Consider the following 215,747-nt stretch of genomic DNA (forward strand, 5'->3'; position numbering starts at 1 on the left):
TTCACAGCATCCAGTGTCGCCGTCATATCGGCTCCTTCCCGCCAGGCTCACGGCCTGGCGTGTTGGGCCGGATACACCGTTATTTCCACAGTCCCACGCCAGCCAAGGCAGGGGGCGGCGTGGCGGTTGGAGCCATTCAGGGCAGCGATTGATGCGACGGCGCCGCCGAAGCAGCGCCATACTGCCCGCAGGGTCCTGGCTCGGCTCGTTGGGGAGCACGGCGCAGAGGAGTTGTCGTATTCGTCGGTGCGTGACTGCGTCCGGGTCCGCCGGGCCCAGGTGGATGTTGAGACCGGCCGCCGGGTGGAGAGTTTTCACAGGAACATGCCCCGGGCGCTGAGGCGGAGGTGGACTTCGGTGAGGTCGGGGTGGTGCTGAACGGGGTGAAGACGAAGTGCCATATGTTCGTCTTTCGGCTCTCGCACTCGGGCCTGGCCATCCACCGGATTTACCCGACGCAGGAGCAGGATCATTCCTGACATCCAGGTTGGTTCGGACGCCGGCTAACAGGTCGGGTTCTCCCCGATCCAGAGCGGAGCCGCTCGCATCCAGGCATCTGCGCGCTCACTCCAGTGAGCTTCTACCGAGGTAATACCAGAGGTTCGCATCAAAACACGGCTGACTCTGGCTGATCAACGCTGAACCTAAAGTTCATGGCACGACGAAAAAACCCCGCAGATCCCGTGTAAAGACTGGGAACTGCGGGGTTCTAGCTGGTGGCTCCGACCGGCGTCGATCCGGTGACCTTTCGATTTTCAGTCGAACGCTCTACCAACTGAGCTACAGAGCCTAGGTGACATGTCACCATGACAGCCGGAATTTCTTCCGGCCATCAGAGCGACCCTGACGGGACTTGAACCCGCGACCTCCGCCGTGACAGGGCGGCGCGCTAACCAACTGCGCTACAGGGCCTTACTTTTACTACTGTTTCTTGCTGCCTGCAGTATCGCTACCGCATTTTTTCAAGGACTCAAGCTTACCAGACTATTTCATCCGGCCTCACCAATTCCTTGCGTACCCCCAACGGGATTCGAACCCGTGCCGCCGCCGTGAAAGGGCGGTGTCCTAGGCCGCTAGACGATGGGGGCCAGGACGCCATCCGGTAAAACCCGCAACTGAAAAGGAAAAAATTTAGGGCCGAAGCCTTCCGTTTTTGTCCCCTTCGGGTTCGTCCGAACTGGACCTATAAAACTATAGGGGCAACTTCCGGAATCTCCAAAATCCACCCCACAACCCGGGAATATGCTCTGGACAAGCTCGGTGCAGCTGTGTGGATGATGGTCAGATGGACGCCACCGCTGCCCTCAATGAGATCGCTTTCTGGCTTGAACGCGAACGCGCCACCACCTTCAAGGTGCAGGCCTTCCGCAAGGCGGCCGACGTCATTGCCGGCCTCTCCCCCGAAGAAGTTGCGGCCCGACGGCGCGACGGCCGGCTCAAGGGCATGAAGGGGATCGGCGAACGCACGTTCGAGGTGATCGCACAGGCGGTCGACGGCGGGATCCCCGACTACCTCGCCGGCCTGCGGGAACGCGGCGCCGTGCCGCTCGTTGAAGGCGGTCGCGAGCTGCTGGCATGCCTGCGCGGGGACCTGCACGTGCACAGTAACTGGTCCGACGGCGGTTCGTCGATCGAGTCCATGGTGGAAGCAGCCCGAACGCTGGGCCGCGAATACGTAGCCCTGACCGACCACTCCCCCACGTTGAAGATCGCCAACGGGCTGAGCGCCGAACGCCTCAGCGAGCAGCTGGACCTGCTCGCCGGGATCGAGGCTGCGCAGAACGAGACAGCCGGCACGGACGCCGGCCGCCCCGAGGTCCGCCTGCTCGCCGGCATCGAAGTCGACATCCTGGAGGACGGCAAGCTGGACCAGACCCCCGAACTGCTGGACCGGCTGGACGTGGTGGTGGCGAGCGTGCACTCGAAGCTCCGGTCGGACAGCCGAACCATGACGCGGCGGATGCTCGGCGGCATCGAAGACCCCCATACCAGGGTTCTGGGCCACTGCACCGGCCGGCTCCTGAACGGCTCACGGGGGACGCGTCCACCGTCGGAGTTTGACGCGAAGCGGGTTTTTGCGGCGTGCGCGGAGCGCGGGGTCGCCGTCGAGATCAATGCCCGGCCGGAGCGTCAGGACCCGCCGGACGAGCTGATTCAGACGGCGCTCGATGCGGGCTGCCTTTTCAGCATAGACAGCGATGCGCATGCCCCCGGCCAGCTCGACTTCCTGCAATACGGGGCGGAGCGGGCCGCCCGGAACGGCGTGCCTCCGGAACGGATCATCACCACCTGGCCGGTGGATCGGCTGCTCGAGTGGACAGGCGGCAGGAAGTAGCGGCCGGGTCCGTCTGGCAGGCACGGCGCTCAGGCGAGCACCAGAACGCCGAGGGTGGTCATCATTACGGCAATTCCGGCGTCGAGCACCCGCCACGCCGCCCGTCGCCGGAACAGTGACGTCAGGAAGCGTGCCCCCGCGCCCAGGGCAGTGAACCAGGCAATGCTTCCAAGGCCGGCCCCGGCGGCGAACCACCAGCGCCCGGACTCACCCTGGGCTGCCGCGAGCGACCCGAGCAGCAACACGGTGTCCAAGTAGACGTGCGGATTGAGCCAGGTGAAGGCCAGGCAGGCGCCCAGAACGGCTGCCCTGCTGCCGGCCGGCCGGTCTCCGGTCTGGCCCATCTGCTCACCGCGGACCGCACGCCAGCCCGCCAGCGCTCCGTAGGCGAAGAGGAATGCGGCCCCGACCCACCGGATCACCCCGAGGGCGGAGGGCGCCCGCTCCAGGAGGACGCCGATGCCCGCGACTCCAAGCAGGATCAGCAACAGATCCGAGACCGCGCACACCGCCACCACCATGCCGACGTGCGAGCGCCGGATGCCTTGGCGGAGGACAAACGCGTTCTGGGCCCCGATGGCAACAATGAGTGACAGGCCGGTGGAAAGGCCCGACAAGAGGGGAAGGATCACCCTTCCCACGGTAGGGCGCAATCCAAGATCAAACCAGATAATCTTTCTGCTCTTACATAAGATGAGCTAATGATTGATATTTCCCCCGAGCAGGCCAGGACGCTGGCGGCAATCATCACCCACGGCAGCTTCGACGCCGCAGCGGCCCACTTATCCGTGACACCCTCGGCGATCAGCCAGCGGATCCGCGCCCTCGAGGCCGCCATCGGTCGCCCGGTGCTGACCCGGGCGCGGCCGGCGGGGCTCACGCAGTCGGGTCAGGCCGTCGTGCGGTTTGCCCGGCAGTTGGAGTTGCTCTCCGCAGACCTCGCGGACGAGTTACAGCCGGAGGACTCCCGTGGGCGGACACGCCTGACGCTGGTGATCAACAGCGATTCATTGCACACCTGGGCGCTAGCCGGCCTCGCGGCCGCCGGCGACAGCATCCAGCTGGAGATCCTCCGGGAGGACCAGGAACACTCACTTGACCTTCTGCGTGCGGGCGCCGCGGCCGCCGCGATCACGGCGACAGCCGCGCCCGTGCCGGGGTGTTCCTCACGCAAGCTGGGCACCATGCGTTACCTGCCCGTGTGCGCGCCGGCCTTCTCCCACCGCTGGTTTGAGTCCGGCGTCACCGCGGCGGCGTTGTCCAAGGCCCCCGTGCTGGTCTACGACCGCAAGGACGATCTTCAGGACCGCTGGCTGCGCCGTTTCAGCCGCCCACCCCATCATGCGCCGCGGCATTATGTGCCAGCCGCCCAAGAATTTGGCGATGCGATCCGCTGGGGCATGGGCTGGGGCATGATGCCCGAAATCGAAATCGGTGAGGACCTCCGTATCGGGACGCTCGAGGCGTTCGCACCCCGCGCCCATGTCGATGTCGCCCTCTACTGGCAACAATGGCGGCGCGGCTCAGCGGCGCTCAGCGAAGTCGCGGAAGCTGTCCAGGCGGCCGCACGCGTGCTCCTGTGAGGCTTCCCGGCGCAGTGGCCGCATATTGGCAGGAACTCGACTAGACCTGACCGATTTCCGCCAGCTGCCGGACCACCGCGCAAGCTAAATTGGCAGCATGGCAACAACCGCCGAGACCGGCTCCCCCCTCCCGGACAGCCCACATCCGGACAGCACGCACGGCACGTCCTCCCCTCCCGACCAGCCGGGCGGAGCCCAGCCGGGCGGAGCCCAGCCGGCCACAGTCCGGCCTGCGCCCCGGCCGGGACAGATCAGCAGGCTCGGGATCGCCGCCGTCGTCGTCACCGTGGTGCTCTGGGCATCAGCCTTCGTGGGCATCCGCGCGGTGGGGCCCAGCTTCTCGCCCGGGCCGCTGACCCTGGGCCGTCTGGCCGTGGCGGCCGTCGTGCTGGGCCTGGTGGTGCTGCCGCAGCTCCGCAAGGCCGCCGCATTCCCCAGGGGCCGCGAGTGGTGGCCTATCCTGGCGTACGGCGTGATGTGGTTTGGCGGCTACAACGTGGCCCTGAACGCCGCCGAGCACATGCTCGACGCGGGCACGGCGGCCCTGCTGATCAACGTCAACCCCATCCTCGTCGCCGTCATGGCCGGGATCATCCTCAAGGAAGGCTTTCCGCGCTGGCTGATCATCGGCAGCCTGGTCGCGTTCAGCGGCGTCGCCGTCATCGCCCTCGGCTCCGGCCAGCGGTCGACGGCGGACGTGGCCGGCGTGCTGCTCTGCCTGCTCGCGGCCGCCCTCGCGGCAGTGAGCGTGATCGTGCAGAAGCCGGTGCTCAGGAAGTTCCCGGCGGCCCAGGCGACGTGGTTTGGCATCATGGTGGGCGCCGTCTGCTGCCTGCCCTTCAGCGGCCAGCTCGTAGCTGAACTGCAGGCCGCCCCGCTGCCCGCGGCCCTGGGCCTGGTCTACCTCGGCGTTTTCCCGACCGCGATCGCGTTCACCACCTGGGCCTACGCGCTCTCCCTGATCGACGCCGGCAGGCTCGCCGCCACGACGTATCTGGTGCCCGGCACTACGATCCTGATCTCCTGGCTGGTGCTGGGCGAGATTCCCACCAGCTGGGGCCTGGTGGGCGGTTTGATCTGCCTCGCCGGCGTCGCCCTGACCCGCCGTCGTTCCCGTCCGCGGCCGGCCCCGACTGCCGGGTCAAACCCGGGGGCATAAGGTTCTGGTATGCCCGCTTCCCTGCCTCCCGGCCTGCCGATCGTGCCCGACAGAAACGACGACTGCGAAGAAGCCGCCGGTACCGGACCGTTCCCGATGTCCGAGGACGAGTTTGAGGCCGCGGTTAGTGACGCCCTGGACCGGATCCCGCCGGACCTGGCGCAGACCATGAACAATGTGGCTGTCTTCATCGAGGACGACTACACACCGCAGCCCGGCGAGGACCCGGACACGGTGCTACTGGGCCTCTACGAGGGCGTGCCGCTGACCGAGCGGGACTCCTGGTGGGACGCCGGCTCACTGCCGGACCGGATCACCATCTACCGCCGGCCGATCCTGGACCTGTGCGCCACCCGCGAGGACGTGGTTGAGGAAGTGACGGTGACAGTGGTCCACGAGATCGCGCACCACTTCGGCATCAGCGATGACCGGCTGCACGAGCTCGGCTGGGGCTAGCCCCACTCAGCCAACCGCCCTTCGTGCGACTAGCCTTGGTCACATGGGACACGACCACAGCCATTCGCACGGCATCACGGCCTCTGGCACCGGCACTGCAAAACACCGCAAGCGCCTGGTCGCCGTCCTGCTGATCACTCTCGCGGTGGTCTTGATCCAGGTTGCCGGCGCCCTGGTCTCCGGGTCGCTGGCATTGCTGGCCGACGCCGGGCACATGCTGTCCGACGCCGCCGGAGTGTTCATCGCGCTGCTGGCCGCCTGGATCGCCACCAGGCCGGCGAGCGACCAGCGGACCTACGGCTATCAGCGGGCCGAGGTCCTTGCCGCGCTGGCCAACGCCCTGGTCCTGATTGTCATCTCGGTGGTCATCTTCACCGAGGCGCTCCGGCGGATCGGCTCGGCCCCTGAGGTGCAGACCGGCGTCATGCTCTTCGCGGCCGTCATCGGTGCCGTCGCCAACCTGGTCTCGCTGCTGATTCTGCGCGGGGCCCAAAAGGAAAGCCTCAACGTCCGCGGCGCCTACCTCGAGGTCCTGGGCGACCTGCTGGGCTCCTTCGCCGTCATTGTCGCCGCCATTGTCATCATGGCCACCGGATATCAGGCCGCGGACACCATCGCCTCGATCCTGATCGCCCTCATGATCCTTCCCCGGGCCTGGCACCTGCTCCGCGACGTCGTGGACGTGCTCCTCGAGGCCACCCCCAAGGGCGTGGACGTCAAGATGATCCGCGAACACATCCTGGCCGTGGACGGCGTTGTGTCCGTCCACGACATCCACATCTGGACCATCACCTCCGGGGTCCCGGTGTTTTCCGCCCATGTGGTGGTCGAGGATGCGGCGATGGGGGCACTCGGGGCGGACCGCGTGCTGGACAAGCTGGTCACCTGCCTCGGCTCGCATTTTGACACCGAGCACTGCACCTTCCAGCTCGAACCCACCAGCCACGCGGAGCACGAGACCCACCAGCACGCCTGAGGCGCCACCCGCCCCGTGCGGCCCGACACGCCGGTGCACCTGCGCGCCAAATCACATGCGTGTTGTTTATGTTATTGGTGTGACTCTTGTTGCCAAAGTGGTGATTGGCACGTAGCCTCGTCCCTGCTGGGCGATCCATAGAGGGGCACTTCCTCGTGCCACAATTCCTACCTCGCTCGCGCCAGCCTGACTGCAGCGAGGTTTTCCATGAGTTGGACCGGACCCGGCGGCAGGGCCGCCGCCCTGTGCACCGCCGTCGTACTGCTCGGATCGATGGCGATCCCGGCCCAGGCCGCGCCCGCCGTAGTGGCAGCCGTTCCCGGCCTGAGGGCCCCGGCCACGCAGGATCTCCCCTCCCCCGAGGAGATAGCCGCGGCAAAGTCCAGTGAAAGCGCGACGGCGGACCAGGTCACCCGGATCGACCGGCTCCTGGCGGACGCGGCCGCAGCCCAGGAGGACGGGCTGGCGACCTCGCTCGCCGCCAACAACGCCTACGCGGATGCCCTGGTGGAGCTCCAAATCCGCCGGGACGCCGCCGCGCTGGCGGCAGCCAGGGCGGCTTCCGCCGAAAATGAGCAGGCGAAGGCGCGCAAACTGATCGGCCAGCTGGCCGGAGATCTTTACCGCAACGGCGGCATGACGCCTGGGCTTGGCAGCCTGATCGGAGGAGACGGCAAGTCGCTGCAGCAGGCCGCCACGCTCGAAGCGCTGGCCGCCGGCCGCACCCGCGCCTTCCAGGCCGCGGAGACCGCTGCCGCCGCCACGAAGTCGTCCAAGGACGCCGCGGCGGAGGCGGACCGTGCCGCCGACGACGCCGCCCGCACCGCGGAATCGCGCAAGACCGACGCCCGGCGCGCCGACGACGCCCGGCAACAGGCCGTGTCTGACGCCGCGGCACAACGGACGGTCCTGGTGGACCAACTTGCCACGCTGCGGAACACTACCGTGGCGCTGGAGTCGGCGCGGGTGGATGCGCTGGACCGGCAGCGCCAACAGGCCCGCCTCGCGGTTGTCACGGCGGACCCGGGGAACAGCCCGAAGCCGGCCGGCGGCGGCCAGCCGGCGCCCGCTCCGGCCCCGCCGGCCGTGGTGCAACCTGCGCCGCCCGCTCCTCCGGCCTCCGGCACGGCCCCGCCCGGCCCTGCCAATCCGGCACCTGTTGAACCAGCACCAGCACCTGCGCCGCCGGTCCCCGCCCCCGCTCCGGCTCCCGCTCCGGCTCCGGCTCCGGCTCCTATAACCCCGCCGGCTCCTGCCCCCGGCGGCTCCAACCAGACGGCCATCTCCGTCGCTCTCGGCAAGGTGGGCGCGCCCTATTTCTACGACTACGGCGGAACCGGCGCCTACGGTTTTGACTGCTCAGGACTGGTCCAGGCCGCGTTCGCTGCGGCTGGCAAGAGCCTGCCCCGCACGGCGGCCCAGCAGTTCGCGCAGGCTCCGGTGCATGTGCCGCTGGCCGCGGCCCAGCCCGGGGACCTGTTGGTCTGGGGCTCGGCGCCGGGCTTCTACCACGTGGCCATCTACCTTGGCGGCGGGCGCGTGGTCCAGGCACTGAACCCGTCCAGCGGGATTACCGTGACTGATCTCGCGTCCATGTCCGGGATGCAGCTGTACCCGTACGCCGCCCGGTACTGATCCCGGAAGCCTAGGAGAGCACGTCTTTCGTGGCGAATTTGGCGTAGGCGAGGGCTCCGAACACGGCCACGTACCCGGCCTGCAGGAGCGCGTTGGCGGCGAAAGTGTCCCAAGCGACCGGCTGGCGCAGCAAATCCGCGAAGTCGAGCCAGCGATGGCTGAAGAGCCACGGATGCAGCCATTCCAGTTGCGGCAGCGCATCCGCGACCTGGGCGATGACAGCGAGCACGACGGTGGCCGCCATTGCGCCGACGGGCACGTCCGTGAGGCTGGACATGAACAGTCCGATGGCGGAGAGCCCCACCAGGGATACTGCGAGGTAGGCGGCGATCAGCAGCAGCCGCCCCAAGGCATCAGCCGCGCCGATCGTGTCGCCGGAGAGCAGGGTCACGGGACCCACCGGAAAGAGTGCCGCTCCGATGCCGGCGCCGACGAGTGCCACCGTGAGCGGGGCCGCCGCCGCGAAAACGACAGCGCCGCCATATTTGACCAACAACAGCCGCCCGCGTCCGGCCGGCGCCGCCAGCAGATACCGCAGGGTCCCGAGCCCGGCCTCGCCGGCCAGGGTATCGCCCGCGACCACCCCGACGGTTAGGGGCAGGAAGAGCGGGACGGCCACCAGCATGGCGGTGACGCCGACGAACAACCCGTTCTGGCTGATCCGGTCCAGAAACGCCGGTCCGCGGCCGGCCGGCACCGCGGAGGAGAGCCGAACGGCCAGAGCGATCAGCACCGGGATGGCGTCGAGGGCCAGCAACATGGCCCACGTCCGGCGGCGGCGGAACAGCACCGCCAACTCGGAGCCGAGCAACCGCCATCCCGGTGCCCGGGGCCCGTCCGGGGCGCTGCTTACGCTCGGCTTACCTGGCAACCTCGAAGCCCTCCCCGGTCAACTCGACAAAACGGTCCTCGAGGCTGCCCTGCTCGAGGGCAAAGCCGCGGACCCGGACACCGGCCGCGACCAGCGCCGCCACCACTGCTTCGGGCGCGAGGGCGCCGTTTCCGGCGCCGTCGGGCAGCGGCGCGTACAGCACTGCGCCGTTCCCCGTGCCGTCTGCGCGGAGATCGGCTTCACGGACACCGCCTGCGGCGGGGGCGCCGTCGGGCGGCAGCCCCAGCCCCGCCAGGACCCGGGCGGCGGCGGCGGGGTCAGGGGTCAGCAGGCGGATCCGGGTGAGTCCGGTCTGCCGCAGTTCCGGCAGTGTGCCCTGCGCCACGAGCCGTCCGGCGCTCATGATGGCCGCGTGGGTGCAGATCTGTTCCACCTCGGCGAGCAGGTGGCTGGAGACGAACACCGTGGCGCCGTCCGCGGCGAGGGACCGTACCAGATGGCGTACCTCGCGGGTGCCCTGCGGGTCCAGTCCGTTGGTCGGCTCATCCAGCACCAGCAGCTCCCGGGGTGCCAGCAGGGCGTTGGCGATGCCCAGCCGCTGCTTCATGCCCAGCGAATAGGCCCGGACCTTCTTGTCCGCGGCGTGCGCCAGGCCCACCCGATCGAGCGCCGTCCGGACCCGTGCGCGCCGTGTGCCGGCCGGGGCTTGCGGATCTGCCGCGTCGAAACGGAGCAGGTTCGCGGCTCCGGAGAGGAACGGATAGAAGGCCGGCCCTTCAACCAGGGCGCCCACCCGCGGCAGCACGGTAAGCAACTGCCGCGGCATGTCTTCGCCCAGGACGCGCACCGAGCCGCTCGACGCGGAGGCCAGGCCCAGCATGATCCGGATGGTGGTGGTCTTGCCCGAGCCGTTGGGGCCCAGGAAACCAAAGACGGAGCCTTTCGGCACCGCCAGGTCGACGCCGTCGACCGCCAACTGCCGGCCGAAGCGTTTGCTCAGACCATGGGTCTCGATGCTGAGTTCAGTGGTCGACGTGGCGGCTGTCACCGGGCGGCGGCCGCGGCCTGGAGCCGGTCGAGCGGGACGGACCCTGCGAAGATACGGCCGTCGTCGAGGATCAGCACGTTCACCAGGGCGGTGGAAAGCAGCCTGCCGCCGGCCACCGGGACGGTCGCCTGGGCCAGCAGTGACGCAACGTTGCCGGACTGGCCCGGCTGCTGCGCCGGCTGCTGTACCGGGGCCTTGGCCCACGCACCGGCCGGGAGTTCGACGACGGATTCCCAACCGGTTCCACTGACGTTGTGCCGGCTGTCCTTTGCCGCCGGCCGGTCCCTGGGAGCGGTCGACTTATGGTCCTGGACCGGGATTTCCTTGACCGTGGCACCGGGCGGCGGACTGAACTGGAAGATGGCCGCGTCCGGGGCCTCGAGCGAGAGCTTAGTGAACGCGACGCGGAACGCCGGGTCGGACTGGCCGCGGGCCTTCAGTTCGACGCCGAGCGGCATCCCGCTCTGGCCGTCCACCGAAATTGCCACGGAGGCCAACAGCGTGGAGGAAGACTTCGGCGTGAGCATCAGCTGGTACGCGGTGCGCCCGGCCACCTGGACATCCGCGCCGACCGTCACGTCGCTGCTCTGGTCGAGCTTGGCCAGGAGATCTTCGGCCAGCGTGTCCGGGGCCGGGACGGATTCCTGCCCCGAGGGGTCGTGGCTTCCGGCCCCCGCCGGAAGCACCGCATGGGCCGCGGTATTGTCCTTGGAGTTGTAGAACCAGAGCTCGTTACCGTGCCGGATGACGTCGCGCTCGGCGAGCCGATCCATGACCTGGATGCGGGCATTATCCGTCCCGTCACGGTAGACCCGGGCGGTGTGCGGTCCGGTCAACAGCTCCAGCCAGCCGGTGTCCCCGGACGATGCTCCGGGACCGGCCTGCGGGAGTTCCGGCAGGCCCAGTTTGGAGGTTTGTTCGAGCGTCCCGGAGAAGGACGTTTCGCGGTGCTGGGCGATCAGCTGCAGTACCTGCTCCGGCGATTTGGCCGGCAACGGATCTCCCGCACTGGCCGACAGGGACCCCGCCAGCACCCCGGCTGCGATCACGGCGGGAACGGTGACGGCCGGCAACCAGCGCAGCCACGGGCGGGTCATCGCGACCGCGCTCCACTATTGCAACTCATCTTTCAACATTACGCCTGGAAGGGGACGGTATCACCTCTCCGGCGCACATTTGACGGCAGATTAGTCCGGGCGGCCTACCCGGCGTGGTCCGGGCCCTGCGTCGCGGCTAGGTGAACAGCTTCAACGTTAGTTCGACCGCTCCGAGCAGGAGCGCGAGTACCGACGTCCCGAGTCCCGCAACGAGGAGCAGCCCCGGATGGGCGAGCCCGACGGTGACTCTCCTGAGCCGTGGCCTGCCGCGCAGGAACTTTTGTGGCACCCGGGCCGTCGTGGGGTCCTGTTTCCAGCCGCGGAGACGGCGCAGGAACCACGCGCAGCGGGCGATGAAGGCCAGCCAGAGCAACGACACCACGAGGGGGACCGCGGCGAGCAGCAGGTTGAACCCCAGAGCGGTGACTTCCCGCTCGGAGGCGTTGACGACGGACTGGATGGTGGTGGAGATGGAGGCACTCATCACCACCGAGACACCCCATACGAGGAACGCTGCGGTGAGGGCCAGGAAGCGGACGAAGAAGTGACCCAACACAGAGTCCTTCCTCGGCTTGAGATACCGGCGGGGAGTGGCCTGCAGCACAGCGATGGTGGCCAGCAGGGTGGGCAGCGCGGCCATCCCGACCAGCACGTACCAGGACCATCCCGCGAAGTCGAAGAAGTCATCTGCAACGATCAGGGCGGCCCAGAACCCCGCCCAGACCCAGCCGGCGGTGAGCGGGCGGCTGACCAGCCAGCCGGGGAGCCAGGGGTCGTCGATGCCGGCCGCGGGTGTTTGGGAATCCTCCCTGTCGCTCATGAACCCCCCGCAGCTAGGGACCCGACGGCCCGGTGTCCGGTACCACGGTGCCGGCGCCGCCGTCGACCGTGATGCCCTGCCCGGTGACGATCAGGGAGGTGGCGTCCGGGACCCCGACAACCGCGGGAATCCCGTATTCACGCGCGACGACGGCGCCGTGCGAGTTGGAGCCGCCCATTTCCATCACCAGTCCGCCGGCGGTCAGGAACAGCGGGGTCCAGCCCGGGTCGGTCGAGGGTGCCACGAGGATCTCGCCGGGTTCCAGCCGCGCTCCCTGCGGGTCGAGGATAACCCGGGCCGCGCCGGTGGCGGTGCCGGCCGAGGCGGGGCTGCCGGTCAGCACCCCGGCGGTCCCGTGTGCCGCCCCGGCGGTGCGGGGCCGAAGGGCTTCCGGTTCGGTCCCGTCGGAGAGCAGCACCCGCGGGATGTGCCGGCGTCCCAGTTCGCGGCCATAGGCTTCGCGGCGCTGCGCCACGAGGGTGTGCAGCGGCTTCCCGGCGAGGCCGTCCCGGACCTCGACCAGGTCAAGGAAGAAAATGTCGTCCGCCACGGCGATCCGGCCGGCGGCCGCAAGTTCCGTCCCGATGAGCTGGAGCTGCCCGCGCACCGCCGCCAAGGCCTCCACGATGTGGTACTTCGGAAGTTCGCGCAACCCGGCAAACATCCGGGTGCGCTTCAGCGCCGCCCGGACCAGCACCGCCCGCAGCCCGCCCCGCTCCCCGGCGGCGGCGGCCAGCCGCTGCACCTGGGACTCGGCGTCCTGTGCGGCCTTGCTGAACTGTAAGTCCGGGGCCCCGCCGGGGTCGTCCAGCCGCAGGTAGTTGGCCAGGACTCCGAAGATGTGGGCCGGGTCGTCGGACCAACGGGGCATCCCCAGGTCGATTTCCGCGACCGCCCGGTGCCCATAGCGGCCTAGGAAGCCCGCGAGTCCGGACTGCACGACAGCGGGCAGTGTCCTGGCCTGGTAGCGACGGACCAGCTCCGCCACCCCCGCGTCGTCGAACTCCGCGCCGTCGAACTCCGCGTCGTCGAACTCCGCGCCGTCGAACAGCGCCGCGGCATCGGCGTCGGCCCGGATCGCTGCGGCGAGCTGCCAGAGCGCCAGGTCCATCTCGGTGGTCACGTTGCTGGGCAGTCCCCGCAGGACTGGCTGCAGCGCCCCCGGCCCGGCTCCGGGTCCCAGCAGCTTGCCGGCAGCGGCCAACATGGCAAAGCCCAGGGCCGGAAGCGGCAGGATATTGGGCACTACCGGGAAGAGCTCCCGGCCCAGGATGCGCTCCGCGTGGTCCAGCCGCTGCACCGCAGTTGACCCGGCAGGGACCATCAGGGCGGCCCGGAAGCGTTCGCCGAACTGCTCCGCCCGGCGCAGGGCGGCCTCGGGCCTGAGCAGGGCGCGTAGCAGCGACTCCGGGACCCTGGCCCGCGCCGCCACGGGTCCGATGCGCCGCAGCAGCCGCCACGGGGACCTGCTGGTGACGGACAGCCGCGGGTCCTCGGAGAGCTCGCGCAACACCACCGCGGAGCGGGCTTCCATCACATCGAAAGCGCGCGGCACGACGGCGCGGCCTACGGCGCTGCGCAGCACCGGGGTCAGGTCGAAGAACAACCGCTGCCCGGCCTGGACATACGGCGGCGGCCCCTCAAGCGGTGCGGGCACCTCGAAGTGCGCCGCGCGGGCCACGGACGAGGCGATCAGCCGAAAGCCGGCGAGCCCCATCGGGGTCAGCGGACGGGTCAGGCCCTGGGCCAGGCTGAAGCACACGTAGACGCGGATCCCCTCACGGACCCGCGGCCGCTCCGGCAACGGGTAAAGCGTGGTGATGGGCCGCGACTGCGTCAGCCACGCCACGCCGCGGCCGTCGATGGCCCATTCGAGGTCCTGGGGCGCACCGAAGTGCACCTCCGCGCGGCGGCCGAGGAGCTCCAGCGCCAGGAGCTGGGCGTCGTCGACGCAGGGCTTCGCGCGGGCGCCGGACTGGACGATCCGTTCGGTTCCGCCACCCGCCATCGGCCGGATGACTGCGCCCTTGGTTCCGATGCGCCGCTCCAGGATTCTCTGGGTGGCGCTGTCGACGACGAAATGGTCCGGGTTGACCGCCCCGGAGACCACCGCCTCACCGAGTCCGGGGCTGGCGTCGATGACCGCCTCATGCCTCCGGCCTGTGACCGGGTTCGCGGTGAACAGCACACCGGCGACGGTTGCGTCCACCATCTGCTGGACCACGACGGCGAGCGCTACGGCTGCCGGGCTGATCCCGTGGGCGGCACGGTAGCTCACGGCGCGGTCCGTCCAGAGCGAGGCCCAGCACTGCCGGACGGCGGCCAGGACCGCGTCGACGCCCACCACGTTCAAGAAGGTGTCCTGCTGGCCGGCGAAACTGGCGAAGGGCAGGTCCTCGGCGGTGGCGGAGGACCGCACCGCGACCGGGACGTCGGCGCCCAGCGCCGCATAGGCGTCCCGGATGGCCGCGGCGACATCTGCGGGAACCTCCGCGGCCAGAACCTGGCGGCGAGCGATGCCGGCGAGTGCGGCGAGCCGTGGAAGGTCGTCCGGAGCGGCAGCAACCAGTCTGGCAAGCACGGCGTCGAGCCCGGCCGCGGAGGTAGCCCGCCGGTAGGCCGGCGTGGTCAGGCAGAAACCGGCCGGAACCGGCAGCCCTGCGCGAATCAGTTCACCGAGATTGGCGGCCTTACCGCCGACGTCGGAAAGCAGCGCCGCACCGGCCAGCTCCAGGGCGAGCACCAGCTCGGGCCGCGGTTGCCGCCGTGGTTCCTTGGGATGCCGTTGCTGCCCCACCTGCCGGCCCTCCATTCAATGAAGAAGCGCCCGGTCCCGGGTCCGGGTCCGTGCTACGAGTCGCCGAGCATGGGTCCGAAGCTGGGCCGGTCGGCCAGCCGCGGATCGTCGCGGTCCGGGATCACCATCACGGGGCCCTTGGCGTGGTGCAGGATGCCGTCGGAGGTGGATCCCAGCAGCATCCCGGCGAAACCGCCCCGGCCGCGGGTGCCCACGACCACGAGTTCCACATGCCGGCTCGCCTCGACGAGGATGTCGACCGGGGCGCCGTCCACGAGTTGGGTTTCGACCTCGAGACGGGGGTAATGGCTCTTGAGCCACACCGTCCCGGCATCGAGCTGGGCCTGGATATCGGCGAAGAGTGCCTCGCGGTCCATCGGCGCCGGAACCCAAGCGAGCGAGCCGCTGTACTGCGGAACGGCGCAGACCACACGCAACGGCGCGGACAGGCGTTCGGCTTGGGCCGCCGCTTCGAGGACCGCAACCCGGGCCTGTTCGGAACCGTCCACGCCCACCACCACGACGTTTTCTACCGGCTGGCGGCCGGATTTTTCCCGTTCGGCCCGGATGTGCTTGTCATCGGTGGTCTCCCCCAGCCGGTCGCCGCAGATTAGCGGCACGGTGACGGTCGGGCATTTGGCGTGCGCGGGCAGGGCGCTGCTGACCGAGCCGAGGAGCCGGCCCACAAAGCCGCCTCGCCCGCGCGTGCCGAAGACCAGCAGTTCGGCGGTTCCGGTCATCTCCAGCAGGACTCCGGAGGCGTCGCCGTTCTCCACCGAGGCGTCCACCTCAATGTTGTAGCCGGATACCTTGTCGAGCGCCTGTTGCAGGATGGCTTCGGCGCCTTCGCGGATCACCGAGTCGTCCACTGTCGCGTACCCGCCGTCCAGCCCGGAAGCGGCGAAGACCGGCACTGAATAGGCGGTCACGATGTGCAGCGGACGACGCCGGCGCACCGCTTCCCGGGCGGCCCACACCAGGGCGCAGTGGCTGTGGTCCGAGCCGTCCACGCCCACCACGATCCCCCGATGGGCGGAGTGCTCGCCGGCGGCGTCTCCCGCCGGGTCCGGATGAACCTGTTCTCGGGCCATGAGGTCCGCCTCCTTGCGTAACGTGGCTGTGTTGCGGCTATTCTGCCAGAACTCCCCGGGTCCGGCGCCAAGCGATCCGGCGGACGAGGTTCACCCACTTTTTACCCATCTGCGGGTCAGGGCCGGAAACCCGCGGAACGACGGCGTCTGGGTGGGGCAAGGTCCCGGAAAACCGCGGAAACCCCGCGCCGAACCGGCCCTGTTCATCGGCCGCAATTTTGGGTACTGTCTGAGGCATTGCTGAACCGAGACTCGTCTTTCAGATCGCAGGCTCCGCGGAGCGCGTCAGGACGGGTCGACGGAAAGGCGTCCTGGGCATCGGCCCGGAACCCGCATCATCAGAGGGAGGATCCCGCAGTGTCGAGCATGCCTGTGAACGGCGGAATCGAACGGACCAGCACCCTTATCATCGGCACGGGGCTGTCCGGGCTGGCCGTCGCCAGCGAGCTGCAGCGCAGGGGCGTCAGCTCGATCGTGGTGGACGGCCTGGACCTACTCGGCGCCGGGAACCCAGCCAACACGTCCTCGCTGCAGCGCTGCGACGCCGCGGATGCGGCCACCCTCAGGGAGCGCAACGAGATCCTGCGGCACCTGCGCAACTACGCCAGCAGTCACAAACTCGACGTCCGCAACAACGTCCGCGCCCTGCAGCTGGACCACCTGGCCGCGGAAGGCCCGAGCGCCGGCGATCCGGCCTTCCACAGGGCCGGGCAGCCCGTGCAGCAGTGGGCCGTCAGCACCCCCAACGGCGTCCTTTACGCCGACCACCTGGTCCTCACCCGCTGCGCCCACAGCCAGTTGCGCCGCATGCTGGCCGAGCTGGGCGTGGCCGCAGGCCAGAACCTGATGGCCGCCATGCACGCCCTGGGCATGTATCTCGTGGGCGTCGGCGAGCTCATCACCCCCACTCCGAAGGAAGTCCTGCGCCAGGCCAAGCTGGTGGGCCAGGCGATTTCCGCCAAGGTACACCCCGATGGCATGCCCTCGCTGTTGTCCGGCGGCTTGGCCTTGCCGGCTTAGGAGCCTGACCCCGGCTGGCTGTGCTGGCCGGGGTCGTCCCCGTCGTCACCCACACCTTCGCCCGGGCCTTCCCCGTCGCCGCCCGAACCGTCGTTGAGGCGCCGCTTCGCCATCAGGCCCAGGGCCACCAGAATGCCCACGGCCACGGCGACAAACATTACGATGCTCCACGGGAACGGCTGGGAAGCATCCGGCGCCGGCGAAGGCGCAATGGTTGTGCCCGGCTCGGCGGTGCCCAGGGTCGGCACCGTCCCCGCCGCCGCTCCCGCAGTCGCGGAGCCCCCGCCTGCCGCCGCGGCAGTAAAGCTGAAGGTGCCCTCAATCGGATGGCCGTCGGAACTGACCACCCGCCACTGCACCGTGAAGAGTCCGGCCGGCGCGCCCGTCCGCAGCTTCTGCGAGGCGACGTTGTCCAGAATCTGCACCCCGCCGTCGGCCCAGTTGGTGCCGGCAGCGTCGCTGACCTTGATCTGGGTGCCAAGCGTCAGCGGAGGGTTGCTGAGCGTGAGAGTCACCGTGTCCGGCGGAATGGGCACCGTCGCACCGGCGGCGGGACTGGTCGACTCCACGGCGTCGTGCGCGGACGCCGGGCCGGCACCCAGGAGCGCAGCACCCAGCAGGACCGAAACCAGCGTGATCAGGCCCAGCAGGGCGACGGGAAGTTGTCTGACGATACGCATTGCTGGCCCGCTCCTAGTGTTGGCTTCCTTACAGACTAGGCGATTTTGACGGGTGGCCATCATCACGCCCAATAGGATTTACCTAACACCCCTTTTCCCTCCCGGAGGACCAATGCTTAAGCAGGGCTCTGCACTCGACCGGTACTTTATGATCTCCGAACGCGGATCGAACGTCTCACGCGAGATCCGTGGCGGTTTCGCCACCTTCTTCGCCATGAGCTACATCGTGGTGCTGAACCCGCTGATCCTGGGCGGCCCCGACTCCTCCGGCGCCACGCTCGGCTTCCCGGCAGTGGCCGCAGCCACAGCTTTCGTCGCCGGCATCCTCACCATCCTGATGGGAGCCTGGGCCAAGCACCCCTTCGCGCTGGCCACCGGCTTGGGCGTCAACGCCTTCGCCGCCGTCACCGTGGCCACCAACCCGGGCCTGACCTGGCCGGACATGATGGGCCTGATCATGCTCTCTGGCGTCACCATGCTGATCCTGGTTCTGACCGGTTTCCGCACCGCCGTGTTCAAGGCCGTCCCGGACGGGCTGAAGACCGCTATTGTCGTCGGCATCGGCCTGTTTATTGCGCTGATCGGGCTGGTCAACGCCGGCTTCGTGCGCCGCATCCCCGATATCGCCGGCACCACCGTCCCGGTCGGCTTGGGCTTCGACGGCAAGCTCCTGGGCTGGCCCACCCTGGTGTTCGTCTTCGGCCTGGTCCTGACCATCGCCCTGTTGGTGCGCAAGGTCAAGGGTGCCATCCTGATCGGCATCGTCACCTCGACAGTCCTGTCCGTGATCCTGGAATTCAGCCTGCACATCGGCGCAAGCGTTCAGCCGGGTAAGCCGTTCAACCCACAGGGCTGGTCGCTGGTGGCACCCAAGTTCACTGAATGGGCCGCGCCGGACTTGTCCCTGATCGGCAAGGCCAACCCGTTCGGCGCCTTCGAGCGCCTCGGCGTGGTGGCCGCGGCGCTGCTGGCCTTCGTGATCCTGCTGAGCATATTCTTTGACGCCATGGGCACCATGGTGGGCCTGGCCACCGAGGCCGGCACCATCGACAAGGACGGCAACATCCCCAACGTGGACCGTGTGCTCCAGATCGATGCGCTGGGCGCGATCGCCGGCGGCGGCGCGTCCGTGTCATCCAACCAGATCTTCGTCGAATCCGGCGCCGGCATCGGCGAGGGCGCCCGGACCGGCCTGGCCTCGATCGTCACCGGCCTGCTGCTGCTAGTCGCCATGTTCTTCACCCCGCTGATCAACCTTGTCCCGTTCGAGGCGGTGGCGCCGGCGCTCGTCGTCGTCGGTTTCATGATGGTCTCGCAGGTCGGCAAGATCGACTGGCAGGACTGGGGCATCGCGATCCCGGCGTTCCTGACCTTCACCCTGATGCCGTTCACCTATTCGATCGCCAACGGCCTCGGCGCCGGATTCATCTCCTTCGCGCTGATCCGGGTCTTCCAGGGCCGCGCCCGCGAGGTTCACCCGCTGATGTGGGCAGTGGCCGCCGCGTTCCTGTTGTTCTTCGGGATCGGCCCGATCGAAGCCGCGCTGGGATTGCGCTAGAGCATGTCTCCTAATTCCTTGGGCCGGATGGTGATGGCGCGGAGGACGCTCCCGCCGCGGTAGGTCAGGGCGATGCGGCCGATGGCCATGGCAGAGGTGTTGGAGGTCAGGATCGTTTCGCAGTACGGCGTCAATGCGCCGGAACGCGTCGAGCTTGAGGTCCATGATTTCCGGGACTGCCTCGAGCACCAGGCGTCTGTCAGCGAAGGCCCCGAAGTCCGCACCAAAGCTGATCCGGGAAAGCACCCAGGGCTGCAGGCCGGTGTTGTCGGGGGGACATGATTTAGCGGTACTGCACGTGCGGGCGAATCGGGAAGCCCAAGCAAGGGATGTGAGGTGTTTGGGCATCCCGTTGATCTACGACGCCGTGATTTTCAGGGGAATGGAGTTCCATCCTCGGAGGGTGTTGTGCAGGTACGGCACGGGGTCCCCCGTGAGTTCTATGGTGCTGATGCGCCTGGCCATCGTTGTGAACAGGACGTCCATCTCAAGGCGGGAAATAGGCTGCCCCACACACTGGTGAATGCCCATCCCGAAAGCAAGATGGCCGCCGGCGTTCCGGTCGATCAGGAACTCATCGGCAGTCGGCCCCCACTGCACGGTGTCCCGGTTGGCCGAACCCATAAACAGCAGGATTTTCGATTCCGCCGGCAACGGGATGCCGCGAAACACGGTGTCGGTCGCGACGGTCCGGAAAAAGGACTGGAACGGCGACTCATAGCGGAGGGCCTCGTCGATGGCGAACTTGACCAGCCGTGGATTGGCATGGAGCCGGGCCCACTGCTCGGGATGCGCAGCCAGGGCCTGAAGCGTGTTGCCGATAGAGAAGACCGTGGTGTCCAGGCCGGCGGACAGCATGGCCCGGACCAGCAGTGCAGCTTGCTCGGCGCTGATTTCGCCGCGGTCCGCGTACGCCCAGATCTGGGCTCCCATGCCGTCCGGGGACAGGTTCTCGCGGGCGCAATTATCCATAACCCACTGATGGGTCGGCTCTCCCTTCGCGAAGAACCCGCGGGAGCGTTGGTCATCCGGTCCGAAGGAGCTGAAATTCATGGCGCCGTGGGGCAGCAGATTGGCCTCGCGGCCTTCGCGGGGGATCCCGACCGCGTCTCCAAAGACGCGGATGGGAAACAGCTCAGCAAGGTCCTGGACGCCGTCAAAGGATCCACGGCTGATGATCTGGTCAACGAGCTCGTCAGCGAAAACCTCAAACTGTGCCCGCAGGGACCGGACTCCGCTCGGAGAAATAACCCCGGCCATAGCGGCCCGCATAGCGCCATGAACCGGCGGGTCCGATTCCAGGATGCCCCGTGGGCGCCACCCCGGTTCGTGATGGAGGTTTTTGGGGCCGACGCCCGCACCGGAGATGAAGGTGCTGAAGTCCTCAAGAATCTCCCTGCACTCCGCGAAGCCGGCAAAGGCCAGGACACCGTATGTCTCCAGCCACACCGCAGGGCCGGCGGCCCTCATCCGCTCGAACAGGGGATAAGGGTTGATGAGGTTTTCGTCCGTGTACGGATCGTCCGACAACACGGGAACGGTTTGCGGTGGGGTGCTTACTGACATGGCAGGCCTCGATAGCGTCGGTCGTTTCGCTGCGCTGCAGCCGGATCGTTGCCCTAAAGTACCTCCAGGAGGGACCCTAGGATAAGTTCTGTTCTCACTCTGTGAGAATGATTGTTGGTCATCCACCAGACCTCCGGCACGATCAATCCGTGACCGGCGACACGCGCCAGCTCATCGAAGCTCATCAAGGAGGCAGTGACATGGCGACCCACACATCCTTCGAGCGCGGCCTCATGATCCTCTCCGCCATCGCCGAAGCCGGCGACACCACCGTGGAGAGTGTGGCCTTCGAGCTCGGCATCCCGGTCAGCACCACCTACCGCTACTTCCATCAGCTCAAGGCCCGCGGCTTCGTCCAGGAAGACTCTGGAATATACCGGCCGGGGCACGCGCTGCTGGCATTGTCCGGCCGGCACCTGACACAAAGCCACCTCGCGGAAGTTGGCACAGCCGTGCTGAAGGGCATCGTCGACGCCGTTGGCGAAACCGCAGTCCTGGTCATCAGGGTTGGAACGCAGGCCATGTGCCTGCGCCGTGCGGAACCGGATAAAGCCATTAAGTACACGTTTGCCGTCAATGAACTCCTGCCGCTGACCGCGGGCGCCGGCCCTCGGACCCTCCTCGCCTGGGCTCCGGCCGACGTCGTGCGCCAAGTGCTCGGCGGCAGCCTTCCGCGCTACACAGAGAACTCGCCGTCCGCGGAACAAATACAGCTCAGCCTCGCGCAGATCCGTGCCAACGGATGGGTTGTCTCCCGCGGCGAGCTGGATCCGGGAGCCGTCTCCGTCGCCGTGCCGGTGATGCTCGACGGAGAAGCTGTCTGCGCCCTTAACGTGGCCGGACCGGATAGCCGCTGCGGCTCCCGCGCCTGGCTGAACTCGACCCTTGATTCAATGAATGAGGCAGCGGAAAACCTGGCGGCATCGCTGGGTTCCCTCGCGAGCCGCCGAACCACCCGAGAGGTAAGCGATGACGCTCGAAACTCTGCTTGATACGGCACCGGTGGTCATTGGGCTGCACCGCGCAACCCTGGATGACCTGATCCAGGTGGCACGCCACCGCCGCCCCGTGGTCGTGGATGAACAGGTCCTGGCCCGGATGAAGCCTAGCCAGGAGTGGCTGGACGGCGTTATGGACGCCATGAAAGCCGGCGAAAAGACCGCCCCCATTTACAGCATCAACACCGGGTTCGGCTCCCTTGCCGGACGCAAAGCCTTCGATGAACCGTCCGACACCGCCGAGCTGTCCCGTCGCCTGGTGCTCTCGAACGCGGCCGGCGTGGGCCGGTACGTCGATGAGGAAGTGGTCCGGGCAACCATGTTAATCCGCATCGTCAGCCTTACCCAGGGCCACTCCGGTATCCGGGCCGATCTCGTGGAGACCCTGGCTCAGATGCTCAACCGCGGCGTGTATCCCGCCATCCCGGAATACGGTTCCCTGGGCGCCTCGGGCGATCTCATTCCGCTGGCCCACGTGGCCATCGTGATGTCCCGCTCACACACCGGCGAGGACGAGGAACTGGACTCCGGCGAAGCCTTCGTGGACGGCGCCGTGGTCTCCGGGATCGCCGCGATGGCCCACGCCGGGATCGAGCGGCTTCCGCTGGGGGCTAAGGATGGCCTCGCCCTCCTGAACGGCACCTCGTTCTCCTGTGCCCAGGCGGCGCTCGCACTCTACGACGCGCAGAACCTGCTGGAAACGGCGCAGATCACCGCGGCCATGACCATCGAGGCCCTCATGGGCTTCGGCGACGCCTTCATCGACGAACTCCACCAGGCCCGCGGCCAGCGCGGCCAGATTGAGGTCGCCGCACGGCTCCGTGAACTCCTCGCCGGCAGCGGACTCGTGGACGGCGACGCCGGCACCGATCCTGTGCGCCAGCCGCCGCAGGACGCCTATTCCCTGCGCTGCATTCCGCAGGTCTTCGGCCCGGTCAAGGACACCCTGGCATTTGCCGCGAACATCCTGACCAACGAAATAAACGCCGCCACGGACAACCCGCTGATCTTCCCGTCACTGCCGTCCAAGCGCACCCTCAAAGCCGTCTCCGGCGGCAACTTCCACGCCGAATATGTCGCCTTCGCTGCCGACTTCATTTCGATCGTGGTCACGGAAATCGGCAACATCACCGAACGCCGGCTGTTCCGGCTCGACGACGGCACGCTGAACCGCGGACTGCCGGACATGCTGGTGGCCAGCGACCAGATAGGCATGGATTGCGGCTACATGTTGCCGCAGTATCTCGCTGCGGCGCTGGTTTCCGACTGCAAAACGCTCGCCCACCCGGACAGCGTCGACTCCATCCCCACGTGCGCCAACCAGGAGGACCACGTCTCCATGGCAAACAACGCCGGCCGGCACGCGCGCCAGATCGTCGCCAACATCGAGTCCGTCGTAGCCGTTGAACTGCTCATGGCTGCGCAGGCCCTGGAACTGCGGATGCGGATGCCTGCCACCGCGGAGGCGGCACCCGGTCCCGCGAGCCTGGCCTCGCTGGCACTCTTGCGCTCCACAGCCGCCGACGACGGCCGGCCCATCGACCATCTCAAACAGGACGTGGTCCTGTACCCCCGGCTGCGCAAGGCCGGCGACTTGGTCCACAGCGGCGCCGTCGCCACCGCGGTGAACGCGGCAATCGGAGCCGATGATGACGCTCCAGGCGGCTGAGGCTGCCGTGCTGAGTGCAGCCCCGGGAGACGGATTTCGCCGCCTCGCTGTCGGTGGGATCCGGCCGGAAGCCGACGGCGTCGCCTCCGTGATCCTGAGCGATCCCGACGGCGGGACGCTGCCGGCCTGGGAGCCGGGCGCCCACATCGATGTCCTGTTCGGCAACGGTGTCCTGCGTCAATATTCGTTGTGTTCGGACCCCGCCGATCACCACGCCTGGCGCATCGCGGTCCTGCGGGAACGACCAGGCAGGGGCGGGTCCCGCTACGTCCACGAGGAGCTGAAGGAAGGCGACGTCCTGGACGTACGCGGCCCGAAAAACAACTTCCGCGGCACACCGGGTGCCGGTGAGAAGGTCTTTGTTGCAGGCGGCATCGGGATCACACCGCTGCTGCCGATGATTCTGGCAGCGAACGCCGGCGGCGAGCCATGGCGTCTTTTGTATCTGGGATCAAGCCTGCGCTCCATGGCATTCCTGGACGAGGTCTCCGCCCTTGACCCTGAGCGGGACAAGGTTCAGGTTCAGGCCAAGGAAACTTCCGGAAACACGGACCTCAGGGAGTATCTGCGCGTCGCCCGGCTGGGTCCGGACACCACGGTGTACGCCTGCGGTCCGCAGCGGTTGCTCACCGCTCTCCGCTCGGCACATGCGGACGGGGCGATTCCGCGCCTGATGTTTGAATCCTTTGGTTCAGAACAGACGAGCGGTCCCGGGCAGGCAAACGGTTCCGGGCAGCTCAGCCCGCCGGCCGGCAGCGATGCTTCGTTCGTCGTGGAAACCGCCGACGGCACCGAAATCACGATTGGGGCCGGGGAGACCATCCTGGACGCCCTGCAGCGCGTCAACGTTCCCGCCTTGAACTCCTGCCGGAAAGGCACCTGCGGCACCTGCGAAACGGTCGTTTTAGGCGGGCTTCCGGACCACAGGGATGAGATCCTCAGCGCCGAGGAGCAGGCGGGAAACGAGACCATGATGATTTGTGTTTCGCGCTGCCTGGGCGACAGGCTGGTCCTGGATATTTAGATGCGACGGCCGGACCGCAGCACTACGTGCAGCCCGAACCCGGCATCGGTCATAACATCATCGGCCGGACCGTAGGTTTTCGATGACAGATTCCGCACCGAGAACCCGGGCCGGTACCAGTGTTGCCGCTTGGCAGCATTGGCCGGGCTCACTCCGGCCGCGACTGTCCTGCGGACGCCCTCCAGCAGTCTGGCCGTCCCTCCGGCAGGGGCATTGTTACTGTGCAGCCGGGCAACACCTTCCCGGACCACCACGGCCGAGGGATCGAGGTCGTCATCACCGTCGGGCAGTCCGGGCATGTGCCGGATGGCGACTGCCTGTCGTGCGCGGATTTGTTCGATGAACGCTGAAGGACTGAGTCCGTCGATGGTCTATCAACGTGTGGTGCAGGCGGAGTTCAGGTCAACCGACCCACAGTTTCCAAGTTGTTGGCCCGGCATTAGCCAAGCGTTGGACTGTGCTGTGGCACCCCGTCAGGGATGCTTGCCGGGGCCCCGCCAACGCGTGAAAGGACCCCGTCTTCAGCGTGCCGGGGCACCACTATGTGAGGGTGTATTTGACCAGGGCGTGCTCTTCGATCAGGTCCCAGTCCAGATCAACACCCAGTCCTGGTTTGCCTGAGGCCCGTACGTCTCCGGCCGAGTCAATGCGGATGGGGTCCAATGCGGCGAATTCCATCGGCTTTCGCGGCATGGCCTGCTCGAAGTACCGGCAGTTAGGGAATGCGAGCATCAGGTGCAGATTGGCTGCCTGCGAGAGGGTGTAGCCCCAGGACTGTAACTCGACATTCATCGAATGAGCCCGGGCGGCTGACATGATGTGCCGGGTTCCGGTGATGCCCCCAGCGAGTGTCGCATCAACCCGTGCATGGTCCCAGCTCCCTAGGGACAGGCCGGTTTGGATCAGACCAAGGGTCACCAGTTCGTTGCCGGCCGGGATGATCTCGATGTCCAGCTTGCTGCGCAGCCAGCGATAGCCTTCCAAGTCGCTGTCCGGTAAGGGCGCCTCGAACCAGGTGTATCCGAGTTCCTGGAGCCGGCGTCCGACGCGCAGGGCGTCGTGCCGGTTGTAGCGTCCTTCCACGTCTAGCATCCAGGTGATATCCAGCCCGCCGAATTTTTCCGCGACGGCGTTGACGAGCTCCAGGTCCTTGTCCGGATAGCACCAGGTGTGGAACTTGATTGCCCGGTACCCCTCGTCGACGTACTGGGCGACCATGGTCAGGTATTCCTCGATGGTGTCGAAGAAGGGGGTGCTGGCATACGCCGGGATCGTATCCCGGTGTCCCCCCAGCAGTTGGTAGAGGGGGACGTTGAAATTTTTCCCGGCCAGATCCCACAAGGCGATGTCCAGCGGGGCCAGTGAGAGCGGCAGCATGGAGGCGCACCTGTTGGACATGAGCCCGTGGAGTCGTTCCCGGTTCATCGCGTTCTGACCGATAAGGACGCTTCCCACATGTTCGATGGCCTTGCCCAAGGCCGTATCGACGCCGCCTTCGGTCCACGAGATGGCACCGCCGACGCCGAACGTATCGCCGGCGTTTATTCGCACCACGGTGTTGGTGATCTGCAGCTCGTCGTAGTGGGCCGAAGTCCGGTACCGTGCTTCGGGGTTTGTCAGGACGAACACGTCGACTGAGTCGATCGTGCTGGTCATGGCCTGGCTCCTAACGTCATTTCAACGCGGTATTTGGCAATGAGGTCTTCGTCCAGCTCGATGCCCAGGCCGGGTGTGTCCGGCACGGTGACTTTGCCGTTGGTCAGGAAAATGGGATTGGTGACCAGGTCAAGGGAGAGGGGGCTGGTGCTTTGCGAGAATTCAATGAGTTCACCGTCGCGGATGCTGGCCAGGAACTGCACCGTAGCTGCCATGAGGATGCCGGTGCTGAATCCATGCGGGACGAGTTGTGTGCTGTAGCGTGTGGCGACGTCGTGGATCTTTCGAATCTCGCTGATGCCGCCGCACCGGGTGATGTCCGGCTGGATGATGTCCGGTCGTGACTCGCGGATGAATTCGGTGAATTCGGCCACGGTGGAGAGTCCTTCACCTCCGGAGATCCTGCTTTCGGATGTGTCCGCCAGGCGCCGGAGGCCGAGGTGGTCATCGCTGGGGAGTGGTTCTTCGATCCAGTTGAGGTTGAACTCGCCCATCCGGTCGCATTGGGTTTTGGCGTAGCGGTAGTTCTTCCACCGGTAGACCAGGTCGATGGCGAGGTCGATGTTGTCCCCTGCCGTATCCCGGACGACCTGCAGGACCTTGTGGTCATGGGTTGGATCGTTGCCGAACAAACCCCCGCCCAGCTTCAGGCTGGAGAAACCAGTCTCCAGCAGTCCTTCGACCAGGGTTGCGTTGTCGGCGGGGTTGTCCTTGGGAATGAAGGTCCCGTATGCGGCTATCTCGTTGCGGACCTTGCCGCCGAGCAGCGTGTGGATCGGCACGCCGTAGTGCTGTGATGCTATGTCCCACAGGGCGATGTCGATGGCGCTGATGGCATGGATGGCGGCGCCCCGCCGCCCCATGTAGGACGACTCGTCATACATTTTGTTCCACAGCCGGTCTATGTCGAGGGGGTTTTCCCCGAGCAGGATTTCCCGTAGTCCTCGACTTGTGGAATGAGAGGAGGGCGTCTCGATCAAGGCTTTGAGAACGGCCGGGGCGCTGTCGGATTCACCGATGCCAATCAGGCCGGTATCGGTGTGCACCTTTACCAGGAAGGCGTCCTCGCCCCACTCGCACTGTTCACCGAAGGATGGGATCCGAAGCCAGATCGCTTCGACGTCAATAATTTTCATGGTCAGCGGGTGCCTTCCGAGGGTGCGGGCTCTGCTGCATCGTCCGGCTTCACCGGGAGGAGGAGGCCGGTTTTCATGTCGATGCGGTCTGAATCCTGTCTCAACCAACGGATGAGCCCCCAGATTTGGGTGACCAGCAGGAAGAGGAACGGGATGGCTGTCAGGGTCAGCCCCGTTTTCAAGGTGCCCAGGTTGGCGTTGATGGCAAGCATGGCCATCGGCACCGCCGCCAACATGATGACCCAGAATAGTCGAAGGCTTCGTGACGGGTCCGTGCCGTTGGGGAGATTCTCGGTGCTGACGGCTGCCACCGTGTAGGACGTCGCGTCCATGTGCGAGGCCAAAAAGACCAGCATGATCAGGAAGTACACGACGGAAAAGACGGTGCCAAAGGGCAACGTGTTGAGCAGTTGGGCCACGGCGTTGTCCCCGCCGTTATCGGTCAGTACCTGTGGGGCGTTCACGGTTCCGTGGTTCATCTGGTTCATGGCGTAGCTGGAAAGAATGCCGAAGAAGAACATGATGCCGGCAGATCCGCCAACGATCAGTCCGATAATGGTCTGCCGGATGGTACGGCCCTTGGAAACGCGGGTGATGAAGATGGCGACACCGGGCAGGTAGGAAATCCAGTAAAGCCAATAGAAGACAGTCCAGTCGCGCGCAAAAGAGCTCCCGCCGTTGGGGTCCGTGAACAGGCTCATGTGGAGGAAGTTCTGGGCCTCCAGGCCCGCCGCATTAACAACGTTGGCCACGATGAATTCAGACGGACCGATCAGGAACACCACGGCGGCAAAGACGAACGCCGCCAGGACGGCCGTTTTGGCGAGCTTCTGCAATCCCTTGTCGATGCCAATGAAGGAGCTGAGTCCGAAGACTACGGTGGACAAGGTCAGGATGATGGCCTTGAGCCAAAAAGCGTTCTGGATGCCCATCAGGCCTGCCACACCGGCAGAGACGGTGTTGACCGTGACAGTGACCGTCAGGATCAGCCCGCCGAACGTGCCGAACAGGAACAAAAGATCGATGACGCGTCCGCCAAGGCCGGCAGCTTTCACCTGCGGGATTACTGCCTCGACGTTTCCGGCGTAGCTGAGCCGTTTGCCCTTCCGAACGTGGATGTAATAGGCCATCGAGATTCCGGCGACCACATACATTGCCCACGGGATGGGACCCCAATGGAAGAAGGCATAGGACATGCTGACGTCCAGAGCCTCCCGGGACTCAGGCGTGATATTGAGTCCGGGCGTTTGATAGTAATAAGCCCATTCCATGAAAGCCCAGTACATGGTGGCCGATCCAAGCCCGGCGGAAATGAACATGAAGAGCCAGCTGGACGTGGAATAGGCCGGCTTGCCTTCACCGAGTTTGATCCGCCCGAACTTAGATACGGCCAGCAGGACGGCTAACAGGAAGCAGCCCAGACCCAGTACCTGCACGGGGGCCCCGAAGATGCGTGTGGACCCGTCGAAGAGGATGTTTGCCGAGGCTTGGGCCTCGTTGGGCCACAGCAGCAGGGCTGCCACGACTATGCCCACAACGATCACGGCCCCGACGACGAGCACCCTGTCAACCGTGGGTCTGTGCTTCTGGTTCGTGTTTGGCGCCTCAACGGCAGCCTGGGTTTCAATCACAATGTCTCCTTTGGCAGTGATCTGATACGTATGGGGGTATGACTACGCGGATTCATCGAGCAGACCCAGATGGGGCTCGTTCGTCCCGATGATGTGGGCCGCGATCGCCTCACGGCTGGCCGCAACGTCTCCGGTCCGGAACACATCCACCAGACGCTTGTGGTCCTCAAGGAACTCCGAGAGCGCGCCCGTGCGCCCGGTTTGCATGGCGAAGTGCATCCGGATCCGTGGATGGATGGAATCCCAGATGCTTCGCGCGGAATCGGTCGGGCAGCCATCGACAATGATCGCGTGGAACCGCATATCAGCTTCGTTGAACGCGTTGATGTCCTTGTTGTAGATCGCCCGCTCCATGTCCGCGAGAACACGCCCGAAGTCTTCAAACGTGTCCGCATCAAAAAGGGCAAGGCCCTCCCCGATGGCAAACTGCTCGATGTGAATACGAAGCGGCAACAGCAACCCCTCGACTTCCGTTCTGGAGATCGAAGCGACCTCTGAACCCTTATACGGAGTAGAAATGATGAGACCCTGCAGTTCCAGGACCAGCATCGTTTCCCGCACCACGGCCCGGCTTACCCCGTACTCATCGGCAAGATCCTGTTCGACGACGCGCGAGTGGGGAGGGAGAACGCCAGCCAGGATTTTGCGCCGAAGCTCCGTCGCGAGACGGTCCTTCATCGAGATTCTCTCCAACTTGGCCATGGTCATGCTCCTCAAACACTAAGGGTCGATTGTCGACTATCTGACTATAGTGATCATTCCCAATGTTGAACAGTGGCAGTCGTCACATTCACGGTTCCTGGCGACGCAAGGCCAACATGGCAGGGCCCCATTCGCAAGCGCGTCTCGCACCCGATCTGGTTATCAGAGAGTCCAGCCGAGCAAGAAATGAGCCGGGTAAGGCACCGTGGCCGCGTCCGAAGTCGATTGTTTACCCGAAACGGTTTGGCGGGCGCACGAGGCTGCGCGGCTTTCGCCTGCGCCTAGTTACGCGGAATCGAAGCCCGCTCCGGGCCCGCCGAGACAACATTTCCGGGATTCCGGACACCCCCACGGCGGCGCGGCTGGTTTTCCGGGCCTCGCTGCGGTGAGCTAGGGACATGCCAACGCCAGCCCGCACCGCCGACGTCCCGCCGCAGCCCTGGACCGGACGGTTCGACGGCGCCGGGCACCGCCGCTGGTGGCAGGCCGTAACGCCCTACCCAGCGCACCCGATCCCCCCGCAACCCCCGGCTGCCCCCTCCGGTGCGCGGCCCGCCGTCATCCTCGGCTTCGCCAGCGACGCCGGCGTCCGGCGTAACAAGGGCCGGCCGGGGGCTGCGGCCGCTCCGCACGCCATCCGCGCCGCCCTCGGCCCGCTCGCCTTCCACCTTGCCCGGGAGGTCCAGGACGCCGGTGACGTCACCGTGGACGGCGACGCCCTCGAGGCCGGGCAGTCGCGTGCCGGCCAGGCCATCACCGGCCTGCTCGACGCCGGCGCCCTGCCCGTGGTCCTCGGCGGCGGCCACGAAACCGCCTTCGCCAGCTACCTAGGGCTGGCCGGTTCTGCCGGGGTACGCGACGGTCTGCGCGTCGGCGTGCTGAACCTGGACGCCCACTTCGACCTCCGCGACGAGCCCGTGCCCAGCTCCGGGACGCCGTTCCTGCAGATGGCCCGGGCGGAGGCCGCCGCGGGCCGCGAACTGCAGTACGCCGTCGTCGGGATATCCGAGCCCAACAACACGGCGGCACTGTTCCGGACCGCGGCGGACCTGGGCGTGGACTACCTGCTGGACGAGGACTGTTCCGCCGAGGCGGCGCAGGCCTTCGTGGCCGCATTCCTGGCCCGGGTGGACGCGTTGTACCTGACGATCGACCTGGATGTGCTGCCGGCGTCGGAGGCGCCCGGCGTGAGCGCCCCGGCCGCCTACGGCGTCCCGCTGCCGGTGATCAGTACCGTCTGCCGGCAGGTGGCCGGGAGCGGAAAGCTGCTGCTGCTCGATGTCGCGGAGCTGAATCCGGAGTTCGACGTCGACGGCCGCACCGCCCGGGTGGCCGCGCGGCTGATCAATACGCTGCTGCGGTAGTCGGCGCCGCCGAGGCTCCGACCACCGGCCGGCCGCTTCCAGCCTGCGCCAGGACGCCGGTCACGAAGCGCAGGATTTCCTCGCCCGCCAGGATGCCGTTGGCCGCCGTCACCGTCAGGTTTGGCCGGCGGTACGCGTCGCTGTCGAGTTCCCCGTGCGAGGGTCGGATCGCGATGTCCGCCAGTTTGAGGATGCCGGCATCCAGGCGCGAGTCGCCCGCCGCCACCAGGAGACCTGCCCCGCAACGACGCCGGATCTCCTCCACTGCCGCTTCCTTGGTGATCGGGGCCGGCACACAGTAAAGCTTTCGCCCCTGCAGGGACGTCGTCCAGCCGCGGGCGTGGCACCAGGCCTCGAGCTCCGCCAGGTACCCGTCCGGCAGTGCTTGCCGGTCAACGATCGAGTAGGCAAAGAAGTCCTCTGCGGTCCGGACCCGCAGGATCGCGGGGACCGCCGCGCTGCCGGTGAGGTGCCGGAGCACGTCATCCAGCGGCGCGCAGGCCGATCCCAGGGACCGCTGGATGTGGCGGGACCAGTCAGGGTCCGGCTTACCGTCGTGCAGGAGCACGGCACCGTTCGTCGTTACGGCATACCCTCGGCCGAACCCGGGCAGCCGCACCCGGGAGAACTGGGCCCGGGTGCGGGTGGTGACGGGCACGAACACGCTCCGCTGCACGATCCCCTCCAGCAACCCCTCGGCAGCCCGGGTCATGAACGACAGCGGCGCCGCCTCATAGACCTCGGCAACCACCATGCGGGGTGCCAGGTGGTCGTTCCCGCTGAGCGCCATGGACTTTGCCGAGTAGATCAGGGTCCGGTCCAGGTCGCTGGCCACCATGACCGGGCCGGCATGCGGGTGGACGCTCATACGTCCAGCACAGCCTTGCCGTCGGCGCCGGTTGCTCCCGGCGTGTGGAGTGGATGGATCAGGCCGACGCAGCTGTAGGTCAGCTCCGGAACCTCCAGCACCTCGACGCCGCGCTGTTCTGCCAGGTGCAGAACATGCGCGATGTCACCGATTCCGTCCGGACGCACCAGCACCTTCCACGGTACGCGCCGCAGGAGCACCCTGGTGGTCTCCCCGACGCCCGGTTTGACCAGGTTCACGTTCTTGATACCGAAACTCCGGCTGATGTCCTCGACGGCTGCCCAGCCCGCCCAGTCCGCGTCGGGCAACTCCTCAATCCGGGAGGGCGCGGAGGCCGCCGCCGTCAGGACGGTCTGCCGCACGGCGGCGAACTGCGCGGTGACGGTGTCCAGGAAGTGGTTTGAGACGTCACTGGCGGCAAGCTCAGAGTAGAACTTGGCGCCGTGGAAGTCGTCCGGGCCGATCAGTTCCGTGTTGTAGACGGTGCGGGAGATGAGGCCGGAGACGGTCGAGTTCAGGCAGGCCGAGGGGACCAGATAGTCCTCCCTTGTCCCGTAGATCCGGACGCAGTGTCCCGGGTCCGCGAGAACCGCTAGGTCCGGGCGGAAGTCCGGCCCGTCGGTTTGCCGGAAGAGGTCGACGGCGGCGGCGAGTTCGCGGGCGATGGCGCCCTTCCCGGTCCAGCCGTCGACGAACATGACGTCTTCTGGCCGGTGCCGGGCGGCGAGGTAGCCGAGGGCGGTCTGGTCGATGCCGAGCCCGCGGACGATGCTGATGGCGTAGTGCGGCAGCTCCAGGCCGTGGACTTCCCTGGCCCACCGCTTCATCAGGATTCCCACGGGGGTCCCGGCACGCGCCAGGGACACGAGCACGGGCGCGTTGCCCCGCAGTTTCAGGACCTGCTCGGTGACGGTTCCGACGGCGTGCGCAATCCGGGCGGCGGAACTGGCCAGCGCCGTCTGGAAGAGGGCCCCATACTCGGCAGACGGTTCGAACTCCTGCGGCAACGACGCTGCGTAACTTGCCTTCCCGGACTGGATGGCGGCTTCGCGTTCGGCCTTCGGGGCCTCCAGTTGCGCGAAGCTCAGATCCTTCAGCAGCCACTGAACGTCAGCCGGCGGATAGGAGCCGAAGTCGGGGCCACGCAGCGGCGTGGGGAACGGGGGCTGGCCCGGCAGCAGGACGAGGAGGACGTTCGGGGTGCTTGCCGCGACGGCGTCGGCGATCTTGCCGGGGGCCAGGAGTCCGGCGGCCGGGGTCCCGGGTTCCGGCATGATCAGGACGGTGTCGAACCGCTCCTCGGGATGCATGAAGTTGTAGGCAAACCGTGGCCCCGGCCCGTCCGGGGCATCGTCGTCGCTGCCAAAGGCAATCGCCGAGCGGACGGCGTAGCCCGGTTCATCCAGCGCCGCGATCGGGGACCTCGTACTGGTGGAATAGCGGATGTCAGCGTCGGGGCGCAGTTCCTGGAGCCGGGCCGTGACCGCCAGCGGGAGCGCCATGAACTCCTCGGTGGCCAGGACCAGGACCCGGGCTCCCGCTGCCGTGGTGCCCAGGGAGGAGTCGAGGGCGGCTGCGATCACCGCCGCCTGCTCCGGATCCGGACGCCCGGCCACGCCGAAGCGGGGGCTGCGGATGGGCGGGACGACACCGTTCAGGTCCACCAGCTGGATCCGGCCCGGGACCGGCCCCGCCGTGTGCGGGACCGGGAGGCCGTCGATCAGGTCCGCAGCGTCCGCACCGAGGGTGACCGGCAGCTCGATGCTTCCATGCGCCAGTGCCACCGCACTGATCCGGGTGCCGAATTCGGCGGCGAGGTCGTCAAGGCGGCCCCGGTCCGCCGCGGGGCGAAGGTCAACCAGAGAGGCGACGACGTACCGGCGGTGCGGTGCCGTGTTGTGCAGTTCCCGGATGGTGTTGATGATCGTGGCACCGGTGCTCAGCTCATCATCGACCAGGATCACGGTGTCGGCCCGGTCCAGGGCGGCGCGGCTGCTCGGCAGCAAGCGGTGCGAGGTGGCGTGCGAGTGCAGTTCTTCGAAGGCGCCGTAGGGCTCCACCGCGCTGTTGCCGTGCCGCGTGGAGTGAATGTAGTAGGTGCCCAGTTGCCCCGCCACCAGCTGGCCCAGCCCGGTGGCGGTTTCCGCGTAGCCGATGGTTACGACGCCGGGAAACTCTGTCTGGTGCCGGGTGAGCAGTCCGCACAGGCCGGCCACGGCGGTCAGCCGGATCCGGCGTCCGTCCTGGTCCTGGGCCGCTTCGCCGTCCGCCCCTTCTCCTTGCGCCAGCAGACGCCCCAGCCGCTCCGCCGCCTCGCCGATCACGGCGGTCAGTGGGCCGGGCGCCGGCGGTCCTGCGGTCTCCTGCAATTCCCTGCGGACCAGGAGCCCCAGTAGCAGGCCTGCCGACGTCGCGATCCCGGGTTCGGTGGGGACGTGCTTGGCGAGGACCCGGGAGACCAGGAGGTGGGCCCGCTTGGGATTGCGCCGCAGCGCAAGCCCCACCAGGGCTTTCACCGGCAGGAGGCTGCGCCCAAGGTCCGGGACGACGTCGACGCCGAGGGCATCGCGCACGTAGCCGCCGCTCCAGGGCGCAGCCGTGTGGAGTGCCTTCACCGCATGCTCGCTTCCAGTAGTTCAACAAAATTGACGCCGGGCCTGGCAACCCCGAAGGCCCGCGCGCGCAGCAGGGTCCGTTCTGCCCAGGCCCGGTGCGGTTTCGCCTCGTTCATCTTGTTTCCATAGGACGAGGCCTTTACGCCTCCCCCGATGCTGCCGGCGATGTCCTGGGCGTCGAGGTATTCCTCGTGGCTCACCACGCACATGGAGTGCACCACGGGCACGTGGCTGGGATGGATGACGGTCTTGCCCAGCAGGCCGTTGGCCAGATCCAGCTCGGTTTCCCGGATCAGGCCGTCCAGGTTGTCCATCAGGATGCGCTGGCGGAGCTGGCCCTCATTGGCGGCTTCGAACGGCGTGGACCGCAGTTGCGGCCGCAGGACCCGCTCGGTGTTGACGAAGTGTTCCCAGACGGGGCCGGAGATTACCCAGCCGTCCTTCGGGCGGCCGAAGATGTTCACGACGTCGCCGATGATGTTTGCGACAACCTTGACGTTGTAGATGGTCAGGTCGCGGGAACGCCGTAGACCGAAGGCACTGGACATGTCCGTGGCGCCGATCCGGACGCACAGCACCAACTCGCGGAACTCTTCGACCAGAGCGAAGTTGTCCGTCAGAACCCGGACCCGCGACTCCAGATGGGTTGTCGAAAGGTCCTCAATGATCGGCATGGCCCTCAGCGCCGGTTCGTTCGACGCCCTGCTGCGGCCGGTTTCTTCATTCAACAGCTGCAGTGCCGCGAGGAACGCCCGACCGCGCCCGGTCTCGTTCTCGAACTTGGGCAGCACGAAGCCGTAAACGACGCCGAGCGCGGCGCCGGCCCGGCGTCCGACGTCGAGCAGTTGTTCGGGGGTGCGGCACCGGATGAAGATCAGCGGGAGCTCGTCCGGATCGTCCTGGGACAGTTCGGCCAGTGCAGCGAGTAGGTTATCCTCGGCGGCGGGCACTTCCTCGTCGGGAACGGCGTCTTCAAGGCAAATAACGGTGCTCAGGCAGCCGGCTCCTGCTTGTTTCCGGATTCCCGCAGCCAGTGAGCTTCTCGTAGCGGGCGAGTACAGGGTGGCCCCCAACGCCACGGCCAGCAGGCGGGCGTCCGAAGTGCGGTGCAGGGGTTCGGGACGCAGGTGGAAAAGTCGGTCCTTGACGGATTCGCCCAAGGCTTTGAAGTGCTGCATTTTCCCCTAGTTTGTTGGCCGCATTTATCAGCTGCGCCGGTTTCGCGGTTTAGCGCAGGAGCGCCCGTTGGTCCAGCGGAATGGTCATCGTGAAACCGAACCTGGCCCAGATGGCGGGATCGGGCGCATCGGCCGGGACGAACTCCACTCGCAGCTCCAGCACCGCACCGACCCGTACGACGTACAGAACGCTCCGCAGCCCGGCATCGTTCCGGGCCGCTACCGCTGCGGCGGCGCCGTCGAAGACCCCGATCGTCAATGGGGTCTCGCCGGCGACGAACAGAACCCTGCGCAGTAGCCGGACGTGGCGCAGGGACACTATGCCGGCACCGTTCTGGAGGCCGGCAAGGGGCCGGTTCCCGGGCGTGCCAACCGCGGACCCGGCCTGGAGCCCGTCGGTGTGCTGGGCTCCCGTGGTGAGCTGCTGGTCTTCCCACGCCACGGAGCGGGCCCCGGCCACCAGGAGCGAGCCAATCGCTGATTGCCGCGGGTTCAGACGCACCACAGGGTTTGCCTCCCCCAGCTCACGCAGGCTGCCGAAGTCCGGGGCTGGAAAGAGCCGCTCCGAGACCGCCGGGGCCGGGCGCGGTACCGGCCGGGAAGCCGGGGTGCGCGCGGGGGTACGGGTGGCGGCGGGACCGGCGGCTGCGGGCGCGGTGCCGGCAGCCGGGGTGGGTGCGGGGCCGAGGGTAAGCCCCGAAGAAACCGGCGAGACAGCGCCGACGTCGGGCGTCAGCGCCGCAGTCTCCGGCAGCGGCGCGGCCGGCTCCGGCTGCCGCACCGGTTTCCGGCGTCGGCTTAGGTAACCGATGTCGGTTCGCACGGCGCTCCGATTCAACGCCATGCTCAGAGATTCAACTGGAAGTCGGCGGCCACGGCGCCAAGCCCGGCCTCGTAGCCCTGCCCGAGGGCACGGAACTTCCAGCCTCCGGCGTGCCGATACAGCTCCCCGAGGATCATGGCGTTGATCTTGTCCAGGTTCCCCCGTGGAACGGTGAAGCGCAGGAGCTCCCGGTTCTGCTCGTTGGCGACGCGCAGGTAGGCGTTCTTGACCGCAGCGAACGTGCCGGGTCCGCGCACATCCGGATCCACGTAGAGCAGGACCGCGATCTTGGCGACAGACTCGGGTACCTGGTTAAGGTCGACGTCGATCTGTTCCTGGTCCTCCGTGCCGGCGAAGGCGATGCTGCCGTCGGGACTCACGATCTGGTTGAAGAAGACGAGGTGGTCATCCGAAATGGCGCGGCCGTCCTTCCCGCACATGATCACCATGGGAACCAGCTCGGCCTGAGGGCCCCGGCTCGGGACCATGTCCCAGCCGATCCCCAATAGCACCTTGTCCAGCCCGGGGTTCTCGGCAGTAAGGGCGGCGTTGCTGCCCGCAACCATAGAAGCCACTAGCGTCCTTCCAGATGAAGACCATCGATATCGAATTTGTCCCGGAGGAACTGGCCGTGCACTGCCAGTTCGGTGACCGCCCCGGTGCGGACCTGGTTGTCCAGGTTTTGCACTGTCGAGTAAAGCGTTTCGAACTGCTCCAGCAAGGCCCGCGTCTGGGCGGACTCGTCCTGCCGTGACGCAACGGCCAAGTTCAGATATGCGCGCAGCGGGGACGGCAGGTAGTCGGTGATGACGGCGTTCAGCAGGACGCGCTGCTCCGTGGACGCCCCGGACCGGCCGATGTAGCCGATCAGGGCGCGCAGGACGTCAACCAATTGCAGCAGCTGTGAGACGACGACGGTCGGCAGCTCAGACCCGAGCCGCAGTGCCGTCTGCCTCAACTCTTCGAGCGCGGCGCCGGTGACCGTCAGCTCATCCGCGGCCGGCTCGGCGGCGGTGCGGGATTCGGCGTCAGATACGGCAGCGGAGCGGGGAACCGCTCCGCTGCCGAACAGCGCGCCAAGGAATTTTGCGACCATAGCCCGTAAGCCTAATTCTCAGGGGCGGTGGCTGCTAATTCCCCTCCTGCTGGCGCACCCGGTCCAAGTAGGGGCGGGCCCGTTCCAGGCCGGTTTCGAGGGCCTGCACGGTGCCCTCCATGCTCTTGTTGGCCTGGGACCGGAAGGTGTCGATGGCGTCCATGGTCTGGAAGACGTTATCGAAAGCCTTCTGCAAAGTCTCCACGCTGACGCCGGAGCTGGCCGCCTGCTGATGAATCCGCGCGGTCTGGTCCTTGAGCATCTCGGACGTCTTCAGGATCATGTTGTTCGTCGTCGTGTTGATGGCGTCGATCTGATCCAGCACCATCTTCTGGTTGGCCAGTGCCTGGGCCACAATCACCGCGGTCCGCAGCGCGGAGATCGTCGTGGTGCGGGCCCGCTCGACGCCCTTGATCAGTTCCGTGTTGTTCTTGCGGATCATGTCGATCGCCAGGTAACCCTGCACCGAGACGGCCAACTGGGTCAGGATGTCCTGATGGCGCTGCCGGATCGGGTACAGCACGTCCGAGTCGAGCTTGCCCGCCTCTTCGATCTGGCCGGCCAGCTTCATCTCGTCGATCCTGCTGGCGGTTGCAGTATCGAGCGCCTTAGCGAAGACGGCATATTCGCTCAGTCCCTGCATGGTCTCCCACAGCTGGGTCTTTTCCTGCGCGAGGGAGGCATTGTCCTTAAGCAGCGCGTCCTGGCCTGCCATCAGGGACTTGATGATCTTGTCGAGCTGGGTCTGCGCACTCTCGTACTTCTGGAAATATTTCGAGAGCTTGTTGCCGCCCGGGATGATCCCCAGGATTTTCCGGCCGACGCTCAGGTCGGCGTTGTTCGGCGTCAGGTCTTCCACGGTGGAACGAAGCTCACCGAGCGTTGAGGCGACCTGCACCTGGGCGTTGCTGCCGGACTTCTTCGCTCCGGCGAGCGACGTGGAGGACCGCTCCAGCAGCCGGCTTGAGGTGTTCGCGGAGGCCACAAGCTGCTGACCGCCAAGCCGGTTGATGCCGTCGATCTTGCTGGAGTACTCCGGGCTGAACGGGCTCATCGCCGACACCTCGCTGATGAAGGCGCGAGCCTGGGCGTTGATCTCCTGCTGGCGTTCGGCCGGCACCGGGACCATGCCGGGGGCGTCGTCGACCTTGACGATGTCCACGGTTTCCGGCGCGTTCAGCACCAACGGCGTTGATGCCGGCGAGGCCGGCGGTGTCAGTTGCATGCTCATGGGTCCGTCTCTCTTTCTATGGTCTGGGGGTGCTTAGCCGAGCTGGACGCCGAAGTCCGCGGCGATGCCGGCGAGGCCGGTGGCGTAGCCCTGGCCGACCGCTTTGAACTTCCATTCACCGTTGTGCCGGTAGAGCTCCGAGAAGATCATGCAGGTCTCCGGCGCCGCGTCCTCGCTGAGGTCGTAGCGGACTACCTCGGCGTCGCTTTCCTGGTTGACCACGCGACAGTAGGCGGAGCGCACCTGGCCAAAGTTCTGCCGGCGGGCTTCCGCCTGGTCGATCGAGACCACGAAAACGATCCGTTCAACATCCGCACCAACGGCGGAGAGTTCGACGGCGATCACTTCGTCGTCGCCGTCGCCTTCGCCGGAGCGGTTGTCGCCCCTGTGGACTACCGAGCCGTCGGCGGCCGCCGGCTGGTTGTAGAAGATGAAGTCCGCGGAACTGCGGACTTTGCCGTCGGCGCCGAGCAGGAGCGCCGAGGCGTCCAGATCGAAGGCATCCCCCGTGGTCGTACGGGGGTCCCAGCCTAAGCCGACCAGAACCTTGCTCAGCCCCGGATCGGCTTTGGTGAGCGAGAGGTTACTGCCTTTGGCAAGTGTCAGGCCAGCCATGGTTGTTCTCCTAGTTCAGTCGTGTAAGGGGTGCGGCGCTGTGGCCCGGCGTTGCCGGACCACAGGCTTTAGTCCAGCGAGATGCCGAAGTCCGTGGCAACGCCGCGGAGGCCTGAGGCATAGCCCTGCCCTACGGCCCGGAACTTCCACTCGCCGCCGTTTCGATAAATCTCGGCAAAAATCATGCACGTTTCCGCTGCAGCATCTTCTGTGAGGTCGTAGCGGACCACTTCGTTGTCGGTCTCCTGGTTGACCACGCGGCAGAAGGCGTCGCGCACCTGGCCGAAGTTCTGGCGACGGGCCTCCGCCTGGTCGATCGACACGACGATGACGATCTTTTCGATGTCCCGTGCGACGGCGTCGAGGTCGATCAGGATCTGCTCGTCGTCCCCCTCACCTTCGCCAGTCCGGTTGTCGCCTTGGTGCATGACCGAACCGTCGCGCGAGGACAGCTGGTTGTAGAAAATGAAGTCATCATTCGAACGGACCTTGCCGTCAGCACGAACCAGCAGCGCCGAGGCGTCGAGGTCGAACTGTTCGCCGGCGGTGGTCCGCGGATCCCAGCCAAGGCCGATCATGGCCTTACGCAGACCTGGATCGGCTTTGGTCAGCGACAGGTTGCTTCCCTTGCTCAGAGTCAGGCTAGACAAGAGCTACTCCTTCAGTTTGGTGTGTACGTTCAATAGCGCCTAGGAGCGCTGGTCCAATCGGGCTAGAGGGCAGATGCCGCGGCGCCGCGGACCTCACCCGGCGTGCGTCCGTTGGCCGGCGTGCCGATGGCCTGGAAGTTCCAGACGTTCCCGTTCCGCGACAGCTTGGACATGACCATCGCTGTGTACGGTCCCGATTCCGTGAGGTCGTAGCGGGCGACTTCCGGGCTGCCGGGCACGGAGTCATCGAGGACACGGCAGAAGGCGTTCTGGACCATGTTGAAGGTCTGCTGGCTATAGCTGGTGATGACGAACACGATGTGCTGGACCGCTGGCGACACAGTCTGCAGGTTGACCATGAGGGTTTCGTCGTCGCCGTCGCCTTCGCCCGTCAGGTTGTCGCCCGTGTGTCGGATCGATCCGTCCTTGCTGGTGAGCTGGTTGAAGAAGACCGTGTCGAGGTGCTGACCCTGAGCGTCAAAAAGAATAGCGGACGCGTCGAGGTCGATCTCCACTGTCTTGGTCCCGCCGAAGAATCCCTTTTTCGCGGGGACCGCTGAGTCCCAACCGAGGCCGAGACGGACGTTCGTCATCGAAACGCCATTCTGCTTGGTCAGTGACAGCGACTGGCCTTTTTGCAAACTCAAACCCATGTGAATACTCGCTTTCCTAGTGGTGACTGTTTTCGTTTTTGTCTGTGGCGCCTGGGGCTTTAGCTGTTCGCAGGCTCAAGGGATTGAGCCTGCTCAGCGGCAAGGGCCCTCTTATTGCGTTGAACCGAGCCGATAAATGCCGCTCCGATGAAAACGACGCCGATCAGGCCGGTCACGACCTCGTTGACGGGAACCACGATCGTGACCAGCAGGATCGCGGCCAGGGCGCCGATGGCCCAGTGGGCACCGTGGTCCAGGTATTCGAACTCGTCCAGCGTGCCCTGCCGAACCAGGAATACGGTCAGGGAGCGGACGAACATTGCGCCGATGAAACCCAGCCCGAGGGCAATGATGATCGGGTCGGACGTGATGGCGAAGGCGCCGATGACGCCGTCGAAGGAAAACGACGCGTCTATCACTTCCAGGTACAGGAAGAGCATCAGGGCGGCCTTGCCGGCCACTTGAGCCGCACCGGAGGGACCCGAGTGAACCACAAGGTCCGCGTCCGCGGCATCAATGTCGCCGTCTTCGTCGACGTCGAAAAGATTCCCGAGGCCGTTCACGAGGAAGTACGTGATCAAGCCGAACAGACCCGCGAGCAGGACGATGCCCTGCTTCTCGCCGGACACAGCACCGGCGACGGCCAGAGCGGCCATGCCGATCACCAGGGATGCGCCTTCAAGTTTGCCCAGCCGGGCCAGCGGGACCTCGAGGAACTTGATCCACTTGATGTCACGGTCGGCCAGGATAAAGTCCAGGAACAGCATCAACAAGAACATGCCGCCGAAAGCCGCAATCTGCGGGTGGGCTTCGTGCAGCAGGTACCCGTAGCTGCCCGGAGTGTGCGGGTCGCCCTTTTCCATGGCCAGGCTGACAGCTTCGACGGGATTCAGGTTGGCGGTGACCCCCACGATGAGCAGGGGGAACAGGATGCGCATGCCGAAGACGGCGATGATGATGCCCACGCTGAGGAACATCTTCTGCCAGAACGGGTTCATCCGTTCCAGGATCCGCGCGTTGACCACGGCGTTATCGAAGCTCAGGCTGATTTCCAGGATGCCGAGAATCACACAGAGGATCAGTGCCTGGGGCCCCCCGTAAAGGAAGGCGATCACCAATGCGATGAGGGTGACCACGAACGACCAACCGAAAGTCTTGAAGAACACGCTCGAACAACTCCTGAAACGAAAGGTCCTGGCCGAGCAACGCTGGCAGGATGCAGAAACGTCCCGGAAGTTACCCCCAAGACTTCGTGCCCTCAGCATAACCGGAGGGTGCGACGCCCAGTAGCCCGACGCTCCATCCGCTTTATAACAACAGCGATTCGATCCAAGGGCCGCTGCACGCCTGCCCGGCCCTCAGATGGCCGTGACCGGCGCCTGCCCCTCGTCGCCGTGCCGCTCCACCGCGCGGCGCTGGCGCAGGCGGTCCAGCCGGTTCATCACCGGCGCCGTCGTCGCGCCGTGCAGCACGATGGACATCGCCACGGCGAGTCCCACGAAAGCCCAGAGTTGGTGCGCCTGGGCGCCGAAGTTACCGTGGCCAAGGGCGTAAGCGAGGTAGTAGAGCGAGCCGATCCCGCGGATTCCGAAGAACGCGATGGCACCCCGCTCGCGCGGGCCGGTCTTGCCCCGGGCCAGCCCGAGCCAGCCCGCCAGCGGACGCACCAGCAGCAGGAAGGCCAGCGCCACGAGCACCTCGATCCAGCTGATCCCGGCCAGCAGGCCGCGCGCGATCGCCCCGCCCAGCAGCACCAGGATGACCACCGTCATGAGCCGCTCCAGCTGCTCCACGTACGAGTGCATCACCCGGTGGAAACCGTGGGTGCGCTCCGCCGCCCGGATGGTGACGGCGCAGACGAAGACCGCGACGAACCCGTAGCCTTCGACCATCTGCGTCACGCCGTAAGCCAGGAAGGTCGCCGCCAGCGCCACGAAGCCCTCGGAGTGGTTGGACAGCCGGACGCTCTCATGCCGGGCCGTGAAGAAGAGCCGCCCCAGCAGCTTGCCCATCGCGAGGCCCAGCAGTACGCCGATGCCGATCCGCCAGAGCACGTCGACGGCGAGCCAATGCGCCAACCAGCCGGACGGCGAGGCGCCCACGAAACTGATGGCGATCGCAAGGTAGACAAAAGGGAACGCGAGGCCGTCGTTCAGGCCCGCCTCGGAGGTCAGCCCGAAGCGGATCTCGTCCTCCCGCCCGGTTTCGCTTTCCGCGTCGGCGGGCTCCCCCACCTGCACCTCGGAGGCCAGGACCGGGTCCGTGGGTGCCAGTGCGGCCGCGACGAGGAGCGCGGCCCCCAGCCCGAACCCGAGGAACCACAGTCCCAGCAGGGTCAGTCCGATGATGCACAGCGGCATGGCCAGGCCCAGCATCCGCCACGTCGTCGACCACCGCCGGAGTCCGAGGGGTCGGTCCAGAGCCAACCCGGCGCCCATCAGCGAGATGATGACGCATACTTCGGTCAGGTGGGTGACGAATTCCCCGTGCTGCAGGGGGTCCGGGTCCGGCAGGCCGGGCAGCAGGGCGAACGCCAGCATGCCTGCGCCCAGGAACACCATCGGCATCGAGAGCGGCACGTTGCGGAGCAGCTTGGGCAGCACCGCAGCGATGAACACGGCGATTCCGGCCGCGGTGAAGACAACACTGGGAGCTTCGAACATGCGCATTCCCTCCTGCCGCAGCTGTGATGCCGCCTCGGAAAAGGGGCGGGCGCCCCCGGCAGAATGACGCCCCCTCGCCTCAAAAGTTATACCGCCATTGGCATACTATGGGCCAGTGGCGGGGAAGGCGCGCCGGAAAGACTAGAATAGAGGGCGGCCAAACGGGCCGGATTCTACGAAAGACCAGTTAATGAACACACACACCATGCAGACCGCGACCTCTGACGCTAAGTCGATCAAGCTCTCGTTTGCCAGTGCCGACGAAGTCCACCACGGCCTCGAAACCGCCGTCAACACCCTGATCGCGTCGGCCGTCCAGGAAGGCCGCTGCGGGATCCGGGTTACCCGCCACGAGCCCGGCGCCTATACGGTGGCGCTCGATGAAACCGTGCCGTTCGGCGAGACCCACGAAGACATGGCCGCCTAGTCGTCGCGGCCGGCAGACGCCGAGGGCCGGTGAGGGGTACTCCCCTCACCGGCCCTTCGCATTTCGGCTCCCCGTATGTAGCCCCGCAGCCTTGGTCAGGCCAGCGACCCGACGGCCGATTCTGCGGCGGCCCGGACCTCGCCCGTGGCAACCAGACGGTCGGCGGCCTCCAGTTCGGGGGACAGGAACCGGTCGGTTCCCGGCCCGTCCACCACCGAGCGCAATACCGCGATCACCGCAGCGCCGGCCGGGCCCGGCGTCAGTCCGCCGCCGGAGAGCTGCGTGCGGATGTCCAGGGCCCGCGCCGCGGCCACGAGTTCGATGGCCAGGACCCGGCGCAGGTTCTCCACCGCACGGCGCAGTTTGCGGGCCGCATGCCAGCCCATCGAGACGTGGTCCTCCTGCATGGCCGAGCTCGGGATTGAGTCCACCGACGCCGGGACGGCCAGCCGCTTGTTGTCCGAGACCAGCCCGGCCTGGGTGTACTGCGCGATCATCAGACCGGAATCGACGCCGGGGTCGGCGGCGAGGAACGCGGGCAGCCCGTGTGAGCGGGCCGGGTCCAGCATCCGGTCGGTGCGGCGCTCGGCGATGGAGCTCAGGTCCGCGACGGCGATCGCGAGGAAGTCCAGTACGTAGGCCACCGGGGCGCCGTGGAAGTTGCCGTTGGAGCTGACCCGGCCGTCCGGCAGGACCACCGGGTTGTCGATCGCGGCGGCCAGTTCGCGGGAGGCGACCATTGCGGCGTGGTCCACGGTGTCGCGGACGGCGCCGGCCACCTGGGGCGCGCAACGCAGCGAGTAGGCGTCCTGGACCTTGGTGTCATTGATCCGGTGCGAGGCCACGATCGCCGAGTCGGACAGCACCCGGAGCATGTTGTCCGCGGAAGCGGCCTGGCCCGGGTGCGGCCGAAGCGCGGCATGCAGCTCGGGCAGGAACACCTGGTCCGTGCCGAGCAGCGCCTCGACGCTGAGCGCGGCGGTGATGTCCGCCGTCGTGAGCAGCTGGCGGATGTCTGCGATGGCCATCAGCAGCATGCCCAGCATGCCTTCGGTGCCGTTGACCAGGGCCAGGCCTTCCTTTTCGGCCAGGGTGACCGGCTCGATCCCGTGCGCGGCGAGGAGTTCCGCGACGCTGCGTTCCCCGCGGCCGCCGTACCGGACGCCGTCGGGCCCCTCCGCTTCGCCTTCGCCCATCAGCACCAGGGCGCAGTGCGACAGCGGCGCGAGGTCGCCGGAGCAGCCGAGCGAGCCGAACTCGCGGACCACCGGGGTGACGCCGGCGTTAAGCACGTCCACCATGGTCTGCAGCACGACAGGGCGGACGCCGGTACGGCCCGAGGCGAGGGTCTTGGCGCGCAGGAACATGATGCCGCGGACCACCTCGCGTTCCACGGCCGGGCCCATACCGGCGGCGTGGCTGCGGATCAGGGACTTCTGCAACTGGGTGCGGAGCTCGGCGGGGATGTGCCGGTTGGCCAGGGCGCCGAAGCCGGTGGAGATGCCGTAGGCCGGGACCTCGCTGTGGGCCAGGTCGTCGATGTGGGCGCGGACCTTGGCGACGGCGTCGAGCGCTTCGGAGGCGATGGTCACGTGCGCGTCGTGGCGGGCGACGGCGAGGACGTCCTCGGGGGTGACGCCGCCGGAGCCGAGGGTGACGGTGAGCGCTTCGTGGGTGGTGATGGTCATGGTGTTCCTACCTAGAAATTGGTGGCCACGGGGCGTCGAGTGCTCCGTAAGTGCCCTTTTGGAGGCTCAAAACGGCAGCCACGGAGCAGTCGATGCGGGGTGGGGACTTGCGAGGTTAGGTGCTCGTGGGCAACATCGGAATGCGGACGCCGCGCTCCTGGGCGACCTCGACGGCGCGGTCGTAGCCGGCGTCGACGTGGCGGATGATGCCCATGCCGGGGTCATTGGTCAGCAGGCGTTCGAGTTTCTGCGCGGCGAGGTCGGTGCCGTCGGCGACCGAGACCTGGCCGGCGTGGATGGAGCGGCCGATGCCGACGCCGCCGCCGTGGTGGATGGAGACCCAGGTGGCGCCGGAGGCGGTGTTGAGCAGGGCGTTGAGCAGCGGCCAGTCAGCGACCGCGTCGGAGCCGTCGGCCATGGCCTCGGTTTCGCGGTACGGGGAGGCGACGGAGCCGGAGTCGAGGTGGTCGCGGCCGATCACGATGGGCGCCTTGACCCTCCCGTCCCGGACCAGCTCGTTGAAGAGCAAGCCGGCCTTGGCGCGGTCGCCGTAGCCGAGCCAGCAGATGCGGGCCGGCAGGCCTTCGAACTCGACGCGTTCGGCGGCGGCGTCGATCCAGCGGTGTAGGTGCTTGTTCTCGGGGAAGAGGTTTTTGATGGCCGCATCCGTGACCGCGATATCTTCGGGGTCACCGGAGAGCGCGACCCAGCGGAACGGGCCCAGGCCCTCGCAGAACAGCGGCCGGATGTAGGCCGGGACGAACCCGGGGAATTCGAACGCCCGGGTATAGCCGCCCTTGCGGGCCTCGTCGCGGATGGAGTTGCCGTAGTCGAAGACCTCGGCGCCGGCGTCCTGGAATTCGACCATGGCCGCCACGTGCCTGGCCATCGAGGCCTGGGCCTTTTTGGTGAAGCCTTCGGGATCGGCGGCGGCCTCGCGGTGCCATTCCTCAACCGTGATGCCTTCCGGCAGGTAGCTCAGCGGGTCGTGCGCGGAGGTCTGGTCCGTGACGATGTCGACGGTGAGCTCGCCGGCGTTGTGGCGGCGCAGGATCTCGGGGAACACCTCGGCGGCGTTGCCCACATACCCGACCGACCAGCCGCGGCGCTCCGCCTTGGCTTTAAGAACCTTTGCGATCGCGGCGTCGAGGTCCGTTTCGACCTCGTCGAGGTAGCGCTTGCCGGCCCGGCGGCGGAGGTGGCTTTCGTTGACGTCGATGATCAGGCAGGCGCCGTCGTTCAGGGTGACGGCGAGCGGCTGGGCGCCGCCCATCCCGCCGCAGCCGCCGGTCAGCGTCAAGGTGCCGGCGAGCGTGCCGTCCTCGTCGCCGGTGAGTTTGCGGGCGATCGCGGCGAAGGTCTCGAAGGTGCCCTGCAGGATGCCCTGGGTGCCGATGTAGATCCAGGACCCGGCGGTCATCTGGCCGTACATCATCAGGCCTTCGGCCTCCAGCCGGCGGAATTCGGGCCAGGTGGCCCAGTCGCCGACGAGGTTGGAGTTAGCCAGCAGCACCCGAGGCGCCCATTCATTGGTGCGGAAGACGCCGACCGGCTTGCCGGACTGGACCAGCAGGGTCTCGTCCTTTTCCAGGGTTTCGAGGGTGCGGGTGATCGCGTCGAACGCAGCCCAGGACCGGACGGCGCGGCCGGTGCCGCCGTAGACCACCAGGTCATCCGGGCGTTCGGCGACCTCGGGGTCTAGGTTGTTCATCAGCATGCGCAGCGGCGCTTCGGTCTGCCAGCTCTTCGCGGTGAGCGCGGTGCCGCGGGCTGCTTTGACCGGGCGGGCACCGGTGGTGAAATCGGCGGGTGCCATGAGTTGCTCCTTTGCGTTCTTGGGTCCGGGAATGGGGTTCGCTATCAACTAAAGCCTGTCCGGAGCCTCTGAAACAGGGCCTCCGCGCGGGTGGGGTCCGGTATTCCAGACACCCTCGCGTTCTCTCCAACTGGCTGGCAGCAGGGGCCGTTTTGGGGGCTCAAAACGGCCCCTGCTGCGAGCTAGTCTGGCGGCGTGATCAGGGGGCCGGGCGCCCGTGGATCCGGACCGAGAGATCGTCGGCGGCCTTCCTGACCCGCTCAGCCAGGACCGGCCACCGCTCCGCGGGCAGTTTGTCCTCCAGGAACGTTACGGCGACGGCGGCCGTCGGCCAGCCCGCATGGTCCGTCACGGCAGCCGCGATCGAGCCGAAGCCGGGCGTCACTTCACCGTGTTCGGTGGCGTAGCCGCGCTGCCTTACCTGGTCCAGGTGCGAGGACAGCGCGGAGTACTTCATGATGGCGCCTTCCATCTCATGCCGGGCGGAAAACGCGGCGGCATTCGGGTACAGCGCCCGGACTTGTGACTTGGGCAGCGCCGCGAGGATGGCGCGGCCGCTGGCGGTGAGGTGGCTGGGCAGCCGGACCCCGACGTCGGTCACCAGCGACGGGCGGTTCTTGGCCCGCTCCTCCACGATGTAGAGCACGTCCCGTCCGTGCAGAACGGCCAAATGCGCGCTCTCGCCGATCACGTCCACCAGCGAGGCCAGCAGCGGCCGGCCTAGCCGGGACAGAGGTTCCTGCCGGGAATACGCCGAACTCAGTTCGAAGGCGCTGATGCCCAGGCCATAGCGTTGCTCCTCGTGCAGGTGCATCACAAAGCCGTTCGCCTCCATCACCCCCAGGAGGTGGTAGACGCTGGAACGCGGCAGCCCCAGCGAGGTGGCAATGTTCGACGCCGCCATCGGTCCGCGCTTGGAGGCCAGCAGTTTGAGGATCCGGAGGGTGTTCTCGGCTGCCGGCACTTTGGAAGCCGGCTTGGCAGGAACCGGCTCCGGTGCGGAGCTAAGGGCTCCCGCGTGTCCCGTGGGCGGAATAGCGGCGGCTGTCATGCGTTCCTCTTCTAACCCGGGGTGGTATTCGGTGTCCGGTATCCCGTACTTAATCATGGCCCCGACAGGGGCCGGCGGGGAGCGCCACGCCGGAGATGTATCTGGTATTGCAGACACAGAGCAGAGCGCCCCTTGTGGCAGGCGCCTACAGTCAACCGAGTAGTCCCCCGGTGAAGATGAGGTATTTGATACTCGTGTGACTGGTGGGGTTTTTTCCTAAAGTGTCGGGACGGGGGAACGGGGATCTTAATGGCTGGGGAACCCATCCAGGAAGTCCCGGTCCCGCGAATGAGGTTCGATCGCAGGCAAGGAGCAGTCCAATGGGCATTCCCGCAGCACAGCCAGCAGGTCAGCAGTCGCGTGACCGCGTTGCCCGGGCGCTTGGCCAGGCCGTTCAACGGCTGTGGGAGCAACGCGTCCCGTTCCGGATTGGACAGGTGGTCGTGGGCGATGACCCGTTCAATGGCCGGCGGGAGGGGAGAGTCCAGGTCATCCGGTCCCCGCATGTCGGGCTGCGCATCCCCGGGACGCCGGCGGGCAGCCTGGTCTTCTTTGATCACCGCCACGTGCGGTACCCCGACTGATCCGCCGGCCGTCCCGGCCTGATAAAGGAGCTCGATTTCCATGATCGCGGCAGACCCACCGACCTACCTGACCATCGCCGAAGTCGCGGCGATCATGCGGGTGTCCAACATGACCGTCTACCGGCTGGTCAAATCCCAGGCCTTGGCCGCCGTCCGCTTCGGCAAGTCCTACCGCATCCCCGAATCGGCGGTGGAGGGCTACATCCGGCGCTCCGCCACAACCATCCCCTAGGGCGCATCCACTCCTGTTCATCCCTACGCCGGAAGTTTCCCGGCCATTCAGACCGGCGGATCCGGCGAGGTTGACCACGAATTCGCCCGGCACAGAGATGTTCCGCAGGGCGTCTTTCCGGGCCGCCGAGGTGAACTGGATGATCGACGCCGGGCCGCATCCGGACCCGCCCGGGCAGTGACGCCCCGGCGGGTCAGGGGATGCCGGTCAGGTCCAGGCACTTACCGCGCGGACCAGCCGCCGTCCATGGTGTAGCTGGCGCCCGTGACCATGCCGGCGTCGTTCGATGCCAACCACGCCACCAGCGAAGCTACCTCCTCGGGTTCGACGAGACGCTTCACTGCCGACTCGGTGAGCATGATCTTGGCCAACACCTCGGCCTCTGGAATGCCGTGCACCTTGGCCTGGTCCGCGATCTGCGACTCCACCAGCGGTGTTCGGACATACCCGGGGTTGACGCAGTTGGACGTCACCCCATGCGCACCGCCCTCCAGCGCCGTCACCTTGCTCAGCCCTTCCAAGCCGTGCTTGGCCGAGACGTAGGCACTCTTGAACGGCGAGGCCCGAAGCCCGTGGACCGAGGAAAGGTTGATGATCCGGCCGAATCCGCCGGAATACATGTGCGGCAGCGCGGCCCGGATGAGCAGGAACGGCGCCTCGAGCATGAGGGTGATGATGCGGCGGAAATCGGCCGGATCGAAATCCTCGATCGGGCTGATCCGCTGGATCCCGGCATTGTTGACCAGGATGTCGCAATCCAGGCTGAGCGTCTGCAGGGCTTCGACGTCGAGCAGGTTCACCGCCCAGGTGGTCCCCCCAACCTCGTCAGCGAGGGCGGCGGCGGCGGCTTCGTCGACGTCGGCAACCACCACCTTTGCGCCCCTGGCGGCGAGCGCCCGGACGCAGGCCGCGCCGATCCCGCCGGCGCCGCCGGTGACCAGTGCCTTGCGGCCGTTGAGCGTATTTTCCATTCCCAAGCCTTCCAGTTCAGAGATTCGCGGCCCTGGGATTCAAGCGGCTCAGCGGTAGGCTGACGCAGCCAGAGCCAACAGGACCCGCGCCCGCCCGATCCGCGTGTGATACGCGGCACTAACAATGGGCTTTATTGAGTATCTCCGCACACTCCCCGCGGTTCAATAACCAAACCGGCACGAGCTATGTGCAGAATTGCAGATATGAATGCAAATCCGGACGACCTGCTGGTGCTGCTGGCGGTCTCCCGCTCGGCCAGGTTTACGACGGCGGCCCAAGTCCTGGGCCTGAACCACACCACGGTTTCGCGCCGGATCGCGGCCCTGGAGAAGGCCCTCGGCGGCCGCTTGCTGTCCCGGGCCTCCGGCGGCTGGGAACTGACCGAACTAGGCGCCGCGGCGGTCGCCGTCGCCGAGCAGGTGGAAGGTGCCGTGCGCTCACTTGAACAGCCGGGAAAGGCGCCTGATCCGGTCACCGGCGTCGTGCGCATGACGGCCACGGACGGTTTCAGCGCCTACATCGCGGCCCCCGCGGTGGCCAGACTACGCCGCCGCCATCCAGGGCTCAGCGTGGAGATCATCACGGTGACCCGCCGGGCGCTCCAGCAGCGCTCCGGGCTGGACATCGAGGTGGTGGTCGGTGAGCCGCAGGTGCACCGGGCCGAGGCCGCCCGGCTCGGCGAATACATGCTGGGCATGTACGCCTCACGGAACTACCTGGCCGAGTACGGGACGCCGGCATCGGTGGACGAACTTAAGGAGCATCCGCTGGTCTACTTTGTGGACTCGATGCTCCAGGTGGACGACCTCGACGCCCCGCGCCGGTTGGTCCCGACCATGCGGGACGGGCTGAGCTCCACCAACGTCTTTGTCCACGTGGAGGCGACGCGGGCCGGGGCCGGAATCGGCTTCCTGCCCTGCTTTGCCGCGGACCTGCACCCGGATCTGGTCAGGCTGCTGCCGGACCTGTTCGCGGAACTGCTCCCCTACTGGATTGTCCTGCGGCCCGATTCGCTGCGCAGGCCCGCCGTGGCCGCCGTCGCCCGCGCCCTGCGCCAACAGACGGCCGCACACCGCGAGGCGCTCCTTGGACGGGGAAGGAACGGATCGGCTGCTCCGTAAGCGCCGTTTTGGGGCCGCAGAAGGGCCGTTACGGAGCAGCGGACGACCTCTGGCGCCCGGCCTCCGGGGCCTCCGCCGCGGCCGACGCCTTGTCCGACGCCGGGTCGTGGCGGGCGGCGGCGCCGGCGGCGAAGGCCCGCACCCTGGCGTCGTCCCAGATATGGGCCGGCACCGCGCCGCCCAGCAGGCGCCGCGCGAGGCCGGGGTCGTCGTCGAACGGCAGGTCGCTGCCGGCGATGATCATGTTGCCGTAGCGCCGGCCCTTGAGCATGGCCGGGTCCGCAATGATCACCGTGTGCTCGAAGGCCGCCGCTATGGTGGCAGCGTCCTCCCGGGCGTTGCCCAGGGCGGGGGCGTCGCCGGAATTCACCAGGTAGATCCCGCCGGGGGCCAGGACACGTTTGGCCTGCTGCGTGAACTCCATGGTGGTCAGCGGCCGCGGGGTAACGGCTCCCGCGAACACGTCACGGATGATGAGGTCCCTTGTCTGCGGGGTGAGGCTCTCCGTCACTTCCCGGGCCTCGCCCACGCGGAGGCGCAGCAGCGGCGCCTTGGGCAGGTCGAACCAGCCCCGGACGTAGCCGGCGAGTTTGCCATCCAGCTCCACCACCACCTGGCGGGCATCCGGGTAGGCGGCATGGAAGTAGCGCGCCAGTGAGCATGCTCCCCCACCGAGGTGCAGGGCGCGCAGCTTCGGCTGTTCTGCCGGCGGCCAGCGTGACTCCACCAGCGCGGCGATCCAGCGCATGTACTCGAAGTCGAGGAAAAGCGGGTCCGCAAGGTCGATGTGGGAACTCATGACGCCGTTGATCCGCAGCAGCCAGCCGCTTGAATTGTCCTGGTCCGGGATCAGCTCGCAGTCACCCGTGTCGATGTAGTAAACGCCAGCCACGGGACCGTCCGGGCGGCTGCCCTTCGGTACTTCCACCACTCCCGGCGTCGAGGTTCCGGCGTTTCGACCGGCAGCCCTGCCCCGCTTCGCCATCAGCCGCCCACCGCTTCGCCCATGGTTCAACCCTAGCTGGATACCGGCCCGGAGATTTTCAGGATCTGCTTGTAATCAATTACACAGCGTGCTTACTATTCATTAGTAATCATGCTTACTATTCGAGTTCGGCGTCGCGGCTTGCGGCCCGACGCCAGGTCTACCCGAGAGATCTACAAGGAAAGAGAGCGACGATGACAGAGAACCAATGGCCCCAGGACAGCTCCTACGGCACCCCCGGGGTGACTGAAGGCGAGTTTGAACTGCGGCCGAGCTCGACGTTCCCGACCGCTTCCATCGAGACGTCCGCCGGGGCGGCTTCGAAGACCGACGCCGCGAAGGACGAGGCCGGCGAAGTGACCCGGCAGGCCGCGGACTCGGCCCAGAACGTCGCCCAGACGGCAAAGGCCGAAGCGGCGAATGTCGCCGGTGAGGTTAAGAGCAATGCCAAGGACCTCCTCGACCAGGCGCGGACGGACCTCACCGCGCAGGCCGCCACCCAGCAGCAGAAGGCCGCCCAGGGCCTGCACTCCATCTCCAGCGAACTCCACACGATGGCAGATGCCTCCGACCAGCCCGGCGTTGCCACCGATCTGATCCGCCAGGCCGCCGAGCGCTCCAAGTCGGTTGCCACGTGGCTGGAGAACCGGGACCCAGGTTCGCTGCTCAGCGAGGTGAAGTCCTTCGCCCGTCAGCGTCCGGGCACGTTCCTGCTGGCCGCCGCAGGCGCGGGTATCCTGGCCGGGCGCCTCAGCCGTAGCCTCAGCGCCGGCGCCCCGGACACGGCATCCACCGGCACGGCATCAAGTGGCACCGCATCAAGTGGCACGGCATCCACCGGCACGGCCGCACAGTACAGCGCCCCGGTCACCCGGGTGCCTGATACCGGCGTCGCCGTTCCCCCGCCGCCTGTCACCTACCCGCAGACGACGACGGCCGGCTTCGCTGAAACCTACCCGCCGAACCCGCTTGAGGGCTCCGGAACCCGGGCCGACGAGTGGGCGGCTGACCCGTTGGCGGCTGACCCGTACCGCATCGATCCGGCCGTCGCTCCCGACCGTGAGGATCCGTTCGACGGAGGCCGTCGATGAGCAGCGAGATGCCTATGGGCGCGCCCATGCCTCCCACGGAGGCCCACATGAAGGCGGAAACCACCTCACTGGGTGACCTGCTCGGCGACGTTACGCGGGACATGTCCACCCTGATGCGTCAGGAAGTGGAACTCGCCAAGGCCGAACTGAAGCAGACCACCAGCCGGGCAGGCAAAGGCGGCGGCATGCTTGCCGGCGCCGGCGTCGCGGGCCACTTCGTCCTGATGTTCCTCTCCCTCGCCCTTTGGTGGGGGCTGGGAACGCTAATAGGCCTGGGATGGTCAGGCGTCGTCGTCGCGATCATCTGGGGCATCATCGGCGCCGTCCTGGCGTCGATGGGCCGCAAGGAACTCAAGGCGATCAAGGGCCTGCCCCAGACCGCCGAGACGCTTCAGGAAATCCCCCCTACCCTCAAGCCCAGCCACTAAAGCGAGGAAAACACAATGAGTGAAAACCCGGATGCCATCCGTGCCGACATTGAAGCAACCCGCGCCCGGCTCGGAACCAACGTCGACGCCGTGGCCGACAAGGTCACGCCGTCGCACATCGTCCAGCGCCAGACTGACAAAGTCAGAGACGCGGTCTTCGGAGTAAAGGAGAAAGTCATGGGAGCAGCCGACCACACCGCCGGGAACATGCATTCCGCCAGCGGCAGCGCCGGCTCGCACCTGAACGACGCCGGCTCCGCAGTCGCCGACGCACCGCACCTTGCCAAGACCAAGACCCAGGGCAATCCGCTCGCCGCAGGGCTCATCGCTTTCGGCGCCGGCCTGCTGGTGTCCTCGCTGATCCCGGCGAGCCAGAAGGAACGCGAGGCGGCGGATGCTCTGAAGACGGCCGCCGAGCCGCTCACCACGGAGTTGACCCAAGCCGCGCAACACGTGGCCGAAGGACTCAAGGAACCCGCCCAGGCAGCCATGGAAAACGTCAAGGCCACGGCCACCGATGCCGCCCAGAACGTCAAAGGCGAAGGCCAGATGGCGGTCGCCGACGTGAAGGACCGCGCGGCCGACGCCAAAGACAACGTCCAGCAGGCCTAGCCCGACCCGGGAGACGGCCGGTTGCCCTCGCTGATGCGCTGGGCAGCCGGCCGCTGTGCTTAACCACGAAAGAAGATTCCGATGGCCAAGAACCTCACCAAGGCGGAAACTGGCTCCATGGACGACGCCGAGACCACCGAGAGCAGCACCGCCAAAGCCCGGACAGCGCCCGCCCCGGACGATCCGCGCAAGCCGGATGCCCCCACCGATGTCACCAAACCCTCCTGGAAGTACATCGCCAAGAAGACCCTGCGCGAGTTCACAAAGGACCAGTGCCCCGATCTGGCAGCTTCCTTGACGTACTATTCGGTGCTTTCGATTTTCCCGGCCATGCTGGCGCTGGTCTCCCTGCTCGGCATCTTCGGGGACGCCCAAAAGACCACCACCGCCCTGCTCGACATCGTCCAGGGCTTCGCCCCGGGCGACACCGTGAAAACGATCCGGCCGGTCCTCGAAGAGCTGACCACCTCCTCGGCAGCGGGCTTCACGTTTATCCTCGGCCTCCTGACCGCCCTTTGGTCCGCCTCCGGCTACGTCGGGGCCTTCGGCCGGGCGATGAACCGGGTGTACGAAGTTGACGAGGGCCGGCCATTCATCAAACTGCGCGGCACTATGCTCGGCGTTACCATCATCAATCTACTGATCGTTGTCGTGCTGGCCGCGATGCTCGTCCTCAGCGGACCCGTTGCGCAGTCCGTCGGCAACATTATTGGCCTGGGCGACGCGTTCCTGGTCATCTGGAACATCGCCAAATGGCCGGTGATGCTGGTGCTCGTCATCGTGGCGATTGCCGTACTCTACTACGCCACGCCCAACGTCAAACAGCCGAAATTCCGTTGGCTGAGCATGGGCTCGGCCATTGCCCTGCTGGTGTTCCTGCTGGCCTCGCTAGCCTTCGGGTTCTATGTGGCCAACTCCAGCAGTTACAACAAGACCTACGGTGCGATCGGCGGCGTCATCATCGCGTTGCTGTGGCTGTGGATCCTGAACATGTCACTGCTGTTCGGCGCCGAGTTCGACGCCGAAACCGAGCGGGGACGCCAACTCCAGGCCGGTATCAAGGCCGAGGAAACCATCCAGCTGCCCCCGCGTGACACGAAGCAGAGCGACAAGCTGCAGGCCAAGGAGGAAGAAGACATCCGCCGCGGACGGGAGCTGCGGGAGGAGCACCGCGGCCAGGACAACCGCCGCGGCGGCTCGGGGGACCAAAGCCCCTAGCCGCACTACGCCGGCACGGGCTGTACTGGGGGGACGTACCGATGGGGGGTGCGATCGTCCGCCTACCCGGGAGGATCCATGCCGGCACCCGCAGCAGGCCCTGAGTCTCCCGGCGGTTCCGGGTGCACCGGAGGTTCCAGCGCCGACGTCGGCGGTCCATGCGCCTGGCGGCTTCCCGGAGCTTCAAATTGGGGACGAGGATTCCAGGAAAGGAAAGCCCCGTGCGGGCCTGGTGGGTTGCGCGGCAGGGGCCAATAGCGGGCGGCCCGCTGGTATCCGGCGAACGCCCGGATCCGTTCCCGGGCCCCCGCGAAGTCCTCGTGCGAGTGAAGGTCTGCGGGGTGTGCCGCACGGACCTGCACCTCGCCGAAGGGGAACTCGCGCCGCGCCGCCCCGGCGTCGTTCCCGGCCACGAGGTCATCGGCGAAGTCATCGACAGTGGCCCGGGCGCGGTCAGGTTCAGGCGCGGCGAGCGGGTCGGTGTGGCCTGGCTCGGGGGCACCTGCGGATCCTGCCGGTTCTGCCTGCGCGGGCAGGAAAACCTGTGCCTGTCCCCAACCTTCACCGGCTGGGACCGCGATGGCGGCTACGCCGAGCTGATTACCGTCGCCGAGGCCTTCGCCTACCGGATACCGGAGACCTTCCACGATCAGGAAGCGGCCCCGCTGTTGTGCGCCGGCATCATCGGCTACCGCGCCCTGCTTCGCGCCGAGCTGCCGATCGGCGGGCGGCTGGGCATCTACGGCTTCGGTGCCTCCGCGCACCTCGCCGCCCAGTTGGCGCTATACCAGGGGGCCCGCGTCTACGTCATGACGCGGTCGCCGGAAGCCCGGCGCCTCGCCCTGGAGCTCGGCGCCACCTATGCCGGCGGGGCCGCTGACGAGCCGCCGGCTCCGCTCGACGCAGCCATTCTGTTCGCGCCCGCGGGCGGCCTGGTGCCGCCGGCCCTGCGTGCGCTCGACCGCGGCGGGACCCTCGCCGTCGCGGGCATCCATCTCAGCGACATCCCGCCGTTGAACTATGCCGCCGAGCTTTTCCAGGAGCGCCAGCTGCGCAGCGTCACAGCCAACACCCGGGCCGACGGCGAGGAGTTCTTCCGGCTCGCAGCTGAGATTCCGCTCCGGCCGACCACCGTAGCCTACCCCTTCGACGCCGCGGACCGGGCACTGCGGGATCTCGCCGCGGACCGCATCACCGGGGCCGCCGTCATCCGCGTGGCCCCCTGAGGTCCCGGCGCCCAACTGACCGGCAGCAGGGGCCGTTTTGAGCGCTCAAAACGGCCCCTGCTGCGAGCTACTTGGGACGACGCAGAACGCGTTGCGGGCCCTCAGCTCCGGGTGGTCCCGGTTTGGACCGCGCTAAGGGGCTTCAGTTTCCTGCGGCCGCGGGCGGCCGCTGCCGCCCCAGGGCCCGCAGGTATGCCCCGAAGCCCTGGGGCGCCCGTGCATGGGTCCGGCCGGAGGTCAGCACCCTCATGCTGTCCGTGGCGAGGACGGTGAAGGCGAGGCCTCGCAGGCTCTGGACCAGGGTGCGGTCCTCATGTGATTCCAGTTTGGAGAAGCCTCCCGCGGCGAGGTAGGCCGAGGCGCGGACGCCGAAGTTGGCACCGTAGACATGCGGGTGGTTTTCCTCGAAGGGGTGGCGGTCCAGCCAGCGGCGCAGCAACTCCGGATCCATCCCGACCGGGTCCGGTTCCACCGAACCCAGCACGGCGTCGGCTCCGGCTTCGGCGAACTCCAGTTGCCTGACCAGCCAGTGCGCGGGGACCTGCGAATCGGCGTCGGTGTTGGCCAGCCAGGTCCGTCCCGGCCACGGCGCAGGCGTGGCGCGCTGGCCGGGGGCGCGCCGGGGCTGCGACAGCACCCCGGCGCGGATGCCTGCCGCCCGGCTCGCTCCGGCGCTGCGGAGCCGGACTTCGAGCGCGCTGATGCGCGGGTCGGCGTCGGCGTAGCCGGCGGTGATCGCGGCGGAGCGGTCGGTGCAGCTGTCCAGGACCACCACCACCCGGACGGCGACGCCGGGGCGCTGCAGCTGCAGCCCGTCGGCCGCGCGCTGCACCGCCCGCAAGGCCCGCTCGAGGTGCTGCTCCTCGTTGTGGGCCGGCATGACGACGGCGACGGCGTCGATGCCGGGGCGACGGCGCGGCCGGGCTGCAGCTTCGGCACTGGTCACGGGAGCACCTCCGGGGCGCGGAGGATTTCCAGCACGAAGTCGCGCTCCCGGTAGAGGCCGACGTCGGGCCAGCGAAGCTGCCGGCGGGCGGCGGCATGTATCGTGTCGCCGTCCAGTGCCCAGCCGTCGATCGGGTGGCGCCAGTGGCAGAGGACCAGGGTGCCGCCGGGCAGCAGCGTGGCTTCGACCCGTTCGAACAGGGCCGCCAGTTCCTCCGGCGAGAGGTAGTAGCCCACCTCCGACACCACGATCAGGTCAAACGAACCCTCCGGCCAGTCCCGCGGGACCGTCAGGTGGCGGGTCTGGGCGGCTGGCAAATGTTCCAGCCGCCGGGCGGCGTGCACCAGCGCTGCGCTGCTCGCGTCAACGGCCAGGAAGTTCCCGCAACGTTTAGCGAGCTCGACGCTGAGGGTGCCGATCGAGCAGCCGATTTCCAGGCCGGCGGTGTAGCTCCGGCCGGGCAGCGCCGCGAGCGTCAGTGCGCGCTTGCGGTGTTCGTACCAGCTGGTGGTGTACTGCCAGGGGTCCTCGTTCCGGGCGTGGACCGTGTCGAAGAGCCCCTCCGCGTCCGCCGCTCCGTAGCCGGCCCCGGAGCCGGCACCACCGGCGGGCTGCTGCCAGGCGAAGGTCTCCCAAGGGCGGGAAAAATGTTCCAGGAAGGCGGCTGGAAGCAGCACTTCGTCCCCCGGCTGGCCGGACAGTGCCTGCACCTGCGAGGTGTGGGCAGCCATGGCCTGCGCCTTGGCCTGCTCCTCGGCCGGGCTCAGCGGGACCCGAAGCCACGACTGCCAGGCCGGGTCCTCCGGGCCGGCCCAGAGCCAGTACCAGACCGGGTACTCCAGCAGCCCGAATCCGGACGCCCCCGCCGCCTCGGCGGCTGCGGAGCCCAGGGCGTCATGGTCGGTGTGGCCGTCGTTCCGGTAGGGCGCAACCAGGACGACACGGTCCGCGGGCCCGCCGATGGCGGCCGCAGCCGCGCTGATCGCCGCCAGGACCGACTCCCGGTGGTCGGCGAGGTTCCCGTCCGGCAGTCCGAGGTACCGCCAGGGGGAGCCGGGGACCAGCCGCTCAAGCGCTTCGGCGAACTCCCGCAGCCGCAGTGCGGCCAGTTGTTCCGGGGTAGCTGTGGGCGAGTAGGGGTGCGAGGCCTCCCCGGCGGTGCACAGCAGCACCCGCACCTCGGCGCCGACGCCGTGCAGCCGGGAGATCAGGCCGCCGGCGCCCAGCGATTCGTCGTCCGGGTGGGCGGCGAGGACGATGAACGCCGTGCAGGCCAGCTCTCCGGCGTCGAGGGGCAACTCCGGGAGTGCGGCGACTCCGCTGCGTGCCCAGTCGCTTTCGCTGGTTCCGGCATCGTGGTGCGTGAAGCTCACCATGGGTGGCCCCCTTTGAACGTCAGGGCGCCGAGTTGGGCATCGTCGCGCATGCCGTGATGCTGCCTGATGTAGAGCGAGAGGTCGGCCATACGCTTGGCGTAGCGCGGGTCGAAGGCCAGCGGACCGGGCCCGAGGTTCTGGCTGACCAGCGTCTGGATGCGTTCGACGGCGGCGGCCGCGCCGCCGCGGACGCGCAGCGCCTCGCTCCACGCGCCGGGTCCGGAGAGCTCCCCGGCGTCGATCCGGGCCGCGGTCCGGGCGAAGTACTGGATGAGGGCGGCCAGCGTGCGGTCGATTTCGCCGAGGTGCGCCAAGGCCAACTGGTCCGGTTCGCGGCCGCCGTCGGCTGCCTTCTGCAGTGCGCCCTGGTAGCTGCGGGCCACAGCGACGGCGCCGCCGAGCCAGCAGGCTGCGACCCCGATGCCGCCCCAGGCGAAGCCGGGACGCTGGTAGTACCAGCCGGCACCGCCGAGCGGGATGGCCGGGACGGCCTCGAAGTGCACGGTGCCGCTGGGAACTTCGCGCAACCCCAGGCTGGTCCATTTGGGGTCCGCGAAGCTGACCCCGGCCGCGTGCAGATTCACGGCGAAAGCGGCGCGGCCTCCGCCCGCCAGACGTGCGGTCAGGACAGCATGGTCGAGTTGCGCGGCGATGGAGCACCACGGCTTGGAGCCGTTCAGGACTGTGCGGCCGGCCGCATCGCCGGCTTCGAGGGTCAGCCCGGGCGCTTCGGCGGCGAAGACTCCCCACGCGCCCTCGAAGGGGACGCTGTCGGGGACCCTGTCGGAGACCCTGTCGGAGGCGAAATCCGCGGCCGCCGCACCGCCTGCCTGCGCGAGGATCGCGGCGGCATCGAGGTGTGGTTCCAGGATCCGACCGGCGGCAACGTCGACGGCGGTGACCGAGGCAAGGATTTCCCAGAGGAGAGCGGTCCGGCCGGCGCCCGGTCTCGGCGCGGTGTCGCCCACGTCCTTGGCGAGGGCCAGCAGTGCCGGGACATCTCCGACGCCGGCCTGGACGCACTTCAACAGCGTCCCGAGCCCGGCGAGCTCCGCCGGGGAGGAGCTGATCCGGACGGCCCGGGGAGAGCGGGGCTCGCAGGTCGCGTTCATCGGGTGGTCTGAGTCCTTTACTAAGTGGGCTGATGCTGTCCGTGCCGCCGGTTGCCGACCGAAGCCGCTCGCCGAACAATTCTCAGCATACTTAGCATTTGGCCGATCCGCGCTTTCTCACGATCTCTGCACTACCGCACGAGGGCGAGGGCGAAGCCGTCCCAGCCTTTCGACCCGACCGTCTGGATCACCGTGGCGTCGAGCCGTGGGTCCTCGCCCATCAGTTGCAGCGCCGAGATGATCCCGGGAGTGTTAACGGGGTCCAGGGCCGGTTCCAGCACCGCACCCTCTTAGACGACGTTGTCCATCACCACGGTGGTGCCGGGCCGGCCGAGCCGGATGGCCCAGTCCAGGTACCGCGGGTTGTTTTCCTTGTCCGCGTCGATAAACACAAAATCGAAGGGCTCGGCGCCCTCGCTTGCCAACTGGCGCAGCGTGTCCAGGGCCGCGCCGACCCGGATCTCCACCAGGTGGCCCAGCCCGGCCCGGTCGAGATTGGCGCGCGCCACCCCGGCATGCCGGGGCACGTACTCGCAGGTGATGAGCCTGCCGCCGTCGGGCAGTCCCTGAGCCATCCAGATGGTGCTGAACCCGGCCAGCGTGCCGATCTCCAATACGCGCCGGGCGCCGGAAAGCTGGACCAGCAGCTTCAGGAGTTTCCCGGCGTTGGGCGCGACTTCGATGGGCGGCAGCCCCGCTTCCACGGCGGCGGCCGCAGCGCGCCGCAGCGAGTCATCGGGTTGGACCACGACGGCGGTCAGGTATTCCTCGACGGCGATCCAGCGGGACGTGGGCTGATGCTCGACCATGAGGCCCAGTCTTGCAGCTGCTCGAGTCGGAGGGTAGGCCCGGGCCCCCACATCTCCATAGTCGTGCCGAAGGCCCGACCCGGGGGACTTCTGGAGCGTGACAACGTCCCGTCTTCCAATCGGCGATAGGGTAGCCCGAGCGAGGAACCGGTCTCTGAGCTGGCGATACGCTTGTCCGAAGGGCGCGCGGCGGTGTGGGCAGCGGCAACGGGGCCCTGTTCGACCCTGTTGGGGGACCACCTCAGATTTGTGAAGGACATATGACAAGCACGGGCTACCAATTCCAGACTCCATTCCACGGTCCAGAGGCCCCGGAGCGGAGCCGGCTGGAGGACCTCTCCATGACGCGCCTCCTGGATACGCCATCGGAAGAACGCTTCGACCGGATAACGCGGCTTGCCCAACGGCTTTTCGGCGTGAGCGCCGCCAGCATCTCCCTGGTCGGCGAGAACCGTCAGTACTTGAAATCTTTCGTTGGTCCGCTTTCCCGCGAATCGGAGCGGCACGGCACATTTTGCACGGAAACGATCAAGTCCTCCGGATCCCTGATCGTCGAGAACGCCCTCACCGACGACCGTTTTAAGCAGAGCCCGCTCGTGACTGGCAACCCTCATATCAAGTTCTACGCGGGCCACCCGCTTACCGGTCCCGGCGGTACCCACGTAGGAACATTTTGCATCATCGACCAGGTCCCCAGATCGTTTAGCGCAGAGCAGCAGGAGATCCTGGAGGATCTGACCAAAATCATCCAGCGCGAGATGAACCTCTCTTGGGATATCGCTCAGGGGGCACTCGTGCAACGCGCCCTGCTGCCAGCCAGTCCTCCGGTACCTGCAGGGTACTCGCTGGGCACGTGCTTCTATCCGGCGTTCGGGCTTAGCGGGGACTTCTACGAGCTGGGCACGACGCCGTCCGGGCAATTCCGCATCACTGTCGGCGACGCCATGGGCAAGGGCGTCGGGCCCGGGCTCGTCGCCGGCACCGTCAGCTCCGCCTTCGCAAACCACAGCTGGGATGCCCCTCCGTCCGGAATCTTCGCGGATGTTGCGGGGCGACTCGACGAAAGGCTGGCCCGCGTCGGGTCCTATGCCACCATTGTTCACGCTGTAGTTGACCCAGTGACCGGCAACGGCCAGTACGCGGACGCCGGGCAGGGTTTGAGCCACATCCTGCGCGCGGACAACACCCTCGACCGTCTCGCCCCGACAGGGCCGCCCATGGGCCTAGTGGCGGGCCAGACCTGGGAGACGCGCAGCTTTCGCCTCGCCCCCGGGGATGCCATCCTAATTCCGACCGACGGACTCCTGGACCTGCACGGCGGGGACCTCGGCAGTCTGGCCGCAGCGATAAGTGACCGCCAGCCGGACACGCACCCGGACGCAACTGTCAAGAAATTGTGTGACCGCCGAGGACAACCCGTCATCCTGGACGACATCACAGCGATCCTCCTCCGGCGGGATGAGGAATCGTCCTAGGCAGCAGCTGCGGGGCTTGCCGCTTGAAGCCCGGCAGGATACCGGAGCGACCACCGGGAAGACTTTGCGGATCATGAGGGAATCAATGGCAAGAACGACGGCGGGTGACGCCATTTTGACGGGCGTGGACGAACTTTCACCGTCCTTAAAACAAGCCCCATTCCTCCTCTTCTTCGCCGTCGCCGTGGCCATGAGCGTCATCATCCCGACACTGACAGTAAGCAACCCGGGCGCAGTCGCTACGGGGTCGATCCTGACCGTTGCAGCCACCGTCTTCGCCGCGGTTGCGGTCAGGCCGGGCCCGGCACGTTTCGCGTTAATCGTCCCCTCCCTGGATTTCCTGGCGGCCGGCTTCTTGCGTCATGGCACCGGCGAGAGTCACTCCATCTATGCCTCGCTTGTCCTACTCCCGGTGCTGTGGTTCGCGGCCAAGGAAGGACGGCGCTATGTTGTCTACCCGGCCGTCGGGGCCACCGTGGCGATTATGGTTCCGTTCGCCCTCGGCTCGAGCATCGAAGAGAACCCGAACGAGCTTTCCCGGGGGTTCTACAGCACGCTCATCTTCATCCTGGTCGCTGTGGTGGTCAACGAGCTGGCACGACGGGCACGACGCCGCCTGCACACGGCCCGGGAGCAAGCCGCCGCGGCGACGGCAGAACTTGGCCGGGCAGCGCAAATTCAACGTTTCCTGCTGCCAAAGAACGCCGCACCCTTACGGGGATACGAGACCGCTGGGGCGTGCATCCCCTCAAAAGCTGTGGGCGGAGATTTCTTCGACTGGTACCTCATCGATGGCGGGCTCGGGTTCACCCTCGGCGACGTCATGGGCAAGGGCGCCGGGGCCGGCATGATTGCCGCCACCACCCGGGCCGTCATTCGCAGCGCCAAGAACAGCAATGACCCTGTGACGGCGCTGCAGCTGACGCAGGACTGCCTTGCCACCGACCTGGGCCAGGCCGGCTCGTTTGCCACGCTTTTCCACGCCCGGCTCCGGGCATCCGACGGGCGCATTTTGTTCTCGGACGCCGGCCACGGGCTGACCCTGGTCATCCGGACCGATGGCACCTGGGAGCGCCTGGCCTCGGATAACATCCCGGTGGGGCTGCTCCCCGATACCCACTGGGAATCATTCGAGACCCGACTGGACCCCGGAGACATGATCGTCAGCTTCAGCGACGGTGTCCTTGACCTCTACGACGGAACGCTCGCCGCCGTCGAAGAGATTGGAAAACTCGCCGCCGCCGCGACATCTGCCGCGGACCTCGTCGACTTGGTGCACCGGCGCGCGCTTGGGACAGCCAACCCGGATGACGTGACCATCCTGGCCGTCCGCCGGGACGGCCCCGGCTACCCCGCCCCTCGCGAAAGGACTCCGGCGTGACAGGATCGCCGCGCGCTCGACGGACCCTGACGGCGTCCACCTTTACCCACGCAGCGCAAAGGGGGCGGGCATGAAGATCTTCTGGGTACGGCTTCTTGCGGTGCTGACGCTGCTGGCCGGCGTCAACTATGTTGCCTGGCGCTGGCTCGCGTCGCTTAACTGGGACGCGTGGTGGATAGCTGTGCCGCTGGTCGCCGCTGAAACCTTCAGTCTGATCGATGTGCTGCTCTTCGGCATGACGGTCTGGCGGCTCAAATCACGCACCCCGCCGGCACCGGCTCCGGCGGACGCCACCGTGGACGTTTTCATCACGACGTACAACGAGCCCCTGGGCCTGGTGATGACGACGGCGCGTGCCGCCCAGAAGATCCGGCACCCCCACAGCACCTGGATCCTGGACGACGGAGACCGGCCCGAACTCCGGGATCTTGCCGCTGCGAACGGGCTCGGCTACGTGACCCGCAGCGTGGAGTGGAGCGGGATGCCCCGGCACGCCAAGGCCGGAAACCTGAACAACGCCCTGATGCAGACCGAGGGCGAATTCCTGCTCATCCTTGACGCGGACCAGATCCCCGAGCCGGATATTCTGGACAAGACGCTCGGCTACTTCAACAACCGTAAAGTTGCCCTCGTCCAGACTCCCCAATACTTCAGCAACGTCCCGGCGAATGACCCTATGGGCAGCCAAGCCCCCTTGTTTTACGGGCCGATACAGCAGGGCAAAGACGGTTGGAACGCAGCGTTCTTCTGCGGCTCCAACGCTGTCCTCCGCCGGGAGGCCCTCATGCAACTGGGATTGGTCGGGTATGTCAGGGAAACCGAAAAGAGCATCCGGCGCGCCCTCAGCGCGTCCCGGGCCGCGATCCGCAAGGCACGCAAGGCGGCGTCCGACGAATCCGCGCTGCTGCAGCAGACGCTCGACGAGGTCGAAGCGGCCACCCAGGAAGCCCGCCGCCAACTCGATGCCGGCGGCTCACTGAGCGAGATCACCTACCGGGCGCGGCGGCGGGTGGACCAGGCTGTCCAAACGTTGGTGCTGGCCGATGTGTCCGCCCTCCAAGCGGATCTGGAAGAGATCGCCGCGATGTCGCCGGTGGAGGTCGGCGAAGCAGGCGTCCCGGTGGTCACCGATGACGCGGTGCAGCGCATGGCGGCCCGTGACTGGTCTCCGCTCGGGGCAGTCGAGTCCGTCCAAGCGGTGCTCGACGCCCTATCGGTCGAACGGACCGGCGAGGCCCAGCCGGTCATGCCGCTGGCCACGATCTCCGTGACTGAGGACATGGCAACGGCCATGCGCATGCACGCGATGGGATGGCAGAGCGTTTACCACCATGAAATTCTTGCTTACGGGCTGGCCCCCGAAGACATCGGCACCATGCTGACCCAGCGGCTCCGGTGGGCCCAGGGCACCATCCAGGTCTTCCTGCGGGAGAACCCCCTGCTCCAACGGGGACTGAAGTGGGGCCAGCGACTGATGTACTTCGCGACAATGTGGACTTACTTCAGCGGGTTCGCCGCCGTCGTCTACTTCGCGGCGCCGATCATCTACCTGCTCTTCGGGATCCTGCCCGTCGCCAGCCTTAGCGCAGACTTCTTCCTGAGGTTCATTCCGTTCATGGTGGTCAACCAACTCCTCTTTGCCGTGGCCGGCAGGGGCATCCCCACCTGGCGCGGGCAGCAATACAGCCTCGCCCTGTTTCCCACCTGGATCAAAGCATGTACGACGGCGGCCCGGAACGTCTGGTTCGGGCGTCCCCTCGGTTTCGCCGTTACGCCCAAGGACCGCCAGTCCGGCGGTCCGCGGTGGAGCCTGATCCGACCGCAGATTGCCGTCTCCGTCGTTTTGTTGGTCGCGTCGGTTATCGGGATTGCGCGGCTTGCCGCCGGAATGTCCGAGCCGGTCGGCACACTCGTCAACGTATTCTGGGTGGTGTTCGACTTGATCGTCATGAGCGTCCTGGTCCGGGCCGTCCTTTACCGAGGCTACGACGCTGCCGGCGAGTCCGGCGATGAGGCGGACAGCAGCATCGAAACCCCCACCGAAAGGGCCATCCGTGAACCTGAGCTATGAAGTGAAAGACCGCTACGCCGAGATTTCAGCCGCCGGCCGACTCAACATGGTGTCGGCGCCGAAACTGCGGGAAATGGTCGCGGAAGTTGTCGCTGCCGGTTCCGCCCGGATCGTGATCAACCTGGAAGAGACAACATTCATGGACTCTTCCGGACTTGGAGCCCTCATCGGCTGCCTCAAAGCCGCCCGGCAGGCAGGCGGCGATCTCCGGATCGCGGCGGTCCAGCCCCAAGTCCAAATGGTCCTGGGCCTCACGAGCATGGACAAAGTCCTGACGTCACACGCCTCCGCAGCCTTGGCCTTCGGTGATGACTGACGTCCTCGCCAGGCGGACGCTCCGCCAAGCGGCACTGCCGGAAGCAATCGACGCCGTCCACACGGAGCTGGACGAGCTGTGGGAGGACGCTTCGTTTGTTCCCGACATGGACCGAATGACGTTCGCCACGGCCGTCATCGAAGCTGCCAGCAACGTGGTGCAGCATGCCATTCCCGAATCCGCAAAGCCTGTGGAACTCGGGGTCGATATTATCGTGACGCGCATCAGGCTGGAGGCACAGGTGAGCGCCTTTGGCGCCGCCAGCCCCGATCCCCTGGACGCGGACGCTGCCATGCCCGACGGCGATGCCGAATCCGGGCGTGGACTCGCCCTCATCCGCGCCCTCGTGACCACTGTGACGTTCAAGCGCCAAGACGGGACCAACACCTGGATCCTGTCCAAGTCCCCGCTACACGACTAAGCGAAATCCTTGGACAATCCTCGTGCTCTCTTGCTCCTTTTGGCCCCCTGGAGGGGGCGGTCCTGACGGATACTGAATGGTGAGGCTTCCGCTAAGCGGGCCACGCACCGTGAGGAAGCCCCGCCTAGCCCGGGGCCAGGTTAAGGAGTCCCCATGAAGCCACTGAGAAACCTGGCCGGCGTCGTCGCGCTCATGGCGCTGAGCCTGTCATTCGGGGCGATACCCGCGCGGGCCGCCTCTGCGTCCATTAGCCTGAGCCCGGCGCAGGGGCCGGCCGGCACCACGGTCACCGTTACCGGCACCGGTTTCCCCACGAAGAGCTCCGGCAGCCTCAACGCCGGCACCAGTTCGGCCGCCTTCAAGGTCAGCGCCTCCGGTTATTTCACGGCAGACGTAGTGATCCCACCGACGGCCCAACCGCTACTCGAGGTTCTGTCAGCGTCCGGCACCGTGAAGGCTTCGGCGGCCTTTACCGTCGTCGCGTCCACGCCGGCGACTGGACCCACGCCGCCGGCTATCAGCAGTTCGCCCCTCCGTTTCGGCGTCGGCACCCCTGGCGGACCGCTGGCTTCCGCCGAACTGGACGAAGTTGCCTCCCTTACCGGCGAGGCACCGTCTGTCATCTTGTCCTATAAGGACTTCAATCAGGCCACGCCTATCGCGGAGCTGGACGCCGCCCGCAAGCGCGGCGCGGTCACCCTGCTGACCTGGGAGCCGTGGGCCTGGGGCGGCGGAACGAACCAGCCTGCCTATGCCCTGGACCGGATCACCGCGGGAAGCTTCGATCCCTATTTGCGGCAGTGGGGCGAATCGCTGGCGGCCTGGGGGCACCCGGTGATGTTGCGCTTCGGTCACGAGATGAACGGGAACTGGTACCCCTGGTCCGAGGGGATCAACGGCAACGGAGCCGGTGACTATGTGGCCGCCTGGCGGCACGTCCACGACGTCGTCACCGCGACCGGGGCCTCCAACGTCACCTGGCTTTGGAATCCGAACGTCCCTTATCAGGGATCCAGTCCGCTGGATGCGCTGTATCCCGGTCCCGCTTACGTAGACGCGGTGGCCCTCGACGGCTACAACCGGGGTACGTCAGCAGCCTGGAGCAGCTGGATTTCGCCCTCGGAGCTTTTCGGACCGGGCCTCGCCGAATTGAGACGGCTTGCGCCGGGAAAGCAAGTGCTCGTGGCGGAAACGTCCTCCGCGGAACAAGGTGGCTCCAAGGCGGACTGGAACACAGGACTAATCAGCTATCTGGCTGCCCAGGCCGACGTCACAGCGGTGGTCTGGTTTAACTTCAATAAGGAAATGGACTGGCGGATCAACAGCAGCACCAGCTCGGCGACGGCGCTGTCGGCAGCACTGGCCGCCCGCCCCAGATAGGGCCTTCCTAGTCGCCCAGGGCCTGTTCCAGCCGGTCCAGTTTCGCGGTCAGTTCGCCGGAGTACCCGGGGCGGATGTCCGCCTTAATGACGAGGGAGACGCGGCTGCCGTAACGGCCCACTGCTTCCGTGGCCCGCTTCACGACGTCGAACACCTCATCCCAGTCGCCCTCAATCGTGGTGAACATGGAGTCCGTGTGGTTCGGCAGGCCCGATTCCCGGACGATCCGCACCGCCGCGGCGACGGCGTCGTGGACGGAGGCGTCGTCGGCTGCGGAACCAGCTTCGGCGCCGGCGGGGAGGCCTGAAGGCGCGACAGAAAATGCGAGCAACATGGCTCCAGTCTGCCACGTCCTGACGGAGCTCATTAAGGGCCGCAACTGACGCCGACACGTCACAATTAGGCGTACCGGCCGGTAACAGGTTTCCTCCACGTTCGCGTTGCTACCCTGAGCAAATGAACCGGGCAGTAGACCGCAGGCCACTCCGTGCGGATGCCGCACGCAACGTCAATAAGATCATTGCCGCTGCCCGCCAGTGCTTCCGCCAGTACGGTCCAGAAGTGCCGTTGCAGACCATAGCCGTCACCGCCGGGGTTGGCCCCGCCACGCTGTTCCGGAACTTCGCCGACAAGGAGGAACTCGTCCTCGCGGCCCTGCACCAGCAACTGAAGCTGCTGGTCAATCCGGTCATGGAGGAGGCCCTGGCAGGCAAAGACGCCGCCGAAGGGCTGTTCCGTGTTGTCGATGCTCTGATGGGGGTCGCCAGTGACGAGGCGAACCTCCTCGGCGCGGTGGCTGGGCGCCGAGGCGTACTCACCGGCATCACCGGCGACCTGATCGATTCCGTGGCCGTGCTGCTGGGCCGCGGCCAGGGCCAGGGCACGCTGCGCAGCGACATCTCGATGACGGACATGATCCGACTTCTGGCCATGCTGATCGGCGTGGTGGACACCATGGAAGCCGGGTCGGACGCCTGGCGACGCCCGGCGGCACTGCTTGAGGACGCCATCCGCGCGGAACGGCCCGATCGTCCGCTCCCGCCGCAGTCACCGTTGCCGGGAACCGTGTTGGGCGCGGCATTCGGTGCCGCCTTCGGGTCCACCTACGGAACCACGTACCGTTGAGACAATGACATGGGAAACCGTTGCCGGCGTGATAGGCGGCCTCTTGCTGGTCTACGCGGTACTGCTGGTTCTGCTTTGGGGCTATGCGCGGCAGCACCCCGAGACCATCACCATGAAGGACGCCCTGAGGTTGCTGCCTGACCTGCTCCGGCTGATCCGCCGGCTGCTGGCCGACAGCACCGTCGCGGCGGGCGTGCGCGTCCGACTGGCCCTGCTCCTGGTGTACCTGCTCTCGCCGGTCGACCTGGTGCCGGACTTCATTCCGGTGATCGGCTACGCGGACGACGTCGTCATTGTCGCCCTGGTGCTGCGCTCCGTGGTCGCCCGGGCCGGCGAAGATGCCGTGAAGCGGCACTGGCCCGGCACCCCCGAGGGACTGCAGCTGATCCTGAAGCTGGCCGGACTCGGCGCTGCCCGCTGAGGTCGCCGCTCCCCGCGCTGGGCGGCCGGTACGGAATAGGGTCCCGGAAGTACTGGTTGAGAGTTACCTGACAGCGAGCGCACCGGCCCAAGACACCAGGTTTCCTGCAGTGGCGGACACGGTCATGACGGCACCTGCGCAGCCCTTGTCCTTTCTGCCGAGGGGGACCGAAGTGGGTGCGGCAGCCCATTACCGCTGAAATTGGGCGTCCGGGTAGGCCTCAAGTGGTGCGTCCGCTGGTTCTTGCCAGGCGGCGAGACCGAGACTGCCGCCCGCTGCAAGGAAGTCTTCCTCTTGGCCAGGCACGATGAGTTGTGTCCGTCCGCAGCGGCTGGCGATGATCCGGTGGCCGAGGTATTTCACATCGGTCAGGATCTGGTCCCAGTGCCGGTATTGGACATCGTGGCCCTCGCCCGGATAGACCCGTTCCACCGTTTTGCGCCCTGCCAGCGCTGACTTCCAGCGCCGCATCTGTTCCAAGGGGACCAGTTCGTCTGCGCTCCCCCAGTACAGAAACACCGGGGCCCGGACGGACGACAGGTCCCGAAGCGGCTCGGAGGCGTACAGTTCGAAGGCCTGGCGCAGCCCTTCGGGGGGAACGTCGCGTCCTTTCGCAAAGACCCCCCGCGTGGCCTCCTCGATCACCGAGTCCCTGAAGCCGGGAATCGAGTGGACGGAACTTCCGGCCGGGAACCGCCACCAGGCCACCGGGTCCGCAGCCACGGTGCCCGTCTCCAGGGGGGCGTCCGCGCCCTCAGGCCTCTCCGCGAAGGCGCAGGCCAGATGCAGGGAGCGGATCTGCCGCGGGCGCGCTGCGATGATCGCAGCGGCGTAAGGTCCGCCGCCGGAAATCGCAAGCACGGAGACCTCCCCGATGCCCAGGGTGTCCAGCAGCGACCAGACGTCCTGGGCGTACTCTTCTGGTCCGACGGCGGGATCGAACACCGTCTGCCCCAGCCCGTTGCGCTCCACGGACACCACACGGATCCCCAATTCCTGCCGGAAGGACCGGGCGAACTCCAGAAGCCTGAAGGCCCGGACGGTCGTTCCGGCACCGCCGAGGAAGAGCAGCGGAACAGCGCCGGCCCCGCCGTCATCGATGTAGTTCACCGTGCGGCCGGACCCCACGACAGTGGTGCACACCACCGGGCCCATCGGATCGAAGCCGGAATTCCGGACCTGAATCGTTTCAACGGCATCCGTGACGAGATCCATGGGAGTTCTCCTCTCACACATAGTTGTAGAAACCGTGTCCGCTCTTGCGGCCGAGCAGGCCTGCATCCACCATGCGCCGGAGCAGCGGCGGCGGGGCGTAGTGCGGTTCCTTGAATTCCTCGTACAGCGCGGTGGCCACATGCAGCGCCGTGTCCAGGCCCACCAGATCCGTCAGTTTCAAAGGACCCATCGGATGTGCACATCCGGCCACCATGCCGGTGTCAATATCGGCCGCCGAGGCGTGGCCTGCCTCCACCATGCGGATGGCGGAGAGCAGGTAGGGGATCAGGAGGGCATTGACCACGAACCCGGCACGGTCCGTGGCCACGATGACTTCCTTGCCGAGAGCCTTCGCGAAAGCGCGGGCCCGTGCCAGGGTGTCGCTGCTCGTTTGCAGGCCGGTGACGAGCTCCACGAGGGGCTGGACCGGTGCTGGATTGAAAAAGTGCACTCCCAGGACGTTTTCCGGCCGCCGGGTTGCTGCGGCAAGGCGGCCGATGGGCATGGCTGAGGTGTTGGAGGCCAGGATCGTCCCGGGGTCCTGGATCACAGCGTCGATGCGCCGGAACGCGTCGAGCTTGAGATCCATAATTTCGGGTACGGCCTCGATCACCAGCTGCCGGTCCGAGAAGGCCCCGATGTCCGTGCCGAAGCTGATCCGGGCCAGCGCGTCGTCCATGTCCGCGGAATCCAGACGGCCGGCAGCCACCGCCTTTTCCATCGACGCCGTGAGCCGTTTGCGCCCTGCGGCCACCGCGGCGTCGTTGGCTTCAACAACCACAACGCCGGCACCGGCCCGGGCGCAGACTTCCGCTATGCCAGAACCCATCAGTCCGCACCCGAGCACGCCTATCCGCTCAAATTCGCCCACGCTCATCCGGGTTCCCCCGCGGGGCGGTTGAGGGCGGCGTAGGCCAGCTGTTCGATGAGCATCGACGCCGAGGCCGAGGACTCCGCTGCGGCGTCGATTGCCGCTTTGGTCCAGGCCACCGCCATCGCCGGCTGCCCGGCCAGGAACTCCGCCCGCGTCAGGGCAACGGCCAGCGCGCCGCTGGCCGGTACCAGTTCACGGATCAGGCCCAGGCGGTGGGCCTCGGCCGCCGGGAACCGCTCGCCGAACAGGATGATCTCCCGGGCGATGGCAGGGCCGGCGGCGCGGACCAGCCGGGTCAGGCCGCCGGAACTCGGCAGGATACCAAGCCCTATCTCCGGCAGGCCGAAGCTGGCGGTCTGGTCCGCGATCCGGATATCACAGGCCAGCGCAAGCTCGAAGCCGGCGCCCAGGCAGTACCCCGACACTGCGGCCACGGTGGGTTGCGGCAGCCGCGACACGACCTCATAGAGTGACCCGCTGCCGCGGTAGTATGCCGCGATCCTCTGGGGTGTCATTTCCGGCAGTTCGGAAGTATCCGCACCGGCCGAGAATGCCCGCTCCGATCCGGTAAAGACAATGGCAGACGCACTCGTCACCTCCGGTGTGTGCAGGGCGTCCAGCAGCGCCTGCTCCAAGGCGGTGGAAAGGGCATTGAGTTTGCCGGGACGGTTGAGCTGCAGCACCGCGACCTTGCCGTGGCGCTGGACCTTGACGAGGGGTTCGGCGACGGTATCCCGGGGTGCCGGGCCAGTCAGGGTGCGGTGTGGTTCTGCAGCGTGTGAAACGGACGTCACTTGGCTACCGCGCCGGCATAGCCCAGCAGTCCCTCGGCGCCCCGTTTGTTGATTTCGTTGCCGATGATGACAGTCTGGATCTCCGAGGTTCCTTCCCAGATGCGGTCCACTCGCAACTCGCGCCACAGGCGTTCCACCGGGTTTTCGCGCATGTAGCCGCGGCCCCCGAATATTTGCAGGGCGTTGTCCACGCAGCGGTTGGACGCCTCGGAGGCGCCCAGCTTGATGACAGCTGCCTTGGCGTTGAGGAGCTTCCGGTCCAACCCCTGGTCCGCTTCCCAGGCCACCTGGTAGGTCAGGACACGGTTGGTCATGATGTCCACGGTGTTTTTGGCGAGCATGTTCTGGATGAGCTGGAATTCCAGGATGGGCTTGCCGAACTGCACACGGGTTTTGGCGAACTCGGCCGCGAGCAGGGTGGCCCGTTCGGCGGCGCCGATGGTGCGGGCCGCGATCATGAGTCGCTCTTCGACGAACCAGTCCCGCGTCAGTTCGTAGCCCTGGCCGATCTCACCCAGAATCTTGTCTGCGCTGACGCGCACGTCCTCGAACAGGAACTCGGGGTGTTCGTAGACGAAGGTATGCGTGTAGCGCGGGGTGCGCGTTACGGAGACACCCGGGAGGTCCTTGTCCACCAGGAACATGGTCGGGGCGCCCTCCACACCGGCGAGCACCAGGATGAAGTCCGCAGCATCCCCGACGGTGACGAAGAGCTTCTCACCATTGATGATGTAGTGGTCGCCGTCCTTGACCGCAGTGGTCTGGATGTTCTGGGGGTCCGATCCGGCCTCCGGCTCGGTGATGGCGACGGCGTCGCGGCGTTCACCGCGGATTTCGGGGATCAGGTATTCCTCGCGTTGGGCCGGGGTGCAGGCCTTCAGGGCGTTGGCCGGGCGCCACAACGTGTCCCACAGGGCGCCGGTCAGCTTTCCCACTTCTTCGGAGACAATAGCGTGTTCCAGCACGCTGAGTCCTGCCCCGCCCCACTCCGCCGGCATGTTGATGGCGGCGAGCCCGTGGTTGATAACCAGCTGCCTGACTTTGGCGTGCTGGTCATCGGTGAGTCCGTTATTCATTTCACAGTCGAGCTCGTACTGATACATCTCATTTGTCCAGGCAGTTGCGCGCTGCTTGATTTCGATCTGGCGGGGAGTCATCCGGAAGTCCATGGGTCCTCTTTCTCGGTATTCTTGGTTGGTATGTCGGTGCTGCCTGGTTCTCTGGGCGGATCGGTTCAGTCGAGTATGATCCGGGCATCCAGCGCGATGGCTCCGGCCGGCATTGCGGCGACCGGGTTGCATTCGATTTCGGCGATTTCCGGGTGAGCAGCGGCCACCGCGGAGAGTCGTGCGACGATGTCCGCCACTGCGTCGATGTCCACCGGGGCCCGGCCACGGGCCCCGGTCAGAAGCCCCGCCCCGCGCAGGGACAGCAGCATGTCCTTGGCCTGGGCGGCGGTCACCGGACCGAGGGCGCAGCGCACGTCATGGAGGATTTCGGCAAAGACCCCGCCCAGGCCCACCAGCACCAGCGGACCGAAGCGCGGATCGCGCCGGACCCCCACGAGCAGTTCGACCGCGCCGGCGAGGTCCGCCATTTCCTCGACGGAGCACGACGGCGGCGCGAGCCGGGCATCGACGTCCCGCCAGGCCGCGAGCAGTGCTGCCTCGTCGGCGAGGTTGAGGAAGACACCCCCGCGGTCGGACTTGTGTTCGTCACCGAGGGCCTTGAGCACAAGCGGGTAGCGGAGGGTTGCCGCAGCCTCCAGCAGCTGGTTTTCGCTGGAGACTTCGGCCGCCCCGGCGAACGGGATGCCGGCGCTGGCCAGGAGCCGGCGTGAGGCGTAGTATCCCGTGTCTTCAACGGGCGGTGCCGGGGGCGGCAGCGCGGGAAGTCCGGTGGCCGGTGCGGTGTGGCGGCGGGCGAGGCGCCCCAGTGCCCACGCGGCTTCCTCGATGCCGCGGTAGACGGGGATGCCTCCGTCACGGAGTGCAGAGGCAGCGGCTGACTGCCAGTTCATCGTCTGGACCAGGACGGTGCCGCCGCTCGCGGCCGTCTCCGCCGCCATCCCCTGGGCGGCCTCCACTTCGCGTGCTGCGAGTTCGGGCCCATAGCTTCCGTACCCGCCGAAATAGCCGCTCATGAGGGTGGCGTCCACGTCGTTGCTCGCCGTGAGGTGGCTCAGGACCCGCGGGAAGCACATGATGTCCTGCTCGCCGCCGCCGGCGACGTCCACCGGGTTGCTGACTGCTGCAGTCTGCGGCAGCTCCGCGGCGATGGCCGACTGCAGCGCGGCGCCGAACTCGACGACGTCGAGGCCCTGGCCGGCGGCATTGTCGCTGGCCACCGACGCCTGCCCGCCGCCGTCGGCGAATACTGCCGTGCGTGCGCCGGCCGGCACCCGGCTCCGGACGAGGGCCTGCAGGAGATGCGCCATCTGGGCGGGCGAGGCGACTTGTTCAATTCCGGAGGCGCGGCAGGCAGCTTCCACGACGATTCCGGAGGAGACCATGGCGCCGGTGTGCGACTTCGCGTTGCGGACCGAGGCCTCGGTGGCTCCGACGGTCAGCAGCACAACAGGTTTGCCGGCCTCCGCGGCGTGCTGGGCGGCTCTGGCGAAACGGCGTCCGTCGCGGAAGTCCTCGCAGTACACGGCGATGGCCGCGGTGCCGTCGTGGTCCACGAATGCGTCGATCAGATCCGCGGCGTCAAGGTCGGCCTGGTTGCCTAATGATGCGAACCGGGAAACTCCCAGCCCATGGTCCGACAGGAGAGTGGCCAGTTCCAGGGCAAGGTTGCCGCTCTGGGAGATGACGCCGATGTTGCCGACCGGGAATTCGTTGGAGGCCAGCATGAGCGAGCTGCTGTGATCGAGTACTCCCAGACAATTCGGGCCCAGGAACCGGGCGCCCGCGGCGCGGATTTTGGCGGTGATGCGTTCCTGCAACAGGAGTCCTTCTCCCCCGGCTTCGCCCAGGCCCGCACTGATCCCCACAATCGCCTTGGCGCCTCCGGCCAGGGCGTCGTCCACGGCGTCCTCAAATCCCGCCGCCGGAACGGCGATGACCGCGAGCTCGACGGGGCTGCCGATGGAGGTGACGCTGGGAACGGCGGGGCGGCCCAGCACGGTGGGCTTGCTCCGGTTCACCAGGTGGACGGGGATGCCGCCTTTGAGCGCCTGAACGGCGATCCAGTTCCCGTATTTCCGGGTGTCATCGCTTGCGCCGATAATCGCCACGGCGTTGGGGTTGAACAGCGCCTGCAGGTTGCCGGTATCGGTGGCGGGCAGAACGGAAAGATCCGTGATTGAGGTCATGAGAGCTCCTTTGCGGGGACGGGACGGCCTGAGCCCCAGGCATCCGCTCCGCCGTCGATGATGATGGTGGTTCCAGTGATATAGCGTGCGGCGTCGGTGGCCAGAAACGTCAAAACGTCTGCGACGTCTTCCGGCTGGCCGAGACGTCCGAGCGGGATGCCCTGTTCCCATTCGGCACGGGCCTCGGCCGGGTACTGTTCCAGGCCCTCGCTCATGATGCTGCCCGGGGCCACGGCCACGGAGCGGATGCCGAAGCGGCTCCACTCCAGGGCCAGTCCGGAGGCGAGATTTTCGACGGCGGCACGCGCGGCAGTGGCATGGACCATGCCTGGGATACCGCGGCGGGGCGAGAAGGCCATAAAGAGCAGCAGGCCCGAGCGGTTGGGGATCATGGTCCGCGTCGCCACCTCGCGGGTGAGGTTCCAGACGGCGTCCACCGAGAGACGGTGCACGGCGCGCCAGCCGTTAAGTGAGATGTCCTCCGCCGGGGACTGGAACTGGCCTCCGGCGTTGTTGACCAGGACGTCGATCCGGCCGAAGGCGGCGAGTGCGCAGTCCACCAGTTCGGTGGCCTGCTCCGGCTCACGGATATCCCCTGCGACGAAGATCGCCTCGCCGCCGGCCCTGCGGACCAGTTCGGCGGTTTCCTTCAGGAGGACCTCGCGCCTGCCGGCGAGCACGAGTTTCGCGCCGCACCCGGCCATAGCGAGGGCCGCGGCACGGCCGATGCCGGTGCCGCCGCCGGTGATCAGGACAACCTTTCCTGCCAGCGCTTCGGCGTGGAAGCTGGGTGCGGGCACCGGTGCGCCGCTCATGAGGCCCTCAGCGGGTCGGGAAGCTGGAAGTTGGGCGTCGCTGTGAGCAGCGATTGTGTGTAGTGATGCTGGGGGTCGGCGAACATGCCCTCCACCTCTCCGAATTCGACGATCCGGCCGTGCTCCAGGACGGCCACCTGCTGCGCGATGTTGCGTACCAGGGCGATGTTGTGGGTGATGAAGACCAGGGTGAGCCCCATTTCCGCCTGCAGCCCGCGCAGCAGGTCCACGAGCGAGGACTGCACCGAGACATCCAGAGCCGAGGTGATTTCGTCGCAGATGAGGACCTCGGGTTCGGTGGCCAGTGAGCGGGCGATGGCCACCCGCTGCCGTTCACCGCCGCTGAGCTGATCCGGATAGCGTGTGGCGTGGTCCGGCCGCAGCGATGCACGTTCCAGCGCCGTGGCCACGATCTCGCGGGCATTCCTGACCTTGCCGCGCACGGCGGTGACGGGCTGCAGGATCAGTTCCTCCACCGTCCGCCGCGGGTTCAGGGACTCATAGGGGTTCTGGAAAATGTACTGCACGCGGCGCCGCTGATCCTTGGTGCGTTTGAAGCTGCTTGGCGCCAGCGTGGTTCCGTCCAGGGAAATGGAGCCTGTGTAGTCATGATGGAGCCCTGCGATGCACCGGCTCAAGGTGGTCTTCCCGGACCCGGATTCACCCAGCAGGGCCAAACAATCCCCGGCATAAGCCTGAAGGGTTATGCCTTCCAGAACAGTGTTCCTGCCGTAGCCGGCGGTCAGCCCGTCGATGTCGATCACCGCCTTCCGTCCCGGGGCAGGGGCCGAACGGATCGACGGGATGCGGACCCGGACCGGAGGAAGCGGCTGCTCGGGTTTGAAGCACCGCACCGTGTGCCGGGGCCCAACTTCGGTGGCTGCGGGGGCGTCCGTTTCGCATCCGGCGTCCGCGAGGGGGCAGCGTGGTGCGAAGGCGCAGCCCTGCGGCCGGGCCAGCGGCGATGGGGCGTGGCCGGGGATGCCGATCATGGGACGCTTGGCGTGAAGGTCCGGTACCGCCAGGAGCAGGCGCTCGGTGTAGGGGTGGCGTGCATTGGACAGAACGTCGGCGGTGCTGCCGATTTCCACGATACGGCCGGAATACATCACGGCTATCCGGTCGGCGAGTTCGGCAACTACGGCCATGTCGTGGCTAATGTAGACGGCGGCGCAATCGTAGGTCGTGCACAGCGAGCGCACGGTGGCCAGAACATGGGCCTGGGTGCTGACGTCCAGACCCGTTGTGGGTTCGTCCATAACGATCAGGGCCGGACGCGCGGTGAAAGCCATGGCGATGGCTACGCGCTGCTGCTGGCCGCCGGAGAGCTGGTGCGGGTAGCGCGCCAGGAAGGCATCGTCGTCCGGCAATGCCACCTCCCGCAGCACCTGCCGGACCCGGCCAAGCACCTGGGCCGAGGGGCCGGAAAGGCATTCCTTCAGCTGGGTGCTGATGCGAAGGGCCGGGTTCAGCGCCGACGCAGGCGACTGGGGGATGTAGGCAACCGTGCGCCCGCGGAGTTGGCGCACCTGGCGCCAGTGCAATCCGGCCAGTTGCTGGCCGGCGACGCTGACGCTGCCGCCGCCTAGTTCGGTGCCTTCCTTGCAATAATTCAGGAGTGCCAGACCAAGCGTGGTCTTGCCGGAGCCCGATTCTCCGACGACCCCCAATATTTCGCCGGGACGGACCTCCAGGGAGAGTTCCTCGATGATGGCAGCCATCGACGGAATTCCGATGATTTTAAGGTCTTCCACCTCCAAGGTGGGTGCGGCCGTGCTCATACCGTGACTCCTTTGTCGCTGCCGATGGATGCCTTGGCCAGGCCGTCTGTCACCAGGTTTGTGCCAACCGTCAGTACTGCAATGGCGATGACGGGCAGGGCAACCGACCATGGGGAAATTGTCAGGGCAATCCGGTTCTCGTTGATCATTAGGCCCCAGTCCGCAGCGGGCGGCTGCAGTCCCAGTCCCAGAAAGCTCAGACCGGCAACCAGCCCGATCGAGTACGTCAGGCGTAAGCCGAATTCCACCGCCAGCGTGCTGCTGATGTTGGGGATGATCTCGCCGATCATGATGCGCCAGCGGGGAATGCCGACGGACTCAGCGGCCTTGATGAAGTCCCGCTCCACCACGGATAGCGCGGCGCCTCGCACCACACGGGCAACCCGGGGAAGGTGGCCCAGGCCCACCATCAGTACCAGCAGCCACAGCTGCGGGCCGATGATGGAGAGGAACAACAGGGCGAGCACGATCTGCGGAAACGCCAGTGCCACGTCCCCGGTCCGCATCAGAAACTCATCCAGCCAGCCGCGTCGGTAGGCGGCCGTCACTCCCACCAGTGCGCCCAGACCCACGCCGAGTCCAGTGGCGACGAGCGCGAGGATCATCAGGGACTGTCCGCCGGAAAGGAACCGGGACAGGACGTCCCGTCCGAGGTTGTCGGTGCCGAAGGGACCGCCGGTGCCGGCCGGGGAGAAAGGCGCCGCCACAAAGTCCGTGGCGGAATGCGGGGACACATACGGGCCGAATAACGCCACGGCAAGGACCGCCAGGCTCAGCACCAGGCCCACCACGGTGCGTTTGGACCGGAGCGCCCGCCGGAAAAGTCCCGATTTGCGGACCTCGTGGCCTGTTTCCGCGGAGGCGGCAGACGTAGTCGTTCTCATGCTGGGACTCATGGTGCCGTCCTCACTTTCGGGTTGGCGGCAAGGGTGACAACATCGGCAAGCAGATTCACCAGCACATAGAACAGAGCTATGACCATCACCAGTGCCTGCACCACGGGCAGGTCCCGGTTGGTGACAGCATCGATCAGCTGGAATCCGACGCCCGGGAAGCGGAATAGGAACTCAACGATCACCACCCCGCCGATCAGCCAGGCGAGCTGCAATGCAATCACCTGGGCTACCGGGCCGATGGCGTTCGGCAAGGCATGACGCAGGATCACCACGCGCTCCGGAAGCCCCTTGAGCCTCGCCTGCTGAACGTACTGACTGTCCAGGACTTCGAGCATCGTGGCCCTCATGATGCGGACGATATACGGCGAGACAGCCAGCACCAGTGTCAGGACCGGAAGCACCAGCTGTGCCGGGTTGCTCCAGACCTGTTCACCCGGGGTGAGGACGAACACGGCCGGAAACAGGTGGAAAAGCCCGGTTGCCAGGAAAAGGACCAGCAGTACACCCACCACGAATTCAGGGAGCGAGGCCAGGACCAGGGTGACGATTCCCGTCACATGGTCGACAGCGGTGTCCTTCTTCAGCGCACTCCAGGTTCCGATTCCGATCGAAAGGGGGACGGCGATAATGGCTGCACACGCCATCAGGACGGAAGAGTTCTGCAGCATGGGAGCGATGGAGTCGATGACGGGTGCGCCGCCCGCCAGCGAGGTGCCAAGGTTGAATGTCAGCAGCTGTCCCAGCCAGCTAAAGTACTGTTCCGGAAGCGACCCGCCAAGATGGAGCTGTTCACGCAATGCCGCGAGGCGCTCAGGGGTGGCTTCGCGGCCCAGGATCGCCTGCGCCGCGTCACCGGGCAACGCCTGGGTCGCCAGGAATACGATCAGCGAAACAACCCAGAGGGTAAACAGCCCAAACATCGAACGGCGGACCAATAATCTCTGGATGCCACCGCGTGGTGGCTTCGGGGTCCGGGTGTTCACTATTTGTTCCTTCACGGCCGACATTTCCACTATTTGTTCAGCCAGACGTTTCGGAAGCCGAACGAAGTCAGCGGGATCCCGCTCTTATCCGGCACCAGCCCGATGACCGCGGAACTGTGGGCATCGACACTGTTGGGGAAGCCCCAGATGATGTAGCCGCCGCGGTCGAACTCGATCTTCTGTGCCTGTTTGATGAGCCCGCACCGGGCGGCCTCATCGGTGGTGGCCTGGGCGCGGGTGACGAGCGCCAACCACTCCTGGTCATCCCAATGAGTTTCGTTGTAAGGTGCTCCGCTAAGTCCGGACGCCGCTGTCTGAGGCAGGTAGTCGCGGGTAAACCAGAAATCCTGGGAGAAGTTCCATTTCAGGTACTGGTCCCCGTAGAACTCGCCCGGATCCACCTTTTTGACGTTGACGGTCACACCGGCTGCCTTGGCCTGCTGAGCGAAAACCTGCGCTGCCTCAACCAGTCCGGCCGCCGCCGGCGAGGTCACCAGTTCGACGCTGAGATTACTCTTGCCGGCCTCGGCCAACAGCGACTTGGCCTTGTCGATGTCCTGGCTGCGTTGTGCAACATCTGAGGGGAAGCAGGCATCAAGGGGCGAATACATGTCATTGCCGACGCTTCCGTGACCGCCCAACACCTGATCGACCATCTGCTTGCGGTCAACAATAAGCCGGAAGGCCTCACGCACCTTGGGATCGTTGAAGGGTGCCTGATCAACCCGCATGGTGAACGGCAGCCAAGAGCCCGTGGAAGATTCGAGTACCTTCATCGCCGGGTTGGCCTTGACCACGTTGACCTGTCCCAGCGGCAGCTGGTCGATGGCGTCCACCTGGCCACCCAGAAGCGCGTTCACCCGGGCGGTGTCATCCGGGAAGTCTACGATGGTGACCTTATCCAGATACGGCTGGCCGGCACGCCAGTAATGAGGATTCTTCACAAACACGCTCTGCTGGCCGGGCGTGAAACTGTCCAGCACAAAAGGACCGGAGCTCACAGGCTTTTTTGGATCATAGCTGGCCGGGACAATACCGGAGGTGTATTGGGCGACAGTGTCAGGGAACGTGGCGTAGGGGGCACTGAAGGGGAAGAGGACGGTCCGGGCATCGGTGGCCGTGAGGGCGTCCCGTTTCAGCGTACTCAGGGCCGCTGCACCGGCCATCGGCGCTTTCGGATCGGTGATCCGCTTGAACGTGAAGACGACGTCGTCGGCGGTGATGGGTGTCCCGTCACTGAACTTCAGACCGTCCCGCAGATGCACGGTCCACGATGCCCCATCCGCCGACGGCGAAACCGTATCGGCCAACGCCATTTGGATCTTATGGTCGTTGTCGTAACTGGCCAGCGTGTCGTAAAGCTGTATCGCACGGGCTTCATCCGGATGCGTCACCGGTGCGTGGGCATCCAGAGTGTCCTTGGCCGATCCCCCCACAATGCCAACGCGCAAATTGCCCCCCGGTTTGGGTGTGGCACCGGCGGCTGACCCGGCCGGGTCCGCTGCCGCACCCGAAGAACATGCGGACAACGCCAGGAGCGAAGCGCCCATGGCCAGAGCGGTGATGAGGTGAAAACATTTATGGCGTCGGTGGACGGTCATGGACGGTGCCTCCTGCGGCGATGAAGGAAGATCTTGATGGATACCGACAAGCTGACTGACGCGTCGGTCATTTGCCTAGCTTTGTGTCTCCGGTCACAACTGTCAAGACTGCAATCTGGTTTAAGTCATAAAATGCCTACATGTAGGCAAGAAACGGCTAGTCATAAACGCCCAATCTGGGTGAGTACCGAGTTTCTAACCTGAAATCGCTGCCCCAATCTTTGACTGTAGCGTCAGTTTTTGGCCTAAGCTATAGTCGTCGATACAAGTGATGTTCCAGTATCTGGAAGGAACTGCAATGAGCGATACGGCGGATGCCAGGGGATCCCAGGAACGCAGGAACGCCATTCTTGAAGCCGCGTGGCAGCTGATAGCCGAGCGCGGATATCACCATGTCCGGGTACAGGACATCGCCAGGATCTGCGGCACCAGTACCGGTACCATCCACTACTACTTTCCCGGCAAGGACGATGTCCTTCGCGAAGCACTGCGCTACTGCGTGGACCAGGCGTTCGATCGCCAAGGTGCCGTGCTGAGCCAGGTAAACAACGCGCACAAGCGCCTGCTGGCCCTGATCGAACTTCAGCTGCCGGTTGGCATCCAGGTACGGAACGAGTGGTCCATCTGGCTCCAGTTCTGGTCTGAAACCTGCCTTAACCCTTCGCTGCGGCCAATCCACAATGACTTCTACGCGCGTTGGATGGATGCGGTCGTCAGCATCGTCCGGCGCGGCCAGCGGCAGGGAATTTTCCGTGATCTTGATCCCATAGGGTTCGCACGTCTGCTGACCTCGGCCACTGACGGCGCGGCGATCAAGATCCTCACCGGCGCCCCTGACATGACCGTTGATGTCATGCGGACCATGCTGGTGTCCATTGTTGACAAGGAACTCACCCTGTCCGACAGCGTGGTTTGACGGTGGCGCAGATGGCCGGGCCGCATAGTGAAGTTCGTTCGCTCTGGCGTTCCCGCATGGAGCACCGAACCCGCCACACTGCTGGTCGGGAAGACCCCGGAGTGCGCCGGGCCGCAGTCGCCATCACCGTCTATCCGTGGTCCGGCTCCCTTCACTTCCTGATCATCAAGCGTGCGGCCAGGGGCTCCAACGCCGGACAATGGGCGCTTCCGGGCGGACGCATGGATCCGGGCGAAGACCTCGTGGACACCGCGCTGCGCGAGTTGCATGAGGAAACCGGGATCCTGGCATTGCGCGACGACGTCGTTGGCCTACTGGACGATTTCCCGGCCAGCCGCGGCATCGTGATCACACCCGTAGTCGTCCTGCTGGGTGAGCCTCCCCGGCCCCGCCGTCATCCGGCCGAAGTGGCCTCGCTGCACCCGCTGGCACTCAAGGCTCTGACTGCCCCCGGAGTCCCGCGATGGCAACCACAGCCAGACGGTGGTTCGATCCTCCAGATGCCGCTGCGTCGTGACATGGTTATCCACGCACCAACGGGCGCCATCTTATGGCAGTTCGCCGAGGTGGTGCTGAGGGGAAACGAGCTACATGTCGCGGAGGTTGCCGAGCCGGCCTTCACCGCCCGCTAAAGCACCCGAAGTCGCCTGAGTCGGTTGTTGCGGCGGCCCGGGCTTCCGGCTGCCGGCACCCCCGCCATCCCCGATTTTGAAAGGACTCGCACCGCCATGAGTTTGCTGGCTGAATGCTCCGGCTGGTTCGGTGCGCTGGCCGTGCTGGCCGGGTACACGCTCTTTTCCCTCGGCCGGATCCCGAACGGCAGGACCTTCCAAAGCGCTAACCTGGTCGGGGCCATGGCGTTGCTCGTCAACGGCGCCTACCATAACGCCTGGCCGTCGGTGGCCGCCAACATCGCCTGGTTCGCCATAGCAGCCACAGCCCTGATCCGCCTGCAGCGGTTACGTCACGATAATCCTTCGCCCTCGGTGGCCGCAGACCTGAGCGGCGACGAACTACTGCCCCCGCCCGGGCCGGTGCCCCCGGATCAAAGGGAATGTTGGAATAAGGATGGATCCGGGTTTGGCCTGACTCCCCGGGCGACTCCTGAACAAAGAACTGACTTTCACCGGAACCAGGAGCCCATGGCCACTGAATCGGTTCAGCAAGACGCGACGCAACGGACCCTGACCCAGGCACTCGAGCAGGGAATCGAACGCTCGGCCCGGACGGACTGTTAAACCAGGCCACGAGAAACGTCCAGGCGGCGCAGAATCGCGGCCGTCGAGGAACGGGGCCAGCCGACTGCAGGAGCGCTTCAGCACCCAGCGCGTGGCAGGTCCGAAAGCCCGTCAGGCAGGGTTCATAAGTAGGAAGCGACGGCCATGGCCAGGCTCGGCCTGCGTCCGGACCCTCCCGCCGAAGAACTCGCCGAGCGCGATGACTTCCGGACCGTAAGCGAGCACTGGGCCGGCACCCCACCGTGGACGTCGTCAACCGCGAGGGGCTGCGCCAACAAGACACCCACTGTCGTCACGCTCTCCGCGGTCCTGGCCCGCTACAGCGGTGCCGCCACTGTGGCCTGGGGCGCTAACGAATCCTAGGGCACCCTGAGCCGATGGACCGAGAAGGGTGGCCGCGGCAACAACGTCCTGGACCGCATCGCTTCATCCCGCGCTGCTGGATTTGTTGAGGTGGCCGTAGATCGTGGAACGCGGCATCTGAAGCAGGTGGTCGATGCGTTGGACAAGTTTCAGTGCGCCGTTGGTGTGAGCCCGGGCTAGCGCGGGGAGGGGACCGGTCAGAGATGACCGTGGTCAGCAGTCGACGGCCCGGCCCGGCCGTTCGTTCCTACCCTAACCATCAGCAGGCTTTTCCTTGGCCTCCTGCAGGTGCTGCTGCAGCTTCTCTTCGGCCTCCCGCCGGCGGCGTGCCATGTCGCGCAGTTCCCGGGTCGATTCGGCGCCGGGGGAAACGAAGTGTTCGTGCGCCTTGGGAGGATGAGCCTTGCCGGCAGCCTGCGGAGCGGGCGCCGCCGGGTTCGGTTTTACCGCGTCAGGGGTCGCTTTCTCCGGATCCCCCGGGCCGGAGGCAGCGGCAATCGGCTCGTCTTTTTCGGTCATCATCAAATGTTCCCACCGGCCGGACGGCCCAACAAGGGGCGAAAGGCCGTTGAGCACCGGCTGCGCCTCAGTTCCAGCCGAGCAGCCGCAGCCCGGCGGCTGCTCCGGCACCGGCCAGGACCACCACCAGGAACGGCGCCCGGAACCACAAGGCAACGGCAGCCGCAGCGAGAGCGCCGAGCCTGGCGTCCAGCGCCAGGGACTGCCCGGCCGCCACGGTGTTCACCACCGTCAGGGAGGCCAACAGGCCGATCGTCATGGTGCCGGCGATCCGGGACATCCGGGGATCGCGCAGCAGGCTGGCTGGCACGAGGTACCCCACCAGTTTCCAGGCGTAGGCCAGCACGCAGGACAGCAGGAGCCAGCCCCAGAGCGTCATGAGTCCTCCCCCGCGCCGCGGTCAGCGCGCGGGGCTCCCTGGTGCTGCTCGGCGTATGGATCTACGTCGGGCTCCAGTCCCTCGTCGCTGCGACCATGGCTGAACCAGCCGACCACCGCGGCGACCAGGGCGGCGACCAGGATCGGTACCCCCGCAGGCACAAACGGTACGGCAAGGACGGTGGCCAGCGCGCAGACGACGGCGATCGCGACGGGTTCGCGGCCCTTGAGCCGCGGCCACAGCAGGCCCAGAAACGCCGCCACGGCGGCGCCGTCGAGCCCCCACTGCTTCGGGTCGCCGAGCGCAGCGCCGGCCAGCGCCCCGACGGCGGTGAAGAGATTCCAGAGCACGAAGATGCCGATGCCGGCGGTCCAGAAGCCGCGGCGCTGCTCCGCCGGATCCGTCTGGCCGGTGCTCGTGGCGGTCGATTCGTCGATCGTAACGTGGGCCGCGGCGAACCGGCGCCAGCCCCGGGGCTGCAGCAGCGCGTTGAGCTGCATGCCGTAAATGCCGTTGCGCATGCCCAGCAGGGTGGCCGCGCTCATGGCCGCGACGCCGGAACCGCCCCCGGCCACGACGCCGATGAAGGCGAACTGCGAGCCGCCGCTGAAGAGCAGCAGGCTCAGCGCCATGGTCTGCCAAAAATCGAGCCCGGAGGTCACGGACAGGGCCCCGAAGGACACCCCGTAAAGCCCGGTGGCGATGCTGATGGAGAGCCCGACGCGGGCGGCCGGGGACTGCGTGAGCTTCACCGGTTCACCGGCAGCCCGCTCAGGGCCGCCATGGAAAAAGAGTCTCGGTTGCCCGGGGTGACCAGCGGAAAGACATGGAACCATGCAACCACAGCAGCGGGGGGCCTGCTAACCGGGCAGCTCACCGCTCCGTAACCTAATCCGCGCCCTGCACCCAGGGGCTGCGAAAACGGGGACCTTCCGCAGGGTCCCCGCGGAGCAACCAGGCGTACCTTTTTGACTATGAGCAGTGTCGTGGAGATGACCGGGGTCGTGAAACGCTTTGGGGCCGTTACTGCCCTCAATGGCCTGGACTTCGAGGTGGCCGCCGGCGAAGTGCACGGCTTCCTGGGACCTAACGGGGCCGGCAAATCGACCACGCTGCGGCTGCTGCTGGGCATGCTGCGGTCCAATGCGGGTTCTGTCCGGGTACTCGGGCTGGATCCCTGGCGCGACGTTGCGACACTGCACCGCCGGCTGGCCTACGTTCCGGGGGATGTGTCCCTGTGGCCCAACCTGACCGGCGGAGAGGTGATCGAGTTGCTTGGCAAGCTGCAAGGCGGCCAGGATCGGGACCGGCGGGACCGGCTGCTGGAGCTCTTCGAGCTGGATCCCACCAAGAAGGCCCGCACCTATTCCAAGGGCAACCGGCAAAAGGTGGCACTCGTCGCAGCGCTGGCCACCGATGCCGAATTGTTCCTGCTGGACGAACCCACCAGCGGGTTGGACCCGCTGATGGAGGACGCCTTCCGCGGCTGCGTGCGCGAACTCCGGGCGCAGGGGCGCACCGTGTTGCTGAGCAGCCACATCCTCAGCGAAGCCGAGGCGCTCTCCGACCGGGTCAGCATTATCAGGGCCGGCCAGGTGGTGGAGACCGGCCCGCTGGACCAGTTGCGGCACCTGACGCGCGCGTCGGTCACGGCCGACGTCGACGCTGTACCGCCGGGGCTGGAACGCCTGCCCGGCGTGCACGATGTGGTGGTGGCCAATCACCGGATCAGCGCCCAGGTGGATCCCGCCGGGCTGGGTCCGCTCCTGCAGGCCCTGACGGGCGCCGGATTGCGGGCGCTCACCAGCACCCCGCCCACGCTCGAGGACCTCTTCCTGCGGCACTATGGCTCCGGCGGCGGTGCGGGCCGCCGCCGGGAGGGCGACGCGGGCTCCCGCGACGCCGGTTCCCGCGACGCCGGTTCCCGCGACGCCGGTTCGGGGGCCTTGGGCGCCGCTGCTGCGGGCCGGGGCGGCGGTTCAGCTGCCGTTCCGGGCGGGCCGGACAATGCGTGAGACGCTGGCCGGCACCGGGATGCTGATCAGGTTGGGGTTGCGCCGGGACCGCTGGCTGCTGCCGGTGTGGGTACTCGGTTTCGCCGTCGTTACGTATTCGACGGCGGCGGCCGGCGCCGAGCTCTACCCGGATCAGCGCAGCCGTGTCGCAGCCGCCAACGCCCTGAATGCTACCGCCTCGATCGTGGCGATGTTCGGACGCATCTACGATCCGGCCTCGCTCGGGGCCCTGTCGCTGATCAAGTACACAGCGTTCATGACCGCCATCCTCGCGGTCCTCATGGTCGTCCTCATCATCCGGCATACCCGGGCCGACGAGGAGAGCGGCCGGCTCGAGTTGCTCAGTGGCGGCCGGCTGGGACGCGACGCTCCGCTGGCTGCCGCCCTCAGTATCGGTTTGGCCACCAGCCTGGGCGTGGGGCTGCTGTCCGGCGCCGGCCTGGCCGCCGGCGGTCTTGCGGGCGCCGGTTCGCTGGCCTTCGGCCTCGGCTGGACCGCCACCGGGATGGCTTTCTGCGCCGTCGGGGGTGTGGCGGCGCAACTGACCGCGAGCGCCCGGGCCGCCACCGGTCTCGGTGTTGGAATCGTCGCGGTTACCTACGGCCTGCGCGCGGTCGGCGACCTCTCCGAACCGGGTCCCTCGCTGCTCTCCTGGCTTTCCCCGATCGGCTGGAACCAACAAATCAGGGCATTCGCCGGGGACCACTGGTGGGTGCTGGCGCTACCGGTTGCGCTCTGCATCCTCCTCATCCCAACTGCTTTTACCCTCCGGGCCCGCCGGGATCTTGGCGCCGGGCTGCGCGACGAGCGGCCCGGCCCTGCGGTGGGCTCGCTCACCGGCGTCTGGGCCTTGGCCGTGCGGCTGCAGTTTCGGGTGTGGCTGGCGTGGGCCGTGTCGTTCGTCGTCTTCGGCGTCGTGGTCGGGTCCTTGGTCGCCAACGTGGCGGAGATGCTGAGCTCCCCGAACGCCCAGGACCTGATCAAACTATTGGGCGGGGCGTCAGCACTGCGGGATGCCTTCCTGGCCGCGGAAATCAGCATTATGGGCCTGCTGGCCGCGGCCTACGGCGTGGCTGCGGCGAACCACCTGCGCGGCGAGGAAGCTGCGGGCCACACCGAGGCCCTGCTGGGGACTGCCACCACACGCAGCCGCTGGGCGAGCAGCCATTACGCTTTCGCGCTGGCCGGCGTCGCCGCGCTGATGGCGCTGACCGGTGTGTCGATCGGCGTCGGGGCCGCCCTCGCAGTCCAGGACACCGGTCTGATCGGCCGAGCGGCCTTGGCCTCGCTCGCCCAGATTCCCGCCGCGTGGGTGCTGACCAGCGTGGCCCTGGCGGTGTTCGGCTGGGTGCCGCGGCTGGCCGGGTCGGTCTGGGGCGTGCTCCTTGCCTTCGTGGCGTTGGGTGAGTTCGGCGTGCTGTGGAATGCCCCCGGATGGTTGATGGAGCTCTCACCGTTCCGGCATTCGCCGCTGCTGCCGGTGAGTTTGGACGCGGTGCCCGCGCTGCTGGCCTTGATCGCCGTCGCCGCCGCCCTGGCGGCGCTGGGCTACCTCGGCTGGCGGCGGCGGGACCTGGCGGCTTAGCCTGTAGATTTCCGGCCGAGAGGCTGAGCCCAGTGCTTGTTAGTTGCCGGCGCAGCGCAGCGGCGACCTTACAGTGAGGCCAGCATCTGGGAGAGCACTTCGGCGGGCCGGTTGGTGGTGATCTCCTGGATTCCCAGTTCCCGGCAGAGGGCAACGTCCGCCGCCGAATCGACGGTCCAGACGCGGAAGCGGCGGCCCGAGTCAAGCCAACGACGGACAGTGCGGGCGTGTCCGCGGACGTAGCCAATCCCGGGCCCGGCCAGGCCCACTTCGCAGTCGTCCAGGATCCGTTCCCCCTCGGTCTGCGCCGCTTTCAGGACGTTTGCCAGGGCACCGCCGGTAAGCGGTCCAAGCCCCATTTCCTCCCGGATTTCCGCCACGTTCACGTCGTCCACCAGCTGGCAGATGGCTGCGGCCGGCACCGACTGGAGCAGGTGCTTCACGGAGTCGGGGCTGAAGCTCATGAAGGAGACCCGGATGTTGTCCAGCATCGACGTGGCACGGTCCCAGCCTTCGGCCTCGAGGACCGCCAGGACCCGGTCCTCGAGCTTGAGCTGGTAGGGGCTCGGATGCTTGAGTTCAATCGCCAGCCCGATCTCGCGGCCGGCCTGGCGGAGGAGGTCCAGCAGCTCCGGGAGCGTCAGGAACTGTTCGGACCGGGCTCCGTATTCTTCGGGTATCCTGGCGCCCTTCCAGGAGCAGAAGTCCAGCAGCCGCAGTTCCTCCAGGGTGCGGTCCGCAACCGGGCCGGTCCCGTCCGAGGTGCGGTCGAGATTGGCGTCGTGGAGCAGAACCGCGTGCTGGTCGCGGGTCAGGTGAACGTCGCACTCGACGCCGTCGGCGCCGTCGGCGATCGCCTGGAGATAGGCGGCACGGGTGTGCTCAGCGAAGGCTCCGCTGGACCCCCGGTGGGCGTAGACGAGCGGGCGGGCGGCGGCGGACTCCTCGGTGGTCATGCTGACACGTTAGCGGACGTCCGATGCAGATGCCGGGCTAGGCTGGGGACATGCAGGTGAACACTGAGCAACCCGTCCGTCCGGCCACCCGTGCGCCCGTTGCCGAACACCGGCTTTCCGCCGCGGATGCCGGCAAGGCCGCGGCGCTGCGGAAAATGAAGCTGCTGGCGGTGTCGCTGCTGATTGGCATGGCTGTCATTTTCGTCGTTGCCTTCGCCTTGCAGAAGCAGTACCCGTGGCTCGAGTACGTGCGGGCCGCAGCGGAGGGCGGCATGGTGGGCGCCCTCGCGGACTGGTTCGCCGTGACCGCGCTGTTCAAGTACCCGATGGGCCTGAAGATTCCGCATACCGCGATCATTCCGCGCCGGAAGGACCAGATCGGGGCGTCGCTGGGCGAATTCGTCGAGACCAACTTCCTCTCCGAGCAGGTGGTGAAGGAGAAGCTGGCCAGCGTGGACATCGCCCGGAAGGTCGGCGGCTGGCTGTCCGGGCCTGGCGGCGCCGAGCGGGTGGCCAAGGAAGGCGCTGCGGTGATCCGCGGCGCGTTCACGGTACTGAACGACGACGACGTCCAGGCGGTCATCGAAGGCATGGTCCGCCGGCACCTGCTGACTCCCCCGTGGGGACCCCCGGTGGGCCGGCTCGCCCAGCGCGTGTTCGAGGACGGCCACCACCACGCGCTCGTGGACCTCCTCATGGACCGGGCCGTGGACTGGGTACGGGACAACCAGGAGACGGTGAACCGGCTGGTCACGGACCGCTCCCCCACCTGGGTGCCCAGCTTCGTGGACGGGCTGGTGGGGGACAAGGTCTACGTGGAGATCCTGAAGTTCACCCGGGCCGTGCAGTCGGATCCGCAGCATCAGGTCCGGCTGTCAATCGACAAGTACCTCAAGGAACTGGCGTTCGACCTGCAGCACGATCCGGTCATGATCGCACGCGCCGAAGGCGTAAAGGCCCAGGTGCTCGGCGACCCGGAGGTCCGCGAACTCGCCTCCCGCACCTGGGGGACGATCAAGGCCGCGCTGCTCACCGCCGTCGACGATCCGCACAGCGAGCTGACGGTGCGTTTTAAGGCCGCCGTGCACGACTTCGGCACCCGCCTGGTGGTCGACCCCGAGCTGGCCGGCAAGGTGAACACCTGGATCGGCGACGCCGCGGGCTACCTCGTGAACAACTACCGCTCGGACATTGCCGGCGTGATCACCGAAACCGTGGCCCGCTGGGACGCCGAGGAGACCTCGCAGAAAATCGAGCTCCAAGTGGGCAGGGACCTGCAGTTCATCCGGATCAACGGCACCGTGGTGGGGGCCCTGGCAGGGATCGCCATCTTCACCGCGGCGCACTTGGTCTTCGGCTAGACCGGTATCGCGCCCGCGGACCCGACGATCACGGACAGAACAAAGGCGACGCCGGCTGCAGCCAGGGACATGGCAGCCACCTTGAAGGCTCGCACCCTGTTCCTCGATCGGGTGATCCCAAACAAGGCGGATACAACCGCGAGGGCAATAAAAAAGGGAACCGCTCCGAACAGGAACTTGGCCATGTCGCTCTCCTTCGGCTGGATGAACGTCTGAGGCCAGCGTCCCCGGGCAAAATCCGCCGCAAGTTGCTGATTCTCCTAATTCTGAAGTCGGAAGCGCAAAGGAATTATTCCGCTAGGCGAAGGACTCCAGCTCCACGCCTCCCTGTTCCAGGGCGGCGCGGACGGCGGCGGCCGCGGCCACACCACCGGGGGTGTCGGCGTGCAGGCGCAGGGAATGGGGTGTGAGCGTGACGACGGTCCCGTCGATGGCCAGGACTTCGCCCTTGAGGGCAAGGCGGAGCGCCCGCTCAACGATCTCGTCCACGGCCACGATCATCGATTCCTCCTCCAGCCGGGGCACCAGAGTCCCATCCGGAAGGTAGGCGCGGTCGGCGAAGGCCTCATGGAAGACGGGATGGCCGGCCTCGCGGGCGGCAACGAGCAGGGTCGAGCCCTCCAGGCCAAGGAACGGCAATCCCGGGTCGTAGGCCTGGACGGCGGCGACGACGGCGGAGGCCTGTTCGGCGTCGTGCAACGTGCGGTCGTAGAGGCCGCCATGCACCTTAACGTAGTCCACCGAGGCGCCCACCGCGTGCGCTACGCCGTCGAGCGCCCCGAGCTGGTAGAGGACGGCCCCGAAGAGGTCGTCGAAAGTCATGTCCATGGCGCGAAGGCCGAAGCCGGCGAGGTCAGGATAGCCCAGGTGCGCGCCGACCTTGACGTTGAGCTCGTACGCCGCGCGACAGGTGTCGAGCATGGTGACGGGGTCCCCGGCGTGCATGCCGCAGGCCACGCTGGCGCTGGTGACGAGCGGGAACATCGCGGCGTCATTACCCATGGTCCAGGAGCCGAAGGACTCCCCCAGGTCAGCGTTCAGGTCCACCGCTGCCGCCTTTCATTTCACGGTCCGGAGCGGGCGGTGGCTGGGCAAGGTCCTTCGGGTTGATTTCGCCGGCTGTGCGGGCCGTGCCGGACAACAGCTCCCCTGGGATGGTCTCCGGCATGGCACCAAAGGCCTCCTTGGCGTTTTCGATGACGGCGCGTCCCATCATCCGGTTGCCGACTCCGCCGACCACGGCGCCCACGCCGAACGGCAGCGCCCGACCCAGCAAGGCGGTGCCCTGGCGCTTGAGCAGGTTCCGCAGGAAGGCCTGCTGGATCCGCTGCCGCACCGAGCCGAATCCGATCAACGGCCCCCGGCGGGCGAACAGCGAGCCCCAGGCCTGCGTGGGTCCGGCGCCCTGGCCGGCAGCCTGGCCGCTCAACGAACTCAGCAACGCCGTGCCTTCCTCGCCGAGCATGATGGCCATAACCAGGGTGCTGGCTTTCTCCGGATCCACCATCCGCACGCCATGGAGTTCCGCCAGCGACGTGGCGTACAGTGCGGTGGCCTCCAGGAATCCGACCGTCGCCACGGCTGAAAGCCCCAGGGCGGCCACAGTGCCGACACCGGGGATAACGGCGGAGCCGCCGACGAGCGCCCCGCCCCCGGTGACCGCCGCCAGGTAGTTGCGTTCCAGCCTGGCCGCGAGCTGCGCCGCGGTGGCGCTCGGGTGCTTCCGCTGCAGCCGGCGCAGGTTAGCCAGAACCAGCGGCCGCTGGATTTCCACCGCGCGCAGGAGCACGTTGTGAACGCCCGGCTTGGGCTTGCCGTCGGCGTCGAACATTGCGCTGTGGGCGGTCTTCTGGGCAATTTTCATTGCCGGGTTGCTGCGCTTGGCCATCATCGCCTCTCCGTAAATCGTAAGGGTGCTGAACTTCGCCCCACCGCTAACACTAGGCCACGGGCCGCCGTCCTCTTCGGGGTAGTTCCTCAGCCGCCGGCAAACGCCTCCGGCCGAGCTATTTCTTGCCTGCGTTGAGATCGGTAACGATCTTGGCGATCCGGCGGGAGCGGGTTTCCGCCGTTTTGGCATCCGCGATCGGCTCGACGTAACGTCGCTGGCTGCTGTAGTTCAGCGTCGCGTAGAACGCCTTCGCCAGGGGTTCCGCATCCAGGGCAGCGGCGAGGTCTTCGGGAACGTCGATGGTCCGCGGCTGGGTGTCCAGTGCGATGTCCACCTCCACGGTGTCCCCCGCTGCGGCGCCGGTCAGTTCACGGTTGGCAGCGCTGACTCCCACCATGTTCCGGCCGCCCATCACCGCAATGCTGCTGCGGTAGCTCTGGCCGTTGATTGTCACGACCACGGGCGGCCGCCTGCCGGCGCCGAGCGCGTTGACAAGGTCCTCGGGGACCTCGATACCGGCTTTCGTGCCGCTGCCCTGGATCGTCGTGGTGAATTTCATCTTCACAGTATGCCTCCCGGCTAGTTAACGGCGCGCACCGCCGGGATGGACGACGTCGGCGGGCCGCTGGGGAACACCGTGGGCGGTGGGCCCACCACGGCATGCAGGCGCACGTGCACCGGCTCGCTGCCAACCATGAGGCGTTCGCCCCGCACATCGACCTCCATCGGCGCAGCACCGCGGAGGGTCAGGGTGAGCGCCGCATGGTCCAGTTCGACGTGCAGCAGGCCGCCCCGCAGCAACAGGTGAAAGTCCAGGGAATCCCATTCGGCAGGCAACCGCGGATCGAAGTACGGAACTTCGCCCTGGTCCCGGAGCCCCGCGAATCCGCTGACCAGCGCGCTCCAGACCCCGCCGGCGGAGGCGATGTGCACGCCGTCGATCGAGTTGCCGTGGCTATCGTCAAGGTCGATGTACAGGGCGTGGATGAAGTGTCCCAGTGCGGCGTCACCGTGGCCTACCTCCGCGGCCATGATGCCCTGCACGCACGCGGACAGGGTGGAATCCCCGGTGGTGATCGGGTCGTAGAAGTCGAAGGCGCGTCGTTTCTCCTCGGCGCTGAAGTCCTGCCACTGCAGGAACATCGCCAGTACCGTGTCAGCCTGTTTGAGGACCTGGTGCCGGTAGATCACCAGCGGGTGGAAGTGCAGCAGCAGCGGGTACTTGGATCGCGGCGTGTCCCAGTCCCACGGCTCGAGGGTCATGAAGTCGTTGTCCTGCGAGTAGACCTGGAGATCCTCGTCGTAGGGCAGCTGCATCCGGTTTGCGGACTGCCCCCAGAGCTCCCGCTCGGTGTCGCCGATCGCCGGGTGGTCCAGCGCGGCGGCGGCCCGCAGATTGAAGCGGGCCATGACGTTGGTGTACAGGTTGTCATTGACGACGGCGGTGTACTCGTCCGGGCCCGTAACCCCGTGGATGTGGAACAGACCGTCCTGGCCGAAGAAGCCCAGCGATGCCCACATCCGCGCCGTCTCGATCAGCAGCTCGGCGCCAAGGGTGGCCTTGAACTCCGCATCCCCGGCGGCCCAGTTGTAGCGGTTCGTGGCGAACGCGACAGCGGCGGCGATGTGGAACTGCGCGGTGCCGGCGGCGTAGTAGGCGCTGGCCTCCAGTCCGTTGATGGTGCGCCAGGGGAACAGGGCGCCCTCCACGCTGAGCTCCCTGGCGCGGACCCTGGCTTCGGGGAGCATTTGATGGCGGAATTCTAGGACCTGGCGGGCGTTGCCGGGGCTGGTGTAGGTCAGATATGGCAGCAGGTACACCTCTTGGTCCCAGAAGTAGTGTCCGTCGTAACCGGAACCTGACACGCCCTTGGCCGGGATGCCGGCGACGTCCGCGCAGGCAGTGGCCTGGGCCAGTTGGAAGAGGTTCCAGCGGACGGCCTGCTGCAGTTCGGGCTGGCCGCCCACTACGATGTCGCTGGTGGTCCAGTAGTCGCGGTAGTGGGCCTGGCTCTGGGCGAAAATTGCCGCCACCGGCAGCAGGGCGGCTTCGGCGCTGTCGGCAAGGTCCTCGTCCGGGGCCCCGCCCACCGCATAGCTGACGCTTTTTTCCAGTACGAACGGAGCGTCCGCGCTGACGGCGAGGACATAGCGGACGCTGCTCTCGTCCTGGTCGATCAGGGTGTCGAACGGCTGGATGCCGGCGGAGGTCCAGTGGTCAACGGCCATGCCGAGCCGCTGCTTGGACTCGACCGCTTCCCACGACAGCCGGAGTGAGCCGTCGCCGCCGTCGAGCCGCACCGGGAGCAGCACGCGGCCGGCGTGCCGGCCGGCGCGCCGCGGGTCATGGCCCGAGTGCTCCGCCGCCGGCCGGTCCTGCCGGTTCACCACGGCCGAGGTCACGTCGGCGGAGATCTCACAGTCGGCCGCGACTTCCAGCGAGATGCCGAGGGCCCCGCGGGCCCCGTACCCAACCGCGCGGCGTTCAGTGGTGGTCACGGTGGCGCCGGAGCGGCACTGCCAGACGATCCGGCATTCGTATACGCCGGTCGCGAAGTCCACGCTCCGCCGGTAGTCCAGGACCGTGGACTCCGCCAGGCTGAGCAGCTCGCCGTCAATCACCACGACGAAGTTGTTGGCGTCCGGGATGTAGAGGATGCGCTGGCCCGTGCGGGCGAAGCCGTAGGCGTTTTCGGCGTGCTTGATATCCCAGATCTCGTGGAAGCCGTTGATGAAGCTGCCCGGAAGGTCGGCATCCGCGGCGGCCCAATGCGCGCCCCGGATGCCAAGGTGGCCATTGCCGAGACTGAAGAGGGTCTCCAGGGCTCCGGCGTTGCCCGGCAGGTGGACGGTTTCCACGAGCTGCCAGGGATCGTTGGGGAACCTGGCGCGGTCCGAAGTGATGAGAGCCATGGTGGGGTCCTTTGGCAGTGCGGGGTTGTGCGGGTGGGTGCCGCGGGCCGGTTGGTGCGGGTTCGGTGCTGCGGGTTCGGTGCTGCGGGTTCGGTGCTGCGGGTTCGGTGCTGCGGTGGCCCGCCGGCTAGAGCAGTTCGGCCAGGTCGTTGACCACAATCGTGGCGCCGGCGTCGAGCAGGGCCGCCCGGCCCGCTCCTCGGTCCACGCCGATGACCGAGTGGAAGCTCCCCGCGCTTCCAGCCTGGACACCGGAGACGGCGTCTTCGACGACGACGCATTCTTCACTGGGCAGGCCCAGCAGGCGGGCGGCATATTGGTACGTGGCCGGGCTGGGTTTGCCGGGCAGGCCTTCGGAGACCGCGACGACGCCGTCGACCACCACCGGAAAATGGTCCGAGAGACCGGCGGCCTTGAGCACCGGGACGGCGTTTCGGGAGGAGGAGACGACGGCGAGCTTGAGTCCGCGCTTGAGCGCGGCCTCAATAAGACGGACGGAACCTTCATACGGTTTCACGCCGCCGGAGGCGACAATGTCGTTGAAGACCTTGTTTTTGCGGTTGCCGAGGCCGTGGACGGTGTTGTGGGCCGGATCATCGTCGGCCGGGCCCTCGGGCAGCACGATGTTCCGTGAGGCCAGGAAGTCGCGGACGCCGTCGAAGCGGGGCTTGCCGTCGATGTGGTCGAAGTAGTCGCTCCCGCGGTAATGCGCTGCCTCGGGCACGCCTTTGAGGAAGCCGTCGAAGAGTTCCTGCCAGGCGCGCTCGTGCACCACAGCGGTGGGGGTCAGGACGCCGTCGAGGTCGAACAGGATGGCGGACGCGCCGGAGAGCACGCCGCTTGCGCCGGGGGCGCCGTTGGAAATTGCAGTCATGGATCGGATGTCCTCTCAGACGGTGGCGTTGAAAGTGCTGGGCGGTCACCGGCGCAGCCGGACAGCATCGGGACGACGGGCGCTGATCGGGGCGTTGGCCGGCATCCGTGTCGGCGGCGGGCGGTCCCGGGCTTTGACCGCCTGTTTCTCCGCATCTGGTGGGCGGGGAGAGGCGGAACCTCCGGATGGTGGCGTCTTTCGACCGGCAGGTCGGCCGCGGGCCGGCTCTGAGCCGCGGCCCGGCGGGCAATCGGGGTCAGTCCTAGGCGACGGCTTCCCGCGGCAATGGCGGGGACGTTCGGGATGGACACGCGTGGAGCCTTAGCCATGCGACACGGGCCTGGACCTTTCTTCCCCCTGCGGTAGCGGGCCGATCAAAATGGCCAAAATAAAGTGTAAGCGCTTACAAATTCGGTGCGCAAGAGGCGGCCGCGGCTCGGGGCACGGGTCGCGGCGGCGGGCACGGCCGACGTCGTTTAGCGCAGCACGTAGTGGCGTAAAAAGGCGCACACATCCACGAGTTCGGCCGGGGCGATCGAGTGTCCCATGCCGGGATAGCTTCGTGCCGTGAGCTGTGTGTTCTGGTGCAGCCACTCCTCGGTATGCGCCGTAGCGGCGTCGTTGATCACGGAGTCCTGCTTGTCCCGCCCCCAGAAGAACGGGGGCTGCGTGTCGAAGGACTCGCTCATGGCCAGCAGCTCGTTGTCCAGCACGAAGCCAGACAGCCCGACAACCGCGCGGAACGCCTCCGGCCGCAGCCGCAGCAGCGTGCTCGCCATCGCCATGCCCTGGGAGTAGCCCAAAAGGCTGACACTGCTATGCCGTGCCTTGACCGCCTCGATCCAGGCGAAAACCGAATTGGTGGCAGAGACGACATCCGCGAAGTCGTGGGTGAGGAAGTAGTCCAGCAGAAACCAGCCGTAGTCGTCGCCGATCACCTTCGGTCCTCGCAGGGCGGCGCAGCTGAACTCGGACGGCAGGCTGCCAAACAGTTCCGCCATGCGGGTCTCATCCGTGCCGTAGCCGTGCAGCATCACCAGCAGCGGCGTGCCGGCGCGCTCGGGCTCCGGCTTTGACCAGGCGACCGTCTCCATGTAGCCAGCCTAGCCACCGTGCGGTGGTCTTCCGCCGCCCGGTCCATCCGCGCGGGCCGGTCTTTCAGCCGGCCGGTTCTTTCGGCGCTTACAGCCGCGCCCTTCCGGGATCGGCACGTTGCTCGTCCGGAACAGGCGCGATTGCCCGAGAACGTGGCGGAAAAGTCACCAGGGTCGGCTCGATCAGGCCGACTACGGGTCGAATTTGCGGCCGCACGGGCCAAAATCGTTGAAACGACATGTACCGGGCTGTAGCGTGACGCTGGACAGCATGCTTAGTAATGCCTATCGGTCCCTCCGGACAACAAGGAGCAAGTCATGAGAATCGGTTCCTCAATTTTCCTCATCGCCCTCGGCGCCATCCTGGCCTGGGCCATCACTCCCGGCCTGATCCCGAACGTCGACCAGACCATGATCGGCTACATCCTCATGGCGGTCGGCGTGATCGGCCTGGTCGCGTCCCTGATTCTCGCCTCCCCCGGTCGCAGCCGGACCCGCCGCGTCAGCGAAACCCGCTCCGTCGTCGACCCCAACACCGGCGAGACCATCACCCGCAATGAAAGCCGCGACGCCGGGATCTGATCCAGAGGCGCAGCACCGCCCCATTCAACCGACCCGGACGCCGGGCCTGACCGTGACGGTCGGGCCCGGCGTCCGCCGTTTAACTAGCCGTTCCCTCGGCATTTCACCGACGCTCCCCCGGCGCGGCGCGCCCGTGGACATGCCCGGCCCGGGACCTCGGGAATGGACATAGACCCGAAATGCCCAACCCCTGGCCCGAGGAATGGGCATGTCCCCCCGCCGCAGGGCTACAAGACCGGACATGTCTCCCGCCCGTCATAACTACTTGGCACGTCCCGCGCTAGTCGTAACCCACTTCTGTGTTCTTGTTGTTTTTCATTGACAAAACCAACAGAGCAAAGATAAAGTCAATCAATTCCACTTTGGTGTGATGGATGTCACCGAGGCCGGGATCAGCATCCCCGGAACCAGCCCTGCACCACCCGCAACAGCAGCACCGAATCACCCGTCGCAATGGAGGCCACGTGTTCGCCGAGGAACGCCAGCAACTGATCATGGAACTCGTCGCCGCCAGCGGCCGGGCCAGCGTCACCGACCTCGCCGACCGCTTCAGCATCACCACCGAAACCGTCCGCCGCGACCTGGCCGCCCTCGAGACCGCCGGCACTGTCCGCCGGGTCCATGGGGGCGCAGTATCACCGGAACGGTTCAGCACCACTGAAGAAAGCATCCTTGAGCGCACGGTACAGCGGCCGTCCGAAAAGACCAGGATCGCCGAGGCGGCCCTCGCGCTCATCCCACAGGGCCGCGCCGGAAGCGTCCTGATCGACGCCGGCTCCACCACCGAGGTCCTTGCGGCACTGCTCGCCGCCCGCACGGCGAAGGGCGCCGGATCAGCAGGCGCAGGTGCCGGGGCCACGGGCGACGTCGAATTCGTCGTCATCACCCACGCGCTGCCCATCGCGGCGAGGCTGTCCGGCGAGCCTGGCATCTCCTTGCACCTGCTCGGCGGCAAGGTCCGCGGCCTGACCCAGGCCGCCGTCGGGCAGTCCACCGTGGAAGCCGCCCGGCGGATCCGGCCAGATATCGCGTTCATCGGGACCAACGGCATTTCCGCGTCCTTCGGGCTGAGCACTCCCGATCCTGAAGAAGCAGCCGTCAAGGCAGCCTTCGTCCAATCAGCGCGCCGCATTGTGGTGCTGGCTGACTCCTCCAAGCTGGACGCGGAGACGCTGGTCCAGTTCGCCTCCCTGAAAGATCTGGACACCTTGATCACAGACACGAATCCCAGCCCTGCCCTCGCCGCGGCCCTCGCGGACGCTGGCGTGGAGGTGGTGGTCGTATGATCGTCACCCTCACCGCCAACCCCAGCCTGGACCGTACCGTGGCACTGCCCGGCCCGCTGCTCCGGGGGGAGGTCCAGCGCGCCGTCTCCGTCCGGCAGGAGTCCGGCGGCAAGGGCGTGAATGTCTCCCGCGCCCTGGTGGCTTCCGGGATGAAGACCCTGGCGGTCCTGCCAGGCGGCGAAGCCGATCCCGTCCTGGCGGGGCTGCGGGACACTGACGTGCCGTTCGCCGCCCTGCCCATCGGCGAGGCGCTGCGCAGCAACATGGCGTTCACGGAGCCCGGCGGCGTCACCACCAAGATCAACGAGCCCGGCCCGGTCCTGAGCACGGAGCAGCAGGAGGCTCTGATCGAGTTGCTGCTGGATTCCGCCCGTGGCGCCAGTTGGGTGGTCCTCGCCGGGTCCCTGCCGCCCGGCGTACCGGCCGACTTCTACGCCACCGTCACCCGGCGGCTACGCTCCCGGCACGAGGACGGCACCGAGGCACCCCTCATCGCCGTTGACTCCTCCGGCGCACCGCTAGCTGCCGCGATCTCCGGAGACGCTCTGGGGAAACCGGATCTACTCAAACCCAATGCCGAGGAACTGGGGGAACTGGCTGCCGCGGCGGGATTCGCCACGGATAAGTCCGCTGAGGAACTCGAAGCCGACCCGGAAGCTGCCGCGGCAGCCGCCGCCGTCGTCGTCCGCTCCGGAGTGGGTGCTGTACTCGCCACCCTCGGTTCCAGGGGTGCGGTGCTTGTGACGGCCGACGGCGCGTGGCTGGCCACGCACCCGCCGGTCAATGCGGTCAGCACGGTCGGCGCCGGCGACTCCTCGCTGGCCGGCTACCTGCTCGCCTCCAGCCAGGGCGCCGCCCCGGTCGATTGTCTGCGTCAGGCGGTGGCCCATGGAGCCGCCGCCGCCTCCCTGCCTGGCTCCACTGTCCCGGCAGTCCGCCAAACCAGCCCCGATGCCGTAACCATCACGACCCTGAAGAAGGATTGACAGTGACTCAGCTCATTACTACCGAACTGGTCGAACTCGACCAGAATCTGGGCAATTCGCCCGAAGACGTGATCCGGCACCTGGCAGGCAGAGTTGCGGCCAACGGACGCGCTTCCGAAGTCGAGGGGCTTTTCGCCGACGCCTTCGCCCGGGAGTCTAAGACCGCCACCGGCGTGCCCGGCGGCATCGCGATCCCGCACTGCCGCTCGACGGCGGTCCTGGAGCCGACCCTCGCCATGGCACGGCTGTCACAGCCGGTCGATTTCGGTGCCAAGGACGGCCCGGCAGACCTGGTCTTCTTCATCGCCGCCCCGGAGGGTGCGGACCAGGAGCACCTTAAGCTGCTGTCCAGGCTGGCCCGGTCCCTGATCAAAAAGGACTTCACCGGCGCCTTGCGGGCCGCGGCGACGCAGGCAGAGGTCGTGGAACTGGTCGAAGGCGCCCTGGCGGACAAACCCGCCGCTGCCCCGGCCGAAGCAGGTGCGCCGGCCGCGCCGGTGATCGCCGGCGCAAGCGGTTCGACCGCTCCCGCGGGAGCCGGCGCTCAGCGCATCAAGCGGCTCGTCGCCGTCACCGCCTGCCCGACCGGCATCGCCCACACCTACATGGCGGCCGACTCCCTCGTTGCCGCCGCCAAGGAAATGGGCGTCGACCTGCAGGTGGAAACCCAGGGCTCCTCGGGTGCCAGGGCCTTGGACCCGGCCGTGATCGCCGCTGCCGACGCCGTCATCTTCGCCGTCGACGTCGACGTCCGCGGCAAGGAGCGGTTCGCCGGCAAGCCCGTCATCAACGCCCCGGTCAAGCGCGGCATCGACGAGCCGGGCAAGATGGTGCAGGAAGCCCTTGCCGCGGCCGACAACCCCCATGCCCGACGCGTGCCCCACTTCGGTGCCGAGGAACAGGCCGAGCATGAGGCCGAGGAAAAGGGCGAGCACATCGGTCAGAAGCTCAAGAAGGCCCTGCTCACCGGGGTCAGCTACATGATCCCGTTCGTGGCCGGCGGCGGCCTGCTGATCGCCTTGGGCTTCCTTATGGGCGGCTACCTGATCACGAAGTACGCCGACGCGATCGTCGTGGACAACAGCCTCTTCAATTTGCCGACCCAGTACCCGGACAACGCCTGGGGCCCGCTCGGCGCCTACCTCGGCGCCGTGTTGTTCAAGATCGGTGCTCTATCACTGGGCTTCCTGGTACCGGCCCTCGCCGGCTACATCGCCTACGGTATCGCCGACAGGCCGGGCATCGCGCCAGGCTTCGTGGCCGGCGCCGTCGCCGGATTCATGGGCGCCGGCTTCCTCGGCGGCATCGTCGGCGGCCTGCTCGCCGGCTACATTGCCCTCGTAATCGGACGGCTCAATGTGGCCCGCTGGCTGCGCGGCCTGATGCCGGTGGTCATCATCCCGCTCCTGGCTTCGCTCGTCGCGTCCGGCCTGATGTTCCTGATCCTGGGTGGACCGATCGCCGCCATCAGCTCGGGCCTCAGCAGCTGGTTGTCCGGCCTCACCGGCGCCAGTGCCATCGCCCTCGGCGTGATCCTGGGCCTCATGATGTGCTTCGACCTCGGCGGACCCGTCAACAAGGTCGCCTATTCGTTCGCCGTCGCCGGCCTGGGAGCCGCAACCATTACCAACCAGGCGCCCTGGCAGATCATGGCGGCCGTGATGGCGACCGGCATGGTGCCCCCGCTGGCCATGGCCCTCGCATCCACCGTGCTGAACAAGAAGCTCTTCAGCCTGGCCGAGCAGGAAAACGGCAAGGCGGCGTGGCTGCTGGGCGCCTCCTTCATCTCCGAAGGAGCCATCCCGTTCGCCGCCGCTGACCCGCTGCGCGTCATCCCCGCCAGCATGCTGGGCGGTGCGGTGACCGGCGCAATTTCGATGGCGGCCGGGGTCGGGTCCAAGGCCCCGCACGGCGGGATCTTCGTTTTCTTCGCCATCGACAACTTCTTGATGTTCGTCGTCTCGATCGCGGCGGGCACGGTGGTCGCGGCCCTGTCCGTAATCGCGCTCAAGCGCTGGGCAGTCAAGAGGACCGTTGGTACGGTGGAACCGGTTCCCGTAACCGTTTGAGCTGGTCCGCGACAGACTTTCCCGAGCTGGCTGCCTAAGCCGAATTCAAGGAGCAGAAATGACCGAACGAAACGCCACCATCGCCAGCCGAGTTGGGCTGCACGCCCGCCCGGCCGCCATCTTCGCCGAGGCCGCGGGCGAGTTCGACAACCTCGACATCACCATTGCCCGTCTCGGTGAACCGGAGGACGAGGCCATGGCCGCCGCGAGCATCCTGTCGCTGATGAGTCTGGGCGCTTCTCACGGTGAGGTTGTGGTGTTGCGTGCCCAGGGCGAGGGCGCCGACGCCGCCCTGGACCGCCTCGTCCAGATCCTCGAGACGGACCACGACGCCGAATAGTTCCACCGGATGGCCGCCGGCCCGTTGCCCTGTCGGGGCGCGGGCCGGCGGCCTTCTGTGGTTTGATGCCCAGTCTTCGTTGCCGCCCCAGTTGGACATGTCCAGCCCTGGCCGCGGCGGGTGGACATATAGGCACTGTGCCCAGTGGCGGGCCGACCCGGAGGACATGTCCCGTGGTTGCACCGAGCCAGGGCCTCCGCGGGGGACGCATGCCCGAGCTTCCTGGCCGACCCTGGCCGACCCCGCAGGAGATGCCCAGCCCTGGCCGCGGCGGGTGGACATATAGGCACTGTGCCCAGTGGCGGGCCGTCCCGGAGGACATGTCCCGTGGTTGCACCGAGCCAGGGCCTCCGCGGACACGACCGGCCCGCCCCTGGGGCCATCAGCCACTAGGTGCGAGACGTGAATGCTTGTCACGACCGGCCGGCACCGATAGTTTTGAACCGCGGCGCCGCCATGGATCCGCAAGGAACCGTGTCCCGCCCCGAAGGAGATCACCCCGTGGCAAGCGTGCAGGCGAGCATCGAATCCGGCGAGTGGCGTTCCGCTGTTGACCGCGGCGAGGTCGACGGCGCCGCCGCGAACGACGACCCGTCCGATCCCGCTGCCGAGGGACCGCGCTAGCCATGCCCACTAAGAAGGGGGCGCCGCAAGGTTCCCAACGCCCCAGCATCAAGGGCCCGGAACTCTACGAGGCGCTGTTGGAGGACGGCGCCTCGAAGCAGAAAGCAGCACGCATTTCGAATGCCACAGCCAAGCTTGGCCACTCTTCCGTGGGCCGGAAGGGCGGCACTTCCGGGGACTATGCGGACTGGACCGTCCCGGAGTTGAGGGAAAAGGCACGGGAGATCGGCCTCAGGGGCTCTTCGGGCAAGAAAAAGAGCGAACTGCTCTCCGCTCTGCGGAATTTCTGACCGATGACGGCGGGGCCGCCGGCGTGGAATGCGGGCACGGGGTCAGGCGCCCTTGCGCGCCTCCTTCGGGGCATCCGTCTTGGACGCGCGAGTCTTCGCGGCGGTGGTCTTCGCCGCCGTACTCTTCGCCGCAGTGGTCTTCGCGGCGGACTTGGCTGCGGTTTTCGGAGCGGCCTTAGCTCGGGGCGCCTTCGCAGCGGCAGTTTTCGTCTTGCTGCCGGTCTCCCCGCTGGCGGCCTCGCCACCGGCCGCGGCTACGCGCTTGCGCTCGATGCTGCGCTTCAGCGCGTCCATCAGGTCGATCACCTCACCGGTTCCTGCCTCCGCCGCCGGGGTGCCGAAGGTCTCCTCCGTGTCCAGCGACTCGCCCTGCTCGATCTTGGCGTCGATCAGTTGCCGCAGCTGCAACTGGTAGTCGTCGGTGAACTGCGCCGGCTCGAAGTCGGCTGCCATCGAGTCCACCAGGGCTGCAGACATCTCCCGCTCCTGCGCCGAGATCCGCACGCTGGTGTCGAGCGCGGGGAAGCTCGCCTCGCGCACCTCATCGGCCCACAACAGCCCCTGCAGCACCAACACGTCGCCCCGGATCCGCAACGCGCCAAGCCGGGTCTTTTCCCGCAACGCGAACTGCACAACTGCCACCCGGTCGGTGTCTTCCAGGGCCCGGCGCAGCAGGACGTAGGCCTTGGGCGACTTCGCGTCCGGTTCGAGGTAGTAGCTCTTCTCAAACATCATCGGGTCGAGCTGCTCGGCGGGGACGAACTGCACCACCTCGATCTCGTGGCTGTTCTCCGCCGGGATCGACTTGAGTTCCTCCCGGCTGAGGATCACCGTGGTGCCGTCGTCCTCATAGGCCTTGTCGATGTCTTCATAGTCGACGATCTTGCTGCATACCTCGCACCGGCGCTGGTAGCGGATCCGACCGCCGTCGGCGTTATGGACCTGATGCAGGCTGATGTCGTGGTCCTCGGTCGCGCTGTAGACCTTGACCGGCACGTTGACCAGCCCAAACGCTATCGCGCCTTTCCAGATGGCTCTCATGGCTCAAGTGAACACCAGAGCCGCACGGAGGTGAAGTGTTTTGGCCGAGAGTAGGAAACGCGTCCGGGTTGACGGCAGGGAACTGGTGGTGACCAACCTGGACAAGATTATGTACCCGGAAACGGGGACCACCAAGGCCGATGTCCTCGCTTACTACGCCGCGGTGGCGCCGGCGCTGATCCCCGCGGCGGCGAACCGGCCCGCCACTCGGAAGCGTTGGGTGCACGGCGTGGGAACCGCCGCGGCGCCGGGCGAGATGTTCTTCCAGAAGAATCTGGACCACTCCACGCCGGGCTGGGTGCCGCGCGCCTCCATCAAGCACAAGGAACGCAGCATCCAGTACCCTCTGGTCAACGATTCCGCGACGCTCACCTGGCTGGCGCAGATCGCGGCCCTGGAGATCCACGTGCCGCAGTGGCGGGTGGACCCGCACGGCAACGCCCTGCCGCCGGACCGGCTGGTGCTGGATCTGGATCCCGGTGACGGCGCCGGTCTGGCCGAGTGCGTGGAGGTTGCCATGCTCGCCCGCGGCATCCTCCAGGACGTGGGCCTGGAGCCGGTACCTGTGACCAGCGGCAGCAAGGGCATCCACCTCTATGCCGCCCTGGACGGGACGCAAAGCTCGGACCAGGTCTCGGATTTCGCGCACGAACTGGCCCGGGCGCTGGAGGCGGACCACCCGGAGCTGGCCGTGAGCGACATGAAGAAGACCCTGCGCTCCGGCAAGGTGCTGGTGGATTGGAGCCAGAACAGCGCCGCGAAGACCACCATCGTGCCCTACTCGCTGCGCGGCCGGCTCCGGCCTACCGTGGCGGCCCCGCGGACCTGGCGCGAGCTCGGCTCCCCTTCGCTGCACCAGCTCGACTACCAGGAGGTGATGAAGCGGGTGAAGGCCGGCAAGGACCCCTTCGCCGTCATCTCCGGCGGCGCGCAGACCGGCGCTCCCGCGGCCGCCGCCGACGGCGCCCCCGCGGCGCGGGGATCGCAGCGGCCCGCGAGTAACGGCGGCGACGGGGGCCGCACCGACCCCCGGCTGGAAAAGTACCGCACCAAACGGGACGCCGCTGCCACCCCGGAGCCGTTTACGGCGGAGCAGCACCTCAGCAGGAACGACGGCGGCACGCTCCGGGAGAGTTTCGTCATTCAGGAACACCACGCCAGCCGGCTGCACTACGACTTCCGACTCGAGCGAGATGGGGTGTTGGTGTCCTGGGCGCTCCCCAAGGGCGTCCCCGCCGCCAAGGCCAAGAACCACCTCGCGGTCCAGACCGAGGACCATCCGATGGACTACGCGGACTTCGAAGGCAGCATCCCCAAGGGCCAGTACGGCGCCGGCACTGTCAGCATCTGGGACCGCGGGCACTACGAGTGCGAGAAATGGGTCGCGGGCAAGGAAGTCATCGCCACCCTCACCGGCCAGGAGGGCGGCGGCCTGGGCGGTGTCCGGAGGTTCGCGCTGATCCACACCGGCCAGGCCGGCGACCAATGGCTTATCCACCTCATGGACGCCCCGGGTGCGCGGGCGGCCCACCCGGCGACGACGGCGAATCGTCCGGCAGGTGCTGCGGGTGCCCCGGGTGCGGCGGGTCCGGCCGCACCGGGCGTCGGCCAAGGAGCGGTCGGCCGCCCTGCCGCGGACGCCGCCCCGGCCCCGGGACAAATCGCGCCGATGCTAGCCAGCGCCGGAACCAGGGCGGACCTGGCGGACAAAGACTGGCTGTTCGAACTTAAATGGGATGGCGTCCGGGCCCTGGTCCTGGGCGACGCGGACCGGATCCGTTTGATCAGCCGCAACGGCAACGACATGTCCGCCAGCTACCCGGAACTCACAGACCGGGCCTGCTGGCCGCCGCAGGACTTCGCCGCCGACGGCGAGATCATCGCCGTCGGGCCGGCCGGCCGGCCCGACTTCGGGCTGCTGCAGGGACGGATGAAGCTGAGCAGGCCCGCCGACGTAGCGAAGGCGCAGGCCGCCACTCCGGTGCGGCTGATGCTCTTCGACCTGCTCACCGAGGACCGCCAAGACCTGCGCCCCAGCCCCCTGAAGGAGCGCCGGGACCGGCTCGAATCATTCCTCACCGGGATTCGGGGCGGCGGCTGCCCGGTGGAACTCTCCGAGGTGATCGACGCCGACGTCGGGCACATCCTGGCGAGCGCCGAGGAGCTAGGACTGGAGGGCGTGATGGCCAAGCGCGTCGACGGGCGCTACGTCGGGCAGCGGAGCCGTTCCTGGCTCAAGCTCAAGTTCGAGAAGACCCAGGAGGTGGTGGTCGGCGGCTGGCGCCCGGGCAACGGCGGCCGCCGCGACTCGGTCGGGTCGCTGTTGCTGGGCATCCCGGACGGGCCGAAACTGCGCTATGTGGGCCGGGTGGGCAGCGGGTTCAGCACCCGGGAACTCAAGGAACTGCGCCAACAGCTCGACGCAATGCCGCGCAAGACGTCGCCGTTTGCGGACGTGCCGGCGGAGGACGCCTCGGATGCGCGGTGGGTGAGCGCCAAGCTCGTCGGCGAGGTCACGTTCGGCGACTGGACCGGAGGAGGGAAGCTCCGGCACCCGGTCTGGCGCGGCTGGCGCCTGGACAAGGCCCCGTCGGACGTCGTCGTCGAACAGCTGTAACGTCGAACAGCTGTAAGGTCGAACAGCGGTGAGGGCCCGCCGAGGCGGGCCCTCACGATCAGTTACGGGGTCTAGCGGAAGTTGCTAAGCTCGGCCGCCGTGGGGTAGGCGGTCTGGGTGCCCCTGCGGGTGGCTGCCATGGCCGCGGCCACGGAAGCGTAGCGGGCGGCGTCCACCAGTGCGTCCCCGGCGGCCAGGCGCGCGGCGACGGCGCCGGTGAAGGCATCCCCGGCGCCGGTGGTGTCTACGGCATCGACCCGGGTGGGCGCAATTCGCACCACCGGAGTGCCGGCGGAGGGGTCCAGCACCACCGAGCCCTGTGAGCCCAGCGTCACCAGCACCTGCGCCAGCCCGTGCGCGGCAAACTGCGCCACGGCGGGCTCCCATTCGGCTTCCGGGGCCTCCGGCGACGGCAGCTCAAAGCCGCCAAGGAACTGCGAGGCCTCGTGGGCGTTGACCAGCAGCACGTCCGTCAACCCCGCCAGAGCCTCCGGAATCGGCGCGTACGGTGAGAGGTTCAACAGCACCCGGGCGCCGGCGTCGTGCCCGGCCTGCGCTGCCGCCTGTACGGTCTCCAACGGCACCTCGAGGCACAAACCGACGACGACGGCGCCGTCGAAGGCCGCCCGGTCCACGTGCGCCGGCGCCAGCGTTCCGTTGGCGCCGGCGGCGATGATGATGGAATTCTCACCGGCCGCGTCCACGGAAATAACGGCGACGCCGGTGGGCGCGTTGGTCTGCCTGACACGTGTGACGTCCACGCCCGCGCCGGCCGTGGAGGCCAGCAGCATGGCGCCGTTGTCGTCCACGCCCACCGCACCGATCAGTGTGACATTGCCGCCCAGCCGCGCCGCGGCCACGGCCTGGTTAGCGCTCTTGCCGCCCGGATTCACGGCAAAGCCGCTGCCGTGCAGCGTTTCGCCCGGCAGCGGCAAACGCTCGGTGTAGATGGTCAGGTCCGCGTTCAGGGAGCCCACCACCACAATGCGGCCGGCGTTAGCGGCGCCGGTGGGTGCATTCACGGTCGGTGCGTTCACGGTTACTGTGCCACCTCGGCCTCAACCGGCTTGGGGATCAGCATCGAGGCGCCGAGCGCCAGGGCCGTGAGCACCAGGGCCACCACGACGGTGACCAGGTAGGAACCCGTGCCGCCCATGGAGCCTGCGGCAGCCAGTACGGCCGGCAGCACCAGGAAGCTCAGCCCGGCGCCCAGGTTGAAGGCTCCGGCATTCATGCCCGGCAAGAACCCCGGATTGCCCTGCGGCGAGAGCACCACACCCAGCCCGTTGAGCATGATGTTCACGGTGCCGGCGTACATGATGCCCAGCAGCACGGTGCCGGCGACCATCAGCCCCAGGTTGTGCAGGCCAAAGAAGCCGATGATGGCCAGTGCCACCAGCGAGCCCGCCATGCCGATGCGCAACACGCGGGTGTAGCCCAGCACTGGAGCCAGCCGGCCAGTGATCGGGCCGAAGACCCAGCCCAGCAGCGCGTACGGGGTAAGGATCAGCAGGGACATCTCCGTGGCGCCGATCCCGAAGCCGGGGTCCGCGGCCTGCACGAAGGCGGGCACAATGCCATTGATGACGGCGAAAATGCCCGTCATGGTCAGCGTGGTGGTCAGCAGTGGAGCCCAGGTGGCGCGCTGGCGCAGGTGGGCCACCGCCACCATAGGGTGCTTGGAACGCCTTTCCGTGTTCCAGAACAGTGCGAAGGCCACGACGGCGGCGGCCGCCAGGCCCACGGACCAGGCAAGCGTTGCGGCAGAGAAGCCGGCCAGAAGGGCGGAGGCCTGGTTGAGCGCGGTCAGCAGGGCACCGACGGCCACCACAATGAAGAACACACCCGCCCAGTCCATCCGGGTGCCCTCGCCCGGCTTGCTTTCGCCGGCCAGCCAGACGATCAGGGCGGTGGCGACCACGGCCAGGGCCACCATCAGCCAGAAGATGCTGCGGAAGCCGTAGTGCTCGGCGAAGTAGCCGCCCACGAAGGAGTCGACGCCGGCGATGCCGCCGTTGACGGCGGTGATGAGGCCCATCAGCACACCGTATTTTTTCGGCTCGCTGACGGCCGAGCGCAGCATGATCAGGCACAGCGGGACGGTGGGGCCGCTGACACCCTGGATGATGCGGCCCACGAAGAGCCAGCTGACGTCGGGGGCCAGGGCGGAAATCACGGAGCCGGCGGCCATCAGGATCATCATGATGACGAGGATCTTCTTGCGGCCCACGATGTCGCTCAGACGCGGAAGGAAGAGCGAGAACAGCGCCGCGGCGGTGAAGAAGGAGGTCTGGGACAGCCCGATGACGGCCTGGTCCGCATTCAGCTCCCGGCCCATGGTGACCAGGGCGGGGCTGAGCATGGAGGCGTTGAGCTGGAACGCGACGCAGGCGGCCAGCAGGGCCGTTATCAGCGCCGCGACGTTGGCGGTGCCTGACGTGGAGCGGGTCAGGGAGCTGCTCACAGGTCAACCTCCCCGATGCGCACGAGGGCGTCCGTGACCAGGTTCCAGAACTTGGCATGGTCCAGGTCCACGGCCACGGAGGTGTGGCAGCCTTCCGGTGCCGGGGCGCGGAAATCGGCCACGGTCATGCCAAGGGTGAGCGTTCCGGTGAGCTCGATGTCCACCGGTACCTTGCGGGTGGTCATGACAGTCGGGTCGATGACGTAGGCCACGGCACAGGGGTCATGCACCGGTGGGTAGTCAAAGCCCTGGGCGTCCTTGTAGGTCTTGGTGAAGAACTCCATCAGCTCCATCACGAACTTGGCCGGCTTGGTGCCGACGGCCTCGATCTGCGCCACCACCTCGGGGGTGGCGAGCGCCTGGTGGGTCAGGTCCAGGCCGACCATGACAACGGGCCACTTCTCGTTGAAGACGATGTGGGCGGCTTCGGGGTCGATTTTGATGTTGAATTCGGCGACGGCGCTCCAGTTGCCCACGTGGTAACCGCCGCCCATCAGGACAACTTCCTGCACGCGTTCAACGATGCGCGGCTCCTTGCGGGCCGCCATTGCGATGTTGGTCAGTCCCGCGGTCGGGACCAGGGTCACCGTGCCGGGCGCTTGGGCCATGATCGTCTCAATGATGAGGTCGACGGCGTGGCGCGGGTCCAGGGTGATGGTCGGCTCGGGCTGGTCCGGCCCGTCCATGCCGGAGTCGCCGTGGATGTCCGGCGCTGTTTCGATTTTCCGCACCAGCGGGCGGTCGCAGCCTGCAGCGAAGGGAACCCCGGTGATGCCGGCGATGGTACCCACGGCCAGGGCGTTGCGGGTCACCTTTTCCAGCGTCTGGTTGCCGACCACGGTAGTCACGGCCAGTAGGTCGATGTTCGGGTTGCCGTGCGCCAGCAGGAGGGCGACGGCGTCATCGTGGCCGGGATCGCAGTCCAAAATAATCTTGCGCGGCTTACCGGATGGGACAGTCATGATTACTCCACGTCTTTGGGGTTTCTGCACGGGCATGCAGAGTCAGATATAAAAAGTGTGGCACCGCACCGCCGTCGCGTCAAGCGCTTAACGAGGATGTGGGTTAAACGCTTGATGCCATATTCTGTGCGGAAGGCGCCGAGACGGATAGCATCGAGGCATGCGGTCCAACGACGAATCCATTTCCCCACTGCACGCCATCCCCGTACCCGCCCGCGCGGGCACAAACGCAGCGGGCGGCAACGCCGCGGGTGCCAACGCCGGGGGCGGGAGGCGGGCCGGGAGGACGGGCGGGCGGGTCACGGCGGCCATGGTGGCGGCTCGGGCCGGCGTCTCCAGCGCGACCGTCTCCCTGGTGGCCAACGGCAAGACCGAGGGCCGCGTTTCGGCGGACAAAATCACCCGCGTCAGCCAGGCGATCGAAGAGCTCGGCTATGTGGTGGACGGCATCGGCAGCTCGCTTGCCCGCGGCGGCAGCAATTTGGTCATTCTGGTGGCCCCCGACCTTGCCAACCCCTTCTTCGCCAAGGTGATCGCCGGCGTCCGCACCGCGCTGGGCGGGGACTACCAGCTGCTCCTGGCGGTCAGCGAGCCCGGCCAGCTACCCACGCCGGAGGAAGTCCGTGCGCTGATGTCGCTGCGGCCAGCCGGGCTGCTGGTGGATGCCCCGGATGCAGCGTTCCTGGACCGTCTGCACAGCACTGCCCCGGTAGTCCTGCTGGACGCGCCCGGGGTCGGCGGGTACGCGCCGTCTGTGAACCTTGACGTCGGCCACGGTGCCCGCGAACTCGCAAAGCACCTGGCGAGACTCGGGCATGTGCGGGTGGCCTATTTGGACAGCACCAGCGGGACGGCCACGTTCCGGGTGCGGCGGGAGGCGTTTCTGGACCAAGCCGCCGCCAGCGGCATCCAGGTCCCCGACGGCGCCATCGCCAGCACCCCTATCGACGTCGGCGCCGCGGCCGCCGCCTTTGCCGGCTCGTGGGCTGCCTGGCAGCACAACGGGGTCACCGCCGTCGTCTGCTGCACTGACACGCACGCCTACGGTGTGCTGCAGGAGGCTCGGGTTGCCGGTATCGGGGTCCCGGAGCGGCTGGCAGTGGCCGGATTCGACGATCTGCCCTATTCGGCAACCAGCAGCCCGGCTCTGACGAGCGTGCACCTGCCGGCGGCGGCCCTCGGCGAACAAGCGGGATGGGCGCTGAAGGAGCTGATGCGCGGCGGGGTGCTCACCGAACCGCTACGGACCCTGGCCAGCACGCTCATCGAGCGCGCGTCCACTACCGGCCAGGCGGACCGTACCTAGCAGTCACTTTCGTCAATTGATGGGGAGGGCTTAATCTGCCGGCTTGATGGGTGGCCCGAACCCAGGGTCTCGGGAGGACATGCACATTCTTCGCACCCGGGATCGGGCACAACCGGCCTATGCCCATCCACCAGACCCAGCGCCGGACATGTCCCCGGGAAGCTGAGGACCGGTAGCAAGGCCGCTCCGCAGCGGAGGCCGGGTCTTCGCACGGCGAGGTCCACTCTCCGGGAGGACATGCCCAGTCTTCAGGTCAGGGATTGGGGATAACCGCAATATGCCCATCCGTCAGACCCAGCGCCGGACATGTCCCCGGGACGGGAGGACCGGTACCAAGGCCGCTCCGCAGCGGAGCCCGCCCGGAAATAGTGCCGGCCCATGGTCCTAGGAGGAGTGCGGGAGGTCCGGTTTGCCGGTCCGGTGGACCGCGTTTACCGCGGCTTCTTGGCCCGCCCGGCCGTGTCTGGCGTCGTGTTCCTTGGGGTGGCGGTGTTTGCCGCTGCCGTCAGGCCACTGCTGGTCCTCGGAGGCCGGGGGCGGAAGGTGATGCGTGGGTTCGGGTCCAGGGGCCTCGTCCATGGTTTCGGCCAGATGGCTGGCCACCTCAGGCTCGATCCCGTCTCCGGAGTGGTGTACCGCCATTGCTCGTCCTTTCCACTGTGCCAACTATCGACTGTGCCGACCAACCGCTGTGCCGACTAACCACTGTGCCGACCAACCGCTGTGCCGACTAACCACTCAGCCGACTAACCACAGAGCCGACAACGAGGTGCCGTGAAACGAAGTGTTGATCCATCGTAGGTCGGCCGGGAGTAGATGTCTGCAGCAGCTACCAGCGAACCTTTTTCTCCGCCGGACCCTGCTTTCCGCTTGCGTGCGTGGGCTTGTGGCTGTGCCCGACGCTCTGCGATGAGGCACCGCCCCGTGATTTGCTGGCGAGCATCTCCTTCTGCGCCTCGGTCAGGCGGGATTTGATGCCCTCGCCGGCGGACTCGGCTGCGGGCTGCTTCGCTGCGTCTTTGACCTCTGCATCGCTGCCGATATTAGTGTCGTTGTCGGTCATGAACGCTCTCTCCTTGTATGGCCTGGCGGGCCGGCTTCATTCCGGCACCCGGGTGGATCCACTTTATGCGGCATGGGACCCCTTGAACACCCTCGGCCCGGCGTTCCCAGGGCAGCAATCCGGGCCGGAAACCGGCCGCCGGACGGCGTCGGCGGAAAAATTTTGCAAGTTCGCAACGAATGCCTCCCGTTCCCAGCAGCCAAGCGGTCAAAGCGGGGAAAATAAATCCTCGAATGGGGCCGGATTGGACCAAAAACCCGGTCATGATACGGCACTGAAATCGGAAAATCCATAGAAACCGCGTAAAATTGAAAGCCTGCCCGGAGCGGGGCAGCTACAAGTCGCAAGCAAATGACCCTCCCCAGGAGTTGCCCAAATGCCCAAAGACCGAAGCACGACAGACTCTTCCGCTGACGTTTTGAATGCCAGCGGAACAAACCAAGGCGCACCTCGCGGCGCCAAGAAACCAAAACTGCGGCGCCGTCGGCTCCGCGAGTCAGACGTCAACATCGTCGACCAGCCAATGCTCAAGAAGGCCCTCAGTGGCACCATCGTGGGTAACACCATGGAATGGTACGACGTCGGCGTATTCGGCTACCTGATCACCACCATGGGCCCGGTCTTCCTGCCCGAAGCGGACAAAAACGTCCAGACCCTCTTCCTGCTCGGCACCTTCGCCGCTACCTTCATCGCCCGCCCCCTGGGCGGCGTCGTGTTCGGCTGGCTTGGCGACAAGGTCGGCCGGCAGAAGGTTCTCGCCGCGACACTCATGATCATGGCGGCCAGCACTTTCGCCGTCGGCCTGCTGCCCGGATACGCCCAGATCGGCATCTGGGCCGCCGTACTGCTGGTCCTGTTCAAGGTGGTCCAGGGCTTCTCCACCGGCGGCGAGTACGCCGGCGCCACCACCTTTGTGAGCGAATACGCCCCGGACAAGCGACGCGGATTCTTTGCCAGCTTCCTGGACATGGGCAGCTACCTCGGCTTCGCGATCGGTGCCGCCCTCGTCTCGGTGCTGCAGCTGACCCTCGGCCAGGACACCATGGAGCAGTGGGGCTGGCGTATCCCGTTCCTGCTGGCCGGTCCTCTCGGCCTGATCGCCGTGTACTTCCGCAGCAAGATCGAGGAATCGCCCCAGTTCCAGGCCACCCTGGACGCCCAGGAAAACCTCTCCAAGGACGCGTCCGCCACTGACACCGCCGCTTCCAAGGGCCCGGTGGGAATCGTGAAGGCCTACTGGCGCGCCATCATCGTCGCGATCATCCTGGTCGCAGCAGCCAACACCGCCGGCTACGCCCTGACGTCCTACATGCCGACGTATCTGACCGAGTCGAAGGGCTACGACCCCGTACACGGCACCCTACTGACGATCCCCGTACTGGTCATCATGAGCCTGTGCATTCCGCTGACCGGCAAGCTCTCCGACCGGATCGGGCGCCGCCCGGTGCTGTGGATTGGCGCCCTGAGCACGGTGGTCCTGGCGGGCCCGGCGTTCCTGCTGATCGGGATCGGCGCGGTCTGGTCCACGCTGCTAGGCCTTTGCCTAATCGCCTTCCCGGTGACGTTCTACGTGGCCAACCTGGCTTCCGCCCTGCCGGCCCAGTTCCCGACGGCCAGCCGGTACGGCGCCATGGGCATCGCGTACAACTTCTCGGTAGCGATCTTCGGCGGCACCACGCCGTTCATAGTTGCGGCCCTCATCTCGGCCACCGGCAACGACATGATGCCCGCCTACTACCTGATGGCCACCTCCGCGATCGGCGCAGTGGCGATCTACTTCCTGAAGGAGTCGGCCCAGATGCCGCTGCCCGGCTCGATGCCGAGCGTGGACACCCAGGCCGAGGCCCGCGAACTGGTCGCGACGCAGGACGAGAACCCGCTGATCGACCTCGAGCACATGGACATGCCGCTCACCGCTGTTGAAAGCAACGACGGCGACGCCGGCAAGGTCCCGGCCCGGGTCTAGTCCGGGGCCCGCCCGGAAGGCCACTCCAGCGCCCCGCCCGTAGAGGCCCGTCGCGCGCGCTTTCCTTAGGGGGAAGCACGCGGGGCGGGTCTTTGGCGTGCCGGCACCCGCCTACTTCGGCCGCCGCGGCGGCCCCGCAACGAACCGGTAGGGAAGCACGCGCGCCACCGCGACGAGGACCTTGTAGCGTTTGCTGGGAATCGATACGGCGCGGCCCTTGTCATTGTCGGCCAGCCCCTCGCGCACCACTTGTTCAGCCCGCAGCCACATCCAGGCCGGGGCCACGGTCTTATCCATGTCCATGCGGTCGTGGAATTCGGTGCGCGTCAAGCCCGGACACACTGCTGTCACCTTCACCCCGTGCCCGGCGTACGCGAGGTTGGCCCAGCGACTGAAGCTGAGCAGCCATGCCTTCGCGGCGGAATACGTCCCGCGGGGCAGGTATGACGCCACAGACGCCACATTGATGACCCGTCCTGAGCCCCGTTGCAGCATCCCCTGGAGTGCGGCATGCGCCAGTTCCATCGCCGTCTCGACGTGCAGCTTGAGGTGGCGTTTTTCCTCGGCGATGTCATTGTCCGCGAATGAGCGAAGCAGCCCGATGCCTGCATTGTTCACCAGGATTTCCACCGGCCGCGCCGGATCACTGAGGCGTTCGACGACGGCGGCCACGCCGACGTCGTCCGTCAGGTCTGCAGTGATCACCTCGGCGCGGACGCCGTAGCGGTTCTCCAGCTCCGCCGCGCTGGCCTGCAGGCGTGCGGAATCGCGGGCCACAAGGACAACGCTGTGTCCCTGTTCGGCCAGCTGGCGGGCGAACTCGGCGCCGATCCCCGCGGTGGCGCCGGTGATCAGGGCAGTGGTGGCTGTGGCAGACCATCCTTCGGCCGCGGTGTTCATAGCCACAGCCTAGCGGCGCCGTCCACCGCGGACTCAGGCCAGGGCCGGACCCGCGGCAAGCTCGTCTTCCGCCGGGCCTTCCCCGGCCCGGTAGCGCTGCTGCAGCTCTTCTGCCGCAAGCTCATACCAGGTGTGGGCCCCGAAGGAGGGGTTGGGAGTGTCCAGGTGTCGGTAGAGGGCATCGGTCAGCCGCGCCAGGGCATCGTCGGACAGCGCCCGCACAGTGGCGGCCGGATCCAGCGTGCCCTCGAGGTAATCTGCGAGCTCCAGGCCCTCGATGAGGTCCGGACTTTCCGCCGTGGCGCTGTGCGTGTCGTCCGGCTCCCGGCTGAGCCCGGCGCCGTCGAGCCGGTCGAGCTCCGCCATGAGCCGGCCGTTAACGATTCCGGGGAGGGCTCCGTCCAGGCCGGCGAGAACCTCGCCGTCGGACCCCACATGCAGCAGGCAGATCGGCAGCTCTGCCGGTTCGTGGAGGAGCAGCCGGAACCCCCCTTGCTGGGATGCAGCAAGCTGCCTGAGGTCAAGTAGGATTTCCGGATCCAGATGGGAGGCGCCGTGCAGGTCGACGCTGACATCCGAGGCCGCAGCAAGTCGGCTGGCGCGGCGCATGATGCGCAGCAACGCGGGGTAGGTTGCCTGTGTCAGGCAACCGGTAACTTCGAGAGTCACGCGTCCGGGATCAGCTTCCACACGGACAAGCACACGCAGTTTATGGTTCACGGGGTACTCCAAAGACTCGTCCTTGAGCCAGCTGCATAACTCACGCTCAACCATACGGAATAGCCGCGCGGCTCACAAGCGATTAGGCCTCGGCGGGCTCATGCTCGGGCCAGTCGATGCACTGGGTGTAGGCGTCATGTTTGCGCAGGTATCGGTAGACGTAGGGGCAGTCCGGGATGATCCGTTTTCCCGAGGCCACCACGTCGTCCAGGGCGAAGTGCACGAGTACCCCTGCTAGGCCCTTTCCGGTGAACTTTTCAGCGGTCTCGGTGTGGATGAAGTCCACGTGGCCAGGCCGGTCGATGTAGCGCACCTGGACCGCAAGCTCGCCGCCAACATGCAGCTCGTAGCGGTGCAGGGCATCGTTGCGGGTGGTGGAGACGTCCGTCGCGAACGTGTCTTCAGTTTCTACCGAGTTCTCCGTCATGGTTCGACATTGGCACTTAACGGCGGGCGTGGCAATGGCAGTCGGGATCCGCCCGGACCGACGGTCCGGCGCCCCGGGCAGGGACGCGGCCCAGCAGCAGCACGGCCAGCGCGAAGCAGGCAGCCCCGCCGCCGAGCAGCCCCGCCGTAAGCCCGTTGAGAGCAGCATCGGCCACCGGGACGAAGTTGCCGGAATAAAGCCGCAGCACCGCAAGCAGACCGAGCGACAGGCTGATCGCCACCCGCCAGCGAGACGAGGGCGGCCAAATTCGGCCGGGCGCACAGGCGTGAATCGCGGCCTGCGGGCTGCTGCCCAGCGTTCCTTTGGGTGGCGGCTGTCTCAAAACTTGCCGCTTTTCCTCCATTGTCGGCCCGGTCGGAGGGAACGCAAGACGAAATCTAGGGACAAAAGGACCTAGCGGCGTCGGCCTTTCCGGCGTATTTCTGGAAAGGTGAACGCGGCCAGCTTTATCAACCCGGCCTTCGCCGGCAACGGTGCCCCCGCAACCGCTCCGGGGCCTTGGAAACGCTACGTCGCACTGGGAGACTCCTTCACTGCCGGCCTTGGCGATCCCGAGCCCCTGAACCCGGGCGGCATGAGGGGCTGGGCCGACCGGATTGCCGAGGAATTCAACGCCGCACGTGGGGATTTTTCCTACGCCAACCTGGCGATTAGCGGCCTCGTACTGCAGCAGATCGTGGACCAGCAACTCGGCCCGGCGATCGCCCTGAAACCTGACCTCGTCACGCTATCCGCGGGCGGAAATGACCTGGTCTTCCACCGCCGCGATCCGGACCGTCTGGCGGTCAGCCTTGAGGAAGCGGTGGCGGCGCTCTCCGCCACCGGCGCGACCGTTGTGCTGTTCACCGGCCCCGACTGGGGCGATACCCCGATCTTCGGCCATATCCGCGGCAAGGTGGCCGTCTTCAACGAGAACATCCGGACCATCGCCGTCCGGCATCACGGCGTAATCGCCGATTTGTGGACGCTCCGGCAACTAAGCGATCCCCGGATGTGGGATCCGGACCGCCTGCACTTCTCCCCGCTCGGCCATCACACAATCGCGAGCATGGTGCTGGACACCCTAAACGTCCCGCACAGCCTGCAACCTCTGCAACCCAAACCGCTACCGGCCGGCAACTGGCGGGAGACTCGGGCCGGAGACCTGGCCTGGGCCACTCATTACCTGCTGCCGTGGATGGTGCAGCGGGTCCGGCCGCGCGGCGGAGAGGGGCCCCCTGCTGCAAAGCGCCCCGAACCGGGCCCCGTCTTCGGCGGACCCGGTGAAGCGGCGTGCCCCTAGCCTGCCCGGGAACTGTCGGCTAACCTTTCGGCACGGCCCCCGGCCGCAAACCGCAACGGTCCCAAGAACGATCACGAGGAGCGAAATTGCCTAATCACACATACAGCATTTCCGAAATTGTCGGCACCTCGACCGAAGGCGTGGACGCCGCCGTCCGCAATGGCATTTCCGAGGCCTCGAAGACGCTGCGGAACCTGGACTGGTTCGAAGTCAAGGAAGTCCGCGGGCACCTCGAGAACGGCCAGGTCGCCGACTGGCAGGTGACAATTAAGCTCGGGTTCCGGCTGGAGCGCTAACATCCGGGAGGTTGCCCCGGGACGGCGGGAAACTCCCCGTGAACAATTGTTTTTTCTCAACTTTTGCCCTGCCAAGTGGCGTTTTGATAGTAAGCATGATTAGTATCTAGGCAGAAGGATGAAGCGCACCCGGCAACCCGGGTGTCTCCTCAATGAAAGAGAAGGACCAAAACAATGGGTTTTTTTGCATTTCTGATTCTGGGTCTTATTGCCGGGGCAATTGCTAAGGCAATCCTGCCGGGACGTCAGGGCGGCGGCATTTTCATCACCCTGCTGCTCGGCGTCGTCGGCGCTTTCCTGGGCGGCTGGATTGGCGGCTTGGTCTTCGGTACGGGACTGCAGGAATTCTTCTCGCTGACCACGTGGCTCCTGGCCATCGTGGGCTCGATCATCGTCCTGCTGGTTTACGGCATGATAACCAAGCGTACGGCCCGCTAAGGCTGAAGCTACCGAAAGCCGGTCCCGGGAATTCCTGGGGCCGGCTTTCGGGTACCGGACAAATTTACTTGGACACGATTTCCAAAAGCAGCAAGAGCAGGAGTACAGCATGAAAGGCAAGTTTCTTTTCGGCACCGGCCTCGCGGCAGGTTTCGTCCTCGGATCCCGCTCCGGACGGGCCGCCTACGAAAAACTCAAGACCCGGGCAATCGGTCTTTGGGATAGCAATCAGGTCCAGGACAGGGTGGCGGCAGCTACGGAGGCGGTCAAGGAAAAGGCGCCCGACGTATCCAGCCAGCTCAGCGAGGCCGCCCGGCGCGCGGCTACCGTCATAAGTTCCGCGGTCCACCGCGACGACGCCACCTCCGGCCCCGCCACATCCGTTAAAACCACTGCTGCCACCGGCACCCCATCCGGCGGCGCCGTGCCCGCGCACAGCACCCACCCCGGAACGGCGAACTTGGGTACATCCGGCGGGGCGGACGCCGCCGTTCACTCCGCCTCCGACGTTGACTCCGGTCCGGCCTTGAGCGATGAGGCCGGCCAGGACTGGTCGGATGAAGGAGGGGCTACGCCCGCCGGCCCGGCCACCAACGTGGACCCGGAGAAGCTCTGACGGCTCGGGCGGCGGCTACCGTCCGCGCCGGCTCGCGTCCGCGGTCGCAGCGCTGCCGAGCACGACTGTGGCGTCCAGCTTCCGCGAACTGAACACACAGCCGGAGAGCCCGTTCCCGGCAAGGATCTTGACGGTCTGCGGCGCCTGCCGCCGGCTCGTTTCGATCAGCAGATGGCCGCCCGGCGCCAGCCACTCTGGCGCTGCGGCGGCTATTCTCCGTTGCAGCTCCAACCCGTCCGGGCCGCCGTCGAGCGAAACCCGCGGTTCGTAAAGGCGGGCCTCCGGCGGCATGGTCCCGATCATCTCCGAAGGAACATACGGCGCATTCACCGCCATGAGGTCCACCCGGCCGCGGAGCCGCTCCGGCAGCGGATCGAACAGGTCACCCTCGTGGACTTCTGCTCCCAGCCGTAGCAAATTGCGGCGCGCGCAGGCGGCCGCAGCGGCGTCGACGTCGGCGGCATGCAGTTCGAGCGGACCGGCTAAGGCGGCAAGCGCGGCGCCTACTGCACCCGAGCCGCAACAGAGGTCCACGACTACCGGCATCCGGGGCGCCCGGCGGGCGTTAAGGAGCCGCGCTGCGCGCTTGACGAGGTATTCGGTCCGTCGTCGAGGCACGAACACCCGAGGGTCCACTGCGATGCGGAGGCCGCAGAACTCCGCCCAGCCGAGCACATGCTCCAGCGGCAGCCCGGAGACGCGCTGCCGAACGAGTGCGTCGAGCTCCGCGGCGCTGGTGGCTTCTTCGACCAGCAGGGCCGACTCTTCTTCGGCGAACACGCATCCGGCCGCGCGGAGTCGCCCGATCAATTCGGGCCGCGGCGTGGCACGAGGCCGCATTTCATCCTCCCTCTCCACCGAAGCTGCCGGCAGCAGGTCCTGGAAGCCCTATCCTATGCAGCCGGACGAAGCGCAGGGTTCCGGGGACGTACCGGCAGGAGTGGCGCTGCCGGAGTCCGCGGCGCGCACCGAAGATCTCCGGAGCGCCGCGCAGCTCAGGAAAGCGCGGCCAGCCGGGTGGGCGTGCGGACAATGCCGTCGAGCTGGAACCCACAGGTGCAGCGCCACACGGGCGGAAGTTCGGCAGACCCGCTGCCAGTGTCGAAGGAGAAGGCGGCCATGACCTCAAGGACCGGGGCCGTCCATCGCATCGGGGTACCGCAGTGGCTGGGCGCCTGGTCGGCCGGGCCTCGAAGCGCCGGCGCGCCGGCGCCCTGCGTTGCCGGTGACCGGGGCTCGGCCAGCGGGTCCGAACCGGCTTCCTGGGCTACTGCGAGCGTCAACAATTCGGCCACGACTCCTCCAGGCACACGCATATTGGATAATTAGTAAGCCTACTTACAACTTAGTAAGTATACATATCACTAGATAAACTAGCAAGTTGCGCGTCCGGCGGCCTCGTCCGGATACGCTGTCCGGTTCAAAGGTTCTCGTCAGGCCCGTCCAGGGCTTCCGTCATACGGCGCAGGAATCCCACGACGATGCGGCTTTCCTGTGCACTGAGCCCTTCTGCCACCGCGAGCATCCGGCGGTGCATTTCGCCAAGCGTAGCCCTTACTTCCAAGTCGGTGGCGGCGGTGGGGACGATCACCAAGGAGCGCCGATCCGTGGGGTGCGGCTGGCGGCGGACGTGTCCGCTGCCCACGAGTCGATCGATCAGTGAGGTGGTGGAAGCCGTGGTGATTCCTAGGGTTCGGCTGAGGTCTTTCGGCCCCACCCGCTCCCCCGCCGACTGGGCGCGCAACAGGTACCGGAGCGCCAGCAGGTCAGTCTCCCCCATGCCCATGGCATCCCGGGTGGAGCGACGGGTGGCGACCTCGGCGGCCCGATAGCTCCTCAGGGCGTGCAACACGGCTGACGGCGGATCCGGCTGGCCCTCGAGGCCATACCAGTACCCCGAGCCTGCCGCACTGTCGCAGTTCATCTGACAATCCTAGCCGGGCTGGTATCTGGGCCATCGTGCATTCCCACGGAACCCACCTTGTTGAACCTGCCCCGTGACGCATAAAAACCCCTGGCTTCCTGTTGCCAGGATGCCAGGGGTTTTCCACTCTTCGCTAAAAGAGTGGGCCCTGTGGGGATCGAACCCACGACCCACGGATTAAAAGTCCGATGCTCTACCAACTGAGCTAAAGGCCCCAGCCGACACCATCAAACGGCAGTCAATTCCACCGTCGACAGGCACGTCGGCCCAGTCCATTTCTGAACGTTTAATACTGTACCCCAGACCTGGGCCGGCTTTTTTCACCCGGGCCGACACGCCGTCTCCTTCCGCCCCGGGCGACCCCCTCGGTCGCCTACCCGTGCCATCCCGGTGTCATTCCCGAGGGCGGCACTATGCTCGATTCCCGGAAAGCTGAGGAGTAGCGTGGTGGCATGAACGAGCAAGCAGCAGCAAGCAGCCCGGGACCGCAGCGACACCATAAGCCGAAGCCCTTCGCGCCGCTCGACTTTGAACCGTTCGCCGGCGGCGCAGATCCAGCGAGGGTGTCCGAGGCCGCCCACCTCGCGGCGCAAGCACTCGTGCGCCGTGGCCGGGACAGCGACGACCCCAAGGTCACCCGGCGTCTGGTCAAGCTCGCCGATGAACAAGGCCTGGACGCCATAGCCGAAATGTGGGCGGAAAGCCCGGCGCGGTCCCTCCCCGGCGCACTCTGGCGGCTCTACGCGCTGCGCGCTGTGGCGATCCGGGACCCCGAACGGATCTCGGTCTACTTCAGGGCGGGCAAGGACACCGCGCAGGTGTCCCACGTTGTGGCCGGCGCGGCCGAGCCTCCGGGCGCCGAGGAAATGAAGTCGATGGCGGACGCCATCCTCTCCGGCGCGTTCGACGGTGAATTCGACGTCGCACTGGAGCGCTCGGCCGCGTTCTGCCGGGTGGTGGCGCTGGGCCAGGCCACGCTCGCCGACAGCGCGGAGCACAGCAACGCAAACCATGCCAGCAAGCTCACGCGGAATTCCCACCTTTTGGTGAAGACCGCAGAGGACCTTGAGCACGCCGCCAACGCGTGGCGGCTGGGCGAGCTGGACTAAGCCTTTGGTGCAAGCGCGGCCCGGAAATTCGTGAATCTAGCGCGGCCTTTCCGTACTGTCAAGACGCACGCCGGGCCCCCACTGTCAATGTTGACTTGGTCCACCCGACGTAGAAAACTAAAGGCGGTGCCGAACCGCGAAACCCCCGGGCTTCAACAATTAGCCGCCTAGAGCGGCCTACCGCCGAGAGGCGTATCCGGTTCGGCACCATTTTTATGCCCGCGCCCGGCGGTTCATGTCCGGACGGTAAAGTAAGTTACATGCGCGGGTCATCGTCACGTTCCAGGGCCGGCAGACAAAACCCGTGCAAGCCTCGTCTGGAGACCGGTAACCCCACGTGAAGTTGCGCCTTTTCCCCCAGGAGCCCATCGGGCTGAACCTGTTGTCCCAGATGGCCCATCAGATTGCCTTAGGTACGGGAACTTTTTCGGAGATCCTTGGCGCCCCTGCCAGTGAGCATTCGCGGCTTGTGGAGGACATGCACGATCACGAGGCAAAGTCGGCGGAACTGCATTTTGCCCTTCTGACGCACATGCGCACCAGCTTCCTGAACCCGCTCCCCCGCGAGGACATGTACGCACTGTCCCGCTACCTCAACGAGGCGATGGGGAAGCTGGATGCCGCAGCCGACCTCGTGCTCCTCTACAAGCTGGAGCGGCCGCCCAAGCGCGCGGCCGAACAGCTGGAAATCATCAGCCGGCAGGCCGAACTGACTGTCGACGCCATGCGCCAGCTGAACAACCTGGATGATCTTGAGGACTACTGGATCGAGGTCCTCCGGCTTACAAAGCGTGCGGAACGCACCCACCGGGTCTGGGTCGCGGACATGCTCAAGGACATGAAATCAGCCCAGTACGCCCGCAACCGCGACGTCGCGGACCAGTTGGTGGAAGTCACGAAGGACATGCGGCGGATCGCCACCCAGGTGGGCAGCATCATCGTCAAGGAATCCTGAGGTGACCCTCGTCTTCTTTGCCTTGGTGGTTGTCTTCGCCGGGGCGTTCGCTTTTCTCAACGGTTTCCGCGACGCTTCGTCCTCTGTCGCCGTGGCGGTCCGGACACGGGCCCTGACTCCCACAGTGGCGGTGCTCCTGGCCGGGCTGTTCAACTTCATCGGCGCCGGGCTCAGCGCGGGGCTGGCGTTGGCGGCCAGCCGTGCCTGGCTGGTTCTTCCGCCCGGCGGCAACGGCCTGACCATCCTCATCGCCGGACTACTCAGCGCCGTGCTTTGGGGCGTCTACTCCTGGTGGCGCGGCATTCCCTCCTCCTCGACGCACGCGCTCGTCGGGGGCCTGGCCGGCGGCGGCGTCGCCAGCGTTGCGGTGGGCGGACACGCCGTCGCGGGCGTGGACGATTCCCTGCTGTTCCAGGTAGTGCTGCCCCTGCTGCTGTCCCCGGCTATCTCCTTCGCGGGTGCCTACCTGCTGGTCTGGCCGGCCACCTGGGCGGCGCGTTACACCCCACCACACGTTGTGCACACCAGGTCCCGGCGGGCCCAGGCCGTCGCCGCGGGTGGCGTAGCCTTTGGCCACGGACTGCAGGACGGCCAACGTAGCAGCGCCGTACTGATCCTGGCGATGCTGGCCGCGGGGCTGACCGACGCCGGTTCCGTCCCCGTCTGGGTGGCCCTCCTGACGGCCGGCATGCTCACGGCGGGCACCTTGGCGGGAGGCTGGCGGATCGCCTACACAATCGGATACCGGATGCTCCGGATGGATCCGCTGCGCGGCTTCGTTGCGCAGCTCTTCAGCAGCGTCCTGCTACTGGTGGGCGCGATCGGCCTGCATTGGCCGATCTCCACCACCCACACCGTGACCTCGGCGGTGCTGGGGGCAGGCGTCAACCAGCGTTATCCAGCGACAAACCGGAGGGTGGTGCTCCGGATCCTGGCCTTCTGGGCGCTGACCCCGCTGGTCACCGCCGCGGCGGCCTTCGTCCTGGAGCTCGCCTTGTCACCCCTCATGGGGCTTTAGGGCTCTTCGAGCGCTCCGCAGGCACCCTTTTGAGGGCCCTAAAGGGCGTTTGCGGGGCAGTCGATTCAGCAGCCGGGCTTATCCGAAGCGGCCGGAGACGTAGTCCTCGGTGGCCTTCACGGTCGGGTTGCTGAAGATGGTGTGGGTCTCGCCGTACTCGATCAGCTTGCCGGGCTTACCGGTGCCGGCGATGTTAAAGAACGCCGTCCTGTCCGAGACGCGGGCGGCCTGCTGCATGTTGTGGGTCACGATCACCACGGTGTATTCGTCCTTGAGTTCGTTGATGAGGTCCTCAATGGCGAGCGTGGAGATCGGGTCCAGCGCGGAGCAGGGCTCGTCCATCAGGATCACCTGGGGCTCCACGGCGATGGCGCGGGCGATGCAGAGTCGCTGCTGCTGGCCGCCGGACAGCCCCGAACCCGGTTTGGCCAGGCGGTCCTTGACCTCGTTCCAAAGGTTGGCGCCGCGCAGCGACCGCTCCACGAGTGCGTCCGCCTCGCCCTTGGAGATCTTCTGATTGTTCAGCTTCACGCCGGCCAGCACGTTGTCCCGGATGGACATGGTGGGGAAAGGGTTGGGCCGCTGGAAGACCATGCCGATCTGCGAACGGACCGTGACCGGATCCACGCCGGGGCCGTAGAGGTTGTCGCCGTCGAGCAGCACTTCGCCTTCCACCCGGGCGCCGGGGATCACTTCGTGCATCCGGTTCAGGGTGCGCAGGAAGGTTGACTTGCCGCAGCCGGAGGGGCCGATGAAGGCGGTGACGGACTTGGGGTCAATGTTGATGTTGACGTCCTCGACGGCAAGGAATTTGCTGTAGTAGACGTTCAGGTCTTTGACGTCGATGCGCTTAGACATGCTGTTCCTTCACTTGTGGAGATGGGGTGCCGTGTGCCGGAGGCCTAGCGGCCGGCCTTCGGGGCGAAGATGCGGGCCACCAGGCGGGCGCCCAGGTTGAGCAGCATCACGAGGATGATGAGGACCAGGGCTGCGCCCCAGGCGCGCTGGTCGGAGGGGCCGGGGTTGGACGGCGAGGTCGGGTTGAGGATCTGCGTGTAAATGTAGGTCGGCAGCGAGGCCATCCAGCCGCCGAACACATTGTTGTTGATGGAGGTGGCGAAACCGGCGGTGACCAGGATCGGGGCGGTCTCGCCGATCACACGGGCGATGGCGAGGGTCACGCCGGAGGCGATGCCGGAGATCGCCGTCGGGATGACCACCTTGAGGATGGTCCGCCACTTGCGCACGCCGAGGGCGTACGCGGCTTCGCGGAGTTCGTTCGGCACGATCTTGAGCATTTCCTCGCTGGAGCGGACCACCACCGGGATCATCAGCACGGACAGCGCGACGGCGGCGACGGCCCCGGTCTTGGTGCCGGGTCCGACGACGGCGAAGAAGAACGCGGCGGCGAACAGGCCGGCCACGATCGAGGGGATGCCGGTCATCACGTCGACAAAAAATGTGATGGCCCGGGCCAGCGCGCGGTCCTGGCCGTATTCGACCAGGTAGATCGCGGTCAGCAGGCCAACCGGGACGGAGATCACGGTGGCGAGCAGGGTGATCTGCACGGTCCCCACCAGCGCGTGGTAGATGCCGCCCATCACGGGGGCGCCTTCTTCGACGCTCTTGTTGTCGAACGCGCCGGTGACGCCATTCATCGACGTGCTGAGGAACCCGGGGTCCAGCAGGCCCGGCAGGCCCTTGACCAGTACCGTCCAGATCACCGAGATCAGCGGCAGCAGGGCGACCAGGAAGGCGCCGACCACCAGGCAGGTGGCCAGTTTGTCCTTGGCCTTGCGGGAGCCTTCCACGGCGGCGCTCCAGCCGACCAGTCCGGCGGTGAAGAGGACGGCCGAAACGATGCCCCAGCCGAAGGCGTTGAAGCCGATCAGGGCCAGGATGGCCGCACCGATGACGAGGGCGAGGACCAGGACAATATACGGCGCGGCCTTGGGCAGTTGGCCCTTGGTCAGGGCCGAGCGTTTACGGACCGGGGTCAGGGTGGAGGTCATTTAGTTGGCTCCCGAGAATTCTTTGTGCCGGGTGATGATCCACCGGGCAATCATGTTCACGCCCAGCGTGATGACGAACAGCACCAGGCCCGCGGCGATCAGCGTGCTGACCTTCAGGCCGCCGGCTTCGGGGAAGTTCAGGGCGATTTCGGCGGCGATGGTCTGGTTGCCGGACTGGATCAGGCTGGCCGTGAGGGCGCCGGACGAGAGCACCAAGGCGACGGCCATGGTCTCGCCGAGGGCGCGGCCCAGGCCCAGCATCACGGCGCTGACGATTCCCGCGCGGCCGAAGGGCAGGACGGCCATCCGGATCATTTCCCAACGGGTGGCGCCGAGGGCGAGGGCGGCCTCCTCGTGCAGCTTGGGGGTCTGCAGGAAGATTTCGCGTGAAAGTGAGGTGATGATCGGCAGGACCATGACCGCAAGCACGATGCCCGCCGTCAGGATGGTCTTGCCGGTGGCCGAGGCCGGCCCTTGGAAAATCGGCAGCCAGCCCATGTTGGCGGCAAGCCAGTTGTAGGCCGGGGAGATCTCCTTGGCCAGGAACGCAGCACCCCACGCGCCGTAGACCACAGACGGGATGGCGGCCAGCAGGTCGATTACGTAGCCGAGGCCGGATGCCAGTCCTCGCGGGGCGAAGTGCGAGATAAAGAGCGCGACGCCGATCGCGATCGGCGTGGCGATTACCAGCGCAATCACGGCGGCGATCAGGGTACCGACGACGATCGGCCAGATGTAGGCGAAGAAGCCTTGGCCGCCCTGGATCTTGTCCGGGGATGCGAGGAGGGCAGGGAGCGACTGGATGACGAGGAAGAGCGCAACGCCGAAGAGTACGGCAAGGATCAGGCACCCTGCGGCCAAGGCGGCTCCGGAAAAGACTTTGTCTCCGGCGCGGCCCGCGCCCCGGGACTTGGTCAGGGAGGTGGTGGTCACTTCACGATCCTTCAGCTTCGATCTGCGCCGGCGGCCATCGGATCTCTCCGGGCCCTTGGCGGTGAATCTTCTGGTACTTCGGACAAACGCCTAGGTTCCCTGCCCCGGGCGGACGGTTAGAAACCGTCTTTTCGGAACAGGGAACCTGGGTCAGGCTGGTGTTTCCACTATGCCTTGTGGCGCAGCGTATCCCTAGGACTTGGCCTTGATGGATTCGATGGACTTGATCGCCTTGTCCTGCAACGTCTTGGACAGCGGCGCGGACTTGGCGGCATCGGCGGCAGCCTTCTGGCCGGCGTCGGATACTACGTAGCTTTCGAAAGCCTTGACCAGGTCAGCGGTTGCCTTGGTGTCGTAGGTGGTGCAGACCACGTGGAAGGAGACGAGCACGATCGGATAAGCGCCCTCAATGGTGGTCTTGCGGTCCAGCTTGATGGAGAGGTCGTTGGCGTTGCGGCCCTCGACCGGCTTGCCGGCGTCGACAGCCTTGGCGGCGGCGTCGGCGGAGATCTTAGTGAAAGAACCGCCGACCTTGATCTGGGCGATACCCAACTTGCCGCTGACGGCGGAGTCATCGGCGTAGGTGACGGCGCCGGGAGTGTCCGTGACCGTCTTGACGACGCCGGAGGTGCCCTTGGCGTTTTCGCCCTTCAGGGAGGCGGGCCAGATGCCGGAGGACTTGTCGGTCCAGACCTCGGGCGCCGCGGCGGCGAGGTAGTCGGTGAAGTTGGTGGTGGTGCCGGAGTCATCCGAACGGTTCACCGGGGTGACGTTGAGGTCAGGCAGCTTGGCGTCGGGGTTCAACGCGGCGATGGCCGGATCGTTCCACTTGGCAACCTGGCCGCGGAAGATCTTGGCCACGGTGGGAGCATCGAGCTTGAGCTCCTTGATGTCGGGCAGGTTGAACGCCACGGCGATCGGGGAGATGTAGACCGGGATGTTCAGGGCGCCGTCGGGGCCGCACTTGGCCTTGGATGCGGCGAGCTCGTCGTCCTTCAGGTAGGCGTCGGAGCCGGCGAACTGGGCGGAGCCGTCGATGATCGCCTTGCGGCCCGCGCCGGAGCCATCCGGGGAGTACTGCACGTTGGCACCCTGGTTGGCGGAGGCGAAGTTGGTCTTCCAGACGTCCATGGCAGCACCCTGCGCGGAGGAACCAATGCCGGTCAGAGTGCCGGTGACCTTGACCGCGGAGGACGGCACTGCCGGCTGCGCGGTGTTCGTGGCGTTGTCGGAACCGCAGGCGGTAAGCGCAAGAGCGCCGGCTGCCATAACAGCGATGGCCGAGTTGCGGCCGAAGCGTGATGCCTTCACTAGATGTACCCCTTCCAGGGTTATTCAGATGCGTGCCGGACCGGAGACGTCCGAACAGAAAGACGGTGGATACGGTTTGTACCTTCATTGAAGTTAGGTGCCCCAGATGAAGGGAACCGTGGTTCAAGGTGAACGGCAGGTTAACGACACCCGGCCATTCGCCGACGAGTGTCGGGTTGCTGTTGCGTCAGCTGCGTCACAGTCGTAGGGGCTTGGTCCGATGATTCAGGCACCATGGACAGCAAATAGACTGGGGGACATGGCCTCCGCTACTGGATTCACCGCAAGCGCCCGATTCCTGCGCGGCCGGGCCCGCACCGGTTTCATCCGGAGCCGCAAATCACTGCTGCCGGCCGTCCAGATGACGGCGTGCGCCGTGGGTGCCTACGCCTTTGCCGAGTACGTCCTGGGCCACACCGGGCCGTTGTTTGCCGCCACCTCCTCGCTAATAGCCCTGGGCTTCTCCCGGGATCCACGGCTGCGCCGGGTCGTGGAGGTGGGCCTGGGCTGCACCCTCGGCATTGTGGTGGGCGACCTGCTGCTGCACTGGCTGGGCGCGGGGATCTGGCAGGCCGCCGTCGTGCTTCTTTTCTCGATTCTCCTGGCCCGCTTCCTGGACAGGGGAACTATTTTCGCCACCCAACTGGGCCTGCAGTCCCTGCTGGTGGTGCTGTTGCCGGCCCCGGCTGGCGGCCCCTTCACCCGGAGCATTGATGCCGTGGTGGGCGGCGGGTTCGCCCTGGTGGTAACTTTCCTGATCCCCAAGGATCCCCGGCGGGAACCTCGCAACGACGTCAAGAAACTCCTGCATGAACTGGCGGAGGTGTTGCGCGAGTGCGCGTCGGCCCTGAGCCACAGCGACTCCACCCAGGCCTGGCACGCGTTGATCCGCGGCCGCAACTGCCAGCCGCTGGTCGATGCCATGCGCCAGACGCTGCGCTCCTCCGGCGAGGTCGCCACCCTGGCCCCCGCCTACCGTCGTTACCGGGACGAGCTGGACCAACTGGCGCAGTCGGTGGACTTTATCGACCTCGCGCTGCGGAACAGCCGCGTGTTCGCGCGCCGGCTGACCAGCGCCATCAACCACGCCGCGCTCTCGGACGAGGCCACCGAGAACATCGCCGAGGTCCTCGAGGAGACCGCGGCCGCGATTGATGAGCTCGGCCTGGGCCTGGCGGAAGTGCACGACGGCGCGCGGCGCGCCCACCTGCGCACGGCCAAGGTGGAGCTGAGCGGGACGGCGGCCCGGTTGCACCCGCGACTGCTGGACGTGCAGCGGCTCGAGGGTGAAACCGTGGTGATGCTCTTCCGGCCGCTCATGGTGGACCTCCTCGAGGCCACCGGCATGGATCCGGACGAGGCACGGGACGTGCTGCCCACTCTTTAGCGGGCGACCGGCCAGCGTCGGCGCGTGGGCCCGCCGGCCGGAACGTCGGTACCCCCGACTAGGGTGGAGCAATGGCAACAAAGACTTCCCGCGCCGCCAACGCGCCGGGCTATAAATGCGCGGAATGCGGCTGGACCGCTGTCAAGTGGGTGGGCCGGTGCGGCGAATGCCAGGCGTGGGGCACCGTCGAAGAGACCGGCGCCGCCGTGGCGCGGACGACGGCGGCGGCCACGGTCCTGGAGCCGGCCCGCCGGATCGCCGACGTCGACGCGACCACGGCCGCGTTCCTCCCGACCGGGGTGGACGAACTGGACCGCGTGCTGGGCGGCGGGCTGGTCCCCGGCGCGGTAATCCTGCTGGCCGGCGAGCCCGGCGTGGGCAAGTCCACGCTGCTGCTGGACGTCGCCGCCAAGTTTGCCCGGACCACCCAGGACGTCCTCTACGTCACCGGCGAGGAATCCGCCGCCCAGGTGAAGTTGCGCGCGGACCGCATCGACGCCGTCGCCGAATCGTTGTACCTGTCCGCCGAAACGGACCTCGGCCAGGCGCTGGGGCAGGTGGAAAAACTCGAGCCGCGGCTGCTCATTGTGGACTCCGTCCAGACGCTGAGCAGCGCCGACGTCGAAGGCAGCGCCGGCGGTGTCTCCCAGGTCCGCGAGGTCGCGGCCTCCCTGATCGCCGCGGCCAAGCGCCGCAACATGACCACCCTGCTGGTGGGGCACGTAACCAAGGACGGCTCCATCGCCGGTCCCCGGCTGCTCGAGCACCTGGTGGACGTGGTCTGCCAGTTCGAGGGTGAACGCCACTCCCGGTTGCGGCTGCTGCGGGCCGTCAAGAACCGCTACGGGCCCACCGACGACGTCGGCTGCTTCGATCTGAACGAGGACGGCATCGTGGGCCTGGCCGACCCCAGCGGCCTCTTCGTCTCGCGAACCAAGGATCCGGTGTCCGGCACCTGCATTACGGTGACGCTGGAGGGCCGCCGCCCGCTGCTGGCCGAGGTCCAGTCCCTGCTGGCCGAAAGCGCCAACGCCCAGCCGCGCCGGGCCACCAGCGGGCTGGACAGCTCCCGGGTGGCAATGCTGCTCGCGGTGCTGCAGCAGCGCGCCGGCTGCCTGCTGCACAAGGACGACTCCTACGTGGCGACAGTGGGCGGCGTGAAGCTCAGCGAGCCGGCCACCGACCTGGCCGTGGCGCTGGCAGTGGCCTCTGCCAAGGCCAAGAAACCGCTGCCGCAGCGCCTCATCGCCTTCGGCGAGGTGGGCCTGGCCGGTGAGGTCCGGCCGGTGCCCGGGATCAACCAGCGCATCCAGGAGGCCCACCGGCTGGGGTTCACGCACGCCGTGGTGCCGGCCAGCCCCAACGGTCCCGGCCCGGTTCCGGGCGGCTTCTCGGTCCGGGAAGTCGGGCACCTGACGGAGGCCCTCAGCCTGCTCATCAGCTGAGGAGTCGGCCACCTGACGCAGGAAGGCGCCTGCCGTATTGGCAGGCGCCCTTCCGTCACTCTTCAAAACCCGGCTGGCGGGCGCGGCTGTTTAGGCCTTCTTCGGCGGCAGGGCCAGCTTGAAGATCTTTGCCCAGGTCGAGCCGACCTGCTTCCAGATCGGGCCGGTGGTGTACGGCAGACCGTACCGCCGGCAGATATCCTGCACCTTGGGCGCCACCTCCGCGTAGCGGTTGGACGGCAGGTCGGGGAACAGGTGGTGCTCGATCTGGTGCGAGAGGTTCCCGGTCATGAGGTGCATGAACGGGGACCCGGAGATGTTGGCCGAACCGATCATCTGGCGCACGTACCAGTCGCCCCGGGTCTCACCGTCGACCATTTCCTCGGTGAAGGTATCCGTTCCGTCCGGGAAGTGGCCGCAGAAGATCACCGCGTGGGCCCAGACGTTGCGGACCGCGTTGGCGGTCAGCGTTCCGTACAGGGCCTGCTTGCCGGAGCCGGTGAGCATGGCGACGGCGGGGGTGGCGGCGTAGTCCTTGGTGAACTGTTTGAGGGCCTTGCGGCCAAGGGCCTTGAGGTCCTTGGTGAGGGCTTCCTTTGACTTCTTGCCCTCTTTGTAGTCCACGAGTTCCAGGTCGTACACCGCGATGCCCCACTCGAAGACCGGGGCCAGCAGCGCGTTGTAGAGCGGGTTGCCCAGGTTGAAGGGCTTCCATTCCTGCTGTGGGTCCATGCGGAGCAGGTTGTACCCGATGTCATTGTCCTTGCCGACAACGTTAGTCCAGCGGTGGTGCAGGTCGTTGTGGGTGTGCTGCCAGGAACGCGCGGGGGTTACGAAGTCCCATTCCCAGGTGGTGGAGTGGATGTCGGGATCGCGCATCCAGTCCCACTGGCCGTGCAGGATATTGTGCCCAAGCTCCATGTTTTCCAGGATCTTCGCGAGGCTCAGCATGGTGGTGCCGGCCACCCAGGCGGCCTTGTTCTTGCTGACCAGCAGTGTCGCCCGGCCGGAGATCTCCAGGCCGCGCTGAATCTTGATCATGCGGCGGATGTAGGCGGCGTCGGAGGCTCCGCGTTTGGCGAGGATGTCGTCTTTGATGGCGTCGAGTTCGCGGCCCAGCTCGGCCACCTGCTCGTCGGACAGGTGCGCGGCTGCGGGCGGCCGAAGGGTAGGGCTGCCGGTCTCGGCGAGGGCACCGGGCCGCGCCTTAACGGCAGCGCGCGCTTTGCCCTTCGAGGCTTCCTCGGAAAGGTCAGGCTTGTCGGAAACAATCGTCATGCGGGTACTCCTCAGAGGTCGAGGTTAACGGGTCCGGCGGCTGCCGAAACGCACGTCTGGATTAGTTGGCCGGGCTCGCCATGGACTTCGTCAGTTCGCAGGTCACGGACCTGGCCGGCCCGGAGGGGGATAAGGCAGCTGTGGCAGATACCCATGCGGCACCCGCTGGGCATCAGGATGCCGGCGTCCTCGCCGACGTCGAGCAGTGGGGTGTCCCCGTCGGCTTCAACTTCGCGGTCCGACGCCTCAAACGTGACCAGACCGCCGTCGTGCCCTTCGCCGCCGGCCAGCTTGGTGCTGAAGCGTTCAATGGTCAGGGTGGCTTCCGAGGCGGGCTCTGCAGTCTCGGATTCCGCTTCCCAGAGCGCTTCAGCGTCGTCCAGGAAGCTTTCGGGGCCGCAGGCGTATGCGGCGCGCTGGCGCCAGTCCGGGCAAAGCTGTTCCAGCCCGGCAACGGAGCTGAAGTCCAGCCGCCCGCGTTCGCCGGTAAACCAGTGAATGACGCGGAAGTTGGGAAACTGATCCGCCAGTTCGGCCAGTTCCTCGCGGAAAATGGCGTCCGCCGGCGTCCGGGCGGTGTGGATGAGGACGACGTCGGAATCCGGGCGGTGCGGGACGAGCGTCCGGATCATCGACATCACCGGGGTGATTCCGCTGCCGGCAGTGAGCATCAGCAGGGGCCGCGGGTGTTCGGGCAGGACAAAGTCGCCTTGCGGGGGTGCCAGGAAGAGCACGTCGCCGGGCTTGGTGTTACGCACGAGAGTGCCGGAGACGGCACCCATGTCACTGACAGTGATGGCCGGATCCTTGCCGGCGGGGGCGCTGAGCGAGTATGACCGCCAGTGCCGGACACCGTCGAGCTCGACGCCGATACGGGCCCACTGGCCGGCAAGGTGTGCTTGCCAGCCGCGGCCGGGACGGAAGAAGATGGTGGCGGAATCGGCCGTCTCCGGGACCACCCGGGTGACCACGCCGCGCAACTGGCGGGCGGAAAACACGGGGTTGAATAGCGACAGAATGTCTTCTGGAGCTAGCGGAGTGGTCAGTAGAGATGCGGCGCGCGCCAGCTTACGGAGCCGGATCATGTATCCAGTGTATGTCAGCGGAAGCCATACTTCTTCACCCAAGGCATACGATCGACTCTAAGAAACTATCTCTGCACAACAACCTTTTGGATTCCCGTCATGGACGCTTCCCCCGCCGCCAACACCGGCTCCCCCGCCTACGACCCGCCGTGGCTGGCGCTGCCGAAAGAAGTGTCCGACATGCTGCGACCCACGATGCCCGGCATCGTGGAAGCCATCATCGCGGCGGTGCCGCAGCTGGTTCCCGCCTATGCCCGGCCCATTGAGGGCCGCTTCGGGCGGGGCCTCCGGCGCGGTGTGGCGGCGGCACTGGACCGATTCCTGCAGCTTCCCGGCACCACGCTTCCGGCGCTTTCCGTGGAGAGCCGGCAGCTCGTGGCAGGACTGGGCAGCGGAGAGTTCCGGCAGGGGCGGAGCATGGACGCGCTGCTAAGTGCCTACCGGATGGGCGCCCGCGTCACGTTCCGCGAGATGTCCAAGGTCTCGGTGGAGCACCAGCTCGGCCAGAACGTGGTGGTGAACCTGGGCGAATCGATTCTTGCGTACATCGACGAGCTGTCCGCGGTCAGCGCCGAGGCCTATGCCTTTGAGCAGTCCGAACGCGCCGGAGCCGTGGACCGGCGCCGCACCGAACTGCTGGATCTGCTGCTGCTGGGTCAGGCGGACGAGGCGGCGCTGCGCCAGAGCGCGGCCATGGCTGACTGGTCGCTGCCGCAGCGCATGTCGGTGGTCACACTGCCGGTGGACCGGGCCGCCGGGCTGCGGTTGCGGCTGGGCCCGGGAACCCTGCTGATCGAACGCGAGACCGACGCGGTGGCGCTGGTCCCGGCGCACAAGGCCAAGTCCGCACGGACGGACCTGGAGAAGGTGTTGCGGGGCCGCGGCGCGTCAGTGGGCCCGGCCGGCGGCTGGAAAAAGGTTCCCGAATCCCTGCGCCTGGCCGTTCTGGCGGCGTCGGTCCTGCCGCTCCGGGACGGCCCGGGGGACCCGCCGATCTGGGCGGACGAACATCTGGCGGCAGTGATCCTCGGCGCCGAGCCCTCCGCTATCACCGAGCTGGCTAACCGCCGGCTCGCGCCGCTGGAAGGGCTCCGCCCGGCGCAGCGCGAGCGGCTCGCCGAAACCCTGCTTTCCTGGCTGCGCCATTGGGGCCAGCGCGGGCCGGTGGCCGCTGAACTGGGCATCCATCCGCAGACCGTGGGCTACCGGGCGGCCCAGCTGCGGGAATTATTCGGGGACGCGCTCGAGGACCCGGTGGCGCGGTTTGAGCTGGAACTCGCACTGCACGCCGGCAGGCGTTAGCCGACGATCGCCTCGCGGCTTTGCAACCGCATCTCAAGATCGTTCATGACAATCCCGGCGAGGTCCTCGAGCGTCCGGGTGTCCTCCGCGGTGAATACCCGCGGCTCCCGATCCAGGATGCAGAACGTGCCCAGATTAAAGCCGTCCGGTGTGCGCAGCGGAACCCCCGCATAGAATTGCAGCCCGAAGTCCCCGGCCACCAGCGGGTTGGAAAGTGTCCGCGGGTCGGTCCCGGCATCCTCGATAATCCAGGGCCCGTCCTGCAGGATCGCCGAGGCGCAGAGCCCCGGGTCCCGGCCGATCTCGGTGACCTCGGTGCCGTGGTGGGCCTTAAACCAGATCCGGTCATGGTCCACGACGCTGACGATTGCCACCGGCACCGAAAAAACCCGGGCTGCGAGCGCCGCGATCCGGTCGAAGGCGCCGTCCTCGGGCGTGTCGAGGATCCGGTAGCGTTCGACGGCGCGCATCCGGCCGTCCTCGTCAGTCGCCTCCGCCGTCCGGTCCAGCCGGTGGCGGGCCGCGCTGTTGATCACTTCCTGGCGTAGGGCCAGGGATACCTCACGGGCGGGCGGCCTGGCGGCCGGGTCGCGCGACAGCATGGAGGACAGCAATGCCGCCCACATGGGGGCGAGCTCCTCCGGAATCTGGGGGTCATGCAGCAGCCGCGCAACGGCGGACTGGATCGGCGCACCCGGATAAGCCATCTTTCCGGTCAGTCCCTCGAGCAGGACGAGTCCGAGCGAGTAGATGTCGCTGGCCGGCCCGGCGGGTTCGCCGCCGGCCTGCTCGGGGCTCAGGTAGGCCGGCGTCCCGGAGGTGCCGCCGTCGTCGTCCGCGCGGTTCTGACCCATGATGGCCGCCACGCCGAAATCGGTCAGTTTAGCCCGGGGGCGGCGGTCGTCGTTGCTGTAGTCCACCAGCAGGATGTTCGCCGGTTTGATGTCCCGGTGCACGATCCCGTGGTGGTGGATGTAGGACAGCCCGTCCGCGAGGTCGTAGCCGATGTGGGCCATGTGCGCTGCGGAGAGCGGCCCCCGGATGGACCGGTGGCGCAGGTCTTGTCCGCGGACCAGTTCCATCACGAGGTAGGTCAGCCTGGAGTCCGGATTGCTCAGGTCAGCCCCGGCGTCGAACAGCGTCACCAGGGCATGGTGGCTCATCCCGGCGAGGATCCGCACTTCCTGGCTTTGCCGGCGGGTGCGTTCGAGATCGTCCGCGTCGTTGCGGAAGAGTTTGACCGCAACGTCGCGCTGCAATAATTCGTCAAATGCGCGGTATACGGTTGATTGGCTTCCCCTGCCAATGAGGGATTCGATCCGGTACCGTCCGCTGAGCAGCAGGCCGGATTCCATAGTTATCGTCAACGAGTTTGTGTGTTCCCTCAATAAGGGCCCGCAGACGGAACGGGCAGATCAAAGCTAAAGCCGGCCCAATCTGCCGGCGCCCGCAAAAGTGACAAGGTTACTTATGATACCGCGGAATGCGGATTCAGCAAGATCCCGCGGCGGGAAAATTCGGCTCCCCCCGGCGGGCGCCCTGGCAGCGGGTCCGGATCGGGCTGCGGCCGGAGCCAGGCGGCTATTTTGCCGGGTTGTGCGTGCCGATCGGCACCAGCGTCAGGTCGGGGTGGTTCTTCTCGATCCGGCGCAGGGCCCAGACATCGTTGAACAAGGCCAGATACTCGCCATCGGAGCGCAGCAGCACCTCGGCGCCGGTCACGTTGGCCAGTACGGGCATGGCGTCCGACGTCGTAATCCGCGCCAGCGAGTAGGGCAGCCGCTCAAGCCGCATCGGGGCACTAAAATCGTGGGACATCCGGTCCTCGACCACCTCGAACTGCATCGGGCCCACGGCGGCCAGCACGGGGGCCTGGTCGCCGCGGATGTCGGAGCGGAGCACCTGGATGACACCCTCATGTTCGAGCTGCTCGATGCCGCGGCGGAACTGCTTGAACCGGCTGGGGTCCTTGGAACGGGCCACCTGGAAGTGTTCCGGGGCGAACAACGGGATGGCAGGGAACTCCACCGGCCGCTCCAGGAACAGGCTGTCCCCGACGCGGAGCGAGGAGGCGTTCACGAGGCCCACAACGTCGCCCGGGAAGGCCTCGTCGATCACCTCGCGTTCACGGCCGAACACCTGCTGGGCGTACTTGGTGGCGAAGGACTTCCCGGTCCGGCCCTGGGTGACCACCATGCCGCGCTCGAACATGCCGGAGCAGACCCGGATGAACGCCACATGGTCCCGGTGGGCCTTGTTCATGCCGGCCTGGACCTTGAAGACGAAGCCGGAGAACGGCGCATCGACGGGGCGCGGGTCGCCGTCGACGTCGGGCCGGGGCGCTGCCGGCGGGGCGAAGTCGACCAGGGCGTCGAGGATTTCCTTGACGCCGAAGTTCAGCGCCGCCGAGCTGAACAGGATCGGTGTCGCCTTGCCGGCATGGAAGGCCTCGACGTCGAATGCGAGGTTGGATTCGATCACGAGTCCGGCCTCGTCCACGGCGTTGGCCCAGTCCACGCCCTGGCTCGCGGCGGCCTGCTCCGGTGTGAAGTACTCGGTAAGGGCGATGTTGGCGCCCGCGTTGTTGCGCTTGAACTGCGCAAACCGGTCATTGCGCAGGTCCCAGACACCGCGGAAGTCGCCGGAGATACCCACCGCCCAGGTCAGCGGCATGGGCTGCAGGCCGGTGCGTTCGGTGATCTCATCCATCAGGGCCAGGGCGTCCAGACCGGGCCGGTCCCACTTGTTGATCACGGTGATAATGGGCAGATTCCGCTGCTTGCAGACCTCGAAGAGCTTCATGGTCTGGGTTTCCAGGCCCTTGGCGGCGTCCACCAGCATCACGGCACAGTCGACGGCGGCCAGCACGCGGTAGGTGTCCTCGGAGAAGTCCGCGTGGCCGGGGGTGTCCAGCAGGTTGATGACGGTGTCCCGGTAGGAAAACTGCAGTGCCGCGGAACTGATGGAGATGCCGCGGTCCTTTTCCATCTGCATCCAGTCTGAGACGGTCTCCTTGCGGTTGGCCTTGCCGCTGGACGCGCCGGCGGTGCCGATCACCTTGGCGTGCAGGGCGAGCGCCTCGGTGAGGGTGGACTTGCCGGCGTCGGGGTGGGAGATGACTGCGAAGGTCCGGCGCCGGGCTGCCTGCTGGTGAATCTTGTGGACTCGGGCGGGGCTGTGGACTTCTTGAGACACGGTGCTACTTTCGCTGCGGCTGTGAACGGGTCACGGGGCGGAGAGCCCGCGATACACCCAAGGCTTCAAGTTTATCGCAGGCGGCGGCGCGGCTGGGTAGTCGCCGTTGCGGCGCTGCAAAGTGCCGTTTGAGTGAGGTCGGGGGTGTCAGTTTGCGAGGTGCCTGCCGGCGGCCCGGAATGGGCCACTTTGGCCCTTGATCGTGCGGAAACCGTCCGCCGGTGCCCCTATGATGGTGCTTACGGGAAACCGGGCACTTTTGTTCTTGCCGGCGAACGACGAAACCGGCGTACTTGCGGGCAGCGGCCTGCACCTTTGAAGGGAAATTGCATGGCTCGGAGTCCCGAAGATGCACTCAAGGCGACTCTGGCCAGGGTGGCACCGGGGACGCCCCTGCGGGACGGGCTGGAGCGCATCCTCCGCGGACGTACCGGCGCCCTGATCGTGCTGGGCATCGACCGGACCATCGAATCCATCTGTTCGGGCGGTTTCGAAATCGGGATCGATTTCTCCCCCACCCGCTTGCGGGAACTGGCCAAGATGGACGGTGCGATTGTCTGCGACAAGGATGCGAGCAACATCCTGCGCGCCGGCGTGCAGCTGGTGCCCGATTCCAGCATTGACACCCAGGAGACGGGCACCCGGCACCGGACAGCGGAACGGGTGGCCATCCAGACCGGCGTCCCGGTCATTTCCGTGAGCCAGTCGATGCAGATCATCGCGCTCTACGTGAACGGGCTGCGCCACGTCCTGGAAGGCTCCGAGAAGGTCCTGGCCCGCGCCAACCAGGCGCTGGCCACCCTGGAACGCTACCGGTCGCGTCTGGACCAGGTGACCAGTTCGCTGTCCGCCTTGGAGATCGAGGCCATGGTGACCGTCCGGGATGTGGCAGTGACCCTGCAGCGCCAGGAGATGGTGCGGCGCATCTCGGAGGAGATCTCCCAGTACGTGCTGGAACTGGGCGAGGACGGCCGCCTGCTCTCGCTCCAGCTGGATGAACTGACGGTGGGCCGCGGACCGGGCAGCGACGTGATCATCCGTGACTACTCCGGAGCAGGCGCCTCGGCCGAGGACATCGACAAAGCCGTCAAGGCCCTCGTGAACCTGGGGCCGACCGAACTCATCGACCTGGGCAAGATCGCAGGGATCGTCGGCTTCGCCGGCGGCGAGGCGAACCTCGACGCCGTCGTGCAGCCCCGCGGCTACCGCCTGCTCTCCGGTCTCAAGGCGGTGCCCAAGGCCGTTGCCGACCGCCTGGTGGACCACTTTGGCGGGCTGCAGTTCCTGATGGCGGCCACCATTGATGACCTGATGACCGTGGACGGGATCGGTGACCAGCGCGCCCGTACCGTCCGCGAAGGCCTGAGCCGGATGGCCGAGGCGAGCCTGCTGGACCGGTTCCTCTAAGCCCCGCTGCACCGCCGGCGATTGCTCCGAAACCGCCCTTTTCGGCCCTCTAAAGGGCACCTGTGGAGCAGCCGACGGGATCAGCCGAGCTGGAACACGGCCTTGGCGCTGGTCTTGCTGCCGAGCCGGGCGGTAACGACATAGGTTCCTACGGCAGGTTTGGCCGCGACCGCGGCGCATCCCTGCACCGAGCGCTTACGATCCCACGGGAAATTCGCGCTTTCACTCTGTCCCGGCGCGATGGTTTTTACAAGGTCGGTATTGTCCGCCTGGCAGTCCTTGGACGAGAAGATCCGGTCAGTTCCGCTCGTGACCAGGTACTCCATCTGCGACGTTCCGATGTTGACTTCGCACGGCACCCGGTTGCCGTTGGTGACCTTCAGCGTCAGCAACGGATTCTCCCCCGGGCTGTAGGCGGCCTTGTCCGTGGCCGCCGAGACCGTCAAGAGCTTCTCGTCGCAGCCCGTGCTCGGGCTCGGCGAGACAGTTGCTGACGCCGTCGGGCCGGCGGACTGGCTGGGGGCAGAGGTGCTGCCCGGTAGTTCCTGCTGGGGGGACTCGCCGTCGGTGGCCGCCGGGGGGGCGCCGTTGATGGAGCCGGAGATTGCCGCGAACCCGCCCACGGCGAGGGCGAGTACCAGCAGCAGGATGGCCCCGGCGAAGAGCCGGCGGCGGCGGTAGACCGGACTGACGGGTTTCCGGGCCGCGCTTCCGCTGGTCTTTGCCTTGGCGGACGGCCGCGGTCCCGCACCGTGCGTTCCTGAGCTGCCTTGCCTGACCATCCTTCTAGGCTAGAGAATGCCGCGGGTTATGCGGGGCCACCACGCCGCTGGCCGGAGTATGCTCCTGATCTCTATTAGGCTGATTCGATCAAAGCCCTAGCCGATTCCCCCGCCCGCCCGGCCGTTGCGGCCGTCCCGCCCGCCGAACTGCACGCTGCCCTGGATACCTGGTTCGATGAGGCCGCCCGGGACCTACCGTGGCGCGCTGCCGGCTGCTCTGCCTGGGGCGTGCTGGTCAGCGAAATCATGCTGCAGCAGACGCCCGTGGTCCGGGTGCTGCCGGTGTGGGAGGAATGGCTGCGGCGCTGGCCCGGCCCGGCCGCCCTGGCCAGGGAACCAGCCGGCGAGGCGGTCCGGTCCTGGGGCAGGCTGGGCTATCCGCGCCGTGCACTCCGGCTGCACGCGGCCGCCGTCGCGATCGTCCACAACCACGGTGGCCAGGTCCCCGGCAGCTACCCCGACCTGCTCGAGCTTCCCGGCGTCGGCAGCTACACGGCGGCCGCCGTCGCCGCCTTTGCTTTCGGCCGCAGGGAGACGGTGGTGGACACCAACATCCGCCGGGTCCACGCCCGGCTCTTCACCGGGGCCGCGCTGCCGGCGCCTGCCCTGACGGCCGGCGAGATGCGGCTGGCGGCGCAACTGCTGCCCGACGACGCCGCCGCCTCCGTGCGTTGGAACGCCGCTGTGATGGAGTTGGGAGCGCTCGTCTGCACCGCCCGGACCCCCAAGTGCGGCGACTGTCCCGTCCGAGGGGCCTGCGCCTGGCTCGCCGCAGGTGAACCGCCGCCCACCTACACGCCCAAAGGGCAGGCCTGGCACGGGACGGACCGGCAGGTGCGCGGCGCCGTGATGGCTGTGCTGCGGGTGGCCGACTCGCCGGTGGCCCGCGAACTTTTGGAGCACGCGCCAGCGGACCTGGGCTTCGAGGCCGCGGGGATCGGCGTCCCGCTGGCGGCGCTGCACCGGTTGAACTCGGCGCCTGAGCAGCTGGAACGAGCCGTCGCCGGGCTGCTCAGCGACGGCCTGGCCGAACTGCTCCCGGCCGGGCTGCGGCTGCCGGGCTGAGCTTCCCCCGGGCTTAGCTTCTCCCGGGCTTAGGGCTCCCCGAAACCGGTCTTGATCAAGCCGCCCAGGTAGTCCAGCGCCTGGCCCGCGTCCGGCCCGCTGGCCTCGACGTGCAGCACGGTTCCCTTGCCGGCACCAAGCATCATAAGCTCCGTCATGGATGCCCCGTCGACCCCGTTGATTCTGACGTCGGCGTCCATTCCGGCCAGGCCGCCGGCAATTTTCGCGGCCGGCCGGGCGTGCAGCCCGGCCTGGTTGACGAGTTCAAAGTCGCCCTGGGCATCCGGCGGTTGCAGGTGTCCGTGTCCGTGCCCGGGCCCCGGCTGCTGGGCCGGTGGCCGGTAGACGGCTTCGGCGGCCTCCTTCACGGTAACGGCGTCGGCCCCGGCCTGCGCGGCGACGGCGGCCGCGACGAGGCCTTCGATCAGGGGGGCGTCCGCCAGCCGGATGGACTCCGGATCCGCGGCGAATTCCACCGCGGATTCCGCTGTCATCACGGCGGAGCCAAGATCGGTCAGCACCACGACGCCGTTTCCCCCCGCGGCTCGTTCCAGCGCGGCCATCACCTTCTCCAGGCTGGTTCCGATCCTGCCGTCGTCGGTGCCGCCGGCGGCCACGATCACGACGTCGGGCGCCATTTGCGCGGCGAGTTCGACGGCGCCGTCGGCGATCTTTTCGCTGTGCGAGACGACGACGAGTCCGACCGTCATTCGGCGGCTGCGGCGGCTGCGCGCAGGATCAGCGCGCTGGATGCCGCTCCCGGGTCCCGGTGGCCGATGCTCCGCTCCCCCAGGTAGCTGGCGCGGCCCTTGCGGGCGAGCATCGGGTCGGTGGACACGGCCCCCGCCTCGGCCGCCTCGGCAGCGGCGGCCAGGACCTCGTGGACATCGCCGTCGCCATCCGCGGCGGCGGCGGACGCATCAACCGCAGGGGTCCAGGCATCCACCATCGTTTTGTCACCGGATTCGGCCTTGCCGCGGGCCACGATGCCGTCGCGGGCTGCCTGCAGGGCGGCGGCCAGCGTGGCCGCATCGATGTCGGTGATATCCCCGAGCGCCGTGCCGGCCCGCAGGAACGCCGTTCCGTACAGCGGCCCGGCGGCGCCGCCCACCTTCGACATCAAGGTCATGGCGGTGAGCTTAAGCGCAGCGCCGGCCGTTTCCGGCGGGGTTTCGGTGAGCTTGTCCATCACGGCCCTGAAGCCGCGGTCCATGTTTTCGCCGTGGTCTGAGTCCCCGATCGGCCGGTCCAGGTCGATGAGCTCCACCCGGTGCTCGGCCATGGCCTCCGCGGACAGTGTCAGCCACCGTACCGCCCAGTGGACGTCCAGCCCCACGTTCAGACGCCCCAGCGAAGGGCCGGCGTGTGGACGGGTGCGTCCCAGAGCCCTGTCATTTCATCGTCGAGTCGCAGGACGGTGATGGAACAGCCCTGCATCTCGAGGGCGGTGATGTAGTTGCCCACCAGCGAGCGCGCCACGGTGACGCCCTGGTCCGCGAGCCGCTGCGCGGCCCGGCGGTAGACGATGTACAGCTCGCTCTGCGGCGTGCCGCCCATGCCGTTGACGAACAGCAGGACCTTGTCCCCGGAGGCGAGGCCGAGGTCGCTGACGACGGGGTCCAGCAGGCGGTCCGTGATGCCGTCGGCGTTCTCCATCGGGATCCGGTGCCGTCCCGGTTCGCCATGGATGCCAATGCCGATCTCGATCTCGTTGTCCTCGAGTTCAAAGCTGGGCACGCCGGCGTGCGGGACGGTGCAAGCGGTCAGGGCCACGCCCATGGTGCGGACGTTGTGGTTGACCCGGTCACCGATGGCGGCGACGGCGTCGAGGCTGTCCCCGCGCTCGGCCGCCGCGCCCGCTATTTTCTCCACTAGGACAGTTCCGCCCACGCCGCGGCGCCCGGCCGTGTAGAGCGAGTCCTGGACGGCGACGTCGTCGTTGACGAGCACCGTGCGGACCTCCACCCCCTCGGCCTGCGCCAGCTCGGCGGCGGTCTCGAAGTTCAGCACGTCGCCGGTGTAGTTCTTCACGATATGCACGACGCCGGCCCCGGAGTTCACCGCGAGCGTCGCCGGCAGGATCTGGTCCGGGGTGGGCGAGGTAAACACCGCGCCGGGCACGGCGGCGTCGAGCATGCCCATCCCCACGTAGCCGCCGTGCAGGGGCTCGTGACCGCTGCCGCCGCCGGAGACGAGGCCCACCTTGCCCGCCGCCGGAGCGTCCTTGCGGACGATGAATTTGGGGTCCGGGTGGACGGTCACCAGGTCGGCATGCGCCAGCCCGAACCCCTCCACTGACTCGTCGACCACGGCTCTGGGATCGTTAATGAGTTTCTTCATGGCTGTGCTCCCTGGATGGTGTCCTGGCTGCTTGCTTAGACCCTACTACCGGGGCCCAGCCAAGGGTAGGCCCCGGACTACAGCGCCCGGATCATCCGGGTGTTGCCCAGGGTGTTGGGCTTGACCCGCGCCAAGTCCAGGAATTCCGCAACGCCTTCATCGTGCGAGCGCAGGAGCTCTGAGTACACCACCGGGTCCACGGCCGTCTGGTCGGCCATCACCACGAAGCCGTGCTTCCGGAAGAAGTCCACCTCGAAGGTCAGGCAGAACACGCGGGAGACGCCCAGCGCCGTCGCATCTTCCAGCAGCCGCTCTACCAGCAGGTGCCCCACGCCCTTGCCGCGCCACGCATCCGCAGTGGCCAGCGTGCGCACCTCGGCCAGGTCCTCCCACATCACGTGCAGCGCCCCGCAGCCGACCACCTCGCCGTCGCCCGTCTCGGCGATCCGGAACTCCTGGAGGCTCTCGTAGTACGCCACGGTCTCTTTGGCCATAAGGATCCGTTGCCCGGCCAGGGGTGCAACCAGGGTCTTCACGGTGGCGACGTCGCCGGTGCGGGCAGGGCGGATGCGGATCGTCTCAGTCACAGCCCAATCCTACGGCGCGGCATCCCGGCGGGATCAGAGGCCGAGCTCGTCCGGGACGGGAATGTCCTTGTCCAGCAGGTTCCTGGCGAGGAAGTGCTCGACCACCCCGTACCAGACCTTGGCGTGCTGGGGCTGGAGAATCCAGTGGTTCTCGTCCGGGAAGTAGAGGAAGCGGTGTTCGGTCTCGCCCTTCTCGTCGGCGGCCAGCTGCGACTTGGAGAGCAGCTCGTACCAGAGCCGCAGCCCCTCGCCGATCGGCACGCGGTAGTCCTTGTCGCCGTGGATGACCAGCATGGGCGTGCGGATGTTTTCCACGTGCAGGTGCGGGGAGTTCTCCGCGGCCATCTCGGCCGTCATTTCCTTAAGCCAGTACTGCGCGGAGTCCGTGGTCGGGCCGAACTGGTCCAGTGCCCAGAGGCTCGCATGCGTGACGATCGCGTTGAACCGGTCCGTGTGCCCAGCCACCCAGTTGGCCATGTAGCCACCGAAGGAACCGCCCATTGCGGCCGTGCGCGTCTCGTCGATGTCCGGCCGGCGGACAACGGCATCAGTGATCGCCATCAGGTCCAGGAAAGGGGCGTTGCCCCATTCGCCCCAGCCGCGCTGGATGTGGTCCTGGCCGTAACCGGTGGACAGGGCAGGGTCCGGCAGCAGCACGGCGTAGCCCCTGGCCACGAGAAGCCAAGGGTTCCAGCGCCAGGTCCAGGCATTCCAGGAGCCCAGCGGGCCGCCGTGGATCCAGAGCAGCAGCGGCGCGGGGTTGCCGGCCGAGGCGCCTTCCGGCAACGCCAGGTAGCCGGGGACCCGGTCGCCGGCGGCCGACGTCGTCTCCACCCGCTCGAGCACGCCGCGGTAGGCGGGGCGCCCGGCAGGAGCCTGCAGCCGGGTGACGCCGCCGCCGGACAGGTCAATCCGCACCGCCTCCGCCGGGAACTCGTAGGAGCTGCGGAGCGCGTAGGCGCTGCGGCCGTCCGGGGCGACGGCGACGTCGGTATAGGCGGCGGAGTCGGCCGTGAGCCGGACCGGGCCGGCGTCCGCACCGGCAGTACCGGGCACACCAACCCGGAACACCGGCGACGCTCCGTCCTCGTCCGCCGTCACGAGTAGGGCCGATCCGTCCGGCAGCCAGGCGGCGGGCCTCGGCCAGCGGTCCCAGCCCGGCGCGAGCGGCCTCAGCGCAGCGTCTCCGTCGGCCGGGACGGCCAGCAGATGCAGGCCGATCCGGGGTGCCTGCCCGGGGGTCGTGTCGGACTCGCTAAGCACCACCAGGGTCCGGCCGTCGGGGCTGACCGGGCCGGGGAAATAGCTCATGCCCTCGGTGTCCAGCAGGACCCGGCGGGTGCCGGTGGCCACGTCGACCGCCACCAGCACGGTGCGGGAGTCGGCATTCGCCAGCGGCCGGGTGAAGCTGCTGTAAAGGGTCTTCCCGTCCGGGCTGACGACGGTGTCGGCCTCGCGGAGCCCGTTGCCGGCGTCGGGGGTCAGGTTGCGCAGCTTGACTTCAGGGACGGCGTCGACGGTGCCCGGCTTTCCTGGTTCCGGCTCCGCGCCGGGGTCGACGGCGAACAGTCGCGGCTGCGCGGGGCCCAGGTCCGCGTCCCAATAGCGTACCGGGTAGCCGGTGTGCAGGATCGCGGCCACCTTGTTGTCCTGGCGGGTCTTGCGGCGCTCCTCGTCGTTGTCCTCGTCTGTGGAGCCGGCAAGCACGGAAGCCGCGACGAACAGGGCGCCGGCGTCCTTCGCGGCCAGGAGGCCGCTGACACCGCCGGCGCGGGAGAGCACCACACTGGCCTCACCGCCGTCGGGCGGAAGAACCCAGAGCGCGTTGACCGGATCGGCGTCCGGACTTTCGGGGTCCGGCCGCGCCGAGGTGAAGTAGAGGTTGCCGTCCGCCGCGAACACGGCCCCCGCCTCACCCTTGGCGCTGCGGGTGATCCGCCGGGCCTGCTTGTTCCCTTCGGGGTCCAGTTCCCACAGCGCGGTGCGGTATTCGGTGCCCTTGTCGTTCAGCGTGGCCACGGTGGTGACCAGCCTTGTGCCGTCGGGGCTCAGCGCCAGGCCGCTTACCCGCGGGATTGCGAGGTAGTGGTCCAGATCGTGGAACGGGGTGTCGGGGTGTTCGCCCAGGGTCTGCGTGTCGGTGGAAGCCATGCCCTCGATTCAACACCCCCCGTGGGCCGGATCACACCCCGTTCACTCAGAGTGAAACACTGCTTTCAGATCAAGGCCTGTTCCTCCACGGCACGCCGGCCGCCTCGGCCTTGATGAGCACCGGCCCCAAACGGTCAGCGCCTGGTGGTTGCCAGTGTTGCTGGGGCTGCGGCGGTCCGCGGCTCGGCGCGGGAGGAGGAGTCGAGAATTCGGCCCGCGGCCCTGCCGGTGTGGAAGAGCAGGTCGGCGGCGGCCAGGTTTGGGAGGAAGGGCAGTTGGCCCTGCGGGTAGACGGGGTGATCGAAAGCCTGGAGATGGACGGGTATGCCGGCGTGATCGAAGCCGGTCCAGTCGATGACGTGGGTAGCCGTGGTACTGGTGAGGTGCGCATCGCCGCCCGCGTGGCGGACGAGATCCAACAGCCGCTCTTCCCGCGTTCCGGTGTGCGGCAGGTGGCTGGCCCGGACGATCTTGACTCCGGAGCCGAGATACCGGCAGAACTGTTCGAGCAGGTCCAGGTTGTGGTCCACGAGCATCTCACGCCGGCGGTCATAGACCGACTGGACCAAGGGGAAGACTTCTCCGAAGTACGGGGCCTGGGAGTAATTACTTTCGAGGAAGTCCAGGTGCCTTTGGCGCCATCCTGGTTCGGGGACGAGCCGGACCGCGTTCAGGATCTGCCGGGTTCCGGTGCTGACGACTGGCAGCGTCAACCATGCAGGTTTGCCACCCCGGGTCCGGAAGAGCTGTCGGGCGTGGAATTCCTGCCTGGTGAATTGGACGCTGTCATAGGCGACGTATACGTCGCTGTCCAGAATTTTGGCCATGAGTCTTTGCCAGGGCATGAAATTGGGCTGGTGGACCGAGACCATCACCATCAGAACACTGCCCGGTGGACGACAAAACCCTCGGCTGATTCGGCGGAGATCTCCCGGCCCCGCAGCCGGCTCTGCAGTTCCAGACCCTCAGGGCTTCCGTGGTAGAGGGGCCCCCTGACCTGGGAGGCGTGGGTACGCAATGCTTTGAGCTTCAGATTCAGGAAGTCACTGATGTCGATATACAGGTTGGGGTGGAAGCGTTCGTGGTCCGGGGACCAGAACAGGCTGGTGTTGTCATAGCCGAGCACCAAGGGGATGAAATGTCGCTCTGTGCGCAGCCCGGGCCGCGCGGCCGTCATGCAGGCTCGGAAGAGCGCTTCGTGGTCCTGGTTGTAGCTCATCGAGGGGATGAGCAGCATGGTGGGCTGGATGTTCTCCACCGAAAGGCGGGCATCGCGTTCAATCATTCTGACGAGGTCGCGGCGGGGCACGGTGTCCAGGGCCATGTGCATGGATTCCCGGGCGAACATCACTTCCCAGTCATCGACCTTCAAGAGTTCCATCACGGTGTCGAATTCCTTCAGCCGGGTCTGCGCGCTGACCCGGTGCATCATCTCCCCTTGACCGGCTGGACCGTAATGGTGGATGCCGCCCAAGGAGCCCAGCAGCACGTAGGCGTCACCGCCTAGGGATTTGATCCTCGCGATCGTCCCGGCACAACCGTAGGTCTCGTCGTCGGCATGCGGGGCGATGACCAACACCCGCTGCCCGGACAAAAACCCGTCCCCCCATAACTGCTCCACCATCTGCCCCCTTCGGCAAGTCCCCCCGGCCGGGCCGGCACGGTATAATCCACCAGCATATGATCCTGCCGAATTTTCCTACACGAGTATCGACTACTTGTTTTTCCAAAAACGGTGTCCGGCGCAACACGCCATGCGGTGAGCGTCGGTGCCATCGCCGTCAAGGTCCGCGACGGGCACGCCGACAACCGGCCCCTACCCGAATTGAGATGTGGAGTTTCGGCGCGTGACTGCTCGACGCCGTCTAACCACGCGGAATGACTGCACCGGAGTCGCAGCGGCCTATCAGGGTCCGTTGGCATGATGGGTGTATGAACCCTGAAAATTTCCTGCCTCGACGCTCCCTATTGCTCGGCGCCGGCGCCGTGGGTTGCGGCGCCCTGGGCCTCTCGGCCTGCTCCGTTGCCCCGATCCCGGCCTCCACGGCGGCTGCCGAACCCTCCGTCCCGGCCGGCACCGCGGTCAGGGTCGGCAAACTAACGGATGTATTGGTGGGTGCCACGGCCACCGGGACCGTCAACGGCAAGCCTGTGGTGATTTTCCGGCCCGCCGACAAGACAGTCCTGGCGTATGACGCCGCCTGCACGCACGCCGGCTGCCCGGTGGCGCCGGCCGGCGCGGACTTCACCTGCCCGTGCCACGGTTCCTCGTTCAAGGGATCCGACGGCAGCGTGCTCAACGGCCCCGCCAGGGAACCCCTGGCCAGGCTGACAGCGGCGGTTGACGGCGACTGGATCACGGTTATCGCCTGAACCCGCCGGCACACCCACACGACAAAGGCGCCGGCCGCCTCCCTGACGGGAAGCGGCCGGCGCTTTCTTGTTGGCATCCTACCGGGCGGCGCCTAGACGCTCGGCGCGATTTCCGGGATGCGCGGCTTGGCGTTGCCGGCGAAGGTGAACTTTGCAGTGTCGCCTTCGCCTTCCACATCCACCACCACGATGTCGCCGGAGTGCAGCTCGCCGAAGAGGATCTTCTCGGAGAGCTGGTCCTCGATCTCGCGCTGGATGGTCCGGCGCAGCGGCCGGGCACCCATGGCGGGGTCGTAACCGCGGGTGGCAAGCAGCACCTTGGCCGCGGGCGTGAGCTCGATGCCCATGTCCTTGTCCTTGAGGCGCTTTTCCAGGCGGTTGACGAACAGGTCCACGATCTCGATGATCTCGTCCTGGGTCAGCTGCGGGAACACGACGACGTCGTCGACACGGTTCAGGAACTCGGGGCGGAAGTGCTGCTTGAGCTCCTCCGTGACCCGGGCGCGCATCCGGTTGTAGCCGGTCTGCGTGTCCGTGCCGGACTGGAAGCCGGTCGCGACGCTCTTGGAGATGTCCCGGGTGCCGAGGTTGGTGGTCATGATGATCACGGTGTTCTTGAAGTCCACCACGCGGCCCTGGGAGTCGGTCAGGCGGCCGTCTTCCAGGATCTGCAGCAGCGAGTTGAACAGGTCGGCGTGTGCCTTCTCCACCTCGTCGAACAGGACAACAGAGAACGGACGACGCCGGACCTTCTCGGTCAGCTGGCCGCCCTCCTCGTAGCCAACGTAGCCCGGAGGGGCACCGAAGAGCCGGGAGACAGTGTGCTTCTCCGAGTACTCGGACATGTCCAGCGTGATCAGCGCGTCGTCCTCGCCGAACAGGAACTCCGCGAGGGCCTTGGCGAGTTCGGTCTTGCCGACGCCGGTGGGGCCGGCGAAGATGAACGAGCCGCCCGGACGCTTCGGGTCCTTCAGGCCAGCACGCGTGCGGCGGATCGCCTGGGACAGGGCCTTGATGGCCTCGTTCTGGCCGACGACACGCTTGTGCAGTTCGTCTTCCATCTTCAGCAGGCGGGAGGACTCTTCCTCGGTCAGCTTGAAGACCGGGATGCCGGTGGAGTTCGCCAGCACCTCGGCGATGAGATCCTCATCCACCTCGGAAATATCGTCCATGCCGCCGGTCTTCCACTGGCGTTCCTTTTCGGCGCGCTCGGCAATGAGCTTCTGCTCCTTGTCGCGCAGCGACGCAGCACCTTCGAAGTCCTGCGCGTCGATCGCGGATTCCTTCTCCAGCTTCATGGCCGAGATCTTCTCGTCCAGGACCTTCAGCTCCGGCGGGGCGGTCATGCGCCGGATCCGCAGCCGGGCACCGGCTTCGTCGATCAGGTCGATCGCCTTGTCCGGCAGGAAGCGGTCCGAGATGTAGCGCTCGGAGAGGCTGGCAGCGGAGGCCAGGGCACCGTCGGTGATGGTGACGCGGTGGTGCGCTTCGTAGCGGTCACGCAGGCCCTTGAGGATCTCGATCGCGTCGGCGACGGAGGGCTCCTTGACCTGGATCGGCTGGAACCGGCGCTCCAGGGCGGCATCCTTCTCGATGTGCTTGCGGTACTCATCAAGCGTGGTGGCACCGATGGTCTGCAGCTCGCCGCGGGCGAGCATGGGCTTCAGGATCGAGGCCGCATCAATGGCGCCTTCGGCGGCTCCGGCACCCACCAGGGTGTGGATCTCGTCAATGAACAAGATGATGTCGCCGCGGGTGCGGATCTCCTTGAGGACCTTCTTCAGCCGCTCTTCGAAGTCACCGCGGTAGCGAGAGCCGGCCACGAGGGACCCGAGGTCCAGGGTGTACAGCTGCTTGTCTTTGATGGTCTCCGGCACGTCGCCGCGGACGATCGCCTGGGCCAGGCCCTCCACGACGGCGGTCTTGCCGACGCCGGGCTCGCCGATCAGCACCGGGTTGTTCTTGGTGCGGCGGGAAAGGACCTGCATGACGCGTTCCATCTCGGATTCGCGTCCGATCACCGGGTCCAGTTTGTTTTCGCGCGCGGCCTGGGTCAGGTTCCGGCCGAACTGGTCCAGGACGACCGAGCCGGCGGGCGTGCCTTCGGCCTGGCCCGGGCCGGCGCCGGCGCCGGAGGTTTCCTTGCCCTGGTAGCCGGAGAGCAGCTGGATGACCTGCTGGCGGACACGGTTCAAGTCCGCTCCGAGCTTGACCAGCACCTGGGCTGCCACACCTTCGCCCTCGCGGATGAGACCGAGCAGGATGTGCTCGGTACCGATGTAGTTATGGCCCAGCTGCAGGGCCTCGCGCAGCGAGAGCTCCAGCACCTTCTTGGCACGCGGGGTGAAGGGGATGTGCCCGGACGGGGCCTGCTGGCCCTGGCCGATGATCTCCTGCACCTGCTCGCGGACGCCGTCGAGCGAGATGCTCAAGGACTCGAGGGCCTTGGCGGCAACACCTTCACCCTCATGGATCAGACCCAAGAGGATGTGCTCGGTACCGATGTAATTGTGGTTCAGCATGCGTGCCTCTTCTTGGGCAAGCACAACCACGCGACGGGCACGGTCTGTAAATCGCTCAAACATTTCGCCACACTCCTAGCTACGACGTACCTTGATGCTACGTGGCGGAGTTCCAGATTTGGGGCTTGTTCGCCGTGGGGGAAACCGGGCTGCCCGGCTGGCTCCGTTCGTCGGCCCGCGCCGGCCCGGACGGACCGGGACCGAGGCGGACGGAACAAGCCGGACGGAACAAGCCGGACGGCGTGCCCGCGGCCGTGGGGCTCCCGGCATGACAATGCCCCCGCCGCAGGGGCAGGGGCATTGTCATGCCGGCATTGTCGAACGGCGTCGGAAATGTCCGTCCGAAGCGGCAGGGCTGACCTGGCCATATGCCCCTTGAGCGGCGCCGCCGTTTCCGGGCAGGCCCCCTTCAGTGCGGCCGAACTAGGAATTCGCCTTTTGGTAGGCTTCCTGGATTTCGGCCTGGATACGGCCGCGGCTGTTTACTGCATAGCCGCTGTCCCGGGCCCACTGACGGATCTGTGCCGAGTCTTGATTGCGGCCGGCCGGAACTTTAGTCCGCGTTGCCCGGCCGCTCGATGTCTTGCGTGCATGGGCCACGTACCGCTCGAGCGCCGAGCGGAGTTCCGACGCATTGCCGGACGACAGGTCAATTTCATAGCTGACGCCGTCCAGGCCAAACCGGACAGTTTCGTCCGCGGATCCCTCATCCAGATCATCAACGAGGATGATTTTGACTTTCTGTGCCATAAAGGTTCTCTTTTCAAAAGGATAAGAATTTAGAAAAGCAGGATGTATCTGTAGAAAGTATCCATCCTTTTATGGCCGTGAGTCAAAGCGTAAATGCGGTTCCAAGTCAATTCACAGGAAAGAATAGCTCCCGTTATTAGCGTTGTTCCGGGAATTGGCCGTTCTCCGGAACTGGATTCTGTTCCGGAGCGCGGGCTGCGGCCTCCGCCTGGGCGCGGGCCTCGGCCCTGCGCTCGGACTTATCGGCATTGAAGATCGCCTTCATGGCGAACCAGAAGATGAGGCCAACCACGACGGATGGCAGCAGGACGGCGATGTAATCCATGTTCAGTGTCCTTCGGGCTTCAGCAACGGGAAGAGGATGGTTTCGCGGATGCCCGCGCCGGTGAAGAGCATGACCAGCCGGTCGATGCCGAGGCCGATGCCGCCCATCGGCGGGGCCCCGTATTCGAGGGCACGGAGGAAGTCTTCGTCCAACTGCATGGCCTCGACGTCGCCGGCGGCCGAACGGCGGGACTGTTCGGTCAGGCGTTCGCGCTGGATGACCGGGTCGATCAGTTCGGAGAACGCGGTGCCGCGTTCCATTCCGCCGATGATCAAGTCCCACGCTTCGATCAGCCGGTTGTCCTCGCGGTGCTGGCGTGCCAGCGGCTGCGCGGAGGGCGGGTAGTCATAAACAAAGGTGGGGTTGAGCAGCGTTGGTTCGACCAGTTCGCCGAACAGTTCGACGACGAGTTTCTCGGCGTCCCAGCCGGCGTCGACCTTGATCTCGTGCTTGGCGGCGATGGCCAGCAGCTCGGAGGCCGGGGTTTCCGGGGTGATTTCCTGGCCCACGAAGTCGGAGAGCCCCGGGTAGACAGCCATCCAGGCCCAGTCGCCGTCGAGGTTGATGTCGCCGCGCTCGGTTTGCAGCACGCGGCCCACTCCGGCGGCGTCGGCGGCGTCGAGAATGATCTCCTTGATCCGGTCCGCCATGACGAACTGGTCAGCCCAGGCCTCATAGCTCTCCAGCGTGGTGAATTCGGGGCTGTGCGTCGAATCGACGCCCTCGTTGCGGAACACGCGGCCCATGTCGTAGACCCGGTCGATCCCGCCCACCACGGTGCGCTTGAGGTACAGCTCGGTGGCGATGCGCAGCGTCATCTTCTGGTCGAAGGCGTTCATGTGGGTCTCGAACGGTCGGGCCGTGGCGCCGCCGTGCACCAGCTGCAGCATCGGGGTTTCCACCTCGACGTAGCCCTGGCGGTGCAGCGTTTCGCGGATGGAACGCGTGATCGCGGCCCGGGTGTAGACCATTTCGCGGGCCTCGTCACGGACAATCAGGTCCACGTAGCGCTGGCGGACGCGGGTTTCCTCGTTGAGCTCGGAGTGCAGCACGGGCAGCGGCCGCAGCGCTTTGGAGGCCATGGTCCAGGACTCCGCCATCACCGAGAGTTCGCCGCGGCGGGAGGAGATGACCTCGCCCTTGATGAAGACGTGGTCGCCGAGGTCAACGAGCGACTTCCAGTCAGCGAGCGCTTCCTCACCGATGTTCGCCAGGCTGAGCATGACCTGCAGCCGCACGGCTTTGCCATCCGGCCCGCCCTCCTGGATGGTGGCGAAGCAGAGCTTGCCGGTGTTGCGGATGAAGACAATGCGGCCGGTCACGCCGACGCTGTCGCCGGTGGTTTCGTCGGCCTCAAGGTGGGAGTACTTTTCGCGGATTTCGGTCAGCGAATTCGTGCGCTCGACCCCCACCGGGTACGCCTCGATGCCACGGTCGATCAGCTTGGCGCGCTTCTCCATACGGACCAGCGTCTGCTCGCTGGCGTCGGAGTGCTCGGCGGCGGGGTTCGGGGCGGAGGTGTTTTGGGAAGTCACAATCCCCAAGTTTACCGGGCATTCGGCCGCCGCCGGCGCGGGAGGGCGGGAATAGACCGGGCATAGACTCGCAGCTGTGGGGACGTGGACGATTCGGACCGACGACGGCGCGGGGCACCTCGAGCTGCACACCTTGCTGCCAGCGCCGCAAAAGGCCCACGACACAGCGCCCGCAGCGGCACCGGACAATTTAGCCGGACGGCCCGGGCGCACCGGGCAGCCCGAGGGCGCAGCGGCGGGTGCCGGCGTCGTCGTCGTGCATGGGACCTTGATCACCGATGGGCTGTACCTCCCCTTCGCCCGGACCCTGAGCCGGATGCTGGGCCGTCCGGTGCACTGCTACAACCGCCGCGGCCGGGCCGGGTCCTCGCCGCAGCCCCCGGACTACTCGGCGGCGACGGAAGTGGCCGACCTGGCCGCCGTACTGCGGCACACCGGCTCCGCCGACGTGGTCGCGCACAGCTACGGCGGGTTTGTGGCGTTGCAGGCCGCGCGGAGCGTGCCTATCCGCCGGCTGGTGACCTACGACGCCGCCGTGTCGCTGGCCGGGAACCTCACCAGCCGCTGGCGGCCGGAGCTGGAGCGCTCGGTGGCGGCCGGGGAGCTGGACCGGGCCTGGTCCCTGCTGGTCCAGGGCCTGGAAACCGCAGGGCCGATCCCGAAGCTGCCTCCGGGCGCCCTGCGCATGCTCAGCATCCTCTCGGCCCGAGCCACCCTGGGCGCAGAGATGCGGGAGCTGCTGCCCACCGCCGTTGCCGAGATGCGCGCCGTGCTGGCCGCCGACGCCGAGCTCGCCGATTTTGCCGCCGTCACCATGCCCACACTGATGCTCACCGGCGGCTGGAGTCCGGGCTACTTCGCCGACACCGGGCGGCAGCTCGCGGCTGCGGTCCCGGCAATTGAGTTTGCCGTGGTGCCGGGCCAGCTGCACGAGGGACCGATCCGGCCCGGTAATCGCAGGCTGGCGCTGATAGCGGCCAGGTTCCTGCTCGACGGCGGCAGGCCGATGCGCCTCGGGGTCCGGCGCCGGCTGAGGCCGGGCGCTGACTTCTGGCACTAGAATCGGGGGCGACCGCTGTCGAAAGGACCCCCTTGGCCAAGCTCTACTTCCGCTACGGCGCGATGAACTCCGGCAAGTCGACAGGCCTGCTGCAGGCCGCGTTCAACTATGAGGAGCGCGGCCAAAGGGTACTGCTCGCCAAGCCGGACATCGACACCAAGGGCGACGCCGACGTCGTGTCCCGGCTGGGGATGACCCGCGCAGTGGACTTCCTGATCCCCGCCGGGGCATCCGCCCGTGAGCTGTTCGCGGCGCACGCTCACGGTGACGACCCCGATGCCTTGTTGCAGCACGTGGACACGCCGCCCGTGGCCTGCCTGCTGGTGGATGAGGCCCAGTTCCTCGAGCCGCAGCAGGTGGACGACCTGTTCCGGATCGCCGTCCTGGACAACGTGCCTGTGCTCGCCTACGGCATCCGCTCAGATTTCCGCACCCGCGCCTTCCCCGGTTCGCTCCGGCTCCTCGAGATCGCGCACACCGTCGAGGAGCTCAAGACCATCTGCCGGTGCGGCCGCAAGGCCATCTTTAACACCCGCCGGATCGGCGAACAGTGGGTGTTCGACGGCGAGCAGGTGGCCATAGACGGGCAGGACGCCTGGTACGAGTCGCTCTGCGGCTCGTGCTACCTCGAGCTCTCCGGCGGCAGGCTGGGCAGCTAGCGGCCTCCCGCTGTGCGGTTCCGGGCGCCTCGGATAGGCTCGGAGCATGACCCGCGAGAACATCAGAACCCCCGACGGCGGAACCCTTGAGCTTTTCAGCACGGGTGCGGAACTGGCCGCGGCGGGGTCCGGCGTCGTCGTCGTGGCTGCCTCGATGGTGACGGCCGCCGACTACACCCGCTTCGCGCAGAAACTCAGCTCCGCCCTGGGCCGGCCGGTCCACAGCTTCAACCGGCGCGGCCGGGGCTCATCGTCGCGGCAGCCGGAGGATTACACCCTGGATGTGGATATCCGCGACCTGGACGCCGTGATGAAGCACACCGCCAGCACCGACGTCTTCGGGCATAGCTTCGGCGGTGCGGTGGCGCTGCATGCCGCCCGCAGCCTGCCGGTGGAACGTCTCGCCGTGTATGACCCGGCCGTGTCCGTGAACCACAGCGTCACGGCGGACTGGACCGGCGAGTATGAACGCCTGACGGCCGCGGGCGACGACGACCGGGCCCTCGCCGTGCTGGTCCGCGGCCTCGAGACCGGCAGCGCGCTGTCCCGGATGCCGCTGTCCATGCTGACCCTGGCCAACAAGCTCACCGCCGGCACACCCGTGGGCAAGCAGCTGCGGGAGCTCATGCAGACCGGTGTCCGCGAAATCAAGGCGATCATCGCCGCCGACATGCCGGCCGAACCGTTCCTGGAGCTGCCGCTCGAGACGCTGATCATTGTCGGCGAAAAGAGCCCGGCATACTTCGGCGTGGCCTGCGGCCAGATCCACGACGTGCTCTCCGGCTCCAGCTACCGGATCCTACCGGGCATGGGCCACGACGGCGTCAACAAGGCCCCGGACAAGCTCATCTCCGAACTCAGCGAGTTCTTCGCAGGCTAACAGCCCGGGGGCTCTTGCCGTCCCGCCGCCGCCTGAATGCACCGCGGGGTGCGGTCAGTCGGCTGTCGCCCCGGCCGCCCGGGGGCACTTTGCCGGGAATTTCGACGTCGGCGGGCCCACTTAGCGGCGTGTCCGTGTCAATGTGCCCCCCGGACGGCGGGACGCTGACCCGGGCCGCAGCGCTCGGACGCAGGGGCAGTCCTGTCAGCTCGGCGGCGGCACAGTGACGGCGGGCCCACAGCGACCGGAAGATTCCACAGCCCGGGAGCGGCTTTTGCAGGCAGTTCAGCGCCGCCTGAATGCACCGCGGGGTGCGGTCAGTCGGCTGTCGCCCCGGCCGCCCGGGGGCACTTTGCCGGGAATTTCGACGTCGGCGGGCCCACTTGGCGGCGTGTCCGTGTCAATGTGCCCCCCGGACGGCGGGATGCTGACCAGGGCCAAGCACCCCGGCAGCTGCATTCGGCTGCACCCGAGCCAACCACCCGCAAGGTCCGGTAAATGGAAATGCGGTCAGTGCGCCGCCGGGCCGGACGCGCCGTCGGTCTTCCGCATCAGCATGGACAGCACGACGGCGGCGAGCGCTATCGCGGCTGCGGTCAGGAACGCCGCGTGCATGCCGGCGACGATTCCGGCGCCGGCCGAGACCACCGCGAAGATCGAGACCAGCAGGGCGGTCCCGGCCGCACCCGCTACCTGCTGCAGGGTGCTCATGATCGCCGATCCGTGCGAGTACAGGTGCGGCGGTAACGGATTCAGCCCCGTGGTGAAGGCCGGCGTGAACAGCAGCGCCAGGCCCAGGCTCAGGCCCACATGCAGTGCGATGATCCAGCCCACCGGCGTCTGGGCGTCCAGCCGGGACAACTGCCAGAGAGACAGCACCATGAGGGATGATCCGGTCAAGGTCAGCGGCAGCGGGCCGACCCTGTCGAAGAGCCGGCCGATGACAGGACCCAGCAGCCCCATCGCCAGGCCGCCCGGCAGCAGGACGAGGCCGGTTTCCAGCGACTTGAGGCCCCGGATTTCCTGCAGGTACAAGGGCAGCAGGATGACGGCGCCGAACAGGGCGATCATCGCAACCACCAGCAGCAGCACGGATACCGTGAACATCCGGAAGTTGAAGGCGCGCAGGTCCAGCAGCGGCGCGTCGGATTTCTGCAGCCTGAGCTGGCGCAGGACGAAGGCGAGCAGCGCCACGACGCCGACGGTGAGCGCTGCGAGGGCCGGGATGGAGGGGCCTCCCCCTCCGCCGCCGATCTGGCTGAGTCCGTACACGAGCCCGCCGAAGGCCGGGACAGTCAGGACGACGGAGAGCGCGTCGAGCCGGGTTTTCTCGTTTTCGCCGATATTCCGCAGGAATCTGGCACCGATGCCGAACGCCAGCAGGGCGATCGGCAGGACGAAGAAGAACATGAACCGCCAGGTAAAGTGCTCCAGGATCAGCCCGGAGACCGTCGGGCCCATGGCCGGTGCCACCGAGATCGCGATACTCACGTTGCCCATCACGGCGCCGCGGCGTGAGACGGGAACCAGGGTGAGGATGGTGGTCATTAGCAGCGGCAGCATGATCGCGGTGCCGCCGGCCTGGACGATCCTGGCCAGCAGCAAGACTTCGAAACCCGGTGCCAGGGCCGCCAGCAGGGTGCCGCCCGAGAACAACCCCATGGCCAGCATGAAGACTGCCCGGGTGGAGAGCCGCTGCAGGATGAAGCCGGTGGTGGGAATCACCACGGCCATGGTCAGCATGAAGCCGGTGGACAGCCACTGCACGGTGGGCGCGTCGACCCTCAAATCCACCATCAGCCGCTGCAAGGCGACGTTCATGATGGTCTCGTTGAGGATCACCACGAAGGTGGCCGCCAGCAGGGTCGCGATGATGGCCACGGACTCCCGCGACAGCTTTTCCGGTGGGGCCCCGCCGGTGTCCACCGTGGTCTGCGCAGGATCGCGGCGGGCGGTTGACGAGATGTCTGTAGCCATGGTGTTCCCTCTGGAAGTTCGGGGGGTGTTCCGGCGCATCAGTGCTGCCTCAGGCTCTAACCGTACCGCCTGCGGAGTAATTCCCGCCCGGGAAAATGAGCCGGGAAAAAACGCAGGATCAGGAATCCAGCGGCACGTTGTCGATCAGCCGCACCGGGCCTACCTTGGCCGCAATCAGCACCAGGCCCTCGCCGCGGAACGGGGTTTCCCGGCAGTTCTCGGCGAGCGGCTCCAGGGTGCGCGGATCCACGACCTCAAAGTAGTCCAGCGCCACGAGGGGTTGGGATTCCACGAGGGCCCGGGCGGAGTCCAGGTCCAGGGGTTCGTGCGCGTTGGCGCGCTCCTCGACCAGCCGCAACGCCCGGGACAGCACCAAGGCAGCCTCACGCTGAGCGGCGGACAGGAAACGGTTGCGGCTGGAGAGTGCCAGTCCGTCCGGGGACCGCACGATCGGCACCGGGACGATCTCCACCGGGAAGTTCAGGTCCGCCACCATCCGCCGGACCAGGGTCAGCTGCTGGGCGTCCTTCTGGCCGAAATAGGCCCGGTAGGCGGCCTGCCCTGCGCCGGGAAGTCCGTAGTGCAGCAGCTTCGCCACCACGGTCAGGGCGCCGTCGAAGTGCCCGGGCCGGGAGGCGCCCTCCCATTTGTCCGCCAGCACGCCGGAGGTGATCCGCACCATGGGTTCCCCGCCGGGGTACACCTCTTCCACCCCGGGCGCGAACGCCAGGTCCACGCCTTCGGACTCGAGCAGGGCCAGGTCCGCGTCCAGGCTCCGGGGGTAGCGTTCCAGGTCCACCGCCTCGCCGAACTGCAGCGGGTTGACGAAGATACTGGCCACGACGACGTCGTTCTGCTCGACGGCGGTGCGCGCCAGCCGGGCGTGCCCCTCGTGCAGGGCGCCCATCGTGGGCACCAGCCCCTGCGAGGTGCCACGTTTTTCGGTGAGCAGGCGCGCGCTTTCGGCGCGCAGCTGGGCAGCTGTGGTTACGAGCTGGATTGCCATTTCAGGGTCCTTCCTCAGGAATCGGGCCATCACTGCCGGGCGCCTCGAGCGCCCGTGTGATGGCGTCGATTTGCTCCGGCTTCAACAGCCCGCGGCTGCCCGCACGGCGGGCCGTTGCCCGGGCCATGGCCAGGTACGCCTCCAGAATATCGCCGCCGGACCCGCCGTCGAGTTCCCGCAGGGCCTCGGAGTGCGCGGCGACGGTGCCGGCGTCGCCGCGGGCCACGGGCCCGGTCAGCGCCGACTCACCCGAGGCGAGGGCGTTTTCCAGGCTGGCGCGCAGGAGGGGCCCCAGCATGGTTTCCGGGGCGTCCACGCCCACTTCGCGCAGCAGCTCCGACGCCTGGGCCACGAGGGTGACCAGGTGGTTCGAGCCGTGGGCCAGCGCCGCGTGGTAGAGCGCGCGGTCGCCCTCCGCGATCGCGACCGGCTCGGCCCCCATTTCCACCACGAGTGCCTGGGCAATCGGCAGCATGGCCGGATCGGCCGTCACGCCGAAGCTGCAGTCCGGCAGCCGGGTGAGGTCCAAGCTCATGCCGGTGAACGTCATGGCGGGGTGCAGCGCCAGCGGGATGGCCCCCGCGGCACGGACCGGGTGCAGGATCCCGACGCCGAAACGCCCGGAGGTGTGGGCCACGAGCTGGCCGGGCTGCCACGCGCCGAGCTTCGCGAGGCCCTGCACGAGCGGGCCGAGGGCGTCGTCCGGGACCGCGAGCAGCACCAGTTCGGCGCGCTCCACGATCTCCTGCACCTCGAGGATGGGGACGCCGGGAAGCAGGGTCTCGGCGCGTTCGCGGCTCGCGTCCGACACTGCGGCGACCCCGACGACGGCGTGCTCCGCGGCGCGCAGCGCCGCCCCCAGCACGGCTCCCACCTTGCCGGCTCCGATGATTCCAACGCCGAGGCGTCCTGGCTTAGGCATGCTGCGGCCCTTCCTTTGGCGCGTGTTCGAGTGGCGCGTGTTCGAGTGGCGCGTGTTCGAGTGGCGCGTGTTCGAGCCCGGCCCGGGCCAGCCAGTGTTCACTGTGCTGCCGCTTCCGGGCCGTCCGGGCGCGGGCCGACTGCGCGTCGAGCAGGGCGCGTCCCTCCTCCAGCCCGGCCTGGATCAGCCGGGGCGCCACCGGCCCCGCGGTGGTGTGCAGGACGAGGTCGACGACGCCGAAGAGCCGGGCCAGGGGGCCTTGCTGCAGCGACATCGACTGGGTGCGCTGGTGCGGGACCAGCACGAGGTGGCGCCACCAGCGGCCGGAGCGGATGAACAGAACGGTGTCGGTGGCGGTGAAGCCGTTCCGGCGCCAGCCCAGCGGGCTGAGCAGGCGCGCCCGCCTGGGGGTGGTGACGAAACCGCCGTCGCGGTCCGGCTTGCCGGCGGCGGGCGCTATTCCCTTCAGCCCGGCGGTGAAGACGCCCACGGGGTCCGGGGTGCCAGGGTCGGGCAGTACCAGCGGGAGCATGCTGAGCACCTCGGCCAGCGTCCCAACCGGCAGCAGGGTGGTCCGGGAGGAGGCCTGGCCCTGGCTGCCCTCCGTTCCGTAACCGGCCACGTTGACCTGGATCCGGTACCAGCCGAAGATCCGCCATAGCGGCGGCTGGCTGACCCGCAGGGCCTGGATCCGTCCCGGCGGAAGGGTCTGGGCCTGGGTGTCCAGCAGGCCGTAGCGCAGCCGGATGCCGTCGGGCGACACGGCGGCGGTGAAGTTGTAGCCCTTAATGAACGAGTTCCAGTATGCCGCGACCAGGCCCAGGCCGGCCGGGATCAGGTAGAAGTAGAAGCCGCGGTTGTCGGTGACGGCGGAAAGCACCACGGAGGCCGCGGCGCCAATGACGATGCCGACGCTCTGCTCGCTCAGCAGCAGCGACCCGGCCAGCCGCGACGGCGGCACGGTCAGCACTGCGTGTTCCGGCGCCTCCACGGCGGCCGCGGCCGGCTGCGCCGGCTCACCTGGCTGCGCCGGCATCGGTGGCCCGCCCGCGGCCTGGGCGAGGATGGTGGCGCGGAGCTCCTTGGCCTCTCCGATCGGAAGGTAGGCCAGCTGCACTGCGGATTTGCCGGCATCGGCGACGTCGAACCTGAGCTCCGCGAGCCCGAAAATGCGCGCGAGCAACGGCTGGAGGACGTCGATGGCCTGCACCCGGTCCACCCTGGCCTGGCGCTGCTGTTTGAACAGGATGCCGGTGTTGACGCGGACGTAGCCGTCCGCCACCTGGTAGCGGGTGAAATACCAGCTGAGCACGTAGCCGAGCACGGTCAGCAGCAGCACGGCACCGCCGCCGATCAGCAACCACGGTGCCCGTTCGGCGAACCGCTCGTCAAAAATCGGGTCGCCCCGGAGCAGGCGTTCGAAGGCGTCGCGGCCAAAGAAGAAGAACAGAGCGGCCAGCGCCACCCACCCCCGGACGAAGGGCGAAGCCGGATGCACGCGCCGCCAGCCGTCCCCGGTGACGGTCATAGCCCGGCCAGTCGGGCCTCGCCGCGGGCGGACAGCTGCTCCCGGAGCCGCGCCCCCTCGGCGGCGGGCAGGCCCGGAATCTCTGCGCTGGTGCCGGCCGATGCGGTGTGAAGCTTAACGGTGCACAGGCCCAGCCCGCGCTCCACCGGCCCGGCACCGATGTCCACGTACTGCATCCGCCCGTACGGCACCACGAGAGTGCGCTGGAAGAAGATGCCGCGGCGGATCAGCAGGTCGTCCTCGCGTTCGGCGTACCCGATGGACTGCACTTGGCGCGGGATGAGCACGAGCCGCCAGAGCGCCAACAGGAAGGCCGCGGCGGGTACGGCTACGGCGAGCCACAGCGGCGGCCAGGTCCATGCCCTGTTCAGAACCAGGATCAGAGGCAGGGACAGCAGGGCGACGGCCGCGAGGTTGCCCAGCGCCCAGCCCACGAGCCGCACCGTGAGGTACCGGGGTGAAACCCGGAGCCAAGTCACGCCCGGAGGGTCAATCGCCTCGGTACGCATATTCGCCTTCCGCCTTGGGTTTTCCGCGTTTCCCTTGCAGGTCCGCGGACCCCTCGGCGTCGCCGTCCTCGGGCGGAATCCGGCAGAACCGTTCCACCAGCAGGCCCACCACAATCATGGCCAGGCCGCCGCCGGCCATGGCCAGCGTCTGCCAGGTGATGGTCTGCCCGCTGCGCACGTTCCAGAGCCGCAGCTGGTCCAGGAAGATCCCGGCGTGCCAGCCCAGCAGCATGGTCCCGGTGTAGGCGCAGGCCTGGGCGAGGACCAGGGTCCACGCGGCCAGGATCGGGTTGAGCATTTTCTTTTTGTTGCCGTTTCGCCAGCGCAGCACGCGGAGCCCGAGGATCAGCGTGATAACCACGATCACGCCCATCGTGACCAGGCCGGTCAGCGGCAACACCGGGGTGGCCAGGCTATAACGGCTGGCCAGCAGCGTGGCGAACCAGCCCGCCGCGGCCAGCCCGACACCGATCACCAGGAGCAGGAGCGGGTTGGTCAGCTTCACGGCGCCTCCACCGCCCCGGCCACGCCATTGAGGTCCTCGAAACCGTCAAACGGTGCCAGGTCGGCGAAATCGGCGGCCTTGGCGGCCAGTTCGCCGACGCGTTCGCCGTTCAGCCGGGCCGCGGGTTCGATCAGGGACCACGGGTAGAGCACGAAGGCGCGCTCCGCAGCGCGCGGATGCGGGAGTGTCAGGTCGGGGTCCGAGCTGACCAGCTCGCCGTAAGTGACGATGTCCACGTCGAGGGTGCGCGGGCCCCAGCGGACCTCCCGGACCCGCAGATGCTTGTGTTCCACCGCGTGGCAGTGCCGCAGCAGTTCCTCCGGCGACAACGATGTTTCCACCGCGATCACCATGTTCAGGAAGTCCGGTTGGTCCGGCGGGCCCCCCACGGCCTTGCTCTGGACGATCGGCGAGATGGCCAGCAGCCGTACCTCAGGCGGGTCGACGAGGTCCGCGACGGCGGCGGAGAGCGTGTCGTTGCGCGCCCCCAGGTTGCTGCCGAGCGCGATCACGGCGCGCGTGTAGGCCGTGGCGTGCGGGCTCATGGCCGTTCCCGGTGCACGCTGACAGACACGTCGCCGAAGTCGACCTCAATCGGGGCCTTGGGTTTGTGCACCGTGATGTCCACTGCGGCCACCGGGAAGCGCCGCAGCACGTCGTCGGCGATCCGCACCGCGAGGGCCTCGATCAGGTTCAGCGGTGTGCCGGTGATCCAGCCGCGGATGCACTCCGCCACCTCGCCGTAGTGCGCGGTGTCCAGTACGTCGTCACTGGCGGCAGCCGGGGCAAAGTCGAGGTGCAGCACGGCATCGACGACAAACGGCTGTCCGTCCCGGCGTTCGAAGTCGAACACCCCGTGATGCCCGACGGCGGTGACGCCGCTCAGCGTGATCAGGTCCATCGGCGGCCGGTTCAGCTGTCGCCGGGCACGGCGGACGCCGCCGGGCACGGGACCGGGGCGATGCGGGCGGCGACCTTGACGGCGTCCAGGCTTGCGCCGACGTCGTGCACGCGGACCGCCCAGGCCCCGCGGTAGGCGCTGATAGCGGTCACGGCGGCGGTAGCCGCGTCGCGTTCCAAGGGCTGCGCGGCCTTGCCGGCGACGGTCAGGAGGCTGCCCAGGAACCTTTTCCGGGAGGCTGCGACCAGGACCTTGTGGCCGAGGGCCTGCAGCACGTCGATATTTTGCAGCAGCTCCCAGTTCTGCGCCTCGTTCTTGGCGAAGCCCAGGCCCGGGTCCAGGATGATCTGTTCTTCCGTGGCGCCGGCGGCGTAGAGCTGCTCGCGGACGCCGGCGAGTTCGGCGGCGACGTCCTGCGCCACGTTGCGGTACTCGGCCAGCGAGTCCATGGTGTTGGCGTCGCCGCGGCGGTGCGTCAGTATGTAGGGCGCCTTGCTCCGCGCCACCAGTTCGGCCATTTCCGGCTCGAGCGTTAGGCCGGAGACGTCGTTGATGATCGCGGCGCCGGCGTCCAGCGCGGCCTCGGCGGTAGCTGCATGCATGGTGTCGATACTGACCAGGGCGCCGGCCTTGACCAGCGCTTCGATCACGGGCAGGACCCGGCGCTGCTCCTCTTCGACGCTGACTTCGGCGGCGCCGGGGCGGGTCGACTCACCGCCGACGTCGATAATGTCCGCGCCCGCGTAAAACATCCGCAGGCCGGCGGCGACAGCCGTGTCCGCCGTCGAATGCCTGCCGCCGTCGCTGAACGAATCCGGGGTGACGTTCAGGATCCCCATCACAAGCGTCCGGTCCGTGGGCAAGTCCTTGAAGCTCGCCGCCGGGCGCGGCTTGCGCAGCACGGGCAGCGGCGAGGTGGCAGGTCCTGTTCCGGGGGCTGCAGCGAGGGAGTCCATAGTGGGGTTTTTCTTACCTTCCGAGGATGAGGCTCATGGCTTCGGCACGGGTGGCCGGGTCATGCAGTTGCCCGCGGACCGCGCTGGTGACGGTCTTCGCGCCGGGCTTGCGAATGCCGCGCATGGACATGCACAGGTGTTCGCATTCGACCACGACGATCGCGCCGCGGGGCTTGAGGTGGGTGACGAGGGCTTCCACGATCTGGGTGGTCAGCCGCTCCTGCACCTGCGGGCGGCGGGCAAACATATCCACCAGCCGGGCCAGCTTGCTCAGCCCCGTAACCTTGCCGTCGTGCGAGGGGATGTAGCCGACATGGGCGACCCCGTGGAAAGGCACCAGGTGGTGCTCGCAGGTCGAGTAGAACGGGATGTCCTTGACCAGGACCAGTTCCTCATGGTCCAGGTCAAAGGTGGTGCCGAGGATTTCCGCCGGGTCGTGGTGCAGGCCGGCGAACATCTCCGCATAGGCCTTGGCCACCCGTTTCGGGGTGTCCAGCAGGCCGCTGCGGTCCGGGTCCTCACCGATGGCGAGCAGGATCTCGCGCACCGCCGCCTGGATCCGCGGACGGTCCACCGGGCTGGCCTTATGGCCGGCCGCGCCCGCCGCCTCTTCCGCGGGGAAGGGGCCGGCGGTGGCGGGAACGTCGTCGTCGTTGAAGTAGGTAGTCACAAAAGGAAGCTTAGCCGGGAAGGCCGTCCGGCCCCGGATCCGTTACCCCGCCGGCTCCTCCTTTGAAGGAGTCCTGTCCGGGCACGCCCTGGGCGTGCGGCGGCAGGGCGTCGAGGGGTTCCTCGAGCCGGGCCTCCTTGGCTTCGAGCTGGGCTTCCCGTTCGGCCTTTTCGCGGCGGGACTCCACCGGGCCGACGGCCTGGATCGGCCGGCTCTCCTTGGACAGCCAGATCTCGCGGAAATCGCGTTTGCGGATGTTCGTGAAGACCTGGGCGATCTCGGCCTGGTTGAGGGTTTCGCGTTCCAGCAGTTCCAGGGCCAGCTCGTCCAGGACATCCCGGTTTTCGGTCAGGATGGCGTAGGCCTCATCGTGTGCGCCCTCGATCAGGCGGCGCACTTCCTCGTCAACGACGTAAGCGATCTGGTCCGAGTAGTTCCGTTCGTGGCCGGCGTCGCGGCCCAGGAAGGGCTCGCCGCCGCCCTGGCCCAGCCGGACGGCGCCGACGCGCTCACTCATACCGAACTCCGTGACCATCTTGCGGGCAATCCCGGTGGCTTTTTCGATGTCGTTGGAGGCCCCCGTGGACGGGTCGTGGAAGACGAGCTCCTCGGCCACCCGGCCGCCCATGGCGTAGGCCATCTGGTCCAGCAGTTCGTTGCGGGTCACGGAATACTTGTCGTTTTCCGGCACCACCATGGTGTAGCCCAGGGCGCGGCCGCGGGGCAGGATGGTGATTTTCGTGACCGGCGCGGAGTTTCGCAGCGCCGCCGCGACCAAGGCGTGGCCGCCCTCGTGGTAGGCGGTGACCTTGCGCTCGTGTTCCTTCATGACCCGGCTGCGCTTCTGCGGGCCGGCCATCACCCGGTCGATCGCCTCGTCGAGGGCGCGGTCATCGATCAGGTTGGCGTTGGAGCGTGCGGTGAGCAGGGCGGCTTCGTTGAGCACGTTCGCGAGGTCCGCGCCGGTGTAGCCGGGGGTCTTCTTCGCGACGGCCCTGAGGTCGACGCCGGGAGCCATCGGCTTGCCCTTGGCATGGACCTTCAGGATCTGGTCCCGGCCGATCAGGTCGGGGGCCTCGACCGAAATCTGGCGGTCGAAGCGGCCCGGACGGAGCAGGGCGGGGTCCAGCACGTCGGGACGGTTGGTGGCCGCGATCAGGATGACGTTCGTCTTCACGTCGAAGCCGTCCATTTCAACCAGCAGCTGGTTGAGGGTCTGCTCGCGTTCGTCGTTGCCGCCGCCGATGCCGGCGCCGCGGTGGCGGCCGACGGCGTCGATCTCATCCACGAAGATGATGGCCGGCGAGTTGTTCTTGGCCTGCTCGAAGAGGTCGCGGACACGGGAAGCGCCCACGCCGACGAACATTTCGACGAAGTCGGAACCGGAGATGGAGAAGAACGGCACGCCGGCCTCGCCGGCGACGGCGCGGGCCAGCAGCGTCTTGCCGGTGCCGGGAGGGCCGTACAGCAGCACGCCCTTGGGGATCTTGGCGCCCACGGCCTGGAACTTGGCGGGTTCCGCCAGGAATTCCTTGATCTCCTGGAGTTCCTCGACGGCCTCGTCGGCGCCGGCGACGTCGCCAAAAGTCACCTGGGGCATGTCCTTGTTGACCATCTTGGCCTTGGACTTGCCGAACTGCATGACCTTGGAGCCGCCGCCCTGCATCCGGGAGAGCAGGAACCAGAAGAGCACGCCCAGCAGCAGCACCGGGATCAGCAGGGAGAACAGGCCGGAGAACCAGTTGCTTTCGATCGGCTGGTCGGTGAAACCGCTCGGCGGCTTCGAGGCCGTCACGGCCTTGACGATGTCCTGGGCGCGCGCGTTGACGAAGTAGAACTGGACGTTCTTGCCCTTGTCCTGGCCGTCGATCTGCACGTTGTCCTTCAGGACCAGGTCCACGCGGTTCTCGGCGTCGAAGATCTTGGCCTGCTCGACCTTGCCGCCGTCGGTCAGCAGCGCCAGGCCCTTGTCCGTGTCGATGCGGGTCGATCCGCCGGGGGCGAGGGTGGCAAAGGCCAGCAGCAGCATGGCCACCACGACGACAATCCAGATGCCGGGGCCCTTGAGGAAACTCTTTGCTTTCATCTGATCGGGGGCTGGCCCCGTCCCTCCTGGTAGTGCTGCACGGCGGCCGATCTGCGCGCGTGTGGGTGCTGCGTCGGGTTCTAGCTATACACCGTCGCAGTAACTCACGCACGGTCAAGCCTAAAAGTTCCCTGTGGGCGTAGCGGAGGGCTGTGCAGGGTGCAGAACAGACGCAGCGTCGAGCCGGAGGGAAGCCGCCGGGGCGGCCTGGGTTCTACTCGTAGACGTGCGGCGCCAGGGTGCCGACGAAGTCGAGGTTGCGGTACTTCTCGGCGTAGTCAAGGCCGTACCCGACGACGAACTCGTTGGGGATGTCGTAGCCGACGTACTTGACGTCGATCTTGACCTTAGCGGCGGTGGGCTTGCGGAACGCGGTGCAGATCTCCACCGAGGCCGTGCCGCGGGACTCCAGGTTGGTCTTGAGCCAGGAGAGGGTGAGGCCGGAGTCGATGATGTCTTCGACGATCAGGACGTCCTTGCCCATCAGGTCGGTGTCGAGGTCCTTGAGGATGCGGACCACGCCGGAAGACTGGGTGCCGGAGCCGTAGGAGGAAACGGCCATCCAGTCCATCGAGACGTGGCTGTGCAGTGCGCGGGCGAGGTCGGCCATGACCATGACCGCACCCTTGAGCACACCGACAATCAGCAGATCGCGGCCTTCGTAGTCCTTGTCGATCTGGGCTGCGAGCTCGGTGATCCGGGTCTGGATCTGTTCCCTGGAGTAGAGAACGTGCTTGAGGTCTGCCTGGACGTCGTTTGAATCCACCAATGACTCCTGTGTAGATGCGGGTGCGACTATTCTTGGGGCGGTTTTTGAGGCCGGAATACAAGCTTCCCACAGCGGGCGCCCCCGCGGGGAACGCCGGTGGGGGCGGTCTGCTCCGCCGCGTCCAGCTGGGCGAGCGAGAGCCGGTAGACGCTCACGCCGCCGGGCAGCTCCACCGGTCCGGCGGATCCCTGCCGGCGCAGCAGAGCTTCGGCGGCCAGCAGCCGCTGGTAACCGGGCTGTTGACCGCCGACGGCGGCGGCGGCCCTGGCGATCACCCGGAACCTCACGGCAGGCGCCAATTCGCGCAGCGCGGCCTCGGGCAGGCTCAGGTCTGTACCGGACCGCTCCAGCAGGCGGGTGAAGGTGTCGTTGGCCACATCTTCGAGGTAGTCGGCGTCGAACTGCAGGATCGACGCCGTCCTGGCCAGCGATTCGGCGACACCGGGTCCGAGCTTGTCCTCCAGTACGGGCAGCACCTCGACCCGGGTCCGGGACCGGGCAAAGGCGGGGTCGGCGTTGCTCGGGTCGTGCCACGGGTCCAGTCCCTCGACGGTGCAGATCTCCAGCGTCTCTGCCCGGCGCAGGCCCAGGAACGGCCGTAGCAGGTGACCGCGGACGGGACGCATCCCGGCAAGCGAGCGGGTCCCGGAGCCGCGCGCCAGCCCCAGCAGGACCTGCTCGGCCTGATCGTCCAGGGTGTGGCCGAGCAGGACGGCCGTGGCACCGTTCTCCTCGGCGACTGCTGCGAGCGCGGCGTGCCGGGCGTCCCGGGCGGCGGCTTCGGGGCCCATCCCGGTGGGTGCGACGTCGACCGTCCGGACCTGGACGGGGCTGAGCCCCAGCTCCCGCAGTGCCGTTGCTGCCGCGGCGGCTACGGCACCGGAGCCGGCCTGTAACTGGTGATCCACCACGACGGCGCCGACCGAGACCGGGTGGCCGTCGACGTGGCCACGGCGGCCGAAGTAGGCGGCGACGGCGGCGAGCGCGAGCGAGTCAGGGCCTCCGCTGCAGGCCACCAGGACCCGTCCGGGGTAACCGGCGTCGGCGAGCGCGGCCTGCACCATTGTCCGCGCCTTGCCGACTACTGGCGCCAGCCGGCCGGGCCGCCGTCGTCCGCCGGAAGCCGCTGGAAGGTCCGGGTCTGTGGTGGCCGGCACGTGGACTAGAGCCCCATTCGTTCGAGCCACAGCTTCGAGTCGTGGATTTCCGGTTCGGTGGGCAGGTTCTCGGCCGACTCCCAGACCCGGTTGAAGCCTTCCATCCCGGCGGCGTCGACCACTTCGCGGACGAATTTCGAGCCGTCGCTGTACTGCCGCATCTTCGCGTCCAGGCCGAGGAGGCTGCGGATAAATTTCTCGATGGCGCCACGGTCCTTGCCGCGGGCGTTAAAGCGCTGCCGGATGGTCTTGACCGAGGGGACGATACTGGCGTCCACGGCGTCCATGACCACGTTGGCGTGGCCTTCCAGCAGGCTCATGACGGCCGTGAGGTGGGAGATCGCCGCGCGCTCCGCAGGGTCCTGCAGCAGGTCCAGGATTGCCCCGCGGCCGGGCGCGGAACCGGGTGCGGACCGGCCCTTGAGGGATCTCGCGGCTGCCGCGGCGCGTTCCATGATCGAGTCGACGTTGCCGAGCAGGTGTTCGCTGAGGTCCTCGATCTGCTGAAGCATGTTGTGGCGAAGCCAGGGGGCCGCGGCGAACTGCACGCGGTGTGTTTGTTCGTGCAGGCACACCCAGAGCCGGAAGTCCTCGGGCGCCACGTTCAGCTCGCGTTCCACCGAAATGATGTTCGGCGCCACCAGCAGCAGCCGGCCGGCGGCAGGGGCTGTGGTGTTCTCGGCCAGGGCGGAGAACGGGTCGTACTGGCCCAGGACCTTGCTGGAGAGGAACGCCAGGATCGCGCCGAGCTGGCTGCCCGTGATCGCGCCGCCGACGCTGGCGGCGCCCGGGCCCACGGTTCCGCGGCGGCTTTCGAGCATTTTCTCGATGGCAGGCTGCAGCATGACCGCGAAGCTCTGCGTGTTCGCCTTGGCCCACGAGGCCCGGTCCACCACCAGCACGGAGGAGTCGCGGAGGTCGCGGGCGGCCTCGAGCCCGGTGATGTCGTGGACGTGCGGCACGGAAATGTCCGCCATGAGGCGCAGGTTTTCGACGGCGGCGCCGATCTCCGGGGCGGCCAGCGACGGGCCCGCCGGGGTGAGGCGCGCGGCCGTGGACGCCGCGAGCTCCCAGTTGATGAGGGCCTGGGCTGATATCTCGCGCGAAGTGGACTCCATGGCTCCCATCAGATCACAGCCGGCTGGGGACGCGCTTGAAATTCGACCGATACCGCCGATTCGACGGTTCCCTGCCGGGTAGCAGTTTCGGACCGTCGAGGGCGCGGGGAACCATCGAAACGGAGCAGTCTCAGCGGCAGCCGCAGGCGGCCAGGACCGAGGCCGTCCGGTCCAGTGCCGCCCTGTTGCCAGCCGCGCCGGGCGTCAGGCCGTTGCCGATGAAGGAGAAGACCAGCAACCGGCCGTCGGCGTCCACCACGTAGCCGCTGAGGGCGATCACGGTGTTCAGCGTTCCCGTCTTGGCGCGGACCAGTCCGGCGCCCCGGGCGGTGCTGGTGTCCGTGTACCGGCTGCCCAGCGTTCCGGTCAGGCCGGCCACGGGGAAGCCGGCCAGGGCGGACCGGAGACGGAGGTCCGGGCCGCTGGTCATCGCGCGGACCAGGGCGGAGAGCTGCCGCGCGGAGACCTGGTTGTCCAGCGTCAGCCCGGCCAGATCGGCGGCCCGAAGCGTGGCAGAGGGGATTTCCAGCTCCTGGAGTTGCTGCAGCACGGCGGCGACGGCGCCGTCGTTGCTGGCGGGTTTACCACTCGCTGCCGCCACCATCCGGCCCATGACCTCGGTGAGGTAGTTGTCCGAGGTGCGCATCAGTAGGTCCACCTGCTGGCTGACGGTGGCGGATTCGACCTCGGCGAGGATTTTGCCGGCCGGTCCGCCGCCGACGTCCGGTCCTCCCTGCGGGGCTTTCTGCGGGCCTTTCTGCGTTGCCGTCGCCCGGGCGACGCCGGGGGCCACGGCGACGCCCGCGGCCGCGCCGGCCTCCGCGAGCCGGGCCGTGAACGCTTCGGCGGCGGTCATTGCCGCGTCCTGCGGGCGGGGTCCGCTGGTGGTTCCCGGGTCGAAGCGGGCCGAGTTCAGGGCGAGCGGATATATGGGGGCGATTTCGCCGGCGGCAACGTCCTCCGGGCTCCAGGCGGGGCTGAGGGCAGGCCCGCTGAACAGGGCATCATCCAGGAGCACCGAGACCGGACCGGACACGCCCGCCTGCTGCAGCGCGCGGACGGTGGACCGCGCCAGCGTGGCGAGCCCGGCACGCCCCAGTACCGCGTCCGGCGCGGAGTCCCCAGTGCCGAGCAGCACGTCTCCGCCGCCGGTCAGGACGACGGTGCCGGGCACGGCGCCGGCGACAACCCTGGTGCTGAAGCGCCGGTCGGGGCCGAGCGTTCGCAACGCTGCGGCGGCGGTCAGGAGCTTGAGGTTGGAGGCGGGGGCGCGGACCTCATCGCCGGCCCGGTCGAAGAGGACCTCGCCGGTGACGGCGTCCTGCACCACCCCGGTGAAGGACCCGGCGCCGTCGGCCTTCAGGGTCGCGTCGAGCTGGGCTGCGAGGGCGGCGGGATCCGGTACCCGCGCCGTGGTGCTGAGCGGTTTCATGCTGCCCCCGTTTCCCCCACCGCCGGCGGCGCTCAGGGCGGCGGGGAGCTGCTGCCACGGACCGGCCGCGGCGGGTTCCGGGGGCCGGGCCGGGCCGAGGAATCCGGGACTGACGGCGAGCCCCGCGGGGACGGCGAGCGCCACGATCAGGAGGGTCAGGAGCAGCATCGGGGTGACGCGCGCGAGCCTTCCGGGCGCCGGAGCCGTGCCCTCACGGCTCTTTCTGCGTGTCATCCTGCTGCTGGTCCTTCGTCCCGAAATGTCCCCGCTAGTTCCTGAAACCAGGGACTGTCGCTATATCCTCGATAATAGTCGGCGGCACCGGTACTGCTTTTTCTGGGCCTCGCCAGTGCCGCGCACCCCCTGAATCCGTCGAGGAGCATTCCATGAAGCATGACGTGACCATCGAGATCCCCAAGGGATCACGCGTCAAGTACGAAGTCGACCACGAGACCGGCCGCATCCGCCTGGACCGCGTCCTGTTCACCTCGATGCAGTACCCCACGCACTACGGTTTCTTCGAGAACACCCTGGGTGAGGACGGCGACCCGCTGGATGCGCTGCTGCTCCTGCAGGACTTCGACCTGCACCCCGGCGTGGTCGTCGAGGCCCGTCCGATCGGCGTCTTCAACATGACCGACGACGGCGGCGGAGACGCCAAGGTGCTGTGCGTTCCGGTTGACGCCCGCTTTGACCACATCCAGGAAGTCAGTGACGTCAGCGAATTCCTGATCCGGGAGATCGAGCACTTCTTTACCCGGTACAAGGACCTGGAGCCGGGCAAGTGGGTCAAGGCCGAGGGCTGGGGCGACCGCGCCGCAGCCGAAGCCGAACTCGAGGCCTCGATCAAGCGCTTCGTCCCCCACACGCACTAGGGTTCCGCCGCTTCAACGCGGGGGTCACTTACCGCCCACCCGGCCGCCGGATATCGGCAGTAAGTGACCCCGCGTTGCTGTTTGAACGACGACGGCGGTTGCCAGTCGGAGGTCAGGAATGTGTGAAATCGTGGATCCATGAACGCCGAGCCAGCCTTTAGCCCGCCCTGCGGCCCGGTCACCGGGTGGCGGGACGGCGTCGTGGTGCGTGCCACGGCTATCCCCTACGCCACCGCGGCGCGTTTCCAGCCCCCGGTCAGCGCCCCCGACCGGACCGAGGTACTCGAGGCCACCTCACTGTCCCACGCGTGCCCGCAGGCCCCGGTCCCGTTCCTGGATGACATCCTCGGCACCCGCTACGGGGAACTCCCCGGCAGCGAAGACTGCCAGCGGCTCTCAATCACGCTGCCGGCCGGACTCGGCGAGGACGAACGGGTTCCGGTCATGGTCTGGCTGCACGGCGGTTCGTATACCTCCGGCTCCGGGGACCTCGCCATCTTCGACCCCAAGGCCCTCGTCGCCGAGAACCGCGTGATCGTGGTCTCCGTGACCTACCGCCTGGGCCTGTTCGGTTACCTGGCCGCCGGGACGGGCCGGCCCGCCAATCTGGGCCTCCTGGACCAACTCGAAGCGTTCCGCTGGGTACAGCGCAACATCAGCGCGTTCGGCGGTGATCCGGGCAATGTCACGGCCTTCGGGCAGTCCGCCGGCGGCGACGCCGTGGCCCACCTGATGGCGACGCCGGAGGCGCCTGCCCTGTTCCGCCGCGCCATCATCCAGAGTGCCCCGCTGGGCATTACCCGGGGCAGGGAAAAGATGAGTACCGCCATGGGCGTCGCGGCCCGGGCCGTCACCGAGGCCACCCCGGCGATGGAAATGGTTGCTATTGAAGGGCACGTGTCGCAGGTGGCCCGGAAGTTCGGACTGATCGCGGCCATGCCGTTCGGCACCCAGTACGGGCACGCCCCGTTGCCGCCGGAATCGGGCATCGAGGAGGCATGGAACACCGCCGCCCCCGGCATCGAGGTCCTGATCGGGCACACCTCGGAGGAAGCCCGGATGTTCCTGCCGCGAAATCCCGCGGTCAGCCGGGTCGCCAGGGTTCCGCTCCTCGGGCCTGCCGTCGTTAAAGCCGTCAACTGGGCCGTGACCGAGGCGGTGTACGGCCGGTCTGCCAGACGGTTTGCCCGGCGGCATGCCCGGGCCGGGGGCACCGCGTACCGGTACGTGCTGACCTGGGCCGCGCCCGGAAGCATTTACGGGGCCGCGCACACCGTGGACCTGCCGCTGCTGTTCGGCAACGAAAAGACGTGGGCAGGAGCCGGGCTGCTCACGGGCGCCAGCTGGGAGGAAATCAACATTCAAGGCCGCGCCCTGCGTGCCGGGTGGGCCCGCTTCGCCGCCGGCAAGGGCATGGACAGCGACGGCGGGATTCCCGGCGCCCTTCGCTACCGCTCGGTCTGAACCGACGCGGCATGAACAGCGGCATGAACAGCGGCATGAACAAAGGTGGCCCGTCGTGAGGACCCTCGGCATCGACCTCGCCGCCGCCACCAAGAAGACCGCGACGGCCGTCGTCGAATGGGGCGACGGCGGCGCGCGGCTGGCCCACGCTTCCCTCGGCGTCGACGACGGCGAAATTGTGCGGCTCTTCGGCTCCAGCGACATGACCGGAATCGACTGCCCCGTGGGCTGGCCCGACGCGTTCCTGCCCTTCCTTGCCGCACACCTTGCCGGCGATCCGGACCCGGTGCTGGACCATGACGGCATCGGGGGCCGCAGGCTGCTGGCCTACCGGGACACCGACCGCTTCGTCACCGCCCGGACCGGGCTGATCCCGCTCAGCGTCGCCGCCGACCGGCTGGCGCACCCGGCGATGCGCTGCGCCGTCATCCAGGCCAAAATAGCGCAGGAGCACGGTCCGCAGGCCAGGGACGGCAGCGGTCGGTTCGCCGAGGTCTACCCGGCGGCGTCCCTGAAGTCCTGGGGCCTGCCGGCCCGCGGCTACAAGGGGCGCGGCGGCGCGGAAGCGGAACAGCTGGCCGGGATCCTGACCGGGCTGCAGCGCGCCGCGCCGTGGCTGGATCTGGACGGACACGAAGATGAACTGGCTGGCTCCGATGACATGTTCGACGCCGTGATCGCCTCCCTGACAGCACGGGCCGTGGCCCTCGGCGACACCATCCGCCCCGACCCTGGCCACGCCGGAGCGGCCCTGACCGAAGGCTGGATCCACCTGCCCACCGGCGGGCTGGACGCGCTCAACGGCGGCCAGAGGTAACGTCACCCGCCCCGCAGCGGACGGCTCACCCGTGAGCGCCCGGCCGCTGCCCTCCGGGGCGTCCTCGGGCACGCGCGGGAGTAGTTGTGCGCCCGGATCCGCCGGTCCTGCAGCCCCGCGGCAGCTGTATCCGGGGGCGAAACCCGGTACTTGCCCGTCGGTTGCCACGCGGTAGTGTGTCATCAAGTATGTTCACGCTGACCATCAACCAAACCGACAGCCGGCGCGACGGCGACCGAGTGCCGCAGCTCCTCAAGGACCTGCGGCACATTCCGGCGCGCCTCGATTTCGACCGATCGGTGGAGGACGAAGTCCAGGGCATCGTGGACAGCCCGCGCCAGGCCGTCGAGGCGGCGCTGATCGCACTGCGCACGGGTTCCTGGTACGTCGGGGTCGGCGTTGGCCCGGTCAACGAACCGCTGCCCAACCAGATCAAGGACGCGTCCGGCCACGGGCTGGTCTACGCCCGGCGAGCCGTGGACCGGCTGCGGAACAGCAAGGAACGCATCCCGGTAGCGGTGGAGGGCCCGTTCTCGGAGCTCGCCGCGGAAGCCGAGGCAGTGCTGCGGCTGCTGGGCCACATCGTGCGCGACCGCAGCGCCGCCGAGTGGCGGGTACTGGACCTGCTCACCCCCGGCGTGCGCGGGCAGCAGAAGGCGGTGGCCAAAGAACTGGGCATCACCACTCAGGCCGTTAGCAAGGCCGTCGCCCGGGCGCAGTGGAACGAGGAGCACGCTGCCCGGCCGGCCGCAGCCCGGCTGCTGGGCCTGATCCTCGAGGTGCACTAGGCCGGCAGGCAGCCAGGCCGGAGTGCCGGCCCCCTAGGCCAGGATGCTGCGCAGCACGTGGGCGGCGCCGTCGTCGTAGACCGAGTGGGTGACCTCGTCGGCGGCGGCCATCACTTCGGCTGGCGCCTGGCCCATCGCCACGCCGCGGCCCGCCCAGGTGAGCATCTCGATGTCGTTCCGGCCATCGCCAATGGCGACCGTGCGGTGCCTCTCGATATTGAGCCGTCCGCGCAGTTGCTCCAGGGCGGTGGCCTTGGAGACGCCTGCGGCGGCAATATCAAGCCACGCGGTCCAGCCCACGGAGTACGTGACACCGGAGAGGCCGATGTGCCGGATGGCGGTGTTGAATTCCTCCGGCGTGTTCTCCGAACTGAACACCACGACGCGGACGGCGGTAGCCTCCAGCATGGTCTGGAAGTCGACGCCGACCGCCTCGACGCCGAAGCTGGCGTCCTGGAAGCGTTCGGTGGACAGGAAGTTGCCGTCCGCGTCCTCAAGGGCGTACTTGGCAGAGGGCAGCCGCTTGCGCAGTGCCCGGAGTGCCGGTCCGGGGTCGAACGTGGCTTTGTGGATCACTTCGTAGCCATCGGCGAGCCCGGAGTCCAGTCGCAGTGTAACGCCGCCGTTGGAGCAGACCGCGTAGCCGTTTTCGATGCCGATGTGTTCGATGATGGGCAGTGTCGCCTTCAGCGAGCGGCCGGTCGCGATCATTACCTCGTGTCCGGCGGCCACCACGGCCTGGGCCGCTTCCCTGACGGCCACGGACATGTGCCCGTCGTGGTCGACCAGGGTTCCGTCGACGTCGAGGGCGATTATCAGTTTTTCGTTGGCTTCCCGCTGGTCATCGTTGCCAGCGACTGAGGCTTCAGTCAATGTAGTCATCTAATAAGTAGAGCAGACACCGCCGACACCCGCTAGGACGCGCACCACAGCAGGGCATGACGCCTGGGTGAACAGCAGCCGACCTTAGAGAACGGGCAGAACCGTCATGCCGCCGAGGTACTTCTGCAGCGCCGCGGGGACGTTGACCGAGCCGTCCGCGTTCTGGTGGTGCTCCAGGATCGCGACGATCCAGCGGGTGGTGGCGAGCGTGCCGTTGAGCGTGGCAACCGCGCGGGTGCCCTTGGATGCGCCCTCCTCGGTCAGTACGCGTTCACGGATGTTGAGCCGGCGCGCCTGGAAGGTCGTGCAGTTGGAGGTGGAGGTCAGCTCGCGGTAGGCGCCCTGGGTGGGTACCCAGGCTTCGCAGTCGAACTTGCGGGCCGCCGAGTTACCCAGATCCCCCGCGGCCGTGTCAATCACGCGGTAGGGCAGCTCGCACTTGGCCAGCATCTCCTCTTCCCAGGCCAGCAGCCGGGCGTGCTCGCCGGCAGCCTCCTCGACCGTGGTGTAAATGAACATCTCCACCTTGTTGAACTGGTGGACGCGGATGATGCCGCGGGTGTCTTTGCCGTGCGAACCTGCCTCGCGGCGGTAGCAGGAGCTCTGCCCCGCGTAGCGGATCGGGCCGCCGGTGAGGTCAAGGATCTCGTCCGCGTGGTACCCGGCGAGAGCGACTTCCGAGGTTCCCACCAGGTAAAGGTCGTCCTCCGCGAGGCGGTAGATCTCGGCGTCGTGCTTTACGTCGAATCCGGTGCCCTGCATGGTTTCCGGTCGGACCAGTGTCGGGGTGATCATCGGAACGAAGCCGGCATCGATAGCCTGCTCCATGGCCATCTGGAGCAACGCCATTTCCAGCCGGGCGCCCACACCGCGCAGGAAGTAGAAGCGGGAACCCGAGACCTTGGCCCCGCGCTCCATGTCGATCGCGCCGAGCAGCTCGCCGATTTCCAGGTGGTCGCGGGGCTCGAAGTCGGGGAATTCGCGGGGCGTGCCGACCGTCTTGACCACCACGTAGTCGTCCTCGCCGCCCGCGGGAACACCGTCCTCGATCAGGTTGGGGATCCCGCGCAGGAGTTCCTCGTGGGCGGCCTGGGCGAGGTCGGCCTCGGCCGAGGCTTCCTTGACCGTGGCCGCGAGCACCTTGACATCCGCCAGCAGCGCCGACCTCTCTTCGCCCTTGGCCTGCGCCACCTTCTTGCCGGCGGCGTTCTGCTCAGCCCGCAGGTTTTCGAAACGGATGAGCGCCGCGCGCCGGGCCGAATCCGCCGCGATGATCGCGTCCACCACGGATTCATCGGCTCCGCGGGCGCGCTGGCTGGCACGGAACTTGTCCGGATTGTCGCTGAGGTGTTTTACATCGATCACCAGCTAAGACTATCGAATCCGGGGGCCGCCTCACGGCAGTCCTGCCGCGGCGCACGCGCGGGATAGTGTTGGAGCAACATGCGAGACTGGCTGCTTTACCTCGTCATCGCTGGAGCCCTGCTATTTGCCGTCTCCAGCTGGTGGGGCGTGCGCCGCTTGAAGGCCAAGCACACGCGCAGCGCGGTCCGGGAGGAAACCCACGATCCCAGCCTGGCCCGGCAGAAGGTCGCAGTGGTGTTGAACCCGATCAAGGCCAGGTCGGCGGAGGCCCGCGTCCTGATCGAGAGCACCTGCCTCGCGGCCGGCTGGGAGGCCCCCCGCTTTTTTGAAACCTCCGCCGAGGATCCCGGATTCTCGCAGGCCCGTGCCGCCGTAGAGTTCGGGGCCGACGTCGTCCTGGCGGGCGGCGGCGACGGCACCGTCCGCGCGGTGGCCGAGGTCCTAGCGCACACGGACATCGCCATGGGGCTCCTTCCGCTGGGCACCGGCAACCTGCTGGCCCGCAACGTTAACCTCGAGATCGGAGACCTGCGCGGCTGCGTCGATACCGCGCTGTTCGGCCACCAGCGCTTCATCGATACCGCGCGGATGAGGGTTGAAAACGCCCGGACCGGGCAGTCCGCGGACCACGCCTTCCTGGTGATCGCGGGCATCGGCCTGGACGCTGAGGTGGTGGGCGACACCTACGACGGGCTCAAGAAGGCGGTCGGCTGGCTCGCTTACACGGAGGCCGGCGTGCGTCACCTTCCCGGGCGCCGCAAGAGGGTGGCCATTTCGCTCGACGACCAGCCGGAGCAGTCACGGAAGATCCGGAGCGTGCTATTCGCCAACTGCGGCCTGATCCCCGGCGGCATCGACTTCATCCCGCAGGCCATGATCGATGACGGCGTGCTGGATGTTGTGGTGATGAGCCCGCGCAGCGCGATCGGCTGGCTGGCGATGTACTGGAAGATTGTGCTCAAGCACAAGCGGACCCTGCCGGTGATGACGTATTACCGTTCCGGCAAGATCGTGATCAGGTGCGCCGAACCAATGCCGACACAGGTCGACGGCGACCCCACCGGTGAGGCCACCACGGTCACCGTCCAAGTTGCTCCGCGCTCGTTGTTGATCCGGGTGAAGGAAGACTCCGGGAGCGAAGACCCGGTCAAGAGCGGGGCGGCCGGGCGGGCGGGCAACAGCTAGAGACCGCCGCCAATGGCGCAGCAGCTGGTCCGGGCCGCCGGGAGGCGGCAGCTAGCTGGCTTCCTTTTTGGCCTCGCCGTCGGTGGCGGTGTCAGCTTTGGAGTCGGCTGCTTTCTTCGCCTCCGCGGCCGCCTTGGCTGCGCGGGCCTCCGATTGCTCGCGGATCAAGGCCTGTTCCTCCTCGAAGCGCAGCCGGTCGGCACGGTCGGCGTCGTCGCCGTCCCAGTCCTGATTTTCGGCCGTGGGCTTGGGATTGACGATCATTCCCTGGCCGTCATTTTCGGTGCTGGTGCCTGACATGGCCCGCTCCCTCCGTTAGAGGACTACCCCAATATGGTTCAGGCAAGCATAGACACAGTTTCTAAGGGGTGGAAGTGGAGGATGTGGCAATTGTCTACGCTGTGGGCGAAGCCTCCGGGTTATATTCCTGCACTACGGATTCCCCGGCGAGTACGTCTTTGACCCACGCATGGGCCGCGCGGAATGCTTGGTCCGAGGTGTGCGGGGCCACCTCGGCGCGCTGGCCGTCCGCCCTGCCGTAGGAGCCCAGGAAGCGTGTGGCCGGGCTGATCCGGTGCAGCCCGGCGAGCGCGTCGGCCACCCGGGCGTCGCCCACATGGCCGTCCGCGTCGATGCTGAAGAAGTAGTGGCCCAGATACTGGCCGGTAGGTCTCGACTCGATCCGGCTCAGGTTCACGCCGCGGGTGGCGAACTGGTCCAGGATTTCCATCAGTGCGCCTGGGCGGTCTTCGGGCAGCGGAACCACCACCGTGGTTTTATCGGCTCCGGTCCGTTCCGGCAGGGGGCCGGGGCGCCCCACCAGCACGAAGCGTGTCACGGCCCCGGGGTTGTCGCCGATGTTTTCGGCCAGCACGGCCAGGCCGGGTTGTTCGGCAGCGACGATCGGCGCGCAAATCGCGGCGTCATAATGCGCATCGCCTTCCTGCAGGCCCATCGCAGCGGCCGCCGTCGAGGAACCCGGGACATATTCAGCATCCGGAATATTTTCGTCGACCCAAAGCCGGCACTGCGCCCAGGCGTGTCCGTGGGTGGAAATCCGCCGGATATCTTCGATCCCGACGCCGGGCCGGGCCACCAGGACGAAGCTGATGGGAACCAAGGCTTCACGGAGGATCCGCAACTCCGGGCCGGTGGCGATCGCGTCGAGCGTGGCCGTTACTCCGCCCTCAACGGAGTTCTCGATCGGCACCATCGCCGCGTCCGCCGAGCCGTCGCGGACCTTGTCCAACGCCGTGTTGACGTTCGACGCGGGGATGCGGATGGCCTCAGCCGCGCCGGGCACCTGCATCAGGGCCGCCTCGGTGAACGTGCCCGCTGGGCCGAGGAAGGTGTAGGTGACAGGCGACGCGGGCATACGGAGGTCCTTCGTTTACAGGATGACGGGCTTGAGCCCGCTGTCGGATACGAGCGGCAAGCCGTTCTCCAGCCACTGATCCATGCCGCCGGCGACATTCAGTGCGGAATAGCCGTGACCGACCAGCCATTGCGCGGCGCGGAAGGAACGCCCGCCGGTGCGGCAGATGACATACAGGTCCTCGTCCGGGTCCAGTTCGTCGATCCGCGCCGGAAGCTGGTCGAGGGGAATGTGCACGGCCCGCGCGGCGTGGCCCGCCGCCCACTCGTAGTCCTCACGCACGTCCAGAATCCGCGCCGCTTCGGGAATCTCGGATACGGTCACGGTATCGATGTCGCTCATGGTCGTCCTCTCCGCATAAACCAGGTCTGCCACCAGCGTATCGCCAGCGGCCGGGGGGCACCCCCAAGCACGCGGCACGTTACGCTTCTGGAGAGCGCAAAGGAGACCCATGGCAGCTGCACGGCCCGCGATCCCGGCCCGATGGGCCCCGCCGCCACGGGACATGCCCTCCCCCCGCCGCCACGAATGGGCATAACACCATCATGCCCAACGCCCGACCCCAGGGCTGGGCATGTCCCCCGGCCCGCGCCGCCCGTCCGCCCCGCCGCCACGGGACATGCCCTCCCCCCGCCGCCACGAATGGGCATAACACCATCATGCCCAACGCTGGACCCCAGGGCTGGGCATGTCCCCCGGCCCGCGGACCCGAGAGTGGCCGCCGAACCACGGGGGCTGTGCGTCCTTGACTGAGATCCATGAACTGTCCGCGGTCGCACTCCGCGACGCGCTGCGCACCGGCGAGCTGTCAGCCCGACAGGCTACGGCGCACTTCCTGGATCGCATTGCGACCGAGAACCCGCACCTTGGCGCCTTCATCACCGTCACCGGCGAGCAGGCCCTCAAGGACGCCGACGCCGCGGACGCCCACCACGCCCACCACAGCCGCCACGCCCGCGCAACCATCCCCGCGGCCCACGACGACGGCGCGGCCCTGCCGCTGCTGCACGGCATGCCGATCGCATTCAAGGACCTGACCGACGTGGCCGGCGTGGTCACCACCCATGGCAGCGCCGCCCTGGAGCACATGCCCGCCCCGGCCGACGGCGCCCTCGCCGCGTCCTTGAGGAGCGCCGGCGTCGTCTCGCTGGGCAAAACGCAGGTCCCGGAGTTCGGGCTCACTGCCTACAGCGAGAACCGGATCGCCCCGCCCTCCCGCAACCCGTACGCCCTCAGCCGCAGCTCCGGCGGCTCTTCGGGTGGCAGCGCTGCCGCCGTCGCCGCGGGACTGCTTCCCTTTGCCCCCGGATCCGACGGCGGTGGCTCCATCCGCATTCCCGCCGCTGCCTGCGGCCTGGTGGGTCTCAAGCCGGGCCGCGGGCTGGTCCCGGCAGGGGAAAGCACCGGGGACTCCGCCGGGCTGGTGGTGGCCGGCCCGCTGGCCCGCTCGGCAGCGGACGCCGCACTGCTGCTCGATGCGTTGGTCCCGCCGCCGTCACCGGGAGCACTTCCCGCACACCCGGGCGGCTACCTCCGGCTGGCCGCCCAGGACCCGCCGCGGCTGCGGATCGGCGTCAGCCTGGACAGTCCGTGGCAGTCGGTCTTCCCCTTCACGCCGGAGCGCGCAGCCCTCGACGCCCTCGACGCGGGCATCAGGCTGCTCGAGGCGGCCGGACACGAGACCAGCGCGGCCGCCGTCCGCTACGACAATCGCTACGCCGGCGCCTTCACCACGGCCTGGACCGCCGGCGTCGGAAACGCCCGCATCGCGCCGCAGCGCGAAGCACTCCTGACGCCACTGACCCGGACTTTCCGGCGGCGCGCCCAGCAACGCAGCGCCGCGAAACTGAACGAATCCCTTGAGTTCCTGCGGCAGTTCCAGCGGGACACGCTCGCCCAGTACGCGGCCTGGGACCTGATCTTGAGCCCTGCTCTGGCGCAGACGCCGCGCCCGGTGGGCTGGTTCACCGGCGCCGCACACGGGGACGGCTACTGGCCTGCCGCCGAGTGGGCCGCCGACGCCGATTCCGACTACCGCAAGCAGTGCGAATTTGCCCCGTGGTCCTCCCTGGTCAACGTGTGCGGGCTGCCCGCGATCAGCATTCCGGTGCATTGGACCGGCGGGACACCCGGCGCCGGCCTGCCGATGGGCATCCAGCTGGTCGGCCCGATGGGCTCCGAAGCAATACTGCTCCAGGTGGCCGCGCAACTCGGTTTCTAGGCGGCGGCCGCAGGGATTTCCCGGGCGGGCCCGTCTGGGGTTTACTGGTGCCAACGCGGTAAACGACACGAGAGGGATCGATGAAGATCACCGGCGCAGTTCTTGAGGAAATCGGCCGTCCCCGCCCCTTTGCCGAGTCAAAGCCGATCAGCATCACGGAGCTGGAACTTTCTGCCCCCGGACCCACGGAAATCCTGGTCCGACTCGAGGCCGCCGGCATCTGCCACTCGGACCTCAGCGTCGTCGACGGGAACCGGGTGCGCCCCGTGCCGATGCTGCTGGGCCATGAAGCCGCCGGACGGGTCGTGGAGGTCGGCGCGGACGTCACCGACCTGCGGCCCGGCCAGAGGGTGGTCATGTCCTTCCTGCCGCGCTGCGAGCAGTGCGCAAACTGCGCCGCCGACGGCCGCCTGCCCTGCACCGCCGGCTCGAAAAGCAACGGCGAGGGCACCCTGCTGCACGGTTCCATGCACCTGAGCCGTGCGGGCGAAACGGTCTACCACCACCTGGGCGTCTCGGGCTTCGCCAGCCACGCCGTCGTGGACCGGGCCTCCGCGGTGCCCGTCGACGACGACATCCCGGCGGACATCGCCGCCGTCCTCGGCTGCGCCGTGCTTACCGGCGGCGGCGCCGTGCTGAACGCCGCGAAACCCGGGCCCGAGGACAGCATCATGATCGTCGGGCTCGGCGGCGTCGGCATGGCCGCGCTGATCACCGCCGTCTCCCAGGGGATCTCCCGGATCGTGGCCGTGGACACCCTGGATGTGAAGTTGGAGCACGCCCGCCGGCTCGGCGCCCACGAAACGTACACCCCGCAACAGTTGGCCGAACAAGGCATCAAGGCCAAGTTCGTCGTCGAATGCGCCGGCAGCGCCCGGGCGTTCGAGGCCGCCTTCGCCGCCACCGACGTTGGCGGCACCACAATCACCGCCGGGCTCCCCTCTCCCGACGCACGCGCCCAGCTCTCCCCGCTGACCATAACGGCGGAGGCCCGGACAATCGTCGGCAGTTACCTGGGCTCGGCCGTGCCCGCCCGGGACATTCCCAAGTACGCCCAGCTCTGGCGGGACGGGAAGCTTCCGGTGGAGGAGCTCATTTCCTCCCGGATCGCACTGGCGGACATCAACCAGGCCATGGACCAACTCGCCGACGGAAAAGCCGTCCGCCAGGTCATCATGTTCGATGCCGTGTTCGACGCCGGAAGCGACATCGAGTAGTCGCCGGGTAGTCGCCGAAGCCGGGGCGAAACACCTCTCGATTGACTTGCTCCTGGCCGCCGCTGATGTGACAATCTGCCGCCCCGGTGTCAGCATTAAGTAAATGAGCACCACCAGACTCCGCAAACCCCTCGCCGCTGCGTCGGGCGACACCTCGTTCTTTGGCCATCCGAAGATGCTGGCCAGCCTCTTCTCCGTGGAAATGTGGGAACGCTTCTCCTTCTACGGTATGCAGGGGATTCTCCTTTACTACATGTACTTCTCGGCCGCACAGGGCGGCCTCGAAATCAACAAGGCACTGGCCGCCAGCCTGGTCGGCGCCTACGGTGGCGGCGTCTACCTCTCCACCATCCTGGGTGCCTGGCTCGCGGACCGGATCTTCGGGTCCGAGCGGGTGTTGTTCGGCTCCGCCATCATGATCATGGCCGGGCACGTCGCCCTGGCGCTGCTCCCCGGGGTTCCGGGTCTGATCACCGGCCTCGTGCTGGTCGGCGTCGGGTCCGGCGGCCTTAAGGCCAATGCCACCGCCCTGGTCGGAAGCCTGTACCGCGAGAACGACGAACGCCGGGATGCGGGCTTTTCCATCTTTTACATGGGCATCAACGCCGGCGCCCTGATCGGCCCGCTGGTCACCGGCTGGCTGCAGGAAAGCCAGGGGTTCCACTGGGGCTTCGCCGCCGCCGCGGTCGGCATGGCCGTGGGACTGGGCATCTACGCGCTGGGCCGCAACAAGCTGCCCGAGGAGGCGCATCGGGTGCCCAACCCGCTGCCCGCCGCGGAACGCACCAAGTACGGGCTGATCTTCCTGGGCATCGCCGTGATCATTGCCGTGTTGCTCGCGACCGGCGCCGTGAACGCGGACAACCTGGCGATGACGATGGCCTACGCCGCCATCGGGGCCTCCATCCTGTACTTCGTGCTGATCTTCAGCAGCAAAAAGGTCAACGCCACCGAGCGAGGCCGGGTTGCGGCGTTCATCCCGCTGTACATCGCCTCCGCCGCGTTCTGGGCGCTCTTCCAGCAGCAGTTCACCTTCATCGCCGTGTACTCCCAGGAGAAGCTGGACCGGAACCTGTTCGGCTGGGAAATGCCCGCCGCGTGGGTCCAGTCGATCAACCCGGTGTTCATCATCGTCTTCGCCGGTGTTATGGCTGCCTTGTGGACCCGGCTGGGACCCAAGCAGCCCGGTTCGGCGCTGAAGTTCTCGGTCGGCCTGTTCGTGATGGGCCTCGCCTTCCTGGCGTTCATCCCGCTGGCGGGCGGCGGCAAGACGCCGCTGCTGGCGCTGGTGGGGATCCTGTTCCTGTTCACCCTGGCGGAACTGTTCCTCTCGCCCATCGGCCTGTCCGTGACCACTAAGCTGGCCCCCAAGGCATTCCACACCCAGATGGTGGCCTTGTTCTTCCTGTCAGTCTCGCTGGGCACCACGCTGGCCGGCGTGCTCGCCGGGCTCTACAACCCCAACGACGAACTGCCGTACTTCATCGGCGTCGGCGGTACCGCGATGCTCCTGGCGGTCGGCCTGGCCGCCGCCTCACCCGCGATCAAGAAGCTCATGGGCGGCGTACGCTGAGCCGATGAGCACCCGATACCGGCCGCCGGTTCAGGCCCGCGTCTACGTTCCCGCCGCCGGCGAGGCACCCGACGTCGAACTCATGCCGGCGGGCGATGTCACCGAGGGCGTGGTGCGGGTCGGGGAAACCATCCGCCGCCCGCACCAGCCGCAAAGCCTGGCCGTGGGAGGCTACCTCGATTGGCTCGAGGACGCCGGCTTCGACGGCTCGCCGCGGTGCTTGGGCCGGGATACCGAGGGCCGGGACGTGTTGAGCTTCGTTCCGGGCCGTTGCGCCGAGGCGCTGCCCGAGGCCTGGGTGCAGTCCGAGGAGCTGCTGGCCTCGGTGGCGGGGCTGGTCCGGCGCCTCCATGACGCCTCGGCGGGCTACGTCCCGCAGGCGCACCCATTCCCCCCGCGCGCTATGCCGCCGAGCGCCGTCCGCCCGGATCCTACCGACCTCATCTGCCACCTGGACGTCACGCCCCAGAACGTGGTGGTCCGGGAAGGGCTGGCCGCCGGGCTGGTGGACTTCGACCTTGCCGGTCCCAGCACCGCGCTGCGGGATTCCTACAACGCAGCCATGCACTGGGTCCCGTTGCGTGCCCCGGCGGATGCGTGGCCAGGCTGGGAGCGACTGGACCCGTACCGGAGGCTCCGGATTTTCGCCGACGCCTACGGCTGGGACCGGGAAGAACGACGCCGCGTGCCCGGCCTGGCGATCGACGCCGCGGCGCTGGGCTACGAGCGGATGCACCACAACGCTGCGACGCTGGACGGCGGCTGGGCGCGGATGTGGGCCGGGGGCGTGGGCGACCTCATCCTGCGCCGCCGGGACTGGCTCGAAGCCAACGCGCAGCGGCTGGAGGACGCCCTCCTCGGCTAGCTGAGTTGCCGCCGACTGCTCAACGGCTCACGGGTTCGGCGGCGCCCAGCAACCCCAGTTCGGAACGCCGCGGCATCCCTCCCCAGTCGCCGGACACCAGGCACGCGAACGCTCCCGTCCGCACGGCCATCAGCAGCCGCTGCTGCACGGCTTAAACCGTCGAGCAGGTCGGCTGCTCAGCCGGCGGCCGCGGTATCGTCCAGCGCGAAGCGGGCCGGGGTTATGGCAAGGCCCTGACCGCCGTATTCCTCCTTAACGGTGGTGTGGTACAAAATCCGCTCCGGCCCGGCGCCGGGCTCGAAGGGGAGCCGGCAGGCCTCCCGTCCACGAGTTCGTAGCGTCGGCGGGCGTCGAGAGGACGCACGGTGATTGTTGGTTCATTTTCCACGTTTCCCCCTGAAGGTGTTTCAGCCGCGGGGGCGCAGTTGCACGTTCGGTAAAGCAGGGGCCGGCAGCGGTGCGGGCATGTTCGCCGGGTAGGTACCAAACCGCGGGTAGGGCGCCCCTTCCGGGTAGGCCCCGTCTTCGGGTGGCGTCGCGGCTTCGGCACCGATCTCGGCCTGCCAGGCGTGACGGTAGGCCACGATCTCTTCGTGGGTCCGGCCGATGAAGTTCCACCACATGACGATCTGCTCTCCGAGGGGCTCGCCGCCGATGAGAAGCACCCGGACCGGGTTCACTCCGGCTTCCAGCACCAACGTCGACCGTCCCGCGGGCAGGTAGACGAGATGGTCCACCGGCACCTGTCCGCCGTCCAGCCGAAGATCGCCGGTATCCAGCAGGACCCCGTGCTCGAAGCCGGGGTCCAGTTCGAGCTCCAGCCGGGCGCCCGGCCGCAGCACCGCCTCGGCTCCCAGCAGGGCCGGGGTATAGGTGTTTACCGGGGACGTCGCACCCGCCAGGGAGCCCAGGAAGACCCGCAGTTCCGTTCCTTCCCCGAGGACCGGTTCCGGGGCGTAGTGCTCGAAGGTTGGCGGCATCTGCCTGGTGGCCTCCGGCAGGGCGAACCACAGTTGTGCTCCGTGCAGGATGGAGGTGTCCGGGGTGGAGAACTCCTGATGCGAGATGCCCCTGCCCGCGACCATCAGGTTCACTTCGCCCGGGCGGACGACGGCGGCGAATCCCGCCGAGTCAAGGTGGTCGATTTTGCCTGAGAACAGCCAACTGACTGTCGCCAGGCCGGTGTGGGGGTGGCGGGGCACGTTCATCCCGCCGGATGCTGAAACCAGGTCAGGTCCGTAATGGTCCACGAAGCACCAGGCGCCGATGAGGCTGCGCCGCTTCTGTGGCAGCGTCCGGCGAACATCCATGGCCCGGACTCCGCCCAGGGGGACCGACCGCGGCGGGAGGACCTCGGCGTCGCCGACAACTTTCTCAAAGACGCACACGACTTCTTCGGGTACGGTCTCGAGGTTGCTCATGCGGCCAGTCTAGATCCGGCGCCGGCGACCGGCCCCCCGCTCACCGCATGCCCGGGCCGCCCCACATCACACTTACCGGACGATGAAATCCGCGTTGGAAAAGGCGACGCCGAGTGTCACGATCACCAGCACGGTGATCGCAATCGCGGCGTAGCCCAGGACCAGGCCAGCGATGGCGGTGCCTTTCCCGCCCGGCTCCCGGTTCAGCGCCAGATGACCGAGCACGACGGCGGCCACTTGTGGGAGCAGGAAGAAGCCGAACCCCATCAGGGACGCGATGCCGCAGCACAGGCTCGCGATGCTCAGTACCTTCGGCGCGGCAGTCACGCCGTAATAGTCAGGCTGGCCGTAAGCGTCGGCATACGGGCCTGCCGGCGCGCCGTAGCCGCGCAGCGGCTGCCCGAGATGCGGCGCCGTCGGCGGCAGCGGCGGGACCAGGCCGCGGGCACGGTGTTTGCTGTACCCGGGCCGGCTCTGCTCGGTCATGGATCCCCCTTGACGTGTCTGCGTCCAGAATACCGCCGCGGCGTGTTCCAGCCGTATTGGCGGCCGGCGCCGCTGTGCACCCGGGCGGGACTCCGCCGTGTCGCAGCCGGCCGATTGCGTCCAAATCATGTTGCCGCACCCGCACGTCTGGCATGCTGGTGCCATGGCTAGCCGCGCGGGCACAGTTGCCCAACCCCACGACCTTGTTGACCTCACTGCGCTCCTGGACGCGTATTACGACGTTTCGCCGGATTTGAGCGACCCCGGCCAGCGGGTGGCCTTCGGGACCTCCGGACACCGCGGCTCGAGCCTCAAGGCGTCGTTCAACGAGCCGCACATCCTCGCCATCACCCAGGCCATCGTGGAGTACCGGGCGGGCCAGGGCATCAGGGGTCCGCTGTACCTCGCCAAGGACACCCACGCCCTGAGTGAACCGGCCCAGAACTCCGCCCTCGAGGTCCTGGCAGCCAACGGCGTGGACGTCCTGATCGACGCCCGCCACGGCTACACCCCCACCCCGGCCCTGAGCCACGCCATCCTGACCCACAACAACAACTCCCCGGCCGGCGCGCCGGAAGCCGACGGCATCGTCGTAACTCCCAGCCACAACCCGCCCGGAGACGGCGGCTTCAAGTACAACCCGCCCCACGGCGGACCGGCGGACACCGACGCCACAGGCTGGATTGCCAACCGGGCCAACGAACTCCTCGAGAACGGACTGCGCGGGGTGAAGCGGGTTCCCATCGCCGAGGCCTTGGCGGCTGGCACCACCGGCAAGTTCGACTTCCTCAGCAGCTATGTGGATGACCTGCCCTCGGTCCTGGATCTGAACGCGATCCGCGACGCCGGCGTCCGCATCGGCGCCGACCCCATGGGCGGTGCCTCCGTGGACTACTGGGGCGAAATCGCCGAACGCCACCACCTCAACCTCACCGTGGTGAACCCGACAGTGGACCCGCAGTGGGCCTTCATGACGCTGGACTGGGACGAAAAGATCCGGATGGACTGCTCCTCCCCGTCGGCTATGGCCTCCCTGATCAACCGGATGGGTGTTGGTGCGGACGGGTCCGCAGCCTACGACGTCGCCACCGGCAACGACGCCGACGCCGACAGGCACGGGATTGTCACACCGGACGCCGGCCTGATGAATCCCAACCACTACCTCGCCGTCGCGATCGACTATCTGTACCGGCACCGGACCGGCTGGAACCCGCAGTCCGTGATCGGCAAGACGCTGGTGTCCTCGTCGATCATCGACCGCGTTGCCGAAAGCCTCGGCCGCAGGCTCGTGGAGGTGCCGGTCGGTTTCAAATGGTTCGTCCCCGGGCTGCTGTCCGGTGAAGGCGCCTTCGGCGGGGAGGAATCCGCCGGCGCTTCGTTCAACAAAATGGACGGCAGCGTCTGGACCACGGACAAGGACGGCATCCTGCTGGCGCTGCTTGCCTCCGAGATCACAGCGGTGACGGGCCGGTCGCCGTCGCAGCTGTACAAGGGACTCACCGACAAGTTCGGCGACCCCGTCTACGCACGCATCGACGCCGCTGCCACCCGGGAGCAGAAGGCCGCGCTGGGCAAGCTGTCGCCGTCGGACGTCCCCGCGACGGAACTGGCCGGCGAGACCATCACCGCCAAGCTGACCGAAGCGCCCGGCAACGGCGCGGCGATCGGCGGACTCAAGGTGGTCACCGAGAACGCCTGGTTCGCGGCGCGGCCCTCCGGCACCGAGGACGTCTACAAGATCTACGCCGAGTCCTTCAAGGGCGCGGAGCACCTCAAACAGGTGCAGGCCGAGGCCAAGGCCCTGGTCGACGGGGTGATTTCCTGACCGGCCCCGGCGGCCGGGCTGGATGCTCAGGCGGAATGCTCCTCGCGTAGGCTGCCGGCCAAGACCGCCCGGTCCCGGCCGAGCGTCTTGGCGCGGTAAAGGGCGGCGTCGGCGGCGGCGATCAAGGCCTCCAAGTCGACCCGGCCCGGACCCGTCGGTGCGATCCCGTAACTTACGGTGGGAAGCTTGGCCGCCACATTCGGCTGCGCCTCCTGCAGTCGGGCGCTGATGGCGGCGGCCATCTGGCCGGCGCGTTCCGGGCTGACGCCCGGGAGGAGCAGGACGAATTCCTCGCCGCCGTAGCGCCCCACGAGGTCGGTAGAGCGGACGGAGGCCGCGCAGGCGGCGGAGAAGGCCTGCAGTGCCGCGTCTCCGGCTGCGTGCCCGTACTTGTCGTTGACGGACTTGAAATGGTCCAGGTCGGCCAGAATAAGGCAGGCAGTGGTTCGTGCACCGCTCAGGCGGCGCAGTTCGTTCGCTGCCAGATCCATAAACGCGCTGCGGTTCAGGAGCCCGGTGAGTCCGTCGACCGTGGCCCGTGCCCGCAGGTCACGGGTCAGTTGTTCGTTGCTCAGCTCGACCATCGTGAAGGACGCGAGAACCAGGATCGTGGACGTCAGTAGTGTCGTCACCACCGACCCGAAGTAGGCCGTGAAGGCCGGCCCCTCCGGGCCGCCAAGGACGAAAGCGGCCAGACGGCCGAAGTAATAGAGGGCCAGCAGTGCAGAGCCGAAGGCAAGGGGACGGTGCACGCGGGAGTAGTCGACGTCGAGCAGGAACAGCTCGCGGGAGGATAGACCCAGCATCAGGCCCATCAGGCCCAGCAGCACGGCACCGCCGGCCCAGTTGTTGACGGCCGGGTGATCCAGCACCGCCGCCACGGCCGCGACCGCGGGTCCGGCCACGAGATAGGCCAGGTTGGGGCGCACCCTCCGGAGCGAGCGGGCTCCGGCCCACATAGCCCCGGCGCCGCCGACCAGCAAGGTGTTCCCCAGCGGGTTTGCCCAGATTTGGTGCGCGCTGCCGTCCAGCAGGTAGGACGCGGATCCGGTGAGAAAGAGCAGCAGGGCGGAGCACCACCAGCCGCTGTAGGGCGAACGGGTCCGCCGGAAGGTGATGAAGTAGAACAGGCACAGCAACGTGAGCGTGACCACAGCCAAGGCCACGCGCAGGGTGGAGATGTCTAGCATCATCCTGTGGTTCCGCCAGCGCGCACCTAGCTACCCCAGTATCCTTCGGCGTCGGACTCTAAATGTGAACCCAAGTATGGCACCTTGTGCCGGAAAGGAAGAGCTTCGGTCAGAGTGTGGCCTGCCAAAGCCTCAGCACCCGCCGGGTGGCGTGTCCGACGTCGGGCGCCATGTCCACCAGTGCGATCCGGTCCAGCACCAGTTGCCCGCCTGCGCGGGGCGCTCTTGCCCCCCGGTGGGAAACATGTGGACGATACCCGGCCATGGTGTAACCGGGCGTGGCAATCCGGCCGGGCAGCGCCTCCACGACTTCCACAAGGGCTTCGTGGAGGCTCTGCAGCGCGGGGCTGGGCCGGATCAGGCTGACCGGGATGGAGTTGCCGCGGCCGAAGCCGGCCTCACCGCCCACGGTGACGGTGCTGCCCAGCGCGCCGCGGACCGGAGCGCCCATGAGCCCCGCCACCCGGGCGGCCAGTACGTCCCTGTCCCAGTCCGCGTCGTCGTCGTTGTCGCCGGCACCGGACGCAAGGGGCTCGACGACGTCGAACTTTACCAGCGTGATGTGCAGCGGCCAGCCGTCCCGGGGGAAGTCCAATCCCTCCGTGACGGGTTCGAGGAAGGCGACCACAATGAGGTTCCGCATGCGCCAAGTCTGCCACCGGCCGCCGGCCTGGGTCGCGGGCGGCGGCGTCAGACCGCTGACCGCAGACGGCGGACCTTAGATGGTGAACCTCAGACGGTGGACCTTAGACGGTGCGAACCACGTCTTCGTAGGCGAACTTGGGCTTCGGTGCACCCCAGGCGTCCTCGGCAGGCTGGCCGATATTGACCACCAGGAAGCTCTTCCGGCTGCCGTCCGGGAAGAAGGCGGAGTCAATCTTGCCGAAGTCGGCGCCAGTCATCGGTCCGGCCGCAAGGCCCAGCGAACGGACGGCGAGGATGAAGTAGCCGGCCTGCAGGTGGGCGTTGTCATTGCCGGTGGCCGCGGCGAGTTCCGGGGCTGCGTCGTACATGGCCTTGGGGCGGTTGAATCCGGGCAGGAAGGTGTCCCACTGCTCATGCCAGGCGGTGTCGGTGCTGAGGATCGCGACCAGCGGCGCAGAGGCAGTCTTTGCGCTGTTGCCGGGGGACATCGCGTCGACCAGAATGGCGCGGGCCTCCTCCGAGCGCACATAGGTGACGCGCAGCGGTTGCGAGTTGAACGCGGTGGGACCGAACTTCGTCAGCTCATAGATGGCGCGGGCCTGACCGTCCGTGACCTCGCCGGTAAAGGCGTTGGCCGTGCGCGCCTCGGCAAAGATGGCGTCCACCGCGGCGGCGTCGATTACTGCTTCTTCATGGGCGATCGTCATTCGCATCTCTTTCGCTGGGCTCGTCCCGCTCCGGGGGCACGTCGGCTGTCACTAGGTGCAACATGGGTCCGCGTCGGATGCTTCCCGGCGCGCGGCGCGACGTTGCTCACAACGGGCGGCTCGCCTTATTAGCTGCCTGCCCGGCCTGGGTGGGGGCCGAACCGTGTTTAGCGTTTGTCCCGGACGTCGAATTCTTCGTCGAGTTCGTAGTGACGGAATTCAGTTTCGGGGTTCGGCTCGCCTTCGGCGACGATTTCGTAGTCGAGCTGCCGTTGCACCTGGCTGTCCAACACTTGGAGATCTTGATCCTCGACCTTGTCAAGGTCCTCCGGGAAGTCGTCGTGCGGTGCGAGGTGGAGTTTCTCGGTCATGGTTCTCCTCGTTTCCTGGTCCAAGGAACAATGCACAGGTGGTGCCGGATAGTCACATTATAGGAGAACTGGCGCGGAGATCGCCTAGCAGAGCGTGGTTAACGACCCGCACGTTGGCGATGTAGCCGAAGTTGACAGAGCCGCGGATGGACGCCGTGTTCACTATCTCGCGCTGCCGGGCGGGCTGGCGGCTCAGCTGACGACAGACTACCGCTAAGGTGAAGGCGGTAAAGTCGAGCATCCCAGTAAGCCCAACAGCTAAAACGTGGTTCCGCCGCTGCTGTGCCCGCCCGGGTGGGCATGGTCCCGGCCAGGACTAGGGATGTCCGTCAGAGCGGCCAGAATCATGGCCGTAAGTGTGCGGGCACAAAATGCCCCGCCCGCACGTTGTACCGTCCGCATGACGTGGCATCGCCTGATGCAATTAACAGAGAAAGTGCAGCAACATCGTGGCAACCGATTATGACGAAGTACGCCCCGACGTCGCGGAATCCCGCAACGCCTCCCTCGAAGCCCTGAAGTCCGCGAACAGCCCCGACGCGCGCAGCGTAGGGCTTGAACTCGAGGAAACCGACACCGTGGACGGGGTGGAACTTCCCGGCGCGGACCTCTCCGGTGAAGAATTGATCATCCAGGTGATCCCGCAGGCAGCGGACGAGTTCACCTGCTACTCCTGTTTCCTCGTCCGGCACCGCTCCCAGCTCGCCCGCGAGAAGGACGGCCACGCCTACTGCACGGAGTGCGAAGGCTAAACAGCACCCGCACCCTCGCGCCGCTTCGCTAGTGGTCCTGCAGCAGGAGTTCGACGCGTGGTTTGACCTCGGTAGCGAGCAGGGTCAGGGCTTTGAGGAAGTGCTCCTACGGGAGGCGGCCGATGTCCACCTGCAGGAAGTGGCGCACATGTCCCATGTGGGCGTGCCGCTCCACGATGCGTTCGGCGATGTCGTCCGGGGCGCCCGTGTGGTACATGCATCGCCACCACAGGTGGCCGGCAAATGCTGGACGCCTACGAGGAGCGTGTCGCCGCCGCCGAAGCCGACCTCCTGGCCGGACCGGACAAAGACGACGCCCGGTCCCTCGGTGCCCTGATCGCCCGGCTGGCGGAAAACGTCCACCGCACCCGACCCGGAGCCAACCCCTGCGAAGCGACGGATAACCTCTAAGCCAGCGCCTCCCAGCGGCGCTTAGCGCCGCCAGCGGTACGGCGTCGTCGTCGATACCCGGACCATACCGTAGCGCTCCAAAATCGGTCGTGAATATTCGGTTGAATCGCTGTGGATCAGTTCCTTGCCCAGCGTCAGCGCGGCCCGGGCACGGGCTGCGGTGACGGCGCGGTAAATCCCTTGGCCGCGCCATTCTTTGCGCGTCGCACCGCCCCAGATGCCGGCGAAGTCCGTGTCCGGGACCGGCTCCAGACGTCCCGCACTGACGATCACCCCCTGATGCTCAGCCACCCATAACTCCATGCCGTCGTCGCGGGCCATCCGGCGGAGGATTGCTTCAGCGTTGCCGTCGGAGGCCGGACTGCCAAAGACTTCGTCCTGCATTCCGCTCATGGCCCGGATGTCGGGTACTTCCGTGACACGCCGCACGCGCACCCCCGGCGGGAGTTTCACGTCCACGGCCAGCCCACTCGCGGCCCCGATCATCACCGACTCGGTCTCGTCGGGCTCAAACCCGTTTTTCAGCAGCGCCGCATGAAGTCCGGGCGCATGGTCATGGCCCCGGGTCTTCCATTCAACCCGCACGATTGCCGGATCCGCGCGGTAGAACGCAAGGACTTCCGCCACCCAGCGTGCGATCCTCTCTGCACCCGCCCCGGCCAGGTCTTGATAAGTCACGAATCCGCGGCCGCCTGCGAAGGTCGCCAGCCGCAAGGGACCCAGCCGCGAGATGTCGGCCGCGCTGGGGGTCTCGGCATCCGTCCGGAGCTGCTGGTCGTACGCTGCACGTAGGTTCGAAATAGTCATTAGACCCCACGGTACAGCGGCCGTGCGTTCGAATTCACAACCCGGAGCACGATGCCTTAGAAGCAATTGTCCGACGTGTCCCAGAGCATAGACGGTCACCACGCAGTCCGGGTCAGTAAGCTCGGGCAATGGCAAACCCCTGGACCTTGGTCGACGTCAGATCCGCCTACGACGCGGTGGCCAAGGCGTATTCGGCGACGCTCCCTGATAGCAGCTTCGAGGCGCCCTTGGATATGGCCATGATCGAGGAGTTCTCCAGGCAGGTGGGCGGCACGCCGGAACGGAAAGTGATCGACGCCGGGTGCGGTGCCGGACGCATGAGCGCCCACCTGAGCGCCGCGGGGCTGGACGTTTTAGGGGCGGATCTCTCCACCGGCATGGTCCGGACCGCACACACGCTTCATCCAGAGCTGGCGTTCGACGTCGGCGAGTTGGCGCACCTTCCGGCCGCTCCTGCGGCCGCGGACGGGGTCCTCTCCTGGTATTCGATCATTCATTCGTCCCGGACGGCGTTGCCGGCGATCGCACGCGAGTTCTGGCGGGTGCTCCGGCCGGGCGGCGTGGCACTAATTGCCTTCCAGGCGGGAAGCGGTCACCGCACCAGCAAGCGGGCGTACGGTCACGACGTCGAACTCCGGACGGAACTGCACGCTCCCGACGACGTCGCCCTCCACTTCGCGGAACAAGGCTTCGTCCTTCAAGCCCAACTGATCCGGTCCGCGCGGGCAATGGAAAAGGATCCGCAGGCAGTCCTGCTGCTGGCCAAACCGCCCGAATGGCCTCCGGCACAGGAGGCGCCGGTCCGGCGGTAAAGTGGCACCGGAAGATTCCTTCCCGGCCCCGCCACACATTCTTGAAAGGCCCGCTGCAATGAGCATGCTCGGCACCAAATGGAAGATCCACGGAAACGGCAAGTCCATCCGCCCCGGCGAAGTCGTCCGGCCCGATGAGCGCCTCGCGTGGCCCCTGACCATCGGCGTGGGCATGCAGCATGTGGTGGCCATGTTTGGCGCCACCTTCCTGGTTCCGATCATCACGGGCATGCCGCCGGCCACCACCCTGTTCTTCTCCGGCATCGGCACCCTGCTGTTCCTGGTCATCACGAAGGGCCGGGTGCCCAGCTACCTCGGTTCCTCCTTCGCGTTCATCGCCCCGATCACCGCCTCGCAGCAGCAGTACGGGATCCCCGGCGCGCTTGGCGGCGTGGTGCTCGCCGGTGTCGGGCTGGCCATCGTCGGTGCAATCGTGCAGAAGTTCGGTGCGGGCTGGATCAATCGACTCATGCCGCCGATCGTCACCGGCGCGATTGTTTGCCTGATCGGCTTGAACCTGGCCCCGGCGGCCAAGAACAACTTCGATGCCGCCCCGATCACCGCCCTGAGCACCCTCGTCGTGATCATCCTGGTCAGCGTCTTCTTCCGCGGCATCCTGGGCCGCCTGAGCATCCTGGTCGGCGTCCTGGCGGGCTACCTCGTGGCAGTGATCCGCGGCGAGGTCGACTTCGCCAAGGTCGACGCCGCCGCCTGGGTCGGGCTCCCGCACTTCCAGACCCCCGAATTCCACCTCGGCGTCGTCGGCCTGTTCGTGCCGGTAGTGCTGGTGCTCGTGGCGGAGAACATCGGCCACGTGAAGTCGGTGTCCGCCATGACCGGGCAGAACCTCGACGGCGTCTCCGGCCGCGCGCTGATGGCCGACGGCGCCGCCACCGTCCTCGCCGGCCTGGGCGGCGGATCCGGCACCACCACCTACGCCGAAAACATCGGTGTCATGGCCGCGACAAAGGTTTATTCGACCGCGGCGTACTGGGTGGCCGGACTCTTCGCCGTCGTACTCAGCTTCTCGCCGAAGTTCGGCGAACTGATCGCGACCGTGCCGGCCGGCGTGCTGGGCGGCGCCGCCACCATGCTTTACGGCATGATCGGCGTTCTGGGCGTAAAAATCTGGGTGCAGAACAAGGTCAACTTCTCGAACCCGATCAACCTCACCACTGCGGCGGTGGCCCTCATTATCGGCATCGCGGATTACACCTGGACCATCGGCGACCTCAAGTTCACCGGTATCGCGCTGGGATCCGCCGCCGCCCTGGTGCTTTACCACGGCATGAAGGCTATCGCGAAGGCCCGCGGCACTGTGGCCGAACCGGAGACCGGGGACCCCGCGCCCGTCGCGGCCGCCAGGTCCGCGGTCAACGCCGCGGCGAAGCGCGCCCCGAAGAAGCGCCGCTAACCGCCCGGCCCCGGCAGACACACGCCCGGCAGAGGAAGGGCCGGCGCCCTCCCACCAGAGAGTGGAAGGACGCCGGCCCGCGGCTTTTCGGCGGCCTAGCCGGCGTCGAAGGAGTCCGCGTCGTCGCGGCCGTGGTCCTTCGGCGACTTCTCTTCCGGCAGGTCCGTGCCGCTGCCGTCGGGGATCCCGGCGGCGTCCTGGCCAGACTCGGAAGAGAAGGGCCGGCCCGGCTCCGGTTCCTCCGTGTTTGCCTCATCCATCTCCGCTTCCGAGGAGGGCACCGCGCCGCCGCTTTCAGCAGCTGCCTCATTGCCCTGCTCGAACCCTGCTTCCGTGCTGTTGTTTTCCGCGTTCATCTGTTCCTCCGTTCCTCCGAAGCGTCCCGCTCCGGGTTCTCCCGCACTATCCTGGTCTTCGGCACCGAACTGGCTCAAATCCGGCGCACCGGCCGGATACGTCTCGCCGTCGGGACTGTCCTGGTTGAGCCCTGCCGCGTCGAAGGCCTCCTCATCGCGCGGCTGTGCGAACGACTTTGCGTCCGCGGCCGGCATTTCCTGCTCCGCGGTGGGGGTTCCGTAGCCGCCTGCTTCTTCCTCAATGGCTTCTTCCGCGGATTTCCGCTGCTGATTGTCCTGAGTCATGTCGTTCCTCCTGCGTTCTGGCATTCGGCTGGTCAAACCTGAACGATCGGGTCTTCTTCGAGCGGGGCGCCCCCCCGGAGTGCGGGCTTCCCTGCTTTCCACCGTACCCGAAAAATCCTCAGTAAGCTTAGTATCCACGGGAGTTTGTCGGGAAGCAGCGCCGATGCCCACCACCGGACAATCTACAGATGAAACCGGAGTGCTCCGTCGCATGGCCGGGCAAGGCCAGCGCTGAAGCATCGGCCAAACACACCCGATAAGTCGGGTCAGGCCCCTTCGAGGACCTGGCTGGTGGTCCAGGCCAGGTACTTCGCAGCGTTCACGACCGCGTCTGCCGGGCTCTGTGCCACGTCCAAAAGTTGGGCGGCGGCGACCACCCCGTGCCGCGCGAGGTCCTCGGGCGTGACCAGGATCCGGCCGGCGACGACGATCACCGGGATGCCCAGCTCGCGGGCGGCATCCGCGAGGGCGATCGGCGCCTTTCCGGCCGCGACTGCGAGTCCAGCGACCCCTCCCCGGTGATCACCAGGTCCGCGTCCGCCAGCTTTTCGGCCAGCCCGGTCAGCTTGGCCACCAGTTCGAAGCCGCTCTCCAGCGACGCGCTGCTGAAGGCCAGGAACGACGCGGGGAAGCCGCCCGCCGCGCCAGCGCCCGGCACGTTGACGTCACGGCCGGTGGCCTGCCGCAGCACCGAGGCCCAGTTGCGCAACCCGGCGTCAAGAACCTCCATGGCCTCCGCATCGGCGCCCTTCTGGGCACCGAAGACGTGGGCGGCGCCGTCGGGCCCATAGAGCGGATTCTGCACGTCCACGGCAATCCTGAACCTCACCGCCGCCAGCCGGGCATCCAGGCCGCTGAGATCGACAGCGGCCACCTCGGCGAGCGAACCGCCGCCGAGGGGCACCACGTTTCCGGCGGCATCCATAGGTTTCAGGCCCAGCGCACGCAGGGCGCCGCTGCCGCCGTCGCTCATCGCCGAGCCGCCCAGGCCCAGCACGATTTCGGTGGCGCCGGCGTCCAGCGCGGCCGCAATCAGCTGTCCGCAGCCGTAGCTGTGGGCCCGCAGGGCATTCGCGGGTGTGGGTTCCAGATGGGCCAGGCCGGAGGCCTGGGCCGTCTCGATGACCGCTGTGGCGCCGCCGAAGGCATCCCGGCGAATCGCCCAGGCCGCGCCGACAGGGGCCAAAATCGGTCCCACGACGGCGTTCAGCCGCTCCTCATACCCGGCAGCGACGGCTGCTTCGAGGGTCCCCTCGCCGCCGTCGGCCACCGGAAACTGGATGGTCTCGGCCTCAGGGTAGACCCGCAGAGCGCCCTCCGCGATGGCGGCCGCAGCCTCGGCGGCAGTCAGGGAACCTTTGAACTTGTCCGGGGCGATCAGGATACGCATGGCTCCATCCTGCCAGCCGGGCCCGACTATTCCGCACCGCGGCGGCCCCGGCTACGGCCGCCACTGTCCGCGCTCCTGCAATACCGTCTTCAGCAGGTCGGCGCGGTCCGTGACGATCCCGTCGACGCCGAGGTCCAGCAGCCGGCGCATCTCCGACGCTTCATTGATGGTCCAGACGTGGACGTGCAGGCCGCGGCGGTGGGCGCGGCGGACGAACCCGGCCGTCACCACCTGCACGGCGCCGTAGCGGACCGGGACCTGCAGGGCGTGCACGCCGCGGAGCGCACGACCGGTCGCGAGGCGCAGCAGGACCGTCGGCAGCAGCGGCCCCAGCAGCACGAAGAGGGCATTGGAGGCCATGCCCGCGGAGCTCGCGGCCGGACGGCTCAGCCGGCGCAGCACCGCGCGCCGGCGGCGGTCCGAGAAGCTGGCGATCAGCACCCGGTCGTGCAGGCCATACTGCTCGATCGCCGACGCCAGCGGAGCCACCGAGTTCCAGTCTTTGACGTCCAGGTTGAGGCGAACCTCCGGGAACTCCGTGACGAGCTCCGCGAGCAGCGGGATCGGCTCGGCGCCGGCGATCCTGGCCCGGGCCACCGTGCCGGCGGGCAGCTGTGAAATCCGGCCGCGGCCGTCCGTGACGCGGTCCAGGGTGTCGTCGTGGAACAGCAGCAACACGCCGTCGGCGGTGGTGTGCACATCGGTTTCGAGGTAGCGGTAGCCGAGCGCGACGGCGGCGCGGAACGCGGCCATGGAGTTCTCGGCGCCCTCCGGGGAGAAGCCGCGGTGGGCCATCGCGACGGGCTCGCCGGCAGTTCCGCCGGAGGCGAGGAAAGGGTGCGGGGCGCTCACATCTGAAGCCTACCGGAGCGGCGCCCCGCCCATCTGACTAGCAGCAGGGGCCGTTTTGAGGGCTCAGAGCGGCCCCTGCTGCTAGTTACTTGGGCCGGTCGTAGCGGTCGCAGGCTCAGGCGCTGTGCGGCAGGATCTCCACCCCGTCGCTGCAGTGCAGCAGCGTGCGCCCGCCGCCGTCGAGGGCCACCCAGACGCTGGTGTGGTCCGTCGTCAGGGCGTCCACAAAGCCGCCGGTCTCGTACCCGGGCGCCAGGCGGACCCGCACGCGGTCGCCCTGGCGCAGGTTCTGCCAGTGCGCGTCCGGCGCCACTCGCCGGACCGGCTGCTCATCGCTGTGTCGGTTACCGCTCCTGGCCATGATTGCCCACCCTCAGTCAGACGATCCATTCGGAGGTGCCAGCCTAGGCGGCCAAGGTGAACGGCAGTTGTCCGTCAGCTGGGAATCCCGTGACCGCAGGGCGGCCTGGCCGGCTCCTTGCTCCGGGCGCCGGCTCCTGGCTCGGGCGGCTCCGGGCGGGTCCGGGCGGGTGATGACCGTTAAGGGAGCCGGACACCCAGCTCGGCGAGCTTGGCCTCGAGGATCTGGGCGACGCCGTCGTCGTCAAAATGCGGCGCCTGCCGGCTGGCCGCACGGATGGCCTCCGGGTGGCCGCTGGCCATCGCATAGCCCTGCCCGGCCCAGCGCAGCATCTCAATGTCATTGGGCATGTCGCCGAACGCCACCACGTCCTGCGCCGGCACGCCCAGGGACGCCGCGTATTCCGCGAGCGTGACGGCCTTGTTAACACCGGGCAGCGAGAGTTCCAGCATCGCGAGGTTGGGGGCCGAGTGCGTGGCGGCCGCGAGATGGGCGACGGCGGGCGAGACCTCGGCCAGGAAATCGTCCGCGGTTCCCTCCCGCACAATGGCAAGGAACTTCACGACGTCGTCGGACTCGGTGAGCGTTTCGTGCAGCGGAGCGGGCGTGAATTCGGCGAGCACTCCGCTCGAACCGGTTCCGAGGAATCCCGGTTCCAGGTGGAAACCGCTGAGGGTTTCCGCAGCGAACAGCGCGGAAGGACGCAGCCGCTTGATGATTCCGCGGGCCTCGAACATGGCCTCAAGCCCCAGGGTGCGGGCGGACACCAGCCGGTCGGCCTCAAGGTCCCAGACCACGGCGCCGTTGGAGCAGATCACGGTTCCGGCGTGGCCCAACTGGTCCTGGAGGGGGTGCAGCCAGCGCGGCGGGCGGCCGGTGACGAAGACCAATTCCACCCCGGCGTCGCGGCAGGCGTGGAATGCGCGCACGGTCCGGTCGCTGATCTTGCCGTCGTGGCCCAGGATCGTTCCGTCAATGTCACTTGCTACCAGCCGCATGCTGCCAGTCTACGTTGGCCGCCCCCGCGTCATTTCGACGGTTCCGTGCCGGTTCGACAGGGCGGAAGCGTCGAGGATGCAGGGAACCGTCGATACGGCGCACGCACCCTCAATTGCCCGTGACGGCGCTTTCGGGGTCGTGTTCCATCCGGCTCAGTTCGGCACGGGTGGGCGGATTCGCGCCGGCCCGCGAGACCGTGACGGCGGCGGCCGCGGCGGCGTGGGCGAGGAGTTCACGCAGGCTTCCGGCGGACAATGCGCGGAGTTCCTTGCGGTTCTGCGCCCCGTTGAGGCCCCGGTCCACGATGCCGGACAGCAGCGCCGCCATGAACGAATCGCCGGCGCCAACGGTGTCCGCGACTTTCACGGCCGGGGCCGGGACACGCGTCTCGCCGGCGGCGTTAACGGACCACGGCCCCGCCGCACCGCGCGTGACCACCACCATGGCGGGGCCCTCCGAGCCGCCGAGGGCCAGCCAGCGGCGGGCTGAATCCAGCGGATCCACGCCGGGGTACAACCATTCGAGGTCCTCGTCGGAGGCTTTGACCACGTCCGCCAGGGCGACGAACTTTTCGGCCTGGCGACGGGCATAGTCGGCGTCGGTGATGATGCTGGGGCGGCAGTTGGGATCGAAGCTGACAGTGGTCAAAGGATGGGCATGTTCGACGGCGGAGAGCACGTCCGCGGCTCCCGGCGCGAGCATCGTCGCGATTGACCCGGTATGCAGCAGGGTGCTGCCCTGCAGCATGAACGGCAGCCGGTTGGCGAGGCCGGGTAGCTGCCAGGCGAGATCGAAGGTGTAGCTGGCGGCGCCGTCGTCGTCGTCAATCAGCGCGGTGGCCACCGACGTCGGCAGCTCATCCGGACCCAGGGGAAGCAGCACCGAACTGGATTTCAGGTGCGCCGCGACGGATTCTCCGTAGGGGTCCCGGCCGTAACGGCCGATGAACTGCACCGGATGGTCCAGCCGGGCCAGACCGACCGCGACGTTCAGGGGGCTGCCGCCAACGTGGGCCTGGGTTCCTGAGGAGCGCTGGACGACATCAACCAGGGCCTCACCAATGACTGTGAGCATGGTCATACTCTGCCAGAGAACGCGCCCGGGCGCCCCGCTTGCCCGGTCGCCCTGACCCGGAGGGCCGCCTAGGACTCCGCTACGCGCTGCTGGTAGACATCCGGGATCCCATCCTGATCCGAGTCGCGCTTCTCTTCCTCCTCGGCGAACCGGTATTGGCGGTTGCGGGTCCCCAGCAGCACGCTGGCCAGCAGGGCGGCGAGCAGTGACGCCGCCAGGATGCCCACCTTGGCGTGGCCGTCGTGGTCGCTGCCCTGGCCAAAGCTGAGCTCCGCCACCAGAAGGGACACGGTGAAGCCGATGCCAGCCAGGATCGAGACGCCGAAGATGTCGATCCATTTGAACGAGCTGTCCAGCCGCGCCCTGGTCAGCTTGGTGAGCAGCCACGTGGTGCCCAGGACGCCGGCGGGCTTTCCCAGCACCAGTGCCAGGATGATGCCCACGGCCACGGGGTCCGTCAGCGCGTTGCCCAGCCCGCCCCAGCCGCCCACGGCGACGCCGGCCGAGAAGAAAGCGAACACCGGCACGGCGATTCCGGCCGAGATGGGCCGGAAGCGGTGCTCGAAGATTTCCGAGAGCCCCGGGCCGGCGTCCGGTCCGCCGCTGGCCTGGGAGCGGAGCACCGGGATGGCGAAGCCGAGCAGGACCCCGGCCACCGTCGCGTGGATGCCCGAGGCGTGCACGAGGGCCCACGTGGCCAGGCCGAGGGGAAGCAGAATGAGCCAGGCGGCGGGGGCTTTCAGGCCGAAGAAGCGCCGGTGCCGGTGCGCCAGGTAGGTGTAGAGGCCCAGCGGAAGCAGGGCCAGCAGGAGCGGGACCAGGTGCAGTTCGCTGGAGTAGAAGATGGCGATGATCGTGATCGCGATCAGGTCATCCACTACGGCCAGGGTGAGCAGGAAGATCCGCAGCGCGCTGGGCAGGTGCGAACCGATGATCGCGAGCACCGCGACGGCGAAGGCGATATCCGTGGCGGTGGGAATAGCCCAGCCGCGCAGGGTGTCGGGGCTGCCGAGGTTGACGACGGCGTAGATCACCGCCGGGATGAGGACCCCGCCCACTGCCGCCGCGACCGGGACGACCGACTTGCTCAGTTGCCGGAGGTCCCCGGCGATGAACTCCCGTTTGAGCTCCAGGCCGACCAGGAAGAAGAAGATGGCTAGCAGCCCGTCAGCCGCCCACGCCCCGAGGCTCAGCTCCAGATGCCAGGGGGCATAGCCGATCTTGAAGTCGCGGAGGGCGAAGTAGCTCCCGGACGCCGGCGAGTTAGCCCAGATCAGGGCTACGACGGCGGCCGCGACGAGCAGTGCGCCGCCGACGGTTTCCTTGCGCAGAATTTGGCCGATGCGCAGGAATTCGGTGTAGCTGCCGCGGCCCAGGATCGTGGGACCCGGCTTGAGTGCCGGGCGGCCGGAAGGAGGGGTGTGGCTCATGCGGAAGTCCTAAAAATTGGGTCGACTGAACTATGCCGACCAGACTTCCCGGCGCACCTGTACCCAGTCTACGCGAGGACCCGGCCGCCCCGGCTCAGCCCAGCAGTTGCTGGACCAGTTCGCGGCACTTCCGGTACGCGGGCGTCTTCGGGTCAATCAGGGCGAAGTGGTCGCCGGGGAGCTTGAGGAACTGGACCGGAGCGCCGCCGGCCTTGGCCGCGGCGGAGTAGGCCTCGGACTGGCTCAGCGGCACGGTGTCGTCCTCGGTGGTGTGCACCGCGTAGACGGGCACCCGCAGGGGCGCCGCGCTCATCGGGTCCGCAAACTTATGCCGTTTGGGGTATCTATCCGAGGAGCCGCCCAGGAAGTTGCTTACGGCCCCGTTGCTGAGGTTGAGCCGCTCCGCCTCGGCCAGGTTCAGCACCCCGGACTGGCTGACCACGCCGGTTAGGTGCACCGCGGCGCCGCCGTTCTTTCGTTCGAGCTGGCGGTCCGCTTCCGGGGCGCCAAGCTGGGCGAGCCGGTTCCGACCGGCCGCCCACACGGCCAGGTGCCCGCCGGCGGAGTGGCCGAGGGCCACAACACGGTCCAGCCCGATTCCGTGTTCACCGGCGACGTCGCGGAGTTTATCGATCCCTGCAAGGACGTCGGCGAAGGTGTGCGGCCAGCCGCCGCCGTTGCCGGCCCGCCGGTACTCCAGGTTCCAGGCGGCCACGCCATGCGCTGCGAGGTCCCTGGCCAGCGGTTCGCCGAGTTCGGCCCCGTACTGCGAACGCCAGTAGCCGCCGTGGATGACCACCACCACCCCCTGGGGCTCGGCCGCGTCCGGAAGGAAGAGTTCCCCCCACTGGCTGGGATCCTCGCCATAGTGGTACTTCTGCCGCTTCACTGTGTCCTCCTTGGGGCCCGGTGAACAGGCGGTGACTGCCCCCGGTGTCACCGCCGCTGCAGCGCACTAAGCCCGACGCCGCAGATCAGCCATGTGCAGAGCCTACCTTGGGCTTCGCGCGACACCCCGGAAGCCGGTTGTCGGACCGGCATCGTAAGCTAGCCCAATGGCTAGCAACTGGGAGCGTCTGGACCCTGCGCTGCGCGAATCCGTGCAGGACAACGTGCAACTCTACGAGCGGGTCCGTCCTGCCCTGAAGCTCGTCACTCGCGAGGTGCTGCTGTCGCTGCGGACAATGCTCAAGGGCACCGAGGTGACCTCCTTGTTCGTGACCGGCCGGACCAAAACGGTGGAGTCCTTCCGCGAGAAGATCTCTCGCACGGAGGAGCCGCTGGAGCCGGGCGGGCCGCCGGTGCTGAAGTTCCCGGACCCGTTCCGCACGCTCAATGACATGGTCGGCATCCGCGTCATCACTAAGCTCCCGGCCGAAAACGCCGTGGTGGCCAACCTGATAAAACGCCAGCGCCAACTCTTCGACTGCCGCGGCGACCGGGAGAAGGACATCGGTTCGATCGAATCCGGAACCTATGGCTATTCCAGCCGTCACCTGATTTTGCGGACCATCCAGAATGAGGCGGTCAAGGAGTATCAGCAGGTCTACAACCCGGAGGTCCCGGCCAACGGCAGCTATTTTTTTGAGTGCCAGATCAGGACGGTCTTTGCGCACGCATGGAGCGAGATAGAGCACGACATCCGCTTCAAGGCCGAGGATCCACGCGCTTGGACTCCGCACTTCGACCGCCAGTTCACGGCCACCGCCGCCATGCTGGAGACAGTGGAATCGGCGTTTGCGGACCTGCACGAACGCTATGAAGAGGTCCGCAGCTACTGGGACATGGACGGCGAAGGCGCCGCGCAGCTCACGCCCAATCGGATCCGCGACGTCTGGCGGACGCTGCTGCCGCACGTGGACCGGAAGGTCGACGACGACTGGGGCTGGGCCGCCGAACTGATGGCGGCGCACGGCCTGGACCAGACCGTGCAGCTAGCGGGGCTGCTCAGCGCCAACCGGATCACCGAGGTCCGCAAGGCCCTGGACCACCGCTACTCCCCCGGCCCGGACCGGCTGCTGGACGACCTGCTGCTCTGGCAGTACGGAACAGCCCATATCGACCTCACCGCGGAACCGGCTGACGCCGTCCCGCACCCCCGGCGCGACAGCCTGCAGCGCCGGCTCAGGCAGATCGAACGCTACCGGCTCGCCCAGGACTAGGGATTCGGCTTTATGGATTCGAAAGAAGGACCGAGTGGACAGTGCAGCTGATACGTGGTTCTTGAGCGGCGCGGAACGGGGTAATCCGGCCACAGACGTGCAAACGGGCGGCGCCGGGTCGCCGTCGTGGTCGGAGGGTAACCTCGTGCGGCCCCTGGTTCATGGAGCAGCTTATTTCGCCCGCCTGCATGAGGAACTGACGGAGCTGCAGGCGGGAGACCGCGTCTGGTTCACCGACTGGCGGGGCGACGCCGATGAGCAGTTGCTGGCGGACGGGCCGTCGGTCGGTGACCTGCTGGCCCGGCTGGCCCGCGCGGGCGTGGAAGTCCGGGGCCTGGTCTGGCGATCCCACGGCGAGCGCATATCGGCGCCCATCAGCGGCCGCTCCAACGAACGACTGGGCCGTGAGATCAACGATGCCGGCGGGGAGGTGCTGCTGGATCAGCGGATACGTATGTTCGGTTCCCACCACCAGAAGATCGTCGTCATCCGACGTCGTGACGACCCGTCCCGGGACGTTGCGTTCGTTGGCGGGCTGGACCTTTCCCACAGCCGCAGGGACGACGCTGACCATGCGGGAGACCCGCAGGCGGTTGCGATGGATCCCCGGTACGGCAAGCGGCCACCGTGGCACGATGCCGCCCTCGAACTGCGTGGCCCTGTGGTGGCAGATGTGCTGGCGGTGTTCGCTGAACGGTGGAACGACCCCCATCCCCTGGACCGGCGCACCCCCTACCGGATGCTGCTGCAGCGTCTGGCCCGGATGCCGCGGCACCCCGAACCGCTCCCCGATGCTGCCCCGCCCCCTCCGCCGGCGGGCCCCCACGCCGTTCAGCTGCTGCGCACCTACGGCGTGAAACGTCCCCCATTCCCGTTCGCGCCTGAGGGCGAGCGCAGCATTGCCCGGGCCTACGCTAAGGCCTTCGCCTGCGCCCGCTCGCTGATCTACATCGAGGACCAGTACCTGTGGTCTACAGAGGTCGCTGCCGGCATCGCGCAGGCCCTCGAACGCAATCCCGGCCTGAACGTGATCGCCGTCGTGCCCCGCTACCCCGACTCGGACGGCGCTCTCGGTGGGCCGCCCAGGAGGATCGGGCAACTGCGGGCACTCCAAGAACTGCGCCGGGTGGCGCCGGACCGGGTCGGCGTGTTCGACCTGGAGAATAGCGCGGGCACTCCGATCTACGTTCACGCCAAGATCTGCATCATCGACGACACCTGGTTTACCTGCGGCTCGGACAACTTCAACCGCCGGTCCTGGACCACTGACAGCGAGCTCACCTGCGCCGTTGTCGACACCAGCAGCGTTACCGGAGAACCGTCCGGCACGCGAACCGACGACGCCTCCCGACCGTTGGCCCGCAAACTCCGGCTGCAACTCTGGGCCGAGCACCTGGGCTTGGAGCAAGATGATTCCCGCCTGGATGACCCCGCCGCAGGGCTGGAGCTTTGGAACACCACCGCCGGCGCACTTGATCACTGGCACGACGCCGGACGCAGTTCGCCGCGCCCCGCCGGGCAGGTGCGACACCACACTGTTGAACCCGTGACGCGGCTCCAGCGGCTTTGGGCGGATCCCATCAACCGCCTGATCGTGGACCCGGACGGCCGACCCCGCGGGCTGCGCGGCACCCACCGGTTCTAGGAAGGCGAGTCCGGAGCGGAGAGCGCCGGGCACAGGCTGTCAACGCTGCCACCCGAACGGGAGGGCTGCAGATTCAGCCCAGCGCGCCCGTTGGCACAATATGACAAGTACGCTTAGTATTTCTAGTAAGCGGTCCGTTGGGCCGGGACTTGAAACAGTTTTATCAACATTTTTATTCGAACTAAGGAAGTTACCATGTTGCTTTGGATCGCTATCATTCTCGCCGTTCTTTGGCTTCTTGGCCTGCTCGGCAGCATCGGCGGCGGGTTCATTCACCTGCTTCTGGTAATTGCCGTGGTTGTCCTGATTTTCCACTTCATCCGCGGCCGGTCGCGTGCCTAATCCGGGCGGATGGCTTTGGCGGGGGATGCTGAGAAATTCAGCACCCCCGCCATTTCCATGTCCCGCGGGCTCGGGCGTCGGTGGCACCGGCGGTGGCAGCGGTAAAAACCCCGTCGATCCGTGACAGTGCTGCAAGGGACTCTCGGTCAGGGCTCGACGCCGGTAAACCGGCCCACGTAGCGCCGCTGCCAGGGGGTTTCCACCGCGCCGCGGCGATAATTCCGCCGCACAAAGGCGACGGCTTCGTCGGCCGGGACACCGTCCAGGACCGCGATGCAGGCCAGTGCGGTGCCGGTCCGGCCGCGGCCGCCCCAGCAGGCCACTTCAACCCGTTCGGTTGCGGCGCGCCGCCAGGCCTCGCGGAAGGCGTCGAGCGCCTCGGCGTCGTCGGCGGGCAGGAGGAGGTCCCTCCAGCGCACCCACCGGGAGTCCCACGCGACCGGCCTCGGCCGGCGTCCCAGCAGATACAGCCCGAACTCGGGCCCCGGACCGGACGGAACCGGCGCCAGGATGCCACGGCCGCGGATGAGCCGTCCGGAGGGAAGGCTGAGCACACCGGGCCGGCCCGGCTCCCACGTCTGCGCCATGATCCCGAGCGTAGCCGGTCCTACGAACCGGTTGAAGGACGCAGGGTTGGATGCTCAAGCCAGGGCCGCCCGTCTCTGGCGGTAACGGACCCCGGTCCATAGAGTGGCCGGGAACCAACGAACCGCTGAAGGGAATCCACGGATGTCATTCCAGGCGTACCTCGACACCATCGAGGACCAGACCGGCCTTACCCCGCGCCAGCTCTTCGAAATCGCCGAGCAGAAGGGCTTCGACGACACCGCCGTGAAGACCGGCGAAATCCTCGACTGGCTGAAGGCCGACTACGGTCTGGGGCGCGGCCACGGCATGGCATTGGTCCACGTCATCCGACGGGGACCGGGCATCAGTAGCAAACACGTCGGGACCACCGGTGCGCATAGCGACGAGTCCGACGTTCTGTGGCTGGACGGCAAGGCGTCCAAGCCCGCCGGCTAGTGCCCGCCGAGCTTGCCGGCGAGGCGTTCGCGCATGAGCAGGCTGGCATCGTTGAGACCGACGATCCTCACGTCCTTGCCTTGATGGCGGTATTTCGCGGTGATGGCGTCCAGGGCGGCGACCGTCGAGGCATCCCAGAGGTGCGAGGCGTGCAGGTCGATGACAACGTGGTCGGGATCCAGGGCGTAGTCGAACTGGGTATAGAGGTCGTTGGAGGAAGCGAAGAAGAGCTCGCCGTTGACCCGGTAGGTGGCGAGCTGGCCGCCGTCGACTTCGGTCACGGTGCGGTGCACGGTCACGAAGTGCGCCACCCGGCGGGCGAACGTCACCATCGCCACGAGCACGCCGACGCCCACGCCGATCGCCAGGTTGTGGGTGGCGACGGTGACGATGACGGTAGCAGTCATGACCGTGGTTTCGCTCTTGGGCATCATCTTCAGGGTCCGTGGCCGGATGCTGTGCCAGTCGAAGGTGGCCACGGAGACGAAGATCATCACGGCCACGAGTGCGGCCATTGGGATCAGCGAGACCAGGCCACCCAGGGCCACCACCAGGATCAGCAGGAAGACACCGGCCAGGAAGGTGGAAATCCGGGTCCGGGCGCCGGAGGCCTTCACGTTGATCATGGTCTGGCCGATCATGGCGCAGCCGCCCATGCCGCCGAAGAAGCCGGTGACGATGTTGGCCACGCCCTGCCCCCACGCCTCCCGCGTTTTGGGTGACCGGGTGTCGGTGATGTCATCGACGAGTTTGGCCGTCATGAGCGATTCGAGCAGTCCCACGAAGGCCATGGCCAGGGCGAAGGGGAAGATCACCTGCAGGGTGTCAAGGCTGAGCGGCACGTTCGGGAGGAACAGCGTCGGCAGGGAGTCGGGGAGTGCGCCCTTGTCCCCCACCGTGGGAACGGCGACGGCGGCGAGCACGGTGATGAGCGTCAGGACCACGATTGCCACCAGCGGGGCGGGCACCGCCTTCGTCAGTTTGGGCAGCCCGAAGACGATGACCAGGCCCAGGGCCAGGAGCGGGTAGACCAGCCACGGGACGCCGAGCAGCTCAGGGACCTGGGACAGAAAGATCAGGATGGCCAGCGCGTTGACGAAGCCCACCATCACCGACCGGGGGATGAACCTCATCAGTTTCGCGACGCCGGCCAGTCCCAGGATGACCTGGAAGATGCCGGCTAGGATGACGGCGGCAACGAAGTAGTCCACGCCGTGGGACTTCACCAGAGGAGCGATCACCAGGGCGATCGCGCCGGTGGCCGCAGAGATCATCGCGGGGCGGCCGCCGACGAAGGCAATGGTGACTGCCATGGTGAAGGAGGCGAAGAGCCCGATTCGCGGATCGACGCCGGCGATGATCGAGAAAGCGATGGCTTCCGGGATCAGGGCCAGGGCGACGACGAGTCCGCCCAGCACCTCGGTCTTGAGTCGGCGGGGTGACGTCAGGGTGCGCCGGACGGATTGAAGCTGTTCAGGCGTGAACACCGGCGGGTGTTCGGCTGTTGTGACGGCCATTTCTGGCTCCGTTCATGGTCAAGAAGACGCGCTGCTACGGTCTCGTTTTGCTAATGAATGAAGGGGCGCAGCGCCGCGCCGGGAAAAGGGGGAACTAGTCTTGAAAGTCTCACCCGCCACCTAACCCTACCCTAACGTGATGGTAGAGTTTCAATTCGAACAGGACGGAGGCTCCGGTGACGGCTAAATCCAGCGGCAACAGCACCATGCACATCGGCGAACTGGCAGACCGCACGGGGCTGTCCCTGCGGACTATCCGCCATTACGACGACGTCGGGCTGCTGCCCGCGACGGCGCGTACCGAGGGTGGCTTTCGGGTCTATTCCGAGGCGGACGCCGATCGGCTGATGCTGATCAAACAAATGAAGCCCCTGGGTTTCTCCCTCGAAGAGATGGCGGAACTCCTCGGTCTGCTCAACGGAGCCGGGGATGGTCCGGAGGCAGGCACCGCCGCCACCCAGGCCCCGGCCGCCCGCTTGGCCGAGTTCCTGCAACGGGCCGAGCACCAGCGCGCCAAGATGGCCCGCGACCTGGGCCAAGCGGACGAGTTCATCACCATCCTGGATCGACTAACCGCCTAGCCCTGCGGGACGGCAATAAATCTGACATATTAGGCCGGCCGCCGGTCACAAAGTGGCCGGATCACGGCCTGCGGTGGCACGATGCTTGGATGCTTGAGGCAACCAAATCTCCTGAATTCGCGCCGGAATCCGGCACTGGCACCGACGCCCCGGTCAATCCTGCCTTCGCCGCCGAGGCGAAGATTGCCCGGATCGCCGTCACCGTGTTTCCCCTGCTGGTGGTGGTCGCCGGCGTCGCCGGCTTCCTCCTGCCGGGCGCCTTCAAACCGCTGGCGCCGAGCGTGCCGTACCTGCTGGGCATCATCATGTTCTGCATGGGCCTGACGCTGACCCCGCCGGACTTCGCCTCTGTAGCGAAGCGCCCCTGGGCCGTGGTGCTGGGCATCGTGGCGCATTACGTCATTATGCCCGGCGCAGGATGGCTGATCGCGCAGGCCCTGCACCTTGAGCCGGAGCTCGCCGTCGGGCTGATCCTGGTGGGCTGCGCTCCGTCCGGGACAGCGTCGAACGTGATGGCGTTCCTGGCCAAGGGCGATGTGGCCCTCTCCGTGGCCGTCGCCTCGGTGTCCACCTTGATCGCCCCGATCGTTACGCCCCTGCTGGTGCTGTTCCTGGCCGGCTCGTACTTGCAGATCGACGCCGGCGGCATGGTGCTGGACATCGTCAAGACAGTGCTGCTGCCGGTGATCGCCGGCCTGCTCGCCCGACTGTTCCTGAAGAAGCTCGTCGCCAGGGTGCTCCCGGTGCTGCCCTGGGCCTCCGCCGTCGTAATCTCGCTGATCGTGGCGATTGTGGTGGCCGGCAGCGCCAACAAGATCGTCGCCGCCGGCGGCATCGTCTTCCTCGCGGTGGTGCTGCATAACGGCTTCGGGCTGGGCCTCGGCTACCTCGCTGGCAGGCTCGGGCGCCTGGATGACAAGGCCCGCCGTGCCCTGGCCTTCGAGGTGGGCATGCAGAACTCAGGCCTTGCCGCGACGCTGGCCACGGCGCATTTCAGCCCACTGGCTGCACTGCCGTCGGCAGTGTTCTCGCTCTGGCACAACGTCTCCGGCGCCATCGTGGCCGCCTGGCTGGCCCGCCGCCCGCTGCGCGAGGGCTGAGCCCGGGCGGTCCTGTGTGGCCCCGACGCTTTCCCGTCGATTGCTCCGTAACGGCCGTTTTCAGCCCTGATAACGGCGGTTACGGAGCAATCGACGTTTGAAGCCGGGAAGATCCGTGAAGGCCAGTGGGCCGGCGACTTCCGAAGCCCCGGGAGTACACCGCAAGCGGAGCCGTGTTACCCAACATTGCCCCGCATGACGCGGGAGGACGATTTTCCACACGGCGGACTTCACCCTCGCCTAGCCTGCATAGATACAGCAGACGACGGGGAGGAGCATGGTGTCGCTGACGACGCGCGGGACAACGCACCGCTTGGCCATCAATGCTCAATCCGACCTGGTCTTCGGCGTGCTCCGGGACACGTCGCATTGGCCGTATCTGGACGGGCTGACCGTATACTCCGAACGCGTCGGTGGCGACGACCGGGAACACGAGCTTCGGATTTCTGTGGTGGCCAACGGCGCCCTCAGCTCCAGTCATTGCCGCCGTTTCCTGGACGCTGCCGGGCGGCGCATCGTGTTTGAAGTGTCCAGGCCTGAGGCTCCGCTCCTGCGGCTCGCCGGCGGCTGGGCCGTCTCGGAGGGCGGCGACGCCGACCAGGGCCTTGCCGTGGTGACCCTGAGTCACGAGTATGAAGTTGACGACGGTGCCGCGGAGCTCTCTTCGTGGATTCACCGCAGCATCGACGATTTCGGTCAGCGCGAACTGGCCGCCCTCAAGCTCGGCAGCGAACGCCTCGCGGCGCTGCTCCGACAGCATTCCGGCGCCAAGGAAGTGGATCTCGATAATGGACGACCAGTACACGACTGAACGCGACAGCTTCGGCAGGCTGCTGGCGGACCGGGAGGTCTGGCGGCAGGCGACGACCATTCCCGCGGCCGGCGAACTGACCGCCCGCTGGCTGGAGGGACGGAGCCAATACCAGCCTGGAACATTCACCCCGGGCATTGACGGGGAAACGGAGTCGATTGCCGGAGAACTCGCGATGCTCAACCGGAACGGGCTGTTCACCAAAGAATCGCAGCCCGGGCTCCGCGAGGGAGGCAGCGTCCAGCGGGCGTATGTGACGGGCTTCTGCACACCGGAGTCGGCCGGAAGCCTGCTGGGGCTCTCGTCCCGGACGGAGTTTGTTACGGTTGGGCACGCTCCGGGGGAAACGAGCAGCGCCTCGATTCCCGTGACCCTTCAGGACGGCGAGATAGTGACCGTGCTGGGCACGAGCGAAAGCCCGATCGAAGCGGACCAGCTCAAGGACTGGACCGCCGAAGCCAACGAGTCCCTCGCGCTGGTGCTGGCCGAGTCCTGGTATGTCGAGGTCTTCGACCCCGTCTGGGGCCGCGACGGCGTGCTGCTGGCGTCGGTGCTGGACGCGCTGACGGCCGGTTGATCTCATGGTGCCCGGACGGACGACGGCGGCGGGCACCGACGGCGGCGGCTGGACGGACGGCGGCCCACCGTCAGCCGATGCTGGCCGCCTCGTCGAGCGTGCGTGATTCGAAGTGCTCCAACATGTCGCGCATCGCCTCCACTCCCTGGGAGAAGGCGGCTGAACTGCGCCACTGATCGATCTGTTCCAGCGATTCCCACGGACCGGTACTGACAAACCGGTTGGGCACGGCGTGGTCGTGCAGCAGGACCGCCTTGGCGTTGGGGTAGTCCTCCTGGGTTTTTCGCGCCAGATCCCGCCAGGCCTGCACAAAATCATTTTCGCGTCCGGGGTGGACCAGCCAGATTCCCAGCGTGTAAACCGCCACAGTGATCGCCTCCATTTTCTGCACGGGTTGATATAACGATTGTGGACCCGGCGTGCGCGCGGCCGGTAGTGCCGATCCACCCGCCCCGCCCTCCGGTTTGGGTACAACGGCGGACATCATGCGGCCCCAGGTGCTGCGGTTTATCTACGAGATCGATATCCGGATGGGGGAGATCGAGGGGACCGGTCGGCGTCTACTTCGCCTAGGTGCGTGGGTCAGTAGTGAGGGTGCCGGTTTTTAAAACGCCGGCGGATTGACCGGGTCCGGATAGGGGTGGCTGGGAGAATCGGGGGTATG

The 215,747-nt window shown here is 67.4% G+C and carries 211 protein-coding genes, 4 tRNA genes and 4 pseudogenes; 85 read left to right on the forward strand and 134 right to left on the reverse strand.

Annotation, left to right across the window (positions count from 1 at the left end):
- Window positions 1-117: 117 nt before the first annotated feature.
- Window positions 118-470 (forward strand): annotated as a pseudogene (locus ABIB14_RS04760) (IS21 family transposase); the annotation flags it as partial.
- Between the two features lie 244 nt (window positions 471-714).
- On the opposite strand, the gene ABIB14_RS04765 reads toward ABIB14_RS04760, so the two are convergent.
- The 3 genes from ABIB14_RS04765 to ABIB14_RS04775 all read right to left on the reverse strand — a co-directional run bounded on the left by ABIB14_RS04765 (window position 715) and on the right by ABIB14_RS04775 (window position 1,088).
- Window positions 715-790: transfer RNA gene (locus ABIB14_RS04765), tRNA-Phe, on the reverse strand.
- Window positions 791-838: 48 nt separating this feature from the next.
- A tRNA-Asp gene (locus ABIB14_RS04770) sits at window positions 839-912 on the reverse strand.
- 103 nt (window positions 913-1,015) lie between these two features.
- Window positions 1,016-1,088 (reverse strand) — tRNA-Glu (locus tag ABIB14_RS04775).
- A gap of 197 nt (window positions 1,089-1,285) precedes the next feature.
- Here ABIB14_RS04775 and ABIB14_RS04780 point away from each other — a divergent pair.
- The gene (locus ABIB14_RS04780; RefSeq protein ID WP_354234454.1) at window positions 1,286-2,335 is read left to right on the forward strand and encodes a PHP domain-containing protein; all 1,050 of its coding nucleotides are present in this window, start codon (window positions 1,286-1,288) and stop codon (window positions 2,333-2,335) included.
- A gap of 29 nt (window positions 2,336-2,364) precedes the next feature.
- On the opposite strand, the gene ABIB14_RS04785 is transcribed toward ABIB14_RS04780, so the two are convergent.
- Window positions 2,365-2,967 (reverse strand): LysE/ArgO family amino acid transporter, encoded by a 603-nt coding sequence (locus tag ABIB14_RS04785; RefSeq protein ID WP_354234455.1) that lies wholly within the window; start codon window positions 2,965-2,967, stop codon window positions 2,365-2,367.
- Between the two features lie 69 nt (window positions 2,968-3,036).
- Between ABIB14_RS04785 and ABIB14_RS04790 the strand changes: the two genes are divergently transcribed.
- The 5 genes from ABIB14_RS04790 (at window position 3,037) to ABIB14_RS04810 (ending at window position 8,144) form a co-directional block, all read left to right on the forward strand.
- A complete protein-coding gene (locus ABIB14_RS04790; RefSeq protein WP_354234456.1) occupies window positions 3,037-3,918 on the forward strand; it encodes an ArgP/LysG family DNA-binding transcriptional regulator in 882 nt (293 codons plus the stop codon).
- A gap of 97 nt (window positions 3,919-4,015) precedes the next feature.
- Complete coding sequence (locus tag ABIB14_RS04795) at window positions 4,016-5,077, forward strand: DMT family transporter (RefSeq protein WP_354234457.1); 1,062 nt, start codon at window positions 4,016-4,018, stop codon at window positions 5,075-5,077.
- Window positions 5,078-5,086: 9 nt separating this feature from the next.
- Window positions 5,087-5,533: a metallopeptidase family protein gene (locus tag ABIB14_RS04800; RefSeq protein ID WP_354234458.1), complete on the forward strand. Its 447-nt coding sequence runs from the start codon at window positions 5,087-5,089 to the stop codon at window positions 5,531-5,533.
- Window positions 5,534-5,576: 43 nt separating this feature from the next.
- The gene (locus tag ABIB14_RS04805) at window positions 5,577-6,509 is read left to right on the forward strand and encodes a cation diffusion facilitator family transporter (RefSeq protein ID WP_354234459.1); all 933 of its coding nucleotides are present in this window, start codon (window positions 5,577-5,579) and stop codon (window positions 6,507-6,509) included.
- A 207-nt stretch (window positions 6,510-6,716) separates the two neighbouring features.
- A complete protein-coding gene (locus tag ABIB14_RS04810; protein WP_354234461.1) occupies window positions 6,717-8,144 on the forward strand; it encodes a C40 family peptidase in 1,428 nt (475 codons plus the stop codon).
- A 10-nt stretch (window positions 8,145-8,154) separates the two neighbouring features.
- Here the strand turns inward: ABIB14_RS04810 and ABIB14_RS04815 are convergent, their stop codons facing one another.
- The 6 genes from ABIB14_RS04815 to ABIB14_RS04840 all read right to left on the reverse strand — a co-directional run bounded on the left by ABIB14_RS04815 (window position 8,155) and on the right by ABIB14_RS04840 (window position 15,829).
- On the reverse strand, window positions 8,155-9,015 hold the full coding sequence (locus ABIB14_RS04815; protein ID WP_354234463.1) for an ABC transporter permease: 861 nt from the start codon (window positions 9,013-9,015) through the stop codon (window positions 8,155-8,157).
- On the reverse strand, window positions 9,005-10,024 hold the full coding sequence (locus ABIB14_RS04820) for an ABC transporter ATP-binding protein (RefSeq protein WP_354234465.1): 1,020 nt from the start codon (window positions 10,022-10,024) through the stop codon (window positions 9,005-9,007). The genes ABIB14_RS04815 and ABIB14_RS04820 overlap by 11 nt, the downstream gene beginning before the upstream one ends.
- Entirely contained in the window at window positions 10,021-11,121 is a 1,101-nt protein-coding gene (locus ABIB14_RS04825; RefSeq protein WP_354234467.1) for a LolA family protein, read from the reverse strand. Before ABIB14_RS04825 ends, ABIB14_RS04820 begins: the two co-directional genes overlap by 4 nt.
- Before the next feature lie 136 nt (window positions 11,122-11,257).
- Entirely contained in the window at window positions 11,258-11,941 is a 684-nt protein-coding gene (locus tag ABIB14_RS04830) for a hypothetical protein (RefSeq protein WP_354234469.1), read from the reverse strand.
- A gap of 13 nt (window positions 11,942-11,954) precedes the next feature.
- Entirely contained in the window at window positions 11,955-14,753 is a 2,799-nt protein-coding gene (locus tag ABIB14_RS04835; RefSeq protein ID WP_502909608.1) for a PEP/pyruvate-binding domain-containing protein, read from the reverse strand.
- Window positions 14,754-14,791: 38 nt separating this feature from the next.
- A complete protein-coding gene (locus ABIB14_RS04840; protein WP_354234471.1) occupies window positions 14,792-15,829 on the reverse strand; it encodes a universal stress protein in 1,038 nt (345 codons plus the stop codon).
- 366 nt (window positions 15,830-16,195) lie between these two features.
- Between ABIB14_RS04840 and ABIB14_RS04845 the strand changes: the two genes are divergently transcribed.
- The gene (locus ABIB14_RS04845; RefSeq protein ID WP_354234792.1) at window positions 16,196-16,849 is read left to right on the forward strand and encodes an FAD-dependent monooxygenase; all 654 of its coding nucleotides are present in this window, start codon (window positions 16,196-16,198) and stop codon (window positions 16,847-16,849) included.
- Here the strand turns inward: ABIB14_RS04845 and ABIB14_RS04850 are convergent.
- Complete coding sequence (locus ABIB14_RS04850; protein ID WP_354234473.1) at window positions 16,846-17,529, reverse strand: copper resistance CopC family protein; 684 nt, start codon at window positions 17,527-17,529, stop codon at window positions 16,846-16,848. The genes ABIB14_RS04845 and ABIB14_RS04850 overlap by 4 nt on opposite strands.
- A gap of 112 nt (window positions 17,530-17,641) precedes the next feature.
- Between ABIB14_RS04850 and ABIB14_RS04855 the strand changes: the two genes are divergently transcribed.
- Window positions 17,642-19,087 carry an NCS2 family permease gene (locus tag ABIB14_RS04855; protein WP_354234475.1) on the forward strand — a complete coding sequence of 482 codons (1,446 nt, stop codon included), beginning with the start codon at window positions 17,642-17,644 and terminating at the stop codon, window positions 19,085-19,087.
- A 174-nt stretch (window positions 19,088-19,261) separates the two neighbouring features.
- Here the strand turns inward: ABIB14_RS04855 and ABIB14_RS04860 are convergent.
- A pseudogene (locus ABIB14_RS04860) lies at window positions 19,262-19,435 on the reverse strand (hypothetical protein); the annotation flags it as partial.
- A 9-nt stretch (window positions 19,436-19,444) separates the two neighbouring features.
- Window positions 19,445-20,653: a cytochrome P450 gene (locus ABIB14_RS04865; protein ID WP_354234477.1), complete on the reverse strand. Its 1,209-nt coding sequence runs from the start codon at window positions 20,651-20,653 to the stop codon at window positions 19,445-19,447.
- A gap of 200 nt (window positions 20,654-20,853) precedes the next feature.
- On the opposite strand from ABIB14_RS04865, the gene ABIB14_RS04870 reads away from it, so the two are divergent.
- From ABIB14_RS04870 to ABIB14_RS04880, 3 genes are read left to right on the forward strand one after another with little or no spacing between them, the layout of a single operon-like run.
- Window positions 20,854-21,645 carry an IclR family transcriptional regulator gene (locus tag ABIB14_RS04870; RefSeq protein ID WP_354234479.1) on the forward strand — a complete coding sequence of 264 codons (792 nt, stop codon included), beginning with the start codon at window positions 20,854-20,856 and terminating at the stop codon, window positions 21,643-21,645.
- Window positions 21,623-23,320 (forward strand): HAL/PAL/TAL family ammonia-lyase, encoded by a 1,698-nt coding sequence (locus ABIB14_RS04875; protein WP_354234480.1) that lies wholly within the window; start codon window positions 21,623-21,625, stop codon window positions 23,318-23,320. Before ABIB14_RS04870 ends, ABIB14_RS04875 begins: the two co-directional genes overlap by 23 nt.
- Window positions 23,298-24,344 carry a PDR/VanB family oxidoreductase gene (locus ABIB14_RS04880; protein WP_354234481.1) on the forward strand — a complete coding sequence of 349 codons (1,047 nt, stop codon included), beginning with the start codon at window positions 23,298-23,300 and terminating at the stop codon, window positions 24,342-24,344. The genes ABIB14_RS04875 and ABIB14_RS04880 overlap by 23 nt, the downstream gene beginning before the upstream one ends.
- Here ABIB14_RS04880 and ABIB14_RS04885 read toward each other — a convergent pair.
- From ABIB14_RS04885 to ABIB14_RS04905, 5 genes are all read right to left on the reverse strand, one after another.
- A complete protein-coding gene (locus tag ABIB14_RS04885; RefSeq protein WP_354234482.1) occupies window positions 24,341-24,643 on the reverse strand; it encodes a hypothetical protein in 303 nt (100 codons plus the stop codon). The two genes, ABIB14_RS04880 and ABIB14_RS04885, sit on opposite strands and share 4 nt — an antisense overlap.
- A 241-nt stretch (window positions 24,644-24,884) precedes the next feature.
- Window positions 24,885-26,000, reverse strand: a complete 1,116-nt coding sequence (locus ABIB14_RS04890; protein ID WP_354234484.1) for an enolase C-terminal domain-like protein — start codon at window positions 25,998-26,000, stop codon at window positions 24,885-24,887.
- Window positions 25,997-27,136: a mandelate racemase/muconate lactonizing enzyme family protein gene (locus ABIB14_RS04895; RefSeq protein ID WP_354234485.1), complete on the reverse strand. Its 1,140-nt coding sequence runs from the start codon at window positions 27,134-27,136 to the stop codon at window positions 25,997-25,999. The genes ABIB14_RS04890 and ABIB14_RS04895 overlap by 4 nt, the downstream gene beginning before the upstream one ends.
- Window positions 27,137-27,138: 2 nt before the next feature.
- Window positions 27,139-28,767, reverse strand: a complete 1,629-nt coding sequence (locus ABIB14_RS04900; protein WP_354234486.1) for a BCCT family transporter — start codon at window positions 28,765-28,767, stop codon at window positions 27,139-27,141.
- A 42-nt stretch (window positions 28,768-28,809) separates the two neighbouring features.
- Window positions 28,810-29,469, reverse strand: coding sequence for a GntR family transcriptional regulator (locus ABIB14_RS04905; RefSeq protein WP_354234487.1), 660 nt, complete (start codon window positions 29,467-29,469; stop codon window positions 28,810-28,812).
- A gap of 398 nt (window positions 29,470-29,867) precedes the next feature.
- Between ABIB14_RS04905 and hutG the strand changes: the two genes are divergently transcribed.
- On the forward strand, window positions 29,868-30,833 hold the full coding sequence (gene hutG, locus ABIB14_RS04910) for a formimidoylglutamase (protein WP_354234489.1): 966 nt from the start codon (window positions 29,868-29,870) through the stop codon (window positions 30,831-30,833).
- Here the strand turns inward: hutG and ABIB14_RS04915 are convergent.
- The 12 genes from ABIB14_RS04915 to ABIB14_RS04970 form a co-directional block, all read right to left on the reverse strand.
- The gene (locus ABIB14_RS04915) at window positions 30,814-31,701 is read right to left on the reverse strand and encodes an HAD family hydrolase (RefSeq protein ID WP_354234490.1); all 888 of its coding nucleotides are present in this window, start codon (window positions 31,699-31,701) and stop codon (window positions 30,814-30,816) included. The genes hutG and ABIB14_RS04915 overlap by 20 nt on opposite strands.
- On the reverse strand, window positions 31,698-34,316 hold the full coding sequence (locus ABIB14_RS04920) for a phosphoribosyltransferase domain-containing protein (protein ID WP_354234491.1): 2,619 nt from the start codon (window positions 34,314-34,316) through the stop codon (window positions 31,698-31,700). The genes ABIB14_RS04915 and ABIB14_RS04920 overlap by 4 nt, the downstream gene beginning before the upstream one ends.
- Window positions 34,313-35,494 carry an HpcH/HpaI aldolase/citrate lyase family protein gene (locus tag ABIB14_RS04925; RefSeq protein ID WP_354234492.1) on the reverse strand — a complete coding sequence of 394 codons (1,182 nt, stop codon included), beginning with the start codon at window positions 35,492-35,494 and terminating at the stop codon, window positions 34,313-34,315. Before ABIB14_RS04925 ends, ABIB14_RS04920 begins: the two co-directional genes overlap by 4 nt.
- Before the next feature lie 49 nt (window positions 35,495-35,543).
- Entirely contained in the window at window positions 35,544-36,338 is a 795-nt protein-coding gene (locus ABIB14_RS04930) for a hypothetical protein (RefSeq protein ID WP_354234493.1), read from the reverse strand.
- A 2-nt stretch (window positions 36,339-36,340) separates the two neighbouring features.
- A complete protein-coding gene (locus ABIB14_RS04935) occupies window positions 36,341-36,883 on the reverse strand; it encodes a TerD family protein (RefSeq protein WP_354234793.1) in 543 nt (180 codons plus the stop codon).
- Window positions 36,884-36,891: 8 nt separating this feature from the next.
- Window positions 36,892-37,413, reverse strand: a complete 522-nt coding sequence (locus ABIB14_RS04940) for a hypothetical protein (RefSeq protein WP_354234494.1) — start codon at window positions 37,411-37,413, stop codon at window positions 36,892-36,894.
- A gap of 34 nt (window positions 37,414-37,447) precedes the next feature.
- The gene (locus tag ABIB14_RS04945; RefSeq protein ID WP_354234496.1) at window positions 37,448-38,644 is read right to left on the reverse strand and encodes a toxic anion resistance protein; all 1,197 of its coding nucleotides are present in this window, start codon (window positions 38,642-38,644) and stop codon (window positions 37,448-37,450) included.
- Window positions 38,645-38,677: 33 nt separating this feature from the next.
- The gene (locus ABIB14_RS04950) at window positions 38,678-39,259 is read right to left on the reverse strand and encodes a TerD family protein (RefSeq protein WP_354234497.1); all 582 of its coding nucleotides are present in this window, start codon (window positions 39,257-39,259) and stop codon (window positions 38,678-38,680) included.
- A 68-nt stretch (window positions 39,260-39,327) separates the two neighbouring features.
- Window positions 39,328-39,909 carry a TerD family protein gene (locus tag ABIB14_RS04955; RefSeq protein WP_354234499.1) on the reverse strand — a complete coding sequence of 194 codons (582 nt, stop codon included), beginning with the start codon at window positions 39,907-39,909 and terminating at the stop codon, window positions 39,328-39,330.
- Window positions 39,910-39,971: 62 nt separating this feature from the next.
- Window positions 39,972-40,562: a TerD family protein gene (locus tag ABIB14_RS04960; RefSeq protein ID WP_354234501.1), complete on the reverse strand. Its 591-nt coding sequence runs from the start codon at window positions 40,560-40,562 to the stop codon at window positions 39,972-39,974.
- A 59-nt stretch (window positions 40,563-40,621) separates the two neighbouring features.
- Complete coding sequence (locus ABIB14_RS04965; RefSeq protein WP_354234502.1) at window positions 40,622-41,728, reverse strand: DUF475 domain-containing protein; 1,107 nt, start codon at window positions 41,726-41,728, stop codon at window positions 40,622-40,624.
- A 192-nt stretch (window positions 41,729-41,920) separates the two neighbouring features.
- The gene (locus ABIB14_RS04970; RefSeq protein WP_354234503.1) at window positions 41,921-43,225 is read right to left on the reverse strand and encodes a cation:proton antiporter; all 1,305 of its coding nucleotides are present in this window, start codon (window positions 43,223-43,225) and stop codon (window positions 41,921-41,923) included.
- A gap of 190 nt (window positions 43,226-43,415) precedes the next feature.
- On the opposite strand from ABIB14_RS04970, the gene ABIB14_RS04975 reads away from it, so the two are divergent.
- Window positions 43,416-43,652, forward strand: a complete 237-nt coding sequence (locus tag ABIB14_RS04975; RefSeq protein ID WP_354234505.1) for a hypothetical protein — start codon at window positions 43,416-43,418, stop codon at window positions 43,650-43,652.
- Between the two features lie 95 nt (window positions 43,653-43,747).
- On the opposite strand, the gene hutH is transcribed toward ABIB14_RS04975, so the two are convergent.
- From hutH to ABIB14_RS04990, 3 genes are all read right to left on the reverse strand, one after another.
- Window positions 43,748-45,340 (reverse strand): histidine ammonia-lyase, encoded by a 1,593-nt coding sequence (hutH, locus tag ABIB14_RS04980; RefSeq protein ID WP_354234507.1) that lies wholly within the window; start codon window positions 45,338-45,340, stop codon window positions 43,748-43,750.
- 115 nt (window positions 45,341-45,455) lie between these two features.
- On the reverse strand, window positions 45,456-47,156 hold the full coding sequence (gene hutU, locus ABIB14_RS04985) for a urocanate hydratase (protein ID WP_354234509.1): 1,701 nt from the start codon (window positions 47,154-47,156) through the stop codon (window positions 45,456-45,458).
- Window positions 47,157-47,355: 199 nt separating this feature from the next.
- Complete coding sequence (locus ABIB14_RS04990) at window positions 47,356-48,207, reverse strand: IclR family transcriptional regulator (RefSeq protein ID WP_354234511.1); 852 nt, start codon at window positions 48,205-48,207, stop codon at window positions 47,356-47,358.
- A gap of 320 nt (window positions 48,208-48,527) precedes the next feature.
- Between ABIB14_RS04990 and ABIB14_RS04995 the strand changes: the two genes are divergently transcribed.
- Window positions 48,528-48,791, forward strand: coding sequence for a hypothetical protein (locus ABIB14_RS04995; RefSeq protein WP_354234513.1), 264 nt, complete (start codon window positions 48,528-48,530; stop codon window positions 48,789-48,791).
- A gap of 40 nt (window positions 48,792-48,831) precedes the next feature.
- Window positions 48,832-49,023: a helix-turn-helix domain-containing protein gene (locus tag ABIB14_RS05000; protein ID WP_354234515.1), complete on the forward strand. Its 192-nt coding sequence runs from the start codon at window positions 48,832-48,834 to the stop codon at window positions 49,021-49,023.
- A gap of 221 nt (window positions 49,024-49,244) precedes the next feature.
- Here the strand turns inward: ABIB14_RS05000 and ABIB14_RS05005 are convergent, their stop codons facing one another.
- Entirely contained in the window at window positions 49,245-49,994 is a 750-nt protein-coding gene (locus ABIB14_RS05005) for a 3-hydroxybutyrate dehydrogenase (protein ID WP_354234517.1), read from the reverse strand.
- A 204-nt stretch (window positions 49,995-50,198) separates the two neighbouring features.
- Here ABIB14_RS05005 and ABIB14_RS05010 point away from each other — a divergent pair, with 204 nt between their 5' ends.
- The gene (locus ABIB14_RS05010; protein WP_354234519.1) at window positions 50,199-51,116 is read left to right on the forward strand and encodes a LysR family transcriptional regulator; all 918 of its coding nucleotides are present in this window, start codon (window positions 50,199-50,201) and stop codon (window positions 51,114-51,116) included.
- A gap of 28 nt (window positions 51,117-51,144) precedes the next feature.
- Here the strand turns inward: ABIB14_RS05010 and ABIB14_RS05015 are convergent, their stop codons facing one another.
- Window positions 51,145-52,101, reverse strand: a complete 957-nt coding sequence (locus ABIB14_RS05015; protein WP_354234524.1) for a spermidine synthase — start codon at window positions 52,099-52,101, stop codon at window positions 51,145-51,147.
- Window positions 52,102-52,295: 194 nt separating this feature from the next.
- On the opposite strand from ABIB14_RS05015, the gene ABIB14_RS05020 reads away from it, so the two are divergent.
- The 5 genes from ABIB14_RS05020 to ABIB14_RS05040 all read left to right on the forward strand — a co-directional run bounded on the left by ABIB14_RS05020 (window position 52,296) and on the right by ABIB14_RS05040 (window position 56,676).
- Window positions 52,296-53,192 (forward strand): hypothetical protein, encoded by an 897-nt coding sequence (locus tag ABIB14_RS05020; RefSeq protein ID WP_354234526.1) that lies wholly within the window; start codon window positions 52,296-52,298, stop codon window positions 53,190-53,192.
- Entirely contained in the window at window positions 53,189-53,620 is a 432-nt protein-coding gene (locus ABIB14_RS05025; RefSeq protein WP_354234528.1) for a phage holin family protein, read from the forward strand. The genes ABIB14_RS05020 and ABIB14_RS05025 overlap by 4 nt, the downstream gene beginning before the upstream one ends.
- 15 nt (window positions 53,621-53,635) lie before the next feature.
- Entirely contained in the window at window positions 53,636-54,232 is a 597-nt protein-coding gene (locus ABIB14_RS05030) for a DUF3618 domain-containing protein (protein ID WP_354234530.1), read from the forward strand.
- A gap of 81 nt (window positions 54,233-54,313) precedes the next feature.
- Window positions 54,314-55,450 (forward strand): YihY/virulence factor BrkB family protein, encoded by a 1,137-nt coding sequence (locus tag ABIB14_RS05035; RefSeq protein WP_354234531.1) that lies wholly within the window; start codon window positions 54,314-54,316, stop codon window positions 55,448-55,450.
- Between the two features lie 221 nt (window positions 55,451-55,671).
- Entirely contained in the window at window positions 55,672-56,676 is a 1,005-nt protein-coding gene (locus ABIB14_RS05040; protein ID WP_354234533.1) for a zinc-dependent alcohol dehydrogenase family protein, read from the forward strand.
- A 142-nt stretch (window positions 56,677-56,818) separates the two neighbouring features.
- On the opposite strand, the gene ABIB14_RS05045 is transcribed toward ABIB14_RS05040, so the two are convergent.
- From ABIB14_RS05045 to ABIB14_RS05060, 4 genes and pseudogenes are all read right to left on the reverse strand, one after another.
- On the reverse strand, window positions 56,819-57,556 hold the full coding sequence (locus ABIB14_RS05045; protein WP_502909617.1) for a glycosyltransferase family 2 protein: 738 nt from the start codon (window positions 57,554-57,556) through the stop codon (window positions 56,819-56,821).
- 62 nt (window positions 57,557-57,618) lie between these two features.
- Window positions 57,619-58,998, reverse strand: coding sequence for a PIG-L family deacetylase (locus tag ABIB14_RS05050; protein ID WP_354234535.1), 1,380 nt, complete (start codon window positions 58,996-58,998; stop codon window positions 57,619-57,621).
- Window positions 58,992-60,110, reverse strand: coding sequence for an acyl-CoA dehydrogenase family protein (locus tag ABIB14_RS05055; RefSeq protein ID WP_354234537.1), 1,119 nt, complete (start codon window positions 60,108-60,110; stop codon window positions 58,992-58,994). The genes ABIB14_RS05050 and ABIB14_RS05055 overlap by 7 nt, the downstream gene beginning before the upstream one ends.
- 131 nt (window positions 60,111-60,241) lie before the next feature.
- A pseudogene (locus ABIB14_RS05060) lies at window positions 60,242-60,919 on the reverse strand (O-methyltransferase).
- Between the two features lie 341 nt (window positions 60,920-61,260).
- On the opposite strand from ABIB14_RS05060, the gene ABIB14_RS05065 reads away from it, so the two are divergent.
- The 6 genes from ABIB14_RS05065 (at window position 61,261) to ABIB14_RS05090 (ending at window position 67,963) form a co-directional block, all read left to right on the forward strand.
- Window positions 61,261-62,394: a GAF domain-containing SpoIIE family protein phosphatase gene (locus ABIB14_RS05065; RefSeq protein ID WP_354234539.1), complete on the forward strand. Its 1,134-nt coding sequence runs from the start codon at window positions 61,261-61,263 to the stop codon at window positions 62,392-62,394.
- Between the two features lie 85 nt (window positions 62,395-62,479).
- Window positions 62,480-63,775: a PP2C family protein-serine/threonine phosphatase gene (locus tag ABIB14_RS05070; RefSeq protein ID WP_354234541.1), complete on the forward strand. Its 1,296-nt coding sequence runs from the start codon at window positions 62,480-62,482 to the stop codon at window positions 63,773-63,775.
- A 70-nt stretch (window positions 63,776-63,845) separates the two neighbouring features.
- The gene (locus tag ABIB14_RS05075; RefSeq protein ID WP_354234543.1) at window positions 63,846-65,846 is read left to right on the forward strand and encodes a glycosyltransferase family 2 protein; all 2,001 of its coding nucleotides are present in this window, start codon (window positions 63,846-63,848) and stop codon (window positions 65,844-65,846) included.
- Entirely contained in the window at window positions 65,830-66,162 is a 333-nt protein-coding gene (locus ABIB14_RS05080; RefSeq protein ID WP_354234545.1) for an STAS domain-containing protein, read from the forward strand. The genes ABIB14_RS05075 and ABIB14_RS05080 overlap by 17 nt, the downstream gene beginning before the upstream one ends.
- Window positions 66,155-66,583: an ATP-binding protein gene (locus ABIB14_RS05085; RefSeq protein WP_354234547.1), complete on the forward strand. Its 429-nt coding sequence runs from the start codon at window positions 66,155-66,157 to the stop codon at window positions 66,581-66,583. Before ABIB14_RS05080 ends, ABIB14_RS05085 begins: the two co-directional genes overlap by 8 nt.
- A gap of 153 nt (window positions 66,584-66,736) precedes the next feature.
- Window positions 66,737-67,963 carry a glycoside hydrolase family 26 protein gene (locus ABIB14_RS05090; RefSeq protein ID WP_354234549.1) on the forward strand — a complete coding sequence of 409 codons (1,227 nt, stop codon included), beginning with the start codon at window positions 66,737-66,739 and terminating at the stop codon, window positions 67,961-67,963.
- A 7-nt stretch (window positions 67,964-67,970) separates the two neighbouring features.
- Here ABIB14_RS05090 and ABIB14_RS05095 read toward each other — a convergent pair whose 3' ends face one another.
- The gene (locus ABIB14_RS05095) at window positions 67,971-68,297 is read right to left on the reverse strand and encodes a thiamine-binding protein (RefSeq protein ID WP_354234550.1); all 327 of its coding nucleotides are present in this window, start codon (window positions 68,295-68,297) and stop codon (window positions 67,971-67,973) included.
- Window positions 68,298-68,419: 122 nt separating this feature from the next.
- Between ABIB14_RS05095 and ABIB14_RS05100 the strand changes: the two genes are divergently transcribed.
- Both ABIB14_RS05100 and ABIB14_RS05105 read left to right on the forward strand, forming a co-directional pair.
- A complete protein-coding gene (locus ABIB14_RS05100; RefSeq protein ID WP_354234551.1) occupies window positions 68,420-69,088 on the forward strand; it encodes a TetR/AcrR family transcriptional regulator in 669 nt (222 codons plus the stop codon).
- Window positions 69,089-69,092: 4 nt separating this feature from the next.
- The gene (locus ABIB14_RS05105) at window positions 69,093-69,509 is read left to right on the forward strand and encodes a YkvA family protein (protein ID WP_354234552.1); all 417 of its coding nucleotides are present in this window, start codon (window positions 69,093-69,095) and stop codon (window positions 69,507-69,509) included.
- A 189-nt stretch (window positions 69,510-69,698) separates the two neighbouring features.
- Here ABIB14_RS05105 and ABIB14_RS05110 read toward each other — a convergent pair whose 3' ends face one another.
- The 10 genes from ABIB14_RS05110 to ABIB14_RS05155 all read right to left on the reverse strand — a co-directional run bounded on the left by ABIB14_RS05110 (window position 69,699) and on the right by ABIB14_RS05155 (window position 81,784).
- Window positions 69,699-70,724 carry an alpha/beta fold hydrolase gene (locus ABIB14_RS05110; protein WP_354234554.1) on the reverse strand — a complete coding sequence of 342 codons (1,026 nt, stop codon included), beginning with the start codon at window positions 70,722-70,724 and terminating at the stop codon, window positions 69,699-69,701.
- A gap of 13 nt (window positions 70,725-70,737) precedes the next feature.
- Window positions 70,738-71,601: a 3-hydroxybutyryl-CoA dehydrogenase gene (locus tag ABIB14_RS05115; RefSeq protein ID WP_354234556.1), complete on the reverse strand. Its 864-nt coding sequence runs from the start codon at window positions 71,599-71,601 to the stop codon at window positions 70,738-70,740.
- Window positions 71,598-72,392, reverse strand: coding sequence for an enoyl-CoA hydratase/isomerase family protein (locus ABIB14_RS05120; protein ID WP_354234558.1), 795 nt, complete (start codon window positions 72,390-72,392; stop codon window positions 71,598-71,600). The genes ABIB14_RS05115 and ABIB14_RS05120 overlap by 4 nt, the downstream gene beginning before the upstream one ends.
- Window positions 72,389-73,549, reverse strand: a complete 1,161-nt coding sequence (locus ABIB14_RS05125) for an acyl-CoA dehydrogenase family protein (RefSeq protein ID WP_354234560.1) — start codon at window positions 73,547-73,549, stop codon at window positions 72,389-72,391. The genes ABIB14_RS05120 and ABIB14_RS05125 overlap by 4 nt, the downstream gene beginning before the upstream one ends.
- 77 nt (window positions 73,550-73,626) lie before the next feature.
- Window positions 73,627-75,708 (reverse strand): acetate--CoA ligase family protein, encoded by a 2,082-nt coding sequence (locus ABIB14_RS05130; protein ID WP_354234562.1) that lies wholly within the window; start codon window positions 75,706-75,708, stop codon window positions 73,627-73,629.
- Complete coding sequence (locus ABIB14_RS05135) at window positions 75,705-76,523, reverse strand: SDR family NAD(P)-dependent oxidoreductase (protein ID WP_354234564.1); 819 nt, start codon at window positions 76,521-76,523, stop codon at window positions 75,705-75,707. Before ABIB14_RS05135 ends, ABIB14_RS05130 begins: the two co-directional genes overlap by 4 nt.
- Window positions 76,520-78,304, reverse strand: a complete 1,785-nt coding sequence (locus ABIB14_RS05140) for an ABC transporter ATP-binding protein (RefSeq protein ID WP_354234566.1) — start codon at window positions 78,302-78,304, stop codon at window positions 76,520-76,522. The genes ABIB14_RS05135 and ABIB14_RS05140 overlap by 4 nt, the downstream gene beginning before the upstream one ends.
- The gene (locus tag ABIB14_RS05145) at window positions 78,301-79,188 is read right to left on the reverse strand and encodes an ABC transporter permease (RefSeq protein WP_354234568.1); all 888 of its coding nucleotides are present in this window, start codon (window positions 79,186-79,188) and stop codon (window positions 78,301-78,303) included. Before ABIB14_RS05145 ends, ABIB14_RS05140 begins: the two co-directional genes overlap by 4 nt.
- Window positions 79,189-79,196: 8 nt before the next feature.
- Window positions 79,197-80,183: an ABC transporter permease gene (locus ABIB14_RS05150; protein WP_354234570.1), complete on the reverse strand. Its 987-nt coding sequence runs from the start codon at window positions 80,181-80,183 to the stop codon at window positions 79,197-79,199.
- A gap of 29 nt (window positions 80,184-80,212) precedes the next feature.
- Window positions 80,213-81,784 (reverse strand): ABC transporter substrate-binding protein, encoded by a 1,572-nt coding sequence (locus ABIB14_RS05155; RefSeq protein ID WP_354234572.1) that lies wholly within the window; start codon window positions 81,782-81,784, stop codon window positions 80,213-80,215.
- Window positions 81,785-82,055: 271 nt separating this feature from the next.
- Here ABIB14_RS05155 and ABIB14_RS05160 point away from each other — a divergent pair, with 271 nt between their 5' ends.
- The 4 genes from ABIB14_RS05160 to ABIB14_RS05175 all read left to right on the forward strand — a co-directional run bounded on the left by ABIB14_RS05160 (window position 82,056) and on the right by ABIB14_RS05175 (window position 84,301).
- Complete coding sequence (locus ABIB14_RS05160; RefSeq protein ID WP_354234574.1) at window positions 82,056-82,700, forward strand: TetR/AcrR family transcriptional regulator; 645 nt, start codon at window positions 82,056-82,058, stop codon at window positions 82,698-82,700.
- Window positions 82,701-82,756: 56 nt separating this feature from the next.
- Window positions 82,757-83,332: an NUDIX hydrolase gene (locus tag ABIB14_RS05165; RefSeq protein ID WP_354234576.1), complete on the forward strand. Its 576-nt coding sequence runs from the start codon at window positions 82,757-82,759 to the stop codon at window positions 83,330-83,332.
- A gap of 96 nt (window positions 83,333-83,428) precedes the next feature.
- Window positions 83,429-83,938: a CBU_0592 family membrane protein gene (locus tag ABIB14_RS05170; protein ID WP_354234577.1), complete on the forward strand. Its 510-nt coding sequence runs from the start codon at window positions 83,429-83,431 to the stop codon at window positions 83,936-83,938.
- Between the two features lie 144 nt (window positions 83,939-84,082).
- A complete protein-coding gene (locus ABIB14_RS05175; protein WP_354234579.1) occupies window positions 84,083-84,301 on the forward strand; it encodes a hypothetical protein in 219 nt (72 codons plus the stop codon).
- Between the two features lie 252 nt (window positions 84,302-84,553).
- Here the strand turns inward: ABIB14_RS05175 and ABIB14_RS05180 are convergent, their stop codons facing one another.
- From ABIB14_RS05180 to ABIB14_RS05190, 3 genes are all read right to left on the reverse strand, one after another.
- Window positions 84,554-84,823, reverse strand: a complete 270-nt coding sequence (locus ABIB14_RS05180) for a hypothetical protein (RefSeq protein WP_354234580.1) — start codon at window positions 84,821-84,823, stop codon at window positions 84,554-84,556.
- Window positions 84,824-84,887: 64 nt separating this feature from the next.
- Window positions 84,888-85,199, reverse strand: a complete 312-nt coding sequence (locus ABIB14_RS05185; RefSeq protein ID WP_354234581.1) for an AzlD domain-containing protein — start codon at window positions 85,197-85,199, stop codon at window positions 84,888-84,890.
- Window positions 85,196-85,951 carry an AzlC family ABC transporter permease gene (locus ABIB14_RS05190; RefSeq protein ID WP_354234582.1) on the reverse strand — a complete coding sequence of 252 codons (756 nt, stop codon included), beginning with the start codon at window positions 85,949-85,951 and terminating at the stop codon, window positions 85,196-85,198. The genes ABIB14_RS05185 and ABIB14_RS05190 overlap by 4 nt, the downstream gene beginning before the upstream one ends.
- 222 nt (window positions 85,952-86,173) lie before the next feature.
- Between ABIB14_RS05190 and ABIB14_RS05195 the strand changes: the two genes are divergently transcribed.
- Window positions 86,174-87,214, forward strand: a complete 1,041-nt coding sequence (locus ABIB14_RS05195) for an ABC transporter ATP-binding protein (protein WP_354234583.1) — start codon at window positions 86,174-86,176, stop codon at window positions 87,212-87,214.
- Window positions 87,207-88,799 carry an ABC transporter permease gene (locus ABIB14_RS05200; RefSeq protein WP_354234584.1) on the forward strand — a complete coding sequence of 531 codons (1,593 nt, stop codon included), beginning with the start codon at window positions 87,207-87,209 and terminating at the stop codon, window positions 88,797-88,799. The genes ABIB14_RS05195 and ABIB14_RS05200 overlap by 8 nt, the downstream gene beginning before the upstream one ends.
- Window positions 88,800-88,867: 68 nt before the next feature.
- On the opposite strand, the gene ABIB14_RS05205 is transcribed toward ABIB14_RS05200, so the two are convergent.
- A complete protein-coding gene (locus ABIB14_RS05205) occupies window positions 88,868-89,755 on the reverse strand; it encodes a glycerophosphodiester phosphodiesterase (protein ID WP_354234586.1) in 888 nt (295 codons plus the stop codon).
- A gap of 50 nt (window positions 89,756-89,805) precedes the next feature.
- Between ABIB14_RS05205 and ABIB14_RS05210 the strand changes: the two genes are divergently transcribed.
- Window positions 89,806-91,116: a DUF445 domain-containing protein gene (locus ABIB14_RS05210; RefSeq protein WP_354234587.1), complete on the forward strand. Its 1,311-nt coding sequence runs from the start codon at window positions 89,806-89,808 to the stop codon at window positions 91,114-91,116.
- Here ABIB14_RS05210 and ABIB14_RS05215 read toward each other — a convergent pair.
- The 7 genes from ABIB14_RS05215 to ABIB14_RS05245 all read right to left on the reverse strand — a co-directional run bounded on the left by ABIB14_RS05215 (window position 91,113) and on the right by ABIB14_RS05245 (window position 97,888).
- Window positions 91,113-91,301 (reverse strand): hypothetical protein, encoded by a 189-nt coding sequence (locus ABIB14_RS05215; protein ID WP_354234588.1) that lies wholly within the window; start codon window positions 91,299-91,301, stop codon window positions 91,113-91,115. The two genes, ABIB14_RS05210 and ABIB14_RS05215, sit on opposite strands and share 4 nt — an antisense overlap.
- A gap of 112 nt (window positions 91,302-91,413) precedes the next feature.
- Entirely contained in the window at window positions 91,414-92,163 is a 750-nt protein-coding gene (locus ABIB14_RS05220; protein WP_354234589.1) for a LamB/YcsF family protein, read from the reverse strand.
- Window positions 92,147-93,004, reverse strand: a complete 858-nt coding sequence (locus tag ABIB14_RS05225) for a hypothetical protein (protein ID WP_354234794.1) — start codon at window positions 93,002-93,004, stop codon at window positions 92,147-92,149. The genes ABIB14_RS05220 and ABIB14_RS05225 overlap by 17 nt, the downstream gene beginning before the upstream one ends.
- Before the next feature lie 118 nt (window positions 93,005-93,122).
- The gene (locus ABIB14_RS05230) at window positions 93,123-93,566 is read right to left on the reverse strand and encodes a YdeI/OmpD-associated family protein (protein WP_354234590.1); all 444 of its coding nucleotides are present in this window, start codon (window positions 93,564-93,566) and stop codon (window positions 93,123-93,125) included.
- 20 nt (window positions 93,567-93,586) lie between these two features.
- Complete coding sequence (locus ABIB14_RS05235; protein WP_354234592.1) at window positions 93,587-95,920, reverse strand: glycoside hydrolase family 65 protein; 2,334 nt, start codon at window positions 95,918-95,920, stop codon at window positions 93,587-93,589.
- A 127-nt stretch (window positions 95,921-96,047) separates the two neighbouring features.
- Complete coding sequence (locus ABIB14_RS05240; RefSeq protein ID WP_354234593.1) at window positions 96,048-96,794, reverse strand: HAD family hydrolase; 747 nt, start codon at window positions 96,792-96,794, stop codon at window positions 96,048-96,050.
- A gap of 476 nt (window positions 96,795-97,270) precedes the next feature.
- Window positions 97,271-97,888 (reverse strand): alpha/beta hydrolase, encoded by a 618-nt coding sequence (locus ABIB14_RS05245; RefSeq protein WP_354234595.1) that lies wholly within the window; start codon window positions 97,886-97,888, stop codon window positions 97,271-97,273.
- Window positions 97,889-98,206: 318 nt separating this feature from the next.
- Between ABIB14_RS05245 and ABIB14_RS05250 the strand changes: the two genes are divergently transcribed.
- From ABIB14_RS05250 to ABIB14_RS05280, 7 genes are all read left to right on the forward strand, one after another.
- Window positions 98,207-98,470: a DUF6458 family protein gene (locus ABIB14_RS05250; protein ID WP_326959654.1), complete on the forward strand. Its 264-nt coding sequence runs from the start codon at window positions 98,207-98,209 to the stop codon at window positions 98,468-98,470.
- 464 nt (window positions 98,471-98,934) lie between these two features.
- A complete protein-coding gene (locus ABIB14_RS05255) occupies window positions 98,935-99,756 on the forward strand; it encodes a DeoR/GlpR family DNA-binding transcription regulator (protein ID WP_354234596.1) in 822 nt (273 codons plus the stop codon).
- Window positions 99,753-100,742, forward strand: coding sequence for a 1-phosphofructokinase family hexose kinase (locus tag ABIB14_RS05260; RefSeq protein ID WP_354234597.1), 990 nt, complete (start codon window positions 99,753-99,755; stop codon window positions 100,740-100,742). Before ABIB14_RS05255 ends, ABIB14_RS05260 begins: the two co-directional genes overlap by 4 nt.
- A 2-nt stretch (window positions 100,743-100,744) precedes the next feature.
- On the forward strand, window positions 100,745-102,811 hold the full coding sequence (locus ABIB14_RS05265; protein ID WP_354234599.1) for a PTS fructose transporter subunit IIABC: 2,067 nt from the start codon (window positions 100,745-100,747) through the stop codon (window positions 102,809-102,811).
- Window positions 102,812-102,869: 58 nt separating this feature from the next.
- On the forward strand, window positions 102,870-103,151 hold the full coding sequence (locus tag ABIB14_RS05270) for an HPr family phosphocarrier protein (RefSeq protein WP_354234601.1): 282 nt from the start codon (window positions 102,870-102,872) through the stop codon (window positions 103,149-103,151).
- A gap of 501 nt (window positions 103,152-103,652) precedes the next feature.
- The gene (locus ABIB14_RS05275; RefSeq protein ID WP_354234603.1) at window positions 103,653-103,775 is read left to right on the forward strand and encodes a hypothetical protein; all 123 of its coding nucleotides are present in this window, start codon (window positions 103,653-103,655) and stop codon (window positions 103,773-103,775) included.
- A 2-nt stretch (window positions 103,776-103,777) separates the two neighbouring features.
- The gene (locus tag ABIB14_RS05280; RefSeq protein ID WP_354234605.1) at window positions 103,778-104,065 is read left to right on the forward strand and encodes a DUF7218 family protein; all 288 of its coding nucleotides are present in this window, start codon (window positions 103,778-103,780) and stop codon (window positions 104,063-104,065) included.
- A 42-nt stretch (window positions 104,066-104,107) separates the two neighbouring features.
- Here the strand turns inward: ABIB14_RS05280 and ku are convergent, their stop codons facing one another.
- Complete coding sequence (gene ku / locus ABIB14_RS05285; RefSeq protein WP_354234606.1) at window positions 104,108-105,106, reverse strand: non-homologous end joining protein Ku; 999 nt, start codon at window positions 105,104-105,106, stop codon at window positions 104,108-104,110.
- 40 nt (window positions 105,107-105,146) lie between these two features.
- Between ku and ABIB14_RS05290 the strand changes: the two genes are divergently transcribed.
- A complete protein-coding gene (locus ABIB14_RS05290) occupies window positions 105,147-107,723 on the forward strand; it encodes an ATP-dependent DNA ligase (protein WP_354234607.1) in 2,577 nt (858 codons plus the stop codon).
- 71 nt (window positions 107,724-107,794) lie between these two features.
- Here the strand turns inward: ABIB14_RS05290 and ABIB14_RS05295 are convergent, their stop codons facing one another.
- The 3 genes from ABIB14_RS05295 to uriH are packed head-to-tail and all read right to left on the reverse strand — an operon-like array spanning window position 107,795 to window position 111,149.
- The gene (locus ABIB14_RS05295) at window positions 107,795-108,760 is read right to left on the reverse strand and encodes a ribokinase (RefSeq protein WP_354234609.1); all 966 of its coding nucleotides are present in this window, start codon (window positions 108,758-108,760) and stop codon (window positions 107,795-107,797) included.
- Window positions 108,761-108,762: 2 nt separating this feature from the next.
- Entirely contained in the window at window positions 108,763-110,187 is a 1,425-nt protein-coding gene (gene uriT, locus ABIB14_RS05300; RefSeq protein ID WP_354234611.1) for a uridine transporter UriT, read from the reverse strand.
- Complete coding sequence (uriH, locus tag ABIB14_RS05305) at window positions 110,184-111,149, reverse strand: uridine-preferring nucleoside hydrolase UriH (RefSeq protein ID WP_354234613.1); 966 nt, start codon at window positions 111,147-111,149, stop codon at window positions 110,184-110,186. Before uriH ends, uriT begins: the two co-directional genes overlap by 4 nt.
- A 310-nt stretch (window positions 111,150-111,459) precedes the next feature.
- On the opposite strand from uriH, the gene ABIB14_RS05310 reads away from it, so the two are divergent.
- Window positions 111,460-112,455, forward strand: a complete 996-nt coding sequence (locus ABIB14_RS05310) for a LacI family DNA-binding transcriptional regulator (RefSeq protein ID WP_354234795.1) — start codon at window positions 111,460-111,462, stop codon at window positions 112,453-112,455.
- Between the two features lie 384 nt (window positions 112,456-112,839).
- Here the strand turns inward: ABIB14_RS05310 and ABIB14_RS05315 are convergent, their stop codons facing one another.
- Together ABIB14_RS05315 and ABIB14_RS05320 are read right to left on the reverse strand one after the other, a co-directional pair.
- On the reverse strand, window positions 112,840-113,097 hold the full coding sequence (locus ABIB14_RS05315) for a hypothetical protein (RefSeq protein WP_354234615.1): 258 nt from the start codon (window positions 113,095-113,097) through the stop codon (window positions 112,840-112,842).
- A 187-nt stretch (window positions 113,098-113,284) separates the two neighbouring features.
- Complete coding sequence (locus ABIB14_RS05320; RefSeq protein WP_354234617.1) at window positions 113,285-113,518, reverse strand: hypothetical protein; 234 nt, start codon at window positions 113,516-113,518, stop codon at window positions 113,285-113,287.
- A gap of 376 nt (window positions 113,519-113,894) precedes the next feature.
- Here ABIB14_RS05320 and ABIB14_RS05325 point away from each other — a divergent pair, with 376 nt between their 5' ends.
- Window positions 113,895-115,484, forward strand: coding sequence for an MFS transporter (locus tag ABIB14_RS05325; protein ID WP_354234619.1), 1,590 nt, complete (start codon window positions 113,895-113,897; stop codon window positions 115,482-115,484).
- A gap of 111 nt (window positions 115,485-115,595) precedes the next feature.
- Here ABIB14_RS05325 and ABIB14_RS05330 read toward each other — a convergent pair whose 3' ends face one another.
- The 4 genes from ABIB14_RS05330 to ABIB14_RS05345 all read right to left on the reverse strand — a co-directional run bounded on the left by ABIB14_RS05330 (window position 115,596) and on the right by ABIB14_RS05345 (window position 117,772).
- Complete coding sequence (locus ABIB14_RS05330; RefSeq protein WP_354234621.1) at window positions 115,596-116,384, reverse strand: SDR family NAD(P)-dependent oxidoreductase; 789 nt, start codon at window positions 116,382-116,384, stop codon at window positions 115,596-115,598.
- Between the two features lie 33 nt (window positions 116,385-116,417).
- Window positions 116,418-117,104 (reverse strand): hypothetical protein, encoded by a 687-nt coding sequence (locus ABIB14_RS05335; RefSeq protein WP_354234623.1) that lies wholly within the window; start codon window positions 117,102-117,104, stop codon window positions 116,418-116,420.
- Window positions 117,105-117,186: 82 nt separating this feature from the next.
- Window positions 117,187-117,531, reverse strand: a complete 345-nt coding sequence (locus ABIB14_RS05340; RefSeq protein ID WP_354234625.1) for a GNAT family N-acetyltransferase — start codon at window positions 117,529-117,531, stop codon at window positions 117,187-117,189.
- Window positions 117,532-117,547: 16 nt separating this feature from the next.
- Window positions 117,548-117,772, reverse strand: coding sequence for a hypothetical protein (locus tag ABIB14_RS05345; protein ID WP_354234627.1), 225 nt, complete (start codon window positions 117,770-117,772; stop codon window positions 117,548-117,550).
- A gap of 210 nt (window positions 117,773-117,982) precedes the next feature.
- On the opposite strand from ABIB14_RS05345, the gene ABIB14_RS05350 reads away from it, so the two are divergent.
- The 4 genes from ABIB14_RS05350 to ABIB14_RS05365 all read left to right on the forward strand — a co-directional run bounded on the left by ABIB14_RS05350 (window position 117,983) and on the right by ABIB14_RS05365 (window position 120,184).
- Entirely contained in the window at window positions 117,983-118,834 is an 852-nt protein-coding gene (locus tag ABIB14_RS05350; protein WP_502909611.1) for an SGNH/GDSL hydrolase family protein, read from the forward strand.
- Window positions 118,835-118,920: 86 nt separating this feature from the next.
- Window positions 118,921-119,130 (forward strand): dodecin, encoded by a 210-nt coding sequence (locus ABIB14_RS05355; protein WP_354234629.1) that lies wholly within the window; start codon window positions 118,921-118,923, stop codon window positions 119,128-119,130.
- 174 nt (window positions 119,131-119,304) lie between these two features.
- On the forward strand, window positions 119,305-119,568 hold the full coding sequence (locus ABIB14_RS05360) for a GlsB/YeaQ/YmgE family stress response membrane protein (RefSeq protein ID WP_354234630.1): 264 nt from the start codon (window positions 119,305-119,307) through the stop codon (window positions 119,566-119,568).
- Window positions 119,569-119,677: 109 nt separating this feature from the next.
- Window positions 119,678-120,184: a hypothetical protein gene (locus tag ABIB14_RS05365; protein ID WP_354234631.1), complete on the forward strand. Its 507-nt coding sequence runs from the start codon at window positions 119,678-119,680 to the stop codon at window positions 120,182-120,184.
- Window positions 120,185-120,199: 15 nt separating this feature from the next.
- Here ABIB14_RS05365 and ABIB14_RS05370 read toward each other — a convergent pair whose 3' ends face one another.
- The 4 genes from ABIB14_RS05370 to ABIB14_RS05385 form a co-directional block, all read right to left on the reverse strand.
- Entirely contained in the window at window positions 120,200-121,024 is an 825-nt protein-coding gene (locus ABIB14_RS05370) for a putative protein N(5)-glutamine methyltransferase (RefSeq protein ID WP_354234633.1), read from the reverse strand.
- A 155-nt stretch (window positions 121,025-121,179) separates the two neighbouring features.
- Window positions 121,180-121,479: a hypothetical protein gene (locus tag ABIB14_RS05375; RefSeq protein ID WP_354234635.1), complete on the reverse strand. Its 300-nt coding sequence runs from the start codon at window positions 121,477-121,479 to the stop codon at window positions 121,180-121,182.
- A 125-nt stretch (window positions 121,480-121,604) separates the two neighbouring features.
- Window positions 121,605-122,108, reverse strand: coding sequence for a MarR family winged helix-turn-helix transcriptional regulator (locus ABIB14_RS05380; protein WP_354234636.1), 504 nt, complete (start codon window positions 122,106-122,108; stop codon window positions 121,605-121,607).
- 142 nt (window positions 122,109-122,250) lie between these two features.
- A tRNA-Lys gene (locus ABIB14_RS05385) sits at window positions 122,251-122,323 on the reverse strand.
- Between the two features lie 237 nt (window positions 122,324-122,560).
- Between ABIB14_RS05385 and ABIB14_RS05390 the strand changes: the two genes are divergently transcribed.
- The 3 genes from ABIB14_RS05390 to ABIB14_RS05400 all read left to right on the forward strand — a co-directional run bounded on the left by ABIB14_RS05390 (window position 122,561) and on the right by ABIB14_RS05400 (window position 125,190).
- On the forward strand, window positions 122,561-123,217 hold the full coding sequence (locus ABIB14_RS05390) for a hypothetical protein (RefSeq protein ID WP_354234638.1): 657 nt from the start codon (window positions 122,561-122,563) through the stop codon (window positions 123,215-123,217).
- A 337-nt stretch (window positions 123,218-123,554) separates the two neighbouring features.
- Window positions 123,555-124,172: a DUF47 domain-containing protein gene (locus ABIB14_RS05395; protein WP_354234640.1), complete on the forward strand. Its 618-nt coding sequence runs from the start codon at window positions 123,555-123,557 to the stop codon at window positions 124,170-124,172.
- 1 nt (window position 124,173) lies between these two features.
- Window positions 124,174-125,190, forward strand: a complete 1,017-nt coding sequence (locus tag ABIB14_RS05400) for an inorganic phosphate transporter (protein WP_354234641.1) — start codon at window positions 124,174-124,176, stop codon at window positions 125,188-125,190.
- Between the two features lie 78 nt (window positions 125,191-125,268).
- Here ABIB14_RS05400 and pstB read toward each other — a convergent pair whose 3' ends face one another.
- The 4 genes from pstB to pstS all read right to left on the reverse strand — a co-directional run bounded on the left by pstB (window position 125,269) and on the right by pstS (window position 129,446).
- Complete coding sequence (gene pstB / locus ABIB14_RS05405) at window positions 125,269-126,048, reverse strand: phosphate ABC transporter ATP-binding protein PstB (RefSeq protein ID WP_354234643.1); 780 nt, start codon at window positions 126,046-126,048, stop codon at window positions 125,269-125,271.
- 44 nt (window positions 126,049-126,092) lie between these two features.
- Complete coding sequence (gene pstA, locus ABIB14_RS05410; protein WP_354234645.1) at window positions 126,093-127,202, reverse strand: phosphate ABC transporter permease PstA; 1,110 nt, start codon at window positions 127,200-127,202, stop codon at window positions 126,093-126,095.
- On the reverse strand, window positions 127,203-128,135 hold the full coding sequence (pstC, locus tag ABIB14_RS05415) for a phosphate ABC transporter permease subunit PstC (protein WP_354234647.1): 933 nt from the start codon (window positions 128,133-128,135) through the stop codon (window positions 127,203-127,205).
- Between the two features lie 192 nt (window positions 128,136-128,327).
- The gene (gene pstS, locus ABIB14_RS05420; RefSeq protein WP_354234649.1) at window positions 128,328-129,446 is read right to left on the reverse strand and encodes a phosphate ABC transporter substrate-binding protein PstS; all 1,119 of its coding nucleotides are present in this window, start codon (window positions 129,444-129,446) and stop codon (window positions 128,328-128,330) included.
- A gap of 259 nt (window positions 129,447-129,705) precedes the next feature.
- Between pstS and ABIB14_RS05425 the strand changes: the two genes are divergently transcribed.
- The gene (locus ABIB14_RS05425) at window positions 129,706-130,833 is read left to right on the forward strand and encodes an FUSC family protein (RefSeq protein WP_354234650.1); all 1,128 of its coding nucleotides are present in this window, start codon (window positions 129,706-129,708) and stop codon (window positions 130,831-130,833) included.
- 71 nt (window positions 130,834-130,904) lie between these two features.
- Window positions 130,905-132,278 (forward strand): DNA repair protein RadA, encoded by a 1,374-nt coding sequence (gene radA / locus ABIB14_RS05430; protein WP_354234652.1) that lies wholly within the window; start codon window positions 130,905-130,907, stop codon window positions 132,276-132,278.
- Window positions 132,279-132,368: 90 nt separating this feature from the next.
- Here radA and ABIB14_RS05435 read toward each other — a convergent pair whose 3' ends face one another.
- Both ABIB14_RS05435 and ABIB14_RS05440 read right to left on the reverse strand, forming a co-directional pair.
- The gene (locus ABIB14_RS05435; protein WP_354234653.1) at window positions 132,369-133,556 is read right to left on the reverse strand and encodes a fatty acid desaturase family protein; all 1,188 of its coding nucleotides are present in this window, start codon (window positions 133,554-133,556) and stop codon (window positions 132,369-132,371) included.
- Window positions 133,557-133,567: 11 nt separating this feature from the next.
- Window positions 133,568-134,641, reverse strand: coding sequence for a ferredoxin reductase (locus ABIB14_RS05440; protein WP_354234654.1), 1,074 nt, complete (start codon window positions 134,639-134,641; stop codon window positions 133,568-133,570).
- Between the two features lie 99 nt (window positions 134,642-134,740).
- On the opposite strand from ABIB14_RS05440, the gene ABIB14_RS05445 reads away from it, so the two are divergent.
- A complete protein-coding gene (locus ABIB14_RS05445; protein ID WP_354234656.1) occupies window positions 134,741-135,943 on the forward strand; it encodes a PucR family transcriptional regulator in 1,203 nt (400 codons plus the stop codon).
- On the opposite strand, the gene ABIB14_RS05450 is transcribed toward ABIB14_RS05445, so the two are convergent.
- Entirely contained in the window at window positions 135,940-137,310 is a 1,371-nt protein-coding gene (locus ABIB14_RS05450; RefSeq protein ID WP_354234658.1) for a GAF domain-containing serine/threonine-protein kinase, read from the reverse strand. The two genes, ABIB14_RS05445 and ABIB14_RS05450, sit on opposite strands and share 4 nt — an antisense overlap.
- 214 nt (window positions 137,311-137,524) lie before the next feature.
- Window positions 137,525-139,138, reverse strand: coding sequence for a peptide chain release factor 3 (locus ABIB14_RS05455; protein ID WP_354234660.1), 1,614 nt, complete (start codon window positions 139,136-139,138; stop codon window positions 137,525-137,527).
- 330 nt (window positions 139,139-139,468) lie between these two features.
- Here ABIB14_RS05455 and disA point away from each other — a divergent pair, with 330 nt between their 5' ends.
- Window positions 139,469-140,545: a DNA integrity scanning diadenylate cyclase DisA gene (disA, locus tag ABIB14_RS05460; protein ID WP_354234662.1), complete on the forward strand. Its 1,077-nt coding sequence runs from the start codon at window positions 139,469-139,471 to the stop codon at window positions 140,543-140,545.
- 80 nt (window positions 140,546-140,625) lie between these two features.
- On the opposite strand, the gene ABIB14_RS05465 is transcribed toward disA, so the two are convergent.
- Window positions 140,626-141,327: a hypothetical protein gene (locus tag ABIB14_RS05465; RefSeq protein WP_354234664.1), complete on the reverse strand. Its 702-nt coding sequence runs from the start codon at window positions 141,325-141,327 to the stop codon at window positions 140,626-140,628.
- Between the two features lie 228 nt (window positions 141,328-141,555).
- On the opposite strand from ABIB14_RS05465, the gene ABIB14_RS05470 reads away from it, so the two are divergent.
- On the forward strand, window positions 141,556-142,392 hold the full coding sequence (locus ABIB14_RS05470; protein ID WP_354234666.1) for an iron-sulfur binding domain-containing protein: 837 nt from the start codon (window positions 141,556-141,558) through the stop codon (window positions 142,390-142,392).
- 29 nt (window positions 142,393-142,421) lie between these two features.
- Here ABIB14_RS05470 and dhaM read toward each other — a convergent pair whose 3' ends face one another.
- The 7 genes from dhaM to ABIB14_RS05505 all read right to left on the reverse strand — a co-directional run bounded on the left by dhaM (window position 142,422) and on the right by ABIB14_RS05505 (window position 149,094).
- Window positions 142,422-143,102: a dihydroxyacetone kinase phosphoryl donor subunit DhaM gene (gene dhaM, locus ABIB14_RS05475; protein WP_354234668.1), complete on the reverse strand. Its 681-nt coding sequence runs from the start codon at window positions 143,100-143,102 to the stop codon at window positions 142,422-142,424.
- On the reverse strand, window positions 143,099-143,728 hold the full coding sequence (gene dhaL, locus ABIB14_RS05480) for a dihydroxyacetone kinase subunit DhaL (RefSeq protein ID WP_354234670.1): 630 nt from the start codon (window positions 143,726-143,728) through the stop codon (window positions 143,099-143,101). The genes dhaM and dhaL overlap by 4 nt, the downstream gene beginning before the upstream one ends.
- A 2-nt stretch (window positions 143,729-143,730) precedes the next feature.
- A complete protein-coding gene (gene dhaK / locus ABIB14_RS05485; RefSeq protein WP_354234672.1) occupies window positions 143,731-144,732 on the reverse strand; it encodes a dihydroxyacetone kinase subunit DhaK in 1,002 nt (333 codons plus the stop codon).
- A 77-nt stretch (window positions 144,733-144,809) separates the two neighbouring features.
- A complete protein-coding gene (locus ABIB14_RS05490) occupies window positions 144,810-145,319 on the reverse strand; it encodes an amino-acid N-acetyltransferase (RefSeq protein WP_354234674.1) in 510 nt (169 codons plus the stop codon).
- 33 nt (window positions 145,320-145,352) lie between these two features.
- Window positions 145,353-147,470, reverse strand: a complete 2,118-nt coding sequence (locus tag ABIB14_RS05495) for a S9 family peptidase (protein ID WP_354234676.1) — start codon at window positions 147,468-147,470, stop codon at window positions 145,353-145,355.
- Window positions 147,471-147,604: 134 nt separating this feature from the next.
- Window positions 147,605-148,348, reverse strand: a complete 744-nt coding sequence (locus ABIB14_RS05500) for a WbqC family protein (RefSeq protein WP_354234678.1) — start codon at window positions 148,346-148,348, stop codon at window positions 147,605-147,607.
- On the reverse strand, window positions 148,348-149,094 hold the full coding sequence (locus tag ABIB14_RS05505; protein ID WP_354234680.1) for a PIG-L deacetylase family protein: 747 nt from the start codon (window positions 149,092-149,094) through the stop codon (window positions 148,348-148,350). The genes ABIB14_RS05500 and ABIB14_RS05505 overlap by 1 nt, the downstream gene beginning before the upstream one ends.
- Window positions 149,095-149,402: 308 nt before the next feature.
- On the opposite strand from ABIB14_RS05505, the gene ABIB14_RS05510 reads away from it, so the two are divergent.
- The gene (locus tag ABIB14_RS05510; RefSeq protein WP_354234682.1) at window positions 149,403-149,843 is read left to right on the forward strand and encodes a Rieske (2Fe-2S) protein; all 441 of its coding nucleotides are present in this window, start codon (window positions 149,403-149,405) and stop codon (window positions 149,841-149,843) included.
- A gap of 92 nt (window positions 149,844-149,935) precedes the next feature.
- Here ABIB14_RS05510 and ABIB14_RS05515 read toward each other — a convergent pair whose 3' ends face one another.
- The 4 genes from ABIB14_RS05515 to lysS all read right to left on the reverse strand — a co-directional run bounded on the left by ABIB14_RS05515 (window position 149,936) and on the right by lysS (window position 154,975).
- The gene (locus ABIB14_RS05515) at window positions 149,936-152,428 is read right to left on the reverse strand and encodes an ATP-dependent Clp protease ATP-binding subunit (protein WP_354234684.1); all 2,493 of its coding nucleotides are present in this window, start codon (window positions 152,426-152,428) and stop codon (window positions 149,936-149,938) included.
- A 360-nt stretch (window positions 152,429-152,788) separates the two neighbouring features.
- Entirely contained in the window at window positions 152,789-153,115 is a 327-nt protein-coding gene (locus ABIB14_RS05520) for a histone-like nucleoid-structuring protein Lsr2 (RefSeq protein WP_354234686.1), read from the reverse strand.
- 136 nt (window positions 153,116-153,251) lie between these two features.
- Window positions 153,252-153,440, reverse strand: a complete 189-nt coding sequence (locus ABIB14_RS05525) for a hypothetical protein (RefSeq protein WP_354234688.1) — start codon at window positions 153,438-153,440, stop codon at window positions 153,252-153,254.
- A gap of 2 nt (window positions 153,441-153,442) precedes the next feature.
- Window positions 153,443-154,975 (reverse strand): lysine--tRNA ligase, encoded by a 1,533-nt coding sequence (gene lysS, locus ABIB14_RS05530; protein ID WP_354234690.1) that lies wholly within the window; start codon window positions 154,973-154,975, stop codon window positions 153,443-153,445.
- Between the two features lie 76 nt (window positions 154,976-155,051).
- Between lysS and ABIB14_RS05535 the strand changes: the two genes are divergently transcribed.
- The 3 genes from ABIB14_RS05535 to ABIB14_RS05545 are packed head-to-tail and all read left to right on the forward strand — an operon-like array spanning window position 155,052 to window position 157,574.
- The gene (locus ABIB14_RS05535; RefSeq protein ID WP_354234691.1) at window positions 155,052-156,035 is read left to right on the forward strand and encodes an alpha/beta fold hydrolase; all 984 of its coding nucleotides are present in this window, start codon (window positions 155,052-155,054) and stop codon (window positions 156,033-156,035) included.
- 32 nt (window positions 156,036-156,067) lie between these two features.
- Complete coding sequence (locus tag ABIB14_RS05540) at window positions 156,068-156,694, forward strand: thymidine kinase (RefSeq protein ID WP_354234693.1); 627 nt, start codon at window positions 156,068-156,070, stop codon at window positions 156,692-156,694.
- 46 nt (window positions 156,695-156,740) lie between these two features.
- Window positions 156,741-157,574, forward strand: a complete 834-nt coding sequence (locus ABIB14_RS05545; protein ID WP_354234695.1) for an alpha/beta fold hydrolase — start codon at window positions 156,741-156,743, stop codon at window positions 157,572-157,574.
- A 510-nt stretch (window positions 157,575-158,084) separates the two neighbouring features.
- Here ABIB14_RS05545 and ABIB14_RS05550 read toward each other — a convergent pair.
- From ABIB14_RS05550 to dacB, 15 genes are all read right to left on the reverse strand, one after another.
- Window positions 158,085-159,551 (reverse strand): DHA2 family efflux MFS transporter permease subunit, encoded by a 1,467-nt coding sequence (locus ABIB14_RS05550; protein WP_354234697.1) that lies wholly within the window; start codon window positions 159,549-159,551, stop codon window positions 158,085-158,087.
- Window positions 159,552-159,669: 118 nt separating this feature from the next.
- On the reverse strand, window positions 159,670-160,557 hold the full coding sequence (panC, locus tag ABIB14_RS05555; RefSeq protein WP_354234699.1) for a pantoate--beta-alanine ligase: 888 nt from the start codon (window positions 160,555-160,557) through the stop codon (window positions 159,670-159,672).
- 1 nt (window position 160,558) lies between these two features.
- Entirely contained in the window at window positions 160,559-161,479 is a 921-nt protein-coding gene (locus ABIB14_RS05560) for a Rossmann-like and DUF2520 domain-containing protein (protein ID WP_354234701.1), read from the reverse strand.
- On the reverse strand, window positions 161,472-163,007 hold the full coding sequence (locus tag ABIB14_RS05565; protein WP_354234703.1) for a PH domain-containing protein: 1,536 nt from the start codon (window positions 163,005-163,007) through the stop codon (window positions 161,472-161,474). Before ABIB14_RS05565 ends, ABIB14_RS05560 begins: the two co-directional genes overlap by 8 nt.
- Window positions 163,004-163,516, reverse strand: coding sequence for a PH domain-containing protein (locus ABIB14_RS05570; protein WP_354234704.1), 513 nt, complete (start codon window positions 163,514-163,516; stop codon window positions 163,004-163,006). Before ABIB14_RS05570 ends, ABIB14_RS05565 begins: the two co-directional genes overlap by 4 nt.
- Window positions 163,497-164,021 carry a DUF3180 domain-containing protein gene (locus ABIB14_RS05575; protein WP_354234705.1) on the reverse strand — a complete coding sequence of 175 codons (525 nt, stop codon included), beginning with the start codon at window positions 164,019-164,021 and terminating at the stop codon, window positions 163,497-163,499. The genes ABIB14_RS05570 and ABIB14_RS05575 overlap by 20 nt, the downstream gene beginning before the upstream one ends.
- Window positions 164,018-164,566, reverse strand: coding sequence for a 2-amino-4-hydroxy-6-hydroxymethyldihydropteridine diphosphokinase (folK, locus tag ABIB14_RS05580; RefSeq protein ID WP_354234706.1), 549 nt, complete (start codon window positions 164,564-164,566; stop codon window positions 164,018-164,020). Before folK ends, ABIB14_RS05575 begins: the two co-directional genes overlap by 4 nt.
- Window positions 164,563-164,922: a dihydroneopterin aldolase gene (gene folB / locus ABIB14_RS05585; RefSeq protein ID WP_354234707.1), complete on the reverse strand. Its 360-nt coding sequence runs from the start codon at window positions 164,920-164,922 to the stop codon at window positions 164,563-164,565. The genes folK and folB overlap by 4 nt, the downstream gene beginning before the upstream one ends.
- Before the next feature lie 11 nt (window positions 164,923-164,933).
- Window positions 164,934-165,878 (reverse strand): dihydropteroate synthase, encoded by a 945-nt coding sequence (gene folP / locus ABIB14_RS05590; RefSeq protein WP_354234708.1) that lies wholly within the window; start codon window positions 165,876-165,878, stop codon window positions 164,934-164,936.
- A gap of 13 nt (window positions 165,879-165,891) precedes the next feature.
- Window positions 165,892-166,548 carry a GTP cyclohydrolase I FolE gene (gene folE / locus ABIB14_RS05595; RefSeq protein ID WP_502909613.1) on the reverse strand — a complete coding sequence of 219 codons (657 nt, stop codon included), beginning with the start codon at window positions 166,546-166,548 and terminating at the stop codon, window positions 165,892-165,894.
- Window positions 166,549-166,558: 10 nt separating this feature from the next.
- Entirely contained in the window at window positions 166,559-168,634 is a 2,076-nt protein-coding gene (ftsH, locus tag ABIB14_RS05600; protein ID WP_354234710.1) for an ATP-dependent zinc metalloprotease FtsH, read from the reverse strand.
- Between the two features lie 214 nt (window positions 168,635-168,848).
- On the reverse strand, window positions 168,849-169,400 hold the full coding sequence (gene hpt, locus ABIB14_RS05605; RefSeq protein ID WP_354234712.1) for a hypoxanthine phosphoribosyltransferase: 552 nt from the start codon (window positions 169,398-169,400) through the stop codon (window positions 168,849-168,851).
- Window positions 169,401-169,429: 29 nt separating this feature from the next.
- A complete protein-coding gene (gene tilS / locus ABIB14_RS05610) occupies window positions 169,430-170,467 on the reverse strand; it encodes a tRNA lysidine(34) synthetase TilS (protein WP_354234714.1) in 1,038 nt (345 codons plus the stop codon).
- A 98-nt stretch (window positions 170,468-170,565) separates the two neighbouring features.
- On the reverse strand, window positions 170,566-171,678 hold the full coding sequence (locus tag ABIB14_RS05615; protein ID WP_354234716.1) for an Rv3626c family coenzyme F420 biosynthesis-associated protein: 1,113 nt from the start codon (window positions 171,676-171,678) through the stop codon (window positions 170,566-170,568).
- 130 nt (window positions 171,679-171,808) lie between these two features.
- Entirely contained in the window at window positions 171,809-173,344 is a 1,536-nt protein-coding gene (gene dacB / locus ABIB14_RS05620; protein WP_502909614.1) for a D-alanyl-D-alanine carboxypeptidase/D-alanyl-D-alanine endopeptidase, read from the reverse strand.
- A 152-nt stretch (window positions 173,345-173,496) separates the two neighbouring features.
- On the opposite strand from dacB, the gene ABIB14_RS05625 reads away from it, so the two are divergent.
- From ABIB14_RS05625 to ABIB14_RS05640, 4 genes are all read left to right on the forward strand, one after another.
- Window positions 173,497-173,985, forward strand: a complete 489-nt coding sequence (locus ABIB14_RS05625) for an inorganic diphosphatase (RefSeq protein WP_354234718.1) — start codon at window positions 173,497-173,499, stop codon at window positions 173,983-173,985.
- Window positions 173,986-174,123: 138 nt separating this feature from the next.
- Window positions 174,124-175,449: a carboxylesterase family protein gene (locus ABIB14_RS05630; RefSeq protein WP_354234720.1), complete on the forward strand. Its 1,326-nt coding sequence runs from the start codon at window positions 174,124-174,126 to the stop codon at window positions 175,447-175,449.
- A gap of 55 nt (window positions 175,450-175,504) precedes the next feature.
- A complete protein-coding gene (locus ABIB14_RS05635; RefSeq protein WP_354234721.1) occupies window positions 175,505-176,266 on the forward strand; it encodes a DUF429 domain-containing protein in 762 nt (253 codons plus the stop codon).
- A gap of 188 nt (window positions 176,267-176,454) precedes the next feature.
- Complete coding sequence (locus tag ABIB14_RS05640; RefSeq protein WP_354234723.1) at window positions 176,455-177,054, forward strand: hypothetical protein; 600 nt, start codon at window positions 176,455-176,457, stop codon at window positions 177,052-177,054.
- A 33-nt stretch (window positions 177,055-177,087) separates the two neighbouring features.
- On the opposite strand, the gene ABIB14_RS05645 is transcribed toward ABIB14_RS05640, so the two are convergent.
- Together ABIB14_RS05645 and serS are read right to left on the reverse strand one after the other, a co-directional pair.
- Window positions 177,088-177,936, reverse strand: coding sequence for an HAD family hydrolase (locus ABIB14_RS05645; RefSeq protein WP_354234724.1), 849 nt, complete (start codon window positions 177,934-177,936; stop codon window positions 177,088-177,090).
- A gap of 84 nt (window positions 177,937-178,020) precedes the next feature.
- The gene (gene serS / locus ABIB14_RS05650; protein WP_354234725.1) at window positions 178,021-179,301 is read right to left on the reverse strand and encodes a serine--tRNA ligase; all 1,281 of its coding nucleotides are present in this window, start codon (window positions 179,299-179,301) and stop codon (window positions 178,021-178,023) included.
- A gap of 78 nt (window positions 179,302-179,379) precedes the next feature.
- On the opposite strand from serS, the gene ABIB14_RS05655 reads away from it, so the two are divergent.
- Window positions 179,380-180,486 carry a diacylglycerol/lipid kinase family protein gene (locus ABIB14_RS05655; RefSeq protein ID WP_354234727.1) on the forward strand — a complete coding sequence of 369 codons (1,107 nt, stop codon included), beginning with the start codon at window positions 179,380-179,382 and terminating at the stop codon, window positions 180,484-180,486.
- 51 nt (window positions 180,487-180,537) lie between these two features.
- Here the strand turns inward: ABIB14_RS05655 and ABIB14_RS05660 are convergent, their stop codons facing one another.
- The 3 genes from ABIB14_RS05660 to ABIB14_RS05670 all read right to left on the reverse strand — a co-directional run bounded on the left by ABIB14_RS05660 (window position 180,538) and on the right by ABIB14_RS05670 (window position 182,203).
- A complete protein-coding gene (locus tag ABIB14_RS05660) occupies window positions 180,538-180,786 on the reverse strand; it encodes a hypothetical protein (RefSeq protein WP_354234729.1) in 249 nt (82 codons plus the stop codon).
- A gap of 94 nt (window positions 180,787-180,880) precedes the next feature.
- Window positions 180,881-181,861: a prephenate dehydratase gene (gene pheA, locus ABIB14_RS05665; RefSeq protein ID WP_354234730.1), complete on the reverse strand. Its 981-nt coding sequence runs from the start codon at window positions 181,859-181,861 to the stop codon at window positions 180,881-180,883.
- A gap of 15 nt (window positions 181,862-181,876) precedes the next feature.
- Window positions 181,877-182,203: a rhodanese-like domain-containing protein gene (locus tag ABIB14_RS05670; protein ID WP_354234732.1), complete on the reverse strand. Its 327-nt coding sequence runs from the start codon at window positions 182,201-182,203 to the stop codon at window positions 181,877-181,879.
- Window positions 182,204-182,606: 403 nt separating this feature from the next.
- On the opposite strand from ABIB14_RS05670, the gene ABIB14_RS05675 reads away from it, so the two are divergent.
- The 4 genes from ABIB14_RS05675 (at window position 182,607) to ABIB14_RS05690 (ending at window position 187,737) form a co-directional block, all read left to right on the forward strand.
- A complete protein-coding gene (locus ABIB14_RS05675; protein ID WP_354234734.1) occupies window positions 182,607-184,082 on the forward strand; it encodes an amidase in 1,476 nt (491 codons plus the stop codon).
- 80 nt (window positions 184,083-184,162) lie between these two features.
- Window positions 184,163-185,299, forward strand: coding sequence for an alcohol dehydrogenase catalytic domain-containing protein (locus ABIB14_RS05680; RefSeq protein WP_354234736.1), 1,137 nt, complete (start codon window positions 184,163-184,165; stop codon window positions 185,297-185,299).
- A gap of 103 nt (window positions 185,300-185,402) precedes the next feature.
- On the forward strand, window positions 185,403-186,872 hold the full coding sequence (locus ABIB14_RS05685; RefSeq protein WP_354234738.1) for a peptide MFS transporter: 1,470 nt from the start codon (window positions 185,403-185,405) through the stop codon (window positions 186,870-186,872).
- Window positions 186,873-186,876: 4 nt separating this feature from the next.
- On the forward strand, window positions 186,877-187,737 hold the full coding sequence (locus ABIB14_RS05690) for a phosphotransferase (protein WP_354234740.1): 861 nt from the start codon (window positions 186,877-186,879) through the stop codon (window positions 187,735-187,737).
- A gap of 176 nt (window positions 187,738-187,913) precedes the next feature.
- Here ABIB14_RS05690 and ABIB14_RS18735 read toward each other — a convergent pair whose 3' ends face one another.
- The 3 genes from ABIB14_RS18735 to ABIB14_RS05700 form a co-directional block, all read right to left on the reverse strand.
- Window positions 187,914-188,009 (reverse strand): GNAT family protein, encoded by a 96-nt coding sequence (locus tag ABIB14_RS18735; RefSeq protein ID WP_502909615.1) that lies wholly within the window; start codon window positions 188,007-188,009, stop codon window positions 187,914-187,916.
- A gap of 135 nt (window positions 188,010-188,144) precedes the next feature.
- Window positions 188,145-189,158 (reverse strand): pirin family protein, encoded by a 1,014-nt coding sequence (locus ABIB14_RS05695; protein WP_354234742.1) that lies wholly within the window; start codon window positions 189,156-189,158, stop codon window positions 188,145-188,147.
- A 72-nt stretch (window positions 189,159-189,230) separates the two neighbouring features.
- On the reverse strand, window positions 189,231-189,644 hold the full coding sequence (locus ABIB14_RS05700; protein WP_354234743.1) for a DUF4190 domain-containing protein: 414 nt from the start codon (window positions 189,642-189,644) through the stop codon (window positions 189,231-189,233).
- 163 nt (window positions 189,645-189,807) lie between these two features.
- Here ABIB14_RS05700 and pgm point away from each other — a divergent pair, with 163 nt between their 5' ends.
- Window positions 189,808-191,469 (forward strand): phosphoglucomutase (alpha-D-glucose-1,6-bisphosphate-dependent), encoded by a 1,662-nt coding sequence (gene pgm, locus ABIB14_RS05705; protein ID WP_354234745.1) that lies wholly within the window; start codon window positions 189,808-189,810, stop codon window positions 191,467-191,469.
- A 26-nt stretch (window positions 191,470-191,495) separates the two neighbouring features.
- On the opposite strand, the gene ABIB14_RS05710 is transcribed toward pgm, so the two are convergent.
- From ABIB14_RS05710 to ABIB14_RS05725, 4 genes are all read right to left on the reverse strand, one after another.
- Window positions 191,496-192,662: a GGDEF domain-containing protein gene (locus ABIB14_RS05710; RefSeq protein WP_354234747.1), complete on the reverse strand. Its 1,167-nt coding sequence runs from the start codon at window positions 192,660-192,662 to the stop codon at window positions 191,496-191,498.
- Window positions 192,663-192,768: 106 nt separating this feature from the next.
- Window positions 192,769-193,302, reverse strand: a complete 534-nt coding sequence (locus ABIB14_RS05715) for a 2'-5' RNA ligase family protein (protein WP_502909616.1) — start codon at window positions 193,300-193,302, stop codon at window positions 192,769-192,771.
- A gap of 103 nt (window positions 193,303-193,405) precedes the next feature.
- Window positions 193,406-194,011 carry a malonic semialdehyde reductase gene (locus ABIB14_RS05720; protein ID WP_354234749.1) on the reverse strand — a complete coding sequence of 202 codons (606 nt, stop codon included), beginning with the start codon at window positions 194,009-194,011 and terminating at the stop codon, window positions 193,406-193,408.
- A 167-nt stretch (window positions 194,012-194,178) separates the two neighbouring features.
- A complete protein-coding gene (locus ABIB14_RS05725; protein WP_354234751.1) occupies window positions 194,179-194,382 on the reverse strand; it encodes a hypothetical protein in 204 nt (67 codons plus the stop codon).
- 449 nt (window positions 194,383-194,831) lie between these two features.
- Here ABIB14_RS05725 and ABIB14_RS05730 point away from each other — a divergent pair, with 449 nt between their 5' ends.
- The gene (locus ABIB14_RS05730) at window positions 194,832-195,134 is read left to right on the forward strand and encodes a DUF4193 domain-containing protein (protein ID WP_354234753.1); all 303 of its coding nucleotides are present in this window, start codon (window positions 194,832-194,834) and stop codon (window positions 195,132-195,134) included.
- Window positions 195,135-195,377: 243 nt separating this feature from the next.
- Window positions 195,378-195,545, forward strand: a complete 168-nt coding sequence (locus ABIB14_RS05735) for a hypothetical protein (RefSeq protein ID WP_354234755.1) — start codon at window positions 195,378-195,380, stop codon at window positions 195,543-195,545.
- A gap of 21 nt (window positions 195,546-195,566) precedes the next feature.
- Here the strand turns inward: ABIB14_RS05735 and ABIB14_RS05740 are convergent, their stop codons facing one another.
- A complete protein-coding gene (locus ABIB14_RS05740) occupies window positions 195,567-196,352 on the reverse strand; it encodes a GNAT family N-acetyltransferase (RefSeq protein WP_354234756.1) in 786 nt (261 codons plus the stop codon).
- Window positions 196,353-196,480: 128 nt separating this feature from the next.
- Between ABIB14_RS05740 and ABIB14_RS05745 the strand changes: the two genes are divergently transcribed.
- Window positions 196,481-197,164, forward strand: coding sequence for a class I SAM-dependent DNA methyltransferase (locus tag ABIB14_RS05745; RefSeq protein ID WP_354234758.1), 684 nt, complete (start codon window positions 196,481-196,483; stop codon window positions 197,162-197,164).
- A gap of 58 nt (window positions 197,165-197,222) precedes the next feature.
- On the forward strand, window positions 197,223-198,578 hold the full coding sequence (locus ABIB14_RS05750) for a uracil-xanthine permease family protein (RefSeq protein ID WP_354234760.1): 1,356 nt from the start codon (window positions 197,223-197,225) through the stop codon (window positions 198,576-198,578).
- A gap of 95 nt (window positions 198,579-198,673) precedes the next feature.
- Here ABIB14_RS05750 and ABIB14_RS05755 read toward each other — a convergent pair whose 3' ends face one another.
- The 8 genes and pseudogenes from ABIB14_RS05755 to ABIB14_RS05790 all read right to left on the reverse strand — a co-directional run bounded on the left by ABIB14_RS05755 (window position 198,674) and on the right by ABIB14_RS05790 (window position 206,214).
- Complete coding sequence (locus ABIB14_RS05755) at window positions 198,674-199,219, reverse strand: hypothetical protein (RefSeq protein WP_354234762.1); 546 nt, start codon at window positions 199,217-199,219, stop codon at window positions 198,674-198,676.
- A 266-nt stretch (window positions 199,220-199,485) separates the two neighbouring features.
- Window positions 199,486-200,609 (reverse strand): annotated as a pseudogene (locus ABIB14_RS05760) (glycerate kinase).
- A gap of 51 nt (window positions 200,610-200,660) precedes the next feature.
- Window positions 200,661-201,404 carry a glycerophosphodiester phosphodiesterase family protein gene (locus tag ABIB14_RS05765; RefSeq protein WP_502909618.1) on the reverse strand — a complete coding sequence of 248 codons (744 nt, stop codon included), beginning with the start codon at window positions 201,402-201,404 and terminating at the stop codon, window positions 200,661-200,663.
- Between the two features lie 172 nt (window positions 201,405-201,576).
- Window positions 201,577-201,822 carry a hypothetical protein gene (locus ABIB14_RS05770; RefSeq protein WP_354234766.1) on the reverse strand — a complete coding sequence of 82 codons (246 nt, stop codon included), beginning with the start codon at window positions 201,820-201,822 and terminating at the stop codon, window positions 201,577-201,579.
- A 179-nt stretch (window positions 201,823-202,001) separates the two neighbouring features.
- The gene (locus tag ABIB14_RS05775; RefSeq protein WP_354234768.1) at window positions 202,002-202,820 is read right to left on the reverse strand and encodes an HAD family hydrolase; all 819 of its coding nucleotides are present in this window, start codon (window positions 202,818-202,820) and stop codon (window positions 202,002-202,004) included.
- A gap of 109 nt (window positions 202,821-202,929) precedes the next feature.
- Window positions 202,930-203,895: a carbohydrate kinase family protein gene (locus ABIB14_RS05780; protein WP_354234770.1), complete on the reverse strand. Its 966-nt coding sequence runs from the start codon at window positions 203,893-203,895 to the stop codon at window positions 202,930-202,932.
- A gap of 68 nt (window positions 203,896-203,963) precedes the next feature.
- The gene (gene nhaA / locus ABIB14_RS05785) at window positions 203,964-205,325 is read right to left on the reverse strand and encodes a Na+/H+ antiporter NhaA (protein WP_354234772.1); all 1,362 of its coding nucleotides are present in this window, start codon (window positions 205,323-205,325) and stop codon (window positions 203,964-203,966) included.
- A gap of 94 nt (window positions 205,326-205,419) precedes the next feature.
- A complete protein-coding gene (locus ABIB14_RS05790; protein ID WP_354234774.1) occupies window positions 205,420-206,214 on the reverse strand; it encodes an alpha/beta hydrolase in 795 nt (264 codons plus the stop codon).
- A gap of 166 nt (window positions 206,215-206,380) precedes the next feature.
- On the opposite strand from ABIB14_RS05790, the gene ABIB14_RS05795 reads away from it, so the two are divergent.
- The 3 genes from ABIB14_RS05795 to ABIB14_RS05805 all read left to right on the forward strand — a co-directional run bounded on the left by ABIB14_RS05795 (window position 206,381) and on the right by ABIB14_RS05805 (window position 209,474).
- Window positions 206,381-207,487: a GTP pyrophosphokinase gene (locus ABIB14_RS05795; RefSeq protein WP_354234776.1), complete on the forward strand. Its 1,107-nt coding sequence runs from the start codon at window positions 206,381-206,383 to the stop codon at window positions 207,485-207,487.
- Window positions 207,488-207,632: 145 nt separating this feature from the next.
- Window positions 207,633-209,132: a phospholipase D family protein gene (locus ABIB14_RS05800; protein WP_354234778.1), complete on the forward strand. Its 1,500-nt coding sequence runs from the start codon at window positions 207,633-207,635 to the stop codon at window positions 209,130-209,132.
- A 195-nt stretch (window positions 209,133-209,327) separates the two neighbouring features.
- Complete coding sequence (locus ABIB14_RS05805; protein ID WP_354234780.1) at window positions 209,328-209,474, forward strand: lmo0937 family membrane protein; 147 nt, start codon at window positions 209,328-209,330, stop codon at window positions 209,472-209,474.
- A 146-nt stretch (window positions 209,475-209,620) separates the two neighbouring features.
- Here ABIB14_RS05805 and ABIB14_RS05810 read toward each other — a convergent pair whose 3' ends face one another.
- On the reverse strand, window positions 209,621-210,061 hold the full coding sequence (locus tag ABIB14_RS05810) for a protein-tyrosine phosphatase family protein (RefSeq protein ID WP_354234781.1): 441 nt from the start codon (window positions 210,059-210,061) through the stop codon (window positions 209,621-209,623).
- Between the two features lie 142 nt (window positions 210,062-210,203).
- On the opposite strand from ABIB14_RS05810, the gene ABIB14_RS05815 reads away from it, so the two are divergent.
- The gene (locus ABIB14_RS05815; RefSeq protein WP_354234783.1) at window positions 210,204-210,497 is read left to right on the forward strand and encodes a DUF4287 domain-containing protein; all 294 of its coding nucleotides are present in this window, start codon (window positions 210,204-210,206) and stop codon (window positions 210,495-210,497) included.
- Here the strand turns inward: ABIB14_RS05815 and ABIB14_RS05820 are convergent.
- Window positions 210,494-212,014, reverse strand: a complete 1,521-nt coding sequence (locus ABIB14_RS05820; protein WP_354234785.1) for a SulP family inorganic anion transporter — start codon at window positions 212,012-212,014, stop codon at window positions 210,494-210,496. The genes ABIB14_RS05815 and ABIB14_RS05820 overlap by 4 nt on opposite strands.
- A gap of 206 nt (window positions 212,015-212,220) precedes the next feature.
- Here ABIB14_RS05820 and ABIB14_RS05825 point away from each other — a divergent pair, with 206 nt between their 5' ends.
- From ABIB14_RS05825 to ABIB14_RS05840, 4 genes are all read left to right on the forward strand, one after another.
- Entirely contained in the window at window positions 212,221-212,595 is a 375-nt protein-coding gene (locus ABIB14_RS05825) for a MerR family transcriptional regulator (protein WP_354234804.1), read from the forward strand.
- An 89-nt stretch (window positions 212,596-212,684) separates the two neighbouring features.
- Window positions 212,685-213,695 carry a bile acid:sodium symporter family protein gene (locus ABIB14_RS05830; protein ID WP_354234786.1) on the forward strand — a complete coding sequence of 337 codons (1,011 nt, stop codon included), beginning with the start codon at window positions 212,685-212,687 and terminating at the stop codon, window positions 213,693-213,695.
- Window positions 213,696-213,972: 277 nt separating this feature from the next.
- Complete coding sequence (locus ABIB14_RS05835) at window positions 213,973-214,506, forward strand: SRPBCC family protein (protein WP_354234788.1); 534 nt, start codon at window positions 213,973-213,975, stop codon at window positions 214,504-214,506.
- Window positions 214,484-215,083: a DUF6919 domain-containing protein gene (locus ABIB14_RS05840; protein ID WP_354234790.1), complete on the forward strand. Its 600-nt coding sequence runs from the start codon at window positions 214,484-214,486 to the stop codon at window positions 215,081-215,083. Before ABIB14_RS05835 ends, ABIB14_RS05840 begins: the two co-directional genes overlap by 23 nt.
- A gap of 70 nt (window positions 215,084-215,153) precedes the next feature.
- On the opposite strand, the gene ABIB14_RS05845 is transcribed toward ABIB14_RS05840, so the two are convergent.
- A complete protein-coding gene (locus ABIB14_RS05845) occupies window positions 215,154-215,465 on the reverse strand; it encodes an antibiotic biosynthesis monooxygenase family protein (protein ID WP_354234806.1) in 312 nt (103 codons plus the stop codon).
- Between the last annotated feature and the right edge of the window lie 282 nt (window positions 215,466-215,747).

The sequence above is a fragment of the Arthrobacter sp. UYEF3 genome (genome assembly GCF_040546245.1).
In the GTDB taxonomy this organism is placed as follows: Bacteria; Actinomycetota; Actinomycetes; order Actinomycetales; family Micrococcaceae; genus Arthrobacter.

Coding starts and splice junctions, on each gene's coding strand:
- ABIB14_RS05225 (WP_354234794.1), bottom strand. CDS start 93,004: ATGGCCAAGCGCAGCAACCCGGCAATGAAAATTGCCCAGAAGACCGCC.
- ABIB14_RS05515 (WP_354234684.1), bottom strand. CDS start 152,428: ATGTTTGAGCGATTTACAGACCGTGCCCGTCGCGTGGTTGTGCTTGCC.
- ABIB14_RS05775 (WP_354234768.1), bottom strand. CDS start 202,820: ATGCGGCTGGTAGCAAGTGACATTGACGGAACGATCCTGGGCCACGAC.
- ABIB14_RS04845 (WP_354234792.1), top strand. CDS start 16,196: ATGCCTGTGAACGGCGGAATCGAACGGACCAGCACCCTTATCATCGGC.
- folP (WP_354234708.1), bottom strand. CDS start 165,878: ATGGACTCCCTCGCTGCAGCCCCCGGAACAGGACCTGCCACCTCGCCG.
- ABIB14_RS05110 (WP_354234554.1), bottom strand. CDS start 70,724: ATGGATCTCGTCACGGATGCCGTTGAAACGATTCAGGTCCGGAATTCC.
- ABIB14_RS05495 (WP_354234676.1), bottom strand. CDS start 147,470: ATGGCTTCCACCGACACGCAGACCCTGGGCGAACACCCCGACACCCCG.
- ABIB14_RS05320 (WP_354234617.1), bottom strand. CDS start 113,518: ATGACCGACAACGACACTAATATCGGCAGCGATGCAGAGGTCAAAGAC.
- ABIB14_RS05135 (WP_354234564.1), bottom strand. CDS start 76,523: ATGAGCGGCGCACCGGTGCCCGCACCCAGCTTCCACGCCGAAGCGCTG.
- ABIB14_RS05765 (WP_502909618.1), bottom strand. CDS start 201,404: ATGGCCCACCGCGGCTTCTCCCCGGAGGGCGCCGAGAACTCCATGGCC.
- ABIB14_RS05200 (WP_354234584.1), top strand. CDS start 87,207: ATGCGTGAGACGCTGGCCGGCACCGGGATGCTGATCAGGTTGGGGTTG.
- ABIB14_RS05695 (WP_354234742.1), bottom strand. CDS start 189,158: ATGAGCAACCTCGAGACCGTACCCGAAGAAGTCGTGTGCGTCTTTGAG.
- ABIB14_RS05175 (WP_354234579.1), top strand. CDS start 84,083: ATGGCCAGGCTCGGCCTGCGTCCGGACCCTCCCGCCGAAGAACTCGCC.
- ABIB14_RS05520 (WP_354234686.1), bottom strand. CDS start 153,115: ATGGCACAGAAAGTCAAAATCATCCTCGTTGATGATCTGGATGAGGGA.
- ABIB14_RS05700 (WP_354234743.1), bottom strand. CDS start 189,644: ATGACCGAGCAGAGCCGGCCCGGGTACAGCAAACACCGTGCCCGCGGC.
- ABIB14_RS05105 (WP_354234552.1), top strand. CDS start 69,093: ATGACATGGGAAACCGTTGCCGGCGTGATAGGCGGCCTCTTGCTGGTC.
- ABIB14_RS05115 (WP_354234556.1), bottom strand. CDS start 71,601: ATGAGCGTGGGCGAATTTGAGCGGATAGGCGTGCTCGGGTGCGGACTG.
- ABIB14_RS05270 (WP_354234601.1), top strand. CDS start 102,870: ATGACCGAACGAAACGCCACCATCGCCAGCCGAGTTGGGCTGCACGCC.
- ABIB14_RS04970 (WP_354234503.1), bottom strand. CDS start 43,225: ATGTTCGAAGCTCCCAGTGTTGTCTTCACCGCGGCCGGAATCGCCGTG.
- ABIB14_RS05030 (WP_354234530.1), top strand. CDS start 53,636: ATGAGTGAAAACCCGGATGCCATCCGTGCCGACATTGAAGCAACCCGC.
- hutH (WP_354234507.1), bottom strand. CDS start 45,340: ATGACCATCACCACCCACGAAGCGCTCACCGTCACCCTCGGCTCCGGC.
- ABIB14_RS04830 (WP_354234469.1), bottom strand. CDS start 11,941: ATGAGCGACAGGGAGGATTCCCAAACACCCGCGGCCGGCATCGACGAC.
- ABIB14_RS05720 (WP_354234749.1), bottom strand. CDS start 194,011: ATGACGATCGCCCATGAAGAAGCAGTAATCGACGCCGCCGCGGTGGAC.
- ABIB14_RS05005 (WP_354234517.1), bottom strand. CDS start 49,994: ATGGAAAATACGCTCAACGGCCGCAAGGCACTGGTCACCGGCGGCGCC.
- pgm (WP_354234745.1), top strand. CDS start 189,808: ATGGCTAGCCGCGCGGGCACAGTTGCCCAACCCCACGACCTTGTTGAC.
- ABIB14_RS04850 (WP_354234473.1), bottom strand. CDS start 17,529: ATGCGTATCGTCAGACAACTTCCCGTCGCCCTGCTGGGCCTGATCACG.
- ABIB14_RS04880 (WP_354234481.1), top strand. CDS start 23,298: ATGATGACGCTCCAGGCGGCTGAGGCTGCCGTGCTGAGTGCAGCCCCG.
- ABIB14_RS04995 (WP_354234513.1), top strand. CDS start 48,528: ATGGGCATTCCCGCAGCACAGCCAGCAGGTCAGCAGTCGCGTGACCGC.
- folB (WP_354234707.1), bottom strand. CDS start 164,922: ATGGACCTGATCACGCTGAGCGGCGTCACCGCCGTCGGGCATCACGGG.
- ABIB14_RS05075 (WP_354234543.1), top strand. CDS start 63,846: ATGAAGATCTTCTGGGTACGGCTTCTTGCGGTGCTGACGCTGCTGGCC.
- ABIB14_RS05680 (WP_354234736.1), top strand. CDS start 184,163: ATGAAGATCACCGGCGCAGTTCTTGAGGAAATCGGCCGTCCCCGCCCC.
- ABIB14_RS05625 (WP_354234718.1), top strand. CDS start 173,497: ATGAAGCATGACGTGACCATCGAGATCCCCAAGGGATCACGCGTCAAG.
- hutG (WP_354234489.1), top strand. CDS start 29,868: ATGCCAACGCCAGCCCGCACCGCCGACGTCCCGCCGCAGCCCTGGACC.
- uriH (WP_354234613.1), bottom strand. CDS start 111,149: ATGACTGTCCCATCCGGTAAGCCGCGCAAGATTATTTTGGACTGCGAT.
- ABIB14_RS04840 (WP_354234471.1), bottom strand. CDS start 15,829: ATGGCCCGAGAACAGGTTCATCCGGACCCGGCGGGAGACGCCGCCGGC.
- ABIB14_RS04945 (WP_354234496.1), bottom strand. CDS start 38,644: ATGAGCATGCAACTGACACCGCCGGCCTCGCCGGCATCAACGCCGTTG.
- dhaM (WP_354234668.1), bottom strand. CDS start 143,102: ATGACGGTCGGACTCGTCGTCGTCTCGCACAGCGAAAAGATCGCCGAC.
- ABIB14_RS04935 (WP_354234793.1), bottom strand. CDS start 36,883: ATGGTTGCGGGCAGCAACGCCGCCCTTACTGCCGAGAACCCCGGGCTG.
- ABIB14_RS05655 (WP_354234727.1), top strand. CDS start 179,380: ATGCGAGACTGGCTGCTTTACCTCGTCATCGCTGGAGCCCTGCTATTT.
- pstB (WP_354234643.1), bottom strand. CDS start 126,048: ATGTCTAAGCGCATCGACGTCAAAGACCTGAACGTCTACTACAGCAAA.
- folK (WP_354234706.1), bottom strand. CDS start 164,566: ATGAGCCCGCACGCCACGGCCTACACGCGCGCCGTGATCGCGCTCGGC.
- ABIB14_RS05065 (WP_354234539.1), top strand. CDS start 61,261: ATGACGCGCCTCCTGGATACGCCATCGGAAGAACGCTTCGACCGGATA.
- ABIB14_RS05090 (WP_354234549.1), top strand. CDS start 66,737: ATGAAGCCACTGAGAAACCTGGCCGGCGTCGTCGCGCTCATGGCGCTG.
- ABIB14_RS05505 (WP_354234680.1), bottom strand. CDS start 149,094: ATGGTGGAGCAGTTATGGGGGGACGGGTTTTTGTCCGGGCAGCGGGTG.
- ABIB14_RS04780 (WP_354234454.1), top strand. CDS start 1,286: ATGGACGCCACCGCTGCCCTCAATGAGATCGCTTTCTGGCTTGAACGC.
- ABIB14_RS05645 (WP_354234724.1), bottom strand. CDS start 177,936: ATGACTACATTGACTGAAGCCTCAGTCGCTGGCAACGATGACCAGCGG.
- ABIB14_RS04825 (WP_354234467.1), bottom strand. CDS start 11,121: ATGACCCGCCCGTGGCTGCGCTGGTTGCCGGCCGTCACCGTTCCCGCC.
- ABIB14_RS05845 (WP_354234806.1), bottom strand. CDS start 215,465: ATGGAGGCGATCACTGTGGCGGTTTACACGCTGGGAATCTGGCTGGTC.
- ABIB14_RS04905 (WP_354234487.1), bottom strand. CDS start 29,469: ATGGCCAAGTTGGAGAGAATCTCGATGAAGGACCGTCTCGCGACGGAG.
- ABIB14_RS04950 (WP_354234497.1), bottom strand. CDS start 39,259: ATGGCTGGCCTGACACTTGCCAAAGGCAGTAACCTCTCGCTCACCAAA.
- ABIB14_RS05835 (WP_354234788.1), top strand. CDS start 213,973: ATGGTGTCGCTGACGACGCGCGGGACAACGCACCGCTTGGCCATCAAT.
- ABIB14_RS05015 (WP_354234524.1), bottom strand. CDS start 52,101: ATGGCGAAGCGGGGCAGGGCTGCCGGTCGAAACGCCGGAACCTCGACG.
- ABIB14_RS05825 (WP_354234804.1), top strand. CDS start 212,221: ATGCACATCGGCGAACTGGCAGACCGCACGGGGCTGTCCCTGCGGACT.
- ABIB14_RS04975 (WP_354234505.1), top strand. CDS start 43,416: ATGAACACACACACCATGCAGACCGCGACCTCTGACGCTAAGTCGATC.
- ABIB14_RS05140 (WP_354234566.1), bottom strand. CDS start 78,304: ATGAGCACGGCCGCACCCACCTTGGAGGTGGAAGACCTTAAAATCATC.
- ABIB14_RS05670 (WP_354234732.1), bottom strand. CDS start 182,203: ATGAGCGACATCGATACCGTGACCGTATCCGAGATTCCCGAAGCGGCG.
- ku (WP_354234606.1), bottom strand. CDS start 105,106: ATGAGAGCCATCTGGAAAGGCGCGATAGCGTTTGGGCTGGTCAACGTG.
- ABIB14_RS05155 (WP_354234572.1), bottom strand. CDS start 81,784: ATGACCGTCCACCGACGCCATAAATGTTTTCACCTCATCACCGCTCTG.
- ABIB14_RS05310 (WP_354234795.1), top strand. CDS start 111,460: ATGGTGGCGGCTCGGGCCGGCGTCTCCAGCGCGACCGTCTCCCTGGTG.
- ABIB14_RS05195 (WP_354234583.1), top strand. CDS start 86,174: ATGAGCAGTGTCGTGGAGATGACCGGGGTCGTGAAACGCTTTGGGGCC.
- dacB (WP_502909614.1), bottom strand. CDS start 173,344: ATGACACGCAGAAAGAGCCGTGAGGGCACGGCTCCGGCGCCCGGAAGG.
- ABIB14_RS05085 (WP_354234547.1), top strand. CDS start 66,155: ATGACTGACGTCCTCGCCAGGCGGACGCTCCGCCAAGCGGCACTGCCG.
- ABIB14_RS05390 (WP_354234638.1), top strand. CDS start 122,561: ATGAACGAGCAAGCAGCAGCAAGCAGCCCGGGACCGCAGCGACACCAT.
- ABIB14_RS05315 (WP_354234615.1), bottom strand. CDS start 113,097: ATGGCGGTACACCACTCCGGAGACGGGATCGAGCCTGAGGTGGCCAGC.
- ABIB14_RS05545 (WP_354234695.1), top strand. CDS start 156,741: ATGACCCGCGAGAACATCAGAACCCCCGACGGCGGAACCCTTGAGCTT.
- ABIB14_RS05130 (WP_354234562.1), bottom strand. CDS start 75,708: ATGACCTCAATCACGGATCTTTCCGTTCTGCCCGCCACCGATACCGGC.
- ABIB14_RS05370 (WP_354234633.1), bottom strand. CDS start 121,024: ATGCGGCCTCGTGCCACGCCGCGGCCCGAATTGATCGGGCGACTCCGC.
- ABIB14_RS05550 (WP_354234697.1), bottom strand. CDS start 159,551: ATGGCTACAGACATCTCGTCAACCGCCCGCCGCGATCCTGCGCAGACC.
- pheA (WP_354234730.1), bottom strand. CDS start 181,861: ATGCCCGCGTCGCCTGTCACCTACACCTTCCTCGGCCCAGCGGGCACG.
- dhaK (WP_354234672.1), bottom strand. CDS start 144,732: ATGAAGAAACTCATTAACGATCCCAGAGCCGTGGTCGACGAGTCAGTG.
- ABIB14_RS05570 (WP_354234704.1), bottom strand. CDS start 163,516: ATGCGTACCGAGGCGATTGACCCTCCGGGCGTGACTTGGCTCCGGGTT.
- disA (WP_354234662.1), top strand. CDS start 139,469: ATGGCTCGGAGTCCCGAAGATGCACTCAAGGCGACTCTGGCCAGGGTG.
- ABIB14_RS05745 (WP_354234758.1), top strand. CDS start 196,481: ATGGCAAACCCCTGGACCTTGGTCGACGTCAGATCCGCCTACGACGCG.
- nhaA (WP_354234772.1), bottom strand. CDS start 205,325: ATGAGCCACACCCCTCCTTCCGGCCGCCCGGCACTCAAGCCGGGTCCC.
- ABIB14_RS05050 (WP_354234535.1), bottom strand. CDS start 58,998: ATGGTGAGCTTCACGCACCACGATGCCGGAACCAGCGAAAGCGACTGG.
- ABIB14_RS04925 (WP_354234492.1), bottom strand. CDS start 35,494: ATGCAGCACTTCAAAGCCTTGGGCGAATCCGTCAAGGACCGACTTTTC.
- ABIB14_RS05055 (WP_354234537.1), bottom strand. CDS start 60,110: ATGAACGCGACCTGCGAGCCCCGCTCTCCCCGGGCCGTCCGGATCAGC.
- ABIB14_RS05365 (WP_354234631.1), top strand. CDS start 119,678: ATGAAAGGCAAGTTTCTTTTCGGCACCGGCCTCGCGGCAGGTTTCGTC.
- ABIB14_RS05325 (WP_354234619.1), top strand. CDS start 113,895: ATGCCCAAAGACCGAAGCACGACAGACTCTTCCGCTGACGTTTTGAAT.
- ABIB14_RS04865 (WP_354234477.1), bottom strand. CDS start 20,653: ATGTCAGTAAGCACCCCACCGCAAACCGTTCCCGTGTTGTCGGACGAT.
- ABIB14_RS05025 (WP_354234528.1), top strand. CDS start 53,189: ATGAGCAGCGAGATGCCTATGGGCGCGCCCATGCCTCCCACGGAGGCC.
- ABIB14_RS05035 (WP_354234531.1), top strand. CDS start 54,314: ATGGCCAAGAACCTCACCAAGGCGGAAACTGGCTCCATGGACGACGCC.
- ABIB14_RS04885 (WP_354234482.1), bottom strand. CDS start 24,643: ATGCCCGGACTGCCCGACGGTGATGACGACCTCGATCCCTCGGCCGTG.
- ABIB14_RS04930 (WP_354234493.1), bottom strand. CDS start 36,338: ATGGCGTTGAATCGGAGCGCCGTGCGAACCGACATCGGTTACCTAAGC.
- ABIB14_RS05565 (WP_354234703.1), bottom strand. CDS start 163,007: ATGACCGTCACCGGGGACGGCTGGCGGCGCGTGCATCCGGCTTCGCCC.
- ABIB14_RS04895 (WP_354234485.1), bottom strand. CDS start 27,136: ATGAAAATTATTGACGTCGAAGCGATCTGGCTTCGGATCCCATCCTTC.
- pstA (WP_354234645.1), bottom strand. CDS start 127,202: ATGACCTCCACCCTGACCCCGGTCCGTAAACGCTCGGCCCTGACCAAG.
- ABIB14_RS05340 (WP_354234625.1), bottom strand. CDS start 117,531: ATGACGGAGAACTCGGTAGAAACTGAAGACACGTTCGCGACGGACGTC.
- ABIB14_RS05755 (WP_354234762.1), bottom strand. CDS start 199,219: ATGACTCAGGACAATCAGCAGCGGAAATCCGCGGAAGAAGCCATTGAG.
- ABIB14_RS05750 (WP_354234760.1), top strand. CDS start 197,223: ATGAGCATGCTCGGCACCAAATGGAAGATCCACGGAAACGGCAAGTCC.
- ABIB14_RS05815 (WP_354234783.1), top strand. CDS start 210,204: ATGTCATTCCAGGCGTACCTCGACACCATCGAGGACCAGACCGGCCTT.
- ABIB14_RS05445 (WP_354234656.1), top strand. CDS start 134,741: ATGGACGCTTCCCCCGCCGCCAACACCGGCTCCCCCGCCTACGACCCG.
- ABIB14_RS05830 (WP_354234786.1), top strand. CDS start 212,685: ATGCTTGAGGCAACCAAATCTCCTGAATTCGCGCCGGAATCCGGCACT.
- ABIB14_RS05280 (WP_354234605.1), top strand. CDS start 103,778: ATGCCCACTAAGAAGGGGGCGCCGCAAGGTTCCCAACGCCCCAGCATC.
- ABIB14_RS05500 (WP_354234678.1), bottom strand. CDS start 148,348: ATGGTGATGGTCTCGGTCCACCAGCCCAATTTCATGCCCTGGCAAAGA.
- ABIB14_RS05840 (WP_354234790.1), top strand. CDS start 214,484: ATGGACGACCAGTACACGACTGAACGCGACAGCTTCGGCAGGCTGCTG.
- ABIB14_RS04990 (WP_354234511.1), bottom strand. CDS start 48,207: ATGACAGCCGCCGCTATTCCGCCCACGGGACACGCGGGAGCCCTTAGC.
- ABIB14_RS04810 (WP_354234461.1), top strand. CDS start 6,717: ATGAGTTGGACCGGACCCGGCGGCAGGGCCGCCGCCCTGTGCACCGCC.
- hutU (WP_354234509.1), bottom strand. CDS start 47,156: ATGGCACCCGCCGATTTCACCACCGGTGCCCGCCCGGTCAAAGCAGCC.
- ABIB14_RS05210 (WP_354234587.1), top strand. CDS start 89,806: ATGCAGGTGAACACTGAGCAACCCGTCCGTCCGGCCACCCGTGCGCCC.
- ABIB14_RS04800 (WP_354234458.1), top strand. CDS start 5,087: ATGCCCGCTTCCCTGCCTCCCGGCCTGCCGATCGTGCCCGACAGAAAC.
- ABIB14_RS05240 (WP_354234593.1), bottom strand. CDS start 96,794: ATGACTGCAATTTCCAACGGCGCCCCCGGCGCAAGCGGCGTGCTCTCC.
- ABIB14_RS05770 (WP_354234766.1), bottom strand. CDS start 201,822: ATGGCCAGGAGCGGTAACCGACACAGCGATGAGCAGCCGGTCCGGCGA.
- ABIB14_RS05805 (WP_354234780.1), top strand. CDS start 209,328: ATGTTGCTTTGGATCGCTATCATTCTCGCCGTTCTTTGGCTTCTTGGC.
- ABIB14_RS05465 (WP_354234664.1), bottom strand. CDS start 141,327: ATGGTCAGGCAAGGCAGCTCAGGAACGCACGGTGCGGGACCGCGGCCG.
- ABIB14_RS04855 (WP_354234475.1), top strand. CDS start 17,642: ATGCTTAAGCAGGGCTCTGCACTCGACCGGTACTTTATGATCTCCGAA.
- ABIB14_RS05440 (WP_354234654.1), bottom strand. CDS start 134,641: ATGATCCGGCTCCGTAAGCTGGCGCGCGCCGCATCTCTACTGACCACT.
- ABIB14_RS05360 (WP_354234630.1), top strand. CDS start 119,305: ATGGGTTTTTTTGCATTTCTGATTCTGGGTCTTATTGCCGGGGCAATT.
- ABIB14_RS05245 (WP_354234595.1), bottom strand. CDS start 97,888: ATGGAGACGGTCGCCTGGTCAAAGCCGGAGCCCGAGCGCGCCGGCACG.
- ABIB14_RS05690 (WP_354234740.1), top strand. CDS start 186,877: ATGAGCACCCGATACCGGCCGCCGGTTCAGGCCCGCGTCTACGTTCCC.
- ABIB14_RS04870 (WP_354234479.1), top strand. CDS start 20,854: ATGGCGACCCACACATCCTTCGAGCGCGGCCTCATGATCCTCTCCGCC.
- ABIB14_RS05685 (WP_354234738.1), top strand. CDS start 185,403: ATGAGCACCACCAGACTCCGCAAACCCCTCGCCGCTGCGTCGGGCGAC.
- ABIB14_RS05510 (WP_354234682.1), top strand. CDS start 149,403: ATGAACCCTGAAAATTTCCTGCCTCGACGCTCCCTATTGCTCGGCGCC.
- tilS (WP_354234714.1), bottom strand. CDS start 170,467: ATGGTGCAGGCCGCGCTCGCCGACGCCGGTTACCCCGGACGGGTCCTG.
- ABIB14_RS05180 (WP_354234580.1), bottom strand. CDS start 84,823: ATGATGACCGAAAAAGACGAGCCGATTGCCGCTGCCTCCGGCCCGGGG.
- ABIB14_RS05260 (WP_354234597.1), top strand. CDS start 99,753: ATGATCGTCACCCTCACCGCCAACCCCAGCCTGGACCGTACCGTGGCA.
- ABIB14_RS05000 (WP_354234515.1), top strand. CDS start 48,832: ATGATCGCGGCAGACCCACCGACCTACCTGACCATCGCCGAAGTCGCG.
- ABIB14_RS05215 (WP_354234588.1), bottom strand. CDS start 91,301: ATGGCCAAGTTCCTGTTCGGAGCGGTTCCCTTTTTTATTGCCCTCGCG.
- ABIB14_RS05425 (WP_354234650.1), top strand. CDS start 129,706: ATGGCCTCCGCTACTGGATTCACCGCAAGCGCCCGATTCCTGCGCGGC.
- ABIB14_RS05250 (WP_326959654.1), top strand. CDS start 98,207: ATGAGAATCGGTTCCTCAATTTTCCTCATCGCCCTCGGCGCCATCCTG.
- ABIB14_RS05795 (WP_354234776.1), top strand. CDS start 206,381: ATGGCTAGCAACTGGGAGCGTCTGGACCCTGCGCTGCGCGAATCCGTG.
- ABIB14_RS05045 (WP_502909617.1), bottom strand. CDS start 57,556: ATGCCGGCCCACAACGAGGAGCAGCACCTCGAGCGGGCCTTGCGGGCG.
- ABIB14_RS05525 (WP_354234688.1), bottom strand. CDS start 153,440: ATGGATTACATCGCCGTCCTGCTGCCATCCGTCGTGGTTGGCCTCATC.
- ABIB14_RS05230 (WP_354234590.1), bottom strand. CDS start 93,566: ATGAAATTCACCACGACGATCCAGGGCAGCGGCACGAAAGCCGGTATC.
- ABIB14_RS05630 (WP_354234720.1), top strand. CDS start 174,124: ATGAACGCCGAGCCAGCCTTTAGCCCGCCCTGCGGCCCGGTCACCGGG.
- ABIB14_RS05740 (WP_354234756.1), bottom strand. CDS start 196,352: ATGACTATTTCGAACCTACGTGCAGCGTACGACCAGCAGCTCCGGACG.
- ABIB14_RS05235 (WP_354234592.1), bottom strand. CDS start 95,920: ATGGCTCTCATCACTTCGGACCGCGCCAGGTTCCCCAACGATCCCTGG.
- ABIB14_RS04790 (WP_354234456.1), top strand. CDS start 3,037: ATGATTGATATTTCCCCCGAGCAGGCCAGGACGCTGGCGGCAATCATC.
- ABIB14_RS05070 (WP_354234541.1), top strand. CDS start 62,480: ATGGCAAGAACGACGGCGGGTGACGCCATTTTGACGGGCGTGGACGAA.
- ABIB14_RS05095 (WP_354234550.1), bottom strand. CDS start 68,297: ATGTTGCTCGCATTTTCTGTCGCGCCTTCAGGCCTCCCCGCCGGCGCC.
- ABIB14_RS05810 (WP_354234781.1), bottom strand. CDS start 210,061: ATGGCGCAGACGTGGGAGCCGGGCCGGCCCGGTGTGCTCAGCCTTCCC.
- ABIB14_RS05780 (WP_354234770.1), bottom strand. CDS start 203,895: ATGCTCACAGTCATTGGTGAGGCCCTGGTTGATGTCGTCCAGCGCTCC.
- ABIB14_RS04890 (WP_354234484.1), bottom strand. CDS start 26,000: ATGACCAGCACGATCGACTCAGTCGACGTGTTCGTCCTGACAAACCCC.
- ABIB14_RS05380 (WP_354234636.1), bottom strand. CDS start 122,108: ATGAACTGCGACAGTGCGGCAGGCTCGGGGTACTGGTATGGCCTCGAG.
- ABIB14_RS04915 (WP_354234490.1), bottom strand. CDS start 31,701: ATGAGCGTCCACCCGCATGCCGGCCCGGTCATGGTGGCCAGCGACCTG.
- ABIB14_RS05715 (WP_502909616.1), bottom strand. CDS start 193,302: ATGCGGAACCTCATTGTGGTCGCCTTCCTCGAACCCGTCACGGAGGGA.
- ABIB14_RS05100 (WP_354234551.1), top strand. CDS start 68,420: ATGAACCGGGCAGTAGACCGCAGGCCACTCCGTGCGGATGCCGCACGC.
- ABIB14_RS05020 (WP_354234526.1), top strand. CDS start 52,296: ATGACAGAGAACCAATGGCCCCAGGACAGCTCCTACGGCACCCCCGGG.
- radA (WP_354234652.1), top strand. CDS start 130,905: ATGGCAACAAAGACTTCCCGCGCCGCCAACGCGCCGGGCTATAAATGC.
- ABIB14_RS04835 (WP_502909608.1), bottom strand. CDS start 14,753: ATGGAGGGCCGGCAGGTGGGGCAGCAACGGCATCCCAAGGAACCACGG.
- ABIB14_RS04795 (WP_354234457.1), top strand. CDS start 4,016: ATGGCAACAACCGCCGAGACCGGCTCCCCCCTCCCGGACAGCCCACAT.
- ABIB14_RS05640 (WP_354234723.1), top strand. CDS start 176,455: ATGTTCACGCTGACCATCAACCAAACCGACAGCCGGCGCGACGGCGAC.
- ABIB14_RS05165 (WP_354234576.1), top strand. CDS start 82,757: ATGGAGCACCGAACCCGCCACACTGCTGGTCGGGAAGACCCCGGAGTG.
- ftsH (WP_354234710.1), bottom strand. CDS start 168,634: ATGAAAGCAAAGAGTTTCCTCAAGGGCCCCGGCATCTGGATTGTCGTC.
- ABIB14_RS05160 (WP_354234574.1), top strand. CDS start 82,056: ATGTTCCAGTATCTGGAAGGAACTGCAATGAGCGATACGGCGGATGCC.
- ABIB14_RS05710 (WP_354234747.1), bottom strand. CDS start 192,662: ATGATGCTAGACATCTCCACCCTGCGCGTGGCCTTGGCTGTGGTCACG.
- ABIB14_RS05820 (WP_354234785.1), bottom strand. CDS start 212,014: ATGGCCGTCACAACAGCCGAACACCCGCCGGTGTTCACGCCTGAACAG.
- ABIB14_RS05725 (WP_354234751.1), bottom strand. CDS start 194,382: ATGACCGAGAAACTCCACCTCGCACCGCACGACGACTTCCCGGAGGAC.
- ABIB14_RS05330 (WP_354234621.1), bottom strand. CDS start 116,384: ATGAACACCGCGGCCGAAGGATGGTCTGCCACAGCCACCACTGCCCTG.
- ABIB14_RS04805 (WP_354234459.1), top strand. CDS start 5,577: ATGGGACACGACCACAGCCATTCGCACGGCATCACGGCCTCTGGCACC.
- ABIB14_RS05185 (WP_354234581.1), bottom strand. CDS start 85,199: ATGACGCTCTGGGGCTGGCTCCTGCTGTCCTGCGTGCTGGCCTACGCC.
- ABIB14_RS05170 (WP_354234577.1), top strand. CDS start 83,429: ATGAGTTTGCTGGCTGAATGCTCCGGCTGGTTCGGTGCGCTGGCCGTG.
- ABIB14_RS04875 (WP_354234480.1), top strand. CDS start 21,623: ATGACGCTCGAAACTCTGCTTGATACGGCACCGGTGGTCATTGGGCTG.
- ABIB14_RS05560 (WP_354234701.1), bottom strand. CDS start 161,479: ATGCCTAAGCCAGGACGCCTCGGCGTTGGAATCATCGGAGCCGGCAAG.
- ABIB14_RS05435 (WP_354234653.1), bottom strand. CDS start 133,556: ATGACGATTGTTTCCGACAAGCCTGACCTTTCCGAGGAAGCCTCGAAG.
- ABIB14_RS05205 (WP_354234586.1), bottom strand. CDS start 89,755: ATGACCACCGAGGAGTCCGCCGCCGCCCGCCCGCTCGTCTACGCCCAC.
- ABIB14_RS05010 (WP_354234519.1), top strand. CDS start 50,199: ATGAATGCAAATCCGGACGACCTGCTGGTGCTGCTGGCGGTCTCCCGC.
- ABIB14_RS05145 (WP_354234568.1), bottom strand. CDS start 79,188: ATGAGAACGACTACGTCTGCCGCCTCCGCGGAAACAGGCCACGAGGTC.
- ABIB14_RS05660 (WP_354234729.1), bottom strand. CDS start 180,786: ATGTCAGGCACCAGCACCGAAAATGACGGCCAGGGAATGATCGTCAAT.
- ABIB14_RS05125 (WP_354234560.1), bottom strand. CDS start 73,549: ATGACTCCCCGCCAGATCGAAATCAAGCAGCGCGCAACTGCCTGGACA.
- ABIB14_RS05615 (WP_354234716.1), bottom strand. CDS start 171,678: ATGGAGTCCACTTCGCGCGAGATATCAGCCCAGGCCCTCATCAACTGG.
- ABIB14_RS04960 (WP_354234501.1), bottom strand. CDS start 40,562: ATGGGTTTGAGTTTGCAAAAAGGCCAGTCGCTGTCACTGACCAAGCAG.
- panC (WP_354234699.1), bottom strand. CDS start 160,557: ATGGCAATCCAGCTCGTAACCACAGCTGCCCAGCTGCGCGCCGAAAGC.
- ABIB14_RS05735 (WP_354234755.1), top strand. CDS start 195,378: ATGCTGGACGCCTACGAGGAGCGTGTCGCCGCCGCCGAAGCCGACCTC.
- ABIB14_RS04940 (WP_354234494.1), bottom strand. CDS start 37,413: ATGGTCGCAAAATTCCTTGGCGCGCTGTTCGGCAGCGGAGCGGTTCCC.